The organism is Bacillus sp. UNC125MFCrub1.1, from assembly GCF_000701305.1.
Taxonomy (GTDB): Bacteria; Bacillota; Bacilli; order Bacillales; family Bacillaceae; genus Bacillus; species Bacillus altitudinis.
The window spans coordinates 1-230,686 of sequence record NZ_JNIG01000012.1 but is presented as its reverse complement, the minus strand read 5'-3'; the positions used below and the strand labels follow the sequence as shown (position 1 = coordinate 230,686).

Below are 230,686 nucleotides of genomic sequence, written 5' to 3'. Positions count from 1 at the left end.
CTGCTTGAGCATGTCATTTGCGTATTTAGCCAAGTATTCGCCCTCTGATGTAAATTCAATGCCTCGCTTTCTTTTAAAGAAAAGCTTCATGTCAAATTCCTCTTCAAGCTGTTTCAATCGATAACTTAAGGCAGGCTGCGATACAAATAATTTTTCTGCCGCTTTTGTGATGTTCTTCTCTTCATATAACACCTTTAAAAACCGCCAATCTTTCTCATCCATTGTGTGCCCTCCTTTTGACCTTATTATAAAAATATTTTATCAGTTTATCTTAAAATAATGTATTTAACTTATTTCTTATTATACTTTACCATTTTGATTAGATAAATAGTAACTAAACAATTGAGGGTGAGAGCAATGAGAAAAGTTCCAATCACAATCATGCGAGGCGGTACAAGCAAAGGGGTCTTCATTCAAGCCAATGATGCACCTTACGAACACGATGAGCTCGAAGCATTTCTATTAGACATTATGGGTAGCCCTGACCGGCTGCAAGTTGATGGAATCGGGGGCGGTAATTCTTTAACAAGTAAGGTGGCCATTATCGATAAAGCCACTCGTCCAGATGTGGATGTGAACTATACGTTTGCACAAGTCAGCATCAATGAAAGATTTGTCGACTTTAAAGGAAACTGTGGGAATATCTCATCAGCAGTTGGACCGTATGCCATCATTAAAGGACTTGTCCAAGCAGTTGAGCCTGTCACAACAGTACGTATTCTGAATACCAACACGAATAAAATCATTGTGGCAGAGGTAGAAGTCGAGAACGGAGAAGTAAAATTTGAAGGACAGGCAGAAATTCCAGGAGTGAAAGGAACAGGTTCTCCCATTTATTTATCCTTTGAGAAACCTGAAGGCGCTGTCACAGGTAAAACCTTTCCGACTGGAAACAAAATGGATACGATCCAGACAAAGTTTGGAGAGATTCCGATCTCAATCGTTGACATTGCAAATCCAATCGCCTTTGTCCGTGCCAAAGATATTCAATTAAAAGGAACTGAATTGCCTGAGGAGTTTACAGACGAATTGCTGGATGATTTAGAAGAGATTCGTTCCATCGCTGCTGAAATGTGCCATTTTGCACCAAAAGAACTAGCCACATTACAGTCTCCAGCTGTTCCAAAGCTTGCGATCATCAGCGAGCCTGCTGATTATGTAGATACAAATGGAATATTGAGAAGAGCAGCAGATATGGACATCATCGTTCGGATGCTATCGATGCAAAGACCGCACCAAGCACTTGCCATTACCGGATCTGTCTGTGTGTCAGCCAGCTGTTTCATGGATCAAACGCTTCCAGCTCAGCTGTTTCAAGGAAAAGATGATTCCCTCCGTATTGGTCATCCTGCTGGTATTATGCAAACTGAAATTGATATCTCACAAAGCAGAGTGAAAGTCATTCGAACCGCAAGAGAAATCCTAGATGGAGTGGTCTTTACAAAAAAAGACTATATGGTTCAACCTCAAATAAAAAGAGAAGCATAAATGAGACGTCATCTTGTCGACAAAGAGCTAAAATGAACTGATTTTAGCTCTTTGTCTTTTTTCAGTGTGAAGATCTTAAAGCAAATCCGTTTTAACACCGAATGCAACGGTTTTATACACACTCATCGAACGAGAAATTGTCTACTTGGGCGGTGCATCAATATCTCCTGCTGAATGGGCTTTTATATGTCCTTGATCATCTTTTAACTGAATATGACCATAACGGTTCACACCACAGCAAGTTCCTTCCTGCCATGTTTGCTTTTCACGATCTAATGAAATACGAAGCGGTTGATTCAGCCGATATAATCGTTTGTTATAAAGGGCAGTGAGGGCTTCAAATCCTTCCATTTGCCAGCGTGCATGGTATTTTTCAAAGGCCGCTGCCAAATCTTTCACTAGCTGGTCCGCTTTCACCTCAGTCAGTTCTGATAGGCAAACGGTTTTATACGGAACGTGCTCCGGCTTTGTCTCTACATTGATGCCTACACCGATGTAAATGGCGCTGCGGTCTGCTTCAATTAATGTACCAGATACTTTCGCTTCATTAATCAATAGATCATTTGGCCATTTGATTGCCAGCTGATCCTCTGCTCTCATGAGTGGTTTGAGTACATCATAAATGGCGAGTGCCGTCAGCGGGGCAATCGTTGATTGGGTGGAGATATCTACTGGCGGTTTTACTGTCATCGTGACAGCCACATTCCCTGTAGGCGTTTCCCACGGTCTGCCAAGCCTGCCTCTCCCTTCTGTCTGCTGCCGGGCATATACAGCAAATGAAGGGGTTTCTCCTTGCTGAATAAGCCTTTTCGCTTCATTATTTGTACTATCAATGGTGTCGTATTGAAAGATCTTCATGTGCTCTCCTTTGTTTCTTCTTCATTATGATTCTTTTATTATAACAAAATGAAACATGTGACCGTGATTCTTTAATGTCGCTGGGCCTGAAAAGTCTCTTTTTCCTCTTCTGTAAACGGTACAGGGGCACCGGTGTCTTTACTTATTTGCACCATCGTGACTGAGCCTGTAAAACACGGTTCTTGCTGTTCATTTTCTCCTAAATAATGAAGGATGAGAGAGCTTGATCCAACCTTTTCTGGCTTTACATACACACGCAGCCTCTCACCGATTTCCACTTGCTTGATGTAATCACATTGAAGGTTTGCCACGACCGTAATCGTCTCTCTCGCGCGCTTCATTCGCTTATCTACAATTCCCGTTTTTTGAAAGAAGGCAATCCGCGCCTCTTCAAAATACACAAATGGGGTGACATTGTTCATGTGACCAAACATATCCGTTTCTGAAAAACGGACGGTTGTTTCCACATAAAATCGAAACGATGCCCTCCACTCTTCAAACGGTTCTTCAATATATGACGGCAGCCTCATTTGATCCACTCCTTATTCGCAAACAAACGCCTCTCCCGTATTGGAAGAGGCGTTTGTTATGTTTTTGCATCCAGCCTCTTGTAAACACTCATCATGATTGGCAAGGAGGACTGAATGTGATGTTATTCTGCGTGATCGCTTCCGAAGAAGTTACGGAAAGCTTGTAATGTTGTATCTCGGTTAAGTGCTGCAATTGATGTTGTGAGCGGGATTCCTTTCGGACAAGCCTGCACACAGTTTTGAGAGTTCCCGCAGTTTGCAAGACCGCCATCACCCATAATTTCTTCTAAACGGTCAGACTTATTCATTGCACCTGTCGGATGTGCGTTAAATAGACGAACTTGTGAAAGCGGTGCAGGGCCCATAAAGGAAGACTTATCATTCACGTTTGGACAAGCTTCAAGGCAGACACCACATGTCATACACTTTGAAAGCTCATACGCCCATTGACGCTTTTTCTCAGGCATTCTTGGTCCAGGTCCAAGATCATATGTGCCATCGATTGGCACCCATGCTTTGACTTTTTTCAATGAATTGAACATACGACTTCGATCAACCTGCAAGTCTCTCACAACCGGGAACGTTTTCATCGGCTGAAGACGGATCGGCTGATCTAACTGATCAATCAGTGCTGTACATGACTGGCGAGGCTTTCCATTAATGACCATGGAACAAGCGCCACATACTTCTTCAAGACAGTTCATGTCCCAGTTGATCGCCGTTGTTTTTTCACCTTTTTTATTGACCGGGTTACGTCTGATTTCCATGAGTGCGGAAATGACGTTCATATTCGGACGATATGGGATTTCGAATTCCTCATCATAAGGCTTGCCATCTGCTGTATCTTGACGTGTGATAATAAATTGAATCGTGTTTTTTTCACTCATCTTATTTCTCCACCTTTTTCTTCGAGTAATCTCGTTTACGAGGTGCAATTAACGATACATCGACGTCCTCATAGTGGAATGCAGGTTTTTGGTTTTTCCCTTTGAACGTAGCCATCGTTGTTTTTAGGAATTCTTCATCATTTCTTTCTGGGAATTCCGGTTTATAGTGTGCGCCTCGGCTTTCATTCCGGTTGTAAGCCCCAATCGTAATGACACGTGCCAGCTGAAGCATGTTGTCAAGCTGACGCGTGAAGGCAGCGCCTTGGTTGCTCCATGAAGCTGTATCGTTGATGTTAATATGCTTATAGCGCTCCATCAGTTCTTCAATCTTCTGATCTGTTTTTAAGAGCTTCTCGTTGTAACGAACGACTGTCACGTTGTCCGTCATCCATTCTCCAAGCTCTTTATGAAGCACATATGCATTTTCTGTGCCATCCATGCTAAGGATGTTGTCCCATTTCTCCTGCTCTTTCTTCACGGCACTGTCGAATGTTGCAGATGATAAATCTTCTGCAGACTTTTCAAGACCGCTAATGTATTTCACAGCATTTGGTCCAGCAACCATTCCGCCGTAAATCGCAGAAAGCAATGAGTTTGCACCAAGTCTGTTTCCGCCGTGCATAGAGTAATCACATTCTCCTGCAGCAAACAAGCCTTTGATATTCGTCATTTGATCATAATCAACCCATAATCCGCCCATTGAATAATGAACAGCCGGGAAAATTTTCATCGGAAGCTTACGCGGGTCATCACCCATGAATTTTTCATAGATTTCAATGATTCCACCAAGCTTAATATCAAGCTCTTTTGGATCTTTGTGAGAAAGATCTAGGTACACCATGTTCTCTCCGTTGATGCCAAGCTTTTGCTCCACACATACGTCGAAAATTTCACGCGTTGCAATGTCACGCGGTACAAGGTTCCCGTATGCTGGGTACTTTTCTTCAAGGAAGTACCAAGGCTTCCCGTCTTTATATGTCCAAACACGTCCACCTTCACCACGAGCTGATTCACTCATGAGACGCAGCTTGTCATCTCCTGGGATCGCTGTTGGGTGAATTTGAATGAATTCTCCATTAGCATAATGAGCACCTTGCTGATAAACGATCGATGCAGCTGATCCGGTATTAATCATGGAGTTCGTTGATTTACCGAATACGATACCAGGGCCGCCTGTTGCCATGATGACAGCATCTGAACGGAAGGATTCGATTTCCATTGTCGTCAAGTTCTGCGCCACAATGCCTCGGCATACTTCCTCGTCATCTAAGACAGCACCAAGGAATTCCCAGCCTTCATATTTCGTCACAAGCCCTGCTACTTCATAGCGGCGAACCTGCTCATCTAGTGCATATAATAACTGCTGACCTGTTGTCGCACCAGCAAATGCTGTACGGTGGTGCTGTGTTCCCCCGAAACGGCGGAAGTCCAGTAATCCTTCTGGTGTTCTGTTAAACATTACACCCATACGATCAAGTAAGTGGATAATGGACGGCGCTGCTTCACACATTGCCTTTACTGGCGGCTGATTAGCTAAAAAGTCTCCGCCATATACCGTGTCATCAAAATGCTCATAAGGTGAATCTCCTTCACCTTTTGTATTGACCGCTCCGTTAATTCCGCCCTGTGCACAAACAGAATGCGAACGTTTCACAGGTACGATTGAAAATAGTTTAACAGCTGTTCCCGCTTCTGCTGCTTTGATAGTTGCCATGAGACCAGCTAAGCCGCCTCCGACAACGATGATGCTAGAATTACTCATTGTAGCCCCTCTCCCTCTTCTACTAATCTATTTCCTCTTAAACAAAAGCGAAAATTGCTCTTAGCCCTACATATGAAAGCGCTATAAATATACCTAATGTCACATATGTGGAGATTCTTTGTGAGCGTGGTGAAACTGTAATTCCCCAGCTGACAGCAAATGACCACAAGCCATTAGCAAAGTGGAAAATAGTAGATAAAACGCCGACAATATAGAAACCTAGCATAAATGGAGAGCTTAAAATATTCGCCATCATGTCATAGTTTACTTCAGCTCCAAGCTGCGCTTGAATGCGTGTTTCCCATACGTGCCAAGTGACAAAAATCAATGTGATGATACCTGTAATCCGTTGCAGTCTGAACAACCAGTTTCTTAAGTAACTGAAGCGAGACGTGTTGTTTTGTGCCGTAAAGGCTATGTACACCCCATAAACAGCATGATAGATCAGTGGTAAGAAAATCACGAACAGCTCAAGTGCATATCTGAATGGAAGCTGTTCCATAAAGTGTGCAGCTTTGTTAAACGCCTCTGGTCCATTCGTCGCAAAGTGGTTAATCACTAAGTGCTGTACTAAAAATAGACCGACCGGAATGACGCCAAGCAAAGAATGCAATCTCCGATAAAAAAATTCTTTGTTCCCCGACATTACTTTACCCCCTAGTAAAAAAAGTGCAATTGCTTGAAAATTGTCTTACCCCCGCTTCTTTCAATTGTAAGCACTTTATTCAAATTTATTGACAATTTCATTTTACTCCTATGTCAAAAAAGCGTCAAGAAACCGCGTACATAAATTAAAATTTTCCGAAATTTAAAAGTTTTAAATCAAAATTCGTTTTACTACAATAAGAATTTCTTAGACTTCAGGGAAAACTCTGTCATCATATGCCCACATAAGCTATAATAAATTGTTGAAAGAGGGGAGCCATACAATGAATAAATTCGAATCTAACTTAGAACAGCTAAAAGAAATTGAAGTCAATGGATTTGCCTACGAGCTGATACGCGAAGTTCTGCTGCCTGACATTCTTGGTCAGGATCATTCATCTATGATGTATTTTGCGGGTAAACTGCTTGCTCGTAAATTTCCTCAAGAGTCATGGGAAAAGATCCCCGAATTTTTCCATGATGCCGGATGGGGAACTCTCACGATGGTCCATTCTAAAAAACAGGAAATTGAGTTTGAGCTCGAAGGTCCACTTGTATCGAATCGACTCAGCTATCAAAAGGAGCCATGCTTTCAAATGGAAGCAGGTTTTATCGCTGAACAGATTCAGCTTCTCAATGAGCACGTGGCTGAATCCTATGAACAAGTAAAAAAGCGTGCTGATAAAGTCATTTTAACCGTTAAATGGGATTTAAGAGACCCTAGCTAACACTGTTTATGAAAGGCGACGACTTCGTGTCACGCCTTTTTTATATACCCTTCTATCATAGCACAGTTGGCGTACCGGTTTACGCATGTTTTTCTTTCTTCATATGCTGATGATTTCCAATATAAAAAAGAGGTGTATCTTTTTACGGAATACACCTCTTTTGAAGATTTATGAATGAGCAGCGGCGCTCACCTTTGATAATTCAAACGCATCATGAAGGGCTTCTACAGCTTTCACCATATCTTCACGATCAACGACTGTTGAGACTTTGATCTCAGACGTACTGACCATTTTCACTTGAATGTCTTTTTGAGCTAACACAGCGAACATTTCAGCCGCAACGCCTGGGTTTGAGACCATACCAGAGCCAACGATAGATACTTTGGCTAATTTGCTTTCTGTCTCAATCTGCTCATAACCAAGCGCACCTTTGTATTCTTCTAATACTTCAACTGTTTTAGACAAATCATCCGTTTTCACAGAGAAAGAGATGGAGGTCTGATTGGTGCTTGTGACAGACTGAATGATGATATCGACATTGATATTTTGCTTTGCAAGTGTCGTAAAAATCGTCGATAGCGTTGTTAAACCGCTTGAAAGGCCGCATACCGTCACGCGTGTCATCTGATCTTCAAATGCAATGCCTCTTACAACTAAATTTTGTTCCATAGATGATTCCTCCTCAATTAACGTACCCGATTCATTTTCGATACTAGAACGGACTTCTAGTGGGATTTGATAATTTTTCGCAAATTCGACCGCTCTCGGATGCAGCACACCTGCTCCTAAATTGGCTAACTCAAGCATTTCATCGTATGAAATTCCTGCAAGTTTTCGCGCAGACGGCACATAACGAGGATCTGTTGTAAACACACCTGGTACGTCCGTATAAATATCACATTTGTCCGCTTTGAGTGCCGCAGCTAGTGCCACTGCTGTCGTATCTGATCCACCACGTCCAAGTGTTGTAATATGTAGATCATCCGCAATTCCTTGGAAACCTGCTACAACGACGACTTTTCCCGCACTCAGTTCTTCTTGGATTCTTGCTTCATCGATGTCCACGATTCTTGCATTTCCGTGCACCTTCTCTGTTTTCATCCCAGCTTGCCAGCCTGTAAAGGAAATGGCATCATAACCTTTTGCTTGCAGTGCCATCGCTAATAATGAAATGGTCACCTGCTCACCAGTTGTCAGTAGCATATCCATTTCTCTTTTGCTTGGATCATCTGTGAGTTCTTTCGCTAGGTCTACTAGAACATCCGTTGATTTGCCCATCGCAGACACAATCACGACCACATCATTTCCTGCCTCGCGTTCAGCGATGACTCTCTCTGCGACATTGCGAATTTTTTCTGTCGATCCAACAGATGTTCCACCAAATTTTTGTACAATTAGTCCCATGTCTACCACCCTTTTTCAAAAGATCACGTGTGAGAGAAGAGGCTGCGAGACTGCTCTCTGCACTGCAAATAAAAAAGCAATGAGAGAACAAATCTCCCATTGCTTTAAAATCATCATCAAACGATGCAAACAATGAGATAGCCCTCCAAGAAATACATTCTTGACAGCCCTACATTTCTTCAATGTACAGCCAGCGAATAAAATGAGTGGATTTTATTCACTTCGGCGACGCTCCCCTTTCAGCCCTCTTCCTAGATCCCCTCGATCTCTGAAGGCTTACTCTTGAAGTTCGCACCTCTATCTTCAACAAACAACACGTTCATTTATTAAATTAGTCACATCTTAACAGACTTTTGGAAAAAGTACAATCTATTTTTTTAATGCCTCCATTAAAAGTTCAGCCGTTTGTTTCGGAATACCAGCGTCCTGAAAATCCTGGATAGAGGCTTCTTTCATCTTTTTCACAGAGCCAAAATGTTTAAGTAACTGCTTTTTGCGCTTTTCCCCGATACCTGGGACATCGTCTAGAATAGACTGGAATGCATTCTTCCCGCGCAGCTGCCGGTGAAAACTAATCGCAAATCGGTGCACTTCATCTTGAATACGCTGCAATAAATAAAAGGCCTGACTATTTCGTTCGAGCGCAACAATTTCAAGCGTATCACCCATCATCAGATTCGATGTCCTGTGTTTTTCATCTTTCACTAGACCTGCCACAGGAACAGACAGATTTAATTCATTTTCGAGCACATCTATGGCTGCGTTGATTTGTCCTTTTCCTCCGTCGATTAAAATCAAGTCAGGAAGCGGCAGTTCATCCTTTAACACCCGGGTATACCGCCTTCTAATGACTTCACGCATGGAAGCATAATCATCGGGCCCCTCAACGGTTTTAATTTTGTATTTTCGGTATTCCTTTTTATACGGCTTCCCGTCTTGGAAGACAACCATAGCGGATACGGGGTCTGCTCCTTGGATATTGGAGTTATCAAATGCCTCAATCCGGTATGGCATATAAATATTAAGTGCATCACCAAGCTGCTTCACTGCACCAATTGTCCGTTCTTCATCGCGCTCTATGAGCGAGAACTTTTCTTTGAGAGCAATTTTGGCATTTTGGTGGGCAAGTAAAAGCAAATCCTTCTTCTTTCCTTTTTTCGGCTGATGAACATTCGTTTCAAGCAATTGCTCAATCATCTCTTGATCGACGCTGTCTGGCACCAAAATTTCCTTCGGCAAAAAGTGGTTGTTCTTTTCATAAAACTGCCCCATAAACGTGAGAAATTCCTCCTCAGGGTCTTGATACATCGGAAATAGGCTGACATCACGTTCGATTAATTTCCCCTGTCTGATGAAGAAGACTTGGACACACATCCAGCCCTTATCATAAGCATAGGCAAATACATCACGATCGGATAAGTCACTCATCGTCATCTTTTGCTTTTCCATCGTTGAGTCGATATAAGCGATTTGATCTCTCAGTTCTTTTGCCCGCTCAAATTCTAATTGTTCGGCCGCTTCTTGCATCTTCTCTGTTAATTCTTTCTTGATTTGCTGATGTCCTCCGTTTAGAAATCTTGTGATTTCATCAACGAGCTGCTTATTCGTTTCTTCAGAAATGTCATACACACACGGAGCAAGACATTGCCCAAGATGATAATAAAGACAGACTCGGTCAGGGAGTGTCGCACATTTTCTAAGTGGATATAAACGGTCGAGCAGCTTTTTCGTTTCTCTTGCTGCTTGTACGTTCGGATATGGACCGAAGTATTTCCCTTTATCCTTTTTCACATTGCGGGTGACAATCAGCTTAGGGTGACGTTCATTCGTAATTTTAATAAAAGGGTACGTTTTGTCATCCTTGAGCATGACATTGTATTTCGGGTCATATTTTTTGATTAAATTCAGCTCTAAAATAAGTGCCTCAATATTTGAAGAGGTGACAATGTATTCAAAGTCTTCAATTTCACTGACAAGCCGCTGCGTTTTGGCATCATGAGATCCTGTAAAATAAGAGCGGACCCTATTTTTTAATACCTTTGCCTTTCCCACATAAATGATCGTATTTTGTCTATCTTTCATTAAGTAACAGCCTGGTTGATCAGGTAAGACTGACAGCTTTTCTTTGATCAATTTGTTCATATTTTCATCCGTCCTTGTTTTCCGCTTTCACTCCTTCTAGTGTATCACGAACATTTGTTTTATACCACGATGAAAGAAAAGCGGCTCTCGACTATACGAGAACCGCTTTTTGAGATCATGCCACGCGGGCATAGATCGGTTTATAGATGTTTGTTTACAAGCTCAGCTAGTGCTTCTTTTGGTTTGAAACCAACAGACGTTTCGACGACTTCACCGTCTTTTAAAACAAGAAGTGTTGGGATACTCATAACGCCGTATTTACCAGCAGTTTCTTGGTTATCATCCACATCAATTTTTACAATTTTCATTTTATCGCCCATTTCTTGATCAAGTTCTTCAAGAACTGGAGCAATCATTTTACAAGGTCCGCACCAAGGTGCCCAAAAGTCTGCAAGAACAACACCTTCTGCAGTTTCTTGTGAAAATGTTGCGTCAGTAGCTTTTACGATTGCCATTATTCATTCCTCCAATGTAAATTATGCTTTTTAGTATAGCATCTACCAATGTGACTTGCGAATGAAATGCTTACGAATCATTTTTTATGAAATGAATTAAAAAACAAACCGTATAATCGCACCAATAACAACAATCGCACCAATGATCATCAGAATGGTTCTAAGCATATGACATGACTCCCTTTCCGCTTCATTTACAATGTATGATGCCCCAACATTCTTCTCATCAAACATTGAAATATGCGATCAAGCCAGATCGACGGTCAACATGACAACCGACATAGGCGGCAGATCAATAGTCAGCTCGCCGTGCTTAACAGCAAATTGCCGAAAGTCTGCAGGCTGAACGGAATGAGGATCATCGAACGTGTTGTGCGCATTCATCCGATCAGCAGTCAGCACACGGCCAGTGACTTTCGTTTTTGCATCGATTCCCTCTATCGCAAGAGATACGTCTGCTTTTTCATGGGGATTCACATGACATAAACTAATATGCATCTTGTCAGATGACCGCGAGGCTGACACACTGACTCGAGGGATTTTTTCACCCCGGCGTTCATACGAAGGCGCATTCAATTCTACTTCAAGCGCTTCTTCTTCTTGATGCACTTGAAACATGTGAAATACATGATAGGTAGGTGTCAGGAGCATCTTTTCGTCCTGCGTTAACACCATCGCTTGCAGCACATTGACGGTCTGGGCAATATTCGCCATATGAATCCGCTGGCAATGGCGATGAAAAATATGAAAATGCAAGGCACAGACTAGAGCATCTCTTAATGTGTTTTGCTGATACAAAAACCCTGGATTTGTCCCCGGTTCTGGATCATACCATGTCCCCCATTCATCAATAATCATCCCGATTCGCTTATCTGGGTCATAACGATCCATGATCTCTCCGTGATCTACAACAAGCCGCTCCATTTCAGACGCCTTCTTCAGCGTTGTAAACCACTCATCCTCATCAAAATCGGTCGCTGACCCTTTCTTCTCCCATGTTCCTGGGACCGTATAGTAATGCAAACTGAGCCCATCCATCCACGGCGCTGCACGCTCCATTAATACTTTTGTCCAATTCACATCATTTGAATTCGCACCGCATGCGATTTTGTAAATGCGCTGACCAGCAAATTCTCTCACATACGTTTGGTAGCGTTTATATAAGTCTGCATAATACTCTGGTGTCATATTTCCACCGCATCCCCAGCTTTCATTACCTACACCAACATACGTCAGCTCCCACGTTTCTTGTTTTCCATTTTGAATCCGCCAATCCGACATAGGTGTCCCTTTAGGAAATGTGATATATTCAATCCATTCTGCTAATTCTTGAACAGAACCGCTTCCAACGTTTCCACAAATATAAGGCTCACATTCAAGTAATTCACACAGTCTCATAAATTCATGTGTACCAAACGCATTTGATTCAACGGTGCCACCCCAATGAGTATTCACCATCGGCTTTCGTTCACTCAGATCCCCGACGCCGTTTGCCCAATGATACTCGTCTGCAAAACAGCCGCCCGGCCACCTCAGCACCGGGATATGTAAGGCTTGAAGTGCCTTTAGCACATCGGTACGAATCCCTTCAACATGATCAATCTCTGAATCTTCCCCTACCCAAATGCCGTCATAAATTCCTCTTCCTAAATGCTCTTGAAAGTGTCCATAGATGTGTTTAGAAATGGTTCCAATCACTTCATTGACTTTTACTGTCCCATTCACTTATAAACCGCTCCTTTGTTTCGTGATAACATACAAAAAAACCCAGAATACCTAGGCATTCTGAGTGTATGAGCGTTAAGAATGGATATTCATGTTTTTTAACTCTTCATTTAAAAGCGGAACGACTTCGAATAAGTCACCGACAATTCCGTAATCGGCAATTTTGAAGATTTCAGCTTCTGGGTCTTTATTGATCGCAACAATGACTTTACTGTTGGACATACCGGCTAAATGCTGAATAGCCCCTGAAATCCCGCAGGCAATGTAAAGGTCAGGTGTGACGACTTTACCGGTTTGACCAATTTGCAGGGCATAATCGCAGTAGTCAGCGTCACATGCACCACGCGAGGCACCGACTGCTGCGCCAAGCGTTTGGGCAAGTTCTTTCAGCGGTTCAAAGCCTTCTTTGCTCTTGACCCCCCTGCCTCCTGCGACAATAACCTTCGCTTCAGATAAATCTACACCTTCTGATGTTTTTTTAATGACTTCCTTCACGATCGTTCTTAGGTTTTGAATATCGACAGAAACTGGCGTCACTTCTCCGCTGCGTGACGCATCACGCTCCAGCGGTGCCACGTTGTTTGGACGGATAGTAGCCAAAAGCAGACGATCTGTTGAAATGACTTTTTCAAAAGCTTTTCCTGAATAAATCGGTCTAGTGAAAACAAGATGTTCACCGGTAACGCTTACATCTATTGCATCTGAAATTAAGCCAGTTTGCAGGCGTGCAGCTATTTTGGGTGACAAGTCTTTTCCGATCGATGTATGACCGAAGAGCACTGCATCAGGATTGACTTGATCTAATATTGCTTGAAGCGCCTGCGCAAAACCATCAGACGTATAATAAGAAAGATGCGGGTGCTCGACGATCATCACATGATCCGCTCCATAATAAAGCAGTTCATCCGCTTGATCTTTGACGTGATCCCCTATTAAAACGCCAATCACTTCACCGCCATCAGCCACCTCGTGAGCGGCAGCAATCGCTTCAAATGTCACATTTCTTAATTTACCGTCACGACTTTCTCCAAGTACAACAACTTTTTTACTCATCCTATAAGCTCCCCCTTGTTCTCGTGATATCGTAAAGTGGATGTTTAGATGACTTTTGCTTCATTTCTTAGCAGGTCTGTCAGTTCCTTGACCTGATCCTGAAGCTCACCGCTCAACACCTTGCCACCCTCTTTTTTCTCCGGTAAGAAACGTTCAATTGTTTTTATTTTATATGGCACATCGTCTTCATCTAGATCTAGATCGTCTAATTCCAGTTCTTCTAAAGGCTTTTTCTTTGCCTTCATGATGCCTGGTAACGATGGATAACGAGGCTCATTGAGACCTTGCTGCGCGGTGACCACTAGCGGGAGCTCGGCAGAAATCACTTCCACATCACCCTCTGCATCTCGCTCAATTGAAGCTGAGCCGCCGTCGATTTGAATACTTGTAATGGTTGTGACATATGGAAAACCGAGTAATTCAGCAAGACGCGGGGCCACCTGTCCAGACCCGCCGTCAATCGCTACATTCCCTGCTAAGATCAAGGAAGCTTCTTTATCCTTGAAATAGTGATATAGAATCGTAGAAGCGGAAAACTGATCCCACTCCTCCAAATCATCTTCAACATTTAATAAAACGGCTTGATCGCAGCCCATTGCAAGTGCTGTTCTAAGCTGCTTCTCCGCATCTTCATTGCCAACTGTCACGACCGTTACTTCTCCCCCGTGCTCATCCCGAAGCTGAATCGCTTCTTCAATTGCGTACTCATCATAAGGATTAATAATGAACTCTGCCCCATCTTCTTGAATAGCACCAGACTGAATAGAGATTTTCTCTTCCGTGTCAAACGTACGCTTCATTAAAACAAAAATATTCATTCATTTCTCCCCCTTGTGTCGTACTAATCCCTTATTCCCCTTTAAAATTCGGTTTACGCTTTTCAATAAAAGCTTGGATGCCTTCTTTGGCATCATTCGACTGGAACACCTCAGCAAACTTTTTGGCTTCCAGCTTCATTCCGCCATCATATGAGTACACTTTTGTCGCATTCAATAACTCAAGCACATACTCAAGCGTTTTAGGGCTTTTCGCTGCAAATTTCGCTGCCAATGTTTTGGCTGTTTCCAGCGCTTCTTCCTCTGTTTCCGCAAGTTTTGAAACAAGTCCGCAGGCAAATGCTTCTTCTCCTGTAATTGGCTCAGCTGTTCCCATCATTTCAAGTGCTTTAGCTGATCCAACGTAGCGAGGCAGGCGCTGCGTTCCGCCGAATCCTGGGATAATACCGAGATTTAATTCCGGCAGTCCCAGCTTTGCATCTTTTGTTGCGATTCGAATATCACACGACATCGCCAGCTCAAGCCCGCCGCCTAATGCTGCCCCGTGAATGGAAGCAATCACCGGTTTTGGACATTGTTCAATTCGTTCAAACACTTGCTGTCCTCTGTCTGCAAGGCTGGCATAATCAGACTCTTCCTGCAAGGTCGTAAATTCTTTAATATCAGCACCTGCTGAGAAAAATCTACCTTCTCCATGAATGACAATAGCTCTCACTTCACTGTTTTGTTCAAGCTGATCAAACATGTCATTGAGTTCAGTGAGAAGCTGAGAGGATAAGGCATTTGCAGGTGGGTGTTGAATCGTGATGAGTGCTGTCTGTTCGTCTTGGTGTAAGCTAAGTATTTTTTCCATGTCAATCATCCTTTTTCAATTGTCTTTAAGATTGATGTATTCCGTTTAAGAGAAGATCATGTACACTTTCTGCGAGTGCAGGCAGGTCATACTTTTGATCATTCATGACCCATGTTGTAGCGGTTTCATCAATCGTCCCAAATACCATTTGTCTCGCTAAGCGGACATCTAGATTTTGTCTAAATTCTCCGGTCTTCTTTCCTTCGGTTAAAATGGAGTCGAGCATATTTAAATACCCTTTCAGCACCTCATTGATTTTTTGGCGCAGTTCAAGGTTTGACTGCCTGAGTTCAAGCTGTGTCACAAGGGCCAAATGATGGTCTTGCGATAGCAGGCGAAAGTGTTCTCGAATGAGGAGAAGAAGCTTTTCTTTGGCAGACGGTTTCTTTTGAATATCGTTTTCCATCCGTTCGATGAATTGTCCCATTTTTTCTTTGAACAATGAGATCAAAATGTCCTCTTTGTTTTTGAAATAGAGATAAATGGTTCCGTCTGCTACCCCTGCTTGTTTGGCAATCTTTGAAACTTGTGATTGATGGTAGCCGTTCTCTGCAATCACCACAACGGCTGCATCAATAATTTGCATGTACTTCGGTCTTTTCTGCTTCAATGTGCTTCGTCCCTTTCTAAATTGAATGAGCATTCATTCATAACTTTATGTTAAAAAGAAACGAGTGATTTGTCAAGTGATGTTCTTCTTTCTTTTCAACCTTTAGCATACCAGAGCAGACACGTACAATTCAAATCATCCGGCCGCTTGACCGGATGATGCTGGTTCATTCTCTCATCGATCGACTGGTTCTTCTGTTGAAGATGATTGCTTTCTTTTTTCTTCTTCAATTAACACTCTGCGCAAGATTTTCCCTACAGCCGTTTTAGGCAGTGATTCCTTAAATTCGTAGACACGCGGCACTTTAAATGAGGCAATTCTTGTTCTAACAAAACGATCCAGTTCATCCTCTGTTACATAGGCATCCTTCTTCGGGACAACAAAGGCTTTTACTGTTTCCCCTCTATACGGATCTGGAATACCCGCCACAACAACTTCTTGTACAAGCTCATGCTCATAAAGGGCTTCTTCAACCTCTCTTGGGTAAATATTATAGCCACTCGCTATGATGACATCTTTTTTCCGGTCTACGATATAGAAAAAACCATCCTCATCCATATACCCAATGTCTCCTGTAAAAAACCAGCCGTCTCTTAACACTGCCGCTGTCTCATCCGGCTGATTCCAGTACCCTTTCATGATTTGAGGACCTTTGACGATAATCTCTCCGTGCTCATATGGCGCTTTGAGTCCACCCGTTTCTTCACAATAAATACCGGCATCCGTATTCGGCCAAGGGCACCCGATACTTCCTATTTTGTTCGCTCCCCATAAGAAATTGGCATGAGTGACAGGAGAAGTTTCAGAAAGTCCATACCCCTCCACCAGCCTTCCTCCTGTTAGTTTTTCAAAACTCTGTTTGACTTCAACAGGAAGAGCGGCCGATCCGCTTAAGCATGCGGTGATGGATGATAGGTCATACTTCTCAATATTCGGATGATGAAGCAGGGCAATATACATCGTTGGTGCTCCTGGGAACAGCGTCGGTTTCTGTTTTTCAATGGTCTTCAAGGCATCCGCTGCATCAAAACGCGGAAGAAGAATCATTTGATGACCTTCTTTGACTGCAAGGTTTAGCACGGTCGTCATGCCGTATACATGAAAGAACGGAATGATTCCAAGAATCCGCTCTTTTCCACGGTTCGTTTTATACATCCAGGATGCACACATTTCTGTATTGGCTACTATATTTTCGTGTGTGAGCATGACCCCTTTTGGTAAACCGGTCGTTCCGCCTGTATATTGCAAAACTGCGACATCCTCTTTCGGTTGAAAGGATATTTGCGGAATCTGTTCTCCTGACGACTCTTTCATGATCTGTGAGAAATGATGAATGGAATCACTCTTCTCCACTTGGATGACCATGTTGTTTTTCCTTCGCTGGACAATCGGAAACAATATGTTTTTTGGAAATGGCAAGTAATCTTGTAGTTTTGTGATGATCAAATGCTCCATACTTGTCAGCGCTTTCATTTTATAGGCCTTTGGATACAGTAGATCGAGAGTGATCAGCACCTTAGAGCCGCTGTCCTCCATTTGATATTCCAGTTCTTTCTCCGTATAAAGCGGATTGGTTTGAACGACAATGCCGCCTGCTATTAAAACCGCATAATAAGAAATCACCGATTGCGGGCAGTTTGGCAGCATAATCGCTACTCTGTCGCCTTTTTTGACACCGATGTCAATCAAGTGACTGGCTAATTTCAGTGCATCTTCTTGTAACTGCTGGTAGGTGATGTTTTTTCCTAAAAAATGAATGGCTGTATGCTCAGGTGCTGCCTCTGCGGAGCTGAATAAGTAAGATTGCAACGTTTCATTTGGGATGGTGAGTTCGTGGGGAATTTGATTCGGGTAATGCAGAAGCCAACGTTTATCTGACTGCATAAAAACCCTCCTTCCTGAACTTTCGTACTATTTTATTATAGCAAACTTTTCCTTATGGCTGTTTGCTTTTTTCAAATCGAGCTCGTTCCATGACACATCTTCATTTTTTCGCCGGTGTTTCTATAGAGGCTCTTTTCCCTTCATGATGCCACTTTTCGTATAATCCACCGATCGCACGAAATGACTCATGGACTCTCTCCACGATCTGTTTATGGATACTAGGGTCATTAGGTAAATGTGTGTGGATGTTGTCCACTTGATATTGTCTCATCATGTCTAGGTACACAGTTAGAAAGATGGTGTCTTCTAAAATCCAATAAACGACTTCATCCGCCTCTTTTGTTCTTTTATGAAGCACTTTAATCCCTCGTTCATATTGAATAAGAATATAGCCGGATGGATCAATGTCGATATATGGACTCAAATCATCAAAAAAACCAGTCGTTTGAAAAGGACGTGCAATATACGGTTCATATATGTCTTGGGGAAGAGATGTCTTTTTGAGACAACTGTCAATGCGCTTTATGAGTTCGTCTTTTTGCAAGATTTGATTCATTCTGATTCGCCGCCTTTGATGAGTGAAAAGCTGTCAAGGTTTTCACTGACAGCTTTCTAGAATGTATTCTTCATTTTACAGGAACATGTAAACGGCACCAATAACCGCAAAAGTGCAGGCAACTACAATTAATACTTTGGCTAGTTTTTCCATGTCGTCTCCTTAAATGCCGGCTGCTACTACATAAGACAGCCCAACAGAAATAATGAGTGAAATAAACCCGACCGCTCTATTATCATTCTCAATCTCTTTGTCTACTTTAAATCGTGGTGTTAAAAATTCAAAAATGAAATAGCTGACGAGCAGCATCACAAAGCCGTATACGCCCCATCCGACCATTTGAAGAAGCGAGTTGTGCTGGGCGATGGAATGCTGAAAGACATTGGCAATCCCAAAAATCTTCCCGCCGGTTGCCATAGCAACAGCTAAGTTACCCCGCTGAATCTCTTCCCAGTTTTTATAGGAGGTCACGAGTTCAAATATGGTCAGAAATAAGACAAGACATAGGACGGCCACGCTGTAATAGGCGGCAATTTCCACAAGTTCATTTTCCCAAAAGGCTTTCATGCGTTTTCTCCTTTTTACTTTAATTCGACGATGGTGACGCCTGATCCTCCCTCGCCTTGTTCTCCAAAACGAGCATTTTTTACACTACGGTGCTGTTTTAATAATTCCTGGACCCCTTTTCTCAAGGCGCCAGTGCCTTTACCGTGAATGATCGACACACGCGGATAGCCAGCTAAGACGGCATCATCTAAGTATTTCTCGACTCTGCTTAAGGCATTCTCATACCGCTCTCCTCTTAAATCAAGCTCAAGTGATACATGATAGTCTTTTCCTTTGACCGCCGTGATGGCTTTCTCTTGTTTAAATTCCGGTGCTGATTTGATAAATTCCATATCTTTTTCTTTTACTTTCATTTTTAGAATGCCCATTTGGACACTCCATTCTTTGTTACCCGTTTGTTCGATGAGCGTTCCTTTTTGGCCAAACGTCAGCACTTTGACTTCATCGCCTGGCTTTAGCTGTCTTGCTGCTTTTTTCACTGGCTCTGGTTTTTTCTTACGGTCAAACTCAGGGACAGCTTCTTCAAGACGCTTTCTCGCATCAATGAGTTCATGTTCTTTGAACGAACGATGCTCACTTTTAATGGACCGAAGCTCTTGAATAATCTCTTCTGCTTCTTTTGTTGCTTGTTCAATCTTTTCTGCCGCTTTTTGTTCAGCTTCTTCCAGCAGTTTGTCCTTTTGTTCATTCCATTCAAGGATTTGTTTTTGCAATTCTTTATGGAGCTTCTCTGCTTCTTTTCTATAGAATTCCGTCTCATGCAGTTCTTCTTCTGCTTGTTTTTTGCTGTCTTCTAATGAAGCAATCATCTGATCGACTTCATTATGTTCCGCATGCATATCTGCTTTTGCACGGTCAATTAAATGATGAGGCAGTCCTAGACGCTTGGAAATTTCAAATGCATTACTTCGTCCCGGCACCCCGATGAGCAAGCGATATGTAGGAGATAAGGTTTCAATATCAAACTCTACACTCGCATTTGTGACGCCTTCTCGGTTATATCCGTATGCCTTCAGCTCAGGATAGTGAGTCGTTGCGATGACGCGCGCATTTGTTTGATGAACTTCATCTAAGATGCTCATCGCAAGTGCTGCACCTTCAGCAGGATCTGTCCCCGCACCTAATTCATCAAATAACACAAGTGAATTAGACGTCAAATGCTTTAAGATATCCACAATATTGACCATATGAGATGAGAATGTACTCAAGCTCTGTTCAATAGACTGCTCGTCTCCAATATCAGCAAAGACTTGATCGAATACAGCCACTTCTGATCCTTCTTCGACTGGAATATGAAGACCTGCCTGCGTCATCAGCGTAAGAAGTCCAAGTGTTTTTAAAGTGACGGTCTTACCGCCTGTATTTGGACCCGTGATGACGATCGTAGAAAAATCTTTGCCCAGCTCAATATCATTTGCCACAACCTGATCTCGGGGCAATAGGGGATGTCTTGCCCGTTTTAAATAAATCTCCCCTTGGTTATTCACAGTAGGTTTTGTGGCTTTTTCTGCTTTTGCATATTTGGCTTTGGCGAAAATAAAATCTAATGTCTGAAGTTCATTCACATTATGAAGCAATTCATCAATGTGCTCTGACACACTCGCTGTTAGCATTTGCAAAATCTTTTCAATCTCTTGCTTTTCTTTTAGGCGAGTTTGCTGCAAGGTGTTATTTAAATCTACGACCACCTGCGGCTCAATAAAAAGAGTTGCGCCTGAAGAAGATTGATCATGAACTATCCCTCCATAATTCGAGCGGTACTCTTGTTTTACGGGAATGACAAACCGATCATTACGAATGGTCACAATGGTGTCTGACAGCATTTTTGAGGCAGATTGTGAACGAATCATTGATTCTAATTTATCTCGCACTTTTGATTCTAGTGATCGTAACTGCGTTCGTATGGTGCGGAGGGCTGGCGTTGCGTGATCAAGCACTTCTCCATTGTCACCAATACAGCTTTCGATTTCTTTTCTCACGTCTGGCAGTAAAATCAGCGATTCTGCATATGTATGAAGACGGGGTATCTCTACTCCGTCCTCATACATAGAGGCGAGAAAGTGCTTCATGTTTTTTGTGGTATATAACAGCGCCGCAATTTCCATCAGCTCAGAAGGGCTTAATATACTGCCTATTTCTGCTCGTTTGACGCCTCGTCTAATATCCGTTAACCCGCCAAATGGCGCAGATCCTTTTAAACGAATCACATCTTGCGCTTCTGCTACCTCTTCTAGCAGATGCTGAATGCTCTCGATATCTGTGAGTGGTATTAAGTCCTGCGCTTTTTCTTTCCCTAAAGTCGAAGCAGTATAGGACATGACTTTTTCTTTTACTTTATGAAATTCTAATGATGCTAACACTTTTTGTTGCAGCATGGTCCAGCCTCCTAACGACTACCTGTCACGCGTTAAAAACTTTTTCATCTCATTGAGTGAAAATGTATTCACGACATTTGCTTTTGGTGTCCAGCCCTTTCTTGCAGCTGTGACACCGACGTCCATATGATCGAGCATGGCGATGTTGTGTGCATCTGTGTTGATCATGATGTTCACACCCGCTTCGTTTGCTTTCATTAAATGCTCTGTTTTTAAATCCAGTCTTGACGGGTTGCTGTTGAGTTCCAGTGCAGTGCCCGTTTTTTTCGCAAGCTCTATGAGCTGATCAATATTTAAAGCATAGCCGTCTCGTCTACCGATCAAACGGCCAGTTGGATGGGCAATTAAATCCACATGCTGATTATTCAAGGCATTTTCTAGGCGCTCCATAATGACTTCCTCCGGCTGAGAGAAGCTAGAATGAATAGACGCAATGACAAAATCCATGTCTGCTAGAAAGTCATCATCATAATCTAACGATCCATCCGGCAGAATATCCATTTCGACCCCTTTGAAAATGTGAAAATGTTCGAATTCTTGATTCAGCTTGTCAATTTCTTTTGCTTGCAAACGCAAACGTTCTTTTGTTAAACCGTTTGCTACTTTTAAATATTGTGAGTGGTCTGTGATCGCCATGTATTCATAGCCTTTTGCGATACATGCCTCTGCCATTTCGCGAATAGAAAAGGCGCCATCACTCCATGTCGAGTGCATATGAAGATCGCCTTTGATATCTTTTCGTTCTACAAATTGCATACTTTCTTTATACGAATCAATCTCTGCTCCGGTTTCACGAATTTCTGGCGGAATGAGCGGAAGTTGGAAATGTGCATAAAAAGCGCTTTCGTCTTCAAATGTTTTCACATCCCCAGTTTCGATCGTTTCAACCCCATATTCACTAATACGCTCACCGCGCTCCTTCGCAAGCTGTCGCATACGAATGTTATGATCTTTTGAGCCAGTGAAATGGTGCAGCGTTGTTGCAAATTGGTCTGTTGTCACAAGCCGGAAATCTACACTGATTTCAAAATCAAGTGCAAGCATGACAGATACCTTCGTATCACCGCTCGCAATGACATCTTTGACATCATCAAGAGCAACAAGTTGTTCTCTCACTTGTTCAGGGTTATCAGTCGCAATGATGTAATCTAAATCTTTAACCGTTTCACGCGCACGTCTTAAACTGCCCGCTCTTGAAAAACGGATGATTCCCTCCATCTGTTCCAGCGCATCATCAATTCGTTCTGCCACATCTAATGCAAAGCCAATTGGCAGTCGTTCTGGCTGCTTTCCCGCCTCCTCAAGAGCGGCAAGAATCTTTTCTTCTGTTTTTTTGCCAAACCCAGCAAGCGTTTGTACTTTTTCCGCTTCACATGCTTCTTTTAACGACTGTGCATCGTGAACACCAAGCTCTTGGTAGAGCTTAGCAATCTTCTTCCCGCCGAGTCCTTGCAATTTTAAGAGCGGGACAAGTCCTTCAGGCACTTCTTTTTTTAATTGTTCGAGTGTTTCAGACTGTCCTTTTTCGATATACTCTGTGATCACAGCAAAGGTTCCTTTTCCAATGCCGGGTAATGCTAATAGGTCATCTATTTGAGAAAGACTGCGGTCATCTTGTTCCAGTGCCGCAGCTGCTTTACGAAAGGCAGAAATTTTAAAAGGATTATCTCCTTTTAGCTCCATATAAACTGCAATTGTTTCAAGAAGTTTGATAATATCTTTTTTATTCATCTCTCATCCTCCAGCCGCTTTGGCATCTTCCTATATAAATATACAAACTTTCCCTTCATCCGACAACTTTCTGTCATGGAATGAGAAAAAACTTCTCCAAGAAAGGAGAAGTTCTTAAACTCCATACGTCGACCAGAGGTCTTTGACAAGACCGGACAGGTAAGGGGTGCTATTTACGATCACATCTGCTAACATTGATTTGCTCATCATCGTTTGAAGCGCATCGACTGGAAGTAATGCGGCCACAAACAATAGAATAAACACAAATAGATAGGTTTCAAGAAATCCTAAAACAGCGCCAAGCAGTTTGTTGACCTGTTTAATCACAGGGATACTTGCAATGGTTGTGAGCAATCCGCCGATGATAGCGAGCAGGATTTTGGTCAAGATAAACAGAATGATAAACGCAATGGTATTATAATAAGCTGTTTCTAGATTCCCACTAAAGAAAGCAAGCTGCGCTTGACCGCCGCTAAAATTAGGTGCTGGAATCCACGTAAGCTGTGGTGCAAGTGACTGATAAAACAGAGAAGCCACTAAAATAGAAACAACAAAGCTAATCAATTTAATAAATTGAAGAATAAACCCGCGTTTTAGACCGACAAGCGTTCCCATAAGAAGCAAAAACAAAATGATGATATCGATCACGGTAATTTCATTCCTTTTCTTTTAGATGAAGCTCTAGTTTTTCGTATTGCTCTTTTAATTTCAAGTAGTCGTGGACGACATTGACTGCTGTCAGTACAGCTAATTTGTTTATATCAAGGTATGGATTTTTTTCATTGATTTCTCTCATTTTATCATCAACAATTGAAGCAACATGTCGCATATGCATCTTCGTTTCTTGACCGATGATCGTATAGGACTGTCCGTAAATCTCAACTGTTGTTTTCGTTTTACCGCCGTCAGACAACGTTTCTCCTCCATTCCACGAGAATCCTAGTCTCTATCATAACATGTTTAGACATTGAATGGAAAGACGAGCCCTTCCCTGTTATGGTACACTTTAGAAATCAATGATATCAAGGTAAAAAGGAGTTATCCACTGTGCCCCAATCCGTCTTAAAAGCAACATCAGAAGACATGAAAAAAATGAAGAGCGTGTACGCTCAGCATTTAACTGACACTTTGCCGCCAGGCGCTCTATTTCAAGCAAAGGTTCCCGGCTGTACGATTACAGCTTACAAATCTGGAAAAGTGCTGTTCCAAGGACAAAAGGCAGAAGCTGAAGCGAGTCAGTTCAACCATTTACAAGCAGCTGAAACAAAAAGCAAAAAAACACCATCCATCACACAGTACAGCCCACCACCCGGCATCGCTTCCATGTCGGTTATTGGCTCAGATGAGGTCGGTACTGGCGATTATTTTGGACCCATTACGGTCTGTGCGGCTTATGTTGATTCCAGTCAGCTTGCTCTCATGAAAGAGCTCGGGGTGAAAGACTCAAAAGGACTAAAAGATCCGCAGATTATCAACATTGCCAAAGACTTGATCAAAACCATCCCGTTCAGCCTTCTCGTGCTTCGGAATGAAAAATACAATGCGATGCAAGAAAAGGGCATGAGCCAAGGGAAAATGAAGGCACTGCTTCATAACCAAGTCATCACCTCCGTGCTAGAAAAACTGGATGGCAAGAAACCAGAAGCCATTCTCATTGACCAATTTGCCGAACCAGGCATTTATTTCAGGCACCTTGCGGGGAAAAAGATCATTCGGGAGCGTACATATTTTAGTACGAAAGCAGAAGGCATCCACTTATCGGTTGCTGCAGCTTCTATTATTGCAAGGTATGCTTTTTTAATTGAAATGGATAAATTATCAAAAGCAGCGGGCTTTGACATTCCAAAAGGAGCCGGTCCGCATGTTGACAAAGCGGCAGCAAAGCTGATGAAACAGCACGGCGAAGAGGCTTTACGCCAATTTACAAAACTTCATTTTGCCAACACCCAAAAAGCGAAAAAATGGTTATAATCAAAAAAGAGCTATCGCCCATAAAGCGATAGCTCTTTTGATTATCCGCGCAAGACGGCTTGATACGTATCTTCTAATGCTTTCAATACGTTTGTATGAACAGCCGTGACTTCTTCCTCGGTCAACGTTTGTTCTGGGTTTAAATACTGCAGAGAGAATGCAACAGATTTCTTACCTTCTTCCATATGCTCACCCTCATACACATCAAAGACGGAAAGATCTGTGAGCAATTGGCCGCCAGCTTCATAAATGACTTGCTCCAGCTGTCCGCTTGAAATATGCTGATCGACGACAAGTGCGATGTCTCTTGTCACTGCTGGGAATCTCGGAATTGCCGTATATTTCATATCCTCTGTTTCAGACGTCATCACATCTGTTAAATCAAATTCAAATACATACGTTTCTTTTAAATCTAATTCCTTTTCCACTACTGGATGAAGTGCAGCTACAAAGCCAATCACTTTTCCATTTAAATGAACATCGGCTGTACGTCCTGGGTGAAGGCCCTCACGCTCTGCTTGAACATACGTGATCTCTTCTGATACACCAAGCTTTTCAAACAGCCCTTCTGCAATACCCTTCGCAACATAAAAATCGACAGCTTTTTTCTCGCCCTGCCAAAGATTTTTATGCCAAAGACCTGTTAACGCACCTGCCACATGCTCTTTCTCTACTGGTTTTGCGCCTTCCGTTTCCGCTAAGAAAACAGAACCTGTTTCGTAAAAGGCAAAAGAATCAGCTTGTCTTGCTAAGTTATATGCGACAGAATCAAGTAAGTTTGGCAGAAGGCTTTGTCTCAGCACACTTCGTTCCTCACTCATCGGCAAGGAAAGTCTTGTTTGATAAGCTGGATTTAAAGCAAAGGCTGTGGACTTATGCTGATTCGTTAATGAATACGTAATCGCTTGAGAAAGCCCTGCGCCCTCTAAGAAACGTCTCACCTTTCTGCGCTTCACTTGGTATGGCGTAAGACCACCAACGGTACCAGCTGTCGCAGGAAGTGTAGATGGAATATTGTCGTATCCGTATAATCTCGCGACTTCTTCAATGAGGTCCTCTTCAATCGTAATATCCATTCTACGGGAAGGAACCGTTACAACAAGCACATCATTTGATTCGCCCACAGTAAAGCCTAGTTTGTTGAAAATCTGAATCATATCTTCTTTTGAAATGCTCATGCCAAGCACCTTGTTCACACGCTCAGTTGATACGTGGATGACATTCATACTTGTTTCAAGGTGGTTTTCCTCAACTGTACCACTTAGCACTTCGCCGCCTGCATACATACTGATCAATTGCGCTGCTCTTTCGGCTGCTGATTTCGTCCGCTGCGGATCGAGCCCTTTTTCAAATCGTGTGCTTGATTCACTGCGAAGCCCTAAGTCTCTAGATGCTTGACGAACGGTTTGACCGTTGAAATATGCCGTTTCTAAAAGAATCGTTGTCGTCTCATCACGCACCTCTGATTCAAAACCGCCCATGACACCTGCAACAGCATGCGCTTTTGTGCCATTTGTAATGACAAGATGCTTCGAAGACAATGTACGTTCTTGTTCATCCAGAGTTTGAATCATTTCATTTTTAGCCGCTTTACGTACAACCACCTGCTTTGAACCAAACCGGTCATAATCAAAGGCATGTAGAGGTTGACCGTATTCAAGTAAGACAAAATTCGTAATATCCACGACGTTGTTAATTGGGCGGATACCTGCATTCATCAATCTTGTTTGCATCCAAAGCGGTGCAGGTCCAATCTTTACATTTTTAATGATCTTCGCTGCATAAAGTGGATTCGCTTCTTGATCCTCAATTTTAACAGAAATATAGTCTGCTGCTTTTTCAGAAGAAGTGTCATGCGCTGTATCAGGAAGCTTGATGTCTCTCCCTAAAATGGCGGCAACCTCATAAGCCACTCCTATCATATTAAGGGCATCGGCACGGTTTGGTGTTAAGCCAAGTTCAAGTACCGCGTCATCTAATTGAAGCGCTTGAAGGGCATCATCTCCTGGTTTCACGTCATTCGGGAAAACAAAGATACCTTCTGCATATTCTTTTGGTACGAGCTTGCTCTCTACGCCTAATTCTTGCAGAGAACAAATCATGCCATGAGACTCTTCACCGCGCAGTTTGGCTTTTTTAATTTTAAAGTTTCCAGGAAGGACTGCACCAACCGTTGCGACAGCCACATGCTGTCCTTTATCCACATTTGGAGCCCCGCATATAATTTGCACCGGTGCGTCTTCGCCGATATCAACAAGACATTTGTTTAATTTATCCGCATTCGGATGCTGTTCACGTTCAATGACGTGTCCAACGACAACGCCTTTGATGCCTTCGCCTTTATACTCAACGGCTTCCACTTCAATTCCGCTTCTTGTGATTTTCTCTGCTAATTCATCCGGCTGAATGCCTTCTAAATCGACATAGTCCTCTAACCATTTATATGAAACAAACATGTTGATTTCCTCCTCTTAGTCCTGCTTAAATTGCTTCGTGAATCTAATATCATTTGTGTAGAAATGACGAATGTCATCTATGCCGTATTTCAGCATCGCAATACGTTCAACACCCATTCCAAAAGCAAAGCCTTGGTAAGTATCTGGATCAAATCCGCTCATTTTTAATACATTCGGGTGAACCATTCCTGCACCTAAAATTTCAATCCAGCCTGTTCCTTTACATACAGAACAGCCTTTCCCGCCGCATTTAAAGCATGACACATCAACTTCAACGGAAGGTTCTGTGAATGGGAAAAAGCTTGGGCGCAGTCTAATTTCACGATCTTCCCCAAACATTTTTCTTGCGACTGTCTCAAGCGTCCCTTTGAGGTCACTCATGCTAATATTGTGATCGACGACAAGTCCTTCAATTTGCATGAATTGATGGGAGTGAGTGGCATCATCGCTGTCACGTCTATACACCTTACCAGGGCAGATGATTTTCACAGGGCCTTGGCCTTTATATTTCTCAAGTGTACGTGCTTGAACGGGTGATGTTTGCGTTCTCATGAGTGTGTCTTCAGTAATATAGAAGCTGTCCTGCATATCACGTGCAGGGTGTTCTTTTGGAAGATTGAGCGCTTCAAAGTTATAGTAATCTGTTTCCACCTCTGGGCCCTCTTCAACGGTATAGCCCATGCCGATAAATAAATCTTCAATATCTTCTACGACAATCGTTAATGGATGTCTTGACCCGATTTTGATCGGACTTGCTGGTAATGTGACATCAATGGTTTGAGAAGCCAGTTTCTTTTTCACTTCTTCTGCTTCTAGCTGCTCATTTTTTTCAGCAATGGCACCAGCAATCTGCTCTCTTACTTCGTTTGCGAGTGCGCCCATTTTTGGTCTTTCTTCAGCGGAAAGCTTGCCCATTCCGCGCAGCACTTCTGTAATCGGACCTTTTTTCCCTAAATATTGAACACGAATATCATTGACTTCTTTGAGCGAGCTGGCTGCTTCAACCTTTGCTATCGCCTCTGTTTCAAGCTGTTTTAACGTTTCTTGCATGAGTGTGATCCTCCTTTTGATATACAAAACCGCTCGGATAAACGGCTGTTTGATTGTTTGAAGACAATAAAAAAACTCGTTCCTCCATAAAAGAAGGGACGAGTTGTGGTCGCGGTACCACCCTTGTTAAGCACAAATGCATGTGCGAATAAGCTTCATTGACATAACGGAATCAAACGAATCCGGTTCACCTTTACGCAAAACCTGCGGTCCCGGTGACAACTCCAGAGGTGAATTCCTGTTTCAGCATTCCTTAAATGCACTTTCAGTCTACGATGCATTCTCCCTATTAGGACGCTCCGTGAAACAATCTTCCTCTATCATGGTTTTTAAAATATTAGTTTCATTATAGTGAAAAATAGGACGTGTTGCAACACTATCCGCGCAAATGATAGACAAGAACCGCTGCTGCCACAGCCACATTTAATGATTCCGCTTGTCCGTACATTGGAACATATAAATTTTGATCTGTCATTTGAAGAATCTCTGGATCAATACCTGCTCCCTCGTTGCCTACAATTAACGCAAATGGACCTTCTGATGCTATGTGTTTATACTCTTTCGCATTTTTTAAAGCAGTGCCATATACAGGTATACCTTGCGCCTTTAATGCTGGAATTGTCTGTTGAAGTGTTTGTTTTAAGATAGGCAGGTGAAAATGAGACCCTTGTGCTGAACGGAGCGTTTTTCCGTTAAACGCATCAACGGTTCCATCCCCTAGGACCACAGCATCAAGACCCGCTGCATCTGCTGTCCGAATGAGTGTGCCTAAATTCCCCGGGTCCTGCACTGCATCTAACAGAAGCATTCGTTCATACTTTTTCTCCTCAAATACAGGAATGGTACAAACCGCTGCGATTTGCTGAGGTGTTTCCGTTTCCGTCATCGCAGTAAAAGCCTCTTCACTTAATTCATACAACTCAATGTCAGGCTCGATGTCAGCAGGGAGCATGTCAGGTGTTGTGATCATTAACTCTTTCACAACCCCGCTTTTTAATGCTTCTTCTACTAAGTGTTTTCCTTCAACAAGGAATAGCCCTGTTTTCGTTCGTTCTTTTTTTGTATGGAGCTTTTTCCATTGTTTAATGTGTGCGTTTTTAGCTGATTCTATATATTTCAAGCGACTTTAACTCCTTTAAATATCATGAATTTATTATATCTCAAGCACACTACATAATAAACCTGTCTTTGAGACAGAATAGGGCTATCACCATCAAAAAAGGAGTGTGGGCAATGGATTTTAATTTAAGAGGCGCAGTGATTCAAAACATTACTGGCCATAATCAAGAGCAGCTTGAGCATACGATTTTAGATGCGATTCAAAGTGGCGAGGAAAAAATGCTGCCAGGTCTTGGCGTTTTGTTTGAGGTGTTATGGCAAGAGGCATCAGAAGATGAAAAAAATGAAATTCTTGAAACATTAGAGCAGGGCTTAAAGCCTGAACATCAGCAATAACAGGAAGCCGGTTTGCTTATTTATGAGCAAGCCGGCTTTGTTCATTTAGCCAGTGATTGGCGTCTCCATTCGAAGAGCTGGATCGCGCCAAATCTCGATCCATTTTTTAATAGCGAACACGATAATGACAAAACCTAAAATCAGCATAATCATCGAAAGCACGGCGTTCAGTACACTGTAGCCAGATGCTTCAGGATTGAGATAGACATTCGCAACCATCCAATAACCCGCATAATTCACCGTCAAATATAAGTAACCAAGTGGAATTAAACAAGTCAACATATACCGCCTTTTATCCGCAATTTTTAACACAACCGTCGCCCCAATGATTAATCCGACCGAGGCCATTAGCTGGTTTGACACGCCAAAGAGTGCCCAAATCGACCCAATGTCTCCAGAGTAAAGCAAGTATCCCCACATAAAACAAGCAAGTGCACTTGCAAAGACTGACCCTGGTACCCAGTCATTTCGTTTTAGCGGTTTATATGCTTCTCCAAAGAAGTCTTGGATCAAATATCGCGCGACACGGGTTCCTGCGTCAATCGCCGTTAATATAAAGACGGCTTCAAACATAATCACGAATTGGAAGAAATAAGAGGCCAAATGACTAAAGAACGGAATACCCGTAAAGATGTACGCCATCCCTACAGCTAATGTAACAGCTCCACCTGTTCTTCCTTCTAAGTCAAGACCGATTTCTTTGCTTAGTTGAGGAAGATTCTCGACACTCATACCAAGCGTACGGAACACTTCAGGTGTACTATTAATTGCAAAATAATCTCCCGGATGAAGCGCAGTAGCGGCAATTAACGCCATAATTCCCACTAAACATTCTACGAGCATCGCGCCAAACGCCACCGGCTTCATATCACTCCAACGATCTAGCATTTTTGGCGTTGTGCCTGAGCCAACAAATGCATGAAAACCAGAAATCGCACCACAAGCAATGGTAATCGAAATAAAAGGCCATACAGGTCCAGCTAAGACAGGCCCTCCTCCATTTACAAACTCCGTAAACGCCGGAAATTGGATGGTTGGATTAACCACAAAGATTCCCGCAATCAGCGCAATGAAAACACCAATTTTCATAAAACTGCTTAAATAGTCTCTTGGTGCCAAAAGCAACCAAACCGGCAGGGCCGCAGCAAAGAACGCATAGATTGGCAGGGCAAGAGCAAGCGTTTTTGTATCAAGTGTTAACAAATCTCCAAGTGCTGTTCCTTGAATATTCGGTCCAAGGAATACCCCCAACATCAGTAATATGAATCCCGCAGATGTCGCCAGCTTTAAATTGCCTGTCTTTTTATAATAAAGGCCGACTCCCATCGCTATTGGAATGGTAATACCAACTGCAAAGGTTCCCCAAGGATTTCGTTCTAAAGCATGAAGCACAACCATGGACAGTCCTGCCATTGTAATTGTAATAATAAATAACATGGCGAGCCCTGTGCAAAATCCTGCCACAGGACCAAGCTCCTCTTTCGCTACCTCGGATAGTGATTTCCCCTTTTTTCGCATCGAAGCAAACAAGACCACAAGATCATGAACAGCTCCGCCAATCACCGCTCCAATTAAGAGCCAAAGGAGACCAGGTAAATACCCAAATTGTGCGGCTAAAATCGGACCAACTAATGGACCGGCAGCGGCAATTGCAGCAAAGTGATGCCCAAATGTGACCCATTTGTTTGTTGGCACATAATCTTTCCCATCCTCGAGTGCATGTGCCGGTGTAGGATGATCATCTGTGACCTTTAGTACCTTCACCATCATAAACGTGCCATAGAGGCGATAGGCAATCGCTAAAATACACATCGATCCTATCACAATTGAAACCGCATTCATTTAACCATCCCCTTTGTATAAACAATTTGTTACAAATATAACATAAATTGAGTGATTTTTCTTTCTTTTAAAACCAAGTTGACAAATAGGAATAATTGATTTAATCTAAAATAAGCTTCACCTACTTCCATAAACTCTCTTTTGACAGAGCCTCAATTGGCTCTGTCCTTTTTATTGATTTCATCTTACATAAATACAAGATGGATCACATGTGCCTTCCTCACTAGAAAAATATCACTTCATTTACTGAAAACAGTTCTTTTGACACAACTTACATTCCAAAGTTCATTTCCTGGGAAATTCAACGCAATTAAAAAACCTTTCCCCATACTGAGGAAAGGTTTCATCATTAAGAACCGTACGTAATTTGTTCGACCGTTTTTTGATCAAGTCTTTTGATGACTTCTGTTAAAAGCTTCACCGCATTTTCATAATCATCTCGATGAATCATAGCTGCATGGGTATGAATATATCTGCTTGGAATTCCGATGGATAGTGATGGAACACCATGACCTGTTAAGTGAATACCTCCAGCATCTGTTCCTCCACCTGGCATGGAATCATATTGATAAGGAATGTTTAATTCATCTGCAGTTTGGACAACAAAATCGCGAAGCCCTTTATGAGAAACCATGGAAGCGTCGAATACGACAATCGTTGGTCCTTTGCCAAGTTTGCTTGTTGCTTCTTTTTCAGTAATACCTGGTGTATCACCTGCTACTCCAACATCAATAGCAAATCCAATATCAGGCTGGATGGTAGCTGCAGCTGTTTTAGCTCCTCGCAAGCCAACTTCCTCTTGGACAGTTGCTACACTGTATGCAATATTTTCATGCTGAGTATCCTTTAAATTCTTCATGACATCAATCGCTACTGCACAGCCGATACGGTTGTCCCAGGCTTTTGCAAGAAGCATTTTTTCGTCATTCATTACCGTAAACTCAAAGTAAGGTACGATTTGATCTCCAGGGAGGACGCCCCATTCCATTGCCTGTTCTTTGCTCGAAGCCCCAATATCAATGAACATATCTGTGATTTCGATTGATTTCTTTCGTGCTTCTGGTGATAAGACATGTGGCGGTTTAGAACCAATCACACCTGTAATGTCTCCTTTTTTCGTCACAATGGTGACACGCTGCGCCAACATCACTTGTGACCACCAGCCACCGACCGTTTGAAAACGAATATAGCCTTTGTCATCGATTTTTGTCACCATGAATCCTACTTCATCTAAGTGACCAGCAAGCATCACTTTAGGCCCATTTGCATTTCCTTCCTTCTTAGCAATTAAGCTGCCAAGGCGGTCTGTAGAGACTTCATCCGCATATGTTTCTATGTATGACTGCATGACTTTTTTTACATCACGTTCATTTCCTGGAATCCCTTTTGCATCCGTTAGGTCTTTCAGCATAGTTAATGTTTGATCTAGTTTTGTCATTCTGTGTATCCTCCTTTTTCTTCATGGTGCATTCTTATTATACAAAACCTCTTTCGTTCAATACGATCTTTTTATGAATATTTTTTCGTTAATCGAAATATTTTTTTAAAAAAAGTTGAAACCTTTTGTCTTTCTCATTCGTAGTACATCAGATAACGGTATTGGAGGTGCATCCTGTCATGTTTGTCATCCTCATTAGACTTGCTCTTGTTGCATTGCTTGTCTATATTTTCTACATGGCGGTAAAATTCTTCTCAAACCCGAGAAGAAAGCTGAAACAAGCACAATTAAAAGAAGGCTTTTATTTTATGGACGAACAGCAAAATGCCCGTAAAAATTTTAATTTCGTCTATAAAGGTGTCTTGTTTGAAGGGGAGAAGCATGTTCCTTCTAAGGATCATCCTCTGTTTGTCCACTCCATTTACGTTTGGACGGAGTCACCTGAGAAGCTAAATGAATTCACATTAGAAGACTTTGAAAAACTTGAGGAAAACATCATTGAACGGTATCCTCAAACAAAAATTGATTGGGATCAGCCCATCAAAAAAATCAAACAAAAAAAGGGAGCAGACACGCCGACTTAACGGCGTCTGCTCCTTTTCAGATGAGATTGAGATAGACCAATATCACCAATTGGACAACAATTAAAGCAGGCATACCCATTTGAAAGGCAGGATGCTTCGTTTTATGACGGAAATACTGCATGCCAAGAAATGACCCAGCAGCACCAAAAAGTACTGCGGCACTCCATAAGTGCGCTTCTGATATTCTCCATTTGTGTGCTTTCGCCCGGCGTTTATCCTCTCCCATGAGACAAAACCCATAGACATTGACCAAGATGAGCAGCACGATCAGAGCGATATTCATTGATTTCACCTCACATGATGAGAAAAAAAGATCACTCCTTGGCGGAATGATCTTTTATATGACTTACTTGTCTAGTTGTGCTTTTGCAGCATCAGCAAGCTGGTTGAATGCGTTTAGGTCATTCACAGCAAGATCAGCAAGCATTTTGCGGTTTACTTCGATACCAGAAAGCTTTAAGCCATGCATTAAACGGCTGTAAGAAAGACCGTTCATACGAGCTGCAGCATTGATACGAGTAATCCATAGTTTACGGAAGTCACGTTTTTTCTGACGACGGTCACGGAAAGCGTAGTTTCCAGATTTCATCACCTGTTGGTTTGCTACTTTATATAATCTATGTTTTGAACCGAAATAACCTTTTGCTAATTTAAGAACCTTTTTACGACGCTGACGCGACACAGTTCCGCCTTTTACTCTTGGCATTGTAATTCCCTCCTATGTTTCCTATTCCAGATTACTTGATGTTTGCAAGTTGTTGTTTGATACGTTTGAAATCTCCAGCACTTACGATTGCGCTCTTACGCAATTTACGTTTTTGCTTTGTAGATTTGTTAGCGAACAAGTGACTTGTGTACGCATGAGAACGTTTAAGTTTACCAGAACCTGTTTTTTTGAAACGTTTAGCAGATCCGCGGTGAGTTTTCATTTTTGGCATTGGATGTTTCCTCCCTCTGTTACTTTTACTTTTCGACTTTTGGTGCAAGCATGAGGAACATGCTGCGTCCGTCCATCTTAGGTTTTGTTTCTACTGTTGCTACTTCAGCGCAAGCTTCAGAGAAACGGTCTAACACGCGCTGTCCGATTTCTTTATGCGTAATCGCACGGCCTTTAAAGCGGATAGAAGCTTTCACTTTATCTCCCTTTTCAAGGAATTTGATTGCATTACGGAGCTTCGTGTTAAAATCATGTTCATCGATTGTCGGGCTCAACCGAACTTCTTTTAAGCTAATGATTTTTTGATTCTTACGTGCCTCTTTTTCCTTCTTCTGTTGTTCGAATCGGAACTTACCATAGTCCATGATTCGGCAAACAGGTGGTTTTGCATTTGCAGCAACTAACACAAGGTCAAGATTGGCTTTCGTAGCAATTTCCAGAGCTTCCTGGCGGGTTTTAATCCCAAGCTGATCGCCATTTTGTCCGATCAAACGAACTTCACGCGCACGAATACCTTCATTAACTAATTGATCTTTGCTAATAGTGAGCCACCTCCATGAGATTTTGAATTGAGTTCACAATTCATTTTGACCATTTCGTTGTATGTTTTACAGGCAAACAAAAAGTGTGGGCATATAAAACACCCACACTGCGAACATTTGCATGAAAAAATAAATGTACGGTCAACCTGTCAACTACAAACATGTGTCAATCAGGTGAGAAGCGGGTGCTTCTGCTTGTGATATCTATTCAATTCGTTAATTATTCTACACAATTTTCATTTGTCCGTCAAGTAACGGAACTCTTGAAACAACTTTTTCATTTTAGCATGACGAAATGATTTGAGCAAGCCTTTTTCAAACAATGCTGATATTAAAGAATCAATTGCAAGAAGATTGGGATGACAATCACGGTGACAACCCCTACTACCACCACAGCGATACTCGCCATTGCCGCTTCCACTTCCCCCATCTCAATCCCAACAGAAACGCCAAGCGCATGTCCAGAAGTACCAAGTGCAAGGCCTTTGGCCACTGGGTTTTTAATCCGAAACAATTTTAAGAAGAAGGCACCTAGCGCATAGACAATCACCGCATTAAAAATAACCGCAAAGGCTGTAATATCTGCAATTCCGCCAATATCCTTTGCAATTGGCAAAGCAATTGCTGTCGTCGCCGCTTGTGGGAGCATGCTTTTCATAACAGCAGCATCAAGATGAATCCCTTTTGCTACTACATAAACAATCGTAATAGAACAAAGTGAGCCGACAAAAATAGCGGATAAAATTTGCCACCAATATTTTTTCAGCAAAGCTCTCTGTTTATAAAGAGGAATCGCAAACGCGATGGTTGCAGGCTCTAAGAAAAACTTGATAATCTTACCGCCTTCATTATAATCTGCATAGGAAAAACCGCCAATTTTCAAAAACAAAATGCCTAACACCATGGCAACAAATAGCGGGGTAAATAAGAAGAAACCTTTAGACTTTTTAAATAAAAATGTGCCAATTCCAAAGGCCACTAATGAGACGACAATGCCAAAATAAGGACTCATAGTACTTGTACCCATCTTACACCTCTCCTTTAATGCGTAGTTGAAGCTGGTTTATTTGAATGAGAAGGAGTGGATTTGCTCTCCTTTGTCTTTTGTCGCTGCTGTGGTCTTTCTGATAACTGCATCAGAAGCTGAGAGAACAGCCCAGTGGCGGCAAGTAACATAATGGTTGCAATGATAATCACACCCACTACCTGTACCCCTACTTCTTGCATGACACCTAATGATTGAATGACTGAGATACCAGAAGGAACAAATAGAAAACTAATAAGACCTGTCAATGAACTGCCTAATTGCTCTACTTGCTCTAGTTTCACAATCTTTGTTGTTAATAAAATAAATAAAAGAACCAAACCAATAACAGATGCAGGCATCGGAATCGGTAAATACATTGAAATGAGATTAGAAACGAACATTACCGTTGCAAAGATAAATGCTTGAGATAGAAATCCATATACTTTTGTGGCACTCATGCCCTTTCACCTCTTTCTTCGACTGCCCTCAGTATATGGCATGAAACAAACAAATGAAGCGTTTACAATAAAACTCACCTAATATCCTGACTGAAATGCAAAAAATGAGGATTGAAATGCAAATGAAAAAAGCCACCCTATTCTAATAGGAGCGACTTCTTTAGTTCTTTCGCATATGTTCGGCTGACAGGGACGATAGACCCGTCTGTCATATGAAGATTATACGTTGAATTAAACCAAGGCTGCACTTCTTTCATATGAGACGTGTTGACAATATAGCTTCGGTGAACTCTCATAAAATAAGCCTCGGGTAATTTCTTTTCAATGACCACAAGCGGTTCTGTCACCTCATACATATGATCTCTTGTTTTCACAACCTTTTTTCCTTCACTAAGCCCTACATACATAATCTCGTCAACCTGCAAGATCACAATAGACTCATCGACAGAGATCGCTAATTTTTGGTTGTGAGAAAATTTGTCTTCTGAAAGAGACGGCTCCTGCGTCTCAATAGCTTTCCACTTCTTAAACTTTTGCATCGTTTGCAACAGCCGCTCTTCGTCAAAAGGCTTTGTTAAGTAATCTAGTGCACTCACCTCAAACGCCTTCAGCGCATATTGATCAAATGCTGTAGCAAATACAATCGCCGGCGGATCAGACATTCGGTTGAGCCTTTTGGCAATATCAAATCCATTCTCACCTGATAAATCGATATCTAAAAAGAGCAAATCGGGCTCGTGATCGACCATCCGGTCAAAAGCAGATTCTATATTTTCCGCTTCCTCTATTTGAACATTCTCTTTTGTTCTTTGTAACAAATATTTTAATTCGTCTCTTGCTAAAACTTCATCATCTACAATCAATACCTTTATCAACGAGAATCATCCTTTTTTACATAATCCATTGGAATGCGAAATGAAATGTCAGTGCCTTTGTCACTATGAATGGATAAAGCAGCTTGCCGGCCAAAAATTCCTCTTAGCCGCTGGTCTAAATTATAAAGTGCTGTACCTGTTCCTTCTTTTGATTCAACTGGCGATTTTAATAATTGAGCCATCTTGTCGTCTTCAATCCCCTGGCCATTATCTGTGACTTTCATATAGACATGCCCATCTTTTAACAAAGCGGATACGATGACTTCACAATTTGTTTGATGTTTAGGAAAAGCATGTCTCACTGCATTTTCAACAAGCACTTGAAGCACAAAGGGAGGGATCATCACCTGTTCCAGCTCTTTTTCAATTTGAAAGGTCACTTGATATTTATTTGGAAATCTCGCTTGTTCCAGTGATAAATAAGCCTCCACATGCTGAATCTCTTTATGCATTGGAATGAGCAGCTGGCGAGCGCCTTGTAAATTTGATCGAAAATAAATACTCAGCTGTAGTAGCAGTTTCCTTGCCATCTCTACATTCGTTCTACACAAAACGGAGATGGTGTTAATGGCGTTAAATAAAAAGTGCGGATTCACCTGGGCCTGAAGCGCCTTGATTTCTGCATCTTTCAGCAGACGGCTTTGGGTCTCAGCCTCCCCAAGCTCAAGCTGTGTGGAAAAGAGCATCGCCAAACCTTCTGCAAGCTCTTCTTCTACTCTGCTTAATCCGACTGGAGAATTGAAATACATTTTTAATGTTCCAATTGTTTGACCATTAGACGTGAGTGGAAGCACTATGGCTGCTTCAAGCGGGCAGTGGGCGACTGAACAATTGATTTCATCTTTTGAGTGCGCCTTCATAATCTTCCCACTTATCAACACTTGCTTAGACAGTCCTGTAATCAGGCTTTTCGATGGAATATGATGATCAGTTCCATCTCCGACATGTGCTAAAATCTTTTCTGTATCTGTTAAGGAGACAGCATCTGTTTCTGTTAAACGATGAATGATTTCTGCCACACTTTTACATGATTGTTCGTTTAGCCCTTGCCGGAAATAAGGAAGTGTTTGATCTGCGATAGAAAATACTCGATGCGTCTGCATTGCTTTCGCCTGCTCTTCCTGACGAATTACTGACTGTAAAATAGATAAAAAGATAAAACTCCCGATTCCATTCACAAAGATCATCGGCAGCGCAATAATACTCACAAGGCCCCAAGCATCAGCAAATGGCTTCGCAAACAGAAGGATAATGACCATTTGTAAAGATTCCATCGCTACACCAAAAATCGCTGCTTGTCGCGGTGTGACCATTCGATTCTTCCGCTTAAATCGCCTGCCGACATAGCCTGCAATCACACCGGCTAAAATGGAAGAAATTGCACAGCTAAGCGCGGTGCTCCCTCCTAGTGAATAGCGATGAATGCCAGCTAAAAGCCCCGCACCAATCCCTACAAACGGCCCTCCTATTAAGCCGCCCATTTCGATCCCCATAATTCTCGTATTGGCGATAGAACTTGATGAGCCTAAGTGATATGAAAATTCGTGGTTCATCACAATCTGCTGCTGGATTTCAATTCCAGTGTAATTGCTGATGATACTAAAAGAAGCAAAGATAAAGACAAGGATTGCCTTTTTTCGAAACCCTTGATTATGTAGTAAGAGATTGCGAAAGCCCTTGACATGGGCAAGCACAAATCCCAAAATAACGATGATTCCTACACGCTCAATCATCATAATAATTAAATGAAGCAAACCGGCCACCTCAATTGATGTATGTGATATCTACTGTCTATCTATTCTATCATGCACGGTCAATGCTCAAAAATCTCTCAAATCTTTTCTTTATTGCCCTCTGCTTCTATTGTAAAATGAACATGAGCCTGTCACATGCAATTGAGGGTAACTACATACATAACAAGGGAGAAGATCATGAAAGCCGTATTTTTCGATTTAGATGATACTTTGCTTTGGGATGAAAAAAGCATTCATACCACTTTTCAGGAAACATGCAGGGAAGCGGAAAAGAAATATGGACTTGATCCAGAATCGTTTGAACAGATTGTGCGTGAAGAAGCAAGAAAGCTGTACTCTTCTTATGAAACATATGATTATACTGTCATGATTGGCATTAATCCTTTTGAAGGACTGTGGTCTAATTTTAGTGAGCCGATTAGCGAAGGCTTTCAAAAGCTGAACGCCCTTGCACCAGAGTATCGCAAAAATGCTTGGACGAACGGCTTAAAAGAGGCAGGAATTGACGATGATGCATTTGGTCAATACTTAGCAGATTTCTTTGCAGCAGAGCGCAGAAAACGCCCGTATGTCTATGAAGAAACGTATCCTGTTTTAGAGCGCCTGAAGGGCAACTATGAATTACTTCTTTTAACAAATGGAGATCCTAGTCTGCAAAAAGAAAAACTTGCAGGTGTCCCGGAACTTGCCCCTTACTTTAATGAAATTGTGATTTCAGGAGATTACGGGAAAGGAAAGCCTGATCCTGGCATCTTTGAGCACTGCCTTCAGCTGTTAAATCTCACAAAAGATGATGTCATCATGGTAGGGGATAATCCAAAAACAGATATTCTCGGCGCTTCTCGCGCTGGCATCCAAACGGTTTGGATCAATCGTCATGGCAAGAAAAATGAAACAGATGTGACACCAGACTATGAAATTAAAGACTTACACGAATTGTTTGATATTTTAAAATAAACCATAGGAAAAACACCCTTCTCCTGATCGAGATTGGTGTTTTTTCGTTTTCGGCTATACAATTGCTGCTAAACTTTGTGCTTGACGATCTAAGCCGCGTGCTGCTTCTCCTACATTCATGAATTCCTCGCTTGCTTGCTTGACAAGATCCCGGTTTGTAAACACGCTTGTCTTTGCACGGCTTGTTCCGTTGCTGACCTTTTCAACTTCTAAATGGATCGCCTTCACATAACGATCTACCTTTACAATCGCTTCCTTTGAATCTGTCGCAAGCTTACGGATTTCTGCCGCGACGACACTAAAGCCATTTCCATAGGAACCCGCATGCGCAGCTTCTATGGCCGCGTTCAATGCGAGCAGCTGTGTTTGGGATGCGATACTGTTAATCGTTGTAGCAATTGAGCTGATCGACTCCACCTGCTCTGTTAACCCTTCTAGCAAACTCATGTTTTGATCCGTTTCACTCGCGATATGTTCAAAAGAAGCATTTACACTTTGACTATGCTGGATGCCGATTTCCGCTCGCTCCATTAATTTTGCAGACATATCCTTTAGGTCTTCTACTACCTGCTTCATTGTGTTTTCTCTCTCCGTAATATCTGTTGCCACTTTCACGACAGCCACTACATTCCCCTCTTCATTGAGCACTGGTGTATACGTCGCTTCAAGCCATAAGGTGTCACCGTACTTCGTGATCCGCTGCACCTTTTCCTGAAACACTTGACCATTCTTCAAACGCTTCCAAAACATTTGATAACTTGTGTCTTCTGCAATATGCGGAGGACAAAACTGTCTATGCTTTAAACCAATCATTTCTTCCTTTGAATATCTCATGGCTTTTGCAAAAATATCATTGACCCATAGGACCTTACCTGTGACATCAAATTCAATCATCGCCAGTGAGTGCTCTAGCGCACGAAGCACAGCTGATTGCTCCAATACTTGTGTTGATGAAGTGTTTGTTGTTTGAATCATCGCTTTCATTCCCCCAATTTGCCTCTCTCTAATAGTACATACTTACCCATACTTTCGTACTATCTAAACGTATCATTTGCGCAAATGGATCACTAGTGGAGAATTTTTTTCCATAAGAAAAAAGCCAGCAACCTCAATAGATGAGATCACTGACTGTTTCGTGCGCCTTCATTATTTTTTTGCTTCTGCGACTGCATGTTTCACAAAAGCTTCGAGGTCCATTGTTTCTGAATCTTGTTCCCCATATTTTCTTACATTGACCGCGCTATTTTCTGCTTCTTGATCACCGACAACTAGCATGTACGGAATCTTTTGCATTTGCGCTTCTCTAATTTTGTATCCTATTTTTTCATCACGACTGTCTAGTTCTACACGCAGTCCTTCAAGCTGCAAACGTTCTTGCACTTTTTTCGCGTAATCTAGATGGACAGATGGTGAAACCGGGATGACTTGGAATTGTACAGGTGCCAGCCATGTTGGAAGAGCTCCTTTGTATTCTTCAATTAAGAAGGCAACGAAGCGTTCCATTGTGGACACAACTCCTCTATGAATGACAACTGGACGATGGTGTTTTCCATCTTCTCCGATATATGTGAGATCGAAACGCTCTGGAAGTAAGAAGTCTAGCTGTACAGTAGACAAAGTCTCTTCTTTTCCAAGAGCTGTCTTTACTTGGACGTCAAGCTTCGGACCATAAAATGCCGCTTCGCCTTCTGCTTCATAGTAGTCATGTCCAAGCTCGTCCATTGCATCTTTCAGCATAGACTGTGCTTTATTCCACATTGCATCATCGTCAAAATACTTCTCAGTATCTTCTGGATCACGGTAAGATAAGCGGAATGTGTAGTCATTCAAGCCAAAGTCTTGATACACTTCTTCAATTAGGCGAACTGTACGAATGAATTCGTCTTTGATTTGATCTGGACGAACAAAGATATGAGCATCGTTTAATGTCATCCCGCGAACACGTTGAAGGCCGGATAAAGCACCTGACATTTCATAGCGGTGCATTGTACCAAGCTCTGCAATCCGAATTGGCAATTCGCGATAGCTATGCGGCTCGTTTTTGTAAATCATCATATGGTGCGGACAGTTCATTGGACGGAGGACAAGATCTTCGTTGTCCATTTCCATCACAGGGAACATGTCTTCTTGATAATGCGCCCAGTGGCCTGATGTTTTATACAATTCTACACTCGCAAGAACGGGTGTATACACATGCTCATAACCAAGGCGTACTTCTTTATCAACAATATAACGCTCAATGACGCGGCGAATTGTGGCCCCTTTTGGCAGCCAGAGCGGAAGACCTTGGCCCACCTTTTGAGAGTTCGCAAACAGTTTCAATTCTTTGCCTAGTTTACGGTGATCACGCTCTTTTGCTTCTTCAAGCAGACGTAAATGCTCGTTTAATTCTTCTTTGCTGAAGAAAGCTGTTCCGTAAATACGCTGAAGCATTTGGTTGTTACTGTCGCCTCTCCAGTAAGCACCTGCAAGGCTTAACAGCTTGAATTCTTTGATTTTCCCTGTAGACGGCAAGTGAATACCGCGGCATAGATCGAAGAATTCACCTTGCTCATAAATTGTGACGGCTTCGCCTTCTGGGATTGCTTCTAACAGCTCTAGCTTCAATTCATCGCCAATTGCTTCAAAGCGTGCTTTCGCTTCTTCTCTTGAAACTTCAATGCGCTCAATCGGCAAATTGCTGTTAATGATTTTTTTCATTTCTTTTTCAATCTTTGGTAAATCTTCAGGTGTAATCGCTACATCGATGTCGACATCATAGTAAAAGCCATTTTCGATGACAGGGCCTACGCCAAACTGGACGTGATGCTCTTTTCCATAAATGCGTTTGATTGCCTGTGCAAGCAAATGCGCTGTGCTGTGTCGCATAATATCGAGCGCTTCTTCACTCTTATCTGTGATGATCTCGATTGTTCCACTTTCTAACAGCGGCGTACGCAGATCTATTTCTTTGCCGTTCAATTTACCGGCAAGCGCTTTTTTCTTTAGGCCTGGGCTAATTGATGCCGCGATGTCTTCTGTTGTAGCTGTTTTGTCAAACTCCTTGACTGCTCCATCTGGAAATGTAAGTTGAATTTGTTCTGACATCTCTAGTCACTCCTTTTTTTGGCAATATAAAAACCCCGCCCCCTGGAAAGGGACGAGGTTGAATAAACGGAATCGTGGTTCCACCCTTTTTCCCGTATTTGCAGCTTGCTTTGTCAAAAACAAATACGGCTTGTGGTTCAATAACGGGAATTCCCGTCAGCTATTACTAAACAGTTCACAGCTGATGTTCAAAGGTGGTAAAGCAAATGTTCCTACGCTAGGAAGCTTTCAGCCACGGCTTCCCTCTCTTTAAGCGGGTGTTCATTTGTTCATGTCCTTATCAATACGGTCTCTGTATGAAGTTACACCGTATTATAAAACGTTTTTTCGTGAAAATCAAGAAAGCTTTTCACTTTTCTTTTCCAAATGACTAGGAACAAATTGAACATGCTGTTCCTGAAACGAATGAGGAGGGAATACCTCAACTCTTTCTTGAAAAATATTTTGAATGGTTTGCACCATCGAGTGACCTGTATCATCTGTAAATAGGTCAATTTTTTGTGGCGCAATGGATACAAGCGGTGCAATCAACTGCGAATCAATATACATTGGATGCTCTCTTACAAACTGTCTGTCTATGTATTGTTTTTGATCACGCTCAGAAGCGTACCGAAATTCCCAAATCATCAGGCGGTCCTGATGTACAACATGTACTTTTTCAAGCTTAGGTTCTCTTGACATCACATAGTCTCGAAGGGATTGAATAAAGTTTTGATATTCTTGTTCCATCTTATACTCTTCGATGGATACTTCAACATAGTTCTTCAGCCTTCTGTCATACGCTGAGAGCCTAAATGTCATAAATGAACCAATGGAAAAAACACCTTTCTGTAAAGAAATCGTCTCAAGCTCTTTTTTTAACAGATCCTCCCTCGGTGGGTCTTGATGAATTCCAGGGATATCATCTAGATCCCCTTTCATGATGCTATGTGCGATTGAAAGAATTTGGTGCTGCTCTTCTGGATCTTTAAATAAGTATGTGTTTTCAAGGATGCTGCGCATGCGTTCATTTTCTTTGCATTCCAAAAAAAAGTGAATCAGTAATGTCCGCACAATGTGCTCTATGGCTTCTCCTGATTTCTTCGCTTCTATGAGAAGCCGGTCTTTCCCTTGTTGAATCGAAATGTGATGCCGACTGTCCAAGTGTTCAGCAAGATGTAAAAAAGCGGCGGTATCATATTCATCTTCAAAGATTATTTCAAGCATGTTTGTCCCCCCTAACGACATCTGTTACATATATATGGGGGGAACATAAAAAATAGACGCCTAAAATAAATCAGGCATCTTTCTTTTTAAAATCAGTGGCACTGAGATAAAGATCAAATAAATCAAACAAACAATCGCTAAGGCGGCATAATTTCCGCTTACAAAGCTTGATCCAAGGACATTTAACGCCACAGTACCAGGTATTAACCCTAAAAAAGTCGCTGCCGCAAATGCACGATAATTCGCACGTGAAGCTGCTGCGGCATAACTGACAAAATCAAAGTGAATGGGTGCAATGCGTAATAAGAGGATATAAAGAAATCCATGCTCTTGAATACGGGACGTCACCGCTTTTAGCTTCCGATTGCTTGATTCGTTTTCCTGCTTGTTTGAACGGAAGGTTGAGGCAAGCAGGAAAGATCCTGTTGCACCTGCTGTCGCACCAGCTAAGGCATAAATGGTCCCAAGGACACTGCCGAATGCCAAACCTGCTGCTAGCGAAAAGACGGTGAGAGGGACAAGCACAAATGGACGAAAAAGTGATAAGAAAAGAAAGACAAAGGGAGCCAGCATCCCAAATTGAAGAATCCAATTCTTCACATCTTTCGGCGACAGTTGAAGATGCTGTTTGTTGAGCCACCATAACACAGCAGCTAGAACCCCAATCACGAGGAAAAGCAGCCATTTTCTTTTATTCATTTCATCCGCTCCCCTTCACGTGACCTATCTTTTTATAAATGACGGCGATTTTCCCCTTCAAGCAGAACTGGTTCAGCTAGGTAGAGAATACGTTCCATTAATCGAGCTGCCTTCACCTCTTCTTTTTCCCCGCGCTGTGAGTACGTAAAGTGATGCTTTAACTCATTCGGTGAGAAATTAGAAGAGAAAAAAGTCGGCAGCTGCTCTGCCATGCGGTATTGCAAGATTGTTCCTAAAAGTTCATCTCGTACCCAGCTTGTCATCGACTCTGCTCCAATATCATCAAGCATTAAAATTGGTGTTGATTTGACCATATTCAGCTTCTCTTCGAGTGTATGATCGGCTAATGAATTTTTTAATTCTCTCACAAATTCAGGCACGTATACAAGGAGAGATGGATACTCTTTTACCGCTAGCTGCTGCGCAATTGCTGCCAGAATAAATGTTTTTCCGACCCCAAACTTTCCATGTAAATAGAGGCCTTTGCCCTTACCTGTTTCATCATAACTTTGCAGGAATTGACCTACTTTTTGAATGACTTCTTGTCTTCCAACCACATTTAAATCAGCAAACGTCGCTTGAAGAACATTCTGCGGAATGTACATGCTTTTCATGAGTTCTTGCTGTTTTTTCTGTCTATCAAGCCGCAGTTTGACAGGACAAGGGGAATATTCAATATCAATGCTCTGACCTTTGATCACAAGCTTCGGGTGATACCCGTCTAAAATGACATTTACATTCTCTTCCTCTAAGCAGTAAGAACAGCCCTTTGATTGTTGTACATATTCAAAGAGCCTGTTCAAGCTGCGATTGATCATGTCTTCTTGGATGTCCTCTTGATGCTCCTTTAAGAAAGCTTTTACATCTTCATCAGCTAGGACACTTTCTTTAATCTGATTGTATCTCACGCGAAAATCTACCCGCCCTTTTAGCTGATCAAATGAACGACCGATCGGTTTCATCTCCATCTCACCTCACATTAATGTGCATTGTACTTTTTCATATTATTAAACTGATCTAACAATTTTTCTTTTTCTCGTTCGAGGTCCTCTGTAGACAAGTTATCTGTCTGTTCTTTTGGCTGTTCTTTCGTTTCAGCTTCTTTCATCCAGTCAGGCAGCTTCTCCTCGCGGATCACTTTTCCTGATCCATATGATTGACGCTTATTTTTTTGCTGCGCCCATTCTGTCATTTGCCTATTCTCTTCTTTGGCAATTTTCATAGCAGCTGCCACGGTTTTAATTTTCTTTCGCACCCAGTGGGCGGCAATTTTCTGCATATATGTTTTGGACAGCTTCATATCCGTTTTTAGCAGTGTATAGTAGATCAAGACATTCATGACCCCAGGCTCTAGCTGCTGCTCAAGCATAATATCTTCAACAATTCTTAAGTCTGCATACGTCGGCTCAATGCCATCTGCCATATCTTTTAGAAGCTCTCTAGGCGAAATATGATCAAGCTTTTCAATCAATTTCGCATCAGGCGCATCTGCACCTGAATTCTGCGTGACATTGTGACGTAAATGCCTTGGCTGTTTTTGATCAATCAGCTTCGGCTGTTCACCTCTGTATTCAATTTGATACCAGTCTCTCGCTGCTTTTCGCAGATCCTCAGTTGATATCATCTGATCTGAACCACAGGCACCTGCGACAATATTTTGCATTTGCAGTGGGGTGATGCCATAGACGACCGCTAACTTCTTAATTGTCTCTTTCACTTGCTTTGTCAAAGCCTTTCTCGGAATCATCATATCCGACATGCCTGCTAACAATAGATCAAAATCAAAAGATTCATCTGAAAGCGGTGCAGGCTGACTTGAGCCAACTGTCACATATTCGTAGCCCTCGTCAAGCGATGACGCCTGATTGATTTCCTCTGTCATCTTGCGCTCTCCTGGCTGCAAGACGTGAAACACTTCTTCAAACGATCGGGAGATGTTCTTTGCATCAGCAGGAACTCCTGGATAAGAAAAATAATCACGAAGCTGCATATATTTTGCTTTCTCTACCCGATGATACAAAAGGACATTCAGCATACCGTCTTGGAAAAATTCATCCGGTCTCAGCGGCGGCACGAGCTCATATGTAAACAGTCTGCCTTCTTCCGTTTCCTGTTCATATGTGCGGAGTAATCCGATCGCTTCAAGCTTTAAGCGCTCCTCAAAAATATCATTTAAATTCGTTTGCAGCATCACCATCAGCTGACGGTGAGGTGCGGGTTTCCCCCACATTCGATTTTGTTCCAGCTCTCCCCACAGCGTCATGTATAAACTGAAAGCGGACATGCCAATAAGCGGCTGATATAAAAGAGTAATAAGCTGTCTATCGATGTCACCGAGCAATGAAGCGCTTTTGACGACATACGGATCGACGGCTAGCACTTCCTTCCAATGCTCTGTCATATGCTGATCCTCCCTTAATACGGTTGTCTTCATTGTACACTCTTTTTGCGTTTTACGCTTTACGCAGGAAAAAGAGCATGAAGAATCTTCAGCTCTTTTTTAGCGTTCTTTCTTTAATAAATCTTTTAATTCATCAATAAATACATTGATATCTTTAAATTGACGGTAAACCGAGGCAAACCTGACGTAAGACACTTCATCAATTTTCGCCAGCTCGTCCATCACCATTTCCCCTACAAGCTCGCTTTTCACCTCTGACATGCCTTGGTTACGCAATTCCTTCTCGATGTTAAAGCAGACATCCTCGAGCTGTTTTAAAGCGACAGGACGTTTTTCACACGCTTTGATGAGGCCTCTCAGCATCTTTTCCCGGCTGAATTCTTCTCGAATTCCTTCTTTTTTCACCACAATCAATGGCAATTCTTCTAATTTTTCAAACGTCGTGAAGCGATATTGACAGCTTTCACACTCTCTTCTGCGACGGATGGACTTCCCTTCATCTACTGGTCTTGAATCAAGCACCCTTGTGCCAAGGTGCTGACATGTGGGACATTTCATTTCATCAGCTCCGATCTCTTCTTGGAAGTTGTTTGTCTAGTTCTTTATAGAGGGACAAAACAGCCTTTTGACTGTAGCCAAAGTCTGTTGGCAGCGCTGTTTCTGTTGTCACATTAAAATCGACAGCTGTTTCAAAAGGACGAATTGAAATGACAGTCGCCACGAGAAAAGCTTTTTTCGGCGTTCGTATGTTTGCGCTGATTTCACCTCGTTCTGCTGAAACAGATGTCACTTGATAGGAATCGTTTCTTGAAAGAACGGCTTCTACCGCTTGGAAAACTTGAGTTTGTGTCGATTTGTAGTAATGGCTTTTCAGCTCTGACACTGGATGATGGTCAGATGTTTCTGTATGATTTGAAATGAATCGTTTGAGCTTTTGTCCTAAAGTCATACACGTATCCCCTTTGTCATAAACCCTCTTCTTTATTTTATAAAAAAAACCTTTGTTTTCCTAGAACAAAAGTATAGACAGGTTGGATCATGCTGGATGCCCGTGTATGGAACAAATATAAAAAGGAGCATAACACAAAGGCATTTAATGCTTTTGGCCAGCTCCCATTGCAATCTTTTTTATGTTTACAGTGCTTTGGCTTGCGCCTGTTTCACTTGTACAGGTCCCATGCCTCGAGGAATTTCGATGTTTTCTCTTGTTTCAGCACCTAGTTCATCTCCGATATGATCTGCTGCAATATTCGGATCTAGATCGCCGCAAGTATAAACATCTATGCTCGCATAACCATGTTCAGGAAAGCTGTGAATTGTCAGATGAGATTCAGAAATAATGACAACTCCACTTACTCCTTGAGGTGCAAATTTGTGAAAAGCAACCTCTCTTACTTCAGCTCCTGATTTCAAAGCTGCATTTACAAACGTTTTTTCAATAAAATCCATGTCGTTCAGTTTATCACAGTCGCATCCCCATAACTCGGAGATAACGTGACGTCCGATTGTTTCCATCATGGACCCCCCTTAAACAAGAATGAAAGAGTGAAGTTCTAAGCAGCCGGACCGGACATATACCACGGGGGAAAGTTAGTCCAAAGAGGTCCTAACCCTTTAAGTATACCCGAATGAGTCTGCGAACAAGAAGTTCACGAAAAATAGTATACTTTGTTTAGACCCATTTTGCAAGCTGTGTTTTTAGTGGGATTTTCTCTCATTTCTTGAAAAGGGACGTTCAGTCTTCTTCATTTCAAACAGCTGAAAGCTCTTTCATCTGTGAACCAACAAACTTTACAAGATCAACCACTCTGCAAGAATAGCCCCATTCATTGTCATACCATGCAAGAACTTTTACTTTTCTGCCTTCCATCACCATCGTTGTAAGTCCATCAACGACAGCAGAATAAGGGTTTGTGTTAAAGTCTGTGGAGACAAGTGGTTCATCGGTGTAATCTAATATGCCAGCAAGAGATGTTTTTGAAGCCGTTGCAAAGGCAGCATTTACCTCTTCTGCTGTGACATCTTTTTTCAAGTCGACCACAAGATCAACCATCGACACATTTGAAACCGGTACGCGAAGTGCAAGTCCATGTAATTTCCCTTTCATGTGCGGCAGCACTAAAGAAAGCGCTTTAGCGGCACCCGTCGTCGTTGGAATGATGGACTGGGCACATGCTCTTGCCCGGCGCAAATCCTTGTGGGGGTTGTCGATATTTTTTTGATCATTTGTATAAGCATGAACCGTTGTCATTAAGCCGTTGTCGATGCCAAATTCATCATCTAACAGCTTGACAACTGGTGCTAAGCAGTTTGTTGTACAAGATGCGTTTGAAATAACTACGTGCTTTTCAGGATCAAGATCATTCTCATTGACACCCATCACAATTGTAACGTCTTCATTTTTACCTGGAGCTGTAAGTACGACCTTTTTCGCTCCAGCATCTATATGGCCCATCGCTTGATCTTTTGAATTAAATTTCCCTGTTGCTTCGATCACGATATCAATCCCAAGCTCTCCCCATGGAAGCTGCTTTGGGTCTCTATTATTGAGCAAAAGCACTCTTTTGCCATTGACAATCAACGCGTCATCTTCTGCTGTCACATCGCATTCGTAACGTCCATGATTTGTGTCATATTTAATTAAATGTGCTAGCGTTTCGGCAGGATAGCTTGCGTTCACCGCTACAATTTGAATTTGATCATCAAGCATTGCTTTTCTGAAGACCATGCGTCCAATTCTGCCAAACCCATTGATCGCTGCTTTTACCTTCATGAACAGGTCACTCCTCTATTATGTGTTATACTCAATAAATTTATTTATGAAATTAGTATATCACATTAGAATGTAATTGCCAGTATATAAACGTATATTTTCAAAAAAGGGCTGTTCTTTGCAATGAAATTGACGAAAAAAGCATAAAAAAAGAAGAGTACTGTATGTACTCTTACTTATCTGTATGTTCCCATTCGTTTAATATGTTCTCTAATTGCTTTCTAATAAAAGCAAGATCTTTTGTGTTTTCTATCACACGGTCTGCTTTTTGGCATTTTTCCTCAAGAGGCTGCTGGGAGTGAATGCGATTCAGTGCTTCTTCCTCGCTCAGGTCGTTTCGATTCATGAGCCGCGACAGCTGCAATTCAGGCGTCGTGTACACAACGATGATGCGGTCGACTAGCCCTTCTAGCTTGCTCTCGAATAGGAGCGGGATATCAAGCACAACAAATGTTTCATTGTTGCTCACCCCTTCATCACGCTGCTCGAGCATTTCCTTTCTGACTTCAGGATGAACGATGGCATTGAGCTTTTTTCTTTTCTCTTCATCAGAAAAAATGATCGCTCCAAGCTGCTGCCGGTTCAGTTCACCATTTGGCAAAAGAACCTCTTCACCAAAAGTTTGAACGATTTGATGAAGGGCAGCCGATCCTTTAGAAACCGCTTCTTTTGCAATGATATCAGCATCCACCACCCGAATGCCTTTCTCTTTTATCATCTGCGAGACTGTGCTTTTTCCGCTAGCAATCCCGCCTGTTAATCCAATGACGAGCGTCAATTCGTTTCCTCCTTTACAGCTTCCACACCCCAATTAAAATGAGCAACAGCCCTGGTAAGCATGCGAGTTTATCGATCCAGCGCCAATTGGCCAAATAATGACCTGCACGCAGTCCGATGCATACAAAAAGAGAACTCATCACAGCGACCGTGATGCTCATGACAATTGGAGAAAAACCAAGAATCGCTGCACCAATCCCTGCACCAAATGCATCGATGGATAAAGCAATTCCAAGAAGCACCGCTTCCATTCCATTAATGGTGCCAGAGCGGTCAATATCTGCACTTGTAGGCTTTCGCAAAATATGAATGACAAGCCCAAGAGACTGCACTTCTACATTGAGAAGTGTTTTTTCATGAAGGAGCAAATCACGCTCTTTCGCTGGTTTATAAAATTGATACAGAACCCAAAGTCCGATGGCAATTAAGATGCCTCCACCCAGTTTATCTGTCACTGAGACAGGGAGGAATGTTGTGAGCAGGCTGCCAATCAGCATGGAAATGAGCAACACAATTCCTGAACAGCAAGCAATAATAACGATGGCTTTAAATGGAATCCTCATCTTGCGAAGACCATACGTAAAACCTACAGAAAAGCTGTCAATGCTGACGGCAATAGCTAAAAACAGAAGCGAAAACGAAATCATACCTGTACTCTTCCTTTCTGTTCATGCAACGATGATCAAGAGTCTCTAGGCGTCCTTAGACTCTTCTTCACTATATGAAGAGCAGGTGGGCTGTGTGTCAGTCTACACCTTGCTGAAAAAAGAATGTTTTTTATCGTATGCATGGCAAAAAGGAAGCATGCTGACGGCTTACTTTTATGAAGGGCGTTTTTGGCAGGTCACACAAAAATGAGTGCCGCGCCCTCCCACCACTGTTTTCTCTATGATACTTCCGCACGTCTGGCAAGGTTCTCCCCGCCGGTCATATACAAGAAGCTGTAATTGAAAAGTCCCAATATCACCTTGTGAATTGATGTAGGAACGAATGGTGCTACCTCCTGCATCAACAGCCACTTGAAGCGTTTCAATAATATGTTTGTGGAGCACCTTGCAAGATGCAAGACTTAGCTGATTCGCTTTTGTTTCTGGATGAATGCCTGATTTAAACAGCACTTCATCTACATAAATATTACCGAGGCCAACCACGATTTTTTGATCAAGTAAAGCCGTTTTGACTACGCGGGAGGTTTTCTTTAATTGCTCCCATAAATAGTCTGGTGTAAATGAATCTGAAAAAGGTTCATACCCCAGCTGTGATAGCGGAAGTTCTTTTTCTTCTTCGCCTGGCTGAAATAGATGCATCGTCCCAAATTTACGGACATCATGGTACCGAAGTTCGGTACCATCTGTGAACGTAAAGACGACGTGTACATGTTTATCATAAGGCTCACCAGTTTCATGTACACGGTATTTCCCTTCCATTCTTAAATGGGAGACCATCACATAGTGGTCTAAATGAAAGAGTAGAAACTTCCCTCTTCTTTCAATGGTTTGAATGGTTTCTCCTACCATCCTTCTAGCGAACTCTTCCGGTTCCCCAGGACGTTTGATGATATTTGGCCATTTGATATCGACCGTTTCAATCGTTTTTCCTTTGACTAACCGCTGAAGAGTGCGCCGGACGGTCTCAACCTCTGGTAATTCCGGCATGCTCCTCGCTCCTTTTTTCTCTCTTTATTCTTTATTTTGCGTCGTACCAAGATGGACCTGAAGCGAAATCGACTTTTAGCGGCACATCGAGCTGAAGTGCGCTTTCCATGACTTCAGGGACGATTTTTTCTAATATGGCGATTTCTTCTTTTGGCGCTTCAAAGATCAGTTCATCGTGCACTTGCAATAACAGATTTGCCTGCAGATTCTCTTCTTTTAACTTTCGTGCCATATCAATCATCGCTTTTTTGATGATATCGGCAGCACTGCCTTGGATCGGTGTGTTCATTGCCGTTCTTTCCGCAAAACTTTTCACATTAAAATTACGGCTTGTGATATCTGGGATATATCGTCTGCGTTTAAGAAGCGTGGTCACATACCCTTTTTGTTTTGCTTCCTGCACGATGTCCTCCATATAGGTTTTCACGCCTTTAAAGCTTGTTAAATAACGTTCAATGAAGGCCGCTGCATCTTTTCTTGTAATCCCAAGGTTTTGAGACAGTCCATAATCACTAATTCCATATACGATTCCAAAGTTGACAGCTTTTGCCTGTCTCCTCATAGAGGAAGTCACTTCTTCTTCTGAGACATGGAACACATCCATGGCTGTTTTCGTGTGAATATCCATATCTTGAGTAAAGGCTTCAATCAAGTTCTCATCTTGAGAAATGTGCGCGAGTACACGCAGCTCAATTTGAGAATAGTCAGCTGCAAACATGAGCCAGCCTTCTTTTGATGGAACGAACGCTTGACGAATTTTTCGGCCTTCTTCTAAACGAATCGGGATGTTTTGAAGGTTTGGGTCTGTTGAGCTTAGTCTTCCTGTTTGTGTAAGTGCCTGATTAAATCTTGTGTGCACTTTATGCGTATCTTTGCGCGTCACTTTCATTAAGCCTTCTACATAAGTAGATTGCAGCTTTCCTATTTGACGGTAATGCAGAATGGACCGAATAATTTCGTGCTTGTCTTCAAGCTTTTCAAGGACATCCGCAGACGTAGAGTAGCCTGTTTTGGTCTTTTTGATAACCGGCAGTCCTAATTTTTCAAATAAAATCACACCAAGTTGCTTCGGTGAATTGATGTTAAATGTTTCTCCTGCTAACCGATGAATGGTTTCTTCATATTCCTTCAGCTTCTTCGTGAGTTCTTCACCCATTTTCTGAAGACGTTCAACATCCACTTTTACTCCAAGAGATTCCATTTCACCTAAGATGAGGGCAAGTGGCAACTCTAAATCTTCATACAGCTCATGCTGATCATTTTTTTCTAACGCTTCAAGGGTCAAATCATGCAGCGCAGAGATCGCTGCTGCTTTTCTTCCAAGATGGTCTTTTAGCTCTTCTTCAGGTGGAATCGCCTGTTTCGCTCCTTTGCCGTAAACTTTTTCATCGGAAAGGGCTATGTTCAGGCCATATTCCTTCGCCACACTTGCAACGTCCTCATAGGATTTCTGCGGATTGACCACATAGGAAGCGAGCAGGACATCGTTATCGACACCTTTAAGATCAACATCATGCCATCTGAGCGCAACAACCGCTCTTTTGGAATCAAAGACCCATTTCTTCTTCGTTTCATCCTGTACCCATTGTTTAAACGCTTCAGATTGCAGAGCATCTTCTTTTGTCATAAAAAATGCACCGTTCTCATTATGGATCGCAAACCCTATCAAATCGGCTTCGTGATAATTGTCTCCTAGCTGTTCTACCACAAGTGCAGCGTGATCTGTCAGCATGTCCTCCGTGACATCTGTCATTTTCTTCACGTCTAGTTCGTCTATTTCTACCGGTTCATCTGATTCTGGCGCTTCTCCTAAACGCTCTAGCAGCGTTTGAAAGCCCAGTTCTTTATAAAGCGAGATGACCTGCTCCATGTGAGGACCTTCATAGGCGAGCTCTTTGCTTGACACATCTATTGGTGCTTCTACGAGAATCGTCGCCAGCTTTTTACTCATCACCGCTTGTTCTTTATATTCTTCAAGCTTTTCTTTTAGCTTTTTCCCGCTGACTTCGTCAATATGATCAAGCAGATTTTCAAGGCTTTCAAACTGCTTTAGTAATTTAATCGCTGTTTTTTCACCGACACCAGGCACGCCTGGGATATTGTCTGATGAGTCTCCCATCAGCCCTTTCATGTCGATGATTTGATCTGGTCTGAGGCCGTATTTCTCTTCAATATGGGCCGGTGTGTAATATTCTACTTCTGTGATCCCTTTTTTCGTAATGGCTACTGTTGTATGGTCTGTTGAAAGCTGCGTTAAGTCTTTATCTCCTGAGAAGATTTTGACCTCAAAGCCGTCCTTTTCTGCCTCTACAGCCAGTGTGCCGATAATGTCATCTGCCTCGTATTGCGGAAGCTCGTACCTTTTCACTTGATAAGCATCTAATAGCTCACGGATGAACGGCATTTGTTCTGATAGTTCTGGCGGAGTTTTTTGTCTTCCGCCTTTATATTCCTTAAAGGTCTCGTGACGGAAGGTGGTTTTACCCGCATCAAATGCTACGAGCATATGAGTCGGCTTCTCGTCTTCCAGCATCTTCATTAAGATCATCGCAAAGCCATAAATGGCATTTGTATGTACGCCTTTATCATTGGATAATAGCGGCAAAGCAAAAAAGGCTCGATAAGCGAGACTGTTTCCATCCACAAGTACTAATTTCTTTTGATCTGTCATCTTTTAATCCTCCATCGACTGAGCCGGCTCAGCCGTCTCTTTCGCACATTGTATGTTCATTTTATCAAAGTTTATTTTGAAAAGAAAATAGACGAGCCTGCATAAAAAAGGGACGAAAACAACAAGTGTTTTCGTCCTTCCAAAATTGGCTCCTTGGATGAAGGGGTTCCTATTCATCCTACCAATGATTGATTAACAAAACATGAATTCATTGTAAAGATCATGTAAATTTTAACGCCACTTTCCATTCTTCTCTATTTTGACTTTAAACTAACGGTAAACGTCGTCCCTTTGCCTTGTTTGCTATGAACAGAAATCGTTCCTTCATGTGCTTCGACAAGGTGTTTGACAATGGCAAGACCAAGCCCTGTACCGCCTGAGTTTCTACTTCTATCTTTATCAATTCGATAAAACCTCTCGAATATTCTTGGAATCTCACTCTTTTTCATACCGATCCCTGTATCTGCTACATCAAATTCATAGCTGTCTTTCCTCTGTCTTGCTGTGATCGTGACACTTCCTCCCTCTGGTGTATAGGTGAGGGCATTATTGATCAGGTTGAGGAAAATTTGTTTTAATCTCAGCGGATCTGCCATGACATAGACCGGCTCTTTCGGGACACGCACTTGTAGGTCAATGCCTTTTTCAGCAGCCTTTTGTTTTAGCAGTACTTCAATCTCTTGAATGATTTCTGTCGCATTGGCTTCTTGAATATTCAGCTTAAAATGCTGCTGTTCAATTTTCGAGAGATCAAGTAAGTCTTGGATGAGCGTTTCTAAACGAATACTCTCTTTTAGGATGATGGACAAAAATTGTGTCAGCGCTTCTTTATCGTCAATGGCACCATCCAGAAGTGTTTCAGAAAAGCCTTTAATTGATGTGATCGGTGTCTTTAATTCATGTGACACGTTAGCGACAAAGTCTTTTCGCATCTGTTCTAGCTGCTTTGTTTCTGTCACATCATGAAAGACAAGAACAATCCCTTTCCATTCATCGTCTGTACTTAAGATCGGGACACCATCGACTTGGAAATAACGGCGCTCGATGTCAACAGCGAGACGTAAAAACTTTCGGACCTTGGTTTCTGTCATGAAAATTTCGTCTATTAACTCAATAATCTCTTCATGGGTAAAGGCTTCATGATACAGCTTGTGCATGTAAATATGTTTTTGCACTTTGAATTGCTTGCGGAATGTTCGATTGACTAAGTGAATATAGCCCATTTTATCAATCAAAATAATCCCCGCTCCAATGTTTTCAATGACTGTTTGCAGACGATCTCGCTGCATTTCGCCAGCGCTTGTCATGTCTTGAAGACTTTCTGCCAGACGCTTCATTGATGTATTGAGTTCACTTGTTTCAATGATCAGCTCTTCATAGTTATTTGTATCATAGTTCCCTCGTTCAAGCTGTTTGGCCACCTTTGTGGCATAATCAATCGGCTTTACATACTTCATCGACATGCGATAGCCAAAAAAGACGATGATAATAATGGCTGAACCAAGACAAAAGGCTAATGCAAGCCAGAGCTGACCATCAATCTCATTCAAAGGCTGGAATGAAGCATGAAGAAATAAATATCCCGCCGGTTCGTTTTGTTTCATCATTGGGACTGCATAATGAAACAGCGCATCCTTCTCATCCTCAATGAACGTTCCTTTTGTTTGGAGCTGCTCACTTTTCAGTGTGTTTAAAATGACAGCCCTTTGTTCTGCTTGACCCGTTGTATGTATGATATTCCCCTTCACGTCCACAATCGACGCATTCATATCGAGATGTTGCTTTGCTTGATTGAGAATCTTCTTGTTTTGCTCCGCATTCAAATCTTCAACATTCATAGAAGAAAGGAGAAAACTCGATTCCTTTTCCATTCGTTCGGTTAATTTTGTTTCATAGAAAATATGAAACATATGATCCAAGAAAAGACCAAGCGCAACAAACACAATAAACAAGAGAAAAATGAGCCCAGAAAAAAGGCGGGTTCTCACTTTACTCATTTGGCTTTGGCTCCTCCAATTTGTAGCCTAAGCCTCGAATGGTTTTAATATATGTTGGTTTTTTTGTGTTCTTTTCAATTTTGTCCCGCAAGTGGCTGATATGCACATCCACAATACGAGTATCACCTGCAAAGTCATAATTCCAAACCGCACTTAACAATAGATCACGCGTAAGGACACGGCCTTTATGCTTAGCCAAATAAAGAAGCAGTTCAAATTCCTTTGGCGTAAGCTCTAGACGTTCTTCTTGGAAATAGACTTCGTAATGTTCAGGTAAAATGCGCAGGTCTCCAATTTTGATTTGGTCTGCAATGATCTCTTCCTTCTCTTCTTGCACTGGAGTCGGCTGAGATTGCTGTGCTCTTCTCAAAATGGCTTTTACCCGAGCACCCACTTCTCTAGGACTGAAAGGTTTTGTCATGTAATCATCGGCTCCAAGTTCAAGACCGAGCACCTTATCAAATTCATCGTCCTTTGCTGTCAGCATTAAAATAGGGAACATCATTTTTTGAATTCTCAGTTGTTTGCACACTTCAATGCCGTCCATTTTTGGAAGCATTAAATCAAGCACAATCAGATCAGGCTGTTCACTTGCTGCTTTTTCAAGCGCTTCTTCTCCGTCTCTTGCTGTGACGACATCGTAGCCCGCCCTTTCAAGGTTATAGCTTAGAAGTGTTACAATTGATTCTTCATCATCCACAACTAATATTTTTTTATTCATGTTGTGCCTCCAATTAGTGATTTCCCCTACATCCGTTTTTTTGTATCTTATGTGAAAAGCGAGAAGTCATGCTTTCTCTTTCATTTTAACGAAAGCTTAACAAGAGAACAATTTAAAATTTCGACAAGATTGGCTTTGTAAACAAAAAGAAGACTCCTCATACGAGAAGCCTTCTTTTTTATTCATATTAAGACAATACTTTCATGACGTTCTTTACAGATTCAACAGAACGGTCAAGCTGACTTCTTTCTTCTTCTGTCAGCTCAAGCTCGATGATCTGCTCAAGGCCGTTTCCACCTACGATTGTTGGAACTCCAAGGTAAATGCCTTCGTAGCCATATTCACCTTCAAGGTATGCAATCGTCGGCATGACGCGGCGTTGATCTTTTAAGATCGCCTCAACCATTTCAACGAGTGAAGCAGCAGGTGCATAATACGCACTACCGTTACCTAATAGGTTGACGATTTCACCGCCGCCTTTTCTTGTTCTTTCAACAATTGCATCAATTCGCTCTTTAGGAATTAATGTTTCCAGCGGGATACCGCCTGCATAAGAGTAACGTACAAGAGGAACCATGTCGTCCCCATGTCCGCCAAGAACAAAGCCCGTCACATCTTTCACAGATAGGTTTAATTCTTGAGCAACGAACGTACGGAAACGTGCTGTATCAAGAATTCCTGATTGTCCGATGACTTTTTCTTTTGGTAATCCTGATTCTTTATAAACTGCATATGTCATTGCATCAACAGGGTTTGTTAACACAACAATGATCGCTTCTGGAGAATATTTAACGATTTCACGTGTCACACTGCGCATGATTTTTTCATTTGTTGACACGAGGTCGTCACGGCTCATTCCCGGCTTTCTTGCAATTCCTGCCGTAATGACCACGACATCAGAACCGGCTGTATCTTCGTAGTTAGAAGTTCCTGTAATATTCGCATCGAAGCCTTGAACAGGACTTGCTTCCAGCATGTCAAGTGCTTTCCCTTTTGTCGGGTTCTCAAGCTGAGGGATATCCACTAATACGACATCCGCTAATTCTTTTTGAGCTGTTAGAAATGCTGTAGTTGCTCCAGTAAAGCCTGCTCCGATGACAGATACTTTTTTACGCTTGTTTGCCATTTCCTTTTTCCCCTTTAACTTTAAAGTTTAAGAATCAAGACAAGTTTTTGATGAGCTCGTCAGCAAACTCAGAACATTTCACTTCTGTTGCACCGTCCATTAATCTAGCAAAATCGTACGTGACGACTTTAGATGCAATTGTTTTTTCAACAGATTGAATCACTAGATCAGCAGCTTCTTGCCATCCAAGGTGCTCAAGTAAAAGCACGCCTGATAGAAGAACAGAAGATGGATTCACTTTATCAAGACCAGCATATTTCGGTGCTGTTCCGTGAGTCGCTTCAAAAATAGCGTGTCCTGTTTCGTAGTTGATATTTGCACCAGGTGCGATACCAATTCCACCAACTTGTGCTGCAAGTGCATCAGAGATGTAGTCTCCGTTTAAGTTCATTGTTGCGACAACATCGAACTCAGCTGGACGAGTTAAAATTTGTTGAAGGAAAATATCTGCAATGCTGTCTTTGACAATGATTTTGCCAGCAGCTTCTGCTTCACTTTGCGCTTTGTTTGCCGCATCTTTTCCATCTTGTTCTACAATACGATCATATTGTGCCCATGTAAAGACTTTGTCGCCAAACTCTTTTTCAGCCACTTCGTAGCCCCAGTTTTTGAAGGCTCCTTCTGTAAATTTCATGATGTTTCCTTTGTGAACAAGTGTCACAGATTTACGGCCTTGGTCAATCGCATATTGGATCGCTGCTCTGACAAGACGAGATGTTCCTTCTTCAGAAACTGGTTTGATTCCGATACCTGATGTTTCTGGGAAACGGATTTTATTCACACCTAATTCGTTTTTCAAGAAGTCGATTAACTTCTTCACTTCGTCTGATCCTTTTGCATACTCGATTCCTGCATAGATATCTTCAGTGTTTTCACGGAAGATGACCATGTCTGTGTCTTCTGGACGTTTCACAGGAGATGGTACGCCTTGGAACCAGCGAACTGGACGTAAGCATGTGAATAAATCAAGCTCTTGTCTTAGTGCCACGTTCAATGAACGAATTCCTCCGCCAATTGGTGTTGTCAGTGGTCCTTTGATCGCGATTAAATATTCACGAATGTCTTCAAGTGTTTGCTCTGGAAGCCACTCGCCCGTTTTATTATAAGCTTTTTCACCTGCATATACTTCTTTCCAAGTGATTTGCTTTTCACCTTTATATGCTTTTTCTACAGCTGCTTCAAGAACTCTTGATGCTGCTTTCCAAATGTCAGGACCGATTCCGTCCCCTTCGATAAACGGGATAATTGGATTATTTGGTACATTCAATACGCCGCCAGTAACTGTAATTTTTTCGCCTTGTGACAATGATATTACCTCCCAGGTTATGTAGTGAATATTTGAAACTTCCAAGCTTGATGTCTGCAAGCCAAGAAGTTTTTCACGTGATTCGTTTTTTGTTGATATGGAGGCTGATTGGTTTAGATGGATCAGCCTCCGCTATTCTATAAACATTAGTCTCTTTCACTGATCGGAACAAACGTTTGAAGATCAGGTCCAATATAGTCAGCTCTTGGACGGATCAGACGGTTGTTGTCATATTGCTCTAAAATGTGAGCAATCCATCCAGAGAATCGGCTGATCACGAAAATTGGTGTAAACAAGTCATGATCAATCCCAAGACTGTGATAGACAGAAGCAGAATAAAAATCAACATTTGGTGGAAGATTTTTCTCTGATGTCACGATTTCCTCTGCGCGTACAGACATTTCATACCATTTTGGCTCGCCTGTGAGATTTGTTAAGCGCTGGCTCATTTCTTTTAAATGTTTTGCACGCGGGTCACCCTGGCGGTAAACGCGGTGGCCAAAGCCCATAATTTTCTCTTTCTTCTCTAGCTTACCATGAATATAGGAATCTACGTTTTCAACTTCGCCAATTTCTGAGAGCATCTTCATTACGCCTTCATTCGCGCCGCCATGAAGTGGTCCTTTCAATGCGCCGATAGCTGCTGTTACACCAGAGTAGATATCTGATAGTGTAGCAACACATACACGTGCTGTAAATGTCGATGCGTTTAATTCGTGATCCGCATGTAGAATGAGCGCTTTATCAATCGCTTCAATTTCTACTGGTGAAGGCTCTTCGCCGTTTAGCATATATAAGAAGTTTGCAGCATAGCTGTATTCTTCTTTTGGCTGTACAGGCTCAAGTCCCTTTCGAATGCGTGAAAATGCAGCGACAAGTCCAGAAATTTTCGCTTGTAAGCGAATGGCTTTTCTGTAATTCGCTTCTTTGTCCATAATCTCTGATTCGTCATCAAGCAAACCTAATAAGGATACCGCTGTACGAATCGCAGACATTGGATGAACCCCATCCAGCGAATAAGATTTAAAGTGCTCAATGATCTCTTGCGGAATATGAGCATTTTCATTGAGCTGCTGCTTTAACTCGCTTAGCTCCTGCTCATTCGGCAGCTTTAAGTGCCATAACAGGTAGACAATTTCTTCGAAAGTCGCTTTTTCAGTTAAATCATCGATATTGTACCCTACATAAGTAAGAGTATCATCAATAATTGAGCTTACGGATGAAGTTGTTGCCACGATACCTTCAAGACCTCTTGTTGCTGTCATGTTCAATCTCCCCTTTTTAAAAAGATTCCCCTTCGTTGCAAAATTCTCGCTTTTTGAAAGCGCTATCCAACCAAAATAGGCTGGCAGGTTTAGAAAAGAAAATGCTTACATTTACCTATACGGTTAGAGCGCTTTTAGCCTCATATCTCGTGTTTGATCAATGAGTTCAAAATTAAGCCTATTCCCATTATAAACAATAATCAGACATTTGTTAAATGTTTAACTATAATTTTTTTTGATATTTTTTTTTCCAGCCTTCCGGTTCGGGCATGGAATAAAGGGATTTTGCTTCTTTTAATATATTTAATTATGTTTTTTTGCAAAAGCTCACGTCAGAAAAAATATCAAAAGAAAGTGGCATGTGCCACTCTCTTTTTAACCGCTGAAAAATTTCACTGCTTGCATCGCTAAATAGGCAATTCCAGCACCAATCAGCGGGCCAACAGCCACACCTTTGAATAAACTGACTGCCAAAATCGTACCAAATACAAGGGCTGCTGTGATATGCGGATCGTTTTCGAGTAGCACAATACCGTTTTTTGCAATTAATGCTACCAATATACCCGCTCCAAGAGCTATCCAAGCATAGGAAGATTTCATCGCTTCTCCAAGCTGCTTAAATCCAATGTCACCTGTTGCAATCGGGACCAGCACAGCGATCGTGATGACCGTCACACCCCAATTGATACCTTTTGATTGCAGAACCGGGAATATTTTTTGATCCAGGCCAATCAGCTTAATGGCAATCAGCACAGAGACCGCTAAAATTAACGAATTGTTTTTTGCAATAAGTGCAATAACGAGTAAAAGAACCAAAAACAAATTTGCTTGAGTAAACATACGCCGCTCCTTTCTTTCTTTTTATTGCGACCTTTTCATATTACTAATCTTTTTGAATAAAATGAAGTATCGGACATGCTTGTTTTTTGGAGGGGATTGTGTGAATCACACTTATGTGGGCATTTTTTTGCGAAGTTTGATGATTTTCAGCATCGCCGTTTGTGCGGTTGTTTTTTTATATCAGTCTTTTCCGTTTTTATATCCATTTTGGATTGCATTTGCCGTGTCGTGTTTGATTCATCCAGCCGTATGCAAAATCGAAAACATGACCGGGATGCCAAGAGGTTTTGTTGTCATCATTGTGCTATTACTCTTTTTAGTGGTAGCAGCCGGATTCATGACACTTTTAGTAGCGGAAATCATTTCAGGAAGTGCTTATTTAGCAAAGGTACTTCCAGGTCATCTTGACCAAATGATTGGGATCGTGGAACGTTTTTTCACAGATCAGATTTTGCCTTTATATCATGATTTGACTGCTCAATTTAATACTCTTCAAGCAGGTCAAAAGGAATCGATTTTAGGACAAATCCAAGCACTTGGTGACGAAGCAGCGGCAAAAATCGGGACTTTCCTTTCAAAAACTCTTGAATTCATTCCAGCTTTTTTAGGTCTTTTGCCTGATGCAGCAGCGACGCTTTTATTTTCCGCACTAGCGACTTTTTTTATCACAAAAGATTGGTTTACGTTAAAAAAATATGGTTCTCGTATCTTTCCCGCCAAATGGATGCTTCATACACGTGCCATTTTATCTGAAATCAAAAAAGCCATTTCTGGCTTTATGAAGGCCCAGCTTCTCCTTGTTGCCATGACCATTGGGATCGTGCTGATTGGGCTTTTCATCTTAAAGGTCGAACATGCGATTGTGATCGCTCTATGTATTGGTCTAGTTGATTTACTTCCTTACATCGGGAGTGGCACCGTTTTTCTTCCGTGGATCATTTACTCCGCCATGACAGGAAATCTTTCACTCGCCATTGGACTGGGCATTTTGTATATTGTGGTGCTCATTCAAAGACAAATATCAGAGCCAAAAGTCTTAAGTAAATCAATCGGTCTTAATCCTTTAGCAACACTTGTGGCATTGTTTGTCGGGTTAAAATGCTTTGGTTTTCTTGGACTTGCACTCGGTCCCGCTTCTCTTGTCGTTTGGCAGGCGTTTCGTAATGCAGGGGTTTTCAGAGACCTTTATCAGTACATTCGGTATGGTGCGCAAAAGTAAAAGAGACCTGATGCGAAGGTCTCTTTAGCGTATAATCGTATAGCGTTTGCGATTGGACATGTTTCTAAGCCAGCGCTCAAAGAGCGGTTTGATCCGTTTTCTTGTCATGGGAATGAGCAACACAGCACCAATCAGATCAGAAAGGAATCCAGGTATGAGCAGCAGCAAACCACCGATCAGAATGCAGAAGCCATCGACAATGGTGGCCCCTGGCATTTTGCCATATTGTAAATCTCGCTGCACTTTCTGAAATGCCTCTATTCCTTGTTTTCTTGCAAAGTAAGCACCTAATGCGCTTGTTAGCACAATGACTAGCATCGTTGGTAAAATACCAATGATGTTACTTGAGATTAAAAATAAACTAATTTCCACTGCTGGGAACAGAATCAATAATAGTAGAAAATATTTTTTCAAGCCATATCACCTCATGGGGTCTCTTTCATCGAAAGCTGTTTACTTTTTTTAGTGTAACATAAAAAAAGAGAGGAGTCAGACAACTCCCCTCGTGTGTGATTTAAAGGACGCTTGCACGGCCTTTGTAGATCGCTCCGCGTGCTGGATCTACTGTAATCTCTTCGCCTTCTTTTAGAAGTGTTGTGGCACTGTCAAGACCGACAATGACTGGAATACCAAGACTAAGCCCAACGACTGCTGCATGGCTTGTTAAACCGCCTTCTTCCGTGATAAGTGCAGATGCTTTTTCTAAAGCACCCATCATGTCACGATCTGTGCAGTTTGCGACAAGAATCGCACCATCGTACATTTTTTCCTCTGCTTCTTTTCCGCTTTGTGCAATAACAACCGGTCCAAATGCAGATTTGCGGCCAATTCCTTGACCCTTCGCAATGATGTCACCGACAACATACACTTTCATTAAGTTGGTTGTACCTGTTTCACCAACTGGCACACCAGCTGTAATCACGATTAAATCACCATGTCTTACATAGCCTGTTTCAATTGACTTTTCTACTGCATTCTCAAGCATTTCATCAGTAGATGTCGTTTTTGAACCGCTCTTTGCAAATACACCGAATACGAGTGAAAGTTTTCTTGCCACTGATTCGTTTGCTGTGACTGCTACGATTGGTGCTTTTGGTCTATATTTTGAAATCATTCTCGCTGTATGACCGCTCTCAGTAGGTGTCACAATTGCCGCCACATCAAGCTTCATAGCTGTGTGCGCAACAGATTGACCGATCGCATCTGTAATGCTGACTTCTACTTCTTCGCTTCTGCGAGAAAGGATCGCTTTATAGTTAAGTGCTTCCTCTGAACGTGAGGCAATGTTGTGCATCGTTTGCACAGCTTCAACTGGATATGTTCCTGCTGCTGTTTCACCAGATAGCATGATCGCATCTGTACCATCAAAAATAGCATTTGCCACATCACTTGCTTCTGCACGAGTTGGACGCGGGTTACGCTGCATGCTATCCAGCATTTGAGTTGCTGTGATGACAGGCTTGCCTAAACGGTTGCATTTTTTGATTAGCATTTTTTGAACAAGTGGTACTTCTTCTGCCGGAATCTCTACACCAAGATCTCCACGCGCGACCATCAGTCCATCTGATACCTCAAGGATTTCATCGATGTTATCAACGCCCTCTTGGTTTTCAATCTTCGGAATGATTTGAATGTCAGCTGCGTTGTTCTTTTCAAGCAGCTCACGAATCTCAAGAACATCAGAAGCTCGTCTTACAAAAGAAGCTGCGATGAAATCGACACCTTGTTCAATTCCAAACAGAATATCATTGGCATCCTTTTCTGTAATACCCGGCAAGTTCACACTCACACCTGGTACGTTGACACCTTTTTTGTTTTTCAGTGTACCTGTATTCATCACTTTTGTGACGATTTCTTTTCGGTCCTTATTTAATTCTTTTACTTCTAGACCAATCAGACCATCATCTAATAAAATGGTTGAGCCCACTTCTACATCATGAATTAAATCTTCGTACGTCACACTGATTTTTTCAGTGTTTCCCACAATGTCTTCCATACTCACGATAAGATCAGCACCAGCAACTAACTCAATTGAGCCGTTTTCAACTGTACGTGTACGGATCTCTGGACCTTTTGTATCAAGAAGGATCGCAATGTCCTTGCCTAAAGTTTTACCTGCTTTGCGAATGTTTTCAATACGTGCACCATGCTCTTCAAAATCTCCATGAGAGAAGTTTAGTCTGGCTACATTCATTCCTGCTTCAATCAATTCAGTCAGCTTTTCAATGCTTTCACTTGCTGGACCGATTGTACAAACGATTTTTGTCTTTCTCATTACTGTTCCTCCTAAGGTCTTCTCGTTTTATATAGAGAGCTCTTGTGAAAGTCGGTACATATTTTGATCGACTGTATGCTTTTTATCTAAGATGTCTAAAATATCGTGATGAACGAGTTCGTTGCTTTGAATGCCTACACAGCGTCCGCCTCTTCCTTCAAGAAGAAGTTCTACTGCATACGCTCCTAAGCGACTTGCGAGCACTCGGTCAAACGCACTTGGAGAACCTCCACGCTGAATATGTCCTAAGACAGATACACGCGTTTCAAGGCTTGTCTCCTCTTCAATTCTCTTACCAAATTCGACACCGCTGCCTACGCCTTCTGCGACGATGATGATACTGTGCTTCTTGCCGCGCTCATGTCCTCTTCTCAATCTGGCAATAATTTCGTCCATGTCATAGTCTGCTTCAGGAATCAAAATCGATTCAGCTCCGCCTGCAAGACCTGACCAAAGGGCAATATCCCCTGCATGTCTTCCCATTACTTCCACTACGTATGTACGTTCATGAGATGTGGCTGTATCACGAATTTTATCAATGGCATCAATGACTGTATTTAGTGCTGTATCAAAGCCAATAGTGAAATCAGTACCAGGAATGTCATTGTCAATCGTGCCAGGGACACCTACACATGGAAAACCGAGCTCTGTTAATTTCTTCGCTCCCATGAATGAGCCATCTCCACCGATGACAACAAGTCCTTCAATACCGAATTTTTTTAAGTTCTCAATCCCTTTTTCACGACCTTCAACTGTCTTGAATTCAGGACATCTTGCCGTGTAAAGTTTTGTTCCCCCGCGATGAATGATATCGCCTACTGAACCTATTTCGAGTTTCTCAATTTTACCGTTAATTAGACCTGAATATCCATTATAAATACCGTAAACTTCTACATTATGGTAAATTGCTTTCCTTACAACTGCGCGCACAGCTGCATTCATTCCTGGGGAATCCCCACCGCTCGTTAAAACTCCTATACGCTTCATCTTTTTCACCTCAGAGACCATATATGAATTAAACATACCATTTCCACTGCTTGAAAACAATCATGAGCAAAACCGGATGTTTTCAATACGAATTTCTAAAACCGTACTTATTATACAATTAAATAAAATGTTTTTAAACAAAAGTTAAGAAAGTCATGAAAGCACTTTGTTCAAAAAACAGTTAATTCAAGTGCTCTAAACCTTGTCAAATCAACGTTTTCAGACGTTTCAAATTTTATGAAAACAAAAGAAAATTATTTTCAAATAGCGCTTACATCAGATCGTTTTGATGAAAAAAGACGAAAAAAATAAACGCCAGCCAAAAGGCTGTACGTTTATTTAGTTTACCCCAATATATTGATTTTCAATCGATACTTTGCCGATTGCTTTGTATTTTTGATATCTTTGTTCGACTAATTCTTCAGGCGATTGTTTGAGCAAAGATGTAAGTGACTGTTTTAATGTTTTTTCAATGTAGGCTGCTTGTTGTTTCACGTCTCGGTGTGCTCCACCTTGCACTTCTTTAATAACATCATCTATAATATCTAATTCTTTTAGGTCTGGAGCGGTAATTTTCATTGATTCTGCAGCTTTTTTCGCAAGTGATGAGTCCTTCCAGAGCAGTGCTGCTGCACCTTCAGGTGAAATCACTGAATATGTTGAGTTCTCTAGCATAAATAGGTGGTTTCCTACGCCTAAGCCTAGTGCTCCGCCACTTCCGCCTTCTCCAATGACAATACAGACAACCGGTACACGAAGTCCTGCCATTTCGAAAAGGTTTTTCGCAATTGCTTCACTTTGCCCGCGTTCTTCAGCTGCTTTACCAGGATAAGCTCCTTTTGTATCAATAAAGCAAATGATTGGACGATTAAATTTATCTGCTTGTTTCATCAAGCGCAATGCTTTACGGTAACCTTCTGGATGCGGCATCCCGAAATTACGGCGCAAGTTTTCTTTTGTGTCTTTTCCGCGCTGATGACCAATGACTGTGACAGGAAGTCCTTTAAACGTGGCAATTCCTCCAACGATGGCTTCATCGTCGCCATAAAAACGGTCACCGTGACATTCGAAAAAGTGATCAAACAGCTCTTGAATGTAATCGAGAGTTGTTGGGCGCATCGCATGACGAGCAATTTGTACTCTGTCCCAAGGCTTTAAATTTGTATAAATGTCTGTTTCAAGCTTACTCAGACGCGTTTCAAGACGCTCAATTTCCGCACTTAAATCCATCTCTGAGTTTTGTGTGAACTTTTTCAATTCATCAATTTTCGCTCGAAGTTCAATGACAGGTTTTTCAAATTCTAGTTCTCCAGCCACTCTCGTTCACCTCCTGTGCTGTGTAATGCTAAGATTTGGCCTAATGTTTCTTTCATTTCTGCACGGTGAATCACAGCATCTAGCTGACCATGCTTCATTAAAAATTCAGCCGTTTGGAAGTCCTCTGGTAGGTCTTCACGAATGGTTTGTTCAATGATTCTGCGACCAGCAAAACCAATTAATGCACCAGGCTCAGCAAAGTTGTAATCACCGAGAGACGCAAAACTAGCTGATACACCACCAGTTGTCGGATTGGTCATCACAGAGATAATCAGACCTTGATCCTCGCTGAACAGCTTTAATGCTGAACTTGTTTTTGCCATCTGCATTAGACTAAGAATCCCCTCTTGCATTCTTGCTCCTCCAGATGCAGTGAAGATGATAAATGGCACCTTGTCCGCTTTTGCTTTCTCAATAGCTAATGTAATCTTTTCACCAACGACTGAGCCCATGCTGCCCATACGGAACGTGGCATCCATGACAGCAATGACAGCACTTTGACCTTTAATTTCACCTTTTCCTGTTACGATGGCTTCATTCAAAGATGTTTTTTCTCTGTCTTTCTGAAGCTTTTCTTCGTAGCCTGGGAAACCGAGCGGATTCTCAGAAATGAGGTGACCGTTAAATTCTTCAAATGTGCCTTCGTCTACAAGGCTTTCAATACGTTGTTTTGCATTCATTTGCAAATGTCTGCCGCAATTCATGCAAACACGTAAATTTTTATCTAGTTCTTTGGTGAGCATTATTTTTTTACATTGCGGACATTTGGTCATGATGCCTTCAGGCACATCTTGACTTGCCTGTTCAGAGGGTACAGATGCATATTTTTTCTTTTTACTGAAAATATTCTTGATTGACAAATGACTACCTCCCTTTTTGAAGGGTTTTTTCTTTACACGCACATCCACTATTATAGGACATGTCATAACTGTACCGAAACTATTGTACTTTTTTTGTCAAACGCTGTCATCCTTCATTCAATTTTTTCAGTGGGGAATTGATGAGAAATGAGTATAGGTTTGGGGCGCTGAGTAGTTGGTATATGTGAATTGTGAACGTCTACAAAAAAATCTCATTTAGGATGAAAAAAATTTCGTATAAGAGAGGAAATGGTGCACGTTTTTCCTCCAATTTCAGAAAGAACGTGCACACTTTCCCATTTCGATTACTCGCCGATAATCGTTAATTTTCTTGTTTTTTCTGCAACAGCTTCTGGGTCTACTTTGATTCTTGAAACGCCCGTTTCCATTGCTGCTTTTGCCACTGCTTTGGCTACCGCTGGCGCTACTCGTGCATCAAATGGTGCAGGGATAACGTATTCCGCTGACAATTCTTCATCTGATACAAGGGAAGCAATCGCTTCAACAGCTGCAATTTTCATTTCTTCGTTAATGTGTGTCGCACGTACATCAAGCGCCCCGCGGAAAATACCAGGGAATGCAAGGACGTTGTTCACTTGGTTCGGGAAGTCAGAACGGCCAGTTCCTACAACACTTGCACCTGCTGCATGTGCATCTTCTGGCATGATCTCTGGGTTTGGATTCGCCATTGCGAAGATGACAGGATCTTTTGCCATTTTTCCAACCATTTCTTTAGTTAAAGCACCTGCTACTGAAACGCCGATAAAGACATCTGCGCCTTCAATCACTTCTTCTAAAGAACCTTCTTTACGATCTTGGTTCGTGAATTTAGCTACTTCATTTTTCACTGCATTCATACCATTCGGACGGCCTTCATAAATAGCGCCTTTTGTATCACACATGATGATATCACGTACACCGAAATGATAAAGAAGTTTGATAATCGCAATTCCTGCTGCTCCAGCGCCGTTTGCAACCACTTTAATTGAAGACATTGATTTTCCAGACAGCTTCAGTGCATTCACAAGTCCTGCCACTGTTACAATCGCTGTCCCGTGCTGATCATCGTGGAAAACAGGAATGTTTGTCTCTTTTTTCAAACGCTCTTCAATGATAAAGCAGTTTGGTGCTGCAATATCTTCAAGATTCACGCCGCCAAATGTCGGCTCAAGAAGCTTCACTGTTTCAACGATTTTGTCTACATCGTTTGTTGCAAGTGCGATTGGGAATGCATCAACACCTGCAAAGCTTTTGAATAAGACAGCTTTTCCTTCCATTACTGGAAGAGATGCTTCAGCCCCAATGTTTCCAAGCCCTAACACAGCACTTCCGTCTGTGACAACAGCAACCATATTGCCTTTCATTGTATAATCATACACTTTGCTTGTGTCGTCATAAATATCTTTACATGGCTCTGCCACACCTGGTGAGTAAGCCAAGCTCAAGTCTTTCGCATTTTTCACTTGTACCTTTGATTTTGATTCGAGTTTGCCTTGATTCTCTTTGTGCATATGTAATGCTTCTTCTCTTAATGACATGTGATGAACACTCCTTCAAGTGGAAAATGATTTAATGAATTGCTAAGTTGATAAGCACATACTTGGCAGTTTAAATACACAGAATCTTTAAAATGATAACACAATAGGTGAAATTGTAAAACATATTCAGACGATTTGTCATCATTTAATCACAACGTTTTGTTCACCTAGCAGCTCTTTTAACTGGAAAATGACCGCATGATCTGCATGAACTTTGTATGCATCTGGAAGTCTCATCGTCTTTTTTTGCTTTTCATAATACAAATAGACATCTGCTTCTCCGCTGTGCATGGAGATCACTCGCTTCACTTGTTCTAGCAGTTCCTGCGTATGGTTCTCTTCTTTGACTCGAATGTAGACAGATTCTTTTCTTTTAGAGCCCATCTCTTCCAGTAGAACAGCTTCTTGCACGATGATTTGACTGCTCTCATTTCTGACATCTATTCTGCCTTCAACATAAAGCATTGCGCCCTCCTCAAGTAAGGGGGACAGCTTTCTAAATTGCTCTGGAAAGACGACACCTTCCATTTCTCCCGTTTCATCCCCGAATGTGACAAATGCCATCGATTGTCCATTTTTTGTCCGAATCGATTTCACCTTTGTCAAAAGACCACCCATTGAGATCTTTCGCTTTATATAGGAAGAAAGTCTGATGATTTCCACTGCACCATTCTCTCTCAAACGATCTCGATACGCTTGTACAGGGTGATTTGATAAATATAACCCGAGTGCTTCTTTTTCAAATTGCAGGAGATCAACAAGCGGCAGTTCGTCTATCTCTGCATATTTTGGCTTAATGGAGAACGTTGTATCCCCAAGAAAGTCCAGCTGATCCTCAGGTGTTAAAAATGACACATGGTCTAACGCAATATCTATCGATGCTAATAACGAAGCACGATTTGGATGAAGCTCATCCATTGCCCCTGAGAAAATGAGGGCTTCAATCGTTTTTCGGTTGACACTCTTTGTTGATACCCTTGCACAAAAATCAAATAAATCTTCAAATGGCTTTTCCTGTCTTGCTCTGTATATATCCTTTACAGCTGACACTCCGACATTTTTGATCGCTCTTAAGCTGTAGCGGATCTCCCCTTTTTCAACCGTGAATGGAAATTCGCTCTTATTAATAGAAGGCTTCAACACAGATATCCCTTTTTCCTTTGCCTCATAGAAATATTGAGCCACTTTGTCTTCATTTCCAATCACACTCGTTAAAAGACCGCACATAAAATATAACGGATAATGCGCTTTTAAATAAGCAAGCTGAAAGCCGATCATGCTATATGCAACAGCATGGCTTCTATTAAAACCATAGTTTGCAAATTTGACGATTAGGTCATAAACGTCATTTGCAATGTTAACAGGATACTCCTTTTTTAGGCATCCTTCAACAAAATGGCTTCGCTCTTCATCAAGCACCTTTTTATCTTTCTTCGAAACGGCTCTTCTTAGTAAATCAGCCTCGCCCAGCTTAAAGCCTGCCATCTTTGCTGCAATCAGCATGATTTGCTCCTGATAGACGATGACCCCATATGTATCCTTTAAGATGTCATACAAATCTGGATGCGGATAGGAGACTTTCACTCTGCCATGCTTTCGGTCGATAAAGAGCGGGATATTCTCCATCGGACCCGGGCGGTATAAGGCATTGACTGCCACGATATCTTCTAGACTAGAAGGTTTCAGTCGTCTCAGCACCTGACGCATACCTTGTGATTCGAGCTGGAAAATCCCCGTTGTATCTCCCGCTGATAACAAATCAAACGTTTTCTGATCTTCATATGAAATGTCACTAAAGTTAATGTGGACGTTTTCCTGTCTTTCAATCTGGTTTTTAATGGATTCAATTAATGTTAAGTTTCTCAAACCTAAAAAATCCATTTTTAAAAGACCGAGATCTTCTAAATAATTCATCGCATATTGCGTCAAATACACTCCATCATGGCCTTCTTGAATAGGCACGACTTGTGTGAGCGGCTCCTCACTTAGAACAACGCCGGCTGCATGTGTTGACGTATGTCTTGGTAATCCTTCTACCTTTAAAGCGGTTTGAAACACTCTTTGCAGCTCTTCAGATTGCTGGAGCAGTGTTTTTAATTCTGAGGAGACTGTCACCGCTTCTTTCAGTGTCGTCCCTGGCTTTGATGGGATGAGTTTTGCAAGGCGGTCTGCTGCTTTTGAATCAATTCCCATCACACGTCCGACATCTCTTAAAGCTGCCTTTGCGGCAAGTGTTCCAAACGTGACAATTTGCGCCACATGCATATCCCCATATTTGTCTTTTACATATGAAATGATTTCATCCCTTCTCGTGTCAGGAAAATCGATATCTATATCCGGCATGCTGATTCGTTCAGGATTTAAAAAACGCTCAAATAAAAGCCCGTGACGGATCGGATCGACATCTGTAATAAACAGAACATACGCAACTAAAGAGCCTGCTGCTGATCCCCGGCCAGGACCTGTGACTATGCCATGATCATGAGCATACTTCATAAAATCCCACACAATGAGGAAATAGTCACTGAAATTCATTTTTTGAATGATGCTCAGCTCATACTCAAGCCTTTTGATATATGTGTCATTTGAAGCAATCTGTCTTCGTTTCATGCCTTCTTGGCACACTCTTCGTAAAAACTGATCAGCTGTTGATTGATCAGGCGTCGGATAAGTTGGCAGTTTCGTCTGACCAAGATTTAAATCGACCTCACAGCGGTTTGCAATCTCAACCGTTCTTGCCAGCAATTCTGGATCATCACCATACCACTGCGTCATTTCTTCGATCGATCTGAAATGCTTGTCTGCTTGGTCTTCCTCTATTTCTGATAACTGCTGGCCTGCTTTAATGGCCTTTAAACATGTATATGCGGTTTTGTCCTCTTGATGTATATAGTGGACGTCACCTGTTGCCACAAGCGGGATGTTCGCCCTTTTTGAGAGTTCCCTTAGCTTATGAGACAGCTCTTCGTCCTGCTGAAACGGCTGAACGGCTAAATACACATGTTCCTCACCAAAAAGATCTTTTAAATGGCTGGCCGCATCCCTTGCTTCATCTAGCTGATCATGTTGCAGCAGCGTTTCAATATAGCCGGATACGCCTGGTGTGATGGCAATAAGGCCATGATGATAGGCTTTCAGCCATTTCTCTTTCAAGCCGGTTTTTGACTTTGATTTCAAGACACTGCTAATTTTGATCAAGTTTTGATAGCCTTCATTGTTTTTGGCAAGGAGGATCAAAGGATAAGCCTCTGTCTCTTGTTCATCTATGAAGACAGAAGCTGTTAAACCAATAATCGGCTTGATGCCATGTGTTTTACATTCCTTATAAAATTCAACCGTTCCATACATCACATGGTCATCCGTAAGAGCGAGCGCTTGATAGCCAAGTTCTTTCGCCTTTAATACGAGCTCTTTGACCTTCGCTGCACTGCTCAACAAGCTGTATCCACTGTGGACCTGAAGATGAACATAGGACATGCTTAATCCACTCCTTTCGTCTAAATTCATTCTTTCATTATAAAACGCGATGCGGTGAGAAACAAATGTTCTTTCTTTTCCGCTCGTTCATACTTGTCCAGCACACGCCATATATTGAATAGAGTGAGGTGGGAAAAATGGATGTGAAGGAAGCCTTTATTCCAAACTTTATTAGTTGTTATTTTATCGCACTGGGGGTTATTTTGGGCGGTGCCATTATAGGCGGGGTAGGTGCATATTTATCTGGTCAGCCACCGCTATCAATTATTTCAAGTCTTGCCAACCGCTTAAAAATTTGGGCACTTGTTGCGGCAATCGGTGGAACTTTTGATGCGGTCTATAGTTTTGAAAGAGGGATTTTCGAAGGGAACACACGTGATATTTTCAAGCAGATCTTGTTAATTATCTCTGCTATGGGCGGTGCGCAAACGGGGTATCTCCTGATTACGTGGCTCACTCAGGAGCATGTGTCATCATGAGGGTGCCTGAGCTGTATAAACGTCCAGGCTGGCAGCGTTTTTTTGCTGGGATGATGTTCGGCGCAATTATCAGCTGGCTGATTTTTCTCTTTACGTATGGCACCTTTCAAGAGAAGCAAGTGACACTGCTCAGAAGCCAGCAGCACCATATGGACAGTCTGAAAGAACAAATCACACTCTATCGGGAAGATTTGCATAAATTAAATGAAGACAATAAGCAGCGTCTGCTTATTCAGAGCGTAGATGTTCACCTCGTCAACCGTGAGCAGTACAAAATCCCGGAGCCAGATACCTTAAAATTTGAAGATCAGGTGAAAGAGGATATCTCAGAGGTGATCACAAAGGATATTGAAAGTGTCTATAAAACAAAAGAGCTCTTAAAACGGACCGTGGAAAATAAAGAATATACGATTAGAGAAAAGGCATACCGCGCCAAAGTCACTGAGCTGACCATTTATACAAAGCTATCGCTTGAAGTGCGTATTTCCTTTGCTGAATAATAGATGATGTGGAATTTTTATGAATTTCTGCACTCAATGATCGCTTTTCACTTGTTATTTTTATACACTAAAAGAAGAACGAGATGATTATAAGAAAGAGGTGAGAACAATGGAGGTTTACAGCTATCGTCAAATGGCACGAGACAAAGCAAGCCGGATTAAAGACGGCATGTGTGCTTATGCCGAGACAGAAATGATGGCCCATTTAATTAAAAAAGAATTAAAGCATCAAAATCTCCAAGCCTATGAAGATTCAACTGACATCGGCTGCTGGTTCATCCCTGTATCCAAGTAACCCTTTTCTCAAGCACAAAAAAAGAGAGGGGGACTTGAAGCCCCTCTCTCACGATGATGATTTACATACTTCTTCTAAATCACGCAAAATCTCATCTGCAACTGCCCAATCATATATGGACGCACCGGCTGCAAGCGGGTGACCTCCGCCATGATATTTTTTAGCAATGGTGTTAATGACGACGCCTTTTGAGCGGAATCTCACACGAATCTGATCGTTCTCTTCCACAAAAAAGACCCATGCCTTAATCCCTGCAATATTTCCAAGTGTTCCAACAAGCTGTGAGGCTTGCTGCGCTGTTGTTTGGAACGACTCCAAAATGTCACGTTTAATAAAAACAGAAGCTACGCCATTCTCTGATAAGGAGATATGTTGAAAAATATAGCCATTTAATTTCACGACATTCAAATCTGTCTCATACAATTGATTGAAAAGGTCTGATGATGAAAACGGATATTCGATGAGTTCACCCGCATATTTGAGTGTCTTTTTCGTTGTGTTTGGGAAAAGGAAACGGCCTGTGTCTCCTACAATGCCGGCATAAATGAGTTCTGCCGCCTTTGTATTCAGCTGATATCCTTCTTCTTTCCCCTCTAAATACAGCTCATAAATCATTTCACTAACAGAGCTTGCTTCTGTATCAACCCAAAGCAAATCACCATACGGATCTTCATTCGGATGATGATCAATTTTCATCAGCTTATCTCCCATTGAATAACGCTGATCATCAATTCTTGCTTGATTCGCAGTGTCACAGACAATGACAAGGGCACCTTTGTACACTTCATCTGGCACCTCATCTAATTCATATAAAAATGAAAGGGATGGCTCAGGGGTTCCTGTCGCATAAATATTTTTTTCTGGATAGGTGGCACGCAAGATTTCCGTAAGGCCGCACTGCGATCCATATGCGTCTGGATCAGGTCTTACATGTCTATGAATGATGATGGTGTCATATAATGATATGGTTCTAATCAGTTCTTTTTTCATAAATACTCCTTCTTATGCGATACTCTTTTTATTATTAAATCATAATCTACCCAGACAGAAAAGTGAGGAATAGACAATTTATTCTAGTAAGCAAGCCTATTTACGTTTAAAATAGGGTTGTAACCACTTACAATGGAGGCTTGGCACATGCTTGTTTTGATTGTGTTTATTATTTGTTCTGCCATGTTTTATTTATACTACAAAGCAAAGAATGTCCGTACGAACCGGCCGGTCGAAAAGAAATTCTGGTCTGCCAAATCAAGTATGGCACTTGGCTGCTTTGTCCTGCTCTTCGGTGTGAATCAATTATTTTTAAACCGCTCGTCACTGGCATTTGTCATTGGGTTTGTTTTTGTTGCAGTTGGTATCGGCAGTACATGGGCCGGATATAAAGCCTATAAGCACTATCTTCCGCTCTTTTTAAAGGAAGGCGAAAAAGACCACGCATAATAGAGAAAGGGCTAAAATGAACTTTATTTTAGCCCTTTCTCTTCTTTTCAGCGTGATAGAAAACCTTTGCAGCCCTAGGAAGGAGGAGTACTGGCGCGGAGCGAATGTCACATTCGTGAGCACCAGCACGCAGGACTGATAAAGAATACGAGGGTTTGTTTACACGCTGAAAGGGCGCATTCATGCCGCCCTTTTTTGCCATTTATCCTCTCTCCATCAGCTGCACCATCAACATCGCTTTGCCTACAATATTTGACTGATGGTAAACTTCCACTTCCAGCTTTCCAAACTTGCGCCCAACTTCTAAAATATTCGGTTTGATCTGTATCGTGGATTCCATTTGAACCGGTTTTAAGAAATAGACAGAAAGACTTTCTACAATTAGCTCGCCTTTTTTATGAGACTTTAAGAAGCGGTTGGCTGATTCGATTAAAATTTGTGTAAACACACCATACGAAATATTGCCGAGCTGATTTGTCATTTGTGGTGAGACTTCATATTGGTACACCGCATCTGTTTTTGGTTTTTCTGTCTCAGTCTCCTTAAACCCTCGTGACACGACATCATCCAGCTTTTCACCGACCTGCGGCTGCTTTTGAATCATTTGCAGCGCCTTCAGCACGTCCTGACGGCTAATCATCCCAATCAGCTTCGCATGATCATTTACAACTGGCAGCACCTCAATACCTTCCCACACCATCATTTGTGCAGCTGAAGCGACAGATGTTTTGCCAATAACGGTCAGCGGATTTTTTGTCATCACCTTTTCAATCGGTGTAGAACGGTCATGGCCTGCAATATCCTTTGAGGTCAAAATGCCGTGAATTTTCATTTGATCGTCTGCTACCGGGAACCTTCCGTGCCCGGTTTCATAATTCTTTTCATACCATTTCTCAAGTTTGTCTTCTGGCGATAAATAGACGGTCCGTTCTATCGGCGTTAAAATATCCTCCACAAGCACAATTTCTTTTTTAATCAACTGGTCATAAATGGCCCGGTTAATGAGAGCCGCTACGGTAAATGTATCGTAGCTTGTTGATAAAATGGGCAGCTCAAGCTCATCTGCGAGCTGAATAATTTCATCATCTGTTGAGAATCCGCCCGTGACCAGCACAGCCGCTCCCGCCTCTAATGCTTGCCGGTGAGCATTGATTCGGTTTCCGACGATCAACAGGTTGCCTGCTGCTGTGTATCGCATCATCGCATCCAGTTCCATTGCACCGATGACAAATTTATTTAACGTTTTATGTAAGCCGGCTCGTCCGCCAAGCACCTGACCATCAATGACATTGACTACTTCCGCATATGTCAGCTTTTCAATATTTTCTTTTTTCTTCTGTTCAATTCGAATGGTACCGACTCGTTCAATGGTGCTCACGAACCCTTTATTTTCAGCATCCTTAATAGCCCGGTAAGCCGTGCCCTCACTGACTTTCATTTCTTTCGCTATACGCCGGACAGAAATTTTCTCTCCGACATCCAATGAATCAATATACGATAAAATTTGCTCATGCTTTGTCGCCAATCCCGTTCACCCTTTTTGTTTTCAGCGTTTTCATCTATATTTCATTATAAAGGCAGGAGGCTTTTAATAGCAATTTGTCTTTTACACGAGCACGATACAGGCAAATAAAAAAGCCGGTAGGGTGCCGGCTTTTGTTTATCATGATTATATATCGATGGATTCTCCGCTGTTTAATACGTGACCCACGCCGCCATGCAAGCTGTCTGCAAAGGCATGAGGATCTTGCTCAATCGGCGGGAATGTACTGTAATGAATCGGTACGACTTGTTTCGCACGAAGCCACTCTGCTGCGATTCTCGCATCGTCTGGTCCCATCGTGAAGTTATCACCTATTGGCAGGAAGGCGAGCTCAATATGATTCAGCTCACCAATGAGTTTCATATCCGAGAAGAGAGCCGTGTCTCCAGCATGATAAATTGTTTTACCTTCAGCAGTAAATAAAATACCGGATGGCATACCTGTATACGTAATCGTTTTGGATTCTTCATCAATGACCGCTGAGCCATGGAACGCTTGCGTCAGCTTGACTTTACCAAATTCAAATTCACGGCCGCCGCCTATAGAAAGCGGGTGTGTTTTCACCCCTTGCCAGCCTAAATAAGTGGCAAGTTCGAATGGCGCAATCACAAGTGCGTCATTGTTTTTAGCGATTTCAATCGTGTCTCCGACGTGATCTCCATGCCCGTGCGTGAGCAAAATCACATCTGCTTTGACATCTTGCGGTTTGATATCCGTGTGCTTATTTCCATTTAAAAATGGATCAATCCAAATATGGTATCCGTTTGTTTCAATGTGTACGACTGAATGTCCATGATATGTAGCTTTCATGTAAATATATCCACCTTTCGAATTTGATCTCATTTTTTTCTATTCCCTCTATAAAAAGCTGAAAAACTTAGTGCCTGTGAATGACATTAAGACCACCTGTTGCTTCAATGACGGTTCCTGTAATGAGGTCTGAACGGTCATCACATAGAAATGAAATGATACGACCGATATCCTCACCTGTCCCAGACCGACCAATCGGTGTTTCATCGTCTTTTATCTGACGTGCTTCTTCTATCGTTGATTCTTTCATGTCTCCAACGATTTTGCCTGGACACACCATATTAGCGGTGATGCCGTTTTCGGCTTCTTCAATCGCAATGGTTTTCGTCAATGACGCAAGGCCCACTTTTGCCGCTCCGAAAGCTGATCTGTGCATCCAGCCTGGCGCATGGTCTGCTCCTTGGAAGCCATATGTGATAATCCGGCCAAAGCCTTGTTTTCTCATCATAGGGATCACCATTCGGAACAAATGGAACACTGCGGATAGGTTGCCTTCCATCATTTGATACCATTCGTCTTCAGAGTAATCCGCGAGTTTTTTTCGTTCAAAAATATAAGGTCCAGCATTATTGATCAAGGCATCAATCCGCCCAAATCGTTCTACTGCCAGCTCGACCATGTTTTTTAAATCTTCTCTGTTTGTCACATCGCCTTGGACAAATTGAAGCTTTTCTTCGTATTCTTGCAGTTCTTCTTTCATCTGCCGGACAGCTTCATCATCACTTCGATAATTCACTGTCACAGAATACCCCATATTCAGTAAAGACTCGGTGACTTTCCTGCCAAGTCCTTTAGAACCCGCTGTTATTAATGCGTGTCGCACACAATCTCCTCCTAAAGCAAAGGTTGCAAGTTCATGTGTTTCTTTTGTTATCTTTACTTTACTATAAACCGGCTCCCTTCGCACTTTTGAACCCTTTAACAATGAGGGGAAAACCGTATAGGGTGATTCATCCACTTTTTCATATCCCATGAACCATGGATATCGAGAAGCAGCGAAACAAACCGGTAGCATTCTCTCACCTCATGAAGCTGACGAGGAAGCGGGCAAATCTCTTCATATCCTAATTGAACCGCTTGTGCAGCTTCTTTCGTCAAAAGGTATTCGAGTGCAATCAAATCAAACGCAGCTGGTCCAAATACCACATATTCCGTATCAACTAGACTCGCCACTTGATCATCGTCTTCAATATATTGCGATGGGTCTAAATCAATTAAAATGAGACTGGCTGCATCAGGAGGACTTAGCGTTTCAAGCTTTTGCTGCACCTTTTCTGCATAATCCTGATATTCAGGCTGATCAGCGTAATAGCGGCTGATGAGTTTGGAGACTGTCTTTTTTAACAGCGCATGGAATTCTCTCAAATGTCTCTTTTCTCCCCCGTATACTGCACCGAAAAAGGTTGTTTGATATGAATGAAGATGCGCTAGTTTCCTCCCGTAATCCCTATAGAATTGTGCTGAACGGCCCTCAAAAGATGTTAAAGGGATTCCTTCTACTTTTTCCATGACATAAAAGTGTTTCCCCGCCTTCTTCACTTTACGAACAACTTTCGGAATATGAAAGGAATTCGTATGAGCCAACTTTTCATTGATTTCATCAAGATGCTCCTGTACAGTACGGGCATCTACTCCATAAATCATGTTGATCCCATATACAAATTCACTTTCTTCTCTTGCAGTTTTTGGAGATTTCACTACATATTCCGTCTGATCTTGCAAGGAAATCAGCCACACATCATTAGCCCGGCCGTCGTATGGTTCTCCTAACGTTTTCACTGATACGATAGGCTGATCAAACAAAGCCTGAAGCGTTTTCTTCATGAACTGTTGTCACTCCTTATTCAGCTTGACACTGGTATGCTTTCATTTTCTCCAGTGAAGATCAATCTCCTTTTTCCCATGAAAAAAAACCATCCGTATAAACGAATGGTTTTGGCGAATTATGCTAGGCAGGCTTTTGCTTTTTCTAAAGCGAGCTGAATTTGTTTGAATCCAGTTCCACCTGCACTTGTTCTTTTTTCAACCGCAACATACGGATCAAGAACAGTGTAAATGTCTTGTTCAAAGAGGCCGCTTGCTTCTGTAAATGTTTCAAATGGAAGGTCACTTAAATAGATGCCTTTTTGAATGCATGTATACACAAGCTTCCCAACGATTTCGTGTGCTTCACGGAATGGCATGCCTTTTTTCGCAAGGTAGTCTGCCACTTCGGTCGCATTTGAGAAATCTTCTTTTGTTGCTTTTTTCATAACGTCTTCGTTCACTGTCATTGTTTGAATCATGCCTGTGAAGATTTGCAGGCTGCCAGCGATCGTTTTCACCGTATCAAACATGCCTTCTTTATCTTCTTGCAAGTCTTTGTTATACGTAAGCGGCAAGCCTTTCATAATCGTGAGCAGCCCCATCAGGTTGCCATATACCCGCCCTGTTTTTCCGCGGATCAATTCAGCCATATCTGGGTTTTTCTTTTGCGGCATCATGCTGCTGCCTGTTGCGTACGTGTCATCAAGCTCAATAAATTTGAATTCTTGAGAGCACCATAAAATGATTTCTTCACAAAGACGTGAGAGGTGCATCATCACAAGGCTGCTATTAGACAAGAACTCTAAAATGAAATCCCGATCACTCACGCCATCAAGGCTGTTCTCGTAAATATGGTCAAAGCCAAGAAGCTCTGCTGTATATTCACGATCAATTGGGAATGTCGTTCCTGCTAACGCCCCGCATCCAAGTGGTGACACATTAATCCGCTTCAATGAATCTTGAAAACGTGCTTTGTCCCGCTCAAGCATCCAAAAGTAGGCAAGCATATGATGGGCAAAGGAAATAGGCTGTGCACGCTGTAAGTGCGTATATCCTGGAAAAATCGTTTCAACGTGCTGTTCAGCTTTTTCTACAAGCACTGTTTGAAAAGAAGAGATCAGCTCAATGATATGCTCTACTTGGTTATTCAAATATAAATGCATATCGGTTGCGACCTGATCATTCCGGCTTCTCGCTGTGTGCAATTTGCCGCCAAGCGGACCAATCTCATCAATGAGCATTTTTTCAAGGTTTAAATGAATGTCCTCATAATCCACTGAGAAATCGAGTTCATCCGCCTCTGCCTTTTTCATGAGCGTATTCAGTCCGTCTTTGATTGCAGCGGCCTCCTCATCACCGATGATACCGCATTTATTCAGCATACTTGCATGGGCAAGGGAGCCGGTCAGATCTTCTTTGACTAATTGTTTGTCGAAATGAATGGATGCACCAAACTCATCGACCCATTTTTCTGGTGTTTTTTGAAATCGGCCTCCCCAAAGCTTTTTCATGCTTTAACCTGCTCCTTTTTGTTCACGATGCTGTTTACTTTTGTTGGTAAACCCCAAAGGTTAATAAATCCTACAGCTGCATCATGATCGAATTCATCTGCTTTTGTGTAAGTTGCTAGATTTTCATCATAAAGTGAATATGGTGATTTACGTCCTTCTACAATGGCATGGCCTTTAAATAGTTTCACACGTACAACACCTGTTACGTTCTTTTGCGTTTCTTGTAAGAATGCATCTAGTGCTGATTTAAGTGGTGAGAACCATAAGCCGTTGTATATTAATTCAGCCATTTTTTGTTCAACGATTGGCTTAAAGTGTGCTACTTCTTTGACAAGCGTTAAGTCTTCAAGTTCTTTGTGTGCTTTTAATAGGGTAACTGCACCTGGGCACTCATATACTTCACGAGATTTGATTCCAACAAGACGGTTTTCAACATGATCGATTCTGCCTACACCATGCTGGCCAGCGACTTCATTTAAATGAAGGATGAGATCAGATAATGAATACTGGATTCCGTCAATCGCTGTTGGTTTTCCTTTTTCAAACGTGATTTCAATGATTTCAGGTGTGTCAGGTGTTTTTTCAAGTGGATTTGTCAGATCATAAGCACCTTCTGGCGGCGCTGCCCAAGGATCTTCTAAAATACCACATTCGTTACTTCTGCCCCAAAGGTTTTGGTCAATTGAATATGGGCTATCTAAGTTAATCGGAATTGGAATACCGTGCTTTTGTGCATAGTCGATTTCTTCATCACGAGACCATTTCCATTCACGCACTGGTGCAAGAACTTCTAGGTCTGGATTCAATGCTTTGATTGATACTTCAAAACGAACTTGGTCGTTTCCTTTCCCTGTACATCCGTGTGCAACGGCTACGGCATTTTCTTTCTCTGCGACTTCCACTAATTTTTTGGCAATGAGCGGACGAGATAGTGCAGATACTAACGGGTATTTCCCTTCATACATCGTGTGTGCTTGCAGTGCTGCAAGTGCAAATTCTTCAGCAAACTCTTCTTTTGCGTCGATCATGTAAGATTGAACAGCTCCGACTTGAAGTGCTTTTTGTTGAACGAATGCTAAATCTTTTCCTTCACCTACGTCCAGGCAGCAAGCAACAACTTCGTAACCTTGCTCCTGTAACCATTTAACTGCAACAGAGGTATCAAGACCTCCGGAATATGCTAATACGACTTTTTTATTTTGTGACATGTTTGAAAAGCTCCTCTCGCTTGTTTTGATTCTGTGAATGTTTTTTTGCATAAAAATAAGTTTTAATTTATAAACATGCATTTAGTATGTATACACTGTAACAAGGAAAAATTGTTTTTTCAACCCCTTTATGAAAAAAACTCTGCCAAATTTTCTTGGCAGAGTCATTTTGGGCTATTTTTGATCTTTTTCAAGCTCTCGCAAGACATGAGGAAGCTCTGGAATAATGAGTTTGGTCATGGCTAACCGAACTGCTCCGGTAGAGCCTGGTGTGGCAAAAACGGCTTTTTGGTTAATCACCCCTGCCGTCGCTCTAGATAAGATAGCGGCTGATCCAATATCTTCTGTATAGCTCAGCATGCGAAAAATTTCTCCAAAGCCCGGCAGCTCTTTTGAGAAAAGAGGTGTAATGGATTCAATCGTGACGTCCCTTGCTGCAATACCAGTTCCCCCGTTTAACAAGACGGCATCAATCTTCGCTTCGCTTGTTCCTTCTAAAACGGCGTCTTGAATCGCTCCAATGTGATCTTTCACAATATCGTATGCAAGAATAAGATGCCCTTGTTCTTTGAGCAAATCAATCATCAGACGGCCGCTTTTATCTGTTTCTTTTGTCCTTGTATCACTGACGGTAATGACTTTTACATGAAGCCTCGTTTTCGCTTCACGTTTATGTTCTTCGACGCTCATCTCTTCACACCGCTCCTTTCATATTGCCTCACATTATAGCATGCTGATTTCAATAGAAAAAAGCCCTTTTCCGCTGAGGAAAAGAGCTTTAAAAGGATGTTACGCTAAACGCATAACGTCTCTTGCAATCATAACTTCTTCGTTCGTTGGAATCACGATGACTTTTACAGGAGAGTGAGGGTAGCTGATGAATGCTTCTTCGCCTCTCATGTTGTTAAGAGATGGATCCCAATATACGCCCATGAATTCTAGACCACGAAGTACACGTGCTCTCACTTCTGAGCTGTTTTCACCGATTCCAGCTGTAAAGATGATGGCATCTACACCATTCATTCTCGCTGCATAAGAACCGATATATTTATGAATACGGCTTGCAAAAATATCTAGTGCTACTTCTGCACGGTCGTTTCCTTCTTCTGTCGCTTCTTCGATATCACGAAGATCACTTGAAAGACCAGACACACCTAAAAGACCACTCTTCTTATTCAAAGTAGAAAGTACTTCTTCAGCTGTATGTCCTGTTTTCTCCATAATAAATGGAATAAGGGCAGGGTCAATGTTACCTGAACGTGTTCCCATTGCAACACCCGCAAGTGGTGTGAAGCCCATTGACGTATCGATTGATTTTCCGCCTTCAACTGCTGCGATACTTGCACCATTTCCAAGGTGGCAAGAAATCAAACGAAGCTCTTCAAGAGGACGGCCTAATAGCTCTGCTGCACGCTCTGTTACGAACTTATGACTTGTCCCGTGGAATCCGTATTTACGAATACCAAAGTTTTTGTAGTAGTCGTACGGAAGGCTGTATAGGTAAGACTGCTCTGGCATTGTTTGGTGGAACGCTGTATCGAACACAGCAATCGCTGGTACGTCAGGCAGAATTTGTTTGAATGCTTTGATTCCTACAACGTTTGCAGGGTTGTGAAGTGGTGCAAGCTCTGAAAGCTGATCAATGTCATTGATGACTTCATCTGTTAAAACAACAGAATCGCTGAATTTTTCTCCGCCGTGAACGACGCGGTGTCCTACGCCATCAATTTCATTAAAGTCTTTGATGATGTTAAATTCAATTAGTTTTTCAAGCAGCATTTTAACCGCTACTGCATGATCTGGAATATCTGTGACTTCTGTTTTCTTTTCTCCATCTACAGAAATCGTGAAGATACTGTTGTCCATTCCGATTCTTTCAACAAGACCTTTTGTTAAAACGGTTTCTTCTGGCATGTCGAACAATTGGAATTTAAGAGATGAGCTTCCTGCGTTGATTGCAATAATTTTGGACATTACTGTCGCTCCTTTTACTCAGTTGTTATATAAGGTTTCACGTTTTTTCGGTGCTATATTCAACCTGTTTGAACGGGTCTTTTATAGTTTAACGATAAGTCCGAAAAATATCTGACTTTTTCATTTAAACATTGAAAACTTTGCATTTCAAGTACACCTTCGAACTGTTACCGCTTACATCAATAAGTCGTTATTTTCTGAATAATAAAATAGCCAGACATCACTCTGGCTATTCTTTCGTTTCTTTTTCTTCTATAAACCATTGGTCTAATTTTCTCATGACGCCAACCATTGCTTCCTTCTGTGAGAAAGATGGCAGATTGGCAAATAGCATACGTTTCGGTGCTTCGAGCCCCTCTTTTTTCTTTTGCATCACAAATAAGCTTTTGGCATGCTTTTTGTCTTTGAACATAGAGACTGGCAGCTGAATTAACGCATTCATATATGCATGTTCTTTGATGAAATCCTTTAATTGTACGCTTTCTTTTCCTTCAAATAAATCGTTTGGAATGATGAAGAATAAGAAGCCGCCTTCTTTCGTATAACGAAGACTTTGCTCAATGAATAAATAATGCGCAAAGGAATGACCTTCTTTTGCCTTTAATTCATAGTCTTTAGCGCGCTCATCATTTGGATAATACCCGACAGGAAGACTGCATACAGCAACATCTGCTGGTGAGATAAGAAGCGGCTCAAGGCTGTCCTGGTGGAAAAGCTCTACTTCTTTTTCTTCTAAGTTCGCTTGTGCCCACGCAATTTTAATGAGCACGTCATCAATTTCAGAGGCAAAACCGCGTGTTGTTTCTGCTGTTACATTGTTGAGGACCGCAAGCAGTAAATTCCCTGTTCCCGCTGCTGGATCAAAGACAACCAGCTCTTTTTGTCCTTCTAAAAATTTATTGACCAAATAGCTGACAAACAGACCAATTGTATCAGGTGTCATCTGCCGGTTTGGATGTGAAATATCTTTTTGTCCTTTTAATACGGCGAGCTGAAACGCTTTACGAATCTGCTCATGATCATAAGAGGCGAAATCTGCTTTCTCTATTAAATCTTTTAGTAAACCGTTTCGATCATTTGACTGGAAAAAGGCTTCTCCTGCTTCTGCCAATGCTTCAATATAGGAAATGTTCTGTTCCTTTTTTAAACGAATTGAAGCTGTATCGAGCAGCTCAAAAATCGTACTCACTTGATCTTTCTGCAATGCTTTTCTCTCCTCGCTTTGTTAAAAGCTATATGTTCTCATTGAAAAGAGCCCCAGTATGAAGCCGGAGCTCTTGTCGATGCTGCTTTTATAACAGTGATTTCGCAGCCTCAATGGCTTTTTCATAATTTGGATGATTTGTTGCTTCGCTTACATACTCAGTGTAAACGACTTTTCCGCTTGGGTCTAATACGAAGACCGCACGCGCCAATAAACGCAATTCTTTCATATATAAACCAAACGCTTCACCAAATGACATATCTCTATGATCAGATAATGTTTCGACATTTTCAATTCCGTTTGCTCCGCACCAGCGTGCTTGTGCAAATGGTAGGTCTGCACTAATGGTATAAATATTGACCGGACCTAAGCCGGCTGCCTCTTCATTGAAACGTCTTGTTTGTGCGTCACACACACCTGTATCAATAGAAGGAATCACTGAGATAATCGTCACTTTTCCTGTTAAATCAGAAAGTGAAACTTCCCCTAGTGAGTTCGTTAATACCGTGAAATCTGGAGCCTGCTCGCCTACTTTCACTTCATTTCCTACAAGCGTTACTGGGCTCCCTTTAAATGTGATCGATGCCAAAACAATTCCTCCCTTATCAAATGTATGGTTCTATCATAGTAGAGAAAGCAAAAAACTGCAAAGCCTAATCGTCCATTTTGAAAAAAAAGTTAACTGCAGGGCAGCTAACTTTTTAAAGGTCTATGTCATCTAGTTTTCGTTCTTTGTGACGATGCTCCCGTTCATCCTTCTTAAACATGTGCTGAAGACGTTCAATTGCTTGAGGAGCAGAATCCAATATTTTATCGAGCAGATGTGTGTGTTCATCCAAATGAAGCATTCTAACGCCATTTGTTCCCACAATTAAAAAGGCGATTGGTGTAATCGATACTCCCCCGCCGCTTCCGCCTCCAAATGGGAGTCTCGGTTCTTTTCGTTCTTGTTCATCAGACCGTTTTTCTTTCTTTTGGTTACCGTTGAATTCACTGCCGCCGGCTGCAAATCCAAAACCAACCTTTGACACAGTGAGAATGACACTGCCGTCAGGGGTTTCGACTGGATCGCCGATGATCGTGTTCACATCAATCATTTCTTTTAAGTTTTCCATCGCTGTCTTCATCAGACCTTGGATTGGATGATCTGCCATTTTCGGGTTCCTCCTTAAACAGATGATTCATTCTTCGTTGCTTGAAGAGAGGCATTTTTTCTCGCCTTTCTCCCTTTTAACCAATGGACAAGTAATCGAATGGCTGCAAGCATAGCATGTCCAATCCGAAAATAAGCTATACATGCAAAGTGTGTCTGTGACACATTGTGCTGAAAAGCGGGAATCACTTCATAGACGGGTTTGTGCTTAAAGGTGAGGTGCTCCTGCATAAAGGCAAGAAGTGCTCCTTTGACTGACCACACACCACCGGCTGCTACACCTGTTAAAGCTGCGTCATGAAAACCAATCCAGGTGGACCAGTGAAATGAGACGATTTTTATATGAATGAAGAACTTTCGCATGATCCGGTTTAGATCGACAATCTCTTTTGTAATACGCTCCATTTGATGAAGGATTTCCTTTACATCACGTTTTCCCACTTTTTTATGCATGGTTTCTTTTTCTTGATTAGGCGTTTTGGTGCTGGCCATTTTCTTTTCACGAATATCAATCGTTTGATCTTCCGTATTCACTTTCACCATCGGAATGTCTTTCTTCAGTCTGACAATTCCATATAAGGTGATGATCTTCACCGCAATATGGTCATTGTCATTTGCATGTGAATAGTCCAGTGAAATGGTCACTTTCATAAAGATCAATAAGATCACAAGGAACAAAAAAGCGGCAATCCAAACGTACAGCACTGTGCTCACTTCCTCCATAACAAATGATGCTTCCTCTACGATTATGGCTCTCCTTCTGGATTTTATACCCAATCACACAAAAAAGAGTTTGACCGGTACCCGGCCAAACTCTCTTTGATTATGCGTTTGATTCTGTTTTTTCATATAAATGTTCATGAACAACCACCGTATCTGCAAAGTAGTCATGAACCCCTTGCTTTTTCGGCGTAAACCCAACCACAGCATAGAGAACAAAAAGCGTATTAATATATCGCCCCACAATTTCTCTAAAGAAAATGACATCCCATGGCAGCTTCTTCTCCGGCTGAAGTGAGACGACTTTGATTCCAAACACCATCTTTCCAAGTGTTTGTTGGAAAATCTTCGTCATGATCGCAAAATAAAGCAGAAAGACAATTGTCGTTGTGACAGAAAATGGGGAAAACCAACCTCCACCTTTTGACCAGCCAAAGAGACTAAAGATTGGAGAAACCGTCAAATGGTTAACACCCCATACGACGAGCCAATCTAGGATAAATGCCCAAAATCTAATCCAGAAACCTGCAAAGGCCTGCGCTTCAATTGAAGTGCGCTTCGCAAGAGTCGGCCTTGATTCTCCCTCTTGGCTGCGACTTTCCGTTACTTCATCGAATGTAGAATCCATCTATGATCCCTCCTTTATTTTGAATAGAGATACATCGGTTTAGACCCATTTGAGCCAGCCAGTGTTTCTTTTAAGTTCAGAAAATCAATTTCGCTTTTAAAGAGCTTGCTTGCACTCATATTGAAAAGAGAGTTCCAGCCAAAGCTTTGTGAATAGCTGATTACTGTTGCTCCTTTTAAGCCTTTTTCATTTTTCTTCATTGCTTTTAGTGCATCTTCATAGTACCCAAGCTCATCCACTAATCCGTTCGATTTCGCCTGTGTTCCGTCATATACTCGGCCGTCAGCAATTTTCTTGACGTCCTGCTTAGACATGCCGCGTCCTTCTGAGATGACTTTCACAAAGCCTTCATAAGAGTTGTCAACCATGCTTTGCATGATGTCGCGCTCATCTTTTGTCATATCACGATTTGGGGACATGATGTCTTTGAATTTTCCACTTTTAATGGTTTCATATTTGATGCCTAAATTATCTGCCAGCTTTGCATAATTCAAGCTTTGCATGATGACCCCTAGAGACCCTGTTAACGTTTCAGGTGAAGCAAAGATTTTTTTCGCTGGAGTGGATACATAATAGCCGCCAGAAGCCGCCATTGAACCCATAGAAACATAAATTGGTTTCTTCGCTTTCTTTACTTCTTCTAATTTTTTATGTATTTCAGCACTTTCATAGACACCGCCGCCAGGAGAGTTGACGCGCAGCAAGACACCTTTCACAGACGCATCGTCTTTTGCTTTATCTAATTCTTTTAAGAACGCACGATGATCATACGCTTCCCCGCCTAAAAGGCTGGATGCTCCACCGTTATCTTGAATCGTACCATTAATCTCAAGTACAGCAATTTTACTCGCTCCGCTTCCATCTTCTAGTACCTTTTCTTCGATTTCGTCCCCGAATTGATAGCTCATCTTATTATCATTGAAGCTTTCAAACAAGGCCGTCGTGATACTAATCACAATCGAAAAGCCGAAAACACCAAGTGCAATGATTAAGGCTACCCATCTTTTCGCATTCATTTCTTTCTCCTCCTTTTTGTCTCACTTCGTTCATACGAATACACACATGAAATGTTTCACAGGAACTGTGGTTTTTTTACATTTCATTTCAACATATGATAGCACCGATGTGAAATGACGATCAACTTTACATCTTCTATCATTTGCTCATCATGACGAAAAATTGGCGATTTTATCCTCTTCCTATATCTAATAGCTCAGACCATCTTCACAACGAAACGCCCAGACCTCTCTTTCTTCCAAAATGAGCTATTAAATTATGCTCAAAGTCAGCGTTGTCTAATCACTTACAATGACTCATTTCTTAAATGGAAGCCTCTATCATGATGAAGCGTCTTTCTAATATTTTTACTTTCATATGAAAAAAGTGTAAAATGTGAACAAGGGTTTTTATGTAAGCCCTTTACTACTCGAAATCTATTTTTGACAACAAAGGGGAGAACGTCAATGACAGACAATCGTCGCAATGTATTTTTCTTTTACAAAAAAGATCATGAATTGGATGGACACATTTCTTCTCTGGAGAAGCTCGCTACCGATCAAGGCTTTCACGTCGTAAAGCGTGCAGAAGATGCCCATATCATTGCTTCAATTGGTGGAGATGGTACATTTCTTCAAGCGGTTCGCAAAACGAACTTCCGGGATGACTGCTTGTATGTAGGGGTATCAAAAACAGAGAATTCGCACCTATACTGCGATTTTTCGTTAGAACATTTTGATCAAATGATTGATGCCATGAACACTGAACAAATTGAAGTGAGAAAATATCCGATCATCGATGTAAGCGTTGACAGTACAAACCAGTTCCATTGCTTAAACGAACTGTCGATCCGCTCTAGCATCATTAAAACATTTGTCATCGATGTGTATATAGATGATTTCCATTTTGAAACCTTTAGAGGCGACGGGATGATTATTTCCACTCCGACCGGTTCAACGGCCTACAATAAATCTGTCAACGGCGCCGTGGTGGATCCGATGCTTCCGTGTATGCAAGTAACCGAGTTAGCATCGCTCAATAACAACTCATACCGTACACTTGGAGCTCCTTTCATTTTAAGCAGTGACCGCAAGCTGACACTAAAGGTTGTTCAGGACGGTAACGACCATCCGATTATCGGTCTTGATAACGAAGCGCTAGGTACAAAACATGTCAAACAAATTGATATTGGCCTTTCTGGTAAAGTGATCAAAACGGTCAAATTAAAAGATAACTCCTATTGGGAAAAAGTAAAACGCAGATTCCTTTAATCATTGACAAGCTCCTTTACGGGGCTTTTTTTCATGCCTTTTCATTCAAGGTCATGGTGTCTTTGAAAAGATATGGTATGATGTCACAAGTATACATGTACGAAAAGGAGAACACGATGCCATTACAACATTTTGATCAATATCCATTAAGCGATGAATTGAAACAAGCGCTAGAAGCGCTTCATTTCCATACACCTACACCCGTCCAGCACGAGACATTATCCGTTGCTTTTTCAAAGCAGGACCTCATTGTCAAATCTCAGACAGGCAGTGGCAAAACAGCAGCCTACGGTCTGCCAATTTGTGAAATGGTGGATTGGGCTGAGAATAAACCTCAAGCCCTCATCCTCGTCCCAACAAGAGAACTTGCCATGCAGGTCAAACAGGATCTGACCAGCCTCGGACGATTTAAACGAATCAAAGCGGCCGCCATTTATGGAAAAGCTCCATTTCAAGCACAAAAAATAGAGCTTGCACAAAAGAACCACATTGTGTGCGGAACGCCAGGACGAATATTGGATCACCTCGAAAAAGGGACACTTTCTTTAGACAATCTGTCATTTTTCGTGTTAGATGAAGCAGACGAAATGCTGAACATGGGATTTATTGATCAAGTCTCTTCTATTATTCAGCATCTGCCGCCAAAGCGGATGTCGATGTTATTTTCAGCGACGATGTCTGATGAAATGAAGGATTTGAGTGAGCAGTTTTTACAATCGCCAAAAGTGATAGAGATTGCTCGGGAGGAAACGACGAAGCAGCAAATCACCCACACGTTGATTGAAACCGAGGAAGAAGGCAAGTTTTCATTACTTCAACGAACGATTGTCATTGAAAATCCAGATAGCTGTATCATTTTTTGCAATACGCAGGAGCGAGTGAATGAGCTGACGATGAAGCTAGATGAGTGGGATGTTCCTTGCGATAAGATTCATGGCGGGATGAGGCAGGAAGACCGCTTTGCCGTCATGGATGAATTTAAAAACGGGGAATTCCGTTATTTGATCGCAACAGATATTGCAGCCCGAGGAATTGATGTCAGTGATATGACACATGTCATTCATTACGACTTGCCATATGAAAAAGAACGCTACATTCACCGGACTGGAAGAACTGGCAGAGCGGGTAAAAGCGGAAAAACGATTGCGTTTATGACAAGGCACGGGCAGCCGCTCATTGAAGAATTAAAAGAGGAAGCTGGCATTCATTTTCAAATTCAGCCTTATCCTACAAAAGAAGAAGCAGAACAGCATGTGGCAAGCTTTGAAGAAAAAATTGAAACACCGATTCAAAAGGAAAATAAGCAGGCCGGCATAGAAAAAGATATTATGAAGCTGTATTTTAATGGCGGGAAGAAAAAGAAACTCCGGGCAGTTGATTTCGTTGGAACGATCGCCAAAATAGACGGCGTTGCGTTTGATGACATTGGGATTATTACCATTCAGGAAACGAAAACATATGTAGATATTTTAAATGGCAAAGGCCCTCTTGTGCTAAAAGCCATGCGGCACACAACGATTAAAGGCAAGCAGTTAAAAGTACATGAAGCACGTGCATAAAAAGTGAAGGCTAAGCGCCTTTACTTTTTTTATTTAAAATAAAATAAGCTTACAACCCTTGAACCATCAGCCTTTCCCGCGTCCAACATGACAAATGTCATATTGAATACATGATGGGTGCTACTATGAGCATGACACCTTTCCTTCTATACTTTGAAGTAGAAAGAAACGGAAAGGACTTGAACGTTCATGACGACTTCAACAAACACACAGCAGCAAGCCACTTTAAGAAAACAAGTTGGCCAATTCTCTGGTGCTAATTCGAAAAAAAGTATCATTCAACTCTTTAATACATTCATTCCATTTTTGGGGCTTTGGTTTCTTGCCTATTATAGCCTGAACATCTCCTACCTTTTAACCCTCTTCTTTGCGGTGATTGCAGCTGGTTTTTTAGTACGTGTCTTTATTATTTTTCACGACTGCTGCCATCAATCCTTTTTTAAACAGAAGCCGCTAAATCACCTGTTCGGATTTGTAACGGGCGTACTCACCCTTTTCCCTTATCTTCAATGGCAAAGAGATCATTCAATTCACCATGCCACAAGCAGTAATCTAGACAAACGAGGTACTGGCGACATTTGGCTACTGACAGTCAAAGAATATCAAGAGGCATCAGCTTGGACGAAGTTTCGCTACAGATTTTACCGTAATCCTTTTGTGATGCTTATTTTAGGACCGATCTTTGTTTTTCTCTTAAAAAACCGTTTCAACGTCAAAAATGCTCGTAAAAAAGAGCGCTGGAACACGTATTTCACAAACGTGAGCATCATTGCGCTAGCAACTGCAACGTGTCTTCTTTTTGGCTGGCAGGAGTTCCTGCTTGTCCAAGGTCCAATCTTCCTGATCTCAGGATCAATCGGCGTATGGCTGTTTTACGTGCAGCATACATTTGAAGATTCTTACTTTGAAGCAGATGAACATTGGAATTACGTGCAGGCAGCTGTAGAAGGCAGTTCTTTTTACAAATTGCCAAAGCTTCTTCAATGGTTAACAGGCAATATCGGCTATCACCATGTTCATCATTTAAGTCCGAGGGTACCGAATTATCACTTGGAGCATGCACATGATCATAGTGAGCCGCTTCAAAATGTGCCAACCATCACTTTAAAAACAAGTATCGAATCAATGAAATTTAGACTTTGGGATGAAGAAACGAAAGCATTCGTTACCTTTAAAGAAGCACGGCAATCTAAGAAGATGCCCGCACCTGTCATTAAAGGAGACATTCTGAAGAAGAATGCATAATTGGCGCAAGCTCTTTCTTACAATAGAAGGAGCTTGTTGTATTTGCAGGATGCGCTCACCTGTTCAATTTGATAAAGTAGTGAAAAAGACTGAAAAAATGAAAAAGGTGAATCACGGATGAAAAAACAACTGAAAATTCAAAAACTGCATGGGATTTCCCCATATATTTGGGCGATTTTTTTCATCCTGCCCTTTTATTTTATCTTTAAGACCCCTTCGACTTTAGGCATTGTGATCGGCATTATTTTAAACGTCGTCTTTTTTGCGGTCTACCGTTTTGCCTTTGTCTCAAAGGGCTGGTCGTTATATGTATTCGGCCTTGTATTAATCGCCATTTCAACTGGTTATGTGATGCTCTACAGCTACATTTATTTTGCTTTTTGTATCGCCTATTTCAACGGGCATATCAAAAGAAAAGTCCCTTTCTATATCTTATACTATATTCATCTAGGGAGCGCCGCCGTAGCAGTGAACTTTAGCTTGATTTTAAAAAAGGGATGGTTTCTCACACAAATTCCGTTTGTCGTAATTACACTGATCAGCGCCATCCTCCTCCCTCTTAGCATTCGAAGCAGGAAGGAACGTGAACGGCTAGAAGAGAAATTAGAATATGCCAATGAACGGATCGCCGATCTTGTCAAACTTGAAGAAAGACAGCGAATTGCTCGCGATCTGCATGACACACTTGGACAAAAACTCTCTCTCATTGGATTAAAGAGTGACCTTGCCCGTAAACTCGTGTATAAAGACCCTGAACAGGCTCGTGCCGAACTAAAGAGTGTCCAGCAGACAGCTAGAACGTCTCTAAATGAAGTGCGGAAAATTGTTTCTTCCATGAAAGGCATTCGGATCAAAGATGAAATATTGAACATCAAGCAAATCCTTGAAGCCGCGGATATTGACATGATTTATGATGAAAAGGAAGCGCCGAAACACATCTCTCTTCTTAACGAAAACATTGTGAGCATGTGCATCAAAGAGGCCGTGACGAATGTCGTCAAGCATAGCGACGCCACTGTCTGTCAAATCACGATTCATCAAAAGTCAAAGGAAGCTGTCATTACAGTTGAGGATAACGGCACATTTAAAGGCAGTCATCCATCCTCTCAAACGAAGGGACATGGCCTTGCAGGGATTAGAGAAAGATTGGAATTTGCAAATGGACGCCTGCACATTGAGACAAAAAACGGGACGAAGCTGATCATGAGCATTCCAAATGATTCAGCAGCGAAAGATAAGGAGGAAATAAAATGATTAACATCTTTATCGCAGAGGATCAGCAAATGCTGCTCGGTGCTCTTGGATCGCTTCTCGATTTAGAAGACGATATGACGGTTGTTGGAAAAGGCACAAACGGCCAGGACGCCATAGATTTTGCTAAAAAACACCCGGTCGACATTTGTTTAATGGATATTGAGATGCCAGGAAAATCTGGGCTCGATGCCGCTGAAGAACTCAAAAAGTCTGATGTGAAGATCATCATTTTAACTACCTTTGCCCGTTCTGGCTATTTTCAAAGAGCGCTGAAAGCTGGCGTTAGCGGTTACATGCTGAAAGACAGCCCAAGCGAGGATTTGGCAAGTGCCATCCGCAGCGTGATGAAAGGGAAAAAGGTGTACGCCCCTGAATTAATGGAAGACTTGTATAGCGACGAAAATCCTTTAACTGAACGAGAAAAGTCGGTTCTAGAACTCGTCGCAGACGGAAAAAACACAAAAGAAATCGCCAAGGAACTCAGCATAAAAAGCGGCACTGTCCGAAACTACATATCCGTTATTTTAGATAAACTAGAAGTCAAAAACCGAATTGAGGCCATTACTCGTTCCAAAGAAAAAGGCTGGTTTAAATAAGAAAAAAGATCAGGTCATACACTGCCTTGATCTTTTTTTCTTTCTATCAGAATTCCTCTATCCACAGCTAAAATATCATTGACAACAAACCTCACATCTATGGTATGATATCTGAGTGATAATAATTATCATTATCACTCATACAACCAAATACACGGCTTATGTGCCGATTTCAAAGGAGTCTACATTCATGAAGAAAATATTGTTCCCTCTGATGCTCATCTTCGTACTTGCGTTGAGCGCATGTGGCAATAGCAACAACTCTTCCTCAAATAAAGGAAAAAATCAATCAACGTCAGACACGATTACATATCAATCTGAAAATGGACCTGTGAAGCTGCCAGCAAATCCAAAACGTGTTGTTGTTCTCGCCTCTTATACAGGAAATGTCTTGTCACTTGGTGTGAACCTTGTGGGTGTTGACTCTTGGTCAAAAAAGAACCCACGTTTCAAAAAGAAATTAAAAAATGTGGAAGAAGTATCCGATGAAAATGTGGAAAAAATCATGAAGCTAAAGCCTGATGTCATCATCGGTTTAAGCGGTGCAAAAAATGTAGAAAAACTGAAAAAAATCGCCCCAACTGTTTTATTCACGTATAACAAAGTCGATTACCTTCAGCAGCATATTGAAATTGGAAAAGTCTTAAACAAAGAAAAAGAAGCAGAAGCATGGGTCAAGGATTTCAAAAAACGCGCAGCTGAAACTGGCAAAGAAATCAAAGCAAAAATTGGTGAAGATGCAACCGTATCTGTCTTTGAAAGCGGCACAAAAGACCTTTACGTCTTTGGAGATGCATGGGGTCGCGGAACAGAAATCCTCTACCAAGCAATGAAACTAAAAATGCCTGAAAAAGTAAAAGAAAAAGCATTAAAAGCTGGTTATTATGCGGTATCACAAGAGGTCATCCCTGAATTTGCCGGAGACTATATGATCATTAGCAAAAACAGCGAAATGGACAATTCCTATCAAAACAGTGAAATCTATAAGTCCATTCCTGCTGTGAAAAAACATCGTGTGTATGAAGCAAATGCGGAAGAGTTTTACTTTAATGACCCGCTCACACTTGAATATCAATTATCATTCTTTAAAAAGCACTTTTTAGGTAAATAAACCGAAGCAAGGGATCTCTTCCCTTGCTTTTTTACTGTCTGCTTCTAGCGGGAGTGCCTGTTTTCCGCTACAATGATGTACAAGTAATTCAAAAAGTGTGGTGCTCGTTTTGTTTAAAATTTTGCTGATTGAGGATGATACAACCCTCTTCCAAGAAATCAAAGAACGTTTAGTCAACTGGTCTTATGATGTGTATGGGATCAACAATTTTCAACAGGTCATGCAGGAGTTCACTTCCATCCAGCCTGATTTAGTCATTATTGATATTCAGCTACCAAAGTACGATGGCTTTCATTGGTGCCGGATGATTCGGCATCATTCTAATGTGCCCATCATCTTTCTTTCCTCTCGTGATCATCCTGCTGATATGGTCATGTCGATGCAGCTTGGAGCTGATGATTTTGTACAAAAGCCCTTTCACTTTGACGTTCTCATCGCCAAAGTAAGTGCTGTTCTTCGCCGAGTCCATGATTATAATGCGGAACCAGCCAACTTAAAAGTCTGGTGCGGCGCTACCCTTGACCTCGAAAATAATACAGTGACAAATGAAAACGGTGAGATTGAATTAACAAAAAATGAGTTTTTTATTCTAAAAGAATTAATTCAGCATAAAAACCATATCGTCAAAAGGGAATCACTCATCCAAGCTTTATGGGACGATGAACGATTCGTGAGTGACAATACACTCACTGTAAACGTCAACCGCCTTAGAAAAAAACTAGACGAAATCTCCCTTGGCGCCTTCATTGAAACAAAGGTGGGTCAAGGTTATCTTGCAAAAGAAAAGGATGATCAATGATGCTGCAAGCATTTCTAAAAGAACGAAGAAGCTGGATCTTGTTCTTTCTTAGTTTGCAGCTTCTCATTCTCTTTGTTGCATATTTGGATACAACGATTCCACTCGCTTCTCTTTTTTATATCGTGCTTTTGTCTACATTACTCTTCATTGTTTTTCTTTTTTTTCGTTACCGGAAAGAAACTGCTTATTACATGCAACTGAAAGAATGGGATGAAAATATAGACCATCAAATGCGTCTCAAACCCTCTTCCCCCTTTGAACAAATTGTACAGGAGGCAGCGTCAGAGCAAATCGACCGATACCGCCAGATGACGACTAAGCAAAAGACTGCGCTGGAAGAAGAAAAAGATGAACTGCTCTCATGGATACATGAGGTGAAAACGCCGCTCACGGCGATGCACTTAATGATTGACCGCATAACAGAACAGCCGCTCAAATCAAATATGACATATGAATGGCTTAGAATACATTTACTCCTTGATGCACAGCTGCATCAAAGCAGGATCCAACATATTGAAAATGATTTATTTATTGAAAAACTGGATCTCCAAAACATGCTAACGAAAGAAATCAAAGCGCTCCAATCGTGGTGTATGCAAAAAGGAATTGGCTTTGACCTTTTATTAGAAGAGCGAGATGTATTAAGTGATACAAAATGGTTATCCTTTATGATCAGACAAGTGCTGACAAACGCCGTCAAGTACAGCCAATCATCTGACATTATCATCGAAAGCAAACAAATGAACGAACAAGTGGTGCTCACCATCACAGATCAAGGCAGAGGAATTGACCCAAGAGACGTGTCCCGTATTTTTGAAAAAGGCTTTACCTCCACAAGACATCACAATGACACGGCCTCCACAGGCATGGGGCTCTATTTAACAAAAAAGGGAGCTGACGCTCTTCATATCACGATCGAGGTCAACTCCACATTAGATCAAGGGACAACTTTCACCTTGATCTTTCCGAAAAAGAATGATTTTGTGCATATTGCTAGCATGTGAACATGCAGTTCAAGAAACCCAATCTCTTCATCCAACGAAGCATTGAAGAGATTGGGTGATTTTATACAGCCATATCACGCTACTTCACGGCATATTTCTCCTAGCTGTTTCCTTCTATAAATACTCATTAGCAGCCCGACTGACATCATTTCTAGAAGAATATGAGATCCCCCATAGCTCATAAAAGGCATGGAAACTCCTGATATAGGCAATAATCCAAAGTTTGTGAAAATACTTAAGATAAATTTTGCTGCAAATGTGGTTGCCAAACCAATCATTAATATTTTGCCATAAGCAGATTGAACTCGTTTCGCTGTATGAACTACTCTATAAATCAAAGTCACAAACAACATAAGAACGGCCAATCCTGCAAACCATCCGAATGAATAAATGATATACGTCAACATCCAATCAGTGTGAACATCATACAATGCGTACGGATTTATCTGAAAACCATTTGAGCTAAATTCATGAAGTGAGTATTGGTAAAAGTGGGACATATCAGCTTGATACAGAGAAAATAATTGAACAATGAGATAGACAATACCTGCTGCTGTAAACGGAATAAGCTGTCTCATTCTTGCATGAGATACATACATCATCGTTATGCATATGATCATAAAGGTGATGGTTGCAGAAAGAGATCCGACTATATGTAATAAAATAATGGGTAAAGTGACAATCGCTAACCCTAGCCAGGACTTGAAACCTTTCTCCCAATTCCAAGATTGATAAATGCCAGCTAACGAAATAATCATCAGAAATGGAAAAATTTCAGTCAGATTGATCGATCCATTATTTAAGCTTAAAAAGAGAATACCGTTCACTCTTGTCCCAATCATCATTGTAAGAATCAGCATTCCAATCGTTCCTATGTATAAATGCCATGAATAGGGTAAAAAGCGCCGATAATCAAAAGCAAACAGTCCAAGCATCAACGCAAGACCAAATACATAGTAAATGAGACTTTTATAAAAGATATTCGTGTCTTGAAAATGAAGTAAATGAGAATGAAACTGAAAATAATACATTACAAACAGCCCAAATAAACAAGTAGCTAATACAAGAAGTATCGTTTTAAAGTCAACTTGAGTTTTGTGTGTTTCATGAAGCTGCATTCCGAGTATGGCTGCATCTCCAATTTGATCGAGCGCTTGATCTACCGCCTCTTCTTCTGACATGCCCGCACTGACCGCTTCCTCTTTCAGCGTGTATAAATGATCACGAAGCTCAAGCTTTATACTTGCATGTACGTCTTTATTTTTGATTCGTTTACACACATTTTTGATATATTGTTCAAACTTTTTCTCTAGTCCCATACGACTTTCTCCCCGTTCAAAACGCCATCTACTGCATCTTTAAACACAGTCCATTCTTCTTTCTTTTCCTTCATAAACGCTTTGCCTTGTTCATTAATCCGATAATACTTCCTTTTTCGATTGCCATTCCCTTCGCCCCAGTAAGACACAATAAATCCTTTCCCCTCCAAAGTGTGCAAAATAGGATATATCGTCCCCTCTTTAAAGCTAAAAATCCCTTCGGATTTCGACTCCAATTCCTTAATCATTTCATATCCATACATCGGCTTTTCATTTAACAAGCTTAAAATAAGGGTAGCTGTACTCCCCTTTAGAAGCTCTTTACTCACTTTCATCCATGGTCACCCCTAATACATAGATTTACTATGCATATATTTGATATGCATATCTTACATGAAATCAAATACTCTGTAAAGGTTCATCAGAAAAAAACAAGAAATTTGATACATCATAGCGAAAAACAGATAAAATAATTGAATAACAATCTGAATTCTACATAAGGCTTTGACATATGAAACAAGCATGTGACAACAATGTCACATGCTCGTCTGTTTTGTTCGCCAAATCGCAGGAAGTCTGATCGGCTTCTTTTTATACTAGAGATATCAATTAAATAAAAAAGGGGTTCGACAGATGAACATTTTAGAAGCTCGCAAGTTATATAAAAGCTATGGAAATAAATTCAATAAACAAGAGGTGCTGAAAGGCATTGATTTGACGATAGAAGCTGGAGAATTTGTCAGCATCATGGGGCCATCAGGCTCGGGGAAAACGACCCTTTTGAACGTATTGTCATCGATTGATCATGTGTCCAGCGGATCGATTCGGATCGCGGATGCAGAAATGACGCAAATGAAAGATCAGCAGCTCGCTGAATTTAGAAAGAAACAGCTTGGCTTTGTTTTTCAGGATTACAACTTACTTGATACACTCACGGTTAAAGAGAACATCCTCTTGCCATTATCCATCTCCAAAACGCCTAAAAAAGAAGCTTTTGAACGCTTTCAACAGCTTGCAGAGGATATGGGGATTTATGAACTACGAGACAAATATCCAAATGAACTGTCTGGTGGACAAAAGCAACGGACATCTGCGGTACGTGCCTTTATTCATGAACCAAGCCTCATTTTTGCTGATGAACCAACTGGAGCACTTGATTCCAAATCTGCGTCTGACTTACTGAACAAGCTGCAAGAATTCAATCACAAGCGCAAAGCAACCATTGTCATGGTGACGCATGACCCTGTTGCAGCCAGTTATTCAAGACGAGTGATTTTTATCAAAGATGGACAGATCTATACACAATTGAATAAAGGCGCATTAGAGAGAAAGATGTTTTTCGAGGATATTATGAAAACGCAAGGTGTTTTAGGCGGTGTGAAGCATGAACATTAATCAGCTCGTCTTCCGCAATCTGAAGAAAAACTTAAAAAATTACTATTTATACGTGTTTGCACTCGTATTTAGTGTGGCGCTCTATTTTTCCTTTGTCACCTTGCAGTATTCACCAGCACTTGATGATGTAAAGGGGTCCATTAAGGGCGGTGCGTCGATTAAAGCCGCTTCAGTACTACTCATTGCCATTGTTGGAATCTTCCTGTTATATGCGAACAGCATTTTTATTAAACGAAGAGGGAGAGAAATAGGTCTCCTGCAGCTCATTGGCATGACGAAACAAAAAATTGCCAAACTACTCAATGCAGAAAACTTTATCCTATACGTGGTCTCCATGGCTATTGGTATCATAGCTGGATTTATCGGTTCAAAACTCATGCTGATGGTGCTATTTAAAGTAACCGGCGTGAACGCCATCGCCAACCTGCATTTTTCAGGCATGGCCCTTTTGCAGACACTGATCGTCTTTTTCGTCATCTATGGATTAATTATGTTAAGAAATCGATGGTTTATTAATAGACAGACGATTTTATCTTTATTTAGAACCACGTCTTCTACAGAACAGCGTGTGAAAAAAATCTCTGTGTTTGAAATCATCATTGGGGTTCTAGGCATTGCATTCATCAGCTCAGGCTATTATATTTCTTCTCAGCTTTTTACCGGCACATATACGTCCATGCTTGCGTTACTTTTAGCGATGATTTATATTCTAGCCTCTGTCATTATCGGTACCTTTCTTTTCTATAAAGGCTCTGTTTCGTTCATTGCCAATATCGTACGCAAACGAAAAAATGGCTATCTCGCCATTCATGAAGTCCTGTCTCTGTCATCTATTATGTTCCGGTTAAAATCAAACGCACTGCTTTTAACGATTATTACAACGGTATCTGCGCTTGCCATCGGGTTGTTATCTTTAAGCTACATTTCCTATTACTCAGCAGAAAAAACCGCTGAACAACAGATCCCTTCACATTTCGTCATGGGATCTGAGAAAGAAGCCAACACCTTCACTCGTGCACTTTCTGACAAACATATTGCGTATGAAACAAAGCAGTTCAAGGTCATTCAAGCGAAGTTTGACGCAAAAAAGATCATGGATTCAGAGATTAAAAATATGAATAATGATCCAGGCGTCTTAACTCTACCTGTGATCAGTGAGAAAAACGCACCAAATATTCATGTGAAAAGCAACGAAGTCACCTTAAGCGGCTACAGTGATTTATTGAAGAAATTCATGCCGATTCAAAGTTCAGGTGATGTGAAACTACTTATTAAGAAACCCCTTGATTTAAAGGTCATTGATATGAAGAAAGATTACCTCATTTCTTACAACTTCACGTTTGGTGGTCTACCTGTTGCTGTCGTCAGTCAAAGTGTCTTTGAGCAGCTTGACCAGCAGAAAGATCCTAAACTTCAGATTGAGAATAATCAATATCACGCAGTCAATATAAAAGATGATCAAAACCTTGAACAAGCGAATGATGTGTTTACTTCTTTAAAACTAGGTGACAACAGCATGTCTCAATTGGCTACCACTCAGCAACAAAAACAAACCATCGGACTGATGATGTTTATAGTCGGATTTTTAGGTCTCAGCTTCCTTGTCACATCAGGCTGTATTTTATACTTTAAGCAGATGAATGAAAGTGAAGAAGAACAAAGCTCTTACACGATCTTGCGTAAGCTTGGTTTTACTGAGAAGGATCTATTAAAAGGTATTCGGCTCAAACAGCTATTTAACTTTGGGATTCCGCTCGTTGTCGGGTTGCTTCACAGCTACTTTGCAGTACAGTCAGGCTGGTTTTTCTTCGGCGGTGAACTGTGGACACCAATGCTCATCGTCATGTCGATTTATACGGTGCTATATTCTATCTTCGGATTCCTATCTGTCCAGTATTACAAAAAAGTCATTAAAGAATCCTTGTAATCTCATCCCCATAGGCAGCTGCCTATGGGGATTGTTTGTTTATGATGGCGTTGATTCAAACTTGTGCGATAAAATATGATCTCTTGCCGCATAAGCTTTTTGTTTGACCTCTTCTAAGTTCACTCCAACTAGCTTCCCATTTTGTTTCACTGCTTTTCCAGCCACATAGACAGAATCAACATTTGAAGGGTGTGCCGTTTGAACAACTGCCCCAGCTGGATCTGTCATCGGAAGAAGATTCATGCTTGTCCGGTCGATCAAGATAAAATCAGCTTCTTTTCCAGGTGTGAGTGAGCCGATTTTGTCATCAAGCTTCAAGGCACGAGCCCCGTTTATAGTGGCTGCTTCAAGCATTTGCTGTGCAGACAATCCAAGTTCAGGCCCTGGCATCGTCCCTTCCATCAATAAAGATTGATTTTGAATCGCTCGTTCCGCCTGTAGTCCGAATTTCATTTGAGCAAACAAATCTCCGCCTGTCGCTGTCACCACATCTACACCAAGCGTTGGCAGAACGCCATTTTCAATGGCGAGCCCTGTGACAGGATATCCGTGTCCCATCATCATTTCAATCTCAGGTGTAATCGAGATGGAGCTTCCGCTGTCAGCTAACATCTTCATTTGATCTGCATCAATTGCATTGATATGCACCATATTCAAATCAGGCCCGAGCAGCCCTGCTTGATGAAGCCGCTCAATCGATCGATCCGCCGCTCCCCAATTTCCAAAGCCAATGTGCATACTGCATAATGCATCTAGTGATCTCGCTGTTTCAATTTCAAAGACGGTCGTCTCCCATGAAGAAAATTCAGGTCCACGAATGGCAAGTCCCATCGTCAACAGCTGATCCGATGATTGAAAATGTTTTTGTTTCACGCGGGCTGCGTCTTCCATATTCGTGAGCGTACTCTCTCTGTCCCAATACGCTGCATCTCCAGAGGTACCAAAACCAAAGACCGCTCGAATACCCGCATCTTTTAAACCTCCAATGAGTTCTTCTGTATGATCCATAGAATTGATCATCGTCCAGTCGAAAAACGTGGTCACTCCTGCATCTAATGCCTCTAATGCGCCTAAATAATTAGCAATTCGATCATCTGATGGACGTCTCATCGCCCCATAGTTGCCATAATAAATTTTGCTCAAATACGTTTGCAAAGACCAATCTGTTCCGATCCCCCGTATGACGGACTGCCACACATGACGATGGGTATCCACAAGCCCTGGCATGATGACCATGTCAGACGCATCCACAACATCAGCACCGCTTGCTTCAATCGAAGGTCCGACTTCTACAATATGTGCCCCTTCAATTAATAGATCTCCCTTCTCCAGAAAACCTAAAGATGGATCAAGTGTGATAAGAGCCGCATCTTTAAACAATGTTTTCTTCATCCATATCCCCCTTTTCAAATAAAGAGAATGAGTCACTCACTCTCTCTGTCATTTTAAGACATAACAGGTTCAAATTAGAAGAAAAGTGACTCAAGGAATGTGGTTTTATGAGCTGATATTCCGAAAATAGTTGTATATCCGTTTTAATTTCACGTCATGCTTCCCTTTTGGACTTTCCATCATGCCAAATTCAAAGAACTTCACCGGTTTAATCCCGACATATTGTAAAAGAGCTCGTTTCATTAAGATTTTGTGGGCATTTTGCAAAAAGAAGAAAGGATAGTGGGTCGGTCCTTGCATTGTCGAAACACAAACAGCCCTCTTTCCTTTTAACAAGCCTTCTGGAAGCAGCCCGCCTGTTTGACGATAAGCAAAATTCGCTGCAAACATGCGATCAATAAAACCAAGCAGCATGGCTGGCGGCCGCCCCCACCAAATCGGATAAACAAACACGATGTTGTCTGCCCATTTGATTTTCTCTTGATATTCTTGAATATCAGGGTCCTTATGCATATCACGTCTTTTTTTCTCTTCATTAAAAATAAGTACAGGATCAAATTTGTCTTGGTATAAATCGATGATTCTCACTTCTTGAACGTTTGGATTTTCTTCACTGCCCTTTAGGATTTCTTTAAAAAAAGCACCATTTAAACTATTGTGATGAGGGTGAGTATAAATAATGAGTACATTCATGGCTCGGCTCCTTTAGTTATCATTTGATAACCAAGAGCATACACCCCTCTTTTTTAGTTGTCAAATGATAATTGTTTTTTGATAATAAATTTGGTATGGTACGTAGGAGGTGAAAATGATGAAAAACCCCCATTTTTTCAAAGAGTTTGTCACATTTGCTTCTACTTTTTCTGAGCTGAAACATGCTATGATGAGCAAGATCAAACCATCTGATCTAACCACTCTACAATATTTGATTCTGGAGCAGTTAGCCGTCAGTGAGCCGCTAACACCTAGCGAAATCGCCGATTGTCAGCACATGTCTCTTCCGAATGTCAGCAGAGAATTGAAAAAGCTTCACGAAAAACAATTCATTGATAGACAAGAAGATAAAGATGACAAGCGAAAACATGTCATTATGCTGTCTAAAAAAGGCCGCGAGTGTATGGACAAAGCATTTCAACAAATTGAATCCATGCTCATGGACAGCCTTTCTTCCTCTGACCGAAATCAAATGGATGATATCGTACAAGCTCTCCGTCTATTAAATCAAACCATCTTCAAAAAATGATCGAATGAAAAAAGCATGAGCGTATCGCTCATGCAGATCATTTTAGAAAACGTTAGTGAAGAGATGCTAAAAGATACGTGATGAAACCTACTATTGGAATAATCGGGATCATCAGCTTCAATGTTTTATTCGTATTCTTATATAAATTCCACAACAAGACTGGTACACCAAACGTCAATGTATCAAAGGCAGCAAGCACTGCCCCTTTACGCTGTTCTTTATGAGCCATTTGAAAACCTCCACATCCAATAAAATACATTTTTATAGTGTAGCATACATTCTATTTTGATCATTTCCTCCAGGTAATTGAATCGTCAGTATGTCTGAGATAAATGAACGGGGTGTAACTGATGCTTGCCCCGAGACAGTAGACAACAAAAAAACGCCGGATGTTTTCCATCCAACGCTTCTTCAAATGACATGTTCAACATCACGTCTCTTTTGCTCTATGTATCCTTTATCCAATAAGCTGATAGGCGATATATAATGCAACCAGCCAGATCATGACCGCAGAGGCTTTATTGATCCGGTTCATCCACTTGCCGTTTGTATCTAGCTTTCCTAACATTTTCCCGAGAAGGGCAAGCCCCATAAACCATAACCACGAGACGATGATACAGGCTGCGGTAAATGCCACCTTTTCCGCCCCATGATATTGAAGAGAGTTCGTTCCTATCACTCCTATTGTATCGAGAATCGCGTGAGGATTTAAAAGTGAAACGGAACAGGCAAATATGATTTGTTTTCTCACAGGCATCAGGTCTATCGTTTCTTGATTACCTGTTGCGGAGCTCGTGTTCCAAACCGACCAACCCATATAAAGTAAAAAGAAAAATCCAATGATAAAAAGACCCATTTGCAAGATAGGAATGGTGAGTACAACAACCGAAACCCCAATGACAGCTAAAGTAATTAAAAGTGTGTCGCAGAGAGCAGCTGTAATGACCACAGGCAGTACGCGATATAATCGAGGCTGAAGGGCTCCTTGCTGAAATACAAATACATTTTGTGCGCCCAAAGGTAAAATAAGACCAAAGGCAAGCACAATCCCATGAATTATCGCAATCGACATTTTCAGAACATTCTCCTTTTCAAGTCATCCTTACACATTTTAACATAAAACATCATGAACGAATTTTACATATTTGATTTGTCCAATAAAAAAAGCGCTGGATGATTTTCCATCCAGACGCTTATTGTTTCTACTGTTATGATGATTTTCGTGCAAGCTCTCTTTCTCTCAGCTCAACACGTCGAATTTTCGCTGACGGAGTTTTTGGTAGCTCGTCAATGAATTCGATTTCTCTTGGATATTTGTACGGTGCTGTTGTATTTTTCACGTGTGTTTGCAGTTCTTTAATCAGCTCATCGCTTTGTGCAGATGCATCACGCAAGACGACGTATGCTTTCACGATTGATCCTCTGATTTCATCTGGACTTGCCACAACCGCACATTCTTTCACTGCTGGGTGTTTAATCAGTGCATCTTCGACTTCAAATGGACCAATTGTATAACCTGAGCTGACGATGATGTCATCCCTGCGGCTTTCAAACCAAAAATACCCGTCTTCATCTTTTTTCGCACGGTCACCGGTAATAAAGTAATCCCCTCGGCGCTGCGCCTTTGTACGCTCTGCATCTTTGTAGTATTCCTTGAATAAAGCCGGCGTTTCAAGATGAACGGCAATGTCACCTATTTCTCCTGGAGCACAGATCTGGCCATTCTCATCAATGATCTCTACTTCATTGCCAGGTGTTGGTTTGCCCATGCTGCCTGGCTTGATGTCCATTCCTTTCAGCACCCCGACTAGCAGCGTGCTTTCTGTTTGCCCGTAACCATCTCGCACTTCGATATCGAAATGTTTTTTGAACGTATCAATGACTTCACGGTTGAGCGGCTCTCCCGCAGAAACAGCACTATGCAATTTGGGTAGCTCGTACTGACTGAGGTCATCCACTTTTGCCATAAATCGATATTCTGTTGGTGTACAGCATAGAACATTGATTTCATTTTTTTGAAGCAGCTCTAAGTACGTATTCGGATTAAATTTCCCTCCATAAACAAAACCTTCTGCTCCACTTCCTAAAACAGATAAGAGAGGACTCCACACCCATTTTTGCCAGCCTGGTCCTGCTGTTGCCCATACTTTATCCCCTTCATTAATGGAGAGCCATGCTTTGGCCGCAGTACGTAAATGTGCATACGCCCAGCCGTGTGTATGAACAACCCCTTTTGGGTTACCTGTTGTGCCTGATGTATAAGAGAGAAACGCCATGTCTGTACGTGTTGTGTCTGCCAATTTCAACTCGCTTGACTGCTCTTCCTTTTGCGCAACAATGTTTGTCCAGCCATGATCATTCTCACCAATCGAGAATGTTTTGAAATCTTTTGGCTGGTTGGTTCCTTCAAACGATTGAATGAATGATGCGTAAACAATCGCTCCTTTTGCTTCTGCATGTTCAATTCGGTAATCTATATCTTTAGCGCGAAGCATTTCTGAACAAGGAATTACAACCATTCCTGTTTTTAAAATGGCTAAATAAATGCTGTATGCCTCTAGCATACGAGGCACCATCACAATGATTTTATCGCCTTTTTTAAAGCCTGCATTTAATAGAACATGACCAATTTTATTCGCCTCTTCCACTAATGCTGCATATGTCACATGTGCTTCATGGCCATTTCCGTCCTGCCAGTGCAGGGCGATTTTCTCCTGGTCATGACTGAACGCTTCAATCTCACTGACTAAGTTATATTGTTCTGGTGCAATTAAGTCTTCTCTTTTCATGGTACAGCTCCTTTTAGCCTCTTTCTATGAAACGAATCATGTTTCAATTTACCTATTCTAACACTCATAACTGAAAAATGCTTGAATTAGGACCTACTCCTAGTATTATGCCATAATTTTTTCATTTCGTCTTCTTTTTTAAAAATATTCTAACAATTTATGTACAAAAAAAGAGCGGGAATGAACCCGCTCATAAGCCATAGCTTTTTAATTGTGTGTCTTAGAAAGATCCGCCACCCATATGTTGTTGAGCGTAAGATACAAGACGCTTAGTGATTTCTCCACCAACTGATCCATTAGCGCGAGCTGTTGTTTCTGGTCCAAGGTTTACGCCAAATTCTGAAGCGATTTCGTACTTCATTTGGTCGATCGCTTGTGCAGCGCCTGGAACGACTAATTGATTAGAACTGCTTTGTCTGTTTTGTTGAGCCATGTGTTCTCACCTCCTTGTGAATATAGAATGTGTAGAAACACATGACTTCATGCGATTGATTTTATGGTAATTATTATGAAATTTTTTATTTAGAATAAATCAGCGAATTTGTCAGCTGCTTTCTTTTCATTTGTGACGACGATTGTTTCGATCTGCTCCACTGCCTCGTCAAGCATTGGCTCGAATTCAGCAAAGCTTTCGTAGCGTTCTACCTTTTCAAGCTTTGGTTTTGTTTTTGGAGATGGCGGCGTAAAGATTGTGCAGCAATCCTCAAATGGCTGAATGCTTGTCTCATATGTGCCAATTCGTCTCGCTTCTTCGATAATGTCATTCTTATCCACGGCAATCAGCGGGCGAATGATTGGTGTGTTTGTGACATGATTAATGGCATACATGCTTTCAAGTGTCTGACTTGCCACTTGACCAAGGCTTTCACCTGTAATAATGGCAAGCGCATCACGCTTGGCTCTTATTTTATCTGCAATTTTGAGCATCATTCTTCTCGTTGAAGTCATCGTATAGTTTTCTGGTACTTGTTTGTGAATGAGCTCTTGGATTTTCGTAAAAGGAACGATGTGAAGCTTGACTTCGCCTCCATAAGCAGCTAAGCATTCCGCTAGATCAATGACCTTTTGCTTGGCACGTTCACTTGTATAAGGTGGGCTAAAGAAATGAACAGCTTCAATTTGAATGCCTCGTTTCATTGCCTGATAGCCGGCCACTGGGCTGTCAAAGCCGCCAGAGAGCATCAGCATCGCTCTTCCGCTTGAACCAACTGGTAGTCCGCCTACACCTTTTACATCTTTAAATGTAATGTACGACGCGTGTTCTCTTATTTCAATTCGCAAGTGAACATCTGGCTGTTTCACATTAACGGTTAAGTTGTCTGTATTCCTTAGAACATGTCCACCAATTTCTCGGTTCATTTCATTTGAATCAAGCTCAAATTGTTTATAAGAGCGTTTCGTTGAGACCTTAAATGTATTTCCTTGTTCATACACTTCCTGAACCGCTGAGAGTGCCGCTTCTTTGATGGCATCAAGATTTGTCTCACATTTTACAGCCAGGCTAAAGCTTTGAATGCCAAATACACCTTTAAGCTGTTCTGAAATCGGTTCAGGGTCTTCTCCGTTTAGCATGATCGTAATGCGGTCTCTATCAGATGCATACTTTAATGCTTCAAATTCTTTCAATACAAACCGGATATGCTGTCTTAGTTTTTCGATAAATTTCTTTCTATTTTTCCCTTTTGTTGAAATCTCACCAAAACGGACTAAAATATGGTCATACTTCATGTTGTTATCTCATTCCTTTTAATTTTTTCACACTTTGTGCGATCGATGTGATGATTTGTGGCGCTAGCTCTGGTCCTTGCCCATATGTCAAACTGATTCTCATGCTGCTTTTGGCTGCTTCTTCTGATTTTCCCATCGCCAGCAGGACACGGCTTGGTTCCTTTTTCTTAGCAGAACAAGCAGACGTTGTCGAAACGTAAATGCCTTCTTTTTCGAGCATATGCAGAAGGACTTCAATTTGAATACCTGGCACTGAAAAATTCACAATGTGCGGTGCGCTATGCGTCAGCGGTGTGTTTATGACGACGCCTTCTATCTTTGCAAGCTGCTGCTCTAGCTCTGTTTTTAAAGCGATCATCTCATCATGATGCTTGTTTAAATGTTCAAATGATTGCTTTATGGCTTTTGCTAAGCTGACAGCTCCAGCAGGGTTCTCAGTCCCTGAGCGAAGGCCAAGTTCTTGCTCTCCTCCTGTGATAAAAGGGGCAAGCACGATCTCTTTCTTTAAAAAGAGGGCACCTGTTCCCTTCAAGCCGTGAATCTTGTGGCCTGACATCGTTAAAAGATCAATATCCATCTCTTTAGGCAGCGGAACCTTGCCAATTCCTTGTACGCCGTCGACATGAAAAATCGCCTCTTTGGCATACTTCCGAATGATGCTGGCCGCTTCCTCTATCGGCTGAATCGCGCCTGTTTCATTGTTTACATGCATGAGACTGACAAGCACTGTATCAGGGCGAAGCACTTCTTTTAAATGCGTCATATCTGCACGGCCATGCTCATTTACTTGAATATAGGAAATATCAAAGCCAAATAATGTTTTCAGCTGTTCAAACGATTCGATGACAGATGGATGCTCAATCGCTGTTGTGACAATATGTCTGCCTCGGTTCATCTTGGCAAGAGCAGCCCCTTTGATGGCAATGTTATTTGCTTCTGTTGCACCTGAAGTAAAAATAATCTCATATTGTGTAAAGCCTGTATAGTGAAGGATTTGTTTTCGCGTTTCACTTAATAGACGGCTCGCATCAATTCCAAGTTGATGCAGCGAAGACGGATTCCCAAAAAAACGCTCACTCACTTGCTGATGCACTTGTAAAACCACTGGATAAGGCTTTGTTGTGGCACTATTATCAAGATAAATCATATCTTAAACTCCTTACAAAAAAACTTAAAAAATAAATGCATTTATATGTTACCATAATGAAGTCAGACAGAGAATTTTCTGAAAATGGCAGTTGACAACTTTTCATTTTCACTATATCATCCATAGTGCAATTGTCATATAAACACCTAAATTGTCAGAATATTTAAATTTGACACAATACACTGATTGAGGAGGGACTATTTTGAAAAATAGTTTAAGTATAAAAGAGACATTGGCTATTGGACTAATGCTTTTTGCATTATTCTTTGGCGCAGGAAATATGATTTTCCCGCCTGTTCTTGGACAATATGCTGGTGAAAACGTATGGCTTGCCATCGGCGGATTCCTACTTACAGGCGTAGGTCTTCCACTATTAGGGGTTATTGCTGTCGCCCTTACAGGTACCGGAGCCAAAGGCCTTGCCGATAAAGCACACCCTAAATTCGGGACTATCTTCACCGTTATTCTGTATTTATCCATTGGACCATTTTTCGCCATTCCGCGAACTGGTACGGTTTCGTATGAGATAGGATTAGCTCCATTTCTCTCAGGTGCCCAAGCCACTTCATGGGTACCACTATTCATCTTTACCGTAGTGTTTTTCACTATTTCATACTTGCTTGCGTTAAATCCTTCAAAGCTGGTTGATCGTATTGGTAAAATTTTGACACCGATCTTATTAACTGTTATTGCTATTATTGTCATTAAAGCCATTGCTACGCCAATGGGAATGATCGGTGCTCCAGATAAAACATATGAGGCAAATCCGCTTTTCACTGGATTTTTAGAAGGCTATAAAACAATGGATGCACTTGCTTCTATCGTCTTTGGAATCGTCGTGGTGACAGCTGTTAAGGACAGAGGCATCACAGAGCGAAAATCTCTTGCAGCAGCTTGTATTAAGGCAGGACTCGTAGCAGCTGTTGGACTGGCACTCGTGTACATTTCACTTGCTTATGTGGGCGCTTCAAGCCCCGATGCCACGGGAATGGTTGGAGCAAATGAAGGAGGAAAACTACTTTCACTTTCTGCCAACTTTTTATTCGGTTCTGCTGGTAACATTGTTCTTGGCGCAGCCATTTTATTCGCTTGTTTAACGACTAGTGTTGGACTTATTTCATCTTGTGGAGAATATTTTTCAAAGCTCTTCCCTAGCCTGTCTTATCGCACAGTCGTTCTGATCGTCTCTTTATTTAGTACACTGGTTGCAAACCTTGGACTCGCACAGATCATTTCTCTGTCGGTGCCTGTACTCGTAGCGATCTATCCACTGGCCATTGTCATTATTTTATTATCGTTCCTTGACCGCTGGATTAACGGCAGAAGAATCATTTATATTACTTCTCTCATCTTTACTGGTTTCTTTGCCATTATTGATGGATTATTAGCTGCCGAAGTGAATCTAGGCGGATTGCCTGGCATCTTGAAATCAATTGTTCCGTTTTACGATTTAGGCATTGGCTGGATCATACCAGCTATTATCGGTGCTGTGATTGGTGTACTTATTTCCATGTTTACCAGCCCACCAAAGCAACTTGCCTCATAATCATCGCAAATCAAAACATCCCCTTCCAAAGAAGAAGGGGATGTTTTTTTATTGTTCTTCATATACTAAAATAGAAAAATTCATGACTTTTGTACGAAAACACATGTTGACATCAGGCGTACATCCTTTATAATTAGTGATTGTTAATGATGAACGGTTACCTAGCAACTAATTAACAGAATATTTCAACATAATAATGGAGGCTTTAAATGCAATGAAGGCAACTTTGTCGACGAAAGATACGGTTATCATAGGTTTTATGCTGTTTGCTCTATTCTTCGGCGCCGGTAATATGATTTATCCACCAGAGCTTGGGCAATATGCTGGGCAAAATGTGTGGAAAGCAATGGGCGGATTTTTATTAACAGGTGTCGGTTTACCTCTTCTAGGGATTATTGCAATCGCTTTGACAGGTCGAGATGCGAAAGGATTAGCTGATAAAGCTCACCCAGCTTTTGGAACAGCGTTTACCGTCATTTTATATTTATCTATCGGGCCACTTTTCGCTATTCCTCGTACAGGAACGGTTTCATATGAAATTGGTGCACTACCCTTTTTAGCTGGTGTACCAGCTTGGCTCTCACTTTTTTTATTTACACTGGCCTTTTTTGGTATTACGTATTATCTTGCGCTAAATCCAACGAAAATTGTGGATCGTGTAGGGAAAGTGTTAACACCGATTAAATTTACGATCATTTTGATTATTATCGTCAAAGCCATTTTGACACCGATGGGCGTCATTGGCACACCTGATGTGTCCTATAGCAATGGATCATTTTTCAAAGGGTTTTTAGAAGGCTATAAAACCATGGACGCTCTTGCATCTATTGTGTTTGGGGTTGTTGTCATCAACGCCATTAAAGGACGTGGTGTAACAAGTAAAAAGGCACTCACTTCTGCTTGTATCAAAGCAGGTCTAATTGCAGCTTGCGGATTAACATTTGTTTATCTATCACTTGCTTATTTAGGTGCTTCAAGTACACACGCCATTGGTTTTGTTGGAGATGGTAGTAAAATCTTGGCTCAGTCTTCACAATTTCTTTTTGGCAGTTTAGGTAATATTGTGTTAGGCGCGGCGATTACGGTTGCCTGTTTAACCACAAGTATCGGTCTTGTGACATCGTGCGGAGAGTATTTCTCAAATTTATTACCTAAACTTTCTTATAAAATGGTCGTTACACTCGTCACATTATTCAGTTTTATCATTTCAAATTTTGGACTTGCTCATATTATCGCTTTTTCAGTACCTGTGTTAACTGCGATTTACCCGTTAGCAATTGTGATTATCGTTTTATCACTTGCTGACAAATGGCTTGGTCATAGAAGACCTGTGTATGTCCTTACTTTGATTTTAACTGGCTGCGTCAGTCTGTTTGACGGTTTAGCAGCGGCTAAACTGCCTATCGGTCCTGTGAAAGATCTCTTTCAAACGATCTTGCCGCTATATGACCTTGGCATTGGCTGGATTGTACCTGCCATACTCGGAATCGTGATTGGATTTGTCATCTCTCTATTCACTTCTTCTGCTTCAGAAGAACGCCAAAAACAAGTTTCATAACATGGAAAAAGCTGAAGTCCATTTTAGGACTTCAGCTTTTTTATTGATGCTGATATTCTTTTTCTTGCTGAGTTAAAAGCTTCTGGACGGCTCCAGGTGATGCTTTTTCGACAGCAGCTGCTGCCACTTCAAATGAATCGTTATAATCATAGGCATAAAATCTTCGTTCTGCCTCTTTTAATTGCTCTGAAAGAATGTGGTTTTGACTTCTAAACCGGTTGCCGTATTGTATAATCCGTTCAATTTGATCCACTTTACGAAGCATGTCATGTGTTTCATCAACGACATGTCTGACTGTTTCAGAGGCTTCTTTTAATTGCTGGTTCACTGCTGGCATATTCAGCGGCAAATTCTCTAGCTGCTCCTGCACTTGCTGAACCATCTCCTGCGCTTTTTCAGCACGGTCTTTGATGTCAGCAGGTACACCTGGAATGTTGCTTTTGTGCAGCTGGCGCACTGTATCTGTCAGCATGGTTTTAAGTTCAGCCAATGTTTCTCTTGCCTGTAATTCTTCTTTTCGTAACGATTGAAGGTGATCTTTAAACGCTTCATGAAGCGTTTTGGCATCCTCAATAAAGGTCTCAAGCTGATTGATTTCATCCATTAATAATGTGTATGCGACATGGTCACGATCAAGCTTCTCTCGTATTTGCTTCATGAGCTTTTCAATTTCTTCTAATCGTTTTTCGAATGCTTTCTGCTGATCCAGCTCTCCTGCTGTAAGCTTGTAGCTTTCTTTCACAAGAGCCGTTTCTGCCTTTGTCTGCGTGTGGTCTTGTTCAAGTTTTTCAAATGCTTCGGTCAGCTCAGGCATTTTGCTCTTGATTTCCTGACCTGCTTCTACTTCTGCTTCTAACTGATCATACAGCGTCTGAATCGCATCATCAATCATTTGCAGAATGCTTGATGCTTCATCTAAGTTGAGTTCATCAATCAGCAGCTTCTCCGCACGGGTCAGCTGTTTATTCAAGTTCTCCAGCTCTTTTGTGATCTGGATGTGCTCTAGCTTGTAGCCTTTGTCTGTCATTTCTTTATAACCGTCTTTCAGCTTCGTCAGCTGACCTGGCACAGTTTGTTTACAGTCTGCGATGAGCTTCGGTACATCATTGATATATAATTGCAGCTGATCGAGTCTGCGGTCTTGCTCAAGCAAAATTTTCCTTGCTGTCATGTAGTTTCCGTTTTCTGTCTCTTCTTCATACTGCTTGATCCCTTCCCAGGCCTCGTCCAAGTCCTGCTCCATTTTGTCATAAAGGGTGCCATATAAATGGCTGTAAGCAAGTAGATTTTTTCGTACCGTTTGATATTGCTCTTTGACCTTCTCGATGTCTTTTCGGTTTTGCTCTTCACTTGTGACAAGGTCTGCAATCTCTTTTAAAATGTCTTCGATGTTTGAATCAGCAGCGGTGAGCAGATCTCCTATATGTGCAAGAACTTGCTTCGCTTTGGAGAATCGATATTTATCAGAATACTCCTCTGCATCATATAATAGCTCCTCTACCTTTGGAAGATGGGCTGTGACGATATCGTCCCACTCTGCACGCCATCTTTCAAAAAACTGCTCTGTTTCTCCGGTCATTTTTAAATGTTTGATTTTTGAAATTTCTTCTACAATTGATCTGTTTAAAATTTCAATTTTCCATGCTTCCAATCGGTCAATCTCTTTATATATATTTTTTCTGAGGAAATAACCGACTGAAAACAAAGCAAGCAAAATGACAATTAAACCGATGATAAACTCCATAATGAGCCCCCTTGTTGTGATCTAAGTGATGTCAGGGTAGTGTCCCGAGTAGACCTGAGAACCCTTTCGTGTCCGCTTTGCATTTGTTTTTTATAAGCAGGATTGTATTTTTGCCAATACGATCCATTCACGGTTTTATGTATGTTTTTTCAAGAAAGTCATTCAGGCTTTCTATCATTTGATCACATGTATTGATGTGACCTGTTTTTATGTATGCGGAAGCTGTCGTTTTCATTGTTATTATGATACCATGTAACCAGCATTTTTGGTCATGATTTTTCATTATTTTCGCTGATAAACATGACGTTTTTCAAAATATCGACAAGAGGTGACGACATGTTGAAACAAGATGCACATTTACATACGCCATTTTGCCCGCACGGTACGCTTGATCCTTTTCATTCTTATATTGAAAAAGCAATCAAAAAGGGATTTGATTCCATCACCTTTACCGAGCATGCCCCGCTGCCTCCTTCGTTTCGAGATCCAACGCCTGAGCAGGATAGTGCCATGAAGCTTCAAGACCTTGAAGCCTATTTGACGAAGCTGGATCAGCTGAAACAGGAATACAAAGGACAGTTAATAGTAAAAACTGGGCTTGAGGTCGACTATATCAAAGAGTATGAAGAGGAAACAAGTGCCTTTTTAGACTGCTACGGCCCTGAACTAGACGATAGCATTTTATCTGTTCACTTTCTTCCTGCTGGCAATGATTATATTTGTCTTGATTTTGATGAGCACGCCTTCAAGCAGCTGATCAGCATCTATGGCAGCACCGAACACGTCTATCAAAACTACTATGAACAAATTCATTCTTCTATTCTATCATCTTTAGGTCCATATAAGCCAAAGAGAATCGGTCATATCACCCTTGTCCAGAAATTCAAACAACTTTTCCCATACGAAATGTCGCCAGAACTATGTCAAAGGGTTACCCTTTGTCTTGAAGAAACGGCAAAAAAAGGCATGTCCTTAGATTTTAATACATCAGGTCTTCGTAAAACATATGCCAGAAGTATCTATTTAGATCAATGGATGATTGATCTTGCAAAACAGAAAAAAATTCCGCTCATATTCGGGTCTGATGCCCATCAAGCGGAAGATCTCGGGTATGCATATGATCAATTTGAAGACATCATGAGTTTCAGGTGAGGATCAAGTGCGGGTTCATTTGTTTCTAACAGATGATGAAGCGACCGGCTCAGTTCCTTATAGTACGTTTGATAAAAGTAAGGCTCATTTGGGTTGATATAAAGCACCTCTGTTAAATATTGCGGCTGCAGATAAGGCATCATCAGAAGTGATTTTAGCTGGATCATAAATGATGAGAGTGACAGCTGCTTACAAATCACATGGGTGCTTTTTCCTTTTTCAATGATAAGCTGAAACAAGTATTTTTCCTTTGTTAAATAGGTGGACATGATTTCCCTGATCAGCGTTGAATCAATGGTCACTTCTCGATAAACGAAACGGGTTAATTGACGATTTTCATGCTGATAAGATAAAATATCAAAAACCACATGAAGTAAACATTCTTTTGCATGACGGGTTTCCATGTGCTGGATGTGCGATTCAATCATCTGAATATAGCCTTCATAAAAATCGGATACGAGCTGCTCAAGCAGCCCTCCTTTTCCTTGAAAGTAATAAGATATATGGGCAACGTTGACGTTTGCTTCCTTCGCAATCTCACGGACAGAGGTTCCAGAAAATCCTTTTTGGTTAAAAAGTCTGATGGCAGCTTCAATAATACGGTCTTTTGTTTGCACGGTTGTTGATGTTTTCATCCGCTCACCCCTCTTCATGTGTACATACTTCAAGGTGAAGGCGGAAGTTCCTTTAATCATTGCTCGACAAATCCCACATGCGAAGCGCAAGTTATGTATTTTTGAGATAGAAAGTAGGAGATTTTCATGTTTCATGTCGAAAAACAGTCTGGTGATCCATCGAAAGACTATCAATTACTCATCAAGCAAGTAGAAGCGATTACGGATGGTGAACCTGATCTCATTGCCAACCTAGCCAATGCTGCGGCGCTGCTTTATCACTCGCTTCCTGAAGTCAATTGGGCAGGATTTTATTTAGCAAAAGGCGGAGAGCTTGTGCTTGGTCCATTCAACGGACTGCCCGCATGTGTACGCATTCCTTCTGGAAAAGGGGTTTGCGGTACAGCATTTGCGACAGGTGATGTACAGCGTATCGCTGATGTGCATGCATTCCCTGGTCATATTGCATGTGATGCCGCATCGCAGTCTGAAATCGTGATCCCTCTTAAAATAAATGGACAAATCATTGGGGTACTCGACATTGACAGTCCAGTGAAAGATCGTTTCAATGAAATAGATGAAACGTACTTAGTTCAATTTACAGAGGTTCTCCAAAATGCGTTATCAGCCTCTACTGATGCGTCATGATGCTTGAAAAGCAGACAATGTGTCTGCTTTTTTATTTTGCTTTCTTCCCGGATGAATGCCGACCACGTTTGACATTCTCCTCTTTAAATAGGTTGACTTCTCCTATCTGGCGTCATATAATAGAGTTTGTGTGAAATATGGCAGCCTTTTTGTTCGGCTTTTTTGTATCATTTTGTTCCTTCTATATGGAGGTGCATCTTGTAACTCCCTGCTGCTGGAGCGAGGATGCATGAAAACATAATGACGGAAAAGACAAAGAACAGACGGTTTTTATTTTTCACAAATAAAAACAATAAGGAGGAGTCACATTATGGCTCGCTATACAGGTCCAAGTTGGAAGATTTCCCGCCGTTTAGGCATTTCATTAAGCGGAACAGGTAAGGAACTTGAAAAACGCCCTTACGCTCCAGGCCCACATGGTCCAGGACAACGCAAAAAACTATCTGAATACGGTTTACAATTACAAGAGAAGCAAAAGCTTCGTCACATGTACGGTGTCAACGAACGTCAATTCCGTACACTATTTGACAGAGCTGCTAAACTTCCTGGTAAACAAGGTGAAAACTTCATGATCCTTCTTGAAACTCGCCTTGACAACCTAGTATACCGTCTTGGCCTTGCTCGTACGCGCCGCCAAGCTCGTCAGCTAGTAAACCATGGTCACATCCTTGTTGATGGAAGCCGTGTAGACATCCCATCTTTCTCTGTGAAACCAGGTCAAACGATTGCTCTTCGTGAGAAATCTCAAAACCTTGCAGTTGTGAAAGAATCAGTTGAAGTGAACAACTTCGTACCTGAATACCTTACTTTCGATGCTGAAAAGCTTGAAGGAACTTTCACTCGTCTTCCAGAGCGTTCTGAATTAGCGCCTGAAATCAGCGAACAACTAATCGTTGAGTTCTACTCTCGTTAATTTCATTGCTCTCTCAGAGAGTGATCAAACAAACCCTAGAGACCTTGATTGTTCAAGGATGTCTAGGGTTTTTTGTTTGTATTCCATCATGTTCTAACACCTAACAAGATGAGAGTGGATGTATGACAGTGTTTAACAAAATCCCTTTTATGTTATAATACAAATAGATGTAGCGTAAATTAAAAGAAGCCAGGATGCTGTCACATCCCGGCAATGCACAAATGCTTGGCTCAAAGTGAGCTGGCTAGAAGGTACACAATAAATGGACCTACCCTACAAGTTGTCTAGGCTCAAAGGGTGGTCTATTTCTTTTTGTCTATATACGTCAACAAAGCAAGAATAAACATCCCAAATAAAAACATAAGGGACAATGCTTGAAAAGTTGACATAGGCAGCACCCCCTTTCAAGGGGATTTAGCCAAGACCACCCTTGAGTACGCCGTACATTTGCACGCTCTCTATTATACATGAAAACATTGGAAGTTACCTTCCATATTCAAAAACCTTTCTTCGCAGCATAACCACCTTCACGCTTCATTACGTGATTGTCATTCCCACATACAACTATAGGAAAAAAATATCATTTAGCTGCCGTTTGTCTATTGGTACAATGATGATAGAGATCTTTTTCTAACGCACTAAGCTGGAGGAATTCCATGTTTTTTACCATAGTCATGATTTTCGTTCTCTTCTTTTTGTCTATTTTCGCCTATTCTCTTTTAAGAAAAAAGCAGGTCATAGATGCACCACCAAACCTACTGGCTACGATATCGTTCATATTACTGCTTTATTTTTCTCTCTGTCTCGTGATCGCTGTTCCAAGTGTCATGCTGTGCATCGTTGCTTTAGGGATAAACTATCTTTTTGGAGATTACATCACATATGATTCATTTTTCTCTTTCATCTCGTTCTCTTTATTGGTGAGTGGAATCGTGGTTTTTTGGTCGCCTTTTCTTCTTTTCATAGGCAAAGGGCTGGCTTATTTACTCAAATTCCCTTCATGGCTGACTTTTGCTTTGGAGTGGATCAGTTCTTGGATCGTTTTACACCTCTCGATTAAGTATGTCCTTTACATAAAACTAGTAAATGTCTCCATTTGGGAGCACGGCACACTCATTTTATCTTTCTTTGTCAGCTTCTTATTTATTGGAATTGATCTCATCTACTCAAGTATTGAACAACGAAAACAGCCGCTGGATGAACAAGCAAAAAGCTCCTAGAGATGATTCTAGGAGCTTTTGCTTGCCCAATTTGTGATCAGCTGCTCAGTTGTCAGGATAGTCGCAAATTCGTCATGCAGTGTTGCAAGTGAAAGGCGATGGATCGTTTCTGGATCATAGTATGTACCGGTTTGATCTGCGAGTCCAAAGGCGGCTGTTGCATCCGACATGAGGTATGTCTCAAAGCCTAGGTTTCCACTCATTCTTGTTGTGGTAGATACGCAGTGCGGTGTTGTAAGTCCAGCAATCACAACAGTGTCGATCTCGTTTGATCTTAGTTGTTCCTCTAAGTTTGTACCTATAAAGCTACTGTTGACTTTCTTTTGTATGACCGTTTCTTCATCTAGCGGTTTGGCGATCTCTTTGAAGGAGTGCCCTTCATTTGCTGGATGAAATAAGGAGTGCGGCTGATCCGATGTATGCTGAATATGAATGACTGTCCAGCCTTTTTCTCTCCAAAACGTCAATAGACGACTGATATTCTTCTCTGCATCTAGGTTATTCCGTTCTCCCCATTTTTCGTGCTCGAATGCTTTCTGTACATCGACCATAATCAAAGCCTTTTGATGTTGTTGCAAAAATACCCACCTCCAAAGAATCTGAATCATTACTTGTAGTGTAAGGAATGGTGGTTGATTTGTACATGTTTTTATTTGGCTATGTACGATGTTTTGTCTGTTTTTGCAGTAAAAAGACAAACCACACACTGGCTATTAAGTAATAGATGCCAATGATGGATGTACAATTAGATATGACTTCCGTCCATTGCACTGATTTGACGATTGCCATCCAGATCATATAGATAATCAGAAATGAACATGGGAAATAGAGAAAGTAGCCTAAGAAAACATATTTGAGTTTTTGCGTCATCTTTTATCCTCCTAAAAACCTTCTGCAACACCTAGCAGATCCTATATAACCATGACATCAAAAAAGACAGCACAAATCGCTGTCTTTTTCATTTTTTAATTCGTATTCTGTCCTCCGCCATTCAATCCTTCTTTCACATAGCCTTTGACTTGGCTTGAGGTTAATAGACCGATATGTCCAACGCCGTGGATGAGGACGTTTCTCGCGCCAATTAAGCGTGAGAGGCTGTTGACGACAATGAGATCGGCTGAGCTATAGACAGATGTGTAAAGAATTTTTTGATTTGGATCGGTGCCTGGTAATGCTCTGAGTGATACGAGTCCATTCGCTCCACCAAGTGTGACGACGTTTTCAATTTTATCTCCGCCGTCTAGGTTTTTAATATAGTATAACGTGTTCGCACCACCCATACTATGAGCCACAATATCTACTTTTTTGGCGCCCGTTTTGGCTAGTACATCTTTCACGAATCTAGAGAGCCTCGGGCCATTGTTCAGGTTATTGCCTGTTTTGTCTATGAAATCGATTGCAAAAAGTTGGTTTTGATCCCAGCCCTGTGATACTAAGTATCGTTTGATCGAAGCAAAGTTATAAGACGCACCGCCCATGCCGTGTACCATTACAACCGGATTATGCGCAGCCGCTTTGGCTTCTTTCGGCTGGATGAAGGCCATTGATCCAACCACTAATGCAAGCGCAATCAGAATTTGCAAACTCCTTTTCTTTAAAACGATCATGTTCATTCCCCCTTAATTTTCTGATACGTCTCTATTTTAAACAAGAAAAATATGACAGAAAAGTGAACAAGGTAATATTTATCAGATGATTTCACAGCACAATACCTAATGAAAAAGCACCATGGTCTTTTTGAAATTAAAACAAAAAGACTACGGGCCTCTCTATCTTTCATATATAATGTGAATAGACAAAAGGAGGTTCTACTAGATGCTATTTACCCAAACACCTGCACCACCTTACTATGCAGTCATTTTCACATCAAAACGAACGAATGTTGAGCAGAAAGAATACGCTGCTGCTGCTCAAAGAATGGAACAATTAGCGAAAGACCTAGACGGGTTTCTTGGAATTGAGAGTGTACGAGATGAGCATGGTGTTGGGATCACTGTATCGTATTGGGATTCATTAGCAGCAATTAAAGAATGGAAAGCACATACAGCACATCAGCGTGTTCAAAAAAAAGGAAAAAAAGATTGGTATGAATCCTATACAACCCGAATTTGTAAGGTAGAACATGCTTATACAAACGAAGATTCACTTCTTGAATAAGAAACAGACAAATGAGAGAAAACCGCTCTGTAAAAGCTTAATTCCTACTTCTGAATAAAAAAGAAAAGCACCTCAATGTATATGAACATTTGAGGTGCTTTTCATGATACTTACTGTTTCATAAGGATTTATTTATACGTTACAAGGAAGTATTTCTTTTTCCCTCTTCTTAAGACTGTAAATTGGTTTTCAATTCGGTCTTCAGCTGAAAGGACATAGTCTTTGTCGGTTTGTCTCTCTCCGTTGATGTAGATGGCACCGTTTGTGATATCTTCACGTGCTTGACGTTTTGATGGAGACAGTTTTGATTCGACAAGAACATCAACAAGTGTTAATTCTTCTCCACTGTCTTTCTCCATTGATGGCACATCTTTAAAGCCTACTTTCACTTCTTCTGCTGTAAGAGATTTGATCTCGCCTTTAAATAGCGCATTTGAGATGTTGACAGCCTGTTCTAGTGATTCACGGCCATGCACAAGTGTTGTGACTTCTTCTGCCAAACGGCGCTGTGCTTCACGTTTTTCAGGGGCTGTTTGCACTTTTTCTTCGTACGATGCGATCTCTTCTTTTGATAAGAACGTAAAGTATTTTAAGTATTTCACGACATCACGGTCATCTGTGTTAATCCAGAATTGGTAGAATTCATATGGTGATGTTTTTTCTTTATCTAACCAGATGGCACCGCCTTCTGTTTTCCCAAACTTCGTGCCGTCTGCTTTTGTCACAAGCGGCATGGTGAGACCGAATGCTTTTGCGCCTTCTGCTTCAGACTTACGGATCAACTCAAGTCCAGATGTGATATTTCCCCACTGGTCACTTCCGCCGATTTGCAGCTTACAGTTTTCATTTCTATAAAGGTTCAAGAAGTCTAACGATTGTAGAATCACGTAGCTGAATTCTGTGTACGAAATCCCTGTTTCAATACGGGAGCTGACGATATCTTTTGCGAGCATGAAGTTGACACCGAAGTTCTTTCCAATATCACGAAGGAACGTGATGACATTCATTTGACTGATCCAGTCATAGTTATTCACGATGACAGCTGGGTTGTCACCTGCTTCAAAATCAAGGAATTGAGAGAGCTGGCCTTTGATTTTCTCTGACCACTGTTCGACGATTTCTGCTGGGTTTAGTGAACGTTCTGCTTTTTTGAAACTTGGGTCACCAATCAGTCCAGTTGCGCCGCCAACAAGTGCAATCGGATGATGACCTGCTTCTTGGAATCTGCGCAATGTTAAAATTGGCAGTAAGTGACCAATGTGCAAGCTGTCAGCTGTTGGATCAAAGCCGGAGTATAGCTTGATTTTTTCTTCTGCTAATAATTTTGTTAAACCTTCTTCATCTGTTTGTTGCTGAATTAATCCTCTGAACGATAATTCTTCCATCAATTGACTCATATCCAAATCTCCTTTTTTTACAATTCAACATAAAAAACGCCCCTTCGAATGAACGAAGGGACGATATATATCGCGGTACCACCCTGCTTAAAAGACAAAACAACACGTCTTTTCACTTACACTGATAACGGACAGATCCGTTCTTTCACTAATCAGATAGCATATGCTCCTTTTCGTAAAAGCGGTTCGTGAGGGTAATTCGAATATCTCTTTGTACTGACTCGCACCAGCCGTCAGCTCTCTTGGACAGGGAAAGATGATTCTACTGAATCTCAGTCAAAACCTTTTCATATTCAACTAAAGTCATTTTTAACATACTTTTGATATCAAGTCAACTGACGGAAGTGATTAATCTTCCATTGTCGAGAGATCGCCAGCAGGTAAATTCAGCTCCCACGCTTTTAACACACGTCTCATAATTTTACCGCTGCGTGTTTTTGGCAATTTGTCTTTAAACTCAATTTCTCTCGGTGCTGCATGTGCAGCGAGTCCTTTTTTCACGAACGTACGAATTTCTTCTTTCAGGTCATCAGACGGTTCGTATCCGCTTCTAAGCGCTATAAATGCTTTAATAATTTCACCGCGCACAGGATCTGGTTTTCCGATGACACCAGCCTCTGCAATGGCCGGATGTTCCACCAGTTTACTTTCTACCTCAAATGGACCGACCCGCTCTCCTGACGTCATGATGACATCGTCGACACGTCCCTGGAACCAGAAGTATCCGTCTTCATCCATATAAGCAGAATCTCCTGAAACATACCAATCTCCCGGCATAAAGTAAGATTCATATTTTTCAGGATTGTTCCAGATCGTATGCATCATAGACGGCCAGCCTTTTTTGATGGCAAGGTTCCCCATCCGGTATGGCGGAAGTTCATTTCCGGCATTATCCACAATCGCAGCTTCAACGCCTGGAATTGGTTTCCCCATCGAACCTGGTTTGATATCCATGGATGGATAGTTACAAATCAGCTGTGCACCTGTTTCTGTCATCCACCAAGTATCATGAATTCGTTTACCGAATACAGCGTCTCCCCAGCGGATCACTTCTGGATTAAGTGGCTCTCCTACACTTAACACATGACGGAGTGAGCTGAGATCATATTTTTGAATGAGATCGTCTCCTGCTCCCATCAGCATTCTGAAGGCTGTCGGTGCACTGTACCAAACGGTCACACCAAGCGATTCAATGGTTTCGTACCACGTATCAGGATTGAACCTGCCGCCTAAAATCACATTCGTCGCTCCATTCAACCACGGAGAAAAAATACCGTACACCGTCCCTGTTACCCAGCCTGGATCAGCTGTACACCAGTAGACATCTTCTTCTTTCAAATCAAGTACCCATTTACCCGTCTGGCCTTGCTGCACCATTGCGCCATGAACATGGAGCACACCTTTTGGCGTACCAGTGGACCCTGACGTGTAATGAAGCAAGTATCCATCTTTTTCATCCATCCACTCGATTTCAAGTTCCTTCGCTGCCTGCTCAAATGCTTCTTCAAAGTGAATCGTCCGCACACCACCTGCATCCTCTTTTTCACCACCGACAATGATGACGGATTCAAGCTTTGGAAGTTCTGCAAACGGAATCCGCTCAAGCAGATCAGGCGTTGTCACAATCACTTTTGCCTCACTATTTTCTAAACGATCTTTGACGGCACCTTCCATAAATGCCTCAAATAACGGACCGACGATCGCACCAATTTTGACAGCACCAAGCAGTAGAAAATAGAGCTCAGGTGATCTTGGCATAAAGATAAACACGCGATCCCCTTTTTGCACATGTGCCTGTTCTCTTAATAGATTTCCTGCTTTGTTTGTCTTGATTTTCATATCCCTGAACGTATACTTTTCATCCCGCTGTGAATCTTTGTAGTGAAGCGCCACCTTGTTTTTACGAAACGAGTCCGCATGTCTGTCAATCGCTTCATAAGCTGCATTTACTTTTCCTGTTTCATACCAAGAGAAATTTTTTCTCGCTTCCTCCCATGAAAATTCTTTGTATGCTTGCTCATAATCATTTAAATGATAGTCCCCTTTTACTGATGGTAGCGTTTCCACTTTCATCAAACAGTCCCCCTTTGCATACGTTTACAATGACCATTATAGTATAGATGACTTTTTTTCTCAATTTTTAAAAAACTTCTGATGAAACCGTTTTAATTATTGTCAGATTTAAGATAAAATAGAGACGACTCACTAGAATTTGAGGCGGTGGATACGTGGAGCATCCTAAAACTTATTATTCAAAAACAATTACGAGAGAAGCAGGCACCATCCTGATTGAAGGCCCGGTACCTGCATCAGAGCTGGCGAACTATACGTTTCATGAAGGACTAACGGCATTTCGCACGCCTGAGGAACAGAAACAAGCACTTGTTGAAATAGCAGATCTTCCTGAAGGACGTATTATCATTGCTAGGGTGGATGAGCTTGTCGTAGGCTATGTCACGTATTTGTACCCTGATCCGCTTGAACGCTGGTCAGAAGGCAACATGGACAATTTAATTGAGCTCGGTGCCATTGAAGTCGCTCCTCCATTTAGAGGCTGCTCACTTGGCAAGCATTTACTGGATGTGAGCATGATGGATGAGCAAATGGAGAATTACATTATCATTACAACTGAATATTACTGGCATTGGGATTTAAAGGGGACAAAGAAAAACGTGTGGGAGTACCGCAAAATGATGGAGAAAATGATGAACGCAGGCGGTCTTGTCTGGTTTGCAACAGACGAGCCAGAGATCAGCTCACATCCAGCCAATTGTTTAATGGCACGGATCGGAAAAAATGTGAGTCCAGATTCAATCGAGCGTTTCGATCGTCTTCGCTTCCATCAGCGCTTTATGTATTAACGTTCAATTCGTTTTTTTGGCAAAGGGGATTGGTAAACATGATGATTGAACAAATTATGGAGCGTGATGTGATCACGCTGCGAAAAACCGATACGATTGAAGAAGCCATTCAAAAAATGAGTGCACATCACATTCGGCATATTCCCATCGTATCTGAGCAGGGATCTGTCATTGGGATGGTGACAGATCGGGATATTAAAAATGCCAGTCCAAGTATTTTTGAAACAGAGAAAAGGCAGCTTTTTATTCAGCGGCCGGTTGAAGACATCATGGTGCTAGAGACGATTACCGCTCATCCGCTTGATTTCGTTGAGGAGATTTCAAGTGTCTTTTTTGAACACGGAATTGGCTGTCTTCCCGTTGTGAGACGCGGCAAGCTTGTAGGGATCATCACAAAAACAGATTTACTTCGTACGTTTGTAAGACTAACAGGTGCAGATCAGCCTGGATCACATTTAGAGGTTGAAGTAGCGCAAGTGACAGAGGGGCTTGCAGACATTACGACTATTTTAAAAGAGCAGCATATTCAAATGCTGAGTGTACTCGTGTACCCACATGCCAATGAAGCCTCTAAAGTGCTCGTCTTCCGCCTTCAAACGATGCATGCAGATCATGTGATGAAGCTGATTCGTGCAAAAGGCTATAAAGTGCTCTGGCCTATGGAGCAGACGATCAAATGAAGGAAGCGACCTTTGTTTTTTCACCATCTTTTCAAACGTACCAGTTTCATCAAGATCATCCCTTCAATCAGCTTCGCGTCTACTTAACTTATGATCTTCTTCAAAAAATGAAGGCGTTAACGGATGATGAGATTGTCGCACCTCGTATGGCGACGCTGGAGGAGTTAAAGCTTGTCCATACAGCAGACTATATTCAAGCAGTACAGCGAGCAAGTGAAGGAAAACTGTCCACCGCAGAGGGGGAACGTTATGGTCTTGGCACTGAGGACACCCCGATGTTTGCAGGGATGCATGAGGCAGCTTCTCTCCTAGTTGGCGGGACATTAACAGCGGTTGATCAAGTGATGCTTGGGCATTCGCAGCATGCGCTTAATCTTGGCGGCGGGCTTCACCATGGATTTAAAGGGCGTGCTTCTGGCTTTTGTATTTATAATGACAGCTCTGTGGCCATTCAGTATATTCAAAAGACATATGGCGCTAGAATTTTATATATTGATACCGATGCTCATCATGGCGATGGTGTACAGTTTAGCTTCTATGATGATCCAGAGGTATGTACTGTTTCCATTCATGAAACAGGGCGCTATTTGTTCCCTGGAACTGGACAAGTACAGGAAAGGGGTCATGATAAAGGCTATGGCTATGCATATAATATCCCGCTTGACGCATTTACAGAAGATGAATCATTTTTAGAAGCCTATCGAACAGCAGTGACAGAGATTGCTGCTTTTTTTAAACCAGATGTCATTTTGACGCAAAATGGAGCAGATGCCCACTATTATGACCCTTTGACGCATTTATCTGCTACCATGAAAATATATGAGGAAATTCCTAGAATTGCCCATGAGCTGGCGCATCAATATTGTGATGGAAAATGGATCGCTGTGGGCGGAGGCGGCTATGATATTTGGCGTGTCGTCCCAAGAGCATGGAGCCGCATTTGGCTTGAGATGAAAGGCATTACACCACCAGATGCGCTTCCTCAGGAATGGATTCGGGCATGGGAAAAACAATCTCCTGTTCCGCTTCCATCCACATGGCTAGATCCTGACGATTTATATCCACCGATTCCAAGAAGAGCAGAAATTACAGAAAAAAATGCGCAAACGGTAGAAAAAGCACTCATGCCTGTTAGACGAGAAAAGAAAAAGGCATAAAAAAAAGCAGGCGTCCACTGATCAAGTGAGCCTGCTTTCTTTTTTATTTCGTCGATTGTCTTTCTTCAATTCTATGTGGCAATTCAACAATTTGATCTTCTACTTGTTCTTTGTTCATGAGCTTTGTCAAAAGTCTCATCGCAACAGCGCCAATATCATAAGTAGGCTGAACAACTGTTGTCAATTGAGGGCGCACCATGAGGGATAGTCTTGTGTTATCAAAGCCAATCACTTCTAAATCTTCAGGAATTGATACGCCTCTGTCCTGCGCTCCATGAATGACACCTAGCGCCATTTCGTCAGTCGCTGCAATCACAGCCGTCGGCTTGTCAGATTGCTCAAGCAGATTAGCGAGCGCTTCAATACCAGAGTCATATGAGTAGTCTCCTTCAGCAACAAGCGCTTCGTCAAACGCGATACCAGCTTCTTCAAGCGCACGCTTATAACCAGCAAGCTTTCTCATAGAGTTAATTGGTTCTGACATTGGTCCAGATACAAACGCAATTCGTTTATGTCCTTTTTCAACTAATAGCTGAACTGAATCATAAATGGCTTGTTCATAGTTAATGTTGACTGATGGTGTTTGTGCCTGCTCTTCAACAGATGCTGCAAGTACAATTGGTACAGGAGAGCGCTTAAATTCTTCCACATGCACATCTGTAATGTTTCCGCCCATAAAAACGATTCCATCTACTTGTTTGCCAAGCATTGTGTTTAACAAATGAAGTTCTTTATCAGTATTTTGGTCTGAGTTGCTCAAAATAATGTTGTACTTGTACATCGTCGCAATATCTTCAATTCCTCGTGCAAGCTCTGAATAGAAGATACTTGAAATATCAGGGATGATGACCCCAACTGTTGTAGTCTTTTTACTTGCAAGGCCTCGTGCGACTGCGTTCGGACGGTAGCCGAGACGATCAATTGCTTCAAGCACCTTTTTTCTTGTTGTTGGTTTTACGTTTGGATTACCATTAACAACGCGTGATACCGTTGCCATACTTACGTTTGCTTCTCTTGCTACATCATATATTGTAACATTATTCACATAAATCACTCCTTCAAATACACTTCATATCTATAGCATTCACCAATTGGATAGAGACATGTCAGATACGAGGAAAATAATATCCTATTTGTCATTAAAACGATGAAAAGAGACACATAATTTTTCAATCTACATCAAAATGACCTTCTTTTATGAAATTATACACGTTTTTTCATCATATGAAAACGTTCCCTTTCTTTTTATAACTAAATTAAACAAACTTTAATGAGCTTGTTACCTGTAAATTGAATCATATTTCACCAAAAGTCGTCGTGAACGTCAGCTATGACAATGATCTTAGCAGATTCTATCAAATTTTAAAAATGAAAACATTGTGAACAAGCGTGTTTTAAGCTTGCAATGTGTTTTCTTCCTTTCATTGCCAGTCTTATCGTATTTTTTCATGAAAAAAACCGCCGGGCTGTCATCCGGCGGCTTTTCTATTTATGATTATGCGTGAATGTTGACAAGTGGTCTTAACGCATCTAACCATTTTTCGAATTGTGGAATGTCCATTTGCTGCGCTGAATCAGATAGGGCAACAGATGGATCTGGATGTACTTCTGCCATCACACCGTCTGCTCCGATCGCAAGAGCTGCTTTAGCCGTTGGAAGAAGTAGATCTCTACGTCCTGTTGAGTGTGTCACGTCAACAAAGACTGGTAAATGTGTCTCTTGTTTCAAGATTGGCACAGCCGAGATATCTAGTGTATTTCTTGTGGCTGTTTCGTATGTGCGGATGCCTCGCTCGCAAAGGATGATTTGGTCATTTCCTTGTGCGATGATGTATTCAGCTGCATTGATGAATTCTGAAATCGTTGCTGCTAGACCGCGTTTTAAAAGAACTGGTTTGTTCACAGAACCGGCTTCTTTTAATAGCTCGAAGTTTTGCATGTTACGTGCTCCAATTTGGATGACATCGATATGCTCAATCGCTTCTTCAATATGAGCAGGGTTCACGATTTCACTAATAACAGCAAGACCGTATTCATCTGCTACACGTTTTAGAATTTTTAGACCGTCTACGCCAAGTCCTTGAAAGTCGTATGGACTTGTGCGAGGCTTAAATGCGCCGCCACGAAGAAGTTTTAGTCCCTGCTGTTTCGCTGCTGCCGCTACTTCTGCAACTTGCTCGTAGCTTTCAACGGCACATGGTCCAACGATGAAACGTTGTTTTCCGTCACCGATCGCTTCTCCATTGATATTTACAATTGTATTTTCAGGTTTTTTCTTACGAGAAACAAGAAGTGCTTTGCTGTGGTCATCTTCTTGAAGCTCTAAACCTGCTTTGAAAATTTCTTTGAAAATATGTTGAATCGTTGAATTTTCAAATGGGCCATCATTTTCTTCAAGAATTTGATTTAGCATTGTGCGCTCTCTGACAGGGTCATAACGGTTGACACCTTGCGCTTCTTTTGCCTTTCCAATTTCTTTTACAATGTTTCCTCTTTCATTGATCAGTTTTAAGATTTGAAGATTTAGTTCATCTGCTTGCTGTCTCAATTGTTCCAATTCATTGTTGCTCATTTTTGTCATCCTTTCCTCTGCCCGCTCTCGCTTTTTATTTTTGATCTCTTATAATAGGGTTTATTATAAACAAAGATTTCGGAATTGTCACGAAAAAATTCTTTATTACCCAAACGCTTTTAAGCGATAAAGTATTATGTGTAAGATTATAGCATACTTTTGATGCAAGTAAACCTTTTTTATAAAAAAAACGTCAGCAATCGCTGACGTTTTTCTACATGTTATGTTCAAGCGCTTCTTTTGTAATGCTTGAGTGAGAAGCATGCCACTTTACTTTGCCACCGCTAAAGATGAGTGCCTGCGGGCTTTCATGCTTGATCCCTGACTTTTCAGTCACATAGGATGAAAGCTCTCTTGTGTTTTGAATTTGCAAGAAATAAGCAGGAACATCCTCATGTTCTGACGTAAACGCTTCAAACTCTTGAAAAGCAGCTTGGCTGATTGGACATGTCAAACTGTGCTTAAAAAAGACAAAGGTTCCGTCTTGATTTGTTAGTTGATCAAACTGTTCTTCTGTTTCTATGAGTTGTTTAGACATGATGTGCTCCTTCCTAACTTAAGCAGCGAGTTAGCCTTTCGTAGATTGTTCTACTTTTTCTTTGACATCTTTGATGCCGTCTTCAATGTCTGCTTTTGCTTCTTGTGCTCTTACTTTTGCTTCATCTGCTACATCTGAAGCTTCATTTGCAATATTTGCTGCAGCATCTTCTGCTTCGCTTTTTACTTGTTTAGCTTTTCCAGCTGTACGATCTTTTATGTCTTTTACTTTGTCTAAAATCTGGTTTGACTGCTCTGCTACGAGCTGAGACAATTCAGATGTTTTGTCTTTCGCAATCGTCACATATTCAGTGCCTTTTTCCTTTGCATCTGTTGTAAGACGATCTGTTTTTTCTTTTAGGGCATTCGCTTGGGTGTTCAAATCATCGCGAAGCTCTTTCCCTGACTTTGGTGCTAAAAATAATGCCGTTGTTGCACCGATAATGCCACCGATAAGTGTTCCGATCAAAAAGTCTTTGCTATTGATTCCGTCTTTGCTCATGATTATTCCTCCTATGCGAAAATGGTTGATTATTGTTGTTTACGCTGTTTCCATTTTTTATAGATTTCAAGTGCTGCGTTACTCCAGCTTACCACATCCGTGACTTTCTCCTGATTTCGTTCAACGGATGAAGTAACCGCACCAGCTGCCTGCTTTATGCTTGTATTAAATTGGTTGATCGAGCCGCCAATTCCCTGCACCGCATCCACAACTGTGTTAAGTTTTGCCGATTTGTCTTGAATATCTTCAGCAAGCTGATTGGTCTTATGTAGCAACTGTGCTGTCTCTGTGGTGATGCCTTGCATCTGTCCTTCAAGACCTTCTAAAGTTGATGCAACATTCTTTAATGTCAGCTGTAAGGATTTCAATGTTTTGGACAAGTAGATGACAAGAATGAGGAAAGCAATTGCGATGAGTGCAACGCTTAAATAGAGAATAATAATCATCTGATACCTCCTTTGCTGCGGGCATATTCAATTCAATACCCTCTCGTTGTATCATTCAAACATCGCCTAGAATGACCGATTGAATAATAATTCTACACTTATTCGCCAATTCCTGTCCACAGCGAACGAAAAAAAGCGGCACATCTTGTCACATTTAGCCCCTTTGTCACATTTTATTCAAAATAAAAAAGTGCCGATTGAATCGGCACTTTTTGACAGGCAATTATACTGCGACTTTCTCATAAGCACGAAGATACTTTTGAATATCTCCTGCCCCCATAAAGACCAAGATCGCATTTTCATGTGCTTTTAGCACAGATGTCTCTTCTTCTTCAATCAATTGGGCTTGCGGAATTTTTTCCCGCAAATCTTCAATGCTTAGTTTCCCAATGTTTTCACGAGCTGAACCGAAAATATCACAGAGGTATACATAGTCTGCTTTTTTCAGACTGTCCGCAAATTCACTTAAAAATTGCTGTGTACGAGTGAAAGTGTGCGGCTGGAAGACTGCTACAATATCACGGTCTGGATACTTCTGGCGAGCTGCTTCGATCGTGACTTCAATTTCAGTCGGATGGTGCGCATAATCGTCAATTAAGACTTGTTCACCGACTACTTTTTCATTAAAGCGTCGTTTCACACCGCCAAATGTCGTTAAAGCACCTTTGATGAGCTCTACATCAATGGCCTCATAGTGGCATAATGCAATGACCGCTAATGAGTTAAGGACATTGTGGTTTCCGTAAGCAGGAATGTAGAAGGTATCATAAAACGTATTACGTACAAATACATCAAATGTGGTGCCTTCTGTGTTTTTCACAACATTTCGTGCTTGGAAATCATTTTCTTCATTGAATCCGTAGTACACAACAGGTACTTTTGCTTGGATCTTGAGAAGATGCTCGTCATCACCGCAAGCGATGATGGCTTTTTTCACTTGAAGTGCCATGTTTTGAAACGCATCAAACACGTCATCAATATCCGTGAAATAATCAGGGTGATCAAAATCAATATTGGTCATGATCGCATAATCTGGATGGTAGCTGAGGAAATGTCTGCGGTATTCGCACGCTTCAAATACAAAATACTCGCTGTTTTCTTTCCCCATTCCAGATCCATCACCGATTAAGTAGGAAGTTGGTTTTGCCGCTTGCATCACATGTGCAAGTAGACCTGTTGTCGATGTTTTACCATGGGCACCAGTAATTGCAACGTTTGTGAATGAATCCATGTATTCTCCAAGAAATTTATGATAACGAATGACAGGAATCCCTTCAGAAAGAGCACGCTCAATCTCAGGGTGTGTATCTGGGAATGCATTTCCTGCAATCACCGTCATCCCTGGCTGAATATTATCTGGGTCAAATGGAAGAATTTTAATATTTCGTTCTTCTAATGCTTTTTGTGTAAAGATATGTTTTTCGATATCCGATCCTTGGACAGTATACCCAGTATCATGAAGAATTTGGGCCAGTGGACTCATACCTGTCCCTTTTATTCCAACAAAATGATAAACAGTCATAATTGTACCTCCAACAAACGTCTATCTGACTTACAGTATATGACGCTCATTTCAATTTGCAACTTGTGATTTTTGTCTCTAGCTGATCACAAATCGCAGCTCCAAATAAAGATTTTTTTCCGATCTTCCTATTCTAATCAATATTAACTATGATTAGTATCCGACAACTTTCCCATTTCTAACACCTGCTTTCGCTCATTTTCATTAAAAAGCGTTCAGACAGGCATGCGAAAAGCGTCCAATTCAAAAATTGCACCTATGTGCTATCATACCATGTTTATCAAAAAAATGAAGTGGTTTGTTTAGATCAATTGTTCTAAGTCACTCAGTGTCATGAGGACCTCTCTTGGCTTACTGCCTTTTGCACCAGAGATCATCCCTTCACGTTCCATCATATCAATCAATCTTGCTGCTCGATTGTAGCCAATTCTAAATCTTCTTTGCAAACTGGATGTACTTGCACTATTTTGCTCGATGGCGAACCTGCATGCGTCCATAAACAATTCATCTTCGTCTGTAATGGCAGAGCCTTGGAGCATCAATTCTTCCTGTTCAAAAAGGAACACAGGTTTGCGCTGTTTTCTCACATGCGCTACCACTTCATCAATCTCTCGATCTGATACAAAGTTCCCTTGTAGTCTTGTCGGTTTGCCAGAGCCATTTTCTAAGAACAGCATGTCTCCTTTTCCGAGAAGCTTTTCAGCACCTGCCATATCAATGATCGTTCTTGAATCCACTTGGCTTGAAACAGAGAAAGCAATTCTTGTTGGGATGTTTGCTTTAATGAGGCCTGTAATGACATCAACAGAAGGTCTTTGCGTCGCAATGAGTAAGTGAATCCCGCATGCTCTTGCTTTTTGGGCAATTCGGCAAATGCTTTCTTCGACTTCATTTGGTGCGACCATCATTAAATCAGCCAGCTCATCAATGACAACGACGAGATATGGCAGTTTTTCACCCATTTGTTTTTCTTTCACCAGTTCGTTAAATCGTTTGATTTCTCTCACACCAGAGTGTGCAAACAGTTCATAGCGTCTTTCCATTTCATCTACTACCCATTTCAGGGCAGCTGTGGCTGTCTTGGCATCAGTAATAACCGGGCTCACAAGATGCGGAATGTGATTATACGGCGCGAGTTCGACCATTTTAGGGTCGATTAACAGCATTTTCACTTCATCAGGTGAGGCTTTAAACATCAGGCTCACGAGAATGGTATTAATACAGACACTTTTCCCTGAACCTGTTGCTCCGGCAATTAAGCCGTGCGGCATTTTTTGTAAATCAACCACAACGGGCTGACCGGAAATATCCAATCCGAGCGCCGCCGTTAATGGAGATGGATTGTCTCTGAAGGCACTGCTTCTGATCATTTCTCTTAAGAAAACCATTTTACTGTGAAGGTTCGGCACTTCGATTCCAATCGTGTTCTTCCCAGGAATCGGTGCTTCGATCCGAATATCTTTTGCAGACAAACTGAGTTTGATATCATCTGACAGGTTTGTAATTTTGTTCACTTTCACGCCTGGTTCAGGATGCACTTCAAATCTTGTAACAGAAGGACCTTGCGTCACATGAACAACACTTGCTCTGACATTGAAATTTTTCAGTGTGGCATTGAGCAGTTCTGCCCGTTCTTTCACCCATGTTCCGTCCTCTTCTTTTTGTGCTGGCGGAACGTCTAGAAGAGCTAAACTCGGAAATACATATCCTTGTGCATCTGCCGTTTTCTTCTGTCCTTGCACGCGCTGATCACTTTTTAACATCATGACGTTAAAAGGAACGGTGGAGGTTTGACCGCTTGAGCGCTTTGGCTGTGGAGAAGACGGTTTTGGTTCTTCACGTTTTATTTCAGGCGTTTCTTCAGGTGTTTCCTCAAGCTCTTCTGCCATATCCCCGGCGATCTCTGCTTGTCCAGAGTCAGCAAATTCATCTGATGCTTCTTCAACTGGCATGACTTCATCATCTGTTAATTTTTCTTCCGGCAGGGAATCATCATCTTGCGAATCTTGTATGATCACCGGTTCTTCTTGTTCAAATGCTACCGCTGACACGTCTACTTGACTTTCTTCTATCCGTGCAGCCTCTGCTCTTTCCTCCATAGCCTCTATGTTCTTCTCTTCCAGCATCGCAGTTTCTTCTACTGGGCTTTCTATCTCCATGTCGAGTGCTGGTGATGGGCTTTCAGCTGTTTCAAATGTAAAGCTCTCTTTTTTCTGAGCATCATCTTCAAGCGGAATCATCGGCTCTTCTTGTTCAATGGTGACTGTCTGTTCTTGCTCCATCTCTAGAGGCTCGTTAGATGCTTCAGCTTGCTCCATATGTAAGAATGCTTCCCGATCGTCTTTGGTCTGTGACAAAGCTTGATCTTGATCCTCTGTCTCACTGAAAGGCTCGTCATATAAACGTTCCATCGTTGATTGAACGTGATCTTGATAAGCGAGTTCCTCTTGCAAAGTAAGCGGCGTCGTGACAGGTTGCTTCTCTACTTGTTCTTCTGTTTGGGCTGACATCATGTCTTCCATACGTTGTTCTTTTCGTATAGACGGGATGTTCATTTGCTGTCTTACATTCCGTTCACGCTCTGCTTCTTCTGATAACAGTGTGACACGCTGTGACGTTTCTTCTGCCGATTTCATTTTGACAGAAGATGTGTCTTCTTTGGCTGCTGCATGTTTTGGACGCATATCCTGATGGTAGCCATAGATGGGTGAAGGGATTTGCTCTGGTTTAAAAGGCTTTTTATTGAGATCAGGCTGCACCGTTTGTTTTGGCTGATAGGTCGTCTGCTTGGCCTTTGGCTGACTTGGCCGCGTGCGCCTTCTTTCTTGTTGCTTTGCTGCCTCACGTGCAGGTTCATCTGGAACGAGAGGAAAGCGGAAATTGCCTTTTGGATATTCATAATACACTTTCGTATCTTCAACTTTTTTATATTCTTTATGCTGTTCAACAGCTGGCTGCTTTGGTGCAATCGGACCTGTTTCAGGCCTCTCAGCTTTTTCTTCTTTTTTTTCTTCTCCTAAAAATACACTAAAAAATTTATCTAACCAACTCATCATTTATCACTCACTTTAACTCCCCTTACGTTTTCTTGGGCGATTTTTAGTATACCATTGCTTTTTCATGCAGAAAAGCGAGAAAAGTGCTACGCTTTGCTGTTCATGCTGTCTGTAGATGAAAAAAAGTCACTAAGTACGTACTTAGTGACTTTTGGTATAACACATTCTTCGCTCATTTGTACCCGTTTATGGGAGGTTACGCTTCAAATGGTTCGCCAGCTTGGCGACTTCCTTCTAGAACAAGGATTCCTTTTTCAGCAGGCGCATTCGGAAGATCTAATTCTTTTGCAGAACAAATCATTCCGCTTGAAGGAACACCTCTTAGTTCAGCATCTTTGATCACCAAACCGCTCGGCATCACAGCACCGACCTTTGCAACCACAACATATTGACCTTGATCAACGTTTGGTGCACCGCACACGATTTGTAAGGTTTCACCGCCAACATCTACTTGGCAAATGTTCAGTTTATCTGCATTCGGATGTTTTTCTTTTTCCTTCACATAGCCGACCACAAACTTAGGTGATAGATCAACTGTTAATGTTTCACTGACACCGTTGCGGTTCAAAATTTCATTGATATCTTGAACAAGCGTTTCAGAAAGCGGTACAGATCCGTTTTCTTCAATTTTCATGTAAGTAGATGCATTGAAAATATTAAAACCTGTTGTTTCTTTTGTGTCTTGATTGAAGATTCTTACGACATCTCCAAACGTTTCATGACCTACTTCTTCTCTTGTTACATCTTTCAATGAAATAAGGAGTGTGTCGCCGACACCTTCTGCATTATAAAAAACGTTCATTCTTCAAAATTCCCTTCTACTACTGTTTTGGTCTGCTTTTTGCAAGAATAAAGATCGGTTCAAGCTTGCCTTCGTCATATAAAAATGACAAGGCCGTAATCGGAACCGTGCCGCTGGCGAAGAAGCTCATCGACATTTGCCCTAAAATATCATAGCCTGATTCATTGCGTACATCTGCAATGATGAACACATCTTGATGGGGAACGGAAATAGCCATTTGCCCCTCTACTTTTTGCGCGTATTCTTGTAAAATCGATTCATTTAAAATTCTGCTTGCATCGTACCCGTCATTTGCACGGAAGAAATAAAAACGGTTGCCCGCCACTTCATCCATTTTCACGACAGTCTTTAGTGAACGGACGTTAAAACTTGCGGTTTCTCTGATTCGTTCTTTTGTCCAGTTCTCCTTTTGCAGCATCTTCTCGTCAATTAATCTGTAGGTGCTTCCAAGGTCAAGTGCATAGTAGATTCTTGTCTCTGCTGTATGCTCATCAAAAACGAGCGGAATCTCATCACTCGATGTTTCTGGAAAGGACGTTGAACGAATGACCGGATAAATGTGCTTCTCTTTACCTGAGATGTGCTGCGCTTCACCTTTCATAGCACTGAGCGCTTCTTTCACATAATAAACGATCTCATCCAGTGTTTCATCAGGCTTTACTTCCCACTTTGCAATAATCGGCGGGAGCTCAAGCGTGATGCCCTTTCCTGTATGTTTATCTTCCACACGAAGCGTATCTTTTTCCCTGTCAAACTGGTGGGTCCAGCTGTCGTTCGTCAGACGGCTTTTCAATTGATTGGCAAGCTGTCTTGATGTCATTTTCGCCATGATAAGACTCTCCTTTCGTTATTTAGAAAGAGAATCTGTTAAAAATGCTTCAATCTCTTCCTTTGTCTTACGATCTTTGCTGACAAAACGGTTGATCTCTTGTCCGTTTTTAAAGACTAAAAAGCTTGGAATTCCGTAAATTTCCCACTCTGCACAAGTGTCGATGAACTGATCTCTATCCACATAGAAGTATTCAAATTCTGGATAGTTTGCTTCAAGCTCTGGCAAAAACGGCTCAATAAATGTGCAGTCCGGGCACCAGTCAGCTGAAAATAGTAATACTGTTAAGTCTTCTTGAATCACTTTTTGTAATTCTTCGTTTGATTCAATTTTTTTCATGTTTGATTCCTCCAGTTTGTATACTTAAATCTCCGAATTGTATATAGCCTTTCTTTCTCATCCATTCTGATACTACCAAACTAATCACTGCCGGGCCAACGATATGCAAGAGAGCAATAGCGAGGAAAACGGAAGGATGAAATCCCATGACTGTGAGAGTCATGAGCTGGCCGACAAGTCCGCTCGTTCCCATACCCGCTCCTGCCGCATTATTGACCATCCCAAAGCCAATGATACCAATTGGCGCAAGAATCAGTCCTGCAATCGTCGGCGGAATGAGAATGAGTGGATTTTTCACAATGTTCGGCAGCTGTAGTTTTGATGTTCCAATGCCTACCGCAGCAAGACCGCCAAAACGATTTTCTCTAAATCCTGCAGCAGCAAAGCCGACCATCTGCGCACAGCAGCCAATCGTTGCCGCACCAGCAGCAAGACCGCTTAAATCAAGCATCAGCGCAAGCGCAGCGCTTGAAATCGGTGAGCTAAGAGCAAGTCCAACAATGGTTGCAACCAGCATGCCCATGATGAGTGGACTTTGATCAGTCCCCCATACGATCAGCCTGCCGAGCCCTGTCATCACCGCCTGAATCCCAGGGCCGATGAAAGCAGCGGTGAGAAAACCTGTGATAATGGTCACAAGCGGCGTTAAAATAATATCAATTCTTGTCTCACCACTGATCAGTTTGCCTAATTCCACACCAATGAGAGCAGCCACGAAGCTTCCAGCAGGTCCCCCAAGCTCTGCTCCAGCGGCACCTGAAACAACACTTGCGAAAATAATTAAAGGAGAAGCGTTTAAGCGATAAGCAACCGCTACGCCAATTGCTGGTCCCATCAGCCCCATAGCGAGCGTTCCCATTTCCACGATGAGAGGAAATGATAACAGGCCGCCTGCTGTTTTTAAAATCAGCCCTACCACTAATGTAGCAAATAGACCTAAAGCCATATAAGAGAGTGCATCAATAAAATACACCTTTGGCGAAAGGGAAATACCCTTTCTTTTTAAATAAGTCATCAACGTCGTCTTCCTGCTTTCTCATAGGAAAGACGAAGAGGCCTGTCCTTCCCATTATATGTAGTCTTCTTACGATGAAAAATAGTTTCTACCATGAATATCATAATCATATTTTTTTTGCTTTATCAAGCACTTCTTGTGTAACATGAAAAGAAACAGGGCAAACCTTTACTAAGTTTGTGCACAAGGAGGAGATTGTTATGCAATTAACGGTTTATTTAGCTGGAGAAATTCATAGCCAGTGGCGCGATGAAATTAAGGAAAAAAGCCAGTCGTTGAAACTACCAGTAACGTTTGTTGGTCCAATGGAGAATCATGACCGATCAGATAACATCGGAGAAGATATTTTAGGCGGGCAGCCAAATGCCATCTTGAAAGACGATGCGGCTTCTGATTTGAACAATTTCCGCACCGAACTATTATTAAATAAGGCAGACGTTGTCATCGCCCGCTTTGGTGAGAAATATAAACAGTGGAACACGGCAATGGATGCTTCTTCTGCCATCGCCAAAGGGAAACCCCTTATTTTGATTCGTCCTAAAGAATTACATCATCCCCTAAAGGAATTATCAAACAAAGCAAATATCACTGTCGAAACAGTGAATCAAGCGATTAAGGCGTTGTCATACGTGTTTGAACAGGAATAAGAAAAAGGCTGTGCTCTTAATGAGGCAGCCTTTTTCTTATCGTTTACACTTGTTGATAAATCGAATCCACCGTGCTTTGATCACAATTTTTCACAAGACGAACAATTAATTCTTTTGCCGCTGCATAATCATCCACATGCAAGACAGAGTGACTTGTATGAATGTAACGCGCACATACACCAATAACAGCAGACGGTACACCTTGATTTGAGATATGAACACGTCCAGCATCCGTACCGCCTGGCGATACGAAATATTGATATGGAATATTGTTTGTTTCGGCTGTATCGAGGACAAATTCTCTCATGCCTCGGTGCGTAATCATCGTGCGATCATAAATACGAAGAAGTGCACCTTTTCCAAGCTGGCCAAATTGTGATTTGTCTCCCGTCACATCATTTGCAGGACTCGCATCTAGAGCAAAGAACAGATCCGGTTTAATCATATTCGCAGCTACCTCAGCCCCTCTGAGCCCTACTTCCTCTTGGACGGTTGCGCCTGAATATAGCTGACATGAAAGAGCTTCGTCTTTTAATTCTTTCAATAATTCAATGGCAAGTCCGCACCCATAGCGGTTATCCCAAGCTTTGGCTAAAATCTTTTTCGGATTGGCCATTGGGGTAAAGACCGTTGCAGGAACGATTTGCTGCCCTGGGCGAACGCCAAGCTCTTTCGCTTCTTCTTCACTGTCTGCACCAATATCAATCAGCATATCTGACGGTTTTACTGGTTTGCTTTTTTGTTCTGGTGTCAGAAGGTGAGGAGGTGTGCTCGATACAACGCCCGGAATTGGCCCGTGATCCGTATGAACATCCACACGCTGCGCAAGCATCACTTGACTCCACCAGCCGCCAAGTGTTTGAAAACGAATCATTCCGTTTTTCGTAATGGATGACACCATAAAGCCGACTTCATCCATATGACCAGCCACCATAATCTTCGGCGCGTTCTCTGGGCCTTTGCGGACACCAAACACCCCGCCAAGACGATCCTGTATGAGTTCATCGGAATATTTCTCAAGTTCCTTTTTCATAAAAGCACGCACATGGTGCTCATTACCTGGAGTCCCTTGTAATTCTGTTAAATTTCGGAAAAGCGACATTGTTTCTTCGTTCATTTGACAGTTACCCTCATTTCTATGTAATGACCATATAAATTCCTATAAAAATAACACTCACTTTATACTATAAGAATTCTTTCGGTTTTCCAAGTATCTCTCCAGAAATTTTGAATATGCTTTCAAGTATTCGGATTTCTTAACATCGCTGGACAAGTTTTGTATAATGGAAAAAACAGCAATACGGAGGTGCAGCACGTTGAAGTTAAAACATGTTCTGATTGGTGCGAGTATTGGCGTAGCCGCTGCAATTGTTGCAAAGAAAGTCTTTTTCCCGACGTATATCTCGTCTGAAAAAGCGTTAAAAATTGTGAAATCTGCTTTTAAACAGCGCGGCCCGATTGATGGCTCTTGGATTTATACTGTACCAGAACCGTATACCGTAAATGGTGAAACGATTGATGTGTACAAATCTGGCATTACACGCTCCGCCTTTGGCGAGCTGGAACAGTATGAAGTCATGATTGATGCAAAAACAGGCATGATCGTTGATGTCATTGATTCTGTTGCTTAATAAGAAAGCTTCGCAAAGACAAGTCCTTGCGAAGCTTTTTTTAGATGGCTTTGATTTTTTTGTATACAGGGTGCCACATGGCGTCTTGCACAGCCTGAATGAGATCATCAGGGGTTTCTTCCGCAATTCCTTCGTCAATCGCTGCTTGTGCCACACGGACAGCCACTGTCGCTGAAACTGTTCTGAGCTGATCAACACTTGGAAGCATCGCAGCACCCGGTTTTCCGACATTGACCATGCTCGCAATCGCTTCAGCACTCGCAACAAACATGCTGTCTGTCATGAGGCGGGCTTTACACACAATCGTTCCAAGACCAAGCCCTGGAAACACAAGAGCATTATTTGCCTGCCCAATTTCATATGTCACACCGCCATATTCAACGGGGTCAAACGGGCTTCCCGTTGTGACAAGCGCACGTCCTTCTGTCCATTCAATGAGATCTTCCGGCTTTGCCTCTGAAAGAGGTGTCGGGTTTGACATCGGTAAAATCGCTGGCCGCTCTACATGTGACGCCATTTCTTTCACTATTTCCTCTGTAAATGCCCCACCTACAGTTGAGGTACCAATTAAGATCGTAGGTTTCGCCTGCTTCACGACCTCTAACAAATCAATTGAATGCTTTGGACCATTACGTGCATAATCCTTCACTTCATCAGAACGTCTTGCATACGGCTTTTGGAATGGCTGAATGTCGGGTGAATCATCTGTGAGCAATCCCGTTTTATCAATACACCAGAAATGATCATATGATTCCTCTTCTTTGACACCATCTCGCACGATGGCATCACGAATTTGCTCGGCTATACCAATCCCTGCTGTACCTGCTCCAAAGATCACGATTCGGTGATCTTTCAGTGGAACCTTCGATGCTTTTGCACAAGCCAGAACGGCAGCAAGTGAAACGGCTCCAGTTCCTTGAATATCATCATTAAACGTACAAATACGGTCCTTATATTTTTCCAAAATGGCGCGCGCATTTTTTGTACCGAAGTCTTCCCAGTGAAGAAGTGCATTTGGAAAAGTCGCACGGGCAAGCTCAACATATTGATCAATAAACTGATCATAGCGCTCTCCTCGAACGCGGGAGTGCTGATTTCCCACATAAAGCGGATCATTTAAAAGGCTTTCCTGGTTGGTCCCAGCATCAAGCACCACTGCCAGCACACGGCTAGGATCAATACCTGCTGCAGCTGTATAAACAGCCAGCTTCCCGACTGAAATGGCGATTCCGCCAACACCCCAGTCACCGATGCCTAAAATTCCTTCTGCATCTGTTGCGACAATGAGATCAATTGATTCATCCACTCCGTAAGATGCAAAAATTTCTTCCATTCCTTCTAGATCATCAATGGATAAATAAATTCCTCTTGGCTTTCTATACTCGTGGCTGTAACGCTGAATCGCTGTTCCTACGGTCGGTGTGTAAACAATCGGCAGCATTTCTGCCAAATGCTCATTTAATAATTTATAAAAGAGCACTTCATTTCTGTCATGAAGCGCAGTTAAATAGACATTTTTCCCAAGTGCGTCTGGCTGTGCTTTGAACTGTTCATATGCACGCTTTGCTTGATCTTCTAGTGTTAACACCTTCGGCGGCAGAAATCCTTTTAACCCAAGCTCTTCCCGCTCTTCCTTTGTAAATGCGACTCCTTTGTTTAAATAAGGGACAGACATGACTTCGATCCCTCTTAACGGTGTCTCGATGACATCACCATGTACACGATAAAATTGATTCACCTGCACTCTTCCTTTCACAAGTTCATTTTGTCGTTATTTTGTGTGAAAGGCGAAAAAACATACAGATGATCTTTTATCTTCCGGTTTCTCTTTTGACCTCATGGGTCATTGCCCCGTCTTCATCCCACTTTACAGCACGGTAGATGGCATCATGATAAAACAAGTACCATGCATTGTTTTCTTCGGCAAATGCCTGCCATTTTTGCTTCGCTGGGATCGAGGTCATTGGATAATCATCGTATGCCAAGACCCAAAGCGGGTTTTTATGAGCGTGTGTCGGCATGATATCCGCTAAATGAATAGCTGTTTCTCCCTGACTTGTGAGCGTTAAGATGCTATGCCCATTGCTATGTCCACCTGTATGATGCAGGCGAATGCCTTCTGTTACTTCGATGCTATCTTCAAATGTCATGACTTGATCGGCAACAGGCTCCCAGTTTTCTTTCCAATATGTATTTCTTGAGCGGATGTTCGGTGCTCTCATTTCGTCCCATTCAATTTTGGACGTGATGATTTTGGCCTGCTGAAAAACAGACACGAGCTCATCGCCTTCACGTTTTGTCAGCCCGCTTGCATGATCAAAATGCAAATGAGTCATTAAGACGTAATCTATATCAGATGGGCGCAAACCGAGAGCCGCAAGTGATTCTTCTATTTTCGTTTCCTCTGTGACGCCATAATTGCGTTTTTGTTTCTCTGTCAGCTTCCCTGATCCGATGCCGGAATCTACTAACAGATGAAGACCGTTCCACCGTATGAGCATTGGATCACACCGTAATTCAATTTGATTTCGATCATTCACAGGGTATTTTTTTGACCATAATGGCTTTGGCACCACGCCAAACATGGCACCGCCATCCATGTGTGTATCTCCCCCATTTAACCAGAACAGTTCCATTTCACCTATTTTCATTGTCTCCATTGCTGTCATCCCTCCTTTTTCTATCGTAGCAAATACAAAGGAAAATCGCATGTGCTAATCTTTTTATCAAAAAAAGCTGACCGCAATCGTTCGTTGCAGCCAGCTTTGTTCGCTTGTTATTCAGGGAATTTCACTTCTGATCGATAGATCGGTTGTCCCATGGAAGAGAATTTCTCTTCATATTCTGTCATGACATTTCCTTCGAGGCCATCCTCATGTAAATCAAGGCTCACATACGTTAAAAGGAGTCCGTAAGACGAAAAGCTTTTCAAGGAATATTCAAATAGTCCGCGGTTATCGGTTTTGAAATGTAATTCACCGCCTGGACGGAGGATCTGTTCATATCGCTTTAAAAAGGCTTTAAACGTCAACCTACGTTTTTCATGCCTTGATTTTGGCCACGGATCAGAGAAGTTTAAATACACCCGGTCAATCTCATTTTCCGCAAAGACATCTGTCAGTGTCTCTGCGTTGATGTTCAGAAGCTTTACGTTTTCTACATCTGTTTCTTTGATTTTATCGACTGCCGTCACAATGACACTTTTAAATAATTCAATGCCGATATAGTTTATCTCAGGATGAAGCTTGCCCATTCCGGCAATAAAGCTCCCTTTTCCTGTACCGACTTCGATATGGATTGGATGATCATTTTCAAACAGCTCATGCCATTTCCCTTTGTATTGTTCAGGGTTGGCTAAAGCAATATGAGCATTTTCAGCTAAATAATCATCCGCCCACGGTTTATGTCGCATTCTCAATTTGATACACCTCTATTTTCTTTACATTTTATCAAGATACCATGAAACATAAAGAGCCGCAAGACAGCATCTTATCCGCACATATGAAAAAGACCAGCTGCTATTTGGGCTGGTCTGCTTCATGTATAAAATCAAAGCTAAATGCACAGTTTAACCACATAAATGACACGCCTTGAAAGGAGCATACGTATGGGATTAAACCGCCAACATCAGCTTCAATTAATCAAAGATATTTTAACTGATCACCAGCTGGATTGCTGCGGGACTGTTGCAGAATATGAACAGGTGGGACGCGTGATTCAATTAATGCTGGCAAAAGAAGATTTGGATGCTGACGTTCGTCAGCTACTAACAGATATTTATAATTACAGCCAAAAAGGCACTTCTGTCAGTTCAATTGATGCACATATCGAAGCGCATCAATCTCATCTATCTAACTGGGTCGAGAACATTCCATTGTCTTAATGGATGTTTAACCGTTTTAAGAGTGCATGTAGCTCGGCTTGCACTTCTTTTTGCGCCTTTTCATTTCCTTTTCTTTTATGCCAAACGACAAACGAGACGGTTTCAGCCAGCACATACCATGCCATGCGTTTTCGCAAGTTGTCGGTCAGCGGAGCACCATACATAGAGAGCCAGCTTTCCCAGTTCTCTTCTTCAACATAATGGTATAAGAGCGGTCCAAGATCAATCGCTGGATCCGCAATCATTGCCCCGTCCCAATCAATTAAATAGAGCTGGTTTTCATCTGTCAGCAGCCAATTATTATGGTTGAGGTCACAATGGCATACGACCTTATCCTCGAAATGAACTCCCTCCACATGTTTCTCTAAATACTGGATGGCGCGCGTGATATCATGTGAGTCAATCTGCTCTTTTAAGATCGATGCCTTGAGATGCATCAAGATCGATGCCGGGTCAAGCGAGTGCTTTTCTAATCGTTTCAGCATATCGAGCAGCTCTTTTGATGTATGAATTTTTCTTAGCTGCTCCGCTACAGGACGGTCATTCATGTCCTTTGGCTTAAGCTCTCTGCCGCTCAGCCAGTGCTGCGCAGTAATGACATCCCCATTTTCCATTCGTTTTGTCCAGACAAGCTTCGGCACAATGCCTTCAGCTGACAAAACCGCAAGAAACGGTGACGTATTGCGTTTTAAAAATAGCTTTTGGTCATTGTGTGTTGCGAAGTACGCATCTCCCGTAGCGCCTCCAGCAGGAGAGATGTGCCATTCGCTACCTAATATTTGTCCCAACCAGTTCATATCAATTTTCAACCCATCATTTCTTAAAATATTTTAAATCATGCTTTTTTAGTCGACAAAATTCAGCCGATTGAGATCAATTGGCTGTTTATTTTTTATTTATATGATCATAAAAACAAAAAGGACAGCTATTGAGAATGAGATGCTAAACAATAGCCGTCCTTTAGATTTTATCGCTACCTTCTTATACTCGTCAAGCAAAACTAGAAAAACAGGACAAGAACCTTATGAAAAGGGAAGTCTTTTTTCATGTTTCTTTTGCTCGTGCGCACACTGGCTACTTCTTAGCCACGTAATTTTAACGATCGCTCACTAGCCTTAACAAACACTGGAGTGGCGCCAATCACTTCTCCATCGGCATGAAATAAGATTTTTTCATCTGCCTCCAAGTAGGCTTCTTCATGCTGAAAAAGGGTGACTCCCTCCATTACAAGGTGCTTTTTAAAAACCATTGCACTTAAAAATAAGAGGACTTTCAATGGATTCAAATCAGTGACAACGATTGTTTGAAATCCTGATTGCCTCGCACTCGCTTCCGGCGCTGCTTCCAGCCCGCCCCCATAATAAGGGTGATTACATACGATCACAAACCACACTTGGCGAAATACTTTTCTCTCATTTTCAATAAAAAGAGCAAGATCAAACGGTTTGAATGACCATAACGAATGTAGAAAAGACAGCGGGTAGATGATAAACCCGAGTTTGAGTCGGTTGAGCCACTTTTTCCCTCTAAAATGTACCGTTCTCTTCAAGACATGTGCATCAAAACCAACACCAATATGATTGAGAAAAAGAACAGATTGCGGACTTTCTGCATGATCTTGAAAGGAACCGAGAGAAAATGTTTTCGTCAGCATCCTCTTTTGTTTTCTCACTTCTTTGATCACATCATGACGCTGGATGCCCAGCCCCTTCGCAGCATCATTCCAATGACCTGCTGGGACAAAGCTTAGCTGCACATGATCAATTTCTTTCAAACCATTCAGTACTTCATGAAATGTACCGTCACCACCAATGACGATCAACCGTTTCAATCTGTCGTCTTGCATAGCGCTAATCTGTCTCGCCAAAACTTCGGCATGTCCTTCATGCTGGGTAAGAAACGATCTGTAGGAGATCTCTACCTTTTGTAATTCTTTCTCTATGCTTCTCCAAGTGCGGAGTCCTTTTCCTTGTCCTGCTGCTGGATTGACGATAAAGTACCATTCATTCATATATTAGCTCCACTCAGGTCTCATTTTTTGGTGACCTTGATATGCCTTTAATCGAGCCATTCCTGCCTTCTCTTGCTGTCTGATTCACCATAAGCGAGCAATGCCTTTGTCGCTTTGAATTGCTGGTGCTTTGTCGGCGCGGTGTTTTTCCGCTGCTTGTCAAACCAATCCTCCGCTTTCTTCTTATCGACAACCTCCATCCCGAATGGAACTTCGGGCAAATCAATATACGAGGTGCGGCTGATGAGGATTTTTTTCACAGGAAGCTCTACACCACTTTGCTGTAAAATTTTTGACACAACAGTTCCAGAGCGCAGAAGGCTTGCGCAAGGGTTCAAGACGGATTGAACAGCTTTTCCAGTCGCCCGCTTTTCCCAAAAACGTTCCTTCGATCCAATATATACGCTGTCTGGCTCTGCCTCTAAGAATGATAAACAGATGACTTCAAGCGGCGTAATGAGCACTGGACACAATTCCATCTCAGCTTTTTGAATGAGCAGCACCGGCTTGTACATCACAAAATAAGAATCTGGCAGCTGCCTTGCAAGCATCCGCAGCTTTTCATCATATCGAATGTGATGGGAGACAGTTGAAATATGAGAGATCGTCGAGCTGGCCCATTTTAATTGAACATCGTAAAGATGATCTTTAAAAAAGTGAATCAGCTTCGTTTCATCGGTAGGAACGTTTGTAAAAACACCTTGTTCTATATCTGTTGGCTCGTTAAAAAGACTCAGGTCCCGTTCCTTTTTCATATCGGCTTCTTTTTGCTTTCTTTTTAAGGAGAATTTCTTTCTCTTTTCTTCCTCTTGCTCAGGTGCTTGCTCAGTGGCTTGGTCAGCCTGCTTTTGCACCTGCTCTTTGGAAGCCTTTTTTAACTCGTCCCATCTTTGTTTTTTCAACCGAATAAACTGATTGATGTAATGATGCGGGTCTTGTTCATATCGTGATATATAATCTTGGATTTTAATAATTTGCGCCATCTGCTGCTCACTCCAACCTCTAGAATCATTTATGTAGTGTAAATTGTTTGATCGCGTGATAACGTGGGGTTTCTTTTAGACGAATTTCAAATAAAGCGATACTAGAAACCTCCATCGAATATGGTTCTTTCCGTAAGGGCGCTTGTTCTATATAGGACTGTTCTCTATTCCATTTGCGCGCAATCGTCATATGTGGATGAAAGGGTCTCTTTTCGACAGGATGACCTGCTGTCAAAACGGCTGCTTTCACCTTTTCTCTTAGATCCATCAAAGGCTTACTTTCACTAGGCTTTGCAAAAAAGACTCTCGGCCGCTCCTTTTGGCCAAATACCCCTATCTCATTCAGCTTCAGCGGGAAAACAGACACCTCATGAGACAGCTGTTCAAGCAGCTCAGATATCTTATTTAAACGGTCCTCTGGAATCGCGCCTAAAAACACAAGGGTGACATGATAATCAATGGGTGCTGTCCATTTTTGGAAGGAAAGTCCGCTCCTCTTGTCTATATCCGCTTTCAATTGATACGCGAGTTGTTCAGGGATTGGAATCCCGATAAAATAATGACGGCTTTCGGCCATATTTTCACCTGTCCTTTTTAACAAACTTTACGAATCCCCATTGATGATAGTATAACTAAAGTAATGCGGAATGAGAAGAAAGGGTGTCACATGATGAAGGTTGCACAAAATATAGCTGAATTAATAGGTCATACACCACTTGTAAAATTACAGCGCCTTCAGCCAAAACATGGCGCTGCTGTTTATTTAAAACTGGAATCATTTAATCCTAGCGGAAGTGTAAAAGATCGGGCTGCTTACAATATGATCCTTGAGGCAGAAAAACAAGGAAAGCTCACAAAAGGGGCAACGATTATTGAACCAACGAGCGGGAATACAGGAATTGGCTTAGCGATGAACGCTGCTGCAAGAGGCTACAAAGCCATTCTGGTCATGCCTGATACGATGACCCAAGAAAGAATCAATATTTTAAAGGCATACGGCGCACAGGTCGTCTTAACCCCGGGGGAGGAAAAAATGCCAGGCTGTATTCGCAAGGCAGAAGAATTAGCTGCTCAAATTCCTAATAGCTTTATTCCCATGCAATTTGACAACGGTGCGAACCCTGATGCTCATAGAGGGACAACGGCTGTAGAAATTATGGATGCAGTGCAACAGATTGGGCAACCGCTTGCCGCTTTTGTCGCCACTGCTGGAACGGGCGGAACCATTACAGGCACTGGAGAGGAACTCAAAAAAGCATTCCCGGAATTGACGATACATGTGGCAGAGCCAAAGGGGTCTCCTGTTTTATCAGGCGGGAAACCTGGCAAACATAAGCTTGTTGGCACAAGTCCAGGATTTATCCCACAAATTTTAAATGAACAGGTGTATGATGAGATTGTGCAAGTGAGTGATGAAGATGCTTACGACATCACACGAAAGCTCGCCCGTCTTGAAGGTATTTTAGTCGGTCCATCATCTGGCGCGGCATGCTATGCAGCGATTGAAGCAGCCCAGCAAATGCCAAAGGATCACATTGTCATTTGTATGACAGCAGACACGGGTGAACGTTATTTATCAAGTGATGTGTTTCAAGATTAAAAAAGGAACAGGGCATATGCTCCTGTTCCTTTTTCTTCGTCATATGAACAACTCAGACCGTCTTGACCTCAGTCTGTTCGCCTGTCACAAGCAAAACTTGTTCATCAGTGAGCGGGCATAAAGAGAGCGTATTTTGATCTTTCTCTATGATATGCTGTGCGGCTTCACCTAAATAAGGATTGTTTATATGCGGTACCGGATAGCTGCTAATCTCATTGAATCCTTCAAAGGAGGATAACTCTAGTGCTTTCTCCTGATCATCCATCAGTGAGATGTATTCAATGCTTGGCGCCATGATAATACTCCCTGCAGATTCTCCGATATACAGCTTGCCTTTGCCGATCTCTTCTTTCAATACACGATCGAGCCCGTGCTTTCTTAATTCTTGCAGCAAATAAAAGGTATTGCCGCCAGATACATACATGATATCATTCTTCCTAATGATCTGTGTGATCTCCTGAACCGTTTGCCCGGTCAGCTGAACAGTCTCTACACGCATTTCTAATTGATGAAAGGCTTCTTTTGCTGCATCGACATAGTGCGTGACTTCTTCCACTTCACTGGCTACCGGAATGAATGTCACACTTTTTCCTTTTAAGGTGTCGCCTGCAAAGTCAGACAAGAGAGAATAGCTGTCTTTGAATGAAGAGCATAAGAACATTTTTTTCACGGTGAATCCCCTCTTCTCTTTCCTTTTTTATTTCGCCAATTCATACATGGCTTGTGCATATAGCGCAGTTGCTCTAAGTAAATCATCGATTTCGATATATTCATCCTTTTGATGTGCACAATCAGGTCTTCCTGGGAATAGAGGGCCAAAGGCAACGCCTGCTTCTAATGACCTTGCATACGTTCCTCCCCCAATCGCAATAAGATGGGCAGGATCTCCTGTTTGTTCTTCGTAGACACGCTGTAATGTTTTCACAAGTGGATGGTCTTTTGAGACATGATGAGGGGGACTGTCATCAAATTTCTCAATCGTTGCCCCTTTTATTCGTTCAATCCCTTTTTTGACTTCCTCACCGTCCGCTGTTACGGGATAGCGGACATTCAGTCCAAGCTTCGCTTCTTCGTTTTGCGAATAGCGGATTGTACCAACATTCAAGGTCAAGTCACCACTAATATCATCTTTACAAGCGATGCCGAGTTTTTGTCCTCTTGTGTCTTGATCAAATAAGGCATTAATTTGTGATGTAAAAGCGAGCCCTCTTTCATCTAATTCATGCGCACATAAGAAATTCGCCATATGAATGCCCGCATTTGTGCCATTCGCCGGCTCCATTGCATGAACTGATACACCTTTTAATGTGAATGTCAGTCCATCTGCTGTATGGTTTGTCTCACCGGTTAACTGATTTTCCGCAAGATAGGCTGCAAAAGCCGTTTTTAAGGCTTCAGCATCGTGATCATTTGCTGCTGCCACAATCGCGCGAGCCTCATCTGGGACCATATTGAGACGCATGCCTGATGTGAATTGCTTGAGGATGTAACGTTTGTTTTCTTCTGATTGTTCGTATGTAAAGGATACGATGGCATCTATGATCCCTTTTTCAGCATGAATAATTGGAAAATCAGCATCTGGCGCAAAGCCGATTTGTGGCATCGCCTCATGCTTGAAATAGTGATCGACGCAGCGCCAATCGCTTTCTTCATCTGTGCCAATGATGATTCGAATCTTTTTCGACAGCGGCAGACCGGCATCTTTTAACATTTTCAATGCGTAAAACGCCGCCATGGTCGGCCCTTTATCATCAATGGCTCCTCTTGCAAAGATTTTATTTTCTCTTATGTCCGCTGAAAATGGCGGGGTTGTCCAGTCGTCTCCCGCAGGCACGACATCCACATGACATAGCACACCGACGATATCTTCGCCTTCTCCATATTCAATATGACCAGCATAACCATCAACATTTTTCACTTTGAAGCCCTCGTCCTGCCCTTTTTTGAGCATATACTGAAGAGCCTCATCCACTTTTTCACCGAACGGTTTTCCTTCTGTGCCGCCTTCTTCATCCAAGACACTTTCAATTTGTAAAAAAGATTGTGTATCCTGAATCAAACTGTCTTTTTTTCGTATGACTTCTGCTTCCCAATTCATTTTTCTATTCCTCCTTGAAAAAAGGTTGCAATCCACCCTTAAAACGAATATTATATTAAGTGTTTTGTAATAATGTTCGTAAATGGAGGATTTTATGTTTCAGTTAAAAGAGAACCAAACCAACATAAAGAAAGAATTACTCGCTGGTATGACGACATTTTTTACGATGGTATATATTGTAGCCGTCAATCCAGGAATCCTTTCAGATGCAGGCATTCCTTTTGACCAAGTCTTTACTGCAACCATTATCGCTGCTGTTGTCGGTACCCTCTGGATGGCACTCTTTGCAAACTATCCGATTGCCATTGCACCAGGTATGGGGCTGAATGTCTATTTCACCGTCACTGTTGTCGGTGGTGGGGGTCTCAGCTATCAAACAGCATTTAGTGCGGTATTTGTTGCTGGAATACTCTTTATCATTTTATCGTTAACATCCCTTAGAAAACAACTCATTGAGGCGATTCCAGATAATTTAAAGTACGGGATTACAGCAGGTATCGGACTATTTATTGCATTCATTGGGCTAAGACAGTCTGGGATCATCACTGCTGATCCACAAAACCTTGTGAAACTAGGCAATCTAAGCTCACCTGTTGTCATTTTGACACTCGTTGGTTTAATGATTTCTGTCATATTAATGGTTCTTCAAGTGAATGGAGCGCTGTTTATCGGCATGTTAGCAACCACGTTAATTGCACTTGCAACAGGTCAGCTTCATTTTCCTAAAGTGCTAGTGGATACCCCAGCACTGCCTGAAGGAATGCTGATTACAAATCCATTCGCTGCGTTTGGCGATGTATTTTCCCATCACTTGTATGCTGTTGTCTTCTCCTTTTTACTTGTAACAATTTTTGATACAACAGGAACAATGATCGGGGTTGCGGAACAAGCAGGTTTAATGAAAAATGGTCAGCTCCCAAAAGTACGCAGAGCCTTACTTGCTGACTCTGCTGCGACGACAATTGGCTCAATGTTTGGAACAAGCCCAACCACAGCTTACATTGAATCCTCATCAGGAGTTGCTGCTGGCGGAAGAACTGGACTGACCTCTTTAACCGTTGCTGCATTGTTTATTGTGGCTTTGTTTTTTGGTCCACTCATTAAAGTCATTTCGGCTTTACCGTCCATCACTTCACCTGTCTTAATCATTGTCGGCTGTTTGATGATGAATTCAGTGTCACGTATTCGCTGGAATGAGCTTGACGAAGCATTTCCTGCTTTTCTTGTGATTCTTTCCATGCCGCTGACATCTAGCATCTCTACAGGAATTTCACTAGGATTTATTTCATATCCACTTGTGAAGCTGGCAAAAGGAAAATGGAAAGAAGTGCATATTCTTGTGCTCATTTTTGCCGTCTTATTTTTCGTGCAGCTCTTTTTCTTAGAAGGATAGCCAAAATAAAAAGACACATTTCTCATTTGAATGTGTCTTTTTTGTATGAATGATTTTTTATTTTGTAAATTTTCTGTGTTTATTTTTTGATCTTTCTTAAGTGGTAAACTTCTTTATACGCCTTGTGTTTATTGGGTTGTAACCGGATTCAAATCATGATATATAACATAATTTCATTCATAAAGACAAGTTTAAAAACACGTAAAGTTGACTTTTTGGTGGAACTAGATGCATAATAACGTGTATAATAGAATAAAACATTAAGAAACACGAACATTTACCATTGTTGCATGTCCTTATGTCGCAGTTTTAGTGTAGTAAGTTGTGGTTAGTCAAGTCCATCCGATCTTATTGATAGGGAGTGGTTTTTTGAAACCTTCAACAAACCGTATGATGACTCGAATAAAATCAGTTTATATGTTCATTCAAGAGAAAGGTCTTGTGACGACGCAAGAGCTGGTTGATGAATTCGGGATCACACCTAGAACCATCCAAAGAGACTTAAACGTGCTTGCCTATAACGATCTTGTTCATAGTCCAAGCAGAGGCAAATGGGAAACAACGAGAAAAAAAGTAAAAATATCATCATAAGCGAATAATGAACTTCCATATAACAAAAAGAACCGGCAAAATGCCGGTTCTTTTCATTTGTTCTATATTAATCACGATTGATTAAGCTGTCTAACTCTTCCTCCGTCAATTCACGGTATTCTCCGGGGGCCAAATCTTCGTCTAATGAAACAGCCCCCATCGAGAGCCGTTTTAAAAAGATCACTTCATTGCCCACTGCTTGTGCCATCAGCTTCACTTGATGGTACTTCCCTTCAGTAATCGTTAAACGGATTCGTGTATCTGCCTCTTGGTTGGCATCTACTTCAACCTTCGCCGGCTTCGTTCGGTAGTCGTCTAAAATCACAATTCCCTCTTCAAGACGAGTGATGTCTTGATCTCCAAGCGGGTATTTTAGATGAACTTCATACGTTTTCGGGACATGCTTTTTCGGAGATAACAATTGATGAGCAAGCTGGCCGTCATTTGTAAGGAGGAGGAGACCGACTGTATCCTTATCCAGTCTCCCCACAGGGAATGGCTCCCTTGCAATATCCTCTGGCTCTAGTAAATCAACAACCGTCTCATCTCGCAGATCCTCCGTTGCTGAAATGACACCGTCTGGCTTGTTCATCATGAGATAAATGAATTCTTTATACTCTACACGCTCTCCATGCACGAGCACTTCATCATTTGTTGGATCGACATGATCTTTCACCTGCTTCGCCACTTCTCCATTCACTGTGACAGCCCGGGCCTTGACCAGCTTCTTTACATCTTTCCTTGAACCAAAGCCGGTATTGGCCAGCAATTTATCAAGCCTCATGCTTCTCCACCTCTTCTTAACTCTTTTTTCTTAAAAATGATGGCATCCGGCTGCCAAGTACACGCTCTAACAATCCAACTTTATAAGATAAGAACATATACACACCGCCGCCTGTAATCATTGAAATCAAAATAACAATACCAGCTTGTATGATTCCGCCTTCATATGAAATGACTTGACTCACAAGCTGACATGTCACATAAGCCACTACAGCCATGATTGCCGTTAAAATACCAATTAAAATAAACCGTTTGAAAATCCTGCGGAACGAATAGCCTGCATGGCGCTTGATCATGATGAACATATACAAAATCGAGGCACTGTAGCCTAATGCCGTTGCAAGCACAGAACCGTTTCCTTGCAGCCAGCTAATCAGCGGGATATTGAGAACCGTTTTAATGATAATCCCTAACAAAAGACTGACGATCGCAAATTTTTGTTTGTTAATCCCTTGTAAAATCGCTGCGTTAATGGTGAATAAAGAAAACAGTAACGCAACAGGTGCATACCAAAACAAAATAGAAGTCCCAATCTCAGGATGCACAGACGGATAGAAAAACCAATAAACTGGTCCAGCCAATGCTGAAATGCCAAATGAAGCAGGCAGAACGAAGAATAAAATGACCTGCATCGTTTGATCAATTTGCCGATTCAGCAGCTTGTAATTTCGCGCTGTAAAGGATTCCGTTATGGTAGGAATCAATGTTAAACCAAATGCAGTTGCAAGTGACACAGGAATCATGACAAGCTTCGGTAAATATAACGTCACAATAGACAGAACCGCTGTACTAATATCCTGATGTCCTGATGCAATCATCGCTCTGTTAATTGTATTTGTATCAATATAAGAATAAATCGGAATGGCAAGCCCAACAAACACATAGGGTGCTGCATAACTGAACAGCTCTGTAAACATTTGCTTATAAGATAATCCAGAATAGTCCCCTGTATTCGGCTGCATTGCCAAAAGCCGATCTTTCCGTTTCAGCCAATATAAATAAAGCGTAAATAGACCGCCAAACGCACCAATGAGTGCGGCAAATGTGGCATAACCAACCGCAATAACAAGACCGCCGTCAAGCACTTTTAAAATGATAAACGTCGCTGTTAATAGGAAGATGATTCTGACAAGTTGTTCGATGACTTGGGAAACAGCTGTCGGGCCCATCATCGAGTGGCCTTGGAAAAACCCTCGCACAAGACTCATAATGGGTACAACTAATAGACCCAAACTGACCATCCGAATCACATAAACCACTTGATCAACCGTCAAACCGCCCGTTTCATTCGATCCTCCAAGCTGAATCTTGGCAAAGATCGGTGCGGTCAAATATAAAATAGAAAAGGCGATAATACCGGTGACAAGCATGACCGACATACCCGCCCTGAACATTTTTCTTGTTGTCTCATAATCGCCGATTGCATTATATTTAGAGACGAATTTCGATACCGCTGTTGGAAAACCGAGCGTAGCAATACTTAAAAAGATCGTATACTGATTGTATCCATATTGGAATAGCGCACCACCAGTCGCTCCGACCATTGCGCTAAATGGAATTAAGTAAATCATACCAAGAATACGAGAGAGATAAGTCCCTATCGTTAAAACCAACGTACCACGAAGCAGTTTATTAGACATGCGCTTAACCACCATTTTTCTAATGAATATTCAACTTAACTATTTTAACACATCATTTCATCGCACAGGTAACAAATCCAATACAGAAGTCACAAAACCAATCAATTCATATTTCAGCCTTCCCCAATCTTCGTTATAATAGAGAAATGACTGAAAGTAGAAAGAGGAATGTAACATGAAACATTATGATGTCATTGTCATTGGCGGTGGACCTTCTGGACTGATGGCCGCGATTGCATCGGCAGAACACGGTGCATCGGTTCTGTTAATTGACAAAGGAAACAAACTTGGCAGAAAGCTCGCCATTTCTGGCGGTGGACGCTGCAATGTGACCAATCGCCTTCCAGTAGAAGAAATCATCAAGCATATTCCCGGAAACGGCCGTTTTCTATATAGTGCATTTTCTGAGTTCAATAACGAGGATATTATTTCGTTCTTTGAAAATCTAGGTATTGAACTAAAAGAAGAAGACCATGGACGTATGTTCCCTGTCTCAAACAAAGCACAATCTGTTGTGGATGCCCTATTGGATAGGCTCCGCGCGCTCAATGTGACCATTCGAACGAATGAAAAGATTAAAACCGTTCTGTATCAAGACGGACAAGCAGCTGGAATTGTTACAAATAATGATGAAAAAATTTCAAGTCATGCCGTTGTCATTGCTGTTGGCGGGAAAAGTGTGCCGCATACAGGCTCTACTGGCGATGGCTATGCATGGGCAGAAGCCGCTGGTCATACCATTACAGAGCTCTTCCCAACCGAAGTACCCGTCACGTCAGACGAGCGTTTTATTAAGGACAAAGTGCTTCAAGGTCTTTCATTAAGAAGTGTGGCCGTGAGTGTTTTAAATAAAAAAGGAAAACCCGTCGTCACTCATGTCATGGATATGATCTTTACACACTTTGGCTTATCAGGTCCTGCCGTTCTGAGATGCAGCGGATTTGTTGTGAAGGAACTGAAAAAGCAACAGGCCGTCCGTCTTCAAATTGACTTATACCCAAAGCTCAATGACGAGGAGCTTTTCCAAAAACTTCATCGCGATCTAAAAGATGAACCAAAAAAAGCCATTAAAAATGTCCTGAAATCTTGGATGCAAGAGCGCTATTTATTGTTCCTTTTAGAACGAAATGGCATTGATCCACAGGAGACATTTTCTGGTCTCGCTAAAGATAAACTGCGCGCTTTTGCTCATGATTGTAAACATTTCATCGTCCATGCAAATGGGACGCTTTCTTTAGATAAAGCCTTTGTTACAGGTGGCGGCGTTTCTGTCAAAGAAATTGAACCGAAGAAAATGGCATCCAAAAAAATGGCCGGTCTTTATTTCTGCGGAGAAATTTTAGATATTCACGGTTACACAGGTGGTTACAATATTACTTCAGCACTTGTGACAGGCAGGTTAGCTGGCATGAATGCCGCACTAGAAGTAAAGGAGAGATTTCAATGATTAGACGCGCACTTCCGATTGTCCTTGCAGTTGTCATTAGTTTGACAGCCGCTTTCTTTATGAAGCTGTCCATTACCCCGTTAAAAATCGCCATTATTTTAGCGTTTACGATTTTCGCAGTTTGTTTAAAAGAATATGTCTACCGTCTGCGCAAACGAATTGAAGAAAAGTCATCTTCACATATCGATGGTTGATAAATGGAAGCAAAACATGTTACGGTAAAATAGAGGTCGAGTGAGAAACTCGCCTCTTTTTGTTTGAAAATAGTTGAGACAGGGGATATTAAACAAAATCCTCTGCTTAAACGTGTAGAACAACAGGAGAGTGAGATGGTGTGAAAAACGTATCAAGTGTATTTTGGATTGTGATTGCAATCACATTTATTGCCGTTCTATGGGGAGCCTTTTCTCCAGAATCACTGCAAAATGTGACAGATCAAATTCAAACATACATTACAAATGACTTTGGCTGGTATTATTTATTAGTCGTATCGCTTCTAGTCGGCTTTTGTCTATTCTTTATCTTTAGCCCTATCGGAAAAATTACGTTAGGAAAGCCAGGTGAAGAGCCTGAATTTGGTCTTTTTTCTTGGTTTGCGATGCTATTTAGTGCTGGAATGGGTATTGGGCTTGTTTTTTACGGAGCAGCTGAACCGATCAGTCATTATGCGATTCAATCACCAACGGGTGACACTGAAACTGCACAAGCCTTCCGTGATTCCCTTCGTTATACTTTTTTCCACTGGGGACTTCATGCATGGGCGATCTATGCCATTGTTGCGCTTTGCATTGCATACTTTAAATTTAGAAAAGATGCGCCTGGCTTAATCAGTGCAACACTGCAGCCAGTTTTAGGAGATAAAACGCACGGATGGATCGGAAAAACCATCGATTGTATTGCTGTGTTTGCGACAGTTGTTGGTGTTGCAACGAGCTTAGGATTAGGCGCAGCACAAATCAATGGTGGATTGGATTATCTATTTAACATTCCAAATGCCTTTAGCACACAATTGATTATTATCATCATTGTGACGGTGCTCTTCCTTGCATCTGCTCTTAGCGGTATTGGTAAAGGGATTAAATATTTAAGTAATATCAACATGGTATTAGCAGCTGTTCTGATGTTTTTCTTACTTTTGGTAGGTCCAACAGTTTATATTTTAAATTCATTTACTGACTCTATTGGACAATACTTATCCAACATCGTTCAAATGAGCTTTCGCTTATCTCCAAATGACCCTGAAAAGAGAGAATGGATTAACGGATGGACGATCTTTTATTGGGCATGGTGGATCTCTTGGGCACCATTTGTCGGGATCTTTATTGCACGTGTATCACGTGGACGAACCATTCGAGAGTTTTTAGTTGGTGTGTTAGTTGCTCCATCTATCCTTGTATTTCTTTGGTTCTCTATTTTCGGTGTTTCTGCGATGGACTTACAGCAAAAGAATATTGTCGATGTTGCAGGCCTTTCTACGGAAACCATGCTATTTGGAGTACTAAATGAATATCCGCTGGCAATGATCACATCGATTCTAGCTCTTATTTTAATTGCGGTATTCTTTATCACATCAGCAGACTCAGCTACATTCGTTCTCGGAATGCAGACAACCTATGGATCATTAAATCCAGCGAATAGTGTAAAGATCAGCTGGGGTATTATCCAGTCAGCAGTTGCGGCAGTGCTCTTATTTTCAGGCGGTCTTGAAGCCTTACAAAACACAGCCAAACTTGCTGCTTTGCCGTTCTCTGTTGTCATCATTTTAATGATTGTATCTCTGTACAAATCATTAAATGAAGAACGAAGAGCGATTAAACAAGCAAATAAGTACAATAAACCAAGAAGTCCAAGAGTAAAAAAAGCATAATCATCACAAGAGAAAAGTCGTTCCTCATCCGAACGGCTTTTTTTCTCGTTGAAATAATTGAAGATTGTCATGACATCGCGTATTCCGATAAAATAGTGTTGAATCATCACTTTTCTACATAATGGAGGTTTATATGACGTTACCTACGTTCAAGTACAACCCAGACCCAGTTTCATTACATGTAATTAAAAAAGAGCAGACGATATGCCCCGTTTGTGAGAAAGAACGAGATTATGTATATCATGGTCCTTTTTATTCTGTTGAAGACGTTTCTGGCATTTGTCCTTGGTGCATTAAAGATGGATCAGCTGCTCAAACATATAATGGAATGTTTCAAGACGATGTGAGTTGTGATGACGTCGATCATGAAGAATATATAGATGAACTGATCTACAGAACGCCGGGTTACCGCGGATGGCAGCAGGAATATTGGTTAAGCCATTGCGGGGATTTTTGCGCGATTGTGCAGTATGTTGGATGGAAAGAGATTGAGCATTTAGAGGAAGAACTCTCAGAGGATATTGAAGAGATTTGCAGCGGTGGACATTTCACAAAAGAGAACCTGAAACAATGGCTCGTGAACGGAGGAGACTTGCAAGGCTACCTCTTTCAATGCGTTCACTGCAAAAAGCATCGTTTACATATTGACGCTAGTTGATCATGGCAAAAGGACCTTTCAGCAGGTCCTTTTATTTTTTATATAAAATGAGCGCTGAAAAACAGTAGAGCTGCTCTCCTCCTTGCTCACAGATCACCGCCACATTGTATTTGATGTCAATAATTTGGTCGTCGTCCATTCCTTTTAAAAAAAGATTGATTTCGCTTTGCAAATCTTTCTCGTGTTCTTCATCAAATACAGCTACCTTCAGCACATATGCCACTCTCCCTTCTCTTGCTACTCTATTTTTATGCAAATAGAGACGGACATATGAACAAAAAAAGCCTTCCATCTTGTCGATGAAAGGACTTCTTTTTACAGCTTCGGTTTTGTTTCTCCTGTCCATGCAAGCATGCCGCCAACGACATTGGTTGCTTGATACCCTTGGTCTTCTAAGAAATAGCAGACATTCTCACTGCGTTTACCAGAACGGCAAATAATATAATACTCTTGCGACTTATCAAACGCATCCAGCTTCTCAGGAATATCCCCCATTCGAATATGGACAGCCTCTGGAATCATGCCTTCTGCTACCTCTTCATCCTCACGCACATCGACGAGTTGAATGACTTCTTCTTGCTCTAGCTTTTGCTTTAATTCTTCTATTGAAATTTCTTTTACTGACACGACTCTCATCTCTCCTTTTAATCACGGTGACACCATTATAGCAAATCATACACATCACTGCGTATTCACCCGCTTGGATTGAAGGAAAGACGGGAATCGTTTCTTCACATCAACTGCCGGCTGCTCGCTTTCAAACTCTATCTTTTTAAACACTTGATAGGCTAGCCACATGTGGCCATATGCGAGAATGCTGATGCTAAAAAACGGCACGATCCCTGGCAAATAAGCAAATAGGATAAAGAGAACAGCAGAGAAAACGAGCATAGAGAGCGTATATTGCAAATACGAGATGCCAAGCAGAAGGGAAAATTTCAAATAAAGACGCTTTTTCCACTCATAATGAGCCAGCAGCGGAAAGATATAAAACAAGCTGACAATAAACAGAAAACCAAAGATATAGATCGCAAAGCGAAGCACGTGTAAAAACCAACTCGTTGGATAAATATAAGCAAGGTCTACATAAATAATTGTCCCGATGATGACCAGCACCACTCCAATGACATTAGAGCGTACAAATTCTTCGCGGTATACTTTCCAAAAGGTTTGAAAGACGCTGACTTGCTCATGCCCTTGTATCCACTTTCTCATCACAGAAAATAACGCTGTTGTTGCAGGCATGAAGCCAAAGATTCCAAGCCCAAGTAAAGTGAACAAAAGCCATAACAAATTCGTATAGGCAAGTCTCATCACCCACTCACACATGCGCAGCATTCTGCTCATTGATCCATCATGATCCATCTCTCGTCCCTCCTCTCTTTCTCGTTACACCGTCTCTTTTTGAAACAATTCTTCTATTTCAATCGGGCGTTTTTCTGCAACTGAGCGCCACATGCCTTCGCCAAGCGCAATGGAATAAGCACCCGCCTCTGCTCCTGCCGAAATGTCATAAGGAATGAGCGGATCTTTTCCTAAAAATAAATCTGCTAATAATAGCGGATCTCCGCCTCCATGACCCCCTGATTGCTTCACAACTTCAATCGTTTCTTTTCCACCAAACATCGGGTAGTATGCAATGGTCTGTTCAGGGAATTGAAAAGGGATTCTCGATGGCACATGAAACTCATTTGTTTCAATCCGTCCCTTCGTCCCGTTAATCGCAAGCCGGTAGCCTTCATATGGCGCTGAAAATTGAATCGAATAACTTAACAAAGCCCCCTGATCATAAGCCACTGACGCCACATACGTATCCTCAATATCAATTTCTTGATCAAAAATACAGGCATCCGGGCGATAATTTGAGTATTGCTTTGACTGCTGCTCACCCGATTCAATATGGTCATCCTCCACCTTTGTGCGCTCTACCCGCGGATTCCACCTTGCTTCATAATGACAGGTATCTCTTACATGGCAGGTTCCACAATATCGATTCTCTTCACCCTGCAAAGGATTCCAAGGACTTTCATCCCCATAATAATTCAGTGCCCCATAAGCAAATACTTGCTTCGGCTTTTGATCAATCCACCAGTTGACCAAGTCAAAGTGATGGGTCGATTTATGAATAGACAGACCGCCTGAATATTGACGCGAGCGGTTCCACCTTTTAAAATAACTGGCTCCGTGATACGTATCAATGAGCCAGCTTAACTCAACAGACGTGACCCTTCCAATCTTTCCATCTAAAATGAGCTCTTTTATCTTTCGATGGAATGGATTGTAGCGATAATTAAAGGTGACGGTGACCTTCCCTTTGCTTTCTGCTTCTTTTTCCATCACCTGTTTGGCGTCTTTTGCTGTTGTGACCATCGGCTTTTCCGTTATGACATCCAGATCATGATCCAGTGCCTGCAGGATATATGTGACATGTGTATCATCTCGCCCCGCCACAATGACGATGTCTGGTCTTGCTTCCTTCACCATCTGATCAAATGCATCCTCATGAAAAAATGAGACGCCCCTTAGTGATGGAAAACGTTCCTGACAAAGTGTATACCGCTTCTCATCTACATCTAAGAGCCCTGTAATCCTGTAATGCTCGTTGAAATCCTCGGTGAGCGGTTTGATAAACATATTAAAAGCACGGTGACTGAGCCCGCAAACGGCGACCCTTTTCACATTCCCCCACCCCTTTTTCTATTGGTTTTCACGAAGCTGCTTCATGAGAGACAGTGCCTCTTTAGATTTCTCCGCATACACAGGAATGAAGGCGACCATATCTCGGTGTAATCGAAAGGTATAGCCGTTTAACTGCTTCGTTCCTTTCTTGATTTGGACCGCATAATCGACTGTATTTCCCGTCTTTGGATCTTGAATCGCATATGGTCCTGCCCCTTCGCCATCTATTCGCATCTCTTCAAGCAGCTGAAAGCTTTCAGGATCATCATAAGTTCTAAACATTTCTTCCGGGACAAACATCACGTCCCCCTCTTTTGCAGTTATTTCAACAAGAAGTTTTTCAGGAATTGCAGGGAAGATGTGAACGTCGTATGTCTCTTGATTTGGTTGAAAAGCTTTCTCCACTAATTGGTCTTTCATTGCTTTTGACATGTCAGAAAAAATAAGGACATCAATCCCCTCTGTTTTCCCCTGACAGGCGGACAAATAAAAGGCAGCGATGAAGCTGAGGAGCCATGCCGCAGCCCTTTGATGCCGCCTCATACCTTTTGAAACACAGAAAGCTTTTCTAGTTCAGTTAACGCCATAATAAAAGCGCCTGCTCCATGCAAATCATTCGTGCTCCGCTCTCTGCCAACGTAATAGTCATAAAATCCCGCAGATGTTCCAATACAAATATCGTTCACCGTAAAATCGCCGTTGTCTTTTTCCTCCGCTTTATACTGAATCAATCCTTGATACGCTTTGACCACGTGATCAACGTATCGAAGACTGACATATCCTTCATTCATGGCTTTTGCCATCGCATATATGAATAGACATGACCCTGAGCTTTCAAGCCAATTGTCGCTATGACTTCCTTTATCAATGATTTGATGCCATAGACCCGTTTCATCGTCCTGATATTTTGCCACACTTTCCAGCATATCTGTCAGTGTGTCCTTCCACACTTTTCGTCCTTCATGACCTTCTGGCAAATCTTCGATCATATCGGCTAACGCAAGGACATACCAGCCAAAGGATCTTGCCCAAAATTCTGGGGAACAGCCGGTCTGTTGATCAGCCCATGGCATCACTTTCCGTTCATCCCATGCGTGATAGTAAAGGCCCGTTTTTTCATCTTTGGTATGCTTTCTCATGAGATGCTCTTGATGGATGACCATGTCCACCAGCTCCGATTCTCCTGTCAACTGGGCATACTTTAAAGCAAAAGGCCCACCCATATAAAGACCATCTAGCCACATTTGATAAGCATAATTGTCTTTATGCCAGAAGCCGCCCTCAGACGTGCGATTCAGCGTCCGGTAAAGCCCCCGAAGCTTTTCTGCTGCCTTCACATACCGCTTCTCTCCCGTTCTTTCAATCAGCGGGAATAAAATGAGCCCTGCTTGAATGGCATCAAGCTCGTCTCTGCGGAATAACAGATTCCCATGGTCATCAATGAGTGAGTCAGCATAATTTTTCACATAATCAAAGTACGCCTCGTTTTCTGTTGCTTCGTAAAGCTTCATCACTCCGCAAAGGAAAACCCCTTGATGATAGTGCCACCTTCCAGCTGGCGGAAGTTCAATCGGTGTATACGCTTTCATTATTGTTTGTGCTAATTTCTCTGCATGCTCAAGCGGTGATCCCTTTTCAATCGATAATGTCATTGGTCTTCATCTCCCCTTTTAATAAATCCCTTCTTCTCCAAACTTCTTCGCTAAACGGTTTGCCATCATGACCAAAATAAGTCCAACGGCTGCTTTAAATAAACCAACAGCGGTACTATAGCTGAATTGTCCTTGCTTCAGACCAGCTGTATACACATACGTATCAAAAATCTCTGCGACTTCCCTGTTGGTCGCATTGAGTAATAAATAGACATGTTCAAATCCAAGCTCTAATGTATCACCAATTTTTAAAATGAGCAGTACAACAATGACACTTTTAATCGCAGGAAGGGTGATGTGCCACATTTGTCTGAGTCTGCCGGCTCCATCCATTTTTGCTGCTTCGTATAGCTGCGGATCTACTGCTGTAATCGCTGCAAGATAAATAATGGTTGACCAACCCGCTTCTCTCCAGATTACCTGCAAAATGTACATGGGTCTAAACCATTCTTGACTAAGAAGGAAGTTAATCTTTTCTCCTCCAAAGAAAGCAATCAATTCATTGATCAACCCGCCATCTACCGTTAACAAAACAAAAGATAAGGACACGACAATCACCCATGACATGAAGTGAGGAATATAAATCATTGTCTGAACAAATTTCTTAAACAGTGCCAATCTGACCTCGTTTAAAAGAAGGGCTAATAAGATCGGAATCGGAAAGAAAATCACGACATTCATGGCAAATAAAATGAGCGTATTTTTTAATAAGATGAAAAATGTTGGTTCTGTAAATAAGCGAATAAAGTGTTTGAAGCCAACCCACTCACTGCCAAGAATTCCGAGAAATGGCTGGTAATCTTGAAAGGCAATGATCAGCCCCCACATAGGGACATATTTAAAGACAAGAAAATAAAGAAGCCCTGGCAAAATCATTAAATACAGAAATTTTTGACTAAGTAATTGATTAAGTAAGCGCTTTCTCTTTTCTTTTTTCAAAGCTGCCGCAGGCACACCCTTGGCAGTGACATCCTGTGTTTTCACAGATAAAGCCTCCCCTCATGCTGATGCATGTGTTAACTGTATCTTAAGGATGAAAAATCCGTCTACAATCATATCATCAGATCATATTTACTCAGGGGAAGCTACTCAAAACGTTACATAAAACATAAGAAAATGATCCTAATCTCAGAAAATGATTATTGACAAACCTACCAGATTTTTGGATTAATAAACTAAGGGGAAAAGATTGTTTCGTTTGAAATGGGGGGTTTTATGAAAAGAAAGCAGTATAAATTTTATTACAAGCTGGTGACGTTTTTTTTCGTGCTTAGTACGATTCCTGTTATTATTGTCGGTATTTTTTCTTATCAGCATTCGCAAAAAACTGCACTCGAAAATATTTCAAATGAAAAGCTGGACAGCGTCAAACAAACGCAATCCAATATTGAGCATATTCTAAAGACAGTAGATCATTCTCTCACTCACTATGTCAGTTCGCCGCCTCTCCTTCAAACACTGGCAGAACCTTTAAATCCAGATCAATTCCAACTTTATAATCAAGTCCAACAAGAACTGAATTACCTGCAAACCTTCGACACCGATCTCTCCAATATTACACTTGTTAGTAAAATGGAAGATTGGTATATGAACAATTCTGGTCTTTATCATGTCTCAAACGGGGATCAAGAGAAAGCGTTAACCTCTTACCTCAATATTCCGAGTCATTCCAGCTGGGCACTTGAAGAAAATAATCCACTTGTCTCAACAAAAGAAGGAAAGACATCCTTTTGCAAATACAATGTGAATTTAATCAAGCAGCTTCCGATGAATAGTGTCCAAAAAAAGGGGATCGCCGTCGCCAGCATTCCAAGCTGCGTGATTGCTGACAACATGCCTGACTTCTCTCAATCTGATAGTATGTTTGTCATTGATACAAACGGAAAAGTACTGCTACATAATCGAAAAGAACAAATTGGTGACTCGTTAAAAAATCAAGATTTCGTCAAACATGTCCTGTCACTTGAAGAACGATCCGGACAATTTGATATGAAAATCGATGAACTAAACTATCAAATTACGTTTCAAAAATCAGATTATAACGAATGGACATACTTATCCTTTGTCTCCATTCCCGAACTAAAGCAACAAACGAAATCAATCGGGTGGATCACCTTTATTATTTGCTTTATTTTGTTAGCGCTTTCATTATTATTTTCATGGTTTGGCTCTAGACACTTTTATAAACCGATTCGCTTATTATACGAATCCTTTGCACGTAATGAGTCGTTTTTGCATAAACAGCCTTTCCAAAATGAATTTGAGCTCATCGAATCGAGCATTAAACAAATGAAAGATCAAAACAATGATCTAGAGGAACGGATTGAGCAGCAAGTGACACACTTACAGCAATACTTTATGGTGCGGTTGCTGCTTGGCAAGCTGACGGAAGAAGAGATTCACAACCGATTTCAAAGTCTAGGCTTTCCTCGTGACTGGTCCCATTTATCCATGCTTGTGACCCAAATCGATACACTAAAAGGAACGCCGTATGAAAAAAAGGATGCAGACTTGCTTTTATTTGCGATAAATGGACTGATTGAGCAGATTATTCCGCTAGAGGAGCATCTTCAGCCGACCGTTGTCAATCAGCATCAAACGACGATTGTTCTCAATCAATCGAAGTCAGAAGAGGAATTTACTGAATATTTAAATCAATTAGCCGAAACAATTCAGCAGCGGATTGAGGAAGAGCTGGGCTTGTCGATCAGCATTGGGATCAGTCGCTCATTTAAAGAGCTCTCTATGGCCAAACATGCTTATATTGAAGGAAAAGAAGCCTTAAAATATAGGCTCAAAGCAGAGAAAAAATCCATTCTTTTATACGAGCACATTCAGCAAGGAAAGACGTTTAAGACTCATTTCCCAAAACAGCTGCAGCATGATTTATTTGATGCCATTAAAGCAGGCGATCAAGGCAAGGCAGATCACTATTTACATGTGCTTCTGCAATCCATTTTTTCTAAAAATGCTGGACCACATGAGTACCAGATTGCTCTCGCTCGTTTTTTAAACAATCTCATCGAGCTGATGCATTTGCTAGGCATTGAATTGTTTGAAGTCGAAGATAATAAAATGCTCTATGATACGATCTTTGAGTTTAAAACGTTTGAAGATACAGAAGCGTGGCTGAAACATGAGATCATTCGACCCATCATTGATCAGCTCGGCGCGCGTGAAGACTCTCAATATAAAAATATCTCAGAGAAAATCATTCATATCATTCATCAAGAATTTGACTCAGATCTGACCTTGGACGAAATCGCTACACGCCTGCACTATAATCCAAATTATTTAAGTAGTATTTTTAGAAAAGAAATGGATATCTCCTTTAGTGAATATCTCTCGTCTTACCGACATCATGTCGCCAAAAACTGGTTGGTGGAGACGGATATGTCGGTGAAAGAAATTTCGGAAAAGCTAAAATACAAAAATCCGCAAAATTTCATCCGCTCCTTTAAAAAGCTGGAAGGCACGACGCCTGGAAAATACCGTGATCAGAAAAAAGGCACATAAAGCAAAGTCCCGCTCTCACAAGAAGCGGGACTTTTTTATTTAAACTGTTCATTTAGGATACTGTCTTCCAGCACTGAAAGCGGCTCGCCATACACTCGTTCAATATGGGCTGCCCCCCAATCACATAACGCATTCAAAATTCGCTCAAGTGACTGTCCGTATTCACTTAATTCATACTCCACTTTAGGCGGCACTTGTTCATATACAATGCGGTTAATCACACCGTCATTTTCAAGCTCTCGCAGCTGCTGTGTGAGCATTTTTTGCGTGATATTTGGCATGAGACGCTTCAGTTCACTCGTCCGCTTTTTCCCATGTGTTAAATGACATAAGATAACACACTTCCATTTCCCGCCGATCACTTCAAGCGTTGCTTCCACAGAGATATTATATTTCTTCTTTTCCAACGTCTCTTCACTCCTTTTGATGCTGAACAGGCACTTTTTAGTACCTATATTACAAAAAAGTACGTACTTTTTTTTCTGTCATCTATGTTAGATAATAACTCTTGCCGATCGGCTTCGTCTATCAAAATGTCATGAAAGAAGGATGTGAATCACGATGCAAAACAAACAAAATCACTTTGCCCTTCTCGCACTAGCGATTAGTGCATTTGCTATAGGTACAACTGAATTTATCTCTGTAGGTCTTCTGCCGATGATCTCAGAGGACTTTGGCGTGAGTGTCAGCCAGGCCGGCTGGACCGTTTCTTTATATGCGCTCGGTGTTACCTTTGGCGCGCCAATCCTAACCTCACTTACGTCAACGATGAAAAAAAAGACATTGCTTTTGCTCATTATGCTCGTCTTTTTGATCGGAAATACACTCGCCACGATTGCCCCGACTTTTTCTGTGCTCTTAATCGGACGAGTGATTTCAGCCCTATCACATGGCGTATTTATGTCGATTGGCTCGACCATTGCCGCAAGCCTTGTGGTGAAAGAAAAGCGGGCAAGCGCTATTGCCTTTATGTTCACTGGTTTAACAGTCGCTACTGTGACAGGTGTGCCATTCGGTACGTTTCTTGGTCATGAGCTCGGCTGGCGGACGTCATTTGGTGTGATTGTCATGATTGGCCTAATCGCACTGATTTCTAACTATTTCCTTGTTCCGTCTCAATTGAAACAGGGCGTGAAAACAACGTTTAAGGATCAAGCAGCCTTATTAAAGTCGAAAAGAATGTTGCTTTTATTTGTCATTACTGCTACAGGGTATGGAGGAACCTTTGTCGTCTTCACCTATTTATCCCCTCTCTTACAGCATGTGACAGGTCTTGCGCCTGGAACAGTTGCCTTGATCCTGCTGTTATACGGGATGACCATCGCCGCTGGGAATGTCATTGGCGGAAAAGCAGCGAATAAACAGCCAATGAAAGCACTGATTTATATGTTTATCATTCAAAGTCTCATCTTGTTTATCCTTAGCTTTACTGCTGGATTTATGGCACTCGGGATTGGAACTGTAATGCTGATGGGACTGTTTGCTTTCATGAACGTACCCGGCCTTCAAGTTGCCGTCGTTGATTTTGCGGAAAGGTATACACCCGGAGCTGTCGATGTTGCTTCCGCTCTGAATATCGCTGCCTTTAATGCAGGTATCGCCATTGGTTCATTTTTAGGCGGCATCGTGACAGATACCCTTGGGCTTGTGCATACCGGCTGGGTTGGTGGCATCATGGTGCTCATGGCGGCCATACTCACGATGGTGAGTCATCAAATCGAACAAAAAGAATACAAACAAACCATGTAAAGGAGTCTTTCATATGAACGATTTACAAAGTACAAAAACATTAAACAACGGCGTCCGCATGCCAGGATTTGGTCTTGGGGTCTTTCAGGTTGAAGAGGGAACGGAATTAATTGAAGCTGTTAAAACAGCCATTCAATTAGGATATCGCAGTATTGATACAGCTTCTATTTACGGCAATGAAGAAGGTGTTGGACGAGGCATACAACTTGGTCTAGCAGAAACAGGCCTTCGCCGCGAAGACATCTTTGTGACATCCAAAGTGTGGAATGCCGATTTAGGATATGAAGCGACACTAAAAGCATACGAAGACAGCCTGAAAAAACTTCAGCTTGATTATCTTGATCTGTATTTAATTCACTGGCCAGTTGAAGGGAAATACAAAGAAGCATGGCGCGCGCTTGAAACGCTATACCGTGAAGGAAAAGTCAGAGCCATCGGTGTGAGTAACTTTCAGCCGCATCATCTAGACGAATTATTGAAAGATGCGGACATCATTCCAGCAATTAATCAAGTCGAGTTTCATCCAAAACTCACGCAGGAAACCCTGTTTACGTATTTGAAAACACATGGCATCCAAATGGAAGCCTGGTCACCACTTATGCAGGGAGAGCTGCTGCACCACCCGCTGATCACGGAGCTTGCGGGCACATACAGCAAAACACCTGCTCAAATTATTTTGCGCTGGGATGTGCAAAAAGGCGTCATTACGATTCCTAAATCAACGAAAGCCCATCGTTTAAAAGAAAATGCCGATATTTTTGATTTTGTCCTATCTGATGAGGATATGAAGCGCCTTTCTGACTTAAATGAAAATAAACGAATTGGTCCTGATCCAGACAACTTCGATTTTTAATGAAAACACCCCCGCTTTTTACTAAGCGGGGGTCTTCATGTTCATCATTTTGATTTTTTAAAGGAAGCTTCATATTCTTCTATGATTTTATTTCCACCATTTGATTTCCACTTCTCTACATCTTTCTTAAATTGTTCTTCGTTGATATCACCAAGAATGAACTTATAGGTCGCATCATCGATGATTTTCTTCAATTCATTTCCTCGCTCTGATGCTGTTTCTGAATACAGGCTTTCAGCAGGGTTAGCGACAATGATGTTTTTATTGTCTTCTTCCAGCTCTTCATATTTTGTACGAACTGCATCGCCTTTATTTTTCAAGTAACGTTTATCAATCCCTACGAGGCTGACAAGCGGCTGTACATCTGTCTGCCAGCTTTTCACTTGGCTTTCTTCCCTCACAAATGTATTTCCATCTTGTTTGTTATAATGCTTTCCATCAATCCCGTATGTCATGAGACCATACACGTCTTCTTCTGCAATTCGGTCAAAGAAAGCCAAAATTCTCTTTAACTCTGCTTCTGATTTGACGCTTGTTTTTGGGAAGGCGAAGATGCCATTATGGCCGCCTGATGCCCATACACGTTCTTTTCCATCTGGGCCTTTGATTCGGTTGATAATATCCACTTCCATGTTTTTATCTGTTGCATCATCTCTTAAGTTCACTGCATCTACCATATTTCCTACATAGATACCCGCTTTTCCTTGTGAGAACAATTCTTGCTGCTGCGTTTTGCTTGTGACTGGGAAGTCTTTGTTTATATAACCATTGTCACGCAGCTTTTTCATATATTTCATTGTATTCATATACTCATCTGTCATAAAGTCTGGCGTAAATTTGCCGTTTTCCTCTTTCCAATCTGTTGGCATGCCTTCATAAGAACCAAGCGTTTTAAATGCACCGTAAATCAAATCGTTACGGTCTGTAAAACCAATTGTATCGTCCTTGCCATTTTTGTTCGGATCTTTTTCAGTAAATGCCTTGGCTACTTCATAAAGGTCATCCAGCGTTTTTGGTGTATCCAAATTTAAATTTTCAAGCCAATCCTTTCGAATGACAATCCCTTGTCTTGAAAGTGGTCTCTCTCTATAAATGCCATAAAGCTTCCCATCGATAGAGGCATTTTTATTTATCAGTTCGTTCATCTTACTTAAATTTGGATAATCCTTTAAGTATGGACCGATTTCCCAGAACATGCCTGATCTAAACGCATTGATAGCAGATGAATTCTTAATGTCTTGAATCGTCACAATTTGCGGGAGGTTCCCTGCGGCAAGTGCTGAATTTAAACGGTCTTCTTTCACCGCATCAGGCACCCACGTAATATCAAGCTCTGTATTTGTAAGCTTCTCAATCTCTTCTAACACTGAATCTTTTGGCGGCTGCTGATGATACAAAATCGCCATCCATGTCAGTTTCACCTTTTTGTCTAAATCAACCTTTTCATCTGATGAGCTTGCTCCTTTACTTGAACAAGCTGACAGAATACCGCTTGTGGCAAATAACAAAACAAAGGCAACCAGCCATAATTTCTTTCTCCCCATAAGATCCCTCCGTTATTCCATCTTTTTAACCCTTTACAGAACCTAGTAATGCCCCTTTGTTGAAATGCTTTTGAATAAATGGATAGACAAGCAGAACGGGAATGGTCGCCACGACGATGACCGCCATTTTAATGGTTTGGTCTGGCGGCGGTGTTGATGAGCCCATATCTGACATATCTCCCTGCATACCGCTTGATACAATGACGATTTGTCTTAACAGGACCTGAATCGGCCATTTCACTGAATCGTTTAAATATAAAATGGCTGTCATGTACGTATTCCAATACGTCACGGCATAAAAAAGTGAAATCGTCGCAATAGCTGGCAAAGAAAGTGGCAGCACAATTTTAAAGAAGATCCCTAAGTCGTTACAGCCGTCCATCTTCGCTGATTCTTCAAGGCTTGCCGGAATGTTTTGAAAGAAGTTTTTCAAAATGATCAAATTGAATGCATTGATGGCCACTGGCAGAATGAGTGACCAGTAAGTATCAAGCAGCCCAAGTGTTTTCACGACGATAAACGTCGGAATCATCCCTCCGCTAAACAGCATCGTGAAGACAACGAGAAACATGAGGGTTCTTCGGCCCTTTAGCTCCTGACGAGACAGCCCATACGCCATAAGTGAGGACAAAAACATGCTGACCGCTGTTCCAACGAGTGTCACAAGAATGGATACAATCAGGCTGCGATACACAATATCTGTAGAAAAGATATAGCGATAGGCCTCTAGAGAAAACGTCGTTGGAAACAAAATAAACTTCTTTGAGATGACCTCTTCTACTGTCGCAAAAGAGGCGGCAATGACATGGATGAACGGGAGCACACATATTAATGCGAACATGAGTAGAAAAGAGTAATTAAATACATTGAACAATCGGCCTTTAATAGAACGATCTATGTTCATCACGCCCTTTCTTTGTAAGCGTTATCATTTCGTCTGAACATAAGCTGCAGCCTTTGACGATATCGTGATTAAAATGTAACAAACGGGGAAAGAAAGCGTCTATAATCATCATGACAGACCACAGAGATGATCATGCCATTCGTGCTTTTAGCCTCATCAATGAAAAGAAAAAGATCATGAGCTAATGTCATGATTATGCCCTATGCCTGATCGTTTTCTTTCAGAATTTCTGCCGTATTGACATCTGGCCTGTAGCCTAACTCCAGCTTCGTTTTCTCAGTAGACCAAGGTTTTCCTTCGTTTTCTGATACGGCATAATAAGTCCCGAATGGAACGTCCGTTTCGATGGCAGCCTTGATCATGCCGAAAAGGTCTTCATGTGAAAGAAGCGTTCGTTTCGTTCTTTTTTTAGTGTGCAATCCTTCCATCTCATCTGTCACGACGGTTCCAATTCTCAAATTGATGACAGACATACCTGTTTGATCGTGAAACAAACGCCCAAGCTGTTCGGAAGCAAATTTTAAAATGCCATACACATTTTTCGTTGCTGGTACATCATCAGTCGTAATTTCTCGCCCTAATAAGGAGTGACCATCTTTTTCATAGCGATCTGTCACATGATTACTGCTTGCAAAAATGACTTTTGGAATGTTTAACCGGGCCGCTGAACGAAACATATCATACGTGCTTTTCCAAAACACATCATTCATTTTTGCAAACTCCTTTTCATTCATCACATCATGCGTCATGTCCACGTTTAAAAGATGAATGATCACATCTGTATCTCTTGGGATGGTTTGAAACAAATTCTCTTCAATTGCCGCATCTGCCATGATGACTTCTTCTACACACCTTGTTTGATCAATGATGGTCACGTCATACTCCGAAGAGAGCTCTTTAGTTAATAAACGTCCGATGACACCACATCCGCCAATCATGGTGATTTTTTTCATCTGTTTCCTCCTTCATCTTTTATCGGAGTAGTATGTCCATGCCATCTGTTGATTACAGCCACTTTTTCAAAAAACGTGTAGCCTCGTGGCGCATAGCAGCCGTTTCAAAATGACCTGCATGTAAACCTACAAGCTGATAACGTTCCTTTAAGGAAGCAGCTTGATAGGCTTGACTTAATGTCTGTTGAATTCGTCCAACACCTTCAGCAGGTGTAAGCTGATCATGCTTTCCAACTAAGCTTAAATGCGGTCTTGGGAAAATCATTTCTTGGATGTCAGCTGCTGTAAAGTGCTTAGCTAAGCTCGGTACATAATAGTAAAAACCGTGTCTATCTAAATGATTTGTTTCAATCAATGTGTGATGATCAACCTGTGCGCAAAGATCCACACACACACTGATCCTCTCATCAAGTGCTGCCGTCCACCATGAAAGAAGACCGCCCATTGACATCCCAAAAACAGCTAAACGCTCTGGGAGCACATCAGAGCGGGACAGCAAATAATCAATTGCACACATGCTCTCATACAGCATCATGCCCCACATCACTTTTCCTGTTAACAGCATTTCTTTGAAAATTTCACTTTCAGTTCTGCCCCTTCTTTCACCAAATCCCGCATGGTCAATCGCCAACACACTATATCCTTTTGAAGTGAATTCTTTTGCGTATGAAGGCGCTTGCAAATAATGAGCCCCCTTCAATAACTCTTCTTTCCCATCCACATAATTCCCACCATGAGAATGCTGGAACAAGACAACAGGCCTTTTTTTCACTGTATCTTTCGGCTTCACAAAATAAGCCGGAACTTCCTCCACCCCATGAATAGAGAGAATGAGTGTTTCTACTAAGTACGATTCACGTTCCTCAATCTTTAACGTATACGCCTCCACACGATGGCGCTCTGGCATTTCCCCTAATAAACTGAGCAGTTGTTCACGTTTGCTTTCCTTTTCCATTGACGTCACTCCTCATTTTCTTGATCAACTTGTTAAATACGAGATTGATGGGGGAATCACCTTGTTTTCGACAAAATTATGTCCCGGGAAATAAACAACACCCACCGGTATCAACCGATGGGTGCGTTCATTAGTTCGCGACAATATTGACAAGTTTTCCAGGAACCGCAATCACTTTACGGATTGTTTTCCCTTCAAGCTGTTCTTTTATCCGTGCATCATTTTTCGCAAGCTCTTCTAGCTGCTCTTTTGTTGCATCAGCAGGAACCGTTAATTTTGCTTTCACTTTTCCATTTAGCTGTACGACAATTTCCACTTCATCATCGACAAGTTTTGACTCATCATATTGCGGCCATGCTTCATAAGAAATAGACCCTTCATGACCAAGTTTGTTCCAAAGCTCTTCCGCTACATGCGGTGCAATTGGAGAAAGAAGTTTCACAAAGCCTTCTGCATATTCTTTCGGCAGTGTGTCAGCCTTGTATGCATCGTTGATGAACACCATTAATTGTGAAATCCCAGTATTGAAACGTAAGCCTTCATAATGATCCGTTACCTTCATGACGGTTTCATGGTAGCTTCGCTCTAATGGCCCGCCAGATTGCTCTGTCACTTTATCACTGATGGAGCCATCTTCATTTGTAAACAGACGCCATACACGATCTAGGAAACGACGAGCACCATCAAGACCTGTTTCAGACCAAGCAATTGACGCATCTAAAGGCCCCATGAACATTTCATACAGTCTTAATGTATCTGCACCATGAGATTCTACAATATCATCTGGATTGACAACGTTCCCTTTGGATTTACTCATCTTTTCATTGTTTTCTCCAAGGATCATTCCTTGGTTGAACAATTTCATGAAAGGTTCTTTTGTTGGGACAACACCGATATCATACAAGAACTTATGCCAGAAGCGCGCATATAGAAGATGCAATACAGCATGTTCTGCTCCGCCGATATACACATCAACCGGAAGCCATTTCTTTAGCTTTTCAGGAGATGCAAGCTCTTCTGAGTTATGTGGATCAATATAACGCAAGAAATACCAGCAGCTGCCTGCCCATTGCGGCATTGTATTCGTTTCACGGCGACCTTTCTTACCTGTTACAGGATCTACAACCTCAACCCAGTCTTTAATATTTGCTAAAGGTGATTCACCTGTTCCGCTTGGCTTAATCTCAGTCGTCTTAGGCAAAATCAGTGGAAGCTCTTCCTCTGAAACAGCTGAAGATGTTCCGTCCTCCCAATGAATAATTGGAATTGGCTCTCCCCAGTAACGCTGACGGCTGAACAGCCAGTCTCTTAAACGATAAGTGACTTTCTTTTCACCTTTTTGATGTTCTTCTAGCCATGCAATCGCTTTTTCAATTGCTTCTTCTTTCCCTAAGCCGTTTAAGAAATCAGAGTTGATGTGCTTTCCATCACCTGTGTAGGCTTCTTTGTCAATGTCTCCGCCTTCAACAACCTCTTTGATTGGAAGATCGAATGTTTTGGCGAATTCATAATCACGCTCATCATGAGCAGGAACTGCCATGATCGCTCCAGTGCCATATGTGGCTAACACATAATCTGCAATCCAAATCGGCATCTTTTCCCCATTCAATGGATTGATGGCATAAGCACCTGTGAAAATGCCCGTTTTCGTTTTAGCAAGATCTGTCCGCTCTAAGTCACTCTTAGATTGAATTTCTTTGATATATGCTTCAACTGCTTCTTTTTGAGCAGCTGTTGTAATTTTTTCAACTAGTGCATGCTCTGGTGCAAGAACGGCATATGTTGCACCAAATAGTGTATCAGGACGTGTTGTAAACACCGTAAACTGTTCGTCATGTCCTTCTACTTCGAAGTGAACATGTGCACCTTCAGAACGTCCAATCCAGTTGCGCTGCATGTCTTTGATGCTTTCAGGCCAATCAATGTCTTCTAAATCTTCTAATAGCCTGTCCGCATATGCTGTAATTTTTAGCATCCATTGCTTCATTGGACGTCTTTCAACAGGATGTCCTCCGCGCTCACTTTTCCCATCAATGACTTCTTCATTTGCAAGGACTGTACCAAGTGCTGGGCACCAGTTTACAGGTACTTCATCAATATACGCCAATCCTTTTTCGTACAATTTCAAGAAAATCCACTGCGTCCATTTATAATAATTCGGATCTGTCGTGTTAATTTCTCGATCCCAATCATACGAGAAGCCCAATGATTGAATTTGGCGGCGGAAATTATTAATGTTCTCTTCTGTAAATGCAGCTGGATCATTTCCTGTATCCAGCGCATATTGTTCCGCTGGAAGACCAAATGCGTCCCATCCCATTGGATGAAGAACATCGTATCCCTGCATACGTTTCATACGTGATAAAATATCCGTTGCTGTGTATCCTTCAGGATGCCCTACATGAAGCCCTGCTCCTGATGGATAAGGAAACATATCTAGCGCATAAAACTTTGGCTTATCTTCCGAGTCAGATGTGGCGAATGTTTTATGTGTCAGCCAATAATCCTGCCACTTCTTTTCAATTTCCCGATGCTGAAAACTCAATGTGAAAACCTCCTTTAATGTGTACGGCTTTATCTGCACAGATGACCACTGCAAGAATTCAGATTTTTCTAAAATCAACAAAAAACCCTCATCCCTAGAAAGGGACGAGAGATTTTTTGGTTCCCGCGGTACCACCCTTGTTAGCGTCATGAACTGTTCATACGCTCACTTAATATCTTTAACGCAGACATGCGACAGAAGCTTTAACGCAACTGCAACTCTGAGGCGAGTTCAGAAGCAGATTTGATTGACTTTCACCAGCCGTCAATTCTCTAAAGACAAATACTGCTTTCCTACTACTCCTCTTCACTGTTCTTATCGTAACCGTCATCTAAGTAGTATTTTATAGAATTATGATCATAAGTGCAAGCAGGTTTGTATACAATGGGAATGTACCCTAGACTAGGGTAAAGTGAGGATATTATTCGTGTGGAGATCGGTTATGACGGTTGGAGCCTGCATCCTGTGAACGTTCTTCTCTCACAAAATCGAAGCTTCGCAGAACTGCTTCTCCTCCGTAACCTGAAATAATGGATAAGATGATCAAGTGCAGACTAGATTCGGGATTTGAGGATAAGACAAGCAGTGTAGCAGCAATCATCCCAACGAGCCAATCTTCAATAAACCCTAGATAAATAAACTTCTTTGTCATTCTGGGCTTCTCTAGCCTGCCTTTTTTCTTTACGTGACCGAGAATGCCCATGACCCCTCCAATGGCGCAAGCAATAATGACTTGTTGCAGCATTTTCATCACCTTCCTAAAGCCCTTAGAATAGTAAAGCGACTTCAGGCTGTCCAGCCCCCTGTAATGCCATTCTGCTGTTCCGTCATAATCCATGTAAAAGGTCTATTCTCTCTAACGAAGAAAAAAAGCTTGTTTCTTCCATTATATGTGAATGACCCAAAAACAATCTTGATGCATTGGAATCATTTTTACCTAATCCATATTAACTATTTTTGTCATTTTATGAATTTTCCTCAAATGATCCCTTCTTTTTCTAATGAAAAGTCTCCTTACTTACTCTATTCTAATGGAGGACAAACTATGATGACAAATTTAACAAAGCGATTGCAATCATTGAAACAGAACATATGTTATGTTACGTTTAAAAAGAATTCATTTGGTTTCAAAAAAACCATCTTAAATGTCTAATAGTAGCAGCAAAGGAGGGTAATATGGTCAGCTCGAACATCTTCGGATTGCAAAAACAGCTTGAACTCATAAAAAAAGCGCTGGATCATGCGCGGATTGGTGTTGTCATTACAGACCCTTCTTTAGAGGATAACCCTATCGTTTATGTGAATCATGGCTTTACACAAATGACTGGATACAAACCAGATGAGATTCTTGGACGTAATTGTCGATTCCTCCAAGGAAAAGACACAAATCAAGAGCAACTTGCCTTAATACGTCACGGAATTCAAAACAAAACACCTATTACCACACAGCTCAAAAATTATAAAAAAGACGGTACTTTTTTTTGGAATGAACTCAATATAGATCCTCTATACATTGAACAAGATGACAAAACATTTTTTATTGGCTTTCAAAAGGACATTACAAAGCAGAAAGAATATGAACAACTCCTAGAAGATTCCTTACAGGAAGTCACCTCTCTGTCGACGCCAATTGTCCCAATCAAAAATGGTGTTTCCGCTCTTCCACTCATCGGAAAATTATCAGAAGAACGCTTTGATGCCATCGTCGCGAAGTTAACTTGTATATTAGAAGATTCAAAGGATGATTATTTAATTGTAGATCTTTCTGGTTTAATCGATGTCGATGATTCCGTTGCAGCGCGAATTTTCAAACTGCATCACCTGCTGAACTTAACTGGAACTGAACTCATCATCACTGGGATCAAACCACAGCTTGCGATGAAAATGAAAGACTTAGATACAGACTTCCAGAATACGATCACTTACTTAACAGTAAAAGAAGCAATCAAAGGATTGCCATTAGCTGAAAACCCTGTATAAACAGGGTTTCAGATTGTTGACAAAGGGCTAAAATGATCTTTATTTTAGCCCTTTGTCTTCTTTTCAGCGTGATAGAAAACCTTTGCAGTCTAGGAAGGACGAGTACCGGAGCGGAGCGAATTTCACATTCGTGAGCACCGGCACACAGGACTGACACCGAATGCGAGGGTTTGTCTACACGCTGAAAACCCTGTTTAAACAGGGTTTTTTTAATTGAACCGCTCCCCAAAATGGAAAAATGAGGTATGATAGGTGTAAATAGCGATTTAGGGGGGCTGCTAGACGATGATGTTACTCATCATAGGTCTTTTATGTATTTGTTTCGCCATAGGATATGCCGTCAATTTCTTATTACTTAAACACCAAAATCAACCAATCTTTTCAAAAAAACTCTTCTATCCTTTTTTGACCATTGGTCTTGTTTTTTCTATTATGTCATTACCGTTTGCCGGCACAGGTGCTCCGAAGGCACAAGCAGATCCATCTTCTGAACAGCTGCTGAAAGAGCAAAAACAATTAGCATCTGACATTTCTCGTCTAAAGGAAGACAAAGAAACGCTGACAGCCTCTTTAGAAGACGTGACCAAAGAAAAAGAAAAGCTATCCAAGAAATTAGAAAACATCACCTCCGAAAAGAAGACAGTCAAACAGCAAGAAAAAACCATCCATGAGCTTGAAGAGAAAATAGACAAGCTAACCTCTACAAACGAAACACTCAAAAAAGAACACCAGAAAGTAAACAAAGACACCACGTCATCGGCCCAGCGATCTGCTCCTAAAGATGATGGGGCCAATACTGGCGGTCATGAGTCACAAAAAGAAACAAAAAAAGAATCTGCCGCCTGTAATATTAAAGGAAGTGTCAACGGCATATATCACACACCAAGTAGCAGATACTACTCACGGACAAAAAACGTGACCAAAATGTTCTGCTCCGTAGAAGAAGCTGAGCGTGCAGGGTACCGGGCACCAAAGCAATAGACATCTTTTGACGATAAAAAAACCTCCTGTCAGCCCAATATAGGTACAGGAGGTTCTTCTTTAAATTTCTCTTCTTAATGCTGTTAATACATTCGTTTTTGTCGCCTTACGTGCTGGATTGAGTCCAGAAATAATGGCAACTCCTGCACTAATCACTGTTGCTGTGACCACAAGGCTTAGCGGTATATAGGAGAAGGTGATCGAGAATTGATCGCTTGATGCTCCCTCAGACATGGAAGACAAAATCGCTGGAATGATTAAATTCACTGCAAAACTAACGATGTACGAGATGATAATCCCGATGATCGATCCAATCACCCCAATATAAGCACTTTCCATGAGGAACATTCGCTTAATAATGGAAGGATTCGCACCGATGGCTTTCATGATCCCAATCTCTTGTGTCCGCTCTGTAACGGCCATTGTCATCGTATTGAAAATGCCAATCGCCGAAATAATGACCGCAATACATCCAACAAAGATGAGTCCAATTTTAAAGACTGTAAAGAACATATCCATTCCTTCAAGCTGATTCGTCACAGAGATGACTTGATAGCCGTCATCTGTCAGCTTATCTGTGAGCGCACCGACATTGTCGAACTTATCAGCATAGACAGACGTCATTTTTTCGACATTTCCTGCATCAGGAGACAGATCGAGCACTTGACTAAATTCTTTTTCATAAGCATTCGGAATAAGAATTTTATGATCCTGCTGCCACTCCAAATTCGGTTTCTTCAATACACCGACGACACGGAAATCGAACGTCTTTTCTTTCACCACTTCATTTTCTTCATTCAGTTTTGGTACCTTGATTTGAATGACTTTGTTTAAAATTTCCTTCGTATAGCCTTTTGGCTCTTCCGGTGTCTCTTCACCATTTGATGTCTGATTCATTTCTTTTTCATAGTCTTTTCGTTCTTTTTCCGTCCAAAGTTGTTCTGCCATTTGATACCCAACTACAATTTCATTCGCCGATGTTGGGACTTTTCCACGGTCTAGTTCAAGGCCTGCCTCTTTTTCTTCTTTCATATCTGTCAGTACAGCCTGCGTATCACTTGAGCGATTATCGAGCTCGACGTGAACCGATGGAATGATTGACGTTCTCGCAACGACAGATTTCGCATGATCATATTTCTTTAAATCGTCAACCTTGACGTCACCTTTTTCTTTGCCTAACACTTTAATTTCTGTGATAATTTGTTGTTTCATGATTTCATCTTGAGCCGATTTTTGCAGACCAAAACCAACTGACGCTAGAACGATTAAGAAAGAGCATGCCATTGTCGTTGCAAGTATGGTCATAAACACACGCAATCTATTTTTCTTCATATTTCTTCTGATGAATTTGACCTGATCTCTAAATTTCAATGGACTGATCCCCTTTCTTTAATACACCATCATGAAGCTGGAACGTTGTGTCTGCGATTGAAGCGACTTCATCGTCATGTGTAATGATGACAAATGTAATTCCTTTTTCACGATTAAGCTGTTGGATAAAGGCTAGAATTTCGCCTTCAGTTTCTGAATCCAGACTGCCTGTTGGCTCATCCGCTAAAATAATAGACGGATTAAGGATCAAGGCTCTTGCAATACTCACACGCTGCTGCTGTCCACCTGACAGTTCATTAGGATAATGTCCTGCGTGATGTTCCAGTCCAACTCGTTTCAGCATTTCCTTTACTTTCACTTTTCGCTCAGACGGCTTCACACCTTTTAAAGTGAGCGGAAGTTCAACGTTCTCATATGTTGTTAAACTCCCGATCAATTGAAAGCTTTGAAAGATAAAGCCAAAATGATCTAACCGAAAGTCTGCCCATTCTTTCTCATTAAAGCCGGTCACATTGGTGCCATCAACGATAATTTGTCCGCTTGTTGGCGTAATATATCCCGATATTAAATTCAGTAAAGTTGATTTCCCCGAACCGCTTCGTCCGACGATACATGCAATTTCGCCTCTTTTAATAGACAAGTCAATGTCTTTGAGCACAGGAATCTCGTTCTCCCTGCCCTTTTTCCCAATTTTAAACACATGATCTAACGATTGAATTTGAATCATCTCTACTCCCCTGCTCTCTGTTTATCTTTTTCGATAGATTAAGAAATAACTCGTCAGTGCACCTACAGCTCCACCGATGCACATACCAACAAAATATCCAATTAATGAATCTGAGGAAAAACCAACCCAGCCAAACCCTAAGACTCCGAACACGATCACCATAATTTGAATTGGGCGATCCATTATTGAATAAAGGAAGAATCGGCCATTTCGTTCAATTGGATGTTTAATAAAGCTAAACAAGCCAATAAGGTAAAATAGCAACATCATGACAATTGGAATGATGTATTCTTCACCATTGAACCAAAGCGGATATTCCTGATAAAAACTGTTAGCTGTAATATAAGTAATGGGGGAAATGGGCGTGATCAAATAATTAAAGATTTTATCCAGCCACATCCCGCTTGTTTTAAAGATAAAATCTAAATGAAGGATTGGTAAACCAATCACTAAGTAAGGTAAAATAGCTGTACTGAATCCAACGATCGCTTGAGAAATGGCACTCCCTGTTAAAGTACCTGCTGCAAAAAACAAACTATAGATCATCAAGGCTGACAACAACGCAGAGAAATAATGACTGTTAAATCCAGATGTCTCTATTGGACCAAGACCTAATTTTAATAAATAAATGATCAGGTATGAAACAGCGTGAACACTTGCAATGATTCCTGCACCTAAGAAAAACTTTGTATGAAAGATGGAACTTCTACTAAACGGCAAAGATACGGTAAAGTCCATCTGCCCTTTATTTCTTTCAAATCCTAGCTGAATCACAGCAAAAAATATTCCCATGACCCATGAAAGTGAGAGAAATGCGTCCGTCTTAAAAATATAAGTGAATGTTGTTGTATCCATTAGACAGTCTCGGTTTTCTAAACAATCTTGAAAAGATGAGTATTCCATTAAAAAGGATAATGGCGTCGCAAATACCGCAACAAGCATCACTAAAATGAATGTCAGCTCAGACTGCTTCCATTCCTTATATAACAATTGCCGCTTTACCATCTGCGTTTCCCTCCAAACTTCGCAATGAATACTTCTTCTAAATTTACAGGCAGTTCATGCCACACTTTTGGTTCAAGCGATTTCAAATACTCTTTTGCTTCTTCATCTGTTTTGAGTACAAGTGCTGTATAGAACACACCCGCTTGATCTAAAATGGCAACGCCTTTTTTTCTAATACTTAAGTTCATATCCTCTTCAAATGCCATCTGGATTTTAACGTAGTCATTCTTTAATTCATCTAAATCCATAACACTTGTGAGCTGATTTCCTTCCAAAAACCCGATTCGGTTACACATACGCTCAATATCCTCTAAACGGTGAGATGTAATTAAAATCGTTGTTTGTCGTTCTGCCACCTCGTCAATCATCAGCTGAAGAACGTCATTTCTTGTGACTGCATCAATCCCGTCTGTCGGCTCATCTAACAAAATGACTGCTGGTTTGATGGCAAAACTTAAAATGAGGGACAGCTGTTTCTTTAAACCTGTCGACAATTCACGGTATTTCACTTTTTCCGGAATCTCATACCGGTTCACAAGCTCATTGGCATATGTCACGTCAAACTTTGGATACAGTTGTTTTAACAGCTTCACAAGCTGTCCATAATTGTACCGGTCAAAGTAGGGATTTACGACTGGCATATACACAATATTTTGCTTCACTAACGGGTGGTCTTTTACGAGTACATCTTTAAAATAAATCTCTCCTTCATCTGGAAGAAGGATTTGCTGAATCAAGCGAAGCAGTGTTGTTTTACCAGAGCCATTCCGGCCAAGCAGACCAAAGATCTCTCCTTCGCCTATCTTGAAGGAAACGTCGCTGAGTACTTCGCGTCCATTTAATTTCTTTGATACATTTCTGACCTCAATCAACTTGGTTTCCTCCTTTTAGACTTGAGCCGATCTCCTCCAACCACTCTTTGAGTTGATGAATATCAATACCGGCATAATGAGCTTCAATAATAAGCTGCCTTAATTGCTCCTTCATCTCTAACACCTTCCCTTCATTCAGCTTTAACTGTGCACCTTCTGTCACATACGTTCCACGGCCTCTTAATGTTTCAATAATTCCTTCTCGTTCAAGCTCTTTATACGCTTTGCTGACGGTGTTTGGATTCGCAATAATAATGGTGGCAAGCTCTCTCACAGAGGGCAGTTTGTCACCTGGTTTCATCACGCCTTTTAAGCACAAAATTTTTAACTGCTCAATGATTTGTTCATATATTGGTGCAGCGCTTCTTGGATCTATTTGAATCATGATGGCTCCCTCTTTTCTCATTCATGCTTTTGCAGTCCTATCGCTTGATCATGTCCTTGCATTAAAGGGACCGAATTTGGAATAAAATCTTTTTGAACTTCAAAACCAATGAAAACGAGAACGAAAAAAAATGTACATGCTAACGCAACAGCCAGCACCATCCACTTTAAATTGATTGGTTTTTTTTCTTTTTTCATGGTTAAACACCTTTCTTCACGTTTAAGTGTCTGTAGTGTATTAGTTGATATAGTACACTTAATACAATATAGACACTTGATTGAAAAGTCAAGAGACTTTAGAAAAAAATTGGCAGACGAACCAGATAAAATGACGAAGCTACTTAAAAGCTTTCGGAAGCCAGGTTTGCTTCTGGTTTAGGGTGTTCATCACTTTCATAATCGCCTGAAAAAGTGCATAATAAAAGACCCCGAATATTGAGGTCTCTACAATGTTTTAATTAGATACTATTACTTTGTTTTTGGACTTGCTTTTTGGACTTGCTTTTGAACAGGATTAGCACCCACCATACTAATAAAAATATATAGCCTATAACTGTAAAGATAGACCAAACTGCACCCTGTCGCAATTGACTAAATAAGTGTTCAAATTCATTCATTCCTTCTACTCTACCAATGCTATTTATCAGGCTAATAATCGGAATTGTAACAGTAATTCCAATGGTTAGAATGGACAATCCCCTATGTTTATTTTTCACAACACTGAATATTGCGGTTCCTAATGTTGCTAAGAAAAACAAGTAATATAATGCCCAAAACCAATCAGGAAGAGTCTCCAACATTTCTTCTACCCCCTTGAAGATATTTTCAATTTCTATATATAACATACTTTAACAGAATAAAAACCTATTTATCCAAAAACAACTTTGCGAAAACAGCCAAAAAATAAAAACAGACCCTTAAAAGAAGGATCTGTTCATCATTCGTTCTCGTATGAAATACCTAAAATCATTTGGTTTTGCAGACTTTGAATTTGTACACGCGTTCTGTCTAAACGTTCTCTTTGCTGATCATTGGCGACATCTTTTAACTTTTCTAATTCATTCACTGCATCCTCTAGCATGAGCTGCGCTTTTGAAAATTCTTCCTCGTTATAATGTTCTTGACGAGAGCTCAAATCAAACTGTTCGCTTGCAAACTCAAGAGTCTCAGTGCTTTTTTGGACAAATTCATCGATTGATTTTCTTGTTGCCATCTTGCCATTCCTCCATTTCATCATTGCTCTCGCCTATTTTGCCCACGTAAAGCTTTTTCACTAAAGAAAATGTTGGACAGATTCAATTGTCCTCTTTCGTGATTTTTGTTAAACTTTAAGGATGCCTATTATTATGCAAGGAGGTTACTGACTTGGATCAGCATAACCCTTTTTTATATTCAAACAGCGAAAAACGTTATCACACATGGAATTATCATTTGCGTGAGCACTTTGGTCATAAAGTATTTAAAGTCGCATTAGACGGTGGCTTTGATTGTCCAAACCGTGATGGTACTGTCGCACATGGAGGTTGCACATTTTGCAGCGCAGCAGGATCTGGTGATTTTGCAGGGAACCGTGCGGATGATCTCATCACTCAATTTAATGAAATCAAGGACCGGATGCATACAAAATGGAAAGACGGAAAATACATGGCGTATTTCCAAGCTTACACAAACACACATGCGCCGCTGCCTGTTTTAAAAGAAAAATACGAAACCGTTATGAACCTGGATGGAGTGGTTGGTTTATCGATTGCCACAAGACCTGATTGTCTGCCAGATGACGTCGTGGAATATTTAGCTGAGTTAAATGAGCGGACGTATCTATGGGTTGAACTTGGTCTACAAACTGTACATGAGCGGACAGCGATGCTCATCAACCGTGCTCATGATTATGAATGCTACGTAGAAGGTTTAGAAAAACTGCGAAAACATGGCATTCGAGTCTGTTCACATATCATCAACGGTCTTCCTCTTGAAAACCGAGATATGATGATGGAAACAGCAAAAGCTGTCGCTGATTTAGATGTGCAAGGAATTAAAATTCATCTACTTCACCTGTTAAAAGGAACACCGATGGTGAAGCAATATGAGAAAGGCAAACTAGAATTTCTCAGCCAAGAGGAATATGTCCAGCTTGTCTGTGATCAGCTGGAGATCCTGCCCCCAGAAATGATTATTCATCGTATTACAGGCGATGGTCCCATTGAATTAATGGTAGGTCCAATGTGGAGTGTGAATAAATGGGAAGTGCTCAATGCCATTAATGCTGAGCTTGAAAGACGTAACAGCTACCAAGGCAAACGCTTCGTCAGATTGGAAGAAGCGGCAAAATGATTTTAAAACGGATGCTCCCTTTTAGTAAAGAGCTGTTAGAGCGTGCTTGTCAAAAAGGAGATATTGTCATTGATGCAACGATGGGAAATGGCCATGATACACGCTATTTAGCTGACCTTGTCGGGAAGGATGGACAAGTTTTCGCATTCGATGTACAGAAGGAAGCCATCGAGCAAACAAGCAAAAGACTTGGTGAGCACTACCCTTACGTTCACCTGATCCATGACGGACATGAACAACTTGCTGAGCATCTGCCAGCCGAAGCTTATGGTCACATATCTGGTGCAGTGTTCAATCTTGGGTACTTACCAGGAGGCGATAAAACCGTCACGACTCAGGCTCATACGACCATTGAAGCGATCAAACAGCTCATGGATTGGCTTAAGCCTGGTGGTCTGATCGTTCTTGTGATTTACCACGGTCATCCCGAAGGAAAAAAAGAGAAGGACATCCTTCTTGATTATTGCAAAACACTCCATCACGAAGAAGTACAGGTGATCTCTTATCAATACATGAATATTCAAAACGATCCGCCCTTTGTGGTAGCCATCGAAAAAAAACTCAAATCCTCTTAATGGATTTGAGTTTTTTTATTTAATAAGCGTATTGGTCAATGATTTCTTCAAGCACTACTTCCAGCTCTTCTGCATCTGCAAGCTCTGATTGAGTAAAGCGGACACGTACAAGCTGTTCTCCGTCATTATACATTTCTTCCAGCCAGCCACGCAGCCCTCTTGCTCTGCGGTCAACTTCAAAAATGAGATCTAGCCCCTCTTCATCAATGAAGAAAATCACCTCTAACTCATCAAGCATTTGACGATAATAGTCGGAAGTCGGTATGAACTCAAACTCTTGAACAAAGGGAAGGCGGCGCCTGAAATAAGGTGCTTCTTCACAGTCTGCTTCATGAAGGTGAAAGCCTAAGTTTCCGACAGCCTCAAGCACACGATTCACCCAAGGGTGCGCGCTTACGAAAATGCGGTCATGATCAAATTTATCAATACCACCTTGAATATCAAGGTCTGTCACAACAGCCACCTCTACTTTACCTACAGTCATTGGTGTATCAAGAGGAAGGTGAAATGAGAATGTAAACTGCTGAGCTTCCGCAGGCTGAATCGTGAATGATTCAGTCACTCGGACAGAATGGATGGTTGTGTGTTTTCGTTGCTCTTCATCATCTTTTACAATGGTGTACCATGTTTTCAACTTTAAATCAATATAGCGAATATCTTGAGGCACTTTTCCGCCCTTCACATGGACTGTTCCCTTTACTTCTTCTCCCGGTTCATACGCATCTTTCTCCAAAATTGTATCCACTTTTGCTGCACCGATTCCTACACTTGCTGCAAACTTTTTAAAAAATGACATATTCGACCTTCCCCTTTTTTAAGTTTTTCAACAAATATACGTCATAAGGAGTAGATTCGATTCATTATATCAATACTTTTCTCCTATTTTTCGTACACTAAGAATAATATCGGCAGCAAATAAGAGGATTGTAATGAAAAAAGAGGATACAAGCGAAACAGTTCAAAACAAAAAGCTTGTAGAAAAACATTTTCTACAAGCTGATGAGCTTACTTTATCCTTTATGAAGATTTCATCCAAGGCATTTTCTGATAGGTGCGATAGGCTCTGCCATTGATATAGAAAAAGAACGATGTTTTCCCGCTTGATTTGATCAACCGCTTTGCCAGCTTGTTCATCTCTTTTTGGGCTGTCACTTTTTCATCAGACAAATAGACCGCAAGTAACCCTCTATTGATTAGTTTGTGAAAGTTCTCGTGTGGAATGCCTTTCAGCTGTTCATCCGCTTTTTCAATAAAATGCTGTAGTCTATCCATCATCTCATGATGAGAGTTGTAGTACGAGCAAAAATTCAAATCGCCTTCCAGCCTGTCCTCTTCTTGGTCGATTAAATAGTCCAGTAAGATGTGCAGACCTTGGATATAAGGGAAATAACTTTCGTAAATTTGCTTCGCCTGCTTCTCTGTAAAATCAGGCTGCAGTGCATAAGCCACAAGACAGAAAATGCCCAGCGTTGATCCTGCACATGCGGAAAACTCATACCACTCCATCTTCGGTAAATCCTTTTCATACTGGCGGAACCATGACTCTAATCGAGGTTCACGCTCATGAGGAACCACATGCTTATGTACTTGTAAATCACTATAATAATCACACAGCGTATGTAAATAGGGCTGAATGATCGGATAATGCGCTAGACGTGATAACACATTTTGGCATGTCCTAACAAGCGCATGCAGATATCCATGATCCTCTTGATCATCACGGAATTGATAGTACGGCTTAAGCTCCGCATGAATATCGAGTGCATCTCTCATTGCCTGATGCAGCATATGAAAATCCTTTGGATCAAGTGATGTACTGCGGTCACACAAATTATCTAAGTAATCGCTAATCGTTTGGTACGCCACAATGAATTCAATACACGTTTCCTTCGCTTCACCTGCAAGCAGAGATAAAATTCCCCCGCCTTCACAGTGAAAGGTTTTACTGGATATGCTCGCTAGTGCCTGCGTTCTCAGTTCTTCATTTTCAATCATTTCTGCATGAGCCCGCCACTTTTTTAGCTCCTGATGAACTAGCGGAAAAATATCTTTATACACCTTCGTCATCAGTGCAAAAGGACGTTCTGGTACTGACAAATCAATCCACCCCCAACTTAAGCTCACAATTAAATATATTGATCAGTAAAGGCTCTTGCCGCCTTAAATACTTCTTCTCGCTCGGGCTCATTAAAAATTTCATGATAAAGCCCTTCCCATTCACGGTATGATTTATTGGTTGATTCAATGCCATTGAACCATTTCATCACTCTTGTTTTATCTACAATCTTGTCATCGCCTGCCTGCATGAGCAGGAGTGGAATCGACCGAAAAACATTCGTAGGCTGCATCGCCGCATCGATATTTTTCACCAGTTCTCGATACCAGCGAACCGACACCTTCGTCACATAAAGCGAATCATTCGAATCTGCCTCTATCACATCTTGATTCCGCGTGGCAAGTTCGATCGACAGCCCGGATTCGACTTTAAAAGACGGCGCCAGCACATTTAGCCCTTTTGACGCAAAATCCATCAGCTTCTTCGGTTTAAATTGCAGACCTAAACAAGGTGATGATAAAATAAGGCCATCAATCTTCGTATGGGTATACTGCTTGAACCATTCAATCGAAATCAGTCCCCCCATACTATGTCCAAGTAAAAATGTCGGAAGTCTGAACGACTTCGCATGTTCAATCCATTCATCCACTGTATCAATGTATTCTTGAAAAGAACGAATGTGGCCTCTCGCACGTGTCGATGTCCCTTGCCCAGGCAGGTCACCCATGACGACGTGATAGCCTGCATTTCGCCACATTTCGATCAGCCATTTATATCGGCCATGATATTCACTAGCACCATGTACAATGACAATTGTACCAACCGGTCTTTCAGCATGCCAAGTCCACAAAGTAAACACCTCACAAATGTTGTATTAAGAAAGGAAGTCGAAAAAGTGATTTATCCATATCATCAGTTTACACCTGAGATTCATGAATCGGTCTTTGTTGCAGAAAACGCCACCATTACAGGTGATGTCACAATAGGAGAATATTCAAGCGTTTGGTTCCAAACGGTCATTAGAGGCGATGTAGCTCCTGTCAGAATTGGAAAAAACGTCAACATTCAAGACTTATCCTGTCTGCATCAAAGTCCTGGAAAAACACTTCTTATTGAAGATGGTGCTACCATTGGACACCAAGTCACATTACATAGCTCTATCATTCGAAAAAATGCCCTCATTGGCATGGGTTCCATCATTCTCGATGGTGCGGAAATTGGCGAAGGAGCCTTTATTGGTGCAGGTAGCCTTGTCCCGCAAGGAAAAGTCATCCCAAAAGGTTCACTCGCTTTTGGCCGTCCAGCCAAAGTCGTTCGCCAGTTAACAGATGAAGATATCCAAGACATGGATCGTATCCGCAGAGAATATGTAGAAAAAGGACAATACTATCGTTCCCTTTTATCGCGTTAACATCATACATGTATCTTCACTTTATCATGTTTTTTTCAGGATATTAAGCAATAACTGTGTACCGCTTGTTATTTTACCCTTTTCCACTACTTTCTATCATGACAAAAAAGGTTTTCAGCACAAAGCTGAAAACCTTTTTCATTAGCTAAAAATAACTTCTTTCGGCTGGTGATTCAACTGTTCTGGATCAATGCTGCGCTCTACATAGATGCTATGCCAGATCATAAAGATCAGGACAGTCCAAATCTTACGGCTATGATCGGCTTTTCCAGCACAATGATCATTTAATAAATCAAGAACATATGCCTTGTTAATGTATTCATCTGTCTGACTGTTTTTAATGATATCTTTCGCCCAAGCGTTCATCTCATTTTTCAGCCAATGACGAATTGGCACAGGGAAACCTAGTTTTTTACGGTTTAACACATGGTCCGGCACAATGCCTTCTGCTGCTTTACGCAATAAATATTTCGTTGTGCCGTCTTTCGTTTTCAGCTCTTCTGGAATTTTAGAAGCTGCTTCAAATACGACCTTATCAAGGAATGGAACACGAAGCTCAAGAGAATTCGCCATTGTCATCTTATCTGCTTTCAGCAGGATATCCCCGCGCATCCACGTATGAATATCAACATATTGCATTTTGTTAATATCACTGTAGCCTGCACTTTCCTCGAAGTATGTTTTCGTCACGTCACGATACGTGATGTTCGGATCATACTGCTTTAAGAGGTTTTTCTTCACTGGCTCTTCAAAGATTTTTGCATTGCCGATATAACGTTCCTCTAATGGCGTACAGCCGCGAACGATAAAGCTCTTCCCTTTCATTCCTTCTGGCATTAAACGAGCCAGACGAAGAAGAAGCTTTTTCAGCATAGATGGTACAGATTCAAAAGGCTTTAGAGACAGCGGCTCACGGTAAATATTATATCCACCGAACAGCTCGTCTGCTCCCTCACCTGAAAGAACAACTGTGACTTGTTTTTTCGCTTCTTTTGCCACGAAATACAATGGAATCGCCGCTGGATCAGCCAAAGGATCATCTAAATGCCAGACGATCTTCGGAAGCTCATTCATATATTCCTCAGGAGAAATCACAGCACTAAAGTTTTGCAATCCCAGCTTATCAGCTGTTTCTTTTGCTACATCCACCTCACTGAATCCATCCTGCTGGAAACCAACAGAGAATGTCTTCAGTTCAGGGTGAAATTCCTTTGCGACCGACACGATGAAAGAAGAATCGATCCCGCCTGATAGGAATGAACCAACAGGCACATCACTTCTCATGTGGACTTTTACAGAATCATAGATAGCATCACGTACTTCTTCTACTAATTTCTGCTCTTGTGTTTGTTCAGGTTTGAATTGAACTTTCCAGTAAGTCTTAAATGCAATGTCTTGGCCTGGACGCAGTGTAAACTGATGACCTGGCTCGACTTTGTGCACTTTTTGATCAAGTGTATTTGGCTCAGGAACGAACTGAAAAGACATGTACTGCTGCAAAGCAGTCTCATCAAATAAGATGTTCTCATTCACAGCCATTAAGCTTTTGCGTTCAGAAGCAAAGTACACTTGGTCATCCATTTGTGTAAAATAGAGCGGTTTAATGCCGAAAGGATCTCTTGCGCCATATAATAACTGCGCTTCTTTATCCCAAATTAAAAAGGCAAACATGCCGCGAAGCTTCGATGCCGCTTCTTCTTTATAGTGGCGATATGTGGCAAGAAGGACTTCCGTATCAGAATCTGTGCTGAACGTATAGCCTTTTTTCACAAGCTCTTCTTTCAGCTCCACATAGTTATAAATTTCTCCGTTGAAAATAATCCAATATTTTTCATCTTCATAAGAAAGCGGCTGCTTTCCGTGTTCAACATCTATAATACTTAAACGTCTAAATCCAAATCCTACATGCTCATCATGAAAGTACCCCTCATCATCCGGACCTCGATGAACGATGAGACGATTCATTTGCTTAATTAACTCTTCCTGCTCAGTAGTTTCGGACAATGGACGGTGATTAAATACACCAACAAACCCACACATATTATTGCCTCCACGTTATGTTATTTCTTAAAAGTAGACCTATAATTAGACAGTTTTTTGTCCAATTTTGTTTCACATTTTTACGCTTTTTGTAGAATTTTTTTTAATCAAAAGGAAAACCGCTTAAAATAAGCGGTTTTGTATGTTGTTATTGTCCTAATGCTTCCTTGCGAAGCGTGTCGGCTTTATCCGTTTTTTCCCATGGAAGATCCAAGTCATGACGGCCAAAGTGTCCGTATGCAGCGGTTTGTTTATAGATCGGACGACGTAAGTCAAGCATTTTAATAATGCCGGCTGGACGAAGATCAAAGTTTGCACGTACCACTTCAATTAATTTCTCTTCAGAGGCTTTTCCTGTTCCAAATGTATCAATTGAAATGGAGACAGGCTGTGCAACACCAATTGCATAAGCAAGCTGCACTTCACATGAATCTGCAAGACCAGCTGCTACGATGTTTTTCGCTACATAGCGAGCCGCATATGCTGCAGAACGGTCAACCTTCGTTGCATCCTTACCAGAGAAAGCACCGCCACCGTGACGAGCATACCCGCCATAAGTGTCAACGATGATTTTACGTCCAGTTAAACCAGCATCCCCTTGAGGTCCACCGATAACAAAGCGGCCTGTTGGGTTGATGAAGTATTTTGTTTCTTCATCGATCAGTTCACTTGGAACGACAGGGCGGATGACATGCTCTTTTAAGTCGCTTTGAATTTGTTCAAGCGTCACTTCTGGTGCATGCTGTGTAGAAATAACCACCGTATCAATACGAACTGGTTTGTTTTGTTCATCATATTCAACTGTTACTTGAGTTTTTCCGTCTGGACGAAGGTATGCAAGTGTTTCATTCTTGCGTACTTCTGTTAAACGGCGAGATAATTTATGTGCAAGAGAAATCGGCAGTGGCATAAGCTCTTCAGTTTCGTTGTTTGCAAAACCAAACATCAGACCTTGGTCACCTGCACCGATCGCATCAATTTCTTCTTCAGTCATTGTTCCTTCACGTGCTTCAAGCGCTTTGTCTACACCTTGCGCAATATCAGCAGACTGTTCATCAATTGATGTAAGAACCGCACATGTTTCCGCATCAAAACCATATTTCGCACGTGTGTAGCCAATTTCCTTAATCGTGTCACGCACCGTCTTTGGAATGTCGACATAAGTAGACGTTGTAATCTCACCGCTTACTAATACGAGACCGGTTGTTACAGAAGTTTCACAGGCAACACGTGCATTTGGATCTTTCTTTAAAATTTCATCCAAAATGCTGTCTGAAATTTGATCACAGATTTTATCTGGATGTCCTTCGGTCACTGATTCTGAAGTAAATAAACGACGATTTTGACTCATAATGGCTATTTCCTCCTGTACAAGACCACATCATCCCAAGATGAGGCCTCCAATATGATACGGAACTCGTTCCCTCTTATATTTCAACATGTTTATATTAGAGATGTTATTGGCAATTTGTTCATATGATATCCCAAAAATAAAAAAACCATTTCCTTCATTGCGAGGAAAGGGTCTGAGATCGCATGCCTTTCACTCTTATCGCTCAAGGTGTTCTTGTACCTTGCATCAGGTTAGCACCTTGGTTTCTCAGCATGTTCATGCCTTTTTCATAAGAAACCGGTTGCTGGGCTTCATCGGGCCTGTCCCTCCACCAACTCGGGATAAGAGTATCCGTTCAATAAGATATCTTATCTTAAACCCTTGCGTCATGTCAATGGTTCATAGGAATTATCTCCCCTTTTTTTCACCTCATCATTAGCATCACCAAAAAGCATATTTTCATAGCAGAAATGAAAAAACACACACAAAAATGTTTAAATAGTATAGACTATTATTATCAATGTGTTATACTAATCAAAACAAACAAATTCAACGGTAAAGGAAGGGTTTTTTTATGAACTCAGTGGATTTAAAAGAAGATTTGCAGTCATTGCTCTCATTAGAAAATACGCACCAAAATTTATCTGTTCCGAAACTTGTTGAAAAGATTTTGGCACGTAATGAAGGCGTTTTAACTTCAACTGGTGCTGTCCGCGCCACAACGGGTGCCTACACTGGACGTTCGCCTAAAGATAAATTCATCGTAAAAGAAGAAAACTCTGAACATAAAATTGATTGGGGTCAAGTCAATCAGCCGATCTCGAAAGAGGCATTTGATCGTTTATATACAAAGGTTGTGTCATACTTAAAAGAACGTGATGAACTATTTGTCTTTGATGGTTTTGCCGGTGCTGACGAAAAATACCGTATGCCCATTACAGTTGTAAATGAATTCGCTTGGCACAATCTTTTTGCAAAGCAACTATTCATCAGACCTGATGGATCAACACCATCATCAAACGAAAAACCTTTCACCATCTTATCTGCACCTCACTTTAAAGCAGATCCTGAAACAGATGGCACAAACTCTGAAACGTTTATTATCGTTTCTTTTGAAAAACGGACGATTCTGATCGGTGGAACAGAATATGCAGGTGAGATGAAAAAATCCATTTTCTCTGTTATGAACTACCTGCTTCCTGAACAAGATATTTTATCAATGCACTGCTCTGCTAACGTCGGTCAAGAAGGCGATGTTGCTTTATTTTTCGGTCTTTCAGGTACTGGAAAAACGACGCTTTCTGCAAGTGCAAGCCGCAAGCTGATTGGAGACGATGAGCACGGCTGGTCTAACACAGGTGTCTTCAATATTGAAGGCGGATGCTATGCAAAATGTGTGAACTTAAGTGAAGAAAAAGAACCACAAATTTACAAAGCTATCAGCTTCGGATCAGTGCTTGAAAATGTAGTACTTGATGAAGAAACACGTGAAGCAGATTATGATGACACATTCTTTACTGAAAATACACGTGCGGCTTACCCAATCGAAATGATTGATAACATCGTGAAACCAAGTATTGCAGGTCACCCATCTGCCATCGTCTTTTTAACAGCTGATGCATTCGGCGTTTTACCTCCAATCAGCCGTTTAACGAAAGAACAGGCGATGTACCACTTCTTGAGCGGTTACACAAGTAAATTAGCGGGAACTGAGCGTGGCGTGACGTCACCAGAAACAACGTTCTCTACTTGCTTTGGTTCACCATTCTTGCCACTTCCTGCTCATGTCTATGCTGAAATGCTTGGTAAAAAAATCGATGAGCACGGCGCAAAAGTATTCCTCGTGAATACAGGCTGGACTGGCGGCGGCTACGGTACGGGCAAACGAATGAATCTTGCTCATACAAGAGCAATGGTGCAGGCAGCGATCGAAGGAGATCTTGACAACGCTGAAATGATCACTGACGACATCTTCGGATTACACATCCCGCTTCATATTCCAGGAGTGCCAGATGAAGTGCTTCAGCCTGCTAAAACATGGGACGATCAAGAGGCTTACAAAGAAAAAGCAAACTTCCTTGCAAATGAATTTAAAAAGAACTTCAAAAAATTCAGCCATGCAGCAAGTGATATTGAAGCAAAAGGCGGACCACTCGTCTAATCAAAAGGAAAAAGCTGAGGGAATGAATCCTTCAGCTTTTTTAGTTCGTTGAATGCAATGACACAAGACGGTACGTTACCTTCGTGATATTGTCTGTGAGCTCCAGCTTTTCAACATGTGCTGTTCCCGTTTTTTCTCCGTCTTTCGTTTTACGCACCTCAAGCGGAATATTTAATGGATAAATGCGGTACCCTTCCTTCATGAGCTCAAACACATTTTCTTCAATTCTTGTCTCTTTTCCTTTTGTGACAATCATTGTATTAAATTCAACAGGCATTCCCATAATGAAAATCCCCCTACTTTCTATATTTCTTTCTACCGTTTATTTTACCACATTTCCGCCTTTTCGGCTGTGCATCCATGTCGTCAGCCGTCTGACAATCTCCCGGTTATGCTGTGGCGGGAAATAATGATGATATCCGTGAAAATACCATGTTTCCACAGACTTGCCATGCTGACGCAGTGCATCTTCTAATAAATACGCATGCTCAATGGATACATTCTCATCCAGCTCCCCATGAATGATTAAGACAGGTGCTTCAATTTGGTGCACATGATTCAAAGGCGTTCTAGCCTCATATGCCTCTGGTACCTTATGCGGAGGACCTCCTATCACACGCTTCATCATTCTTCTCATATCCACACGTTCTTCATAGGTGAGCTTCATATCACTTACGCCTCCCCATGTCACAAAGGAAGCGGCCTCATGCTTCATTTCAACAGCGGTCCATATGCCCATAATTCCGCCACGGGAAAAACCAAAGATATGAATTCGCTCCTGCTTCACCTTTTGATGATGTTTCAACAGCTGAAATGCAGCAAATGCATCTTTCCGATCTTCTCCGGCAAAATCCTCGTTCCCTTCGCCTCCTTGATTCCCTCGGTAGAAGGGCGCAAAGACGACAAACCCTTGCGCAGCAAATTGCACAATTCGGCCAGGTCTAACCATTCCCACATTTTTAATGCCGCCGCGTAAATATAAAAAACCGTCATAGAGACCTTCTCCGGCCGGTTCAGCGAGCAGCCCCTTCATTCGAAGTCCATCGGCCTCATATGTCACTGTATATAAGTGAATATGCGGATGTGGCGACGGGAATCTTCTCTTTTCCACAATCACTTGAATTCTCTCCTTTTCATTCGGTGTTACGTCAAATGCTTGATGATGGTTTCTGCGACGAGCTGTCCTGATTTTGTCACCATCGGAGTGCCACCGCCTGGATGACTTGTGCCGCCAACAAACCAAAGCCCTTCAATATCCTTTGATTGATTATTGATGCGAAAAAATGCCTGCTTGAATGAGTTTGACGACATGCCATAAATGGCCCCATGATACGCTCCCGTTTTTTGCTGCAAATCAAGCGGGGTTTGTACCGCTTCAAATTCTACAAGCTGGTCAAGATCAAAGAGACCCTTTTCCTTTAGTTTTGTTTTCATATGCTGGCCATATGTCTCCTTTAGCATGTCCCAATTTTGCTCTTTTGTCACATATGGCGCATTGGCCAATACAAACAAGTTACTTCTTCCTGGCCCTCCGTTTAAAGCTGGCTCTGAATGACCTGAATAACAGATGTAAAGCGTCGGATCATGAGGAAGCTGTTTTTTCTGAAAAATATCCTTGAATTCTTGTTCATAATTCTCTGGAAAAAACACGTTGTGATGAGACAATTGTTCATAGACTTTAGGGACGCCCAACAAAAGAACAAAACCTGATAACGATGGCTCAATGTTTGCCAGTTTTTGATTTCCAAAGCTCGGGCGGTCTTCTTCATCAATTAATTGGCGATAAACAGTCAGTGCATCTGCCCCCGCAATGACTTGATCTGCTTCATATAACTGCTGATCCGTTTCAACTCCTTGGATTCGCTTATTCTTCACATGAATCTTTTTGACTCGTTCATTGAGATGAATTTGGACACCCAATTCCTTTGCCAGTGTCTCAAATGCCTCAACTAAACGATACGTACCGCCCTTAATACCATAAATGCCTTTTTCTCCTTCTAAATAAGCCATCATATTAAAAATAGCAGGTGCCTCGTATGGAGAAGAGCCAATGTAAGTCGCATACCGGCCAAACATCGCCAATGTATGAGGATGACGAAAATATTGACGTAGCAAGCGCTGAACGGATGTAAAAGGTTTGACTGCAAGAAGGGCTTTCATTAACTTGATATCCGCTTTATCCTTCCAGCTCAATAATAAACGATTTAAAAACTGATCCTCTGCCATTTGAAAAAGCTTCTTCGATTCCTGTAAAAATGCCCGGTATCGCTTTGCATCCTCTGGACTAAAAACTGCAATTTGTGATTCCATTTGCTCAATATCTGGCGTAAACTCGACCGTATGTCCATCTGAAAAAACGTTTTTAGTAAGGGGGAAAATCGGATAAAACGTCACATAATCCTCCATTCGTCTATGACAGGAGGTAAATACTTCTTCAAAATACGCCTTCATTGTAATGGTACTCGGTCCTAAATCAAAAGAGTAGCCAGACGCTTGATGGCGTTGTAATTTCCCGCCTAATGCAGCTTCTTTTTCTAAAATGGTGACCTGGAAACCACGTGACTGTAAGCGAATCGCAGCCGATAACCCGCCAAGTCCGCCGCCAATAATGATCACTTTTTTCATTCGTACCTTCTTCCTTTCCATTCATAGCCTTCTTTTTTCAGCCCAATTTTCATAGAAGCAAAACCAATGGCCATCAGGCTCATGATACTGACAGGCAATAAAAAGGCCATCGTAGACGTTCTTCCATTTTCGATATCAATGACCGCTTTAATGGATACACCCAGCCCGTAGCAAAGAAGGGCTAAACAGAGATTGACCACATCAAAATGAATCAGTGCGATCATAAAGCAAAGAACAGGAACTACATAAAGGACGGAGTATAAACAAAAGACACTGCTTAACAAAGCAATGTTTCGATTCACTCCCGGGAACAAATTTTTCCGATATCCTTCCCATACTTCCTGTCCACTCTCATACATTCTCATGTAGACAAAAGAATGAATACTTGCCAGTGTGAACGGAAAGCCCTTCGCTTTCACTCGTTTAGCCAAAGCCATATCATCCACAAGAGAATCCTTGATCACTTCATGACCACCTATTTCGTGATAACAGTTCTTTTCAATGGCAATAAAGCCGCCATGTGCTGCGGCAAAAGCAGGATGTTGAGATGTTCTGACCCACTTCACTGGCAGATGACAGCCAATCGTAAACATCATCATAGGAACGACAAGATGCTCAAAAGGCGTTCCCGTTTTTTGCTCTGGGAAACCTGAAAGCATGCCCGTTTTTTGTATGCATAACTGCTTGTACACCGCTTCAATAGCACCTTGTTTTAAGCGGACGTCTGCATCTAAAAATAACAGCCAATCAGAAGATGCTGCCTCAGCAAGCTGGGAACAAGCATATGATTTTCCAAGCCAGCCGCGCTTCAATACTTGACCTGACTGCACACGAATCCATGGATATGTCTCTGCGAAGCCCTCTGCAATCATTCTCGTCTGATCTGTCGAGTGATCATCCAGCACGATCAGCTCTTTCGGATGGAGACGCTGATCAACAATCGACTGAAGGCAGGCTTCCAGCCGTTTTTCTTCATTTCTCGCTGGAATGAGGATCGATAATGAAATGGGTTCATCAGGTGAAAGAGATGCCGGCTTGAGTACAGGAAATTGCTTCATATTCCAAATCGTAAACATCAATTGGCAGAGCAGCAAAACACTGATGACAATTAAGAAGACCGCCATGTTTTCACCCACTTTTTAAAGGAATCAAACGCATCACTAGTTGACCGGCTTGTCCTTGTTACCTGCCTAAATTGTTCGTTTGTTGAAAAATCTGGATCAGCAATAACCTGTGCTTGATGTGCGTTTAACTGTGTTTCAAGCAGGTCTCCAAGTAAACTTATTACTTCCTTACTGCGAAGTGATCCGCCAGCTACCAGGACATCTTCTCCAAATTCAACCGATACCGTTGGTTTTTGAAATTGATTAAATGTATAATGCAGCGTCACAGGTTTGATGACGACCTGCTCAAATTGCCTGACTAAAAAAGAAGCTCCGCCTTCCAGTTCAAGCGGCCTTATGTCTTGGTGCATAATTTTCCCCTGCGGGAAGAGCCACACAGCCCCGCCAGCCTCCATCTTCTCCTTTGCGGTCATTAATGCCTGCTTGACACTTTTCAACTTCTCTTTATGAACTGGAAATGCACCAAGTTTTTGAAAAAAAGCATATTGCTTTAACTGCTTCTCTTCCATCATCATGGCATGATCCAGCTCAGACATTTGTTCTATTAAAAGAAAAATGATCAGTCCATCCCACCATGAACTGTGATTAGCAAGATAAAGAACAGGATGCTTCTCCTTTGGGTCAACCGTACCTTTCATCATGACACAGCGAAAATGTTTGTTCAGTAAATATCGTTCAAGATAAAAATAAAAGAGTCGTCTAAACGATCGGTTTTTGTCGCTTTCTTTCAAATCGAACCCTTCCTTCACACAAGATGACAATGATCAGTGCTAAATAAAAAATGACATCCAGCCCGCCCTTTAATGCTAAAAGACCAAAGAAGAACACCATGGCCTGATAAATACGCCCATTCCAGCGCAATGCCTGCTGATCAATTGATACGAGCGGGAACAGAAATGAAAGTCCTGCTCCAATGATACCCCAGCTGACAAAATTCTCAAAAGGGATACCAAAGAAACCTCCGCCGTCATACCACACCCAAAACTTTCGTTCAGCCGCTACCGGATCTAATATGAGATCAAGCAGTACAATCCATATACCCGTTTCGACGGCTCGTTTCCACTTCGATTGTTGTCTTGATAAAAAAAGACTATTTAAAAACACACCAACCCATGCAAAAGCGATCGTCAAAGGCACTCCCGCCACAAGAAATCCTAGCGTCGGATAATAATCATAGGCCCCAAAAGGAAAATCGGTTGTGATTCCCACCCATTCAACCGTAAACGTCAACACACCCACAATGGCTGCTCTTACGATCACAAAGCTCCATGCCCCGTAGATATTTCGGCCAATCTCAATGACGCAGCAGGCGTAAAGCACAAGAAAGATACCATTCGCAAACTGAAGCCATGCCGGCACTTCAAAAAAGACCATTAAAATAAGACCTACTACATACCAACCAACAAATACCCAACTCAATCTATACACGAAACCGCTCCTTTATTTCTTCCAAATACAAGAAAGCATTCATGCTTCTAGTATAGAAAAAAAGACACGTTCTATAAATAAACAATGCGCTTCTTATTTCATCTAGGCACTCACCAAAAATCCCTTTTGACATACTTTAATTAGTGACCTAGAACAAAGGAGGCGAATTACTCTTGAATCGTTCCATTAAAGTCAGACTGGCATTCATATTCGTTGTCCTGCTCTTTATTCCATTTGTCGCCTGTAAAAAAGACCAAGAGCAGACCGTACAAGTAGCCGAGGTGACCCATTCGGTCTTTTATGCACCGCTTTATGTCGCCCTATCCGAAGGATTTTTCAAAGATGAAGGCTTAGAGGTTGAATTAAAAACCACTTGGGGCGGCGATAAAACAATGACAGCTCTCTTATCCGGCGGCGCTGATATCGCTCTGACCGGATCTGAATCTTCTATTTATGTGGAAGCACAAGACACGAAAGACTCTGTCATGAACTTTGCACAGCTGACACAAACAGACGGTACATTTCTTGTTTCAAGGGAAAAAATCAATCAATTCTCTTGGGATCAATTGAAAGGAAAGGACTTTCTCGGTCAACGAAAAGGCGGCATGCCGCAAATGGTCGGTGAATATGTCCTGAAAAAAGAAGGCATTGATTTGAAACAGGATCTTCGCATGATTCAAAATATTGATTTTGCCAACATTTCAGGTGCTTTTTCCTCTGGAACTGGCGATTTTGTGCAGTTATTCGAACCGACAGCTTCCTTAATTGAAAAAGAAGGCAAAGGGTACATTACCGCCTCCTTTGGTGAGGCTTCCGGCAAGGTGCCTTATACCACCTTTATGGCAAAGAAGAGTTACTTAGAGGAAAACAAAGAGACAGCTGAAGCCTTTACTCGTGCCATTTACAAAGCGCAAAAATGGGTCAAAGCAAAGAGCCAAGAGGAGATTGCCAAGACAATCCAATCTCAATTTCCTGATACAGACCTTGATGTCTTATCAACAGCCATTAAACGCTACAAGCAGCAGAACTCCTATGCAACAGATCCCCTTCTAAATGAAGAGGAATGGAACAAATTACAGGAAATCATGAAGGCAAGTGGTGAACTGCCGGAATTTATCCCGTACAAACAACTTGTCGATTCATCCATTGCCAAGAAGGTCACAGATCACAAATAGAACAGGAGGTAGCACATGTCTTTCCTTCAAATTGACCATGTGACCCACACGTACTTCTCTTTAAAAGAAAAAACCACGGCCATCAAGCACATCAATATGGAGATCACTCAAGGTGAATTCATCTCATTTATTGGTCCCAGCGGCTGCGGGAAAACAACCTTGCTATCCATCATCGCAGGCATTACGCCACCCTCTGAAGGTCGAATTTTAATCGAAGGAAAAGAACCGAATCAACAGGAGCATCAAATCGGTTATATGCTCCAGCAAGATTATTTGTTCCCATGGAAAACGATCAAGGAAAATGTCATTCTCGGGTTAAAAATTGCAAAACAAGATTCACATGAAGCCACCTCAGCTGCCCTTAGCTTACTGCCAAAGCTTGGACTCAATGATGTCGAAGAAAAATACCCAAAGGAGCTGTCAGGCGGGATGAGGCAGCGTGCGGCTCTCGCCCGAACGCTTGCAGTTGATCCTGGCCTGCTTCTGCTAGATGAGCCATTTTCAGCACTAGATTACCAGACGAAACTGACATTAGAAGACCTCGTCTTTCACACATTAAAAAACTATCAAAAAACGGCTGTTCTTGTCACGCATGACATCGGCGAAGCCATTGCGATGAGTGATCGCATTTTCTTATTCTCAAAGCATCCCGGCTCTATCCAGCGAATGTTTACGGTTCCAGATGATCTGAGAACGCTCTCTCCTTTTGAAGCGAGACAGACAGCAAGTTTCCAAGAGCTCTTTCAAACGATTTGGAAGGAGCTGAAGACAGTTGAAACACAGTGATCTTTTACATGAAGCCTATCGAAAAAAAGTTCGAATGGAAAAACGCATGACGCGAGTCTACCAGTTGATCATTTTCGCCAGTTTCTTTTCGCTTTGGGAGCTTGCGAGCCATTTCAGACTGATTGACCCGCTCATTTTCAGTTCACCATCTGCCGTCTGCCAATTGTTTGTACAAAAATTATCAGATGGTTCATTAATCAATCATATGAGCATTACACTATTTGAAACAGTGCTCGGCTTTCTACTTGGTACTTTTTGCGGCATTTTATTAGCCGCCGCCTTATGGTGGTCCACCCGTCTTGCAAATGTCCTTGATCCTTATTTGGTTATTTTAAATGCGATGCCGAAAGTCGCTCTCGCCCCCATTTTAATTGTTGCCCTTGGACCAGGCATGATCAGCATTGTCGCGATGGGTGCCATTATCAGTGTGATCATTACCACCATCGTCATTTATACAGCCTTTCAAGAAGTCGATGAGAATTATTTAAAAGTCATGAAAACCTTTGGCGCAAAAAAAAGAACGGTCTTCCGTGAGGTCATTTTGCCAGCAAGTATTCCAACGATGATCTCTGCCATTAAGGTCAATGTTGGTCTTTCTTGGGTTGGGGTCATTGTGGGAGAATTCCTTGTTTCCTCAAAAGGACTCGGCTATATGATCATCTATGGCTTTCAAGTCTTCAACTTTACACTCGTGTTCTTAAGTCTTTTCATTATCGCCGTCTTCGCCACCATCATGTATCAGCTTGTTGAATGGCTGGAGCGCCGTTTTCTGCAAAAATAAAAAGCGCAGGGTCATTTCCCTGCGCTTTTTTTAACGAATCAAACCGTTCTTTTCTAAATAAGCAAGACTTTGTCTCAAGACATCATCTTTCATAATAAAACTGAAATTTTTATTTTTTGCGATGGATCTTGGTAAGTCTGCGAAAAGAACGGGTCCTTTCGTTTCAAAATACGTGTCCTGCTTGACGAGCCTTTCAATATCAGCGAAATAAATATTTTTGACAATGACTTTCTCTCTGCCAAGCACCTGATATTGACCAATATACGTTAATTCACGAACAACAGCACCCGTCTCTTCGTGAATCTCTCGTATAGCGGCTTGATCTGCTTCTTCATTTGGCTCTACTTTCCCTCCTGGAAACTCGTAGCCTCGATCCTCATGTTCAGTAAGTAGCCATTTTCCTTGATAGCGGCAAATAGCCCAAACATGCTTAGGATGACTTGAAAAAGGCTGCTCTTCAAAAGAGAGCTTGACCGTATTATGATAATAGTCTTTAAATACATGCATGTGAAATCCCTCATATCCTGTCCTTGCTTCTTGTAAAACATCATACCACAGATCACATTTCTCTGAAGAATTTTTATGAAAAGTGAAACAAACGAGTGCTTCTATCTCGTCTGTATGTAAAATAAGTATTCTTGCTAAAACCTTTTTATCATCTCCATCCTCATCCCATTTTAATCATGAAACCTTTTGCCCATGATGACGTAAATCAATAAGTGTTTGTCCTACACAGACGAGGAGGAAACCACCATGAGCATCACAAATGGATCAAAACAAGAAAATAACAAAGCATGGCCAATGAGGCAACATGAGAAAGAAGACGCTTCTCTTGAGGCAGTGAAGAAACACCTCATGAAAGGACAAAAGTTAGATTTAACAAAAGACAATCCAAATGTAGATCAAATTCAAATCGGACTTGGCTGGGACTTATCTGGTCAGCCAATTGATTTAGATACGCAAGTGTTTCTCTTAAATGAAGAGGACAAGCTTCTGTCTCCAAAACACCTGATCTATTATCATCAGCAGCAAAGCTTAGATGGAGCTGTTCGCCATCTAGGTGATCATCAGGTCGGCGGAGGCCATCGGGACAATGAGATCATTATTATGCAACTGAGCAGAGTCTCACCCGATATTCAGAAAATCGTCGTAACAGCCACGATACATGATGCACACGAGCGGGCACATCATTTTGGACAGGTGACCAATGCCTACTTGCGCCTTTCAGATCAAATCACACAACAGGAGATTTGTACCTTTCAATTAACAGAGGATTATTCATTTTGTACATCCATCATTTGTGCTGAACTAACGAGAGTTGAGAACGAATGGAAAATCACCGCAACCGGACAAGGTACGACCCTTGATTTAAACGACCTATGCCGCATCTACGGATTCACATCTTGACAAAGAAAAGGAGCTGGCACAAATGGGATTTCATTTCAACACGATCGAAGAACTGACCTTACAAGCAGAAGGCAACGGGATCTTTTTTGCTAAAAAAGGCGCTATGATTGCCGATCAAGGTACATTTCAATACCGTAAACGATTACTTGGGACGAATAAAGGAAATGTGGTCAGCCAAGTATTTAATCATATTAGCAGAAAATTAACAGGTGAAAACCTTGAGATGATGGAAGTGAGTGGACAAGGCACTTGCTACTTGGCTGATTCTAGCGAGCATGTGACCGTCATCAATCTTGAGCCGAACGGTCCTTGGCAACATGTTAGCGTGGAAAGTGAAGATTTACTTGCCTTTACTGAAGAATGTCACTATGGCGTGACACCAGTAGGCGTTGGGATCTTATCACAGAAAGGGCTATTTACTTCAAAGCTCTCGTATCAAGGTCACGGGGCGCAGGTTGCCATCAAAACAAATGGAAACCCGCTGATTTTAAAAGCACCTTGCCGTGTAGATCCTGACGCTATTGTCGCTTGGACGGGCAAAGCACCGAAAGTCAAATTAGATGTGAACTGGAAAACGTTCATTGGACAAACATCGGGCGAATCCTACTTGTTTGAATTTCATGAACAGGACCAAATTGTGATTATCCAGCCATCTGAACGAACATCTGGAATGCGGGTCGGGATAGATGATAACCGGTACAAACCCCAGAGTCAGAGTACCTCACACGAAATCACCAACTCACAGCAGGAAAATAGAGGCGGAATCAGTGATCTAATCGGGGGTATCTTACAGCCTCGAAAATAAAAGCATGTAGAATGTCTCTACATACTTTCAGATCGTTGACAAAAGGCTAAAATGAACTTTCTTTTAGCCTTTTGTCTTCTTTTCAGCGTGATAGAAAACCTTTGCAGTCTAGGAAGGACGAGTACTGGCGCAGAGCGAATTTGACATTCGTGAGCACCGGCACGCAGGACTGACAAAGAATGCGAGGGTTTGTCTACACGCTGAGCATGTAGAATGTCTCTACATGCTTTTTCAATTCATCAGTCCATTGGTCTCAATAAAGTTCTTTGTCTCTTCGTTACCGAGATCATGAATCATCGAGTAAATTTCTTTTCTTTTCCTATCCATTTCGTCGTTTGGACTATCATAATGATATTCAAGAAATGGAACATGCGCCCGAAAGAAACCTTTCCAATCTGTCATATACTGTTCATCAAAATACTCTCTTAGCTGCAAGATTTGGTCATCATCTGCTTCTATCTGAAATTGCCAAGCAGCCGCGTCTCTGTGCTGTGAGATTGATCCGTCTTGAACGGATACATAGTATGTGTGTCTCGCCATCTGATTCATCCTTTTTCCTTTAGTATGACCAGATATGAAGAAATTACGGCTTTTTGCGCAATTTATTTTTAATCATGTCTAACACATCAATAAACAACTGTGGAATAGGAATTCCGAGAGCTCTGGCTGTTGAGACAATCTGGTACGATTCATAAATAATATAAAAGATGAGCGCTAAATCCTTAATTGTCCCCCCAGTCTTCAGCATGACATCGAAGAAGTGTGCCATGGATATTAAAGAAATCGTCACAACCTTTCGAACAAGCCTGGTCAAAAAACGCTTCATCGTAAGTTGTCCAGTCACAGATTCTCTTAGGCTTGAACAAATTAATTCTATAGCCATGAGTGTCACTAATATCATGAGTAAATATCCTGCTCCACCAAACAGAAAGCCCATTGCCGACAAACTGACTGTAAACAACGAAAAGATGCCTAAATCCTTGCTCACTTGGCATCAACATCCTTTCATAGTGGAACTTCTTACCTCAATAGTATATGCCGCATTTGATGAATAGCTTGGACGACAAAAAATAAAGGCATGGTTAGCTGTTCAAAAAATTCGTGAAGCGCATAAAAAGAGCCGCCTGTGACGGCGGCTTTCTTGGTTAAACTCTGACATCAATAAACGTAGCGTCTGAATCTTTGGGCTGAACAGCTTGAGGCTGCTGCTGCACTTGATCGAGCATCACCATGGCTTGGGCTGTGTTCGTGGCAAGCTGTGAATTCAATAAACTGATATTGAGTGTTTTTTGAATACTCGCCACTTGCTGGCTCATCATTCCTGCAATTGAGGACATTTTCTCCCCTCCCTTCCCTTTTCTCTTCGGCTGAAAGCCCCATCAATTCAATGGGCTGTCTGTCACAAATCCACAAAAAAAGAATGCCGATCTGTTTGATGATCGACATTCCTTTCACATTCGCTTATCCTAAGTATGCTTTGAGCATCCAGTTGTGTTTTTCAATGGATTGATGAATCGCAAGCAGCATATCACCTGTTGTTTCATCGCCAACTTCTGCAGCCAGCTCCATGCCTCGCTTAAGTTCTTCTGCAATATTAGAGAAATCATCATACAGATTTTTCACCATTTGCTCGGCTGATTCATTGCCTTCCGCTTCTTGAATGCTAGAAATTTCTAAGCACTCTTTCATTGTCGCAACAGGTTGTCCATTTAATGCGAGCATACGCTCAGCCAAATCATCGATATAAGTGGCTGTTTCTGTATATAATTCCTCGAATTTTTCATGGAGTGTAAAGAAATCTTTTCCCTTTACATACCAGTGATAGTTATGTAATTTTACGTAAAGCACAGTCCAATCTGCTACTTGTTTATTGACGACGTTTAATAATTTTTCAGACATGTTGATTCCTCCTTATGTAGTTGCATTTAGTATGGGATTACCCTTTTTTTATTATACTGAAACCTGCCATGATTTTCTTCTATTTTGACCGCATGAAATATATGTTAATATGGAAATAAGGAGGGAGTTAGATGCTGTTACTTGGGATTATCAGCTTTATCATTATCTCAATCGTTGTCTTTTTATCACTGTGGACGACATCAAAGGCTTATGATTACAAGCATAAAGTCGATTCACCACAGGATGCTGAACCAAACCAACGTCCTAACCCAAAATAAAACCGCTTTCAATGATGTGAGGTATCTTCTTCTTCAGTAGATGAACTCTCTTTTTTCACATCACCTACATGGATGTTTGTCTTCGGCATATTATGCTGCTGTTTAGCTGTCACATGGACTTGTATGATATAAAGGCCATCTTGTTTGAAAGCTGTATGCAATTCATATACACCTTTCTCCTTTTTCTTTGGCTGAATCATCTTGCTGTTATCCTTGTCGCCATCTTTCCACACTTCAAATTCAACATCATCTGCATCATCAACAGGCGTATCACCATATGTGACAGCTGCTTTTACGATAACGTTTTCATTTTTCTCCACTTGCTCCGGCCCTGTTAGTTTGACTTCTAATAGCTCAGGCACTTCTCCCTTGTCATTGCTCGCTGCCGAGTTTCCACATGCACTAAGTAATACGAGCATCAAAATGATTCCTACCATTTTCCGCATTCGTGTATCCCCCTTTTTTTACTGACATGTCCATTTTAACAAATATCCCCTATTTTAACAGCTCTCGTTTCATTTCATATAAAAAACCGGACATTCAATATGTCCGGTTCATCATATTACTGATTATCCAAATACTTTTAATAGCTCTTCTTGATCCTGAGACAGCCAGAAACGCATTAAACGTTTTGCTCCTTCAAGATCATGAAGCTTCGCTTGACCGCACTGCTCTTCATTTGCAGCAGGAATTTCTGTTACTTCCACTGCATCTTTGAATGTTGCATCAAGCAGTTCAACGATCTCTCTTGGTGTCGGTGCACCGCTGACAACTAAATAGTAGCCAGTCTGGCAGCCCATTGGAGAAATATCAATGATATCAAAATGATCGTATTTCTCTGAGTGTGTTCTAATATTAAACGCAAGTAAATGCTCTAATGTATGAATCGTATCAGGTTTCATTGCCTGCTTGTTTGGCTGACAAAAACGGATATCAAATTTGTTCACTTCCCCATCTGATCCCACTTTATGAACGCCGCAATGACGAACGTAAGGTGCTTTTACAGCATTATGGTCAAGTTCAAAGCTTTCAACTGAAGGCATTAATCACCACTCCTATAATTGCAATTTCCTATATTATAACATATTGTTCCGACCAGTTTAGTTTATAAAACTTCCCTTCCTTGTCCTTTTTTCTTATACTGTGAAAAGACAGACAAGGAGGAACCTCTATGAAACAAATTTTTATCGGCATCATTCGCTTTTATCAAAAATGCATTTCCCCTCTGACACCGCCGAGCTGCAGGTTTTACCCCACTTGCTCAAACTACGGGCTAGAGGCGATCAAAACGCATGGCGCTTTAAAAGGCGGCTGGCTCACGATTAAGCGAATTTTAAAATGTCACCCGCTGCATCCTGGAGGCATGGATCCGGTCCCGCCTAAAAAGGAAAAATAACTTACTTTTCTTCATAACCATTGACAACTAAGTCAAGCTTACCTGTTCCAGGATCAATGACAAGACCATGTACAGGCACATTAGATGGAAGAAGCGGATGATTTTTAACGACAGATACACTGTCTTTCACACTTTCTTCAACTGAGCTAAAGCTTTTGAGCCACTGTTTAAAATCGATTCCTGAGTATTCCAGTACTTCAATTCGTTTTTCTGGAATACCACGCTCAATGGCTTTATTTAAGAGTGTTTCGCTGTCTATTTTACTCATACCACAATCGTGATGCCCAATGACGTACACCTCGTCAGCATTCAATTCATAAACAGCCACTAAAATGCTTCGCATAATACTTCCAAATGGGTGAGAAACAAGAGCGCCAGCACTTTTGACAATTTTAATATCGCCATTTTTCATGTTCATGGCGCGTGGAAGCAGTTCAACAAGTCTTGTATCCATACATGATAGAATGACAGCTTTTTTCTGTGGAAACTTCGTTGTTGTAAACTCTTCATATCGCTTCTCTTCAATAAATTGTTGGTTATATTCGATGATTTCGTCTAAAAGTTTCATAAGTTTGTCCATTCCTTTTTCTTTTTTTAAAAATAAATATAGCACAATGTTTTAAATTTCGTCACGTTTTGACGTCTATTTTTTTAGAGGAAACATCTTCTGATGAAAATTTTTTATTTTCCTCTTTTCAAATCGTAATTATTACGATACAATAACTCAGGACATTAAATCGTAATCATTTCTATCTAATAGGTTGAGAGGAGACATTCTTAGATGAAAAAAATCTTTTTTATTTTAACAGCTGCTTTATTAGCGGTCGGTCTTGCCGCTTGCTCAAGCAGTGCGGGGACAAATGCTTCAAAAGGAAAAGCAGACGGGAAATTAACCATTTACACGACGATCTTCCCTATTCAAGATTTCACTGAAAAAATTGGCGGCTCTCACGTGAACGCTCAAAGTGTCTATCCTGCCAATGCAGATGCACACAGCTTTGAACCAAGTTCAAAAACGATGGTTGAAATGGCTGAAGGAGATGCCTTTATTTACAGCGGAACAGGTGCTGAAGCATTTGCTGATAAAACGGCTTCTACGTTAAAAGACCAAGGCGTGAAAACAGTGAAAGCAGCCGAAGGCATCAAGCTATTATCAACACAAGAAGAACATGCTCATGAAGAAGGTGAGGACCATGATCACGATCATGAAGGTGAAGATCATGACCATGATGGACACGACCACGGAGATAAAGATCCCCATGCATGGCTAGACCCTGTTTATGCACAACAAATGGCAAAAAACATTAAAGACACACTCGTTTCACTAGATCCAGATCATAAAGACGAATACACAAAAAACTATGAATCACTAAAAAAAGAATTACAATCGTTAGATCAGGAATTCAAAACAACGTTATCTAAAGCAAAACATAAAGAAATTCTTGTTTCTCACGCAGCATACGGCTACTGGGAAAAACGCTATGGCATTGAGCAAATCAGTGTACTAGGACTCTCTGCTTCTGAAGAGCCTTCCCAAAAACAGCTTGAAAATATCGTACAACAGGCAGAAAAGCATCACATCAAGTATGTCATTTTTGAAAATAACGTCAGCAGTAAAGTATCAGATACGATTCGCAGTGAAATTGGAGCAAAAAGCCTTACACTGAAAAATCTAGAATCCATTACAGAAGATGATGCTAAAAATGGCGAAAGCTATGTCAGCTTAATGAAACAAAATTTAAACACATTAAAAACAGCTTTAAATGTTGAATGAATTCATGAACCCCGTGCGATCAGCCGGGGTTTTTTACTGCACAAAAAAACACACCATGATCAGGTGTGTTTCTTTGTCTACATTTGGTATTTTTTCTTAAACTGCTCCGCTCTGCCGCCTTTTTCTCCGAATTTCTGGCGTCCTGTATAAAATGGATGCGTATCAGAGCTTGTCTCTACTTTAATGACAGGATAAGTCTTCCCATCTTCCCACTCTACGGTCTCATGTGATGTCTTTGTTGATCTACTTAAGAAGCGGTAACCGCTGTTTACGTCCATAAATACAACTTCATGTGAGGTTGGATGAATATCTCTTTTCAATGTCAAAACTCCCTTCATCATTAAAACGTAACGATTACGTTTTATAATTATATTCTACTCCCTCTTTTACAACTTGTCAAAAAACAAGCTTTCTTAATCAGGAAGAATAATCTAAAAATGGTGGAGAATAATAAACACCATCAAAAGAGATGCGATAAGAAAGGCGGAGAAAAAATTGACTGATCTCGTTTTAGCTAGAAGTCTGTTCGGCACAACAATGGGCTTCCATATTATTTATGCCTCGCTTGGCGTAGGCATCCCGCTAATGATTTTGTTAGCTGAACTCATCTTTCAAAAAACGAAGGACCCGCATTATGCCATCATGGCCAAACGATGGACAAAAGCGCAGGCTGTTCTGTTAGGGGTCGCCATTCCAACCGGTACCATTGCTGGTACGCAGCTTGCCCTTCTATGGCCTGGTTTTATGGAGGTCATCGGAAAGGTCATGTCACTGCCATTTCAAATAGAAATTTATGCTTTCTTTATTGAAGCATTATTTATGTCTATTTATGTGTACGCAGCAGATCGTTTATCACCAGCCATGCGCATCATTACCGTTATTTTCGTTGTCATTGGTGCAGCAGCTTCAGCGATTCTCATTACAAACGTACATGCTTTTGAAGGAACACCCGCTGGCTTTCAAATGGTCAATGGAGAAATAACGAATATCGAACCTTGGAAGGCCTTTTTCAATCCAAGTTTTGTTGTCACTGCTACACATGTAGTACTGTCTGCTTTTACAACAGGCGCTTTTGTCATTGCTTCTGTCGCTGCATTTAAAATGTTGAAAACAAGAAAAAACGAAAAGCTCTATACCTTTCATCGAAAAGCCCTTTTTCTTGGACTGATTGTAGGCGGACTTTTCTCTTTTCTCACAGCCTTAAACGGTCACGAATCAGCTCAGCTTCTGTATGAATATCAGCCTGAAAAATTAGCGGGTGCTGAAGGTTTATTTGAAACGCAATCGCATGCGCCTCTTGCCATTGGCGGTTTTACTGATGCCAATACGCAAGAAATCAAAGGAGCTATCGAAATCCCTTGGGCGCTTAGTTTTCTTGCAGGAAATAGCTTTGATACTGTGGTTAAAGGGTTAAATGATTTTCCTAGGGACGAGTGGCCGCCTTTATTTATTCACACATTATTTAATGGAATGGTCATTATCGGCTCATTGCTCATTTTCTTTGCTGTGTTAGCACTGTTTTACCGCAAAATTTTAAAACGCGAACATTATCCAAAATGGCTGCTTGTCCTTTATTTATTTGGCGGGCCCCTTAGTCTCTTGGCGATTGAATTTGGCTGGATCTTTGCCTGTACAGGCCGTCAGCCATGGGTGATTTATCGAATGCTCAAAACCTCTGAAGTCGTCACATCATCAGGATCTATCGGTACACTTTTCATCCTTTTTGCCATTGTCTATCTCATTTTAGGCATCGCAACTGTGATTGTACTGACGTACTACTTTAGAAAACATTCAATTGAAGAAGACTTACGGTTAACAGAATCTTAAAAAGGGAGCGATCTTGATGCAAATGGATGTAACAACTGATGCACTCATTGCAATCACCATCTTATGGGGATTCGTGTTTATCTATGCAGTGATGGCATCAATGGATTTCGGTGCAGGATTTTGGTCAATGATTTACATGAACAAAGAGCAGACAAAGGCCGCAAATATCGCAAATAAGTATCTTTCTCCAACTTGGGAAGTAACTAACGTGTTCATTGTAGCCATCGTCGTTGCCTTGTTTAGCCTGTTTCCAGGTGCAACATTTGTGCTAGGCACTGTTCTATTAATACCCGGCAGCATTATTTTGTTGCTTCTTGCACTGCGAAGCGGATTTCTCGTCTTCTCTCATTCACTGCCTAAAAAATATAGAAAAGCCGTTACATATATTTCAGGAATTAGCGGCTTTATTATTCCGTCCATCCTCATCATGGTTCTCCCCATTACACATGGTGGATTCATCTTTCAGGAGAATAATGTCTACTCATTAGATTTAGGATTGGTCTTTACAAGCGCAAATGTCTATTCTTTCGTAGGTTTTGCGATTTTCAGTACCCTTTTCCTCTCATCTTTGCTTTTAGCTGATTTTTCTAATGTTGCAAACGAAGATGAGGCTTATAACATTTATAGAAGAGGAGCACTGATTACGGGTCCACTTTCTCTCATGATGGCTTTCTTTATCATGCTCACACTGAGAAGTGAGGCCAATTGGCTGTTCACAAAAATGATGCAGAACATCCCGATCCTTCTTGTTTCTCTACTCATGTTTTTGCTTGCAGGTTTGGCTCTATTTTTACCAAACAGTCGCTTTAAACATCGGAAAGGGAGACCACGTTTAGCGGTTATCGCCATTACAATTCAATATTTCTTAGCAAGCTATGTGTATGGACATGCGCATTTGCCCTATATGGCCTATCCTGATATTACCATCATGTCTGGGTTTACAGATCCCGTCACATTTAGGGCATTATTTATTACGTATATTGTAGGGTTTATCATCCTATTCCCTGGGTTCTACTTCTTCTGGAAATTGTTTATGAAAGATAAGCGTTATATTCGTCAGGAAGATTAACATGAATGAACGCCCCTTACTTCGGTTACATTATAGATGAAAGACATACTCAAAAGGAGGTCATCTGTATGAGTCAAAAAATCCTTTGTGAAGTAAACAACTGTTCCTACTGGAATGCTGGAAATCGTTGTGGTGCAGATGCAATTTATGTCGTCAGCCATACAGGAAATACGGCTGAGAAAAGTGAAGAAACTGACTGTAAAACGTTTAAACCTCAAGACCTTTAAGTCTAATTAAAGGAGGCGCTTCGCTTTGAAAAACGATCGGCTTGCTCAAACGTTTCTTGAAGAAATTCAGGACACGGACGAGGCTGCATTTTATCAAGCAGCTCACTCCTTTTTAAATCTTTGGGATTATGAATACGGACATGTTTCCGACATGCCCAATGACATGCATCAGTATATTGGACAGCTTGCTTACGACAGCGGGCTTGTAGAAGAGTAAGAAAGAGCGGATGACCGCTCTTTCTTTTTGTTCAGACAGGAAGGAAAAACTTTCCTCAACTATACAGTGGTTCTATGGATGGTGCAAATGGCGATTCATTCGTTTTCATTTCACAAAATCATGTTTTGTAAACACATCAATTTTATCTGAGAAAGAACGAAGCGCTTGATAATCAACTTCTACACCCATACCTGGAGAACGAGGTACTTCAATAAACCCATTTTCAACTTTAATTTCAGGAAAAATGATATCCTGCTCCCAATATTTCGACGATGCTGAAATATCCCCAGGAATCGTAAATTGCGGAAGTGATGCAAGTGCCACGTTTTGCGCGCGAGAAATGCCTGTTTCAATCATTCCCCCGCACCATAACGGAATCTGCTGCTCCTGGCAGAACGCATGAATCTTAAGAGCTTCAGTCAGCCCTCCAACTCGTGAAGGCTTCACATTAATAATCTGACAGCTTCCAAGTTCTACAGCTTTTCTCGCATCATCTAAAGAACAAATACTTTCATCCAAACAGATTGGTGTTTTTAAATGCTTTTGCAAATGCCGATGATCGACAATGTCATCTGCGGCTAAAGGTTGTTCAATCATTAATAAACGAATATCGTCGAGCTGCTTCAGTTTGCTAATATCTTTTAATTCATAAGCAGAGTTTGCATCCGCCATTAACGGAAGGTGAGGGAAAGACTCTCTTATCTTTTGTAGAAGTCCAATATCTTGTCCCGGCTTAATCTTCACTTTCACACGCTGATAGCCTTGATCAACAAACTGCTCGATTTGCTGAATCATATCATCTACTGGTCCTAACCCCGCAACGACACCAGATGGAATTCTATCTCTAGTACCGCCTAAGACGTCACGTAAGGACTTATTTTCTCGCTTCGCATAAATATCCCACACAGCTGCCTCAATTCCCGCTTTGGCCATTCTATTGCCTTTAAAATGGTACAAGCTGTCTGGTATGTCCGAAGGATGTGTAAAAGATCGGGTCAGCACGTTCGGGATAAAAAAAGCCCTGAGCATGTGATAGCAGGTCTCGATGGTTTCTTCTGTATACCACGGAGAAGAGAAGGCAGATACCTCTCCCCATCCAGTTAATCCTGTTTGATCTTTGACCTCGACAATAATAAACTCACGCTCTAAAATGGTCCCAAGGCTCGTTGTAAACGGCTGTTTGAGTTTCATCGTGACATGATATAAGATCACACGTTCAATTTGAATCATCTAAAAACCCCTTTGATTTGAGTCTGTGCCTCTGCAATTTATTCGACGCATTCCTTGGCAGCTCATCCACAAAGTGAAAAGCGGCGGGCCATTTATACTTGGCTAATTGCGACTGACATAAAGCATAGAGCTCATTCTCCGGAATCTGCTCATCTGTCACAAGGAAGGCAGCAGGTACCTCTCCCCATTTTTTATCATACATACCCGTCACTCCGGCTTCCTTTACATTTGGATGTGTTAAAAGAACTGCTTCAATTTCTGCTGGATAAATATTTTCTCCGCCAGAAATAATTAAGTCTGACCGCCGATCAAGCACAAATAAGAATCCGTCCTCATCTACATAGCCAATATCACCCGTTTTCAGCCAGCCCTGCTCAAATGCAGCAGCTGTTGCCTCTTGACGATAAAGGTAGCCTTTCATGACATTTGCACCTTTTACCATGATTTCACCATGCTCAAAAGGACGACACGGACGGTTCTCATCTTGAATCTTTAATTCACACCCAAAAAGGGGCTTTCCCGCTGATCCAAGCTTTTCCACACTAAATTCGGGCGCAAGTGTCACAATTTGTGAGCAGGTCTCCGTCATACCGTACGATTGAAACACAGGAAATCCTTTCTCCTTACTCTCTTGAAGCATCGCATAAGGCGCAGGGCCTCCGCCTAACAGCAGGCAGCGCAAAGATGACGGACATTCTTCAAGTCCACTTAATAAACGGGACAGCATGGTTTGTACAACTGACACCATCGTCACTCGATGCTGTTCAATAGCATCCTTGACTTCATCGACATCAAACTTTTGATGAAGCACGACAGTCATACCGTATATGACAGATTTAAATATAGCGGATAAACCGCTTATATGAAAAAGAGGCAAGGCAATGAGCCAGCGGTCGTCCTCCCTGATCCCTAAATTCAATGCCGAGGAAACAGCACTATGAAAATGATTGCCAAACGTTTGCTCCACCCCTTTAGGGCGTCCTGTCGTTCCAGATGTATACATAATCGTCGCCGTCTCATTTAAATCAATATCATGTACGACCTTCTTTTCCATATCATGATCTGCATCAGGTAAAGTCTCTATTGTATAAACAGGTAAATCACCATGATGCTCATTTGCATATGCAGGCTCTGTTAATAAAGCCATGACTTTCGCATCTTTCAGCTGAAAACGTCTCTCTGCTTTTGTTAACTTATTGTTCAATAACACAATCTTGAAGCCTAATAAAAAACAAGCGTGAACAAGCATGACCATGTGAGGATGGTTGTTCATTAAAATCGCAACCGTATCCCCTTTTTTAAAAGATGCACGTGTCAGTCGATTTGCAAGTTGGTCTACATCATTCGCTAAATCACGAAATGTCCACTCGTTGTCTTGATAAATGAGTGCGACCCGGTCTGGCGTTAAATACGCACGGTGCAGCAGCCAATTCGGTTGCTTCATCATGACACCTCCTTTTCATAAAAGAAAACAGCTCAGTCTGATGCACTAAGCTGTTTTCATCCATATCATTGAATCAAGGGAAACGAGGGAACTGACCGAAGTCTGGCTTCCGTTTTTCCTTAAAGGAATCGCGTCCTTCTTTTGCTTCATCTGTTGTGTAATAAAGAAGGGTCGCATCTCCTGCAAATTGCTGAATACCAGCTAATCCATCTGTGTCCGCATTAAATGCAGCTTTCAAGAATCGTAAAGCAGTCGGGCTCTTTTCTAGCATGTCCTCACACCACTTCACTGTTTCTTCTTCCAGCTGCTCTAATGGTACAACTGTGTTGACAAGTCCCATATCAAGCGCTTCTTGTGCATTGTATTGACGGCATAAGTACCAGATCTCTCTTGCTTTCTTATGACCCACAATACGTGCAAGATAGCCAGATCCATAACCAGCATCAAAGCTGCCCACTTTTGGTCCTGTTTGTCCAAAAATCGCATTGTCTGCTGCAATCGTGAGGTCACACACGACATGAAGCACATGCCCGCCGCCAATCGCATAGCCCGCAACCATCGCAATAACTGGTTTTGGAATGACACGAATTAAACGCTGTAAGTCTAGGACGTTTAGACGTGGAATTTGATCGTCTCCTACATAGCCGCCATGACCGCGTACTTTTTGGTCTCCACCTGAACAGAATGCTTTTCCTCCAGCACCTGCAAGGACAATGACACCAACATCTGAATTGTCGCGAGCACGTGAGAATGCATCAATTAATTCACTTACAGTCTTTGGTGTAAATGCATTATGTACATGCGGACGGTTAATGGTGATTTTTGCAATCCCATTATATGTTTCATATAAAATTTCGTCATACTGACGCTCAGTTTGCCATTCAATAGCCATCAATATTTCCTCCTCTAATCTTGCGATAAAATAAACTCACTTACTATTTTACCAAAAAAATGTGGTTGTTCCACATGAACTGTATGCCCGGCATGCTCTACTACTGTGAATTGACTGTATTCAAGCTCCTGCTGCATACGTTTGGCAATGTCACAGAACTTTTTATCAAGTGTTCCGCAAATGAGTAAAACAGGCTGTTTTATCTGCTTTAATGCTTCCCACATAGACGGCTGTGAGCCCGTTCCTATACCTTCTAAGCTGCGAGCCAGCCCGTTAGGATCGGCTTTTAGCCTTCCCTCTCTCAGTTGCGTTAGCCTGTCCGCTGGCAAGGATTTCTGCGAAGCAAACAGCGGAATGTTCTCCCAAAAATCCACAAATTGCGCTAATCCTTCATGTCTGATCTTTTGAGCTAGCTGATGATCATGATTCAGCCTCTCCATCCGCTCTTTAAAAGAGTTCAGCCCTGGAGATGTACTCTCAAGAATCAACTTGTTTACTCGTTCTGGATAACGGGAGGCAAATGATAAAGCAATACGCCCTCCCATAGAATATCCGAGAATGTTCACTTTGTGAAGCTTTAATTGATCTAAAATCTCAGCAAGATCTGCCAGCTGCTGGGACATTGCATATCTTCTTATACTCTTTGGTGAGTCTGTGCGGCCATGTCCAAGCAAGCTGACCTGAATCAATCTCGTATGTTTTTCTGTATAAGTATTCAAAAAAGCCCAAGAAGCTGTACTCCCTGTAAAGCCATGTAAACATAACGTGGCATTTTCAGCAGATGGGTTATGGTCTATCACCTCATACGCCACACCATCGTGCATTCGTATTATGAGTGAAGGCATTCTTTTTTCACTTCCCTCAATATCTCGTCCATCATTTGGCGATGTTTGCCCACGCGAGAATGCCGGTCAGTTTCAATCTCAATTAAATGAAGCCCTGGTTCTTGGATATGCGCCAAGTACACATCTTTTAACTCTTCTTTCGTTGTCGGCTTCGAATAGGTTCCCCCATATAGCTTTGATGCATACTCAAAATTCAACCCAGTCGGCGTACCAAAGAGCTTTTCATAATACGGTTCATCGGATGCCTGCGGAAGGAAAGAAAAGATTCCTCCTCCATCATTGTTTAACAACACAACCGTGAGCGGAATGTCCATTAGCTTAGCTGCAAGAAGACCGTTCATATCATGGTAAAAAGACAAATCGCCGATGACTAAAGTGATGGGTTGTTTCAAGGCTGCATATGTTCCAAGAGCTGTGGACACAACACCATCAATGCCATTTGCTCCGCGATTCGCCATCATCCGAAACGGTTTTGACTGCGTTTCAAAAAAGGTATCGACATCTCGAATAGGCATACTATTTCCGATAAAGAGCACACTCTCTTTTGGCAAAAGGTGCTGCAGCTGACGATACACATTTCCCTCAAATGTCAGGTCCTCATCATTGTATTGATTTGCATGCATTCTAAAAGAAGAATTGACACTCTGCCAGTGTCGTAAATAAGATGTATCCTGACGCTTTTCCGCTCTCATCAAGACTTCTTCTACAAAAGAGGCTGCATGACTTTCAATCATGTATGATGCGCTTAAACCAGGATCTCGATAACCACCCGCAGCATCGACGACAATCTGCTTCACTTCCGCATGCTTTTCCAGCCACTTAAATAAAGGCTTAGACACAGGCATCGGTCCAAAACGAATGACCATTTCAGGCAAGAGATGCTGCTGCAATGCCTCATCTTTTAACAAAGAATCGTATGCATCTATAATGTATTCTTCACTTTCATGTCCATTTCGCAAAAGAGAAAGCGGGTCAGCTAAAATTGGCAGATGCAAAGCTTTTGCAAGACGTAACACTGACGCCTGCTCTTCCGCCGAGTAAAGTTCACCAGCAACAATGATTCCTTTTGCCGCTTTGTTCATGATAGACACTAATTCTGACATAACCCGATCATCCGGACGAGCTTGACCTGTTGCTAAAACTTTGTTCGCAGCTCCTTCTTCTCTATCAAAAGGATCAATAGACAAGTCAGGTAGCAATGGTTCTCTCAGCGGCACATTCACCTGAACTGGTCCCTTTGGCTCCTGCATTGACACGTGACTTGCCCTAGCAGCAGCAGTTTGGACATACCGCAGCATCGTTTGGCTTTCTTCTGGCAAGGCTAAGTCTGTGAACCATTTAACAAACTTACCGAATAAGAATTGCTGATCAATCGCTTGAGGTGCCCCAACCTCCCTCAATTCGTGCGGCCGATCAGCAGTTAAAACAATCAGTGGTACACGAGAATAATGTGCCTCGACAACAGCTGGGTAAAAGTTAGCTGCTGCCGTACCTGATGTACAAATGAGTAGCACTGGTGTTTGGCTCGCTTTCGCAAGACCCAGTGCATAAAAAGCAGCAGACCGTTCATCCACTAACACATGGACATTGATCTCTTGATGAGCAAGAGCGAGCATCGCAAGCGGTGTTGAACGGGAACCAGGACAAACAACCGCCTCCTTCACACCACTTTGCACAAATTCATCCATTAATCTGCCAATATATCTTGTCATGATTTGATTATTCAATGGGACGACCTCCAAGAGCAGACAGCATTGGTCTTAATTTCACTTGCGTTTCTTCATACTCCTGTTTTGCAAGGGAATCCTCTACAATTCCACATCCAGCAAACAAACGAACTTGGTCTTCCTCAATAAGACCTGATCGAATGGCGACAGCAAATTCTCCATTGTCCTTAGAATCAATCCATCCCACTGGCGCCGCATACCAACCGCGTTTCAACGGTTCGATTTCACGAATCACCTCTACCGCTTTTTCCTTAGGATATCCTCCAAGCGCTGGTGTTGGATGAAGCTGTTCAATTAATGAAAAGAGTGAACAGCTGCTTTTAATTTCTCCCACAATGGGTGTAAATAAATGCTGAATGTTTTTCGTTTTATAAAGACTTGGTTGATTTGGCTTATGCACATGATGGCAGTTTGCTTCAAATGCCTGCTCAATCATATTCACGACAATTTGATGTTCAATCAAATTTTTCTCATCACAAAGCAGTTCCTCACCTAGTGCCTGATCTTCTACTTCATCTTGACCACGAACAATGGAACCTGCCAAACACGATGAAAAGACTTCACCACCGCTTTTTTTCACTAAACGTTCAGGCGTCGCCCCGACAAATGCTTGTCTTCCCTGCTCTATAGCAAATACATAACTCGTTGTTTGATGTTTTAGTAATTCTGCTAATAGTGGAGCGAGTTCAATTTGATTTTTATAGTGAAGCAAGACTTCTCTTGCTAAAACAACCTTTTCATATTCGTTCACACGAATGTGTTCTGTCGCTTCATGGATTGCTTTCATCCATTCCTGGACATCTAACTCTTCCATATGAACAAGCTCAGCTTGTCCATGATTTCTGACAGGCAATGCATCAAAATTAGAAGCTTTCTGTTCTAATTCTTGAATGAGCTGATGAACATTCCCGTCCACCTCATTCCATTCATTGATCGTTAGAAACGTACCTTCTTTTGAAACAGTCAGCATCATCGATGGCACAAAAAAATGAGCCTCGCCAAATGCTTCCCAGTGACGCGCCTTCTCTTCATATGGATCAAATGAAAATCCTCCAAATAAAAGCGGACCAACTGCCGCTTGCTTTAACTCCTTCTCATCATGAAAATGGAACATATGCTGTTTCAGCTGCTCCCATTCTTGATGGACGATATTGAATCGTTCTTTGCCTTGCTCTGATGATTTAATCACGGCCGCTCTGCCAAGTCCAGAAAATATCATTTGGCTTTCTGGATCAGACCAAAAAAAACGCTCGCCTAAAAAATCCGCTTCGCCGCTTTGGAAAAAGGCAAGAGGATCCAGATCGTCAACTCTTCTGGAGTAGCTTATCAAAACAGCATGGTTGACGTTATTCGCTTCTTCTAATGTCGCAAGCGCTTCCTGCCGGAAAGTACTTTGCACTGTTGTCACCATGATACATTCCTCCAAAATCCATGAAATAACATATAAAAATAAAACCATCATGTAAAAAAATACATGAACATTCGAGTATGTCGAATGACCTGCTTTTCTATTATAAACCTTAACAGATGAACTTAGTAAAGAAAACAGCTTTTAAAACCTCGAATCCTTATTATATCACGCTTTCAAGATTTTTTCGCTCCCGCTTATTGAAATGAGAACATCCCTTAAAAAATGGTAAGACCTGTTCGAAGATCAAGCTTTCTCTCTAGATGGGAACGATTAGCAAACATCTTTTTCTTGTTTCATCGCATCAATATATTGACACCTTTTTGAACTTTGCTAAACTGGAATTTGGACGTGTACGTATTTTTTTATTTAAAGGAGTATATTTTATGCAGCATCAATCGATATCAGATCAGCTTTCACCAATTAAGCCTGATAAAAACTGGCGGATTTGGTGGAATTTACTACGACCGCATACATTAACAGCGGCATTTATTCCCGTTACTTTAGGAACTGTCCTAGCACTTCCGAGTGGTCAAATACATGTTGGGCTATTTTTAGCTATGCTATTTGCATCGATGTTTATCCAAATTGCAACGAACATGTTTAATGAGTACTTTGATTATGTTCGCGGATTGGACAATGAGAAATCTGTCGGTATCGGCGGAGCGATCGTGAGAAACGGTGTAAAACCAAAAACAGTTTTAGGCCTCGCTTATGCCTTATTCGCGCTTTCTTTATTACTTGGGATCTATATTTGCATGATGTCTAGCTGGTGGATTGCACTCATAGGACTAATTTGTATGGCAGCAGGCTATTTTTATACCGGTGGTCCTGTACCAATTGCTTATACACCATTTGGAGAACTTGTATCAGGTGCTTTTATGGGACTAGGCATCATTTTAATTAGTTTCTATATCCAAACAGGAACATTGACATCAAAAGCTGTGCTCATTTCAATACCCATCTCTATTTTAGTTGGTGCCATCTTACTGTCGAACAATATCCGTGATTTAGACGGTGATAAAGAGAATGGACGAAAGACACTTGCTATCCTAGCTGGACGTAAAGCGGCCGTCAACATCCTACTTTCCATGTTTGTGATCTCATATGTACTCATTTTTGTTTATATCTTTATGGATATCGTGGGTCTTTGGAGCCTTCTTGTCTTACTCAGTTTGCCAAAAGCTTATACAGCCATTAAAGAATTTAAGCAAAAAGAAAAGCCAATTGAATTAATGAATGCCATGAAGTCGACAGCACAAACCAATACGTTTTTTGGTTTCCTGTTAACGATCGCATTGATCTTACAATACTATCTTGCATAACACGAAACGCCTGCAGCCGCAGGCGTTTTTTATTTGAAGAATTGCTTCAAATTGGCACAAGTCTTACATAAAAATTTGCTCATACTAACAATATGTTTGATATGAAAGGGTGATCGCTTTGTTGTCTAAAAACGAATTACATCAGTTGAAGCAGCGACTTCTCGATGAAAAACAAGAAATTGAAGCCAAAAATCATGACGATGAACAGAAAGTATCATTTCCTTATGATTCAGTGGGCGAACTGTCAGCCTATGATAACCACCCTGGCGACCAAGGGACAGAACTATTCGAACGCGGAAAAGACATTGCCTTAAACAGTTTGGAACATGAGCATCTGTCCGATATCAATGAAGCACTCCAAGCAATGGCAGACGGCTCTTATGGTTTGTGTAAAGTGTGTAAAGCCCCTATTCCTAAAGAACGCTTAGAAGCCCTTCCCACCGCCGTCACATGCACAGAGCATTCAAAAGAACAGACCGTTTCACAAAACCGTCCCATTGAAGAGGACTTATTAAGTCCGCCCTCAGGGCAATTTGAAAATGAAGAAAGTGCTGCATATGATGGCGAAGATGCCTACCAAGATGTAGAACGCTATGGAAACTCTGATACCCCATCCGATATGGAATTTCCTCCATTGACTTACGATGATGTGTATACACAATCAGAAGATGAAGATTATGTGGAAGACTACGAAGGGTTTGCAGCTGCTGATATTGAAGGAAAAGCAAGCAAGGTCTATCCAAATAAAGCACACGAAGCTTATGAAGAAGCATTAGATGAAGAAGGCGTCATGACGGTGTTTGGTGACTTGAAGCCTTACGAAGAAGATCCCTATACTAAAAAAAATCATTAGTCCCCACATATTGGGGGCTTGATGTTTATATCATGTAATAATTGGGAAATAAGTTGAAGAGTGAATTGATTGGGAGGAGATTTCTGGATGGCTAAAAAAAGTATCATTTGGGCGGTTATCGTCTTCTTTATTACATACGCATTATTTTCTATTGCAGGGTTCCTGTTCCCTATCGACAGAGAATGGTATGACGCACTAAATAAACCTGAATGGACACCTAGTGGTGGTGTCATCGGTGCGGTCTGGGCTGTCTTATTCGCCCTCATTTCGTTATCTGCCGCCATCATTTATGCAAAGTATGGTTTTCAAAAAATCACATTACCATTTTGGATTCTGTTTCTTTTAAATTATGTATTCAATCAAGCCTTTAGCTTTTTTCAGTTTACACAAAAAGATCTATTTGCAGCTACGATCGACTGCCTGCTTGTAGCACTGACAGCGCTCGCGCTTGTCATCGTCTCACGTAAACTAAGCAATGTTGTTCCAATTTTATTGATTCCCTATGTTTTATGGGGATTCTTTGCGACATACTTGTCTTATACGATCTATTCCATGAATATGTAAGAAAAGACCGCTATGATGGCGGTCTTTCGTTTTGCGGAAAATAAAAAAGAGGTCTTTATTAGACCTCTTTAAAAAATGACCCGTACGGGATTCGAACCCGTGTTACCGCCGTGAAAGGGCGGTGTCTTAACCGCTTGACCAACGGGCCAGAAAAAAATGGCGGAGAAGGAGGGATTTGAACCCTCGCGCCGCTTGCGCGACCTACACCCTTAGCAGGGGCGCCTCTTCAGCCACTTGAGTACTTCTCCATTTGGCTCCGCAGGTAGGATTCGAACCTACGACCGATCGGTTAACAGCCGATAGCTCTACCACTGAGCTACTGCGGAAAGTCATGGTGGGCCTGAGTGGACTCGAACCACCGACCTCACGCTTATCAGGCGTGCGCTCTAACCAGCTGAGCTACAGGCCCATGAACGATATGCAAATGGAGCGGGTGATGGGAATCGAACCCACGACATCAGCTTGGAAGGCTGAGGTTTTACCACTAAACTACACCCGCAAAAATATGTATGGGGCGATTGATGGGAATCGAACCCACGAGTGCCAGAGCCACAATCTGGTGCGTTAACCACTTCGCCACAACCGCCATACTAATATTTATTTGTAAAAGTGGCTCGGGACGGAATCGAACCGCCGACACACGGATTTTCAGTCCGTTGCTCTACCAACTGAGCTACCGAGCCATGTATTCATTTAAAATGGCGGTCCGGACGGGACTCGAACCCGCGACCTCCTGCGTGACAGGCAGGCATTCTAACCAACTGAACTACCGGACCAATAGAGAAAAAATTTGGTTGCGGGGGCAGGATTTGAACCTGCGACCTTCGGGTTATGAGCCCGACGAGCTACCGAACTGCTCCACCCCGCGATGATATCATTTTTTAAAAATATGGCGGAGGAAGAGGGATTCGAACCCCCGCGGGCTTTGACACCCCTGTCGGTTTTCAAGACCGATCCCTTCAGCCGGACTTGGGTATTCCTCCGTATAGATGGTGGACCTTGTAGGACTCGAACCTACGACCGGACGGTTATGAGCCGTCTGCTCTAACCAACTGAGCTAAAGGTCCTTTATAGCGGCGGAGGGGATCGAACCCCCGACCTCACGGGTATGAACCGTACGCTCTAGCCAGCTGAGCTACACCGCCATGATATAAAATAATCTTTTAAAAAGTGGAGCCTAGCGGGATCGAACCGCTGACCTCCTGCGTGCAAGGCAGGCGCTCTCCCAGCTGAGCTAAGGCCCCATAAAAGATGGTCGGGAAGACAGGATTCGAACCTGCGACCCCTTGGTCCCAAACCAAGTGCTCTACCAAGCTGAGCTACTTCCCGATCTTAATGGCGCGCCCGAGAGGAGTCGAACCCCTAACCTTTTGATCCGTAGTCAAACGCTCTATCCAATTGAGCTACGGGCGCTTATTTTATAATGCCGAGGGCCGGACTTGAACCGGCACGGTAGTCACCTACCGCAGGATTTTAAGTCCTGTGTGTCTGCCAATTCCACCACCCCGGCGTGGATGGTATAAGCGGAAGACGGGATTCGAACCCGCGACCCCCACCTTGGCAAGGTGGTGTTCTACCACTGAACTACTTCCGCATTACAGGATTTCTTTATGTTGTTTGGCAATGCGGGTGAAGGGACTTGAACCCCCACGTCATAAAGACACTAGATCCTAAGTCTAGCGCGTCTGCCAATTCCGCCACACCCGCATGAAAATGGTGAGCCATGAAGGACTCGAACCTTCGACCCTCTGATTAAAAGTCAGATGCTCTACCAACTGAGCTAATGGCTCGCTTTTAAAGCGACTTGTCTATCTTACCATATGAAAGTGGTGCCGGCAAGAGGACTTGAACCCCCAACCTACTGATTACAAGTCAGTTGCTCTACCAGTTGAGCTACACCGGCTTTATCTATCCTAACATTATGT

At 41.7% G+C, this 230,686-nt stretch carries 231 protein-coding genes, 20 tRNA genes, 2 riboswitches and 4 other annotated features (1 of these 257 cut by a window edge); of the genes, 66 read left to right on the top strand and 185 right to left on the bottom strand.

Going from position 1 to position 230,686, the window contains the following annotated elements; genetic code table 11:
* On the bottom strand, positions 1 to 222 hold the 5' end (the start) of the coding sequence (locus tag N521_RS10500; protein WP_007501609.1) for a LysR family transcriptional regulator. Its footprint begins 639 nt before the window's first position; the window shows 222 of its 861 coding nt (coding positions 1-222); its start codon is at positions 220 to 222; its stop codon lies off the left edge, out of view.
* A gap of 135 nt (positions 223 to 357) precedes the next feature.
* Here N521_RS10500 and N521_RS10495 point away from each other — a divergent pair, with 135 nt between their 5' ends.
* Entirely contained in the window at positions 358 to 1,488 is a 1,131-nt protein-coding gene (locus N521_RS10495) for a 2-methylaconitate cis-trans isomerase PrpF family protein (RefSeq protein WP_017358237.1), read from the top strand.
* A gap of 141 nt (positions 1,489 to 1,629) precedes the next feature.
* Here the strand turns inward: N521_RS10495 and N521_RS10490 are convergent, their stop codons facing one another.
* The 5 genes from N521_RS10490 to N521_RS10470 all read right to left on the bottom strand — a co-directional run bounded on the left by N521_RS10490 (position 1,630) and on the right by N521_RS10470 (position 6,171).
* Positions 1,630 to 2,346, bottom strand: a complete 717-nt coding sequence (locus N521_RS10490; RefSeq protein WP_017358238.1) for a biotin--[acetyl-CoA-carboxylase] ligase — start codon at positions 2,344 to 2,346, stop codon at positions 1,630 to 1,632.
* 71 nt (positions 2,347 to 2,417) lie between these two features.
* A complete protein-coding gene (locus tag N521_RS10485) occupies positions 2,418 to 2,876 on the bottom strand; it encodes an acyl-CoA thioesterase (protein WP_007501614.1) in 459 nt (152 codons plus the stop codon).
* Between the two features lie 122 nt (positions 2,877 to 2,998).
* Positions 2,999 to 3,763 (bottom strand): succinate dehydrogenase iron-sulfur subunit, encoded by a 765-nt coding sequence (sdhB, locus tag N521_RS10480; RefSeq protein ID WP_017358239.1) that lies wholly within the window; start codon positions 3,761 to 3,763, stop codon positions 2,999 to 3,001.
* Between the two features lies 1 nt (position 3,764).
* The gene (gene sdhA, locus N521_RS10475; RefSeq protein WP_008345971.1) at positions 3,765 to 5,525 is read right to left on the bottom strand and encodes a succinate dehydrogenase flavoprotein subunit; all 1,761 of its coding nucleotides are present in this window, start codon (positions 5,523 to 5,525) and stop codon (positions 3,765 to 3,767) included.
* Between the two features lie 37 nt (positions 5,526 to 5,562).
* Positions 5,563 to 6,171, bottom strand: a complete 609-nt coding sequence (locus N521_RS10470) for a succinate dehydrogenase cytochrome b558 subunit (protein WP_007501622.1) — start codon at positions 6,169 to 6,171, stop codon at positions 5,563 to 5,565.
* 283 nt (positions 6,172 to 6,454) lie between these two features.
* Between N521_RS10470 and N521_RS10465 the strand changes: the two genes are divergently transcribed.
* Positions 6,455 to 6,898: a YslB family protein gene (locus tag N521_RS10465; RefSeq protein WP_008345974.1), complete on the top strand. Its 444-nt coding sequence runs from the start codon at positions 6,455 to 6,457 to the stop codon at positions 6,896 to 6,898.
* A gap of 168 nt (positions 6,899 to 7,066) precedes the next feature.
* Here N521_RS10465 and N521_RS10460 read toward each other — a convergent pair whose 3' ends face one another.
* The 15 genes from N521_RS10460 to zapA all read right to left on the bottom strand — a co-directional run bounded on the left by N521_RS10460 (position 7,067) and on the right by zapA (position 23,942).
* Positions 7,067 to 8,302: an aspartate kinase gene (locus N521_RS10460; protein ID WP_035391192.1), complete on the bottom strand. Its 1,236-nt coding sequence runs from the start codon at positions 8,300 to 8,302 to the stop codon at positions 7,067 to 7,069.
* A gap of 130 nt (positions 8,303 to 8,432) precedes the next feature.
* Positions 8,433 to 8,610: riboswitch (Lysine riboswitch) on the bottom strand.
* Between the two features lie 61 nt (positions 8,611 to 8,671).
* The gene (gene uvrC / locus N521_RS10455) at positions 8,672 to 10,444 is read right to left on the bottom strand and encodes an excinuclease ABC subunit UvrC (protein WP_007501627.1); all 1,773 of its coding nucleotides are present in this window, start codon (positions 10,442 to 10,444) and stop codon (positions 8,672 to 8,674) included.
* Positions 10,445 to 10,584: 140 nt separating this feature from the next.
* Positions 10,585 to 10,899, bottom strand: a complete 315-nt coding sequence (trxA, locus tag N521_RS10450; protein ID WP_007501629.1) for a thioredoxin — start codon at positions 10,897 to 10,899, stop codon at positions 10,585 to 10,587.
* A 246-nt stretch (positions 10,900 to 11,145) separates the two neighbouring features.
* Positions 11,146 to 12,624: an alpha-N-arabinofuranosidase gene (locus tag N521_RS10445; RefSeq protein ID WP_035391190.1), complete on the bottom strand. Its 1,479-nt coding sequence runs from the start codon at positions 12,622 to 12,624 to the stop codon at positions 11,146 to 11,148.
* Positions 12,625 to 12,699: 75 nt separating this feature from the next.
* On the bottom strand, positions 12,700 to 13,677 hold the full coding sequence (locus N521_RS10440) for an electron transfer flavoprotein subunit alpha/FixB family protein (RefSeq protein ID WP_007501631.1): 978 nt from the start codon (positions 13,675 to 13,677) through the stop codon (positions 12,700 to 12,702).
* Positions 13,678 to 13,721: 44 nt separating this feature from the next.
* On the bottom strand, positions 13,722 to 14,495 hold the full coding sequence (locus N521_RS10435) for an electron transfer flavoprotein subunit beta/FixA family protein (protein ID WP_035391188.1): 774 nt from the start codon (positions 14,493 to 14,495) through the stop codon (positions 13,722 to 13,724).
* Between the two features lie 31 nt (positions 14,496 to 14,526).
* A complete protein-coding gene (locus tag N521_RS10430; RefSeq protein ID WP_017358245.1) occupies positions 14,527 to 15,306 on the bottom strand; it encodes an enoyl-CoA hydratase in 780 nt (259 codons plus the stop codon).
* 25 nt (positions 15,307 to 15,331) lie between these two features.
* Positions 15,332 to 15,916, bottom strand: a complete 585-nt coding sequence (locus tag N521_RS10425) for a TetR/AcrR family transcriptional regulator (protein ID WP_017367816.1) — start codon at positions 15,914 to 15,916, stop codon at positions 15,332 to 15,334.
* Between the two features lie 174 nt (positions 15,917 to 16,090).
* The gene (locus tag N521_RS10420; protein WP_035391186.1) at positions 16,091 to 17,800 is read right to left on the bottom strand and encodes an AMP-binding protein; all 1,710 of its coding nucleotides are present in this window, start codon (positions 17,798 to 17,800) and stop codon (positions 16,091 to 16,093) included.
* 100 nt (positions 17,801 to 17,900) lie between these two features.
* The gene (locus N521_RS10415) at positions 17,901 to 18,356 is read right to left on the bottom strand and encodes an Imm63 family immunity protein (protein WP_035391184.1); all 456 of its coding nucleotides are present in this window, start codon (positions 18,354 to 18,356) and stop codon (positions 17,901 to 17,903) included.
* Positions 18,357 to 18,518: 162 nt separating this feature from the next.
* A complete protein-coding gene (locus N521_RS10410; RefSeq protein ID WP_007501637.1) occupies positions 18,519 to 18,923 on the bottom strand; it encodes a DUF350 domain-containing protein in 405 nt (134 codons plus the stop codon).
* 14 nt (positions 18,924 to 18,937) lie between these two features.
* Positions 18,938 to 21,295 carry an endonuclease MutS2 gene (locus tag N521_RS10405; protein ID WP_024718639.1) on the bottom strand — a complete coding sequence of 786 codons (2,358 nt, stop codon included), beginning with the start codon at positions 21,293 to 21,295 and terminating at the stop codon, positions 18,938 to 18,940.
* A 21-nt stretch (positions 21,296 to 21,316) separates the two neighbouring features.
* Positions 21,317 to 23,029: a DNA polymerase/3'-5' exonuclease PolX gene (gene polX, locus N521_RS10400; protein ID WP_035391182.1), complete on the bottom strand. Its 1,713-nt coding sequence runs from the start codon at positions 23,027 to 23,029 to the stop codon at positions 21,317 to 21,319.
* 114 nt (positions 23,030 to 23,143) lie between these two features.
* On the bottom strand, positions 23,144 to 23,677 hold the full coding sequence (locus N521_RS10395) for a CvpA family protein (protein WP_025207758.1): 534 nt from the start codon (positions 23,675 to 23,677) through the stop codon (positions 23,144 to 23,146).
* Between the two features lie 7 nt (positions 23,678 to 23,684).
* Positions 23,685 to 23,942 (bottom strand): cell division protein ZapA, encoded by a 258-nt coding sequence (zapA, locus tag N521_RS10390; protein WP_008345998.1) that lies wholly within the window; start codon positions 23,940 to 23,942, stop codon positions 23,685 to 23,687.
* Between the two features lie 134 nt (positions 23,943 to 24,076).
* Here zapA and rnhC point away from each other — a divergent pair, with 134 nt between their 5' ends.
* Complete coding sequence (gene rnhC / locus N521_RS10385) at positions 24,077 to 25,000, top strand: ribonuclease HIII (RefSeq protein ID WP_035391180.1); 924 nt, start codon at positions 24,077 to 24,079, stop codon at positions 24,998 to 25,000.
* A 41-nt stretch (positions 25,001 to 25,041) separates the two neighbouring features.
* Here the strand turns inward: rnhC and pheT are convergent, their stop codons facing one another.
* The 3 genes from pheT to N521_RS10370 form a co-directional block, all read right to left on the bottom strand.
* Entirely contained in the window at positions 25,042 to 27,456 is a 2,415-nt protein-coding gene (gene pheT / locus N521_RS10380; protein WP_035391178.1) for a phenylalanine--tRNA ligase subunit beta, read from the bottom strand.
* A 15-nt stretch (positions 27,457 to 27,471) separates the two neighbouring features.
* Positions 27,472 to 28,506: a phenylalanine--tRNA ligase subunit alpha gene (pheS, locus tag N521_RS10375; RefSeq protein ID WP_035391176.1), complete on the bottom strand. Its 1,035-nt coding sequence runs from the start codon at positions 28,504 to 28,506 to the stop codon at positions 27,472 to 27,474.
* Positions 28,507 to 28,882: 376 nt separating this feature from the next.
* Entirely contained in the window at positions 28,883 to 29,626 is a 744-nt protein-coding gene (locus N521_RS10370; protein ID WP_035391174.1) for a TrmH family RNA methyltransferase, read from the bottom strand.
* Positions 29,627 to 29,739: 113 nt separating this feature from the next.
* On the opposite strand from N521_RS10370, the gene sspI reads away from it, so the two are divergent.
* Entirely contained in the window at positions 29,740 to 29,961 is a 222-nt protein-coding gene (sspI, locus tag N521_RS10365) for a small acid-soluble spore protein SspI (protein WP_008346010.1), read from the top strand.
* A 45-nt stretch (positions 29,962 to 30,006) separates the two neighbouring features.
* Here the strand turns inward: sspI and cstA are convergent, their stop codons facing one another.
* Positions 30,007 to 31,803, bottom strand: coding sequence for a carbon starvation protein CstA (gene cstA, locus N521_RS10360; RefSeq protein ID WP_035391173.1), 1,797 nt, complete (start codon positions 31,801 to 31,803; stop codon positions 30,007 to 30,009).
* A 349-nt stretch (positions 31,804 to 32,152) separates the two neighbouring features.
* Positions 32,153 to 33,241: a M42 family metallopeptidase gene (locus N521_RS10355; protein WP_017358255.1), complete on the bottom strand. Its 1,089-nt coding sequence runs from the start codon at positions 33,239 to 33,241 to the stop codon at positions 32,153 to 32,155.
* Between the two features lie 179 nt (positions 33,242 to 33,420).
* Here N521_RS10355 and N521_RS10350 point away from each other — a divergent pair, with 179 nt between their 5' ends.
* The gene (locus N521_RS10350) at positions 33,421 to 33,825 is read left to right on the top strand and encodes a hypothetical protein (protein WP_008346017.1); all 405 of its coding nucleotides are present in this window, start codon (positions 33,421 to 33,423) and stop codon (positions 33,823 to 33,825) included.
* 16 nt (positions 33,826 to 33,841) lie between these two features.
* Here N521_RS10350 and N521_RS10345 read toward each other — a convergent pair whose 3' ends face one another.
* From N521_RS10345 to N521_RS10310, 8 genes are all read right to left on the bottom strand, one after another.
* A complete protein-coding gene (locus N521_RS10345) occupies positions 33,842 to 34,108 on the bottom strand; it encodes a DUF1294 domain-containing protein (protein WP_008346019.1) in 267 nt (88 codons plus the stop codon).
* A gap of 63 nt (positions 34,109 to 34,171) precedes the next feature.
* Positions 34,172 to 34,531 (bottom strand): 50S ribosomal protein L20, encoded by a 360-nt coding sequence (gene rplT / locus N521_RS10340; RefSeq protein ID WP_007501659.1) that lies wholly within the window; start codon positions 34,529 to 34,531, stop codon positions 34,172 to 34,174.
* Positions 34,532 to 34,562: 31 nt separating this feature from the next.
* Positions 34,563 to 34,763, bottom strand: coding sequence for a 50S ribosomal protein L35 (gene rpmI, locus N521_RS10335; RefSeq protein WP_003216324.1), 201 nt, complete (start codon positions 34,761 to 34,763; stop codon positions 34,563 to 34,565).
* A gap of 25 nt (positions 34,764 to 34,788) precedes the next feature.
* Entirely contained in the window at positions 34,789 to 35,304 is a 516-nt protein-coding gene (infC, locus tag N521_RS10330; protein ID WP_024718649.1) for a translation initiation factor IF-3, read from the bottom strand.
* Between the two features lie 71 nt (positions 35,305 to 35,375).
* Positions 35,376 to 35,507 (bottom strand) — a sequence feature (ribosomal protein L20 leader region).
* Positions 35,508 to 35,635: 128 nt separating this feature from the next.
* Positions 35,636 to 36,331 carry an antiholin-like protein LrgB gene (lrgB, locus tag N521_RS10325; RefSeq protein ID WP_172673019.1) on the bottom strand — a complete coding sequence of 232 codons (696 nt, stop codon included), beginning with the start codon at positions 36,329 to 36,331 and terminating at the stop codon, positions 35,636 to 35,638.
* A gap of 14 nt (positions 36,332 to 36,345) precedes the next feature.
* Positions 36,346 to 36,789, bottom strand: a complete 444-nt coding sequence (lrgA, locus tag N521_RS10320) for an antiholin-like murein hydrolase modulator LrgA (RefSeq protein WP_035391171.1) — start codon at positions 36,787 to 36,789, stop codon at positions 36,346 to 36,348.
* A gap of 137 nt (positions 36,790 to 36,926) precedes the next feature.
* Positions 36,927 to 37,664: a LytR/AlgR family response regulator transcription factor gene (locus tag N521_RS10315; RefSeq protein WP_035391169.1), complete on the bottom strand. Its 738-nt coding sequence runs from the start codon at positions 37,662 to 37,664 to the stop codon at positions 36,927 to 36,929.
* Entirely contained in the window at positions 37,661 to 39,418 is a 1,758-nt protein-coding gene (locus N521_RS10310) for a sensor histidine kinase (RefSeq protein ID WP_035391167.1), read from the bottom strand. Before N521_RS10310 ends, N521_RS10315 begins: the two co-directional genes overlap by 4 nt.
* 177 nt (positions 39,419 to 39,595) lie before the next feature.
* Between N521_RS10310 and N521_RS10305 the strand changes: the two genes are divergently transcribed.
* A complete protein-coding gene (locus N521_RS10305) occupies positions 39,596 to 40,375 on the top strand; it encodes an HAD family hydrolase (protein WP_025207764.1) in 780 nt (259 codons plus the stop codon).
* A gap of 54 nt (positions 40,376 to 40,429) precedes the next feature.
* Here the strand turns inward: N521_RS10305 and N521_RS10300 are convergent, their stop codons facing one another.
* The 20 genes from N521_RS10300 to N521_RS10205 all read right to left on the bottom strand — a co-directional run bounded on the left by N521_RS10300 (position 40,430) and on the right by N521_RS10205 (position 62,899).
* Positions 40,430 to 41,350 (bottom strand): methyl-accepting chemotaxis protein, encoded by a 921-nt coding sequence (locus N521_RS10300; protein ID WP_051632380.1) that lies wholly within the window; start codon positions 41,348 to 41,350, stop codon positions 40,430 to 40,432.
* Positions 41,351 to 41,521: 171 nt separating this feature from the next.
* Positions 41,522 to 43,462, bottom strand: a complete 1,941-nt coding sequence (thrS, locus tag N521_RS10295) for a threonine--tRNA ligase (protein WP_035391162.1) — start codon at positions 43,460 to 43,462, stop codon at positions 41,522 to 41,524.
* Positions 43,463 to 43,507: 45 nt separating this feature from the next.
* Positions 43,508 to 43,755, bottom strand: a binding site (T-box leader).
* Between the two features lie 43 nt (positions 43,756 to 43,798).
* Positions 43,799 to 44,668, bottom strand: a complete 870-nt coding sequence (gene ytxC, locus N521_RS10290; protein WP_008346029.1) for a putative sporulation protein YtxC — start codon at positions 44,666 to 44,668, stop codon at positions 43,799 to 43,801.
* A 60-nt stretch (positions 44,669 to 44,728) separates the two neighbouring features.
* The gene (locus N521_RS10285) at positions 44,729 to 45,367 is read right to left on the bottom strand and encodes a TVP38/TMEM64 family protein (RefSeq protein WP_035391160.1); all 639 of its coding nucleotides are present in this window, start codon (positions 45,365 to 45,367) and stop codon (positions 44,729 to 44,731) included.
* Between the two features lie 32 nt (positions 45,368 to 45,399).
* Positions 45,400 to 46,329: a primosomal protein DnaI gene (gene dnaI / locus N521_RS10280; RefSeq protein ID WP_008346034.1), complete on the bottom strand. Its 930-nt coding sequence runs from the start codon at positions 46,327 to 46,329 to the stop codon at positions 45,400 to 45,402.
* A gap of 17 nt (positions 46,330 to 46,346) precedes the next feature.
* Positions 46,347 to 47,768, bottom strand: coding sequence for a replicative helicase loading/DNA remodeling protein DnaB (locus N521_RS10275; RefSeq protein WP_017367826.1), 1,422 nt, complete (start codon positions 47,766 to 47,768; stop codon positions 46,347 to 46,349).
* Between the two features lie 99 nt (positions 47,769 to 47,867).
* Complete coding sequence (nrdR, locus tag N521_RS10270; protein ID WP_003216720.1) at positions 47,868 to 48,326, bottom strand: transcriptional regulator NrdR; 459 nt, start codon at positions 48,324 to 48,326, stop codon at positions 47,868 to 47,870.
* 4 nt (positions 48,327 to 48,330) lie between these two features.
* Complete coding sequence (locus tag N521_RS10265) at positions 48,331 to 48,717, bottom strand: hypothetical protein (protein ID WP_017358264.1); 387 nt, start codon at positions 48,715 to 48,717, stop codon at positions 48,331 to 48,333.
* A gap of 185 nt (positions 48,718 to 48,902) precedes the next feature.
* The gene (gene speD, locus N521_RS10260) at positions 48,903 to 49,283 is read right to left on the bottom strand and encodes an adenosylmethionine decarboxylase (protein WP_003216492.1); all 381 of its coding nucleotides are present in this window, start codon (positions 49,281 to 49,283) and stop codon (positions 48,903 to 48,905) included.
* Positions 49,284 to 49,518: 235 nt separating this feature from the next.
* The gene (locus N521_RS10255; RefSeq protein ID WP_035391159.1) at positions 49,519 to 50,541 is read right to left on the bottom strand and encodes a glyceraldehyde-3-phosphate dehydrogenase; all 1,023 of its coding nucleotides are present in this window, start codon (positions 50,539 to 50,541) and stop codon (positions 49,519 to 49,521) included.
* A gap of 172 nt (positions 50,542 to 50,713) precedes the next feature.
* The gene (gene coaE, locus N521_RS10250; RefSeq protein WP_024718656.1) at positions 50,714 to 51,319 is read right to left on the bottom strand and encodes a dephospho-CoA kinase; all 606 of its coding nucleotides are present in this window, start codon (positions 51,317 to 51,319) and stop codon (positions 50,714 to 50,716) included.
* Between the two features lie 13 nt (positions 51,320 to 51,332).
* On the bottom strand, positions 51,333 to 51,965 hold the full coding sequence (ytaF, locus tag N521_RS10245) for a sporulation membrane protein YtaF (RefSeq protein WP_007501684.1): 633 nt from the start codon (positions 51,963 to 51,965) through the stop codon (positions 51,333 to 51,335).
* Positions 51,966 to 52,139: 174 nt separating this feature from the next.
* Positions 52,140 to 52,973: a DNA-formamidopyrimidine glycosylase gene (mutM, locus tag N521_RS10240; RefSeq protein WP_025207769.1), complete on the bottom strand. Its 834-nt coding sequence runs from the start codon at positions 52,971 to 52,973 to the stop codon at positions 52,140 to 52,142.
* 31 nt (positions 52,974 to 53,004) lie between these two features.
* Positions 53,005 to 55,644: a DNA polymerase I gene (gene polA / locus N521_RS10235; protein ID WP_025207770.1), complete on the bottom strand. Its 2,640-nt coding sequence runs from the start codon at positions 55,642 to 55,644 to the stop codon at positions 53,005 to 53,007.
* A 254-nt stretch (positions 55,645 to 55,898) separates the two neighbouring features.
* Complete coding sequence (pnpS, locus tag N521_RS10230) at positions 55,899 to 57,641, bottom strand: two-component system histidine kinase PnpS (RefSeq protein ID WP_017358268.1); 1,743 nt, start codon at positions 57,639 to 57,641, stop codon at positions 55,899 to 55,901.
* A complete protein-coding gene (locus tag N521_RS10225; RefSeq protein WP_035391157.1) occupies positions 57,634 to 58,362 on the bottom strand; it encodes a response regulator transcription factor in 729 nt (242 codons plus the stop codon). The genes pnpS and N521_RS10225 overlap by 8 nt, the downstream gene beginning before the upstream one ends.
* A 187-nt stretch (positions 58,363 to 58,549) precedes the next feature.
* Entirely contained in the window at positions 58,550 to 59,488 is a 939-nt protein-coding gene (gene mdh, locus N521_RS10220; RefSeq protein WP_007501693.1) for a malate dehydrogenase, read from the bottom strand.
* 34 nt (positions 59,489 to 59,522) lie between these two features.
* A complete protein-coding gene (icd, locus tag N521_RS10215) occupies positions 59,523 to 60,794 on the bottom strand; it encodes an NADP-dependent isocitrate dehydrogenase (RefSeq protein WP_008346060.1) in 1,272 nt (423 codons plus the stop codon).
* Positions 60,795 to 60,940: 146 nt separating this feature from the next.
* Positions 60,941 to 62,059 carry a citrate synthase gene (gene citZ / locus N521_RS10210; RefSeq protein ID WP_008346063.1) on the bottom strand — a complete coding sequence of 373 codons (1,119 nt, stop codon included), beginning with the start codon at positions 62,057 to 62,059 and terminating at the stop codon, positions 60,941 to 60,943.
* A gap of 375 nt (positions 62,060 to 62,434) precedes the next feature.
* Positions 62,435 to 62,899: a DUF441 domain-containing protein gene (locus N521_RS10205; RefSeq protein WP_007501699.1), complete on the bottom strand. Its 465-nt coding sequence runs from the start codon at positions 62,897 to 62,899 to the stop codon at positions 62,435 to 62,437.
* Between the two features lie 100 nt (positions 62,900 to 62,999).
* Between N521_RS10205 and ytvI the strand changes: the two genes are divergently transcribed.
* A complete protein-coding gene (gene ytvI, locus N521_RS10200) occupies positions 63,000 to 64,118 on the top strand; it encodes a sporulation integral membrane protein YtvI (protein WP_017358270.1) in 1,119 nt (372 codons plus the stop codon).
* A gap of 24 nt (positions 64,119 to 64,142) precedes the next feature.
* On the opposite strand, the gene N521_RS10195 is transcribed toward ytvI, so the two are convergent.
* The 7 genes from N521_RS10195 to dnaE form a co-directional block, all read right to left on the bottom strand.
* Entirely contained in the window at positions 64,143 to 64,532 is a 390-nt protein-coding gene (locus N521_RS10195) for an FxsA family protein (protein WP_007501703.1), read from the bottom strand.
* Between the two features lie 100 nt (positions 64,533 to 64,632).
* A complete protein-coding gene (gene pyk, locus N521_RS10190; RefSeq protein ID WP_008346071.1) occupies positions 64,633 to 66,393 on the bottom strand; it encodes a pyruvate kinase in 1,761 nt (586 codons plus the stop codon).
* Between the two features lie 27 nt (positions 66,394 to 66,420).
* Positions 66,421 to 67,380 carry a 6-phosphofructokinase gene (gene pfkA / locus N521_RS10185; RefSeq protein ID WP_017358271.1) on the bottom strand — a complete coding sequence of 320 codons (960 nt, stop codon included), beginning with the start codon at positions 67,378 to 67,380 and terminating at the stop codon, positions 66,421 to 66,423.
* Positions 67,381 to 67,719: 339 nt separating this feature from the next.
* Positions 67,720 to 68,697 carry an acetyl-CoA carboxylase carboxyl transferase subunit alpha gene (gene accA / locus N521_RS10180; protein WP_017358272.1) on the bottom strand — a complete coding sequence of 326 codons (978 nt, stop codon included), beginning with the start codon at positions 68,695 to 68,697 and terminating at the stop codon, positions 67,720 to 67,722.
* On the bottom strand, positions 68,682 to 69,557 hold the full coding sequence (gene accD, locus N521_RS10175) for an acetyl-CoA carboxylase, carboxyltransferase subunit beta (RefSeq protein WP_008346077.1): 876 nt from the start codon (positions 69,555 to 69,557) through the stop codon (positions 68,682 to 68,684). The genes accA and accD overlap by 16 nt, the downstream gene beginning before the upstream one ends.
* 305 nt (positions 69,558 to 69,862) lie before the next feature.
* On the bottom strand, positions 69,863 to 71,095 hold the full coding sequence (locus tag N521_RS10170) for an NADP-dependent malic enzyme (protein WP_007501712.1): 1,233 nt from the start codon (positions 71,093 to 71,095) through the stop codon (positions 69,863 to 69,865).
* Positions 71,096 to 71,236: 141 nt separating this feature from the next.
* Positions 71,237 to 74,572 (bottom strand): DNA polymerase III subunit alpha, encoded by a 3,336-nt coding sequence (gene dnaE, locus N521_RS10165; RefSeq protein ID WP_035391154.1) that lies wholly within the window; start codon positions 74,570 to 74,572, stop codon positions 71,237 to 71,239.
* A 137-nt stretch (positions 74,573 to 74,709) separates the two neighbouring features.
* Here dnaE and N521_RS10160 point away from each other — a divergent pair, with 137 nt between their 5' ends.
* The 3 genes from N521_RS10160 to N521_RS10150 all read left to right on the top strand — a co-directional run bounded on the left by N521_RS10160 (position 74,710) and on the right by N521_RS10150 (position 75,846).
* A complete protein-coding gene (locus N521_RS10160; protein ID WP_007501717.1) occupies positions 74,710 to 75,051 on the top strand; it encodes a sporulation membrane protein YtrH in 342 nt (113 codons plus the stop codon).
* Positions 75,048 to 75,551 (top strand): sporulation membrane protein YtrI, encoded by a 504-nt coding sequence (gene ytrI, locus N521_RS10155; RefSeq protein WP_007501718.1) that lies wholly within the window; start codon positions 75,048 to 75,050, stop codon positions 75,549 to 75,551. Before N521_RS10160 ends, ytrI begins: the two co-directional genes overlap by 4 nt.
* Before the next feature lie 109 nt (positions 75,552 to 75,660).
* Complete coding sequence (locus N521_RS10150) at positions 75,661 to 75,846, top strand: YtzJ family protein (RefSeq protein WP_008346082.1); 186 nt, start codon at positions 75,661 to 75,663, stop codon at positions 75,844 to 75,846.
* A 48-nt stretch (positions 75,847 to 75,894) separates the two neighbouring features.
* On the opposite strand, the gene N521_RS10145 is transcribed toward N521_RS10150, so the two are convergent.
* Positions 75,895 to 76,836: a DHH family phosphoesterase gene (locus tag N521_RS10145; protein WP_007501719.1), complete on the bottom strand. Its 942-nt coding sequence runs from the start codon at positions 76,834 to 76,836 to the stop codon at positions 75,895 to 75,897.
* 147 nt (positions 76,837 to 76,983) lie between these two features.
* Here N521_RS10145 and N521_RS10140 point away from each other — a divergent pair, with 147 nt between their 5' ends.
* Positions 76,984 to 77,286: a YtpI family protein gene (locus N521_RS10140; protein ID WP_008343164.1), complete on the top strand. Its 303-nt coding sequence runs from the start codon at positions 76,984 to 76,986 to the stop codon at positions 77,284 to 77,286.
* Between the two features lie 202 nt (positions 77,287 to 77,488).
* On the opposite strand, the gene N521_RS10130 is transcribed toward N521_RS10140, so the two are convergent.
* The 14 genes from N521_RS10130 to sppA all read right to left on the bottom strand — a co-directional run bounded on the left by N521_RS10130 (position 77,489) and on the right by sppA (position 90,859).
* The gene (locus N521_RS10130) at positions 77,489 to 78,811 is read right to left on the bottom strand and encodes a CBS domain-containing protein (RefSeq protein WP_017358275.1); all 1,323 of its coding nucleotides are present in this window, start codon (positions 78,809 to 78,811) and stop codon (positions 77,489 to 77,491) included.
* 144 nt (positions 78,812 to 78,955) lie between these two features.
* A complete protein-coding gene (locus N521_RS10125; protein WP_035391153.1) occupies positions 78,956 to 79,639 on the bottom strand; it encodes a metal-dependent hydrolase in 684 nt (227 codons plus the stop codon).
* 67 nt (positions 79,640 to 79,706) lie between these two features.
* The gene (locus N521_RS10120; RefSeq protein WP_035391151.1) at positions 79,707 to 80,462 is read right to left on the bottom strand and encodes an SDR family oxidoreductase; all 756 of its coding nucleotides are present in this window, start codon (positions 80,460 to 80,462) and stop codon (positions 79,707 to 79,709) included.
* 95 nt (positions 80,463 to 80,557) lie between these two features.
* The gene (locus N521_RS10115; protein WP_035391149.1) at positions 80,558 to 81,463 is read right to left on the bottom strand and encodes a phosphotransferase; all 906 of its coding nucleotides are present in this window, start codon (positions 81,461 to 81,463) and stop codon (positions 80,558 to 80,560) included.
* A gap of 119 nt (positions 81,464 to 81,582) precedes the next feature.
* Positions 81,583 to 82,956: an argininosuccinate lyase gene (argH, locus tag N521_RS10110; protein ID WP_008343150.1), complete on the bottom strand. Its 1,374-nt coding sequence runs from the start codon at positions 82,954 to 82,956 to the stop codon at positions 81,583 to 81,585.
* Entirely contained in the window at positions 82,953 to 84,164 is a 1,212-nt protein-coding gene (locus N521_RS10105) for an argininosuccinate synthase (RefSeq protein WP_008343148.1), read from the bottom strand. Before N521_RS10105 ends, argH begins: the two co-directional genes overlap by 4 nt.
* 174 nt (positions 84,165 to 84,338) lie before the next feature.
* Positions 84,339 to 84,854 (bottom strand): MogA/MoaB family molybdenum cofactor biosynthesis protein, encoded by a 516-nt coding sequence (locus tag N521_RS10100; protein ID WP_024718668.1) that lies wholly within the window; start codon positions 84,852 to 84,854, stop codon positions 84,339 to 84,341.
* Positions 84,855 to 84,953: 99 nt separating this feature from the next.
* Positions 84,954 to 86,138: an acetate kinase gene (locus N521_RS10095; RefSeq protein WP_007501728.1), complete on the bottom strand. Its 1,185-nt coding sequence runs from the start codon at positions 86,136 to 86,138 to the stop codon at positions 84,954 to 84,956.
* A gap of 229 nt (positions 86,139 to 86,367) precedes the next feature.
* A complete protein-coding gene (locus N521_RS10090) occupies positions 86,368 to 87,342 on the bottom strand; it encodes a class I SAM-dependent methyltransferase (RefSeq protein WP_035391146.1) in 975 nt (324 codons plus the stop codon).
* A gap of 88 nt (positions 87,343 to 87,430) precedes the next feature.
* Complete coding sequence (gene tpx, locus N521_RS10085; protein ID WP_007501731.1) at positions 87,431 to 87,931, bottom strand: thiol peroxidase; 501 nt, start codon at positions 87,929 to 87,931, stop codon at positions 87,431 to 87,433.
* 112 nt (positions 87,932 to 88,043) lie between these two features.
* Positions 88,044 to 88,496 (bottom strand): GerW family sporulation protein, encoded by a 453-nt coding sequence (gene ytfJ, locus N521_RS10080; protein ID WP_007501733.1) that lies wholly within the window; start codon positions 88,494 to 88,496, stop codon positions 88,044 to 88,046.
* Between the two features lie 14 nt (positions 88,497 to 88,510).
* The gene (locus N521_RS10075) at positions 88,511 to 89,218 is read right to left on the bottom strand and encodes a DUF2953 domain-containing protein (RefSeq protein ID WP_008343138.1); all 708 of its coding nucleotides are present in this window, start codon (positions 89,216 to 89,218) and stop codon (positions 88,511 to 88,513) included.
* Positions 89,219 to 89,318: 100 nt separating this feature from the next.
* Positions 89,319 to 89,843 carry an RDD family protein gene (locus N521_RS10070; RefSeq protein ID WP_008343136.1) on the bottom strand — a complete coding sequence of 175 codons (525 nt, stop codon included), beginning with the start codon at positions 89,841 to 89,843 and terminating at the stop codon, positions 89,319 to 89,321.
* A 14-nt stretch (positions 89,844 to 89,857) separates the two neighbouring features.
* Complete coding sequence (gene sppA / locus N521_RS10065; RefSeq protein ID WP_035391144.1) at positions 89,858 to 90,859, bottom strand: signal peptide peptidase SppA; 1,002 nt, start codon at positions 90,857 to 90,859, stop codon at positions 89,858 to 89,860.
* A 447-nt stretch (positions 90,860 to 91,306) separates the two neighbouring features.
* Here sppA and N521_RS10060 point away from each other — a divergent pair, with 447 nt between their 5' ends.
* The 8 genes from N521_RS10060 to N521_RS10025 all read left to right on the top strand — a co-directional run bounded on the left by N521_RS10060 (position 91,307) and on the right by N521_RS10025 (position 99,678).
* A complete protein-coding gene (locus N521_RS10060) occupies positions 91,307 to 92,110 on the top strand; it encodes an NAD kinase (RefSeq protein WP_017358281.1) in 804 nt (267 codons plus the stop codon).
* Positions 92,111 to 92,226: 116 nt separating this feature from the next.
* A complete protein-coding gene (locus N521_RS10055; RefSeq protein ID WP_017367842.1) occupies positions 92,227 to 93,669 on the top strand; it encodes a DEAD/DEAH box helicase in 1,443 nt (480 codons plus the stop codon).
* 189 nt (positions 93,670 to 93,858) lie between these two features.
* Positions 93,859 to 94,914, top strand: coding sequence for a Delta(5) desaturase DesA (locus N521_RS10050; RefSeq protein WP_035391142.1), 1,056 nt, complete (start codon positions 93,859 to 93,861; stop codon positions 94,912 to 94,914).
* A 117-nt stretch (positions 94,915 to 95,031) separates the two neighbouring features.
* Positions 95,032 to 96,168, top strand: coding sequence for a sensor histidine kinase (locus N521_RS10045; protein ID WP_035391140.1), 1,137 nt, complete (start codon positions 95,032 to 95,034; stop codon positions 96,166 to 96,168).
* Complete coding sequence (locus N521_RS10040; RefSeq protein WP_035391139.1) at positions 96,165 to 96,764, top strand: response regulator transcription factor; 600 nt, start codon at positions 96,165 to 96,167, stop codon at positions 96,762 to 96,764. Before N521_RS10045 ends, N521_RS10040 begins: the two co-directional genes overlap by 4 nt.
* 190 nt (positions 96,765 to 96,954) lie before the next feature.
* Complete coding sequence (locus N521_RS10035) at positions 96,955 to 97,875, top strand: iron-hydroxamate ABC transporter substrate-binding protein (RefSeq protein WP_035391137.1); 921 nt, start codon at positions 96,955 to 96,957, stop codon at positions 97,873 to 97,875.
* A gap of 109 nt (positions 97,876 to 97,984) precedes the next feature.
* Positions 97,985 to 98,674, top strand: a complete 690-nt coding sequence (locus N521_RS10030) for a response regulator transcription factor (protein ID WP_025207787.1) — start codon at positions 97,985 to 97,987, stop codon at positions 98,672 to 98,674.
* The gene (locus N521_RS10025) at positions 98,674 to 99,678 is read left to right on the top strand and encodes a sensor histidine kinase (RefSeq protein WP_035391136.1); all 1,005 of its coding nucleotides are present in this window, start codon (positions 98,674 to 98,676) and stop codon (positions 99,676 to 99,678) included. Before N521_RS10030 ends, N521_RS10025 begins: the two co-directional genes overlap by 1 nt.
* A gap of 74 nt (positions 99,679 to 99,752) precedes the next feature.
* Here N521_RS10025 and N521_RS10020 read toward each other — a convergent pair whose 3' ends face one another.
* Both N521_RS10020 and N521_RS10015 read right to left on the bottom strand, forming a co-directional pair.
* Complete coding sequence (locus tag N521_RS10020; RefSeq protein WP_035391133.1) at positions 99,753 to 100,997, bottom strand: FtsW/RodA/SpoVE family cell cycle protein; 1,245 nt, start codon at positions 100,995 to 100,997, stop codon at positions 99,753 to 99,755.
* Entirely contained in the window at positions 100,988 to 101,332 is a 345-nt protein-coding gene (locus N521_RS10015) for a PadR family transcriptional regulator (protein ID WP_035391131.1), read from the bottom strand. The genes N521_RS10020 and N521_RS10015 overlap by 10 nt, the downstream gene beginning before the upstream one ends.
* Before the next feature lie 298 nt (positions 101,333 to 101,630).
* Between N521_RS10015 and N521_RS10010 the strand changes: the two genes are divergently transcribed.
* Together N521_RS10010 and N521_RS10005 are read left to right on the top strand one after the other, a co-directional pair.
* A complete protein-coding gene (locus N521_RS10010) occupies positions 101,631 to 102,392 on the top strand; it encodes an ABC transporter ATP-binding protein (protein ID WP_007501759.1) in 762 nt (253 codons plus the stop codon).
* Positions 102,382 to 104,319, top strand: a complete 1,938-nt coding sequence (locus N521_RS10005) for an ABC transporter permease (protein WP_035391128.1) — start codon at positions 102,382 to 102,384, stop codon at positions 104,317 to 104,319. The genes N521_RS10010 and N521_RS10005 overlap by 11 nt, the downstream gene beginning before the upstream one ends.
* A 39-nt stretch (positions 104,320 to 104,358) precedes the next feature.
* Here the strand turns inward: N521_RS10005 and N521_RS10000 are convergent, their stop codons facing one another.
* Together N521_RS10000 and N521_RS09995 are read right to left on the bottom strand one after the other, a co-directional pair.
* Positions 104,359 to 105,711: an amidohydrolase family protein gene (locus N521_RS10000; protein WP_035391126.1), complete on the bottom strand. Its 1,353-nt coding sequence runs from the start codon at positions 105,709 to 105,711 to the stop codon at positions 104,359 to 104,361.
* Positions 105,712 to 105,816: 105 nt separating this feature from the next.
* Entirely contained in the window at positions 105,817 to 106,404 is a 588-nt protein-coding gene (locus N521_RS09995; protein WP_035391124.1) for an NAD(P)H-dependent oxidoreductase, read from the bottom strand.
* Between the two features lie 118 nt (positions 106,405 to 106,522).
* Between N521_RS09995 and N521_RS09990 the strand changes: the two genes are divergently transcribed.
* A complete protein-coding gene (locus tag N521_RS09990; protein WP_035391122.1) occupies positions 106,523 to 106,954 on the top strand; it encodes a MarR family winged helix-turn-helix transcriptional regulator in 432 nt (143 codons plus the stop codon).
* Positions 106,955 to 107,006: 52 nt separating this feature from the next.
* On the opposite strand, the gene N521_RS19675 is transcribed toward N521_RS09990, so the two are convergent.
* From N521_RS19675 to N521_RS09965, 6 genes are all read right to left on the bottom strand, one after another.
* Positions 107,007 to 107,183, bottom strand: coding sequence for a hypothetical protein (locus N521_RS19675; RefSeq protein ID WP_197025616.1), 177 nt, complete (start codon positions 107,181 to 107,183; stop codon positions 107,007 to 107,009).
* Positions 107,184 to 107,411: 228 nt separating this feature from the next.
* On the bottom strand, positions 107,412 to 108,026 hold the full coding sequence (locus tag N521_RS09985; RefSeq protein ID WP_025207793.1) for a LysE/ArgO family amino acid transporter: 615 nt from the start codon (positions 108,024 to 108,026) through the stop codon (positions 107,412 to 107,414).
* Between the two features lie 136 nt (positions 108,027 to 108,162).
* A complete protein-coding gene (gene mbcS / locus N521_RS09980; RefSeq protein ID WP_025207794.1) occupies positions 108,163 to 109,743 on the bottom strand; it encodes an acyl-CoA synthetase MbcS in 1,581 nt (526 codons plus the stop codon).
* A 220-nt stretch (positions 109,744 to 109,963) separates the two neighbouring features.
* Positions 109,964 to 110,176, bottom strand: coding sequence for an alpha/beta-type small acid-soluble spore protein (locus N521_RS09975; RefSeq protein ID WP_003216385.1), 213 nt, complete (start codon positions 110,174 to 110,176; stop codon positions 109,964 to 109,966).
* An 89-nt stretch (positions 110,177 to 110,265) separates the two neighbouring features.
* Positions 110,266 to 111,471, bottom strand: coding sequence for a tRNA uracil 4-sulfurtransferase ThiI (thiI, locus tag N521_RS09970; RefSeq protein ID WP_035391120.1), 1,206 nt, complete (start codon positions 111,469 to 111,471; stop codon positions 110,266 to 110,268).
* Positions 111,472 to 111,475: 4 nt separating this feature from the next.
* Positions 111,476 to 112,618: a cysteine desulfurase family protein gene (locus N521_RS09965; protein ID WP_035391119.1), complete on the bottom strand. Its 1,143-nt coding sequence runs from the start codon at positions 112,616 to 112,618 to the stop codon at positions 111,476 to 111,478.
* Between the two features lie 202 nt (positions 112,619 to 112,820).
* On the opposite strand from N521_RS09965, the gene brnQ (N521_RS09960) reads away from it, so the two are divergent.
* The gene (gene brnQ, locus N521_RS09960) at positions 112,821 to 114,164 is read left to right on the top strand and encodes a branched-chain amino acid transport system II carrier protein (protein ID WP_008343088.1); all 1,344 of its coding nucleotides are present in this window, start codon (positions 112,821 to 112,823) and stop codon (positions 114,162 to 114,164) included.
* Positions 114,165 to 114,378: 214 nt separating this feature from the next.
* On the top strand, positions 114,379 to 115,722 hold the full coding sequence (gene brnQ / locus N521_RS09955) for a branched-chain amino acid transport system II carrier protein (RefSeq protein WP_035391117.1): 1,344 nt from the start codon (positions 114,379 to 114,381) through the stop codon (positions 115,720 to 115,722).
* Between the two features lie 40 nt (positions 115,723 to 115,762).
* Here brnQ (N521_RS09955) and ezrA read toward each other — a convergent pair whose 3' ends face one another.
* Positions 115,763 to 117,466, bottom strand: coding sequence for a septation ring formation regulator EzrA (gene ezrA, locus N521_RS09950; protein ID WP_035391116.1), 1,704 nt, complete (start codon positions 117,464 to 117,466; stop codon positions 115,763 to 115,765).
* 336 nt (positions 117,467 to 117,802) lie between these two features.
* On the opposite strand from ezrA, the gene hisJ reads away from it, so the two are divergent.
* On the top strand, positions 117,803 to 118,618 hold the full coding sequence (gene hisJ, locus N521_RS09945) for a histidinol-phosphatase HisJ (RefSeq protein WP_035391115.1): 816 nt from the start codon (positions 117,803 to 117,805) through the stop codon (positions 118,616 to 118,618).
* Here the strand turns inward: hisJ and refZ are convergent.
* Positions 118,588 to 119,253: a forespore capture DNA-binding protein RefZ gene (refZ, locus tag N521_RS09940; RefSeq protein ID WP_035391114.1), complete on the bottom strand. Its 666-nt coding sequence runs from the start codon at positions 119,251 to 119,253 to the stop codon at positions 118,588 to 118,590. The genes hisJ and refZ overlap by 31 nt on opposite strands.
* A 126-nt stretch (positions 119,254 to 119,379) precedes the next feature.
* On the opposite strand from refZ, the gene N521_RS09935 reads away from it, so the two are divergent.
* The gene (locus N521_RS09935) at positions 119,380 to 119,880 is read left to right on the top strand and encodes a GAF domain-containing protein (protein ID WP_035391112.1); all 501 of its coding nucleotides are present in this window, start codon (positions 119,380 to 119,382) and stop codon (positions 119,878 to 119,880) included.
* Between the two features lie 310 nt (positions 119,881 to 120,190).
* Positions 120,191 to 120,793 carry a 30S ribosomal protein S4 gene (gene rpsD / locus N521_RS09930; protein WP_007501777.1) on the top strand — a complete coding sequence of 201 codons (603 nt, stop codon included), beginning with the start codon at positions 120,191 to 120,193 and terminating at the stop codon, positions 120,791 to 120,793.
* Between the two features lie 302 nt (positions 120,794 to 121,095).
* On the opposite strand, the gene N521_RS19815 is transcribed toward rpsD, so the two are convergent.
* Positions 121,096 to 121,155 carry a putative holin-like toxin gene (locus N521_RS19815; RefSeq protein WP_231493310.1) on the bottom strand — a complete coding sequence of 20 codons (60 nt, stop codon included), beginning with the start codon at positions 121,153 to 121,155 and terminating at the stop codon, positions 121,096 to 121,098.
* A gap of 294 nt (positions 121,156 to 121,449) precedes the next feature.
* On the opposite strand from N521_RS19815, the gene N521_RS09925 reads away from it, so the two are divergent.
* A complete protein-coding gene (locus N521_RS09925) occupies positions 121,450 to 122,013 on the top strand; it encodes a hypothetical protein (protein ID WP_051632379.1) in 564 nt (187 codons plus the stop codon).
* 8 nt (positions 122,014 to 122,021) lie between these two features.
* Here the strand turns inward: N521_RS09925 and N521_RS09920 are convergent, their stop codons facing one another.
* The 3 genes from N521_RS09920 to N521_RS09910 all read right to left on the bottom strand — a co-directional run bounded on the left by N521_RS09920 (position 122,022) and on the right by N521_RS09910 (position 123,557).
* Positions 122,022 to 122,621, bottom strand: a complete 600-nt coding sequence (locus N521_RS09920; protein ID WP_155924093.1) for a cysteine hydrolase family protein — start codon at positions 122,619 to 122,621, stop codon at positions 122,022 to 122,024.
* Positions 122,622 to 122,670: 49 nt separating this feature from the next.
* Positions 122,671 to 122,883, bottom strand: coding sequence for a hypothetical protein (locus N521_RS09915; protein ID WP_017358306.1), 213 nt, complete (start codon positions 122,881 to 122,883; stop codon positions 122,671 to 122,673).
* Positions 122,884 to 122,978: 95 nt separating this feature from the next.
* Positions 122,979 to 123,557, bottom strand: a complete 579-nt coding sequence (locus tag N521_RS09910; protein ID WP_373368006.1) for an esterase/lipase family protein — start codon at positions 123,555 to 123,557, stop codon at positions 122,979 to 122,981.
* 271 nt (positions 123,558 to 123,828) lie between these two features.
* Here N521_RS09910 and N521_RS09905 point away from each other — a divergent pair, with 271 nt between their 5' ends.
* Positions 123,829 to 124,170: an antibiotic biosynthesis monooxygenase family protein gene (locus N521_RS09905; RefSeq protein ID WP_017358308.1), complete on the top strand. Its 342-nt coding sequence runs from the start codon at positions 123,829 to 123,831 to the stop codon at positions 124,168 to 124,170.
* 128 nt (positions 124,171 to 124,298) lie between these two features.
* Here the strand turns inward: N521_RS09905 and tyrS are convergent, their stop codons facing one another.
* Both tyrS and acsA read right to left on the bottom strand, forming a co-directional pair.
* Positions 124,299 to 125,567 (bottom strand): tyrosine--tRNA ligase, encoded by a 1,269-nt coding sequence (tyrS, locus tag N521_RS09900; RefSeq protein ID WP_035391108.1) that lies wholly within the window; start codon positions 125,565 to 125,567, stop codon positions 124,299 to 124,301.
* A 53-nt stretch (positions 125,568 to 125,620) separates the two neighbouring features.
* Positions 125,621 to 125,856, bottom strand: a binding site (T-box leader).
* A 59-nt stretch (positions 125,857 to 125,915) separates the two neighbouring features.
* Positions 125,916 to 127,640, bottom strand: a complete 1,725-nt coding sequence (acsA, locus tag N521_RS09895; RefSeq protein ID WP_035391106.1) for an acetate--CoA ligase — start codon at positions 127,638 to 127,640, stop codon at positions 125,916 to 125,918.
* A 155-nt stretch (positions 127,641 to 127,795) separates the two neighbouring features.
* Between acsA and N521_RS09890 the strand changes: the two genes are divergently transcribed.
* The 3 genes from N521_RS09890 to N521_RS09880 are packed head-to-tail and all read left to right on the top strand — an operon-like array spanning position 127,796 to position 130,265.
* Positions 127,796 to 128,428, top strand: a complete 633-nt coding sequence (locus N521_RS09890) for a GNAT family N-acetyltransferase (protein ID WP_035391104.1) — start codon at positions 127,796 to 127,798, stop codon at positions 128,426 to 128,428.
* 38 nt (positions 128,429 to 128,466) lie between these two features.
* Complete coding sequence (locus N521_RS09885; RefSeq protein WP_035391102.1) at positions 128,467 to 129,108, top strand: CBS and ACT domain-containing protein; 642 nt, start codon at positions 128,467 to 128,469, stop codon at positions 129,106 to 129,108.
* Positions 129,105 to 130,265 carry an acetoin utilization protein AcuC gene (locus N521_RS09880; RefSeq protein ID WP_024718705.1) on the top strand — a complete coding sequence of 387 codons (1,161 nt, stop codon included), beginning with the start codon at positions 129,105 to 129,107 and terminating at the stop codon, positions 130,263 to 130,265. The genes N521_RS09885 and N521_RS09880 overlap by 4 nt, the downstream gene beginning before the upstream one ends.
* Positions 130,266 to 130,308: 43 nt before the next feature.
* On the opposite strand, the gene ccpA is transcribed toward N521_RS09880, so the two are convergent.
* The 11 genes from ccpA to N521_RS09825 all read right to left on the bottom strand — a co-directional run bounded on the left by ccpA (position 130,309) and on the right by N521_RS09825 (position 141,885).
* Positions 130,309 to 131,310, bottom strand: a complete 1,002-nt coding sequence (ccpA, locus tag N521_RS09875; RefSeq protein WP_008343056.1) for a catabolite control protein A — start codon at positions 131,308 to 131,310, stop codon at positions 130,309 to 130,311.
* A 450-nt stretch (positions 131,311 to 131,760) separates the two neighbouring features.
* Positions 131,761 to 132,837 carry a bifunctional 3-deoxy-7-phosphoheptulonate synthase/chorismate mutase gene (locus N521_RS09870; RefSeq protein ID WP_017358315.1) on the bottom strand — a complete coding sequence of 359 codons (1,077 nt, stop codon included), beginning with the start codon at positions 132,835 to 132,837 and terminating at the stop codon, positions 131,761 to 131,763.
* Positions 132,838 to 133,051: 214 nt separating this feature from the next.
* On the bottom strand, positions 133,052 to 133,375 hold the full coding sequence (ytxJ, locus tag N521_RS09865) for a bacillithiol system redox-active protein YtxJ (RefSeq protein WP_008343051.1): 324 nt from the start codon (positions 133,373 to 133,375) through the stop codon (positions 133,052 to 133,054).
* 30 nt (positions 133,376 to 133,405) lie between these two features.
* Positions 133,406 to 133,876 carry a YtxH domain-containing protein gene (locus N521_RS09860; RefSeq protein WP_007501807.1) on the bottom strand — a complete coding sequence of 157 codons (471 nt, stop codon included), beginning with the start codon at positions 133,874 to 133,876 and terminating at the stop codon, positions 133,406 to 133,408.
* A gap of 29 nt (positions 133,877 to 133,905) precedes the next feature.
* Positions 133,906 to 134,322: a DUF948 domain-containing protein gene (locus tag N521_RS09855; protein WP_008343048.1), complete on the bottom strand. Its 417-nt coding sequence runs from the start codon at positions 134,320 to 134,322 to the stop codon at positions 133,906 to 133,908.
* A 223-nt stretch (positions 134,323 to 134,545) separates the two neighbouring features.
* Positions 134,546 to 135,844, bottom strand: coding sequence for a UDP-N-acetylmuramate--L-alanine ligase (murC, locus tag N521_RS09850; RefSeq protein WP_008343047.1), 1,299 nt, complete (start codon positions 135,842 to 135,844; stop codon positions 134,546 to 134,548).
* A 302-nt stretch (positions 135,845 to 136,146) separates the two neighbouring features.
* Positions 136,147 to 138,900: a DNA translocase FtsK gene (locus N521_RS09845; RefSeq protein ID WP_051632378.1), complete on the bottom strand. Its 2,754-nt coding sequence runs from the start codon at positions 138,898 to 138,900 to the stop codon at positions 136,147 to 136,149.
* A 196-nt stretch (positions 138,901 to 139,096) separates the two neighbouring features.
* Entirely contained in the window at positions 139,097 to 139,702 is a 606-nt protein-coding gene (gene ytpR, locus N521_RS09840; RefSeq protein WP_035391100.1) for a YtpR family tRNA-binding protein, read from the bottom strand.
* Between the two features lie 19 nt (positions 139,703 to 139,721).
* Positions 139,722 to 140,531 carry a DUF1444 domain-containing protein gene (locus tag N521_RS09835; RefSeq protein ID WP_035391098.1) on the bottom strand — a complete coding sequence of 270 codons (810 nt, stop codon included), beginning with the start codon at positions 140,529 to 140,531 and terminating at the stop codon, positions 139,722 to 139,724.
* Between the two features lie 18 nt (positions 140,532 to 140,549).
* The gene (locus N521_RS09830; RefSeq protein WP_003217665.1) at positions 140,550 to 140,870 is read right to left on the bottom strand and encodes a thioredoxin family protein; all 321 of its coding nucleotides are present in this window, start codon (positions 140,868 to 140,870) and stop codon (positions 140,550 to 140,552) included.
* A complete protein-coding gene (locus N521_RS09825) occupies positions 140,857 to 141,885 on the bottom strand; it encodes a PTS sugar transporter subunit IIC (RefSeq protein WP_019743715.1) in 1,029 nt (342 codons plus the stop codon). Before N521_RS09825 ends, N521_RS09830 begins: the two co-directional genes overlap by 14 nt.
* A gap of 200 nt (positions 141,886 to 142,085) precedes the next feature.
* On the opposite strand from N521_RS09825, the gene N521_RS09820 reads away from it, so the two are divergent.
* Positions 142,086 to 142,532: a YtoQ family protein gene (locus N521_RS09820; protein ID WP_007501817.1), complete on the top strand. Its 447-nt coding sequence runs from the start codon at positions 142,086 to 142,088 to the stop codon at positions 142,530 to 142,532.
* Positions 142,533 to 142,575: 43 nt separating this feature from the next.
* On the opposite strand, the gene N521_RS09815 is transcribed toward N521_RS09820, so the two are convergent.
* Positions 142,576 to 143,649, bottom strand: a complete 1,074-nt coding sequence (locus N521_RS09815) for a M42 family metallopeptidase (protein ID WP_035391095.1) — start codon at positions 143,647 to 143,649, stop codon at positions 142,576 to 142,578.
* A 199-nt stretch (positions 143,650 to 143,848) separates the two neighbouring features.
* On the opposite strand from N521_RS09815, the gene N521_RS09810 reads away from it, so the two are divergent.
* On the top strand, positions 143,849 to 144,163 hold the full coding sequence (locus N521_RS09810; protein WP_003217759.1) for a PepSY domain-containing protein: 315 nt from the start codon (positions 143,849 to 143,851) through the stop codon (positions 144,161 to 144,163).
* Between the two features lie 40 nt (positions 144,164 to 144,203).
* On the opposite strand, the gene N521_RS09805 is transcribed toward N521_RS09810, so the two are convergent.
* The 3 genes from N521_RS09805 to trmB all read right to left on the bottom strand — a co-directional run bounded on the left by N521_RS09805 (position 144,204) and on the right by trmB (position 147,581).
* Positions 144,204 to 145,901, bottom strand: coding sequence for an NAD-dependent malic enzyme (locus N521_RS09805; RefSeq protein WP_035391093.1), 1,698 nt, complete (start codon positions 145,899 to 145,901; stop codon positions 144,204 to 144,206).
* A 73-nt stretch (positions 145,902 to 145,974) separates the two neighbouring features.
* On the bottom strand, positions 145,975 to 146,823 hold the full coding sequence (locus N521_RS09800) for a YtnP family quorum-quenching lactonase (protein WP_035391091.1): 849 nt from the start codon (positions 146,821 to 146,823) through the stop codon (positions 145,975 to 145,977).
* Between the two features lie 116 nt (positions 146,824 to 146,939).
* On the bottom strand, positions 146,940 to 147,581 hold the full coding sequence (gene trmB, locus N521_RS09795) for a tRNA (guanosine(46)-N7)-methyltransferase TrmB (RefSeq protein WP_007501825.1): 642 nt from the start codon (positions 147,579 to 147,581) through the stop codon (positions 146,940 to 146,942).
* Positions 147,582 to 147,770: 189 nt separating this feature from the next.
* Here trmB and N521_RS09790 point away from each other — a divergent pair, with 189 nt between their 5' ends.
* The gene (locus N521_RS09790; protein ID WP_008343039.1) at positions 147,771 to 148,046 is read left to right on the top strand and encodes a YtzH-like family protein; all 276 of its coding nucleotides are present in this window, start codon (positions 147,771 to 147,773) and stop codon (positions 148,044 to 148,046) included.
* Here N521_RS09790 and N521_RS09785 read toward each other — a convergent pair.
* From N521_RS09785 to thpR, 4 genes are all read right to left on the bottom strand, one after another.
* A complete protein-coding gene (locus N521_RS09785) occupies positions 148,043 to 148,843 on the bottom strand; it encodes a phosphotransferase family protein (protein WP_181566814.1) in 801 nt (266 codons plus the stop codon). The two genes, N521_RS09790 and N521_RS09785, sit on opposite strands and share 4 nt — an antisense overlap.
* A 284-nt stretch (positions 148,844 to 149,127) precedes the next feature.
* Complete coding sequence (locus N521_RS09780) at positions 149,128 to 150,057, bottom strand: YegS/Rv2252/BmrU family lipid kinase (RefSeq protein ID WP_007501831.1); 930 nt, start codon at positions 150,055 to 150,057, stop codon at positions 149,128 to 149,130.
* Positions 150,058 to 150,104: 47 nt separating this feature from the next.
* Positions 150,105 to 151,040, bottom strand: coding sequence for a hypothetical protein (locus N521_RS09775; RefSeq protein WP_017367870.1), 936 nt, complete (start codon positions 151,038 to 151,040; stop codon positions 150,105 to 150,107).
* A 25-nt stretch (positions 151,041 to 151,065) separates the two neighbouring features.
* Positions 151,066 to 151,617, bottom strand: a complete 552-nt coding sequence (thpR, locus tag N521_RS09770) for an RNA 2',3'-cyclic phosphodiesterase (RefSeq protein ID WP_035391234.1) — start codon at positions 151,615 to 151,617, stop codon at positions 151,066 to 151,068.
* 93 nt (positions 151,618 to 151,710) lie between these two features.
* Here thpR and cysK point away from each other — a divergent pair, with 93 nt between their 5' ends.
* Positions 151,711 to 152,640, top strand: coding sequence for a cysteine synthase A (cysK, locus tag N521_RS09765; RefSeq protein ID WP_035391087.1), 930 nt, complete (start codon positions 151,711 to 151,713; stop codon positions 152,638 to 152,640).
* Between the two features lie 52 nt (positions 152,641 to 152,692).
* Here the strand turns inward: cysK and N521_RS09760 are convergent, their stop codons facing one another.
* Positions 152,693 to 153,310 carry a Type 1 glutamine amidotransferase-like domain-containing protein gene (locus tag N521_RS09760; protein ID WP_035391085.1) on the bottom strand — a complete coding sequence of 206 codons (618 nt, stop codon included), beginning with the start codon at positions 153,308 to 153,310 and terminating at the stop codon, positions 152,693 to 152,695.
* Between the two features lie 27 nt (positions 153,311 to 153,337).
* Complete coding sequence (gene pepV / locus N521_RS09755; RefSeq protein ID WP_035391082.1) at positions 153,338 to 154,738, bottom strand: dipeptidase PepV; 1,401 nt, start codon at positions 154,736 to 154,738, stop codon at positions 153,338 to 153,340.
* Between the two features lie 94 nt (positions 154,739 to 154,832).
* On the opposite strand from pepV, the gene N521_RS09750 reads away from it, so the two are divergent.
* Complete coding sequence (locus N521_RS09750; RefSeq protein ID WP_035391080.1) at positions 154,833 to 156,131, top strand: NCS2 family permease; 1,299 nt, start codon at positions 154,833 to 154,835, stop codon at positions 156,129 to 156,131.
* A 369-nt stretch (positions 156,132 to 156,500) separates the two neighbouring features.
* The gene (locus N521_RS09745; RefSeq protein ID WP_008356419.1) at positions 156,501 to 156,722 is read left to right on the top strand and encodes a DeoR family transcriptional regulator; all 222 of its coding nucleotides are present in this window, start codon (positions 156,501 to 156,503) and stop codon (positions 156,720 to 156,722) included.
* Between the two features lie 67 nt (positions 156,723 to 156,789).
* On the opposite strand, the gene N521_RS09740 is transcribed toward N521_RS09745, so the two are convergent.
* Together N521_RS09740 and N521_RS09735 are read right to left on the bottom strand one after the other, a co-directional pair.
* Positions 156,790 to 157,506, bottom strand: a complete 717-nt coding sequence (locus N521_RS09740) for a pseudouridine synthase (RefSeq protein WP_017358330.1) — start codon at positions 157,504 to 157,506, stop codon at positions 156,790 to 156,792.
* A gap of 16 nt (positions 157,507 to 157,522) precedes the next feature.
* A complete protein-coding gene (locus N521_RS09735; protein ID WP_017358331.1) occupies positions 157,523 to 159,145 on the bottom strand; it encodes a putative polysaccharide biosynthesis protein in 1,623 nt (540 codons plus the stop codon).
* Positions 159,146 to 159,320: 175 nt separating this feature from the next.
* On the opposite strand from N521_RS09735, the gene N521_RS09730 reads away from it, so the two are divergent.
* The 4 genes from N521_RS09730 to N521_RS09715 all read left to right on the top strand — a co-directional run bounded on the left by N521_RS09730 (position 159,321) and on the right by N521_RS09715 (position 163,117).
* Complete coding sequence (locus N521_RS09730; RefSeq protein WP_017358332.1) at positions 159,321 to 160,592, top strand: BaiN/RdsA family NAD(P)/FAD-dependent oxidoreductase; 1,272 nt, start codon at positions 159,321 to 159,323, stop codon at positions 160,590 to 160,592.
* Positions 160,589 to 160,786, top strand: coding sequence for a hypothetical protein (locus N521_RS09725; protein WP_008343027.1), 198 nt, complete (start codon positions 160,589 to 160,591; stop codon positions 160,784 to 160,786). The genes N521_RS09730 and N521_RS09725 overlap by 4 nt, the downstream gene beginning before the upstream one ends.
* A gap of 140 nt (positions 160,787 to 160,926) precedes the next feature.
* A complete protein-coding gene (gene opuD / locus N521_RS09720) occupies positions 160,927 to 162,459 on the top strand; it encodes a glycine betaine transporter OpuD (protein WP_017358333.1) in 1,533 nt (510 codons plus the stop codon).
* 133 nt (positions 162,460 to 162,592) lie between these two features.
* The gene (locus N521_RS09715; RefSeq protein ID WP_017358334.1) at positions 162,593 to 163,117 is read left to right on the top strand and encodes a CbrC family protein; all 525 of its coding nucleotides are present in this window, start codon (positions 162,593 to 162,595) and stop codon (positions 163,115 to 163,117) included.
* Between the two features lie 31 nt (positions 163,118 to 163,148).
* On the opposite strand, the gene N521_RS09710 is transcribed toward N521_RS09715, so the two are convergent.
* The 7 genes from N521_RS09710 to N521_RS09680 all read right to left on the bottom strand — a co-directional run bounded on the left by N521_RS09710 (position 163,149) and on the right by N521_RS09680 (position 168,432).
* Positions 163,149 to 163,331 (bottom strand): sporulation protein Cse60, encoded by a 183-nt coding sequence (locus N521_RS09710; protein ID WP_003217582.1) that lies wholly within the window; start codon positions 163,329 to 163,331, stop codon positions 163,149 to 163,151.
* Between the two features lie 101 nt (positions 163,332 to 163,432).
* Entirely contained in the window at positions 163,433 to 163,744 is a 312-nt protein-coding gene (locus N521_RS09705) for a rhodanese-like domain-containing protein (RefSeq protein WP_035391078.1), read from the bottom strand.
* Positions 163,745 to 163,798: 54 nt separating this feature from the next.
* A complete protein-coding gene (locus N521_RS09700) occupies positions 163,799 to 164,482 on the bottom strand; it encodes a YesL family protein (RefSeq protein WP_035391076.1) in 684 nt (227 codons plus the stop codon).
* A gap of 24 nt (positions 164,483 to 164,506) precedes the next feature.
* Positions 164,507 to 165,796 (bottom strand): Gfo/Idh/MocA family protein, encoded by a 1,290-nt coding sequence (locus N521_RS09695; protein ID WP_024719299.1) that lies wholly within the window; start codon positions 165,794 to 165,796, stop codon positions 164,507 to 164,509.
* 18 nt (positions 165,797 to 165,814) lie between these two features.
* Positions 165,815 to 166,339, bottom strand: a complete 525-nt coding sequence (locus N521_RS09690; RefSeq protein ID WP_035391074.1) for a hypothetical protein — start codon at positions 166,337 to 166,339, stop codon at positions 165,815 to 165,817.
* Complete coding sequence (locus N521_RS09685; RefSeq protein ID WP_035391072.1) at positions 166,336 to 167,448, bottom strand: glycoside hydrolase family 88/105 protein; 1,113 nt, start codon at positions 167,446 to 167,448, stop codon at positions 166,336 to 166,338. The genes N521_RS09690 and N521_RS09685 overlap by 4 nt, the downstream gene beginning before the upstream one ends.
* Positions 167,449 to 167,466: 18 nt before the next feature.
* Positions 167,467 to 168,432: an ABC transporter permease gene (locus N521_RS09680; protein WP_008343019.1), complete on the bottom strand. Its 966-nt coding sequence runs from the start codon at positions 168,430 to 168,432 to the stop codon at positions 167,467 to 167,469.
* 231 nt (positions 168,433 to 168,663) lie between these two features.
* Here N521_RS09680 and N521_RS09675 point away from each other — a divergent pair, with 231 nt between their 5' ends.
* Positions 168,664 to 170,964: a helix-turn-helix domain-containing protein gene (locus N521_RS09675; RefSeq protein ID WP_019743703.1), complete on the top strand. Its 2,301-nt coding sequence runs from the start codon at positions 168,664 to 168,666 to the stop codon at positions 170,962 to 170,964.
* 35 nt (positions 170,965 to 170,999) lie between these two features.
* On the opposite strand, the gene N521_RS09670 is transcribed toward N521_RS09675, so the two are convergent.
* Positions 171,000 to 171,371: a winged helix-turn-helix transcriptional regulator gene (locus N521_RS09670; RefSeq protein WP_008343017.1), complete on the bottom strand. Its 372-nt coding sequence runs from the start codon at positions 171,369 to 171,371 to the stop codon at positions 171,000 to 171,002.
* Positions 171,372 to 171,525: 154 nt separating this feature from the next.
* Here N521_RS09670 and N521_RS09665 point away from each other — a divergent pair, with 154 nt between their 5' ends.
* The gene (locus tag N521_RS09665; RefSeq protein ID WP_035391070.1) at positions 171,526 to 172,713 is read left to right on the top strand and encodes an MFS transporter; all 1,188 of its coding nucleotides are present in this window, start codon (positions 171,526 to 171,528) and stop codon (positions 172,711 to 172,713) included.
* A 13-nt stretch (positions 172,714 to 172,726) separates the two neighbouring features.
* Positions 172,727 to 173,566, top strand: coding sequence for an aldo/keto reductase (locus N521_RS09660; protein WP_007501869.1), 840 nt, complete (start codon positions 172,727 to 172,729; stop codon positions 173,564 to 173,566).
* A 44-nt stretch (positions 173,567 to 173,610) separates the two neighbouring features.
* On the opposite strand, the gene N521_RS09655 is transcribed toward N521_RS09660, so the two are convergent.
* The 6 genes from N521_RS09655 to N521_RS09630 all read right to left on the bottom strand — a co-directional run bounded on the left by N521_RS09655 (position 173,611) and on the right by N521_RS09630 (position 181,218).
* On the bottom strand, positions 173,611 to 175,110 hold the full coding sequence (locus N521_RS09655; RefSeq protein ID WP_035391068.1) for an extracellular solute-binding protein: 1,500 nt from the start codon (positions 175,108 to 175,110) through the stop codon (positions 173,611 to 173,613).
* A 25-nt stretch (positions 175,111 to 175,135) separates the two neighbouring features.
* Positions 175,136 to 175,996, bottom strand: a complete 861-nt coding sequence (locus N521_RS09650) for a carbohydrate ABC transporter permease (RefSeq protein WP_098680761.1) — start codon at positions 175,994 to 175,996, stop codon at positions 175,136 to 175,138.
* Positions 175,997 to 176,214: 218 nt separating this feature from the next.
* Positions 176,215 to 176,967 (bottom strand): NAD-dependent epimerase/dehydratase family protein, encoded by a 753-nt coding sequence (locus N521_RS09645; protein ID WP_035391066.1) that lies wholly within the window; start codon positions 176,965 to 176,967, stop codon positions 176,215 to 176,217.
* 52 nt (positions 176,968 to 177,019) lie between these two features.
* On the bottom strand, positions 177,020 to 177,922 hold the full coding sequence (locus N521_RS09640; protein WP_008343011.1) for a dienelactone hydrolase family protein: 903 nt from the start codon (positions 177,920 to 177,922) through the stop codon (positions 177,020 to 177,022).
* 130 nt (positions 177,923 to 178,052) lie between these two features.
* Positions 178,053 to 180,467 carry a leucine--tRNA ligase gene (gene leuS / locus N521_RS09635; protein ID WP_019743697.1) on the bottom strand — a complete coding sequence of 805 codons (2,415 nt, stop codon included), beginning with the start codon at positions 180,465 to 180,467 and terminating at the stop codon, positions 178,053 to 178,055.
* A 97-nt stretch (positions 180,468 to 180,564) separates the two neighbouring features.
* Positions 180,565 to 180,786: a binding site (T-box leader), on the bottom strand.
* Between the two features lie 102 nt (positions 180,787 to 180,888).
* A complete protein-coding gene (locus N521_RS09630) occupies positions 180,889 to 181,218 on the bottom strand; it encodes a DUF4257 domain-containing protein (RefSeq protein WP_008343006.1) in 330 nt (109 codons plus the stop codon).
* A gap of 425 nt (positions 181,219 to 181,643) precedes the next feature.
* Here N521_RS09630 and N521_RS09625 point away from each other — a divergent pair, with 425 nt between their 5' ends.
* Together N521_RS09625 and N521_RS09620 are read left to right on the top strand one after the other, a co-directional pair.
* The gene (locus N521_RS09625; protein ID WP_007501884.1) at positions 181,644 to 182,447 is read left to right on the top strand and encodes a YtvA family blue-light photoreceptor; all 804 of its coding nucleotides are present in this window, start codon (positions 181,644 to 181,646) and stop codon (positions 182,445 to 182,447) included.
* 285 nt (positions 182,448 to 182,732) lie between these two features.
* Positions 182,733 to 183,428, top strand: a complete 696-nt coding sequence (locus N521_RS09620; RefSeq protein ID WP_035391064.1) for a sunset domain-containing protein — start codon at positions 182,733 to 182,735, stop codon at positions 183,426 to 183,428.
* A 60-nt stretch (positions 183,429 to 183,488) separates the two neighbouring features.
* Here the strand turns inward: N521_RS09620 and N521_RS09615 are convergent, their stop codons facing one another.
* The 8 genes from N521_RS09615 to N521_RS09580 all read right to left on the bottom strand — a co-directional run bounded on the left by N521_RS09615 (position 183,489) and on the right by N521_RS09580 (position 188,961).
* The gene (locus N521_RS09615; RefSeq protein WP_017358351.1) at positions 183,489 to 184,799 is read right to left on the bottom strand and encodes an ABC transporter permease; all 1,311 of its coding nucleotides are present in this window, start codon (positions 184,797 to 184,799) and stop codon (positions 183,489 to 183,491) included.
* On the bottom strand, positions 184,789 to 185,487 hold the full coding sequence (locus N521_RS09610; protein ID WP_017367892.1) for an ABC transporter ATP-binding protein: 699 nt from the start codon (positions 185,485 to 185,487) through the stop codon (positions 184,789 to 184,791). Before N521_RS09610 ends, N521_RS09615 begins: the two co-directional genes overlap by 11 nt.
* 21 nt (positions 185,488 to 185,508) lie before the next feature.
* Positions 185,509 to 186,492 (bottom strand): ABC-2 transporter permease, encoded by a 984-nt coding sequence (locus N521_RS09605; protein ID WP_035391062.1) that lies wholly within the window; start codon positions 186,490 to 186,492, stop codon positions 185,509 to 185,511.
* Positions 186,486 to 187,364, bottom strand: coding sequence for an ATP-binding cassette domain-containing protein (locus tag N521_RS09600; RefSeq protein WP_035391061.1), 879 nt, complete (start codon positions 187,362 to 187,364; stop codon positions 186,486 to 186,488). Before N521_RS09600 ends, N521_RS09605 begins: the two co-directional genes overlap by 7 nt.
* Positions 187,357 to 187,749 carry a GntR family transcriptional regulator gene (locus N521_RS09595; protein ID WP_017358353.1) on the bottom strand — a complete coding sequence of 131 codons (393 nt, stop codon included), beginning with the start codon at positions 187,747 to 187,749 and terminating at the stop codon, positions 187,357 to 187,359. The genes N521_RS09600 and N521_RS09595 overlap by 8 nt, the downstream gene beginning before the upstream one ends.
* 17 nt (positions 187,750 to 187,766) lie before the next feature.
* Positions 187,767 to 187,946, bottom strand: a complete 180-nt coding sequence (locus tag N521_RS09590; protein WP_008342991.1) for a hypothetical protein — start codon at positions 187,944 to 187,946, stop codon at positions 187,767 to 187,769.
* A gap of 260 nt (positions 187,947 to 188,206) precedes the next feature.
* Positions 188,207 to 188,548 carry a hypothetical protein gene (locus N521_RS09585; RefSeq protein ID WP_035391059.1) on the bottom strand — a complete coding sequence of 114 codons (342 nt, stop codon included), beginning with the start codon at positions 188,546 to 188,548 and terminating at the stop codon, positions 188,207 to 188,209.
* Positions 188,549 to 188,685: 137 nt separating this feature from the next.
* Entirely contained in the window at positions 188,686 to 188,961 is a 276-nt protein-coding gene (locus tag N521_RS09580) for a YtzC family protein (RefSeq protein ID WP_019743687.1), read from the bottom strand.
* 152 nt (positions 188,962 to 189,113) lie between these two features.
* On the opposite strand from N521_RS09580, the gene N521_RS09575 reads away from it, so the two are divergent.
* Positions 189,114 to 190,079 carry a tRNA modification radical SAM protein MnmL/YtqA gene (locus N521_RS09575; RefSeq protein WP_035391057.1) on the top strand — a complete coding sequence of 322 codons (966 nt, stop codon included), beginning with the start codon at positions 189,114 to 189,116 and terminating at the stop codon, positions 190,077 to 190,079.
* The gene (locus tag N521_RS09570; RefSeq protein ID WP_035391055.1) at positions 190,076 to 190,654 is read left to right on the top strand and encodes a tRNA 5-(aminomethyl)-2-thiouridylate-methyltransferase MnmM; all 579 of its coding nucleotides are present in this window, start codon (positions 190,076 to 190,078) and stop codon (positions 190,652 to 190,654) included. Before N521_RS09575 ends, N521_RS09570 begins: the two co-directional genes overlap by 4 nt.
* Before the next feature lie 19 nt (positions 190,655 to 190,673).
* Here N521_RS09570 and N521_RS09565 read toward each other — a convergent pair whose 3' ends face one another.
* The 3 genes from N521_RS09565 to N521_RS09555 form a co-directional block, all read right to left on the bottom strand.
* On the bottom strand, positions 190,674 to 191,450 hold the full coding sequence (locus N521_RS09565; RefSeq protein ID WP_035391053.1) for a sporulation protein: 777 nt from the start codon (positions 191,448 to 191,450) through the stop codon (positions 190,674 to 190,676).
* Between the two features lie 221 nt (positions 191,451 to 191,671).
* Entirely contained in the window at positions 191,672 to 192,751 is a 1,080-nt protein-coding gene (locus N521_RS09560; protein ID WP_019743684.1) for a tetraprenyl-beta-curcumene synthase family protein, read from the bottom strand.
* Positions 192,752 to 192,780: 29 nt separating this feature from the next.
* Positions 192,781 to 193,560, bottom strand: a complete 780-nt coding sequence (locus N521_RS09555) for an alpha/beta hydrolase (protein WP_007501904.1) — start codon at positions 193,558 to 193,560, stop codon at positions 192,781 to 192,783.
* A 45-nt stretch (positions 193,561 to 193,605) separates the two neighbouring features.
* Here N521_RS09555 and N521_RS09550 point away from each other — a divergent pair, with 45 nt between their 5' ends.
* Positions 193,606 to 194,121: a gamma carbonic anhydrase gene (locus N521_RS09550; RefSeq protein WP_008342977.1), complete on the top strand. Its 516-nt coding sequence runs from the start codon at positions 193,606 to 193,608 to the stop codon at positions 194,119 to 194,121.
* A gap of 141 nt (positions 194,122 to 194,262) precedes the next feature.
* Here N521_RS09550 and asnB read toward each other — a convergent pair whose 3' ends face one another.
* Together asnB and metK are read right to left on the bottom strand one after the other, a co-directional pair.
* Positions 194,263 to 196,161 carry an asparagine synthase (glutamine-hydrolyzing) gene (gene asnB / locus N521_RS09545; RefSeq protein WP_008342976.1) on the bottom strand — a complete coding sequence of 633 codons (1,899 nt, stop codon included), beginning with the start codon at positions 196,159 to 196,161 and terminating at the stop codon, positions 194,263 to 194,265.
* Positions 196,162 to 196,309: 148 nt separating this feature from the next.
* Entirely contained in the window at positions 196,310 to 197,512 is a 1,203-nt protein-coding gene (gene metK / locus N521_RS09540) for a methionine adenosyltransferase (RefSeq protein WP_007501907.1), read from the bottom strand.
* A gap of 195 nt (positions 197,513 to 197,707) precedes the next feature.
* Positions 197,708 to 197,842: riboswitch (SAM riboswitch) on the bottom strand.
* A 226-nt stretch (positions 197,843 to 198,068) separates the two neighbouring features.
* Between metK and pckA the strand changes: the two genes are divergently transcribed.
* Positions 198,069 to 199,655, top strand: a complete 1,587-nt coding sequence (gene pckA / locus N521_RS09535) for a phosphoenolpyruvate carboxykinase (ATP) (protein ID WP_007501908.1) — start codon at positions 198,069 to 198,071, stop codon at positions 199,653 to 199,655.
* 40 nt (positions 199,656 to 199,695) lie between these two features.
* On the opposite strand, the gene N521_RS09530 is transcribed toward pckA, so the two are convergent.
* From N521_RS09530 to N521_RS09505, 6 genes are read right to left on the bottom strand one after another with little or no spacing between them, the layout of a single operon-like run.
* Positions 199,696 to 199,938, bottom strand: a complete 243-nt coding sequence (locus tag N521_RS09530) for a DUF2584 domain-containing protein (protein ID WP_017358362.1) — start codon at positions 199,936 to 199,938, stop codon at positions 199,696 to 199,698.
* Positions 199,939 to 199,977: 39 nt separating this feature from the next.
* Positions 199,978 to 200,772 (bottom strand): alpha/beta hydrolase family protein, encoded by a 795-nt coding sequence (locus tag N521_RS09525; protein WP_017367901.1) that lies wholly within the window; start codon positions 200,770 to 200,772, stop codon positions 199,978 to 199,980.
* A gap of 26 nt (positions 200,773 to 200,798) precedes the next feature.
* The gene (locus tag N521_RS09520) at positions 200,799 to 202,280 is read right to left on the bottom strand and encodes a phytoene desaturase family protein (RefSeq protein WP_035391050.1); all 1,482 of its coding nucleotides are present in this window, start codon (positions 202,278 to 202,280) and stop codon (positions 200,799 to 200,801) included.
* Positions 202,277 to 203,404 (bottom strand): glycosyltransferase family 2 protein, encoded by a 1,128-nt coding sequence (locus tag N521_RS09515; protein ID WP_035391047.1) that lies wholly within the window; start codon positions 203,402 to 203,404, stop codon positions 202,277 to 202,279. The genes N521_RS09520 and N521_RS09515 overlap by 4 nt, the downstream gene beginning before the upstream one ends.
* On the bottom strand, positions 203,389 to 204,135 hold the full coding sequence (locus tag N521_RS09510; protein WP_035391045.1) for a lysophospholipid acyltransferase family protein: 747 nt from the start codon (positions 204,133 to 204,135) through the stop codon (positions 203,389 to 203,391). The genes N521_RS09515 and N521_RS09510 overlap by 16 nt, the downstream gene beginning before the upstream one ends.
* Positions 204,104 to 204,832 carry a carotenoid biosynthesis protein gene (locus tag N521_RS09505; protein ID WP_017358367.1) on the bottom strand — a complete coding sequence of 243 codons (729 nt, stop codon included), beginning with the start codon at positions 204,830 to 204,832 and terminating at the stop codon, positions 204,104 to 204,106. Before N521_RS09505 ends, N521_RS09510 begins: the two co-directional genes overlap by 32 nt.
* 173 nt (positions 204,833 to 205,005) lie before the next feature.
* Between N521_RS09505 and N521_RS09500 the strand changes: the two genes are divergently transcribed.
* The 3 genes from N521_RS09500 to N521_RS09490 are packed head-to-tail and all read left to right on the top strand — an operon-like array spanning position 205,006 to position 207,574.
* The gene (locus tag N521_RS09500) at positions 205,006 to 206,007 is read left to right on the top strand and encodes an ABC transporter substrate-binding protein (protein ID WP_035391043.1); all 1,002 of its coding nucleotides are present in this window, start codon (positions 205,006 to 205,008) and stop codon (positions 206,005 to 206,007) included.
* Positions 206,008 to 206,022: 15 nt separating this feature from the next.
* The gene (locus tag N521_RS09495; RefSeq protein ID WP_007501922.1) at positions 206,023 to 206,793 is read left to right on the top strand and encodes an ABC transporter ATP-binding protein; all 771 of its coding nucleotides are present in this window, start codon (positions 206,023 to 206,025) and stop codon (positions 206,791 to 206,793) included.
* 34 nt (positions 206,794 to 206,827) lie between these two features.
* Positions 206,828 to 207,574: an ABC transporter permease gene (locus N521_RS09490; RefSeq protein WP_370529235.1), complete on the top strand. Its 747-nt coding sequence runs from the start codon at positions 206,828 to 206,830 to the stop codon at positions 207,572 to 207,574.
* A 30-nt stretch (positions 207,575 to 207,604) separates the two neighbouring features.
* Here the strand turns inward: N521_RS09490 and ytkD are convergent, their stop codons facing one another.
* Positions 207,605 to 208,081, bottom strand: a complete 477-nt coding sequence (gene ytkD, locus N521_RS09485) for an RNA deprotection pyrophosphohydrolase (RefSeq protein ID WP_008342951.1) — start codon at positions 208,079 to 208,081, stop codon at positions 207,605 to 207,607.
* Positions 208,082 to 208,327: 246 nt separating this feature from the next.
* Between ytkD and N521_RS09480 the strand changes: the two genes are divergently transcribed.
* Positions 208,328 to 208,981, top strand: coding sequence for a TerD family protein (locus N521_RS09480; RefSeq protein ID WP_035391041.1), 654 nt, complete (start codon positions 208,328 to 208,330; stop codon positions 208,979 to 208,981).
* 22 nt (positions 208,982 to 209,003) lie between these two features.
* A complete protein-coding gene (locus N521_RS09475; protein WP_019743674.1) occupies positions 209,004 to 209,786 on the top strand; it encodes an AIM24 family protein in 783 nt (260 codons plus the stop codon).
* Positions 209,787 to 210,017: 231 nt separating this feature from the next.
* Here the strand turns inward: N521_RS09475 and N521_RS09470 are convergent, their stop codons facing one another.
* The 4 genes from N521_RS09470 to N521_RS09455 all read right to left on the bottom strand — a co-directional run bounded on the left by N521_RS09470 (position 210,018) and on the right by N521_RS09455 (position 211,685).
* Positions 210,018 to 210,326 carry a hypothetical protein gene (locus tag N521_RS09470; RefSeq protein WP_008342945.1) on the bottom strand — a complete coding sequence of 103 codons (309 nt, stop codon included), beginning with the start codon at positions 210,324 to 210,326 and terminating at the stop codon, positions 210,018 to 210,020.
* Positions 210,327 to 210,369: 43 nt separating this feature from the next.
* The gene (locus N521_RS09465) at positions 210,370 to 210,774 is read right to left on the bottom strand and encodes a phage holin family protein (RefSeq protein ID WP_008342944.1); all 405 of its coding nucleotides are present in this window, start codon (positions 210,772 to 210,774) and stop codon (positions 210,370 to 210,372) included.
* 157 nt (positions 210,775 to 210,931) lie between these two features.
* Positions 210,932 to 211,123: a hypothetical protein gene (locus N521_RS09460; protein ID WP_008342942.1), complete on the bottom strand. Its 192-nt coding sequence runs from the start codon at positions 211,121 to 211,123 to the stop codon at positions 210,932 to 210,934.
* 124 nt (positions 211,124 to 211,247) lie between these two features.
* A complete protein-coding gene (locus N521_RS09455; protein WP_007501934.1) occupies positions 211,248 to 211,685 on the bottom strand; it encodes a Dps family protein in 438 nt (145 codons plus the stop codon).
* Positions 211,686 to 211,816: 131 nt separating this feature from the next.
* Here N521_RS09455 and ytzI point away from each other — a divergent pair, with 131 nt between their 5' ends.
* A complete protein-coding gene (gene ytzI / locus N521_RS09450) occupies positions 211,817 to 211,963 on the top strand; it encodes a YtzI protein (protein WP_017358370.1) in 147 nt (48 codons plus the stop codon).
* 8 nt (positions 211,964 to 211,971) lie between these two features.
* Here the strand turns inward: ytzI and N521_RS09445 are convergent, their stop codons facing one another.
* Together N521_RS09445 and N521_RS09440 are read right to left on the bottom strand one after the other, a co-directional pair.
* Complete coding sequence (locus tag N521_RS09445) at positions 211,972 to 212,409, bottom strand: FixH family protein (RefSeq protein ID WP_017367907.1); 438 nt, start codon at positions 212,407 to 212,409, stop codon at positions 211,972 to 211,974.
* Between the two features lie 123 nt (positions 212,410 to 212,532).
* Positions 212,533 to 213,006, bottom strand: coding sequence for an S-ribosylhomocysteine lyase (locus tag N521_RS09440; RefSeq protein ID WP_008342935.1), 474 nt, complete (start codon positions 213,004 to 213,006; stop codon positions 212,533 to 212,535).
* 128 nt (positions 213,007 to 213,134) lie between these two features.
* On the opposite strand from N521_RS09440, the gene yidD reads away from it, so the two are divergent.
* A complete protein-coding gene (yidD, locus tag N521_RS09435; RefSeq protein WP_008342933.1) occupies positions 213,135 to 213,359 on the top strand; it encodes a membrane protein insertion efficiency factor YidD in 225 nt (74 codons plus the stop codon).
* 1 nt (position 213,360) lies between these two features.
* Here the strand turns inward: yidD and N521_RS09430 are convergent, their stop codons facing one another.
* Entirely contained in the window at positions 213,361 to 213,927 is a 567-nt protein-coding gene (locus N521_RS09430) for a beta-class carbonic anhydrase (RefSeq protein ID WP_017367908.1), read from the bottom strand.
* 213 nt (positions 213,928 to 214,140) lie between these two features.
* Here N521_RS09430 and N521_RS09425 point away from each other — a divergent pair, with 213 nt between their 5' ends.
* The gene (locus N521_RS09425; RefSeq protein WP_025207846.1) at positions 214,141 to 215,133 is read left to right on the top strand and encodes a metal ABC transporter solute-binding protein, Zn/Mn family; all 993 of its coding nucleotides are present in this window, start codon (positions 214,141 to 214,143) and stop codon (positions 215,131 to 215,133) included.
* Positions 215,134 to 215,210: 77 nt separating this feature from the next.
* Here N521_RS09425 and N521_RS09420 read toward each other — a convergent pair whose 3' ends face one another.
* Positions 215,211 to 215,453, bottom strand: a complete 243-nt coding sequence (locus tag N521_RS09420; protein ID WP_017358374.1) for a type B 50S ribosomal protein L31 — start codon at positions 215,451 to 215,453, stop codon at positions 215,211 to 215,213.
* A gap of 175 nt (positions 215,454 to 215,628) precedes the next feature.
* Here N521_RS09420 and N521_RS09415 point away from each other — a divergent pair, with 175 nt between their 5' ends.
* From N521_RS09415 to N521_RS09405, 4 genes are all read left to right on the top strand, one after another.
* Positions 215,629 to 216,960: a cytochrome ubiquinol oxidase subunit I gene (locus N521_RS09415; protein WP_035391038.1), complete on the top strand. Its 1,332-nt coding sequence runs from the start codon at positions 215,629 to 215,631 to the stop codon at positions 216,958 to 216,960.
* A 22-nt stretch (positions 216,961 to 216,982) separates the two neighbouring features.
* A complete protein-coding gene (locus N521_RS09410; protein ID WP_169476099.1) occupies positions 216,983 to 218,029 on the top strand; it encodes a cytochrome d ubiquinol oxidase subunit II in 1,047 nt (348 codons plus the stop codon).
* 68 nt (positions 218,030 to 218,097) lie between these two features.
* A complete protein-coding gene (locus tag N521_RS19200; protein ID WP_008360682.1) occupies positions 218,098 to 218,256 on the top strand; it encodes a DUF1540 domain-containing protein in 159 nt (52 codons plus the stop codon).
* A gap of 25 nt (positions 218,257 to 218,281) precedes the next feature.
* A complete protein-coding gene (locus N521_RS09405; protein ID WP_035391037.1) occupies positions 218,282 to 218,473 on the top strand; it encodes a hypothetical protein in 192 nt (63 codons plus the stop codon).
* A gap of 105 nt (positions 218,474 to 218,578) precedes the next feature.
* Here the strand turns inward: N521_RS09405 and menC are convergent, their stop codons facing one another.
* From menC to N521_RS09375, 6 genes are all read right to left on the bottom strand, one after another.
* Positions 218,579 to 219,703: an o-succinylbenzoate synthase gene (gene menC, locus N521_RS09400; protein WP_035391035.1), complete on the bottom strand. Its 1,125-nt coding sequence runs from the start codon at positions 219,701 to 219,703 to the stop codon at positions 218,579 to 218,581.
* On the bottom strand, positions 219,690 to 221,150 hold the full coding sequence (locus N521_RS09395) for an o-succinylbenzoate--CoA ligase (RefSeq protein ID WP_035391033.1): 1,461 nt from the start codon (positions 221,148 to 221,150) through the stop codon (positions 219,690 to 219,692). The genes menC and N521_RS09395 overlap by 14 nt, the downstream gene beginning before the upstream one ends.
* Before the next feature lie 70 nt (positions 221,151 to 221,220).
* Positions 221,221 to 222,039 carry a 1,4-dihydroxy-2-naphthoyl-CoA synthase gene (gene menB / locus N521_RS09390; protein WP_008342913.1) on the bottom strand — a complete coding sequence of 273 codons (819 nt, stop codon included), beginning with the start codon at positions 222,037 to 222,039 and terminating at the stop codon, positions 221,221 to 221,223.
* A gap of 14 nt (positions 222,040 to 222,053) precedes the next feature.
* A complete protein-coding gene (gene menH, locus N521_RS09385; protein WP_035391031.1) occupies positions 222,054 to 222,884 on the bottom strand; it encodes a 2-succinyl-6-hydroxy-2,4-cyclohexadiene-1-carboxylate synthase in 831 nt (276 codons plus the stop codon).
* Positions 222,869 to 224,611 carry a 2-succinyl-5-enolpyruvyl-6-hydroxy-3-cyclohexene-1-carboxylic-acid synthase gene (gene menD / locus N521_RS09380; protein ID WP_035391029.1) on the bottom strand — a complete coding sequence of 581 codons (1,743 nt, stop codon included), beginning with the start codon at positions 224,609 to 224,611 and terminating at the stop codon, positions 222,869 to 222,871. Before menD ends, menH begins: the two co-directional genes overlap by 16 nt.
* Positions 224,604 to 226,022: an isochorismate synthase gene (locus N521_RS09375; protein WP_008342907.1), complete on the bottom strand. Its 1,419-nt coding sequence runs from the start codon at positions 226,020 to 226,022 to the stop codon at positions 224,604 to 224,606. The genes menD and N521_RS09375 overlap by 8 nt, the downstream gene beginning before the upstream one ends.
* A 383-nt stretch (positions 226,023 to 226,405) precedes the next feature.
* Between N521_RS09375 and N521_RS09370 the strand changes: the two genes are divergently transcribed.
* From N521_RS09370 to N521_RS09360, 3 genes are all read left to right on the top strand, one after another.
* A complete protein-coding gene (locus tag N521_RS09370) occupies positions 226,406 to 227,344 on the top strand; it encodes a 1,4-dihydroxy-2-naphthoate polyprenyltransferase (RefSeq protein ID WP_008342905.1) in 939 nt (312 codons plus the stop codon).
* A gap of 118 nt (positions 227,345 to 227,462) precedes the next feature.
* Positions 227,463 to 228,197, top strand: coding sequence for a TraR/DksA C4-type zinc finger protein (locus tag N521_RS09365; RefSeq protein WP_008342902.1), 735 nt, complete (start codon positions 227,463 to 227,465; stop codon positions 228,195 to 228,197).
* 87 nt (positions 228,198 to 228,284) lie between these two features.
* On the top strand, positions 228,285 to 228,761 hold the full coding sequence (locus N521_RS09360) for a TspO/MBR family protein (RefSeq protein WP_008342900.1): 477 nt from the start codon (positions 228,285 to 228,287) through the stop codon (positions 228,759 to 228,761).
* A 76-nt stretch (positions 228,762 to 228,837) separates the two neighbouring features.
* On the opposite strand, the gene N521_RS09355 is transcribed toward N521_RS09360, so the two are convergent.
* From N521_RS09355 to N521_RS09260, 20 genes are all read right to left on the bottom strand, one after another.
* Positions 228,838 to 228,909 (bottom strand) — tRNA-Glu (locus N521_RS09355).
* Positions 228,910 to 228,918: 9 nt separating this feature from the next.
* Positions 228,919 to 229,009: transfer RNA gene (locus N521_RS09350), tRNA-Ser, on the bottom strand.
* Positions 229,010 to 229,012: 3 nt separating this feature from the next.
* A tRNA-Asn gene (locus N521_RS09345) sits at positions 229,013 to 229,087 on the bottom strand.
* A gap of 6 nt (positions 229,088 to 229,093) precedes the next feature.
* Positions 229,094 to 229,170 (bottom strand) — tRNA-Ile (locus N521_RS09340).
* Positions 229,171 to 229,186: 16 nt separating this feature from the next.
* Positions 229,187 to 229,260: transfer RNA gene (locus N521_RS09335), tRNA-Gly, on the bottom strand.
* 11 nt (positions 229,261 to 229,271) lie between these two features.
* Positions 229,272 to 229,347 (bottom strand) — tRNA-His (locus tag N521_RS09330).
* A gap of 24 nt (positions 229,348 to 229,371) precedes the next feature.
* Positions 229,372 to 229,444 (bottom strand) — tRNA-Phe (locus tag N521_RS09325).
* 16 nt (positions 229,445 to 229,460) lie between these two features.
* Positions 229,461 to 229,537, bottom strand: a tRNA-Asp gene (locus tag N521_RS09320).
* A gap of 15 nt (positions 229,538 to 229,552) precedes the next feature.
* Positions 229,553 to 229,629: transfer RNA gene (locus N521_RS09315), tRNA-Met, on the bottom strand.
* 22 nt (positions 229,630 to 229,651) lie between these two features.
* Positions 229,652 to 229,744, bottom strand: a tRNA-Ser gene (locus N521_RS09310).
* Positions 229,745 to 229,751: 7 nt separating this feature from the next.
* Positions 229,752 to 229,828: transfer RNA gene (locus N521_RS09305), tRNA-Ile, on the bottom strand.
* 4 nt (positions 229,829 to 229,832) lie between these two features.
* Positions 229,833 to 229,906 (bottom strand) — tRNA-Met (locus N521_RS09300).
* Positions 229,907 to 229,932: 26 nt separating this feature from the next.
* Positions 229,933 to 230,005, bottom strand: a tRNA-Ala gene (locus tag N521_RS09295).
* Positions 230,006 to 230,013: 8 nt separating this feature from the next.
* A tRNA-Pro gene (locus N521_RS09290) sits at positions 230,014 to 230,090 on the bottom strand.
* A gap of 7 nt (positions 230,091 to 230,097) precedes the next feature.
* Positions 230,098 to 230,174 (bottom strand) — tRNA-Arg (locus N521_RS09285).
* 11 nt (positions 230,175 to 230,185) lie between these two features.
* Positions 230,186 to 230,271 (bottom strand) — tRNA-Leu (locus tag N521_RS09280).
* A 12-nt stretch (positions 230,272 to 230,283) separates the two neighbouring features.
* A tRNA-Gly gene (locus N521_RS09275) sits at positions 230,284 to 230,355 on the bottom strand.
* 30 nt (positions 230,356 to 230,385) lie between these two features.
* Positions 230,386 to 230,468: transfer RNA gene (locus N521_RS09270), tRNA-Leu, on the bottom strand.
* Between the two features lie 7 nt (positions 230,469 to 230,475).
* Positions 230,476 to 230,551 (bottom strand) — tRNA-Lys (locus tag N521_RS09265).
* A 37-nt stretch (positions 230,552 to 230,588) separates the two neighbouring features.
* Positions 230,589 to 230,664, bottom strand: a tRNA-Thr gene (locus tag N521_RS09260).
* Positions 230,665 to 230,686 lie beyond the last annotated feature (22 nt).

What these genes read in the sequence shown, in the direction of transcription:
- N521_RS10495 (WP_017358237.1), top strand. Translation starts at nt 358, where the DNA reads ATGAGAAAAGTTCCAATCACAATCATGCGAGGCGGTACAAGCAAAGGG.
- N521_RS10490 (WP_017358238.1), bottom strand. Translation starts at nt 2,346, where the DNA reads ATGAAGATCTTTCAATACGACACCATTGATAGTACAAATAATGAAGCG.
- N521_RS10485 (WP_007501614.1), bottom strand. Translation starts at nt 2,876, where the DNA reads ATGAGGCTGCCGTCATATATTGAAGAACCGTTTGAAGAGTGGAGGGCA.
- sdhB (WP_017358239.1), bottom strand. Translation starts at nt 3,763, where the DNA reads ATGAGTGAAAAAAACACGATTCAATTTATTATCACACGTCAAGATACA.
- sdhA (WP_008345971.1), bottom strand. Translation starts at nt 5,525, where the DNA reads ATGAGTAATTCTAGCATCATCGTTGTCGGAGGCGGCTTAGCTGGTCTC.
- N521_RS10470 (WP_007501622.1), bottom strand. Translation starts at nt 6,171, where the DNA reads ATGTCGGGGAACAAAGAATTTTTTTATCGGAGATTGCATTCTTTGCTT.
- N521_RS10465 (WP_008345974.1), top strand. Translation starts at nt 6,455, where the DNA reads ATGAATAAATTCGAATCTAACTTAGAACAGCTAAAAGAAATTGAAGTC.
- N521_RS10460 (WP_035391192.1), bottom strand. Translation starts at nt 8,302, where the DNA reads ATGGGACTAATTGTACAAAAATTTGGTGGAACATCTGTTGGATCGACA.
- uvrC (WP_007501627.1), bottom strand. Translation starts at nt 10,444, where the DNA reads ATGAACAAATTGATCAAAGAAAAGCTGTCAGTCTTACCTGATCAACCA.
- trxA (WP_007501629.1), bottom strand. Translation starts at nt 10,899, where the DNA reads ATGGCAATCGTAAAAGCTACTGACGCAACATTTTCACAAGAAACTGCA.
- N521_RS10440 (WP_007501631.1), bottom strand. Translation starts at nt 13,677, where the DNA reads ATGAGTAAAAAAGTTGTTGTACTTGGAGAAAGTCGTGACGGTAAATTA.
- N521_RS10435 (WP_035391188.1), bottom strand. Translation starts at nt 14,495, where the DNA reads ATGAATATTTTTGTTTTAATGAAGCGTACGTTTGACACGGAAGAGAAA.
- N521_RS10430 (WP_017358245.1), bottom strand. Translation starts at nt 15,306, where the DNA reads ATGGAAAAAATACTTAGCTTACACCAAGACGAACAGACAGCACTCATC.
- N521_RS10420 (WP_035391186.1), bottom strand. Translation starts at nt 17,800, where the DNA reads ATGCAGTCAGATAAACGTTGGCTTCTGCATTACCCGAATCAAATTCCC.
- N521_RS10415 (WP_035391184.1), bottom strand. Translation starts at nt 18,356, where the DNA reads ATGAATCAAATCTTGCAAAAAGACGAACTCATAAAGCGCATTGACAGT.
- N521_RS10410 (WP_007501637.1), bottom strand. Translation starts at nt 18,923, where the DNA reads ATGAAAGCCTTTTGGGAAAATGAACTTGTGGAAATTGCCGCCTATTAC.
- polX (WP_035391182.1), bottom strand. Translation starts at nt 23,029, where the DNA reads ATGAATAAAAAAGATATTATCAAACTTCTTGAAACAATTGCAGTTTAT.
- pheT (WP_035391178.1), bottom strand. Translation starts at nt 27,456, where the DNA reads ATGTTTGTTTCATATAAATGGTTAGAGGACTATGTCGATTTAGAAGGC.
- pheS (WP_035391176.1), bottom strand. Translation starts at nt 28,506, where the DNA reads ATGCAAGAAACGTTAAAACAGCTTGAAACAGAGGCGATAGCAAAGGTT.
- sspI (WP_008346010.1), top strand. Translation starts at nt 29,740, where the DNA reads ATGGATTTTAATTTAAGAGGCGCAGTGATTCAAAACATTACTGGCCAT.
- cstA (WP_035391173.1), bottom strand. Translation starts at nt 31,803, where the DNA reads ATGAATGCGGTTTCAATTGTGATAGGATCGATGTGTATTTTAGCGATT.
- N521_RS10355 (WP_017358255.1), bottom strand. Translation starts at nt 33,241, where the DNA reads ATGACAAAACTAGATCAAACATTAACTATGCTGAAAGACCTAACGGAT.
- N521_RS10350 (WP_008346017.1), top strand. Translation starts at nt 33,421, where the DNA reads ATGTTTGTCATCCTCATTAGACTTGCTCTTGTTGCATTGCTTGTCTAT.
- N521_RS10345 (WP_008346019.1), bottom strand. Translation starts at nt 34,108, where the DNA reads ATGAATATCGCTCTGATCGTGCTGCTCATCTTGGTCAATGTCTATGGG.
- rplT (WP_007501659.1), bottom strand. Translation starts at nt 34,531, where the DNA reads ATGCCAAGAGTAAAAGGCGGAACTGTGTCGCGTCAGCGTCGTAAAAAG.
- rpmI (WP_003216324.1), bottom strand. Translation starts at nt 34,763, where the DNA reads ATGCCAAAAATGAAAACTCACCGCGGATCTGCTAAACGTTTCAAAAAA.
- lrgB (WP_172673019.1), bottom strand. Translation starts at nt 36,331, where the DNA reads ATGGGTACAAGTACTATGAGTCCTTATTTTGGCATTGTCGTCTCATTA.
- lrgA (WP_035391171.1), bottom strand. Translation starts at nt 36,789, where the DNA reads ATGAGTGCCACAAAAGTATATGGATTTCTATCTCAAGCATTTATCTTT.
- N521_RS10305 (WP_025207764.1), top strand. Translation starts at nt 39,596, where the DNA reads ATGAAAGCCGTATTTTTCGATTTAGATGATACTTTGCTTTGGGATGAA.
- N521_RS10300 (WP_051632380.1), bottom strand. Translation starts at nt 41,350, where the DNA reads ATGATTCAAACAACAAACACTTCATCAACACAAGTATTGGAGCAATCA.
- thrS (WP_035391162.1), bottom strand. Translation starts at nt 43,462, where the DNA reads ATGTCAGAACAAATTCAACTTACATTTCCAGATGGAGCAGTCAAGGAG.
- ytxC (WP_008346029.1), bottom strand. Translation starts at nt 44,668, where the DNA reads ATGCTTGAAATAATCTTTGAAGATGAATATGATACCGCCGCTTTTTTA.
- N521_RS10285 (WP_035391160.1), bottom strand. Translation starts at nt 45,367, where the DNA reads ATGAATAAAAGAAAATGGCTGCTTTTCCTCGTGATTGGGGTTCTAGCT.
- dnaI (WP_008346034.1), bottom strand. Translation starts at nt 46,329, where the DNA reads ATGAAACCGATCGGTCGTTCATTTGATCAGCTAAAAGGGCGGGTAGAT.
- N521_RS10275 (WP_017367826.1), bottom strand. Translation starts at nt 47,768, where the DNA reads ATGACAGAGCATTGGAAGGAAGTGCTAGCCGTCGATCCGTATGTCGTC.
- nrdR (WP_003216720.1), bottom strand. Translation starts at nt 48,326, where the DNA reads ATGAAATGTCCCACATGTCAGCACCTTGGCACAAGGGTGCTTGATTCA.
- N521_RS10265 (WP_017358264.1), bottom strand. Translation starts at nt 48,717, where the DNA reads ATGACTTTAGGACAAAAGCTCAAACGATTCATTTCAAATCATACAGAA.
- speD (WP_003216492.1), bottom strand. Translation starts at nt 49,283, where the DNA reads ATGGAAACAATCGGACGTCACGTTATCTCCGAGTTATGGGGATGCGAC.
- N521_RS10255 (WP_035391159.1), bottom strand. Translation starts at nt 50,541, where the DNA reads ATGAAGGTAAAAGCAGCGATCAATGGGTTTGGCAGAATTGGACGCATG.
- ytaF (WP_007501684.1), bottom strand. Translation starts at nt 51,965, where the DNA reads ATGATTTCGTTTTCGCTTCTGTTTTTAGCTATTGCCGTCAGCATTGAC.
- mutM (WP_025207769.1), bottom strand. Translation starts at nt 52,973, where the DNA reads ATGCCGGAATTACCAGAGGTTGAGACCGTCCGGCGCACTCTTCAGCGG.
- polA (WP_025207770.1), bottom strand. Translation starts at nt 55,644, where the DNA reads ATGACAGATCAAAAGAAATTAGTACTTGTGGATGGAAACAGTCTCGCT.
- pnpS (WP_017358268.1), bottom strand. Translation starts at nt 57,641, where the DNA reads ATGAGTAAAGTGAGAACCCGCCTTTTTTCTGGGCTCATTTTTCTCTTG.
- N521_RS10225 (WP_035391157.1), bottom strand. Translation starts at nt 58,362, where the DNA reads ATGAATAAAAAAATATTAGTTGTGGATGATGAAGAATCAATTGTAACA.
- mdh (WP_007501693.1), bottom strand. Translation starts at nt 59,488, where the DNA reads ATGGCAAACAAGCGTAAAAAAGTATCTGTCATCGGAGCAGGCTTTACT.
- citZ (WP_008346063.1), bottom strand. Translation starts at nt 62,059, where the DNA reads ATGACAGCAACAAGAGGTCTTGAAGGTATCGTGGCAACAACTTCATCC.
- N521_RS10205 (WP_007501699.1), bottom strand. Translation starts at nt 62,899, where the DNA reads ATGTTTACTCAAGCAAATTTGTTTTTGGTTCTTTTACTCGTTATTGCA.
- pyk (WP_008346071.1), bottom strand. Translation starts at nt 66,393, where the DNA reads ATGAGAAAGACAAAAATCGTTTGTACAATCGGTCCAGCAAGTGAAAGC.
- pfkA (WP_017358271.1), bottom strand. Translation starts at nt 67,380, where the DNA reads ATGAAGCGTATAGGAGTTTTAACGAGCGGTGGGGATTCCCCAGGAATG.
- N521_RS10170 (WP_007501712.1), bottom strand. Translation starts at nt 71,095, where the DNA reads ATGTCATTAAGAGAAGAAGCATTACATATGCACAAAGAGAATCAAGGC.
- dnaE (WP_035391154.1), bottom strand. Translation starts at nt 74,572, where the DNA reads ATGTCCTATGTTCATCTTCAGGTCCACAGTGGATACAGCTTGTTGAGC.
- N521_RS10160 (WP_007501717.1), top strand. Translation starts at nt 74,710, where the DNA reads ATGGATGTGAAGGAAGCCTTTATTCCAAACTTTATTAGTTGTTATTTT.
- ytrI (WP_007501718.1), top strand. Translation starts at nt 75,048, where the DNA reads ATGAGGGTGCCTGAGCTGTATAAACGTCCAGGCTGGCAGCGTTTTTTT.
- N521_RS10150 (WP_008346082.1), top strand. Translation starts at nt 75,661, where the DNA reads ATGGAGGTTTACAGCTATCGTCAAATGGCACGAGACAAAGCAAGCCGG.
- N521_RS10145 (WP_007501719.1), bottom strand. Translation starts at nt 76,836, where the DNA reads ATGAAAAAAGAACTGATTAGAACCATATCATTATATGACACCATCATC.
- N521_RS10140 (WP_008343164.1), top strand. Translation starts at nt 76,984, where the DNA reads ATGCTTGTTTTGATTGTGTTTATTATTTGTTCTGCCATGTTTTATTTA.
- N521_RS10125 (WP_035391153.1), bottom strand. Translation starts at nt 79,639, where the DNA reads ATGAAAGCTACATATCATGGACATTCAGTCGTACACATTGAAACAAAC.
- N521_RS10115 (WP_035391149.1), bottom strand. Translation starts at nt 81,463, where the DNA reads ATGAAGAAAACGCTTCAGGCTTTGTTTGATCAGCCTATCGTATCAGTG.
- argH (WP_008343150.1), bottom strand. Translation starts at nt 82,956, where the DNA reads ATGAAAAAGCTTTGGGGAGGCCGATTTCAAAAAACACCAGAAAAATGG.
- N521_RS10105 (WP_008343148.1), bottom strand. Translation starts at nt 84,164, where the DNA reads ATGTCACAAAATAAAAAAGTCGTATTAGCATATTCCGGAGGTCTTGAT.
- N521_RS10100 (WP_024718668.1), bottom strand. Translation starts at nt 84,854, where the DNA reads ATGAGCGTCGAAGAACATAAACGTGAAGCGAAAACGAGGCTTCATGTA.
- N521_RS10095 (WP_007501728.1), bottom strand. Translation starts at nt 86,138, where the DNA reads ATGTCCAAAATTATTGCAATCAACGCAGGAAGCTCATCTCTTAAATTC.
- ytfJ (WP_007501733.1), bottom strand. Translation starts at nt 88,496, where the DNA reads ATGGCAGATCATCCAATCCAAGGTCTGATGAAGACAGCGATGGAAAAC.
- N521_RS10075 (WP_008343138.1), bottom strand. Translation starts at nt 89,218, where the DNA reads ATGGAGGAAGTGAGCACAGTGCTGTACGTTTGGATTGCCGCTTTTTTG.
- N521_RS10070 (WP_008343136.1), bottom strand. Translation starts at nt 89,843, where the DNA reads ATGGATTCTACATTCGATGAAGTAACGGAAAGTCGCAGCCAAGAGGGA.
- sppA (WP_035391144.1), bottom strand. Translation starts at nt 90,859, where the DNA reads ATGAATGCGAAAAGATGGGTAGCCTTAATCATTGCACTTGGTGTTTTC.
- N521_RS10060 (WP_017358281.1), top strand. Translation starts at nt 91,307, where the DNA reads ATGACAGACAATCGTCGCAATGTATTTTTCTTTTACAAAAAAGATCAT.
- N521_RS10055 (WP_017367842.1), top strand. Translation starts at nt 92,227, where the DNA reads ATGCCATTACAACATTTTGATCAATATCCATTAAGCGATGAATTGAAA.
- N521_RS10050 (WP_035391142.1), top strand. Translation starts at nt 93,859, where the DNA reads ATGACGACTTCAACAAACACACAGCAGCAAGCCACTTTAAGAAAACAA.
- N521_RS10045 (WP_035391140.1), top strand. Translation starts at nt 95,032, where the DNA reads ATGAAAAAACAACTGAAAATTCAAAAACTGCATGGGATTTCCCCATAT.
- N521_RS10040 (WP_035391139.1), top strand. Translation starts at nt 96,165, where the DNA reads ATGATTAACATCTTTATCGCAGAGGATCAGCAAATGCTGCTCGGTGCT.
- N521_RS10035 (WP_035391137.1), top strand. Translation starts at nt 96,955, where the DNA reads ATGAAGAAAATATTGTTCCCTCTGATGCTCATCTTCGTACTTGCGTTG.
- N521_RS10025 (WP_035391136.1), top strand. Translation starts at nt 98,674, where the DNA reads ATGCTGCAAGCATTTCTAAAAGAACGAAGAAGCTGGATCTTGTTCTTT.
- N521_RS10020 (WP_035391133.1), bottom strand. Translation starts at nt 100,997, where the DNA reads ATGGGACTAGAGAAAAAGTTTGAACAATATATCAAAAATGTGTGTAAA.
- N521_RS10015 (WP_035391131.1), bottom strand. Translation starts at nt 101,332, where the DNA reads ATGAAAGTGAGTAAAGAGCTTCTAAAGGGGAGTACAGCTACCCTTATT.
- N521_RS10010 (WP_007501759.1), top strand. Translation starts at nt 101,631, where the DNA reads ATGAACATTTTAGAAGCTCGCAAGTTATATAAAAGCTATGGAAATAAA.
- N521_RS10005 (WP_035391128.1), top strand. Translation starts at nt 102,382, where the DNA reads ATGAACATTAATCAGCTCGTCTTCCGCAATCTGAAGAAAAACTTAAAA.
- N521_RS10000 (WP_035391126.1), bottom strand. Translation starts at nt 105,711, where the DNA reads ATGAAGAAAACATTGTTTAAAGATGCGGCTCTTATCACACTTGATCCA.
- N521_RS09995 (WP_035391124.1), bottom strand. Translation starts at nt 106,404, where the DNA reads ATGAATGTACTCATTATTTATACTCACCCTCATCACAATAGTTTAAAT.
- N521_RS09990 (WP_035391122.1), top strand. Translation starts at nt 106,523, where the DNA reads ATGAAAAACCCCCATTTTTTCAAAGAGTTTGTCACATTTGCTTCTACT.
- N521_RS19675 (WP_197025616.1), bottom strand. Translation starts at nt 107,183, where the DNA reads ATGGCTCATAAAGAACAGCGTAAAGGGGCAGTGCTTGCTGCCTTTGAT.
- N521_RS09985 (WP_025207793.1), bottom strand. Translation starts at nt 108,026, where the DNA reads ATGTCGATTGCGATAATTCATGGGATTGTGCTTGCCTTTGGTCTTATT.
- mbcS (WP_025207794.1), bottom strand. Translation starts at nt 109,743, where the DNA reads ATGAAAAGAGAAGACTTAATTGCACCAGAACAATATAACTTAGTCAGT.
- N521_RS09975 (WP_003216385.1), bottom strand. Translation starts at nt 110,176, where the DNA reads ATGGCTCAACAAAACAGACAAAGCAGTTCTAATCAATTAGTCGTTCCA.
- thiI (WP_035391120.1), bottom strand. Translation starts at nt 111,471, where the DNA reads ATGAAGTATGACCATATTTTAGTCCGTTTTGGTGAGATTTCAACAAAA.
- N521_RS09965 (WP_035391119.1), bottom strand. Translation starts at nt 112,618, where the DNA reads ATGATTTATCTTGATAATAGTGCCACAACAAAGCCTTATCCAGTGGTT.
- brnQ (WP_035391117.1), top strand. Translation starts at nt 114,379, where the DNA reads ATGAAGGCAACTTTGTCGACGAAAGATACGGTTATCATAGGTTTTATG.
- ezrA (WP_035391116.1), bottom strand. Translation starts at nt 117,466, where the DNA reads ATGGAGTTTATCATCGGTTTAATTGTCATTTTGCTTGCTTTGTTTTCA.
- hisJ (WP_035391115.1), top strand. Translation starts at nt 117,803, where the DNA reads ATGTTGAAACAAGATGCACATTTACATACGCCATTTTGCCCGCACGGT.
- refZ (WP_035391114.1), bottom strand. Translation starts at nt 119,253, where the DNA reads ATGAAAACATCAACAACCGTGCAAACAAAAGACCGTATTATTGAAGCT.
- N521_RS09935 (WP_035391112.1), top strand. Translation starts at nt 119,380, where the DNA reads ATGTTTCATGTCGAAAAACAGTCTGGTGATCCATCGAAAGACTATCAA.
- rpsD (WP_007501777.1), top strand. Translation starts at nt 120,191, where the DNA reads ATGGCTCGCTATACAGGTCCAAGTTGGAAGATTTCCCGCCGTTTAGGC.
- N521_RS09925 (WP_051632379.1), top strand. Translation starts at nt 121,450, where the DNA reads ATGTTTTTTACCATAGTCATGATTTTCGTTCTCTTCTTTTTGTCTATT.
- N521_RS09920 (WP_155924093.1), bottom strand. Translation starts at nt 122,621, where the DNA reads ATGATTCAGATTCTTTGGAGGTGGGTATTTTTGCAACAACATCAAAAG.
- N521_RS09915 (WP_017358306.1), bottom strand. Translation starts at nt 122,883, where the DNA reads ATGACGCAAAAACTCAAATATGTTTTCTTAGGCTACTTTCTCTATTTC.
- N521_RS09910 (WP_373368006.1), bottom strand. Translation starts at nt 123,557, where the DNA reads ATGGCCTTCATCCAGCCGAAAGAAGCCAAAGCGGCTGCGCATAATCCG.
- N521_RS09905 (WP_017358308.1), top strand. Translation starts at nt 123,829, where the DNA reads ATGCTATTTACCCAAACACCTGCACCACCTTACTATGCAGTCATTTTC.
- tyrS (WP_035391108.1), bottom strand. Translation starts at nt 125,567, where the DNA reads ATGAGTCAATTGATGGAAGAATTATCGTTCAGAGGATTAATTCAGCAA.
- acsA (WP_035391106.1), bottom strand. Translation starts at nt 127,640, where the DNA reads ATGAAAGTGGAAACGCTACCATCAGTAAAAGGGGACTATCATTTAAAT.
- N521_RS09885 (WP_035391102.1), top strand. Translation starts at nt 128,467, where the DNA reads ATGATGATTGAACAAATTATGGAGCGTGATGTGATCACGCTGCGAAAA.
- N521_RS09880 (WP_024718705.1), top strand. Translation starts at nt 129,105, where the DNA reads ATGAAGGAAGCGACCTTTGTTTTTTCACCATCTTTTCAAACGTACCAG.
- N521_RS09870 (WP_017358315.1), bottom strand. Translation starts at nt 132,837, where the DNA reads ATGAGCAACAATGAATTGGAACAATTGAGACAGCAAGCAGATGAACTA.
- ytxJ (WP_008343051.1), bottom strand. Translation starts at nt 133,375, where the DNA reads ATGTCTAAACAACTCATAGAAACAGAAGAACAGTTTGATCAACTAACA.
- N521_RS09860 (WP_007501807.1), bottom strand. Translation starts at nt 133,876, where the DNA reads ATGAGCAAAGACGGAATCAATAGCAAAGACTTTTTGATCGGAACACTT.
- N521_RS09855 (WP_008343048.1), bottom strand. Translation starts at nt 134,322, where the DNA reads ATGATTATTATTCTCTATTTAAGCGTTGCACTCATCGCAATTGCTTTC.
- murC (WP_008343047.1), bottom strand. Translation starts at nt 135,844, where the DNA reads ATGACTGTTTATCATTTTGTTGGAATAAAAGGGACAGGTATGAGTCCA.
- N521_RS09845 (WP_051632378.1), bottom strand. Translation starts at nt 138,900, where the DNA reads ATGATGAGTTGGTTAGATAAATTTTTTAGTGTATTTTTAGGAGAAGAA.
- ytpR (WP_035391100.1), bottom strand. Translation starts at nt 139,702, where the DNA reads ATGAACGTTTTTTATAATGCAGAAGGTGTCGGCGACACACTCCTTATT.
- N521_RS09835 (WP_035391098.1), bottom strand. Translation starts at nt 140,531, where the DNA reads ATGGCGAAAATGACATCAAGACAGCTTGCCAATCAATTGAAAAGCCGT.
- N521_RS09830 (WP_003217665.1), bottom strand. Translation starts at nt 140,870, where the DNA reads ATGAAAAAAATTGAATCAAACGAAGAATTACAAAAAGTGATTCAAGAA.
- N521_RS09825 (WP_019743715.1), bottom strand. Translation starts at nt 141,885, where the DNA reads ATGACTTATTTAAAAAGAAAGGGTATTTCCCTTTCGCCAAAGGTGTAT.
- N521_RS09820 (WP_007501817.1), top strand. Translation starts at nt 142,086, where the DNA reads ATGCAATTAACGGTTTATTTAGCTGGAGAAATTCATAGCCAGTGGCGC.
- N521_RS09815 (WP_035391095.1), bottom strand. Translation starts at nt 143,649, where the DNA reads ATGAACGAAGAAACAATGTCGCTTTTCCGAAATTTAACAGAATTACAA.
- N521_RS09800 (WP_035391091.1), bottom strand. Translation starts at nt 146,823, where the DNA reads ATGGAGACAATGAAAATAGGTGAAATGGAACTGTTCTGGTTAAATGGG.
- N521_RS09790 (WP_008343039.1), top strand. Translation starts at nt 147,771, where the DNA reads ATGGGATTAAACCGCCAACATCAGCTTCAATTAATCAAAGATATTTTA.
- N521_RS09785 (WP_181566814.1), bottom strand. Translation starts at nt 148,843, where the DNA reads ATGAACTGGTTGGGACAAATATTAGGTAGCGAATGGCACATCTCTCCT.
- N521_RS09780 (WP_007501831.1), bottom strand. Translation starts at nt 150,057, where the DNA reads ATGAATGAATGGTACTTTATCGTCAATCCAGCAGCAGGACAAGGAAAA.
- N521_RS09775 (WP_017367870.1), bottom strand. Translation starts at nt 151,040, where the DNA reads ATGGCGCAAATTATTAAAATCCAAGATTATATATCACGATATGAACAA.
- thpR (WP_035391234.1), bottom strand. Translation starts at nt 151,617, where the DNA reads ATGGCCGAAAGCCGTCATTATTTTATCGGGATTCCAATCCCTGAACAA.
- cysK (WP_035391087.1), top strand. Translation starts at nt 151,711, where the DNA reads ATGAAGGTTGCACAAAATATAGCTGAATTAATAGGTCATACACCACTT.
- pepV (WP_035391082.1), bottom strand. Translation starts at nt 154,738, where the DNA reads ATGAATTGGGAAGCAGAAGTCATACGAAAAAAAGACAGTTTGATTCAG.
- N521_RS09750 (WP_035391080.1), top strand. Translation starts at nt 154,833, where the DNA reads ATGTTTCAGTTAAAAGAGAACCAAACCAACATAAAGAAAGAATTACTC.
- N521_RS09740 (WP_017358330.1), bottom strand. Translation starts at nt 157,506, where the DNA reads ATGAGGCTTGATAAATTGCTGGCCAATACCGGCTTTGGTTCAAGGAAA.
- N521_RS09735 (WP_017358331.1), bottom strand. Translation starts at nt 159,145, where the DNA reads ATGTCTAATAAACTGCTTCGTGGTACGTTGGTTTTAACGATAGGGACT.
- N521_RS09730 (WP_017358332.1), top strand. Translation starts at nt 159,321, where the DNA reads ATGAAACATTATGATGTCATTGTCATTGGCGGTGGACCTTCTGGACTG.
- N521_RS09725 (WP_008343027.1), top strand. Translation starts at nt 160,589, where the DNA reads ATGATTAGACGCGCACTTCCGATTGTCCTTGCAGTTGTCATTAGTTTG.
- N521_RS09715 (WP_017358334.1), top strand. Translation starts at nt 162,593, where the DNA reads ATGACGTTACCTACGTTCAAGTACAACCCAGACCCAGTTTCATTACAT.
- N521_RS09700 (WP_035391076.1), bottom strand. Translation starts at nt 164,482, where the DNA reads ATGGATCATGATGGATCAATGAGCAGAATGCTGCGCATGTGTGAGTGG.
- N521_RS09690 (WP_035391074.1), bottom strand. Translation starts at nt 166,339, where the DNA reads ATGAGGCGGCATCAAAGGGCTGCGGCATGGCTCCTCAGCTTCATCGCT.
- N521_RS09685 (WP_035391072.1), bottom strand. Translation starts at nt 167,448, where the DNA reads ATGACATTATCGATTGAAAAGGGATCACCGCTTGAGCATGCAGAGAAA.
- N521_RS09675 (WP_019743703.1), top strand. Translation starts at nt 168,664, where the DNA reads ATGAAAAGAAAGCAGTATAAATTTTATTACAAGCTGGTGACGTTTTTT.
- N521_RS09665 (WP_035391070.1), top strand. Translation starts at nt 171,526, where the DNA reads ATGCAAAACAAACAAAATCACTTTGCCCTTCTCGCACTAGCGATTAGT.
- N521_RS09660 (WP_007501869.1), top strand. Translation starts at nt 172,727, where the DNA reads ATGAACGATTTACAAAGTACAAAAACATTAAACAACGGCGTCCGCATG.
- N521_RS09655 (WP_035391068.1), bottom strand. Translation starts at nt 175,110, where the DNA reads ATGGGGAGAAAGAAATTATGGCTGGTTGCCTTTGTTTTGTTATTTGCC.
- N521_RS09645 (WP_035391066.1), bottom strand. Translation starts at nt 176,967, where the DNA reads ATGAAAAAAATCACCATGATTGGCGGATGTGGTGTCATCGGACGTTTA.
- N521_RS09640 (WP_008343011.1), bottom strand. Translation starts at nt 177,922, where the DNA reads ATGGAAAAGGAAAGCAAACGTGAACAACTGCTCAGTTTATTAGGGGAA.
- N521_RS09630 (WP_008343006.1), bottom strand. Translation starts at nt 181,218, where the DNA reads ATGAAAATGCTGCAACAAGTCATTATTGCTTGCGCCATTGGAGGGGTC.
- N521_RS09625 (WP_007501884.1), top strand. Translation starts at nt 181,644, where the DNA reads ATGGTCAGCTCGAACATCTTCGGATTGCAAAAACAGCTTGAACTCATA.
- N521_RS09620 (WP_035391064.1), top strand. Translation starts at nt 182,733, where the DNA reads ATGATGTTACTCATCATAGGTCTTTTATGTATTTGTTTCGCCATAGGA.
- N521_RS09610 (WP_017367892.1), bottom strand. Translation starts at nt 185,487, where the DNA reads ATGATTCAAATTCAATCGTTAGATCATGTGTTTAAAATTGGGAAAAAG.
- N521_RS09605 (WP_035391062.1), bottom strand. Translation starts at nt 186,492, where the DNA reads ATGGTAAAGCGGCAATTGTTATATAAGGAATGGAAGCAGTCTGAGCTG.
- N521_RS09595 (WP_017358353.1), bottom strand. Translation starts at nt 187,749, where the DNA reads ATGATTCAAATAGATCCAAGAAGCGCTGCACCAATATATGAACAAATC.
- N521_RS09590 (WP_008342991.1), bottom strand. Translation starts at nt 187,946, where the DNA reads ATGAAAAAAGAAAAAAAACCAATCAATTTAAAGTGGATGGTGCTGGCT.
- N521_RS09585 (WP_035391059.1), bottom strand. Translation starts at nt 188,548, where the DNA reads ATGTTGGAGACTCTTCCTGATTGGTTTTGGGCATTATATTACTTGTTT.
- N521_RS09580 (WP_019743687.1), bottom strand. Translation starts at nt 188,961, where the DNA reads ATGGCAACAAGAAAATCAATCGATGAATTTGTCCAAAAAAGCACTGAG.
- N521_RS09570 (WP_035391055.1), top strand. Translation starts at nt 190,076, where the DNA reads ATGATTTTAAAACGGATGCTCCCTTTTAGTAAAGAGCTGTTAGAGCGT.
- N521_RS09565 (WP_035391053.1), bottom strand. Translation starts at nt 191,450, where the DNA reads ATGTCATTTTTTAAAAAGTTTGCAGCAAGTGTAGGAATCGGTGCAGCA.
- asnB (WP_008342976.1), bottom strand. Translation starts at nt 196,161, where the DNA reads ATGTGTGGGTTTGTTGGTGTATTTAATCACCGTCCATTGTCCGAAACT.
- metK (WP_007501907.1), bottom strand. Translation starts at nt 197,512, where the DNA reads ATGAGTCAAAATCGTCGTTTATTTACTTCAGAATCAGTGACCGAAGGA.
- pckA (WP_007501908.1), top strand. Translation starts at nt 198,069, where the DNA reads ATGAACTCAGTGGATTTAAAAGAAGATTTGCAGTCATTGCTCTCATTA.
- N521_RS09530 (WP_017358362.1), bottom strand. Translation starts at nt 199,938, where the DNA reads ATGGGAATGCCTGTTGAATTTAATACAATGATTGTCACAAAAGGAAAA.
- N521_RS09520 (WP_035391050.1), bottom strand. Translation starts at nt 202,280, where the DNA reads ATGAAAAAAGTGATCATTATTGGCGGCGGACTTGGCGGGTTATCGGCT.
- N521_RS09515 (WP_035391047.1), bottom strand. Translation starts at nt 203,404, where the DNA reads ATGGCGGTCTTCTTAATTGTCATCAGTGTTTTGCTGCTCTGCCAATTG.
- N521_RS09495 (WP_007501922.1), top strand. Translation starts at nt 206,023, where the DNA reads ATGTCTTTCCTTCAAATTGACCATGTGACCCACACGTACTTCTCTTTA.
- N521_RS09490 (WP_370529235.1), top strand. Translation starts at nt 206,828, where the DNA reads ATGGAAAAACGCATGACGCGAGTCTACCAGTTGATCATTTTCGCCAGT.
- ytkD (WP_008342951.1), bottom strand. Translation starts at nt 208,081, where the DNA reads ATGCATGTATTTAAAGACTATTATCATAATACGGTCAAGCTCTCTTTT.
- N521_RS09480 (WP_035391041.1), top strand. Translation starts at nt 208,328, where the DNA reads ATGAGCATCACAAATGGATCAAAACAAGAAAATAACAAAGCATGGCCA.
- N521_RS09475 (WP_019743674.1), top strand. Translation starts at nt 209,004, where the DNA reads ATGGGATTTCATTTCAACACGATCGAAGAACTGACCTTACAAGCAGAA.
- N521_RS09470 (WP_008342945.1), bottom strand. Translation starts at nt 210,326, where the DNA reads ATGGCGAGACACACATACTATGTATCCGTTCAAGACGGATCAATCTCA.
- N521_RS09460 (WP_008342942.1), bottom strand. Translation starts at nt 211,123, where the DNA reads ATGTCCTCAATTGCAGGAATGATGAGCCAGCAAGTGGCGAGTATTCAA.
- N521_RS09455 (WP_007501934.1), bottom strand. Translation starts at nt 211,685, where the DNA reads ATGTCTGAAAAATTATTAAACGTCGTCAATAAACAAGTAGCAGATTGG.
- ytzI (WP_017358370.1), top strand. Translation starts at nt 211,817, where the DNA reads ATGCTGTTACTTGGGATTATCAGCTTTATCATTATCTCAATCGTTGTC.
- N521_RS09445 (WP_017367907.1), bottom strand. Translation starts at nt 212,409, where the DNA reads ATGCGGAAAATGGTAGGAATCATTTTGATGCTCGTATTACTTAGTGCA.
- N521_RS09440 (WP_008342935.1), bottom strand. Translation starts at nt 213,006, where the DNA reads ATGCCTTCAGTTGAAAGCTTTGAACTTGACCATAATGCTGTAAAAGCA.
- yidD (WP_008342933.1), top strand. Translation starts at nt 213,135, where the DNA reads ATGAAACAAATTTTTATCGGCATCATTCGCTTTTATCAAAAATGCATT.
- N521_RS09430 (WP_017367908.1), bottom strand. Translation starts at nt 213,927, where the DNA reads ATGAAACTTTTAGACGAAATCATCGAATATAACCAACAATTTATTGAA.
- N521_RS09425 (WP_025207846.1), top strand. Translation starts at nt 214,141, where the DNA reads ATGAAAAAAATCTTTTTTATTTTAACAGCTGCTTTATTAGCGGTCGGT.
- N521_RS09410 (WP_169476099.1), top strand. Translation starts at nt 216,983, where the DNA reads ATGGATGTAACAACTGATGCACTCATTGCAATCACCATCTTATGGGGA.
- N521_RS19200 (WP_008360682.1), top strand. Translation starts at nt 218,098, where the DNA reads ATGAGTCAAAAAATCCTTTGTGAAGTAAACAACTGTTCCTACTGGAAT.
- menC (WP_035391035.1), bottom strand. Translation starts at nt 219,703, where the DNA reads ATGATTCAAATTGAACGTGTGATCTTATATCATGTCACGATGAAACTC.
- N521_RS09395 (WP_035391033.1), bottom strand. Translation starts at nt 221,150, where the DNA reads ATGATGAAGCAACCGAATTGGCTGCTGCACCGTGCGTATTTAACGCCA.
- menB (WP_008342913.1), bottom strand. Translation starts at nt 222,039, where the DNA reads ATGGCTATTGAATGGCAAACTGAGCGTCAGTATGACGAAATTTTATAT.
- menH (WP_035391031.1), bottom strand. Translation starts at nt 222,884, where the DNA reads ATGCCTTCACTCATAATACGAATGCACGATGGTGTGGCGTATGAGGTG.
- N521_RS09375 (WP_008342907.1), bottom strand. Translation starts at nt 226,022, where the DNA reads ATGGTGACAACAGTGCAAAGTACTTTCCGGCAGGAAGCGCTTGCGACA.
- N521_RS09370 (WP_008342905.1), top strand. Translation starts at nt 226,406, where the DNA reads ATGCAGCATCAATCGATATCAGATCAGCTTTCACCAATTAAGCCTGAT.
- N521_RS09360 (WP_008342900.1), top strand. Translation starts at nt 228,285, where the DNA reads ATGGCTAAAAAAAGTATCATTTGGGCGGTTATCGTCTTCTTTATTACA.